At 43.6% G+C, this 230,686-nt stretch carries 194 protein-coding genes, 1 tRNA gene, 3 rRNA genes and 1 pseudogene (2 of these 199 only partly in view); 105 read left to right on the top strand and 94 right to left on the bottom strand.

The features are described 5' to 3' along the window. From ACL6C3_RS22570 to ACL6C3_RS22580, 3 genes are all read left to right on the top strand, one after another. Positions 1–824 carry the 3' portion of an RnfABCDGE type electron transport complex subunit D gene (locus ACL6C3_RS22570; protein WP_413161326.1) on the top strand. Its footprint begins 19 nt before the window's first position, so only the last 824 of its 843 coding nucleotides appear in the window; its start codon lies off the left edge, out of view; it ends in the stop codon at positions 822–824. Positions 825–860: 36 nt separating this feature from the next. Next, positions 861–2,177 (top strand): DUF2330 domain-containing protein, encoded by a 1,317-nt coding sequence (locus ACL6C3_RS22575; protein ID WP_413161327.1) that lies wholly within the window; start codon positions 861–863, stop codon positions 2,175–2,177. Between the two features lie 167 nt (positions 2,178–2,344). Continuing rightward, entirely contained in the window at positions 2,345–4,228 is a 1,884-nt protein-coding gene (locus tag ACL6C3_RS22580; RefSeq protein WP_413161328.1) for an alpha/beta hydrolase, read from the top strand. A gap of 421 nt (positions 4,229–4,649) precedes the next feature. Here the strand turns inward: ACL6C3_RS22580 and ispD are convergent, their stop codons facing one another. Next, on the bottom strand, positions 4,650–5,339 hold the full coding sequence (ispD, locus tag ACL6C3_RS22585) for a 2-C-methyl-D-erythritol 4-phosphate cytidylyltransferase (protein ID WP_413161330.1): 690 nt from the start codon (positions 5,337–5,339) through the stop codon (positions 4,650–4,652). 72 nt (positions 5,340–5,411) lie between these two features. On the opposite strand from ispD, the gene ACL6C3_RS22590 reads away from it, so the two are divergent. Then, entirely contained in the window at positions 5,412–6,374 is a 963-nt protein-coding gene (locus ACL6C3_RS22590) for a glycosyltransferase family 9 protein (RefSeq protein ID WP_413161331.1), read from the top strand. Between the two features lie 96 nt (positions 6,375–6,470). Here the strand turns inward: ACL6C3_RS22590 and ACL6C3_RS22595 are convergent, their stop codons facing one another. Beyond that, positions 6,471–7,463 (bottom strand): ribose-phosphate pyrophosphokinase, encoded by a 993-nt coding sequence (locus tag ACL6C3_RS22595; RefSeq protein WP_413168394.1) that lies wholly within the window; start codon positions 7,461–7,463, stop codon positions 6,471–6,473. A gap of 327 nt (positions 7,464–7,790) precedes the next feature. Between ACL6C3_RS22595 and ACL6C3_RS22600 the strand changes: the two genes are divergently transcribed. Further along, positions 7,791–8,249, top strand: a complete 459-nt coding sequence (locus ACL6C3_RS22600) for a GatB/YqeY domain-containing protein (protein ID WP_413161333.1) — start codon at positions 7,791–7,793, stop codon at positions 8,247–8,249. Positions 8,250–8,358: 109 nt separating this feature from the next. Further along, on the top strand, positions 8,359–8,934 hold the full coding sequence (locus tag ACL6C3_RS22605; protein WP_413161334.1) for a hypothetical protein: 576 nt from the start codon (positions 8,359–8,361) through the stop codon (positions 8,932–8,934). Positions 8,935–10,076: 1,142 nt separating this feature from the next. On the opposite strand, the gene ACL6C3_RS22610 is transcribed toward ACL6C3_RS22605, so the two are convergent. Next, positions 10,077–10,673, bottom strand: a complete 597-nt coding sequence (locus tag ACL6C3_RS22610; RefSeq protein ID WP_413161336.1) for a DJ-1/PfpI family protein — start codon at positions 10,671–10,673, stop codon at positions 10,077–10,079. 76 nt (positions 10,674–10,749) lie between these two features. On the opposite strand from ACL6C3_RS22610, the gene ACL6C3_RS22615 reads away from it, so the two are divergent. Continuing rightward, positions 10,750–11,124, top strand: coding sequence for a hypothetical protein (locus ACL6C3_RS22615; RefSeq protein WP_413161338.1), 375 nt, complete (start codon positions 10,750–10,752; stop codon positions 11,122–11,124). Between the two features lie 129 nt (positions 11,125–11,253). On the opposite strand, the gene psaX is transcribed toward ACL6C3_RS22615, so the two are convergent. Together psaX and lipA are read right to left on the bottom strand one after the other, a co-directional pair. Continuing rightward, on the bottom strand, positions 11,254–11,397 hold the full coding sequence (gene psaX, locus ACL6C3_RS22620; RefSeq protein WP_413161339.1) for a photosystem I protein PsaX: 144 nt from the start codon (positions 11,395–11,397) through the stop codon (positions 11,254–11,256). A 79-nt stretch (positions 11,398–11,476) separates the two neighbouring features. Further along, positions 11,477–12,343 carry a lipoyl synthase gene (gene lipA, locus ACL6C3_RS22625; RefSeq protein WP_413168395.1) on the bottom strand — a complete coding sequence of 289 codons (867 nt, stop codon included), beginning with the start codon at positions 12,341–12,343 and terminating at the stop codon, positions 11,477–11,479. 244 nt (positions 12,344–12,587) lie between these two features. Here lipA and ACL6C3_RS22630 point away from each other — a divergent pair, with 244 nt between their 5' ends. The 3 genes from ACL6C3_RS22630 to ACL6C3_RS22640 all read left to right on the top strand — a co-directional run bounded on the left by ACL6C3_RS22630 (position 12,588) and on the right by ACL6C3_RS22640 (position 15,301). After that, positions 12,588–13,157: a response regulator gene (locus ACL6C3_RS22630; protein ID WP_413161340.1), complete on the top strand. Its 570-nt coding sequence runs from the start codon at positions 12,588–12,590 to the stop codon at positions 13,155–13,157. Positions 13,158–13,257: 100 nt separating this feature from the next. Continuing rightward, positions 13,258–14,295: a bifunctional heptose 7-phosphate kinase/heptose 1-phosphate adenyltransferase gene (locus ACL6C3_RS22635; RefSeq protein WP_413161342.1), complete on the top strand. Its 1,038-nt coding sequence runs from the start codon at positions 13,258–13,260 to the stop codon at positions 14,293–14,295. A gap of 304 nt (positions 14,296–14,599) precedes the next feature. Beyond that, entirely contained in the window at positions 14,600–15,301 is a 702-nt protein-coding gene (locus ACL6C3_RS22640) for a CADD family putative folate metabolism protein (protein WP_413161344.1), read from the top strand. Between the two features lie 140 nt (positions 15,302–15,441). Here the strand turns inward: ACL6C3_RS22640 and psbA are convergent, their stop codons facing one another. Beyond that, a complete protein-coding gene (gene psbA / locus ACL6C3_RS22645) occupies positions 15,442–16,524 on the bottom strand; it encodes a photosystem II q(b) protein (RefSeq protein ID WP_413161345.1) in 1,083 nt (360 codons plus the stop codon). Between the two features lie 360 nt (positions 16,525–16,884). Continuing rightward, entirely contained in the window at positions 16,885–17,232 is a 348-nt protein-coding gene (locus ACL6C3_RS22650) for a histidine triad nucleotide-binding protein (RefSeq protein WP_413161347.1), read from the bottom strand. A 121-nt stretch (positions 17,233–17,353) separates the two neighbouring features. Between ACL6C3_RS22650 and ACL6C3_RS22655 the strand changes: the two genes are divergently transcribed. Together ACL6C3_RS22655 and ACL6C3_RS22660 are read left to right on the top strand one after the other, a co-directional pair. Then, positions 17,354–18,883, top strand: coding sequence for a YifB family Mg chelatase-like AAA ATPase (locus ACL6C3_RS22655; protein ID WP_413161349.1), 1,530 nt, complete (start codon positions 17,354–17,356; stop codon positions 18,881–18,883). A gap of 179 nt (positions 18,884–19,062) precedes the next feature. After that, entirely contained in the window at positions 19,063–20,403 is a 1,341-nt protein-coding gene (locus ACL6C3_RS22660; RefSeq protein ID WP_413161350.1) for a hypothetical protein, read from the top strand. Positions 20,404–20,507: 104 nt separating this feature from the next. Here ACL6C3_RS22660 and ACL6C3_RS22665 read toward each other — a convergent pair whose 3' ends face one another. Then, positions 20,508–21,980, bottom strand: coding sequence for a hypothetical protein (locus ACL6C3_RS22665; RefSeq protein WP_413161352.1), 1,473 nt, complete (start codon positions 21,978–21,980; stop codon positions 20,508–20,510). Positions 21,981–22,114: 134 nt separating this feature from the next. Continuing rightward, complete coding sequence (locus tag ACL6C3_RS22670; protein WP_413161354.1) at positions 22,115–22,915, bottom strand: calcium-binding protein; 801 nt, start codon at positions 22,913–22,915, stop codon at positions 22,115–22,117. Positions 22,916–23,415: 500 nt separating this feature from the next. On the opposite strand from ACL6C3_RS22670, the gene ACL6C3_RS22675 reads away from it, so the two are divergent. After that, positions 23,416–24,591: a calcium-binding protein gene (locus ACL6C3_RS22675; protein ID WP_413161355.1), complete on the top strand. Its 1,176-nt coding sequence runs from the start codon at positions 23,416–23,418 to the stop codon at positions 24,589–24,591. A gap of 107 nt (positions 24,592–24,698) precedes the next feature. Here ACL6C3_RS22675 and ACL6C3_RS22680 read toward each other — a convergent pair whose 3' ends face one another. Further along, a complete protein-coding gene (locus tag ACL6C3_RS22680) occupies positions 24,699–27,614 on the bottom strand; it encodes a BamA/TamA family outer membrane protein (RefSeq protein WP_413161356.1) in 2,916 nt (971 codons plus the stop codon). Positions 27,615–28,200: 586 nt separating this feature from the next. Between ACL6C3_RS22680 and ACL6C3_RS22685 the strand changes: the two genes are divergently transcribed. The 3 genes from ACL6C3_RS22685 to ACL6C3_RS22695 are packed head-to-tail and all read left to right on the top strand — an operon-like array spanning position 28,201 to position 30,610. Next, the gene (locus ACL6C3_RS22685) at positions 28,201–28,524 is read left to right on the top strand and encodes a hypothetical protein (RefSeq protein WP_413161358.1); all 324 of its coding nucleotides are present in this window, start codon (positions 28,201–28,203) and stop codon (positions 28,522–28,524) included. 57 nt (positions 28,525–28,581) lie between these two features. Beyond that, positions 28,582–29,376 (top strand): hypothetical protein, encoded by a 795-nt coding sequence (locus tag ACL6C3_RS22690; RefSeq protein WP_413161360.1) that lies wholly within the window; start codon positions 28,582–28,584, stop codon positions 29,374–29,376. 4 nt (positions 29,377–29,380) lie between these two features. After that, positions 29,381–30,610: a DNA methyltransferase gene (locus ACL6C3_RS22695; RefSeq protein WP_413161361.1), complete on the top strand. Its 1,230-nt coding sequence runs from the start codon at positions 29,381–29,383 to the stop codon at positions 30,608–30,610. A gap of 11 nt (positions 30,611–30,621) precedes the next feature. Here the strand turns inward: ACL6C3_RS22695 and ACL6C3_RS22700 are convergent, their stop codons facing one another. From ACL6C3_RS22700 to ACL6C3_RS22715, 4 genes are all read right to left on the bottom strand, one after another. Beyond that, a complete protein-coding gene (locus ACL6C3_RS22700; protein ID WP_413161363.1) occupies positions 30,622–31,230 on the bottom strand; it encodes a hypothetical protein in 609 nt (202 codons plus the stop codon). 20 nt (positions 31,231–31,250) lie between these two features. Then, positions 31,251–31,985, bottom strand: a complete 735-nt coding sequence (gene purC / locus ACL6C3_RS22705; protein WP_413161364.1) for a phosphoribosylaminoimidazolesuccinocarboxamide synthase — start codon at positions 31,983–31,985, stop codon at positions 31,251–31,253. A gap of 85 nt (positions 31,986–32,070) precedes the next feature. Beyond that, positions 32,071–34,125 carry a glycogen debranching protein GlgX gene (glgX, locus tag ACL6C3_RS22710; protein ID WP_413161365.1) on the bottom strand — a complete coding sequence of 685 codons (2,055 nt, stop codon included), beginning with the start codon at positions 34,123–34,125 and terminating at the stop codon, positions 32,071–32,073. 165 nt (positions 34,126–34,290) lie between these two features. Then, positions 34,291–34,689: an NUDIX hydrolase gene (locus ACL6C3_RS22715; protein WP_413161367.1), complete on the bottom strand. Its 399-nt coding sequence runs from the start codon at positions 34,687–34,689 to the stop codon at positions 34,291–34,293. 352 nt (positions 34,690–35,041) lie between these two features. Here ACL6C3_RS22715 and ACL6C3_RS22720 point away from each other — a divergent pair, with 352 nt between their 5' ends. From ACL6C3_RS22720 to ACL6C3_RS22735, 4 genes are all read left to right on the top strand, one after another. Continuing rightward, complete coding sequence (locus ACL6C3_RS22720) at positions 35,042–36,742, top strand: CHAT domain-containing protein (RefSeq protein WP_413161368.1); 1,701 nt, start codon at positions 35,042–35,044, stop codon at positions 36,740–36,742. Between the two features lie 279 nt (positions 36,743–37,021). Further along, a complete protein-coding gene (locus tag ACL6C3_RS22725) occupies positions 37,022–37,615 on the top strand; it encodes a hypothetical protein (RefSeq protein ID WP_413161369.1) in 594 nt (197 codons plus the stop codon). Between the two features lie 515 nt (positions 37,616–38,130). Next, positions 38,131–39,318 (top strand): sigma-70 family RNA polymerase sigma factor, encoded by a 1,188-nt coding sequence (locus ACL6C3_RS22730; RefSeq protein WP_413161371.1) that lies wholly within the window; start codon positions 38,131–38,133, stop codon positions 39,316–39,318. A gap of 189 nt (positions 39,319–39,507) precedes the next feature. Beyond that, positions 39,508–40,962, top strand: coding sequence for an alpha-amylase family glycosyl hydrolase (locus tag ACL6C3_RS22735; RefSeq protein ID WP_413161372.1), 1,455 nt, complete (start codon positions 39,508–39,510; stop codon positions 40,960–40,962). Positions 40,963–41,066: 104 nt separating this feature from the next. On the opposite strand, the gene ACL6C3_RS22740 is transcribed toward ACL6C3_RS22735, so the two are convergent. Next, positions 41,067–42,200: an alkene reductase gene (locus ACL6C3_RS22740; RefSeq protein ID WP_413161373.1), complete on the bottom strand. Its 1,134-nt coding sequence runs from the start codon at positions 42,198–42,200 to the stop codon at positions 41,067–41,069. A gap of 288 nt (positions 42,201–42,488) precedes the next feature. Between ACL6C3_RS22740 and ACL6C3_RS22745 the strand changes: the two genes are divergently transcribed. Beyond that, complete coding sequence (locus ACL6C3_RS22745) at positions 42,489–43,664, top strand: M20 family metallopeptidase (protein WP_413161375.1); 1,176 nt, start codon at positions 42,489–42,491, stop codon at positions 43,662–43,664. A gap of 543 nt (positions 43,665–44,207) precedes the next feature. On the opposite strand, the gene ACL6C3_RS22750 is transcribed toward ACL6C3_RS22745, so the two are convergent. Further along, positions 44,208–45,857, bottom strand: coding sequence for a DUF4335 domain-containing protein (locus ACL6C3_RS22750; RefSeq protein ID WP_413161376.1), 1,650 nt, complete (start codon positions 45,855–45,857; stop codon positions 44,208–44,210). A gap of 39 nt (positions 45,858–45,896) precedes the next feature. Further along, on the bottom strand, positions 45,897–46,469 hold the full coding sequence (locus tag ACL6C3_RS22755; protein WP_413161378.1) for a DUF3038 domain-containing protein: 573 nt from the start codon (positions 46,467–46,469) through the stop codon (positions 45,897–45,899). 413 nt (positions 46,470–46,882) lie between these two features. Between ACL6C3_RS22755 and ACL6C3_RS22760 the strand changes: the two genes are divergently transcribed. Beyond that, complete coding sequence (locus ACL6C3_RS22760) at positions 46,883–48,649, top strand: iron uptake porin (RefSeq protein WP_413161380.1); 1,767 nt, start codon at positions 46,883–46,885, stop codon at positions 48,647–48,649. Between the two features lie 346 nt (positions 48,650–48,995). Here the strand turns inward: ACL6C3_RS22760 and ACL6C3_RS22765 are convergent, their stop codons facing one another. The 4 genes from ACL6C3_RS22765 to ACL6C3_RS22780 are packed head-to-tail and all read right to left on the bottom strand — an operon-like array spanning position 48,996 to position 52,979. Further along, positions 48,996–50,093, bottom strand: coding sequence for an ABC transporter ATP-binding protein (locus ACL6C3_RS22765; protein WP_413161382.1), 1,098 nt, complete (start codon positions 50,091–50,093; stop codon positions 48,996–48,998). 47 nt (positions 50,094–50,140) lie between these two features. Further along, a complete protein-coding gene (locus ACL6C3_RS22770) occupies positions 50,141–51,223 on the bottom strand; it encodes an ABC transporter substrate-binding protein (RefSeq protein ID WP_413161384.1) in 1,083 nt (360 codons plus the stop codon). A gap of 21 nt (positions 51,224–51,244) precedes the next feature. After that, positions 51,245–52,093 carry an ABC transporter permease gene (locus ACL6C3_RS22775; protein WP_413161386.1) on the bottom strand — a complete coding sequence of 283 codons (849 nt, stop codon included), beginning with the start codon at positions 52,091–52,093 and terminating at the stop codon, positions 51,245–51,247. A gap of 7 nt (positions 52,094–52,100) precedes the next feature. After that, positions 52,101–52,979: an ABC transporter permease gene (locus tag ACL6C3_RS22780; protein WP_413161388.1), complete on the bottom strand. Its 879-nt coding sequence runs from the start codon at positions 52,977–52,979 to the stop codon at positions 52,101–52,103. Between the two features lie 170 nt (positions 52,980–53,149). Here ACL6C3_RS22780 and ACL6C3_RS22785 point away from each other — a divergent pair, with 170 nt between their 5' ends. After that, positions 53,150–53,812, top strand: coding sequence for a hypothetical protein (locus ACL6C3_RS22785; RefSeq protein WP_413161389.1), 663 nt, complete (start codon positions 53,150–53,152; stop codon positions 53,810–53,812). 133 nt (positions 53,813–53,945) lie between these two features. Here the strand turns inward: ACL6C3_RS22785 and ACL6C3_RS22790 are convergent, their stop codons facing one another. The 3 genes from ACL6C3_RS22790 to ACL6C3_RS22800 all read right to left on the bottom strand — a co-directional run bounded on the left by ACL6C3_RS22790 (position 53,946) and on the right by ACL6C3_RS22800 (position 61,639). Further along, positions 53,946–58,961, bottom strand: a complete 5,016-nt coding sequence (locus ACL6C3_RS22790; protein WP_413161390.1) for a tetratricopeptide repeat protein — start codon at positions 58,959–58,961, stop codon at positions 53,946–53,948. Between the two features lie 315 nt (positions 58,962–59,276). After that, positions 59,277–60,242 (bottom strand): calcium-binding protein, encoded by a 966-nt coding sequence (locus ACL6C3_RS22795; protein WP_413161392.1) that lies wholly within the window; start codon positions 60,240–60,242, stop codon positions 59,277–59,279. A 299-nt stretch (positions 60,243–60,541) separates the two neighbouring features. Continuing rightward, positions 60,542–61,639: a calcium-binding protein gene (locus ACL6C3_RS22800; RefSeq protein WP_413161394.1), complete on the bottom strand. Its 1,098-nt coding sequence runs from the start codon at positions 61,637–61,639 to the stop codon at positions 60,542–60,544. A gap of 1,040 nt (positions 61,640–62,679) precedes the next feature. On the opposite strand from ACL6C3_RS22800, the gene ACL6C3_RS22805 reads away from it, so the two are divergent. From ACL6C3_RS22805 to ACL6C3_RS22815, 3 genes are all read left to right on the top strand, one after another. Next, positions 62,680–63,162: an orange carotenoid protein N-terminal domain-containing protein gene (locus ACL6C3_RS22805; protein WP_413161396.1), complete on the top strand. Its 483-nt coding sequence runs from the start codon at positions 62,680–62,682 to the stop codon at positions 63,160–63,162. A 1,489-nt stretch (positions 63,163–64,651) separates the two neighbouring features. Further along, entirely contained in the window at positions 64,652–66,319 is a 1,668-nt protein-coding gene (locus tag ACL6C3_RS22810; RefSeq protein ID WP_413161398.1) for a hypothetical protein, read from the top strand. Between the two features lie 161 nt (positions 66,320–66,480). Further along, the gene (locus tag ACL6C3_RS22815) at positions 66,481–67,530 is read left to right on the top strand and encodes a glycosyltransferase family 2 protein (RefSeq protein ID WP_413161400.1); all 1,050 of its coding nucleotides are present in this window, start codon (positions 66,481–66,483) and stop codon (positions 67,528–67,530) included. On the opposite strand, the gene ACL6C3_RS22820 is transcribed toward ACL6C3_RS22815, so the two are convergent. From ACL6C3_RS22820 to ACL6C3_RS22830, 3 genes are all read right to left on the bottom strand, one after another. Continuing rightward, on the bottom strand, positions 67,527–67,922 hold the full coding sequence (locus ACL6C3_RS22820; RefSeq protein WP_413161401.1) for a hypothetical protein: 396 nt from the start codon (positions 67,920–67,922) through the stop codon (positions 67,527–67,529). The two genes, ACL6C3_RS22815 and ACL6C3_RS22820, sit on opposite strands and share 4 nt — an antisense overlap. 1,165 nt (positions 67,923–69,087) lie before the next feature. Then, complete coding sequence (locus tag ACL6C3_RS22825; RefSeq protein ID WP_413161402.1) at positions 69,088–70,035, bottom strand: class I SAM-dependent methyltransferase; 948 nt, start codon at positions 70,033–70,035, stop codon at positions 69,088–69,090. Positions 70,036–70,166: 131 nt separating this feature from the next. Then, positions 70,167–72,137 carry a DUF1565 domain-containing protein gene (locus tag ACL6C3_RS22830; protein ID WP_413161404.1) on the bottom strand — a complete coding sequence of 657 codons (1,971 nt, stop codon included), beginning with the start codon at positions 72,135–72,137 and terminating at the stop codon, positions 70,167–70,169. A gap of 241 nt (positions 72,138–72,378) precedes the next feature. On the opposite strand from ACL6C3_RS22830, the gene ACL6C3_RS22835 reads away from it, so the two are divergent. Both ACL6C3_RS22835 and thiS read left to right on the top strand, forming a co-directional pair. Beyond that, positions 72,379–73,461, top strand: coding sequence for a thiamine phosphate synthase (locus ACL6C3_RS22835; protein ID WP_413161406.1), 1,083 nt, complete (start codon positions 72,379–72,381; stop codon positions 73,459–73,461). Positions 73,462–73,492: 31 nt separating this feature from the next. After that, on the top strand, positions 73,493–73,714 hold the full coding sequence (gene thiS, locus ACL6C3_RS22840) for a sulfur carrier protein ThiS (protein WP_413161408.1): 222 nt from the start codon (positions 73,493–73,495) through the stop codon (positions 73,712–73,714). A gap of 26 nt (positions 73,715–73,740) precedes the next feature. On the opposite strand, the gene ACL6C3_RS22845 is transcribed toward thiS, so the two are convergent. From ACL6C3_RS22845 to ACL6C3_RS22870, 6 genes are all read right to left on the bottom strand, one after another. Next, positions 73,741–74,277 carry a universal stress protein gene (locus tag ACL6C3_RS22845; protein ID WP_413161409.1) on the bottom strand — a complete coding sequence of 179 codons (537 nt, stop codon included), beginning with the start codon at positions 74,275–74,277 and terminating at the stop codon, positions 73,741–73,743. Between the two features lie 623 nt (positions 74,278–74,900). Beyond that, complete coding sequence (locus tag ACL6C3_RS22850) at positions 74,901–75,122, bottom strand: DUF4327 family protein (RefSeq protein WP_413161411.1); 222 nt, start codon at positions 75,120–75,122, stop codon at positions 74,901–74,903. 351 nt (positions 75,123–75,473) lie between these two features. Continuing rightward, positions 75,474–76,310 carry a nucleoside triphosphate pyrophosphohydrolase gene (gene mazG, locus ACL6C3_RS22855; RefSeq protein WP_413161412.1) on the bottom strand — a complete coding sequence of 279 codons (837 nt, stop codon included), beginning with the start codon at positions 76,308–76,310 and terminating at the stop codon, positions 75,474–75,476. 173 nt (positions 76,311–76,483) lie between these two features. After that, positions 76,484–78,142 carry an S-layer homology domain-containing protein gene (locus tag ACL6C3_RS22860; protein ID WP_413161413.1) on the bottom strand — a complete coding sequence of 553 codons (1,659 nt, stop codon included), beginning with the start codon at positions 78,140–78,142 and terminating at the stop codon, positions 76,484–76,486. Positions 78,143–78,311: 169 nt separating this feature from the next. Further along, the gene (gene lpxB, locus ACL6C3_RS22865) at positions 78,312–79,487 is read right to left on the bottom strand and encodes a lipid-A-disaccharide synthase (protein ID WP_413161414.1); all 1,176 of its coding nucleotides are present in this window, start codon (positions 79,485–79,487) and stop codon (positions 78,312–78,314) included. A 27-nt stretch (positions 79,488–79,514) separates the two neighbouring features. After that, a complete protein-coding gene (locus ACL6C3_RS22870) occupies positions 79,515–81,236 on the bottom strand; it encodes an ABC transporter ATP-binding protein (RefSeq protein WP_413161416.1) in 1,722 nt (573 codons plus the stop codon). Between the two features lie 285 nt (positions 81,237–81,521). Between ACL6C3_RS22870 and moaA the strand changes: the two genes are divergently transcribed. After that, a complete protein-coding gene (gene moaA, locus ACL6C3_RS22875; RefSeq protein ID WP_413168396.1) occupies positions 81,522–82,508 on the top strand; it encodes a GTP 3',8-cyclase MoaA in 987 nt (328 codons plus the stop codon). A gap of 109 nt (positions 82,509–82,617) precedes the next feature. Here the strand turns inward: moaA and rpsD are convergent, their stop codons facing one another. Beyond that, positions 82,618–83,226 carry a 30S ribosomal protein S4 gene (gene rpsD, locus ACL6C3_RS22880; RefSeq protein ID WP_413161418.1) on the bottom strand — a complete coding sequence of 203 codons (609 nt, stop codon included), beginning with the start codon at positions 83,224–83,226 and terminating at the stop codon, positions 82,618–82,620. A 174-nt stretch (positions 83,227–83,400) separates the two neighbouring features. Between rpsD and ACL6C3_RS22885 the strand changes: the two genes are divergently transcribed. Further along, complete coding sequence (locus ACL6C3_RS22885) at positions 83,401–83,955, top strand: hypothetical protein (protein ID WP_413161420.1); 555 nt, start codon at positions 83,401–83,403, stop codon at positions 83,953–83,955. Here the strand turns inward: ACL6C3_RS22885 and ACL6C3_RS22890 are convergent. Beyond that, positions 83,936–84,469, bottom strand: a complete 534-nt coding sequence (locus ACL6C3_RS22890) for a hydrogenase maturation protease (protein ID WP_413161421.1) — start codon at positions 84,467–84,469, stop codon at positions 83,936–83,938. The genes ACL6C3_RS22885 and ACL6C3_RS22890 overlap by 20 nt on opposite strands. A 39-nt stretch (positions 84,470–84,508) precedes the next feature. Between ACL6C3_RS22890 and ACL6C3_RS22895 the strand changes: the two genes are divergently transcribed. Further along, the gene (locus ACL6C3_RS22895) at positions 84,509–85,066 is read left to right on the top strand and encodes a Uma2 family endonuclease (protein ID WP_413161423.1); all 558 of its coding nucleotides are present in this window, start codon (positions 84,509–84,511) and stop codon (positions 85,064–85,066) included. Between the two features lie 85 nt (positions 85,067–85,151). On the opposite strand, the gene ACL6C3_RS22900 is transcribed toward ACL6C3_RS22895, so the two are convergent. Both ACL6C3_RS22900 and ACL6C3_RS22905 read right to left on the bottom strand, forming a co-directional pair. Beyond that, entirely contained in the window at positions 85,152–86,765 is a 1,614-nt protein-coding gene (locus tag ACL6C3_RS22900; protein ID WP_413161424.1) for a nickel-dependent hydrogenase large subunit, read from the bottom strand. A 654-nt stretch (positions 86,766–87,419) separates the two neighbouring features. After that, complete coding sequence (locus ACL6C3_RS22905; protein ID WP_413161425.1) at positions 87,420–88,382, bottom strand: hydrogenase; 963 nt, start codon at positions 88,380–88,382, stop codon at positions 87,420–87,422. 455 nt (positions 88,383–88,837) lie between these two features. Between ACL6C3_RS22905 and ACL6C3_RS22910 the strand changes: the two genes are divergently transcribed. The 7 genes from ACL6C3_RS22910 (at position 88,838) to ACL6C3_RS22940 (ending at position 93,418) form a co-directional block, all read left to right on the top strand. Continuing rightward, positions 88,838–89,815, top strand: coding sequence for a hypothetical protein (locus ACL6C3_RS22910; protein WP_413161427.1), 978 nt, complete (start codon positions 88,838–88,840; stop codon positions 89,813–89,815). A gap of 32 nt (positions 89,816–89,847) precedes the next feature. Beyond that, positions 89,848–90,126, top strand: a complete 279-nt coding sequence (locus ACL6C3_RS22915; RefSeq protein ID WP_413161429.1) for a hypothetical protein — start codon at positions 89,848–89,850, stop codon at positions 90,124–90,126. A 30-nt stretch (positions 90,127–90,156) separates the two neighbouring features. Beyond that, a complete protein-coding gene (locus ACL6C3_RS22920; RefSeq protein WP_413161430.1) occupies positions 90,157–90,381 on the top strand; it encodes a hypothetical protein in 225 nt (74 codons plus the stop codon). Positions 90,382–90,616: 235 nt separating this feature from the next. Next, entirely contained in the window at positions 90,617–91,498 is an 882-nt protein-coding gene (locus ACL6C3_RS22925) for a NifU family protein (protein WP_413161432.1), read from the top strand. A gap of 152 nt (positions 91,499–91,650) precedes the next feature. Next, positions 91,651–91,887 carry a hypothetical protein gene (locus tag ACL6C3_RS22930; RefSeq protein ID WP_413161433.1) on the top strand — a complete coding sequence of 79 codons (237 nt, stop codon included), beginning with the start codon at positions 91,651–91,653 and terminating at the stop codon, positions 91,885–91,887. After that, positions 91,887–92,153 carry a type II toxin-antitoxin system PemK/MazF family toxin gene (locus tag ACL6C3_RS22935; RefSeq protein ID WP_413161435.1) on the top strand — a complete coding sequence of 89 codons (267 nt, stop codon included), beginning with the start codon at positions 91,887–91,889 and terminating at the stop codon, positions 92,151–92,153. The genes ACL6C3_RS22930 and ACL6C3_RS22935 overlap by 1 nt, the downstream gene beginning before the upstream one ends. Before the next feature lie 92 nt (positions 92,154–92,245). Then, positions 92,246–93,418, top strand: a complete 1,173-nt coding sequence (locus ACL6C3_RS22940; protein WP_413161436.1) for a hypothetical protein — start codon at positions 92,246–92,248, stop codon at positions 93,416–93,418. A 118-nt stretch (positions 93,419–93,536) separates the two neighbouring features. On the opposite strand, the gene ACL6C3_RS22945 is transcribed toward ACL6C3_RS22940, so the two are convergent. Genes ACL6C3_RS22945 through ACL6C3_RS22955 form a run of 3 tightly spaced genes read right to left on the bottom strand, consistent with a single transcriptional unit; the run spans position 93,537 to position 94,724 of the window. Beyond that, complete coding sequence (locus ACL6C3_RS22945; RefSeq protein WP_413161438.1) at positions 93,537–93,788, bottom strand: hypothetical protein; 252 nt, start codon at positions 93,786–93,788, stop codon at positions 93,537–93,539. Beyond that, the gene (locus tag ACL6C3_RS22950) at positions 93,781–94,584 is read right to left on the bottom strand and encodes an Rpn family recombination-promoting nuclease/putative transposase (protein ID WP_413161440.1); all 804 of its coding nucleotides are present in this window, start codon (positions 94,582–94,584) and stop codon (positions 93,781–93,783) included. Before ACL6C3_RS22950 ends, ACL6C3_RS22945 begins: the two co-directional genes overlap by 8 nt. 11 nt (positions 94,585–94,595) lie before the next feature. Then, positions 94,596–94,724 carry a hypothetical protein gene (locus tag ACL6C3_RS22955; protein WP_413161441.1) on the bottom strand — a complete coding sequence of 43 codons (129 nt, stop codon included), beginning with the start codon at positions 94,722–94,724 and terminating at the stop codon, positions 94,596–94,598. Between ACL6C3_RS22955 and hypF the strand changes: the two genes are divergently transcribed. The 9 genes from hypF to hypB all read left to right on the top strand — a co-directional run bounded on the left by hypF (position 94,723) and on the right by hypB (position 102,499). Continuing rightward, positions 94,723–97,104, top strand: coding sequence for a carbamoyltransferase HypF (gene hypF / locus ACL6C3_RS22960; protein WP_413161443.1), 2,382 nt, complete (start codon positions 94,723–94,725; stop codon positions 97,102–97,104). The two genes, ACL6C3_RS22955 and hypF, sit on opposite strands and share 2 nt — an antisense overlap. 40 nt (positions 97,105–97,144) lie before the next feature. Then, the gene (locus tag ACL6C3_RS22965; protein WP_413161445.1) at positions 97,145–97,390 is read left to right on the top strand and encodes a HypC/HybG/HupF family hydrogenase formation chaperone; all 246 of its coding nucleotides are present in this window, start codon (positions 97,145–97,147) and stop codon (positions 97,388–97,390) included. 37 nt (positions 97,391–97,427) lie between these two features. Continuing rightward, the gene (locus ACL6C3_RS22970; protein WP_413161447.1) at positions 97,428–97,916 is read left to right on the top strand and encodes a hypothetical protein; all 489 of its coding nucleotides are present in this window, start codon (positions 97,428–97,430) and stop codon (positions 97,914–97,916) included. A gap of 47 nt (positions 97,917–97,963) precedes the next feature. Beyond that, positions 97,964–99,124 carry a hydrogenase formation protein HypD gene (gene hypD / locus ACL6C3_RS22975; RefSeq protein WP_413161449.1) on the top strand — a complete coding sequence of 387 codons (1,161 nt, stop codon included), beginning with the start codon at positions 97,964–97,966 and terminating at the stop codon, positions 99,122–99,124. 57 nt (positions 99,125–99,181) lie between these two features. Continuing rightward, a complete protein-coding gene (locus ACL6C3_RS22980; protein ID WP_413161450.1) occupies positions 99,182–99,397 on the top strand; it encodes a tautomerase family protein in 216 nt (71 codons plus the stop codon). Between the two features lie 93 nt (positions 99,398–99,490). Continuing rightward, entirely contained in the window at positions 99,491–100,150 is a 660-nt protein-coding gene (locus ACL6C3_RS22985) for a Uma2 family endonuclease (RefSeq protein WP_413161452.1), read from the top strand. Between the two features lie 5 nt (positions 100,151–100,155). Further along, positions 100,156–101,262 (top strand): hydrogenase expression/formation protein HypE, encoded by a 1,107-nt coding sequence (gene hypE / locus ACL6C3_RS22990; RefSeq protein WP_413161454.1) that lies wholly within the window; start codon positions 100,156–100,158, stop codon positions 101,260–101,262. 32 nt (positions 101,263–101,294) lie between these two features. After that, the gene (gene hypA, locus ACL6C3_RS22995; protein ID WP_413161455.1) at positions 101,295–101,639 is read left to right on the top strand and encodes a hydrogenase maturation nickel metallochaperone HypA; all 345 of its coding nucleotides are present in this window, start codon (positions 101,295–101,297) and stop codon (positions 101,637–101,639) included. Continuing rightward, entirely contained in the window at positions 101,630–102,499 is an 870-nt protein-coding gene (gene hypB, locus ACL6C3_RS23000; protein ID WP_413161457.1) for a hydrogenase nickel incorporation protein HypB, read from the top strand. Before hypA ends, hypB begins: the two co-directional genes overlap by 10 nt. A 984-nt stretch (positions 102,500–103,483) precedes the next feature. Here hypB and ACL6C3_RS23005 read toward each other — a convergent pair. Beyond that, entirely contained in the window at positions 103,484–103,606 is a 123-nt protein-coding gene (locus ACL6C3_RS23005) for a hypothetical protein (protein WP_413161459.1), read from the bottom strand. A 144-nt stretch (positions 103,607–103,750) separates the two neighbouring features. Here ACL6C3_RS23005 and ACL6C3_RS23010 point away from each other — a divergent pair, with 144 nt between their 5' ends. From ACL6C3_RS23010 to amt, 4 genes are all read left to right on the top strand, one after another. Continuing rightward, positions 103,751–106,651 carry an ATP-binding protein gene (locus ACL6C3_RS23010; protein ID WP_413161460.1) on the top strand — a complete coding sequence of 967 codons (2,901 nt, stop codon included), beginning with the start codon at positions 103,751–103,753 and terminating at the stop codon, positions 106,649–106,651. Positions 106,652–106,775: 124 nt separating this feature from the next. Further along, on the top strand, positions 106,776–106,994 hold the full coding sequence (locus tag ACL6C3_RS23015) for a hypothetical protein (protein WP_413161461.1): 219 nt from the start codon (positions 106,776–106,778) through the stop codon (positions 106,992–106,994). Further along, the gene (locus ACL6C3_RS23020) at positions 106,985–108,331 is read left to right on the top strand and encodes a response regulator (protein WP_413161462.1); all 1,347 of its coding nucleotides are present in this window, start codon (positions 106,985–106,987) and stop codon (positions 108,329–108,331) included. The genes ACL6C3_RS23015 and ACL6C3_RS23020 overlap by 10 nt, the downstream gene beginning before the upstream one ends. A 243-nt stretch (positions 108,332–108,574) precedes the next feature. After that, positions 108,575–111,226: an ammonium transporter gene (amt, locus tag ACL6C3_RS23025; RefSeq protein WP_413161463.1), complete on the top strand. Its 2,652-nt coding sequence runs from the start codon at positions 108,575–108,577 to the stop codon at positions 111,224–111,226. 100 nt (positions 111,227–111,326) lie between these two features. Here the strand turns inward: amt and ACL6C3_RS23030 are convergent, their stop codons facing one another. Further along, positions 111,327–112,778: a RecQ family ATP-dependent DNA helicase gene (locus tag ACL6C3_RS23030; protein WP_413161464.1), complete on the bottom strand. Its 1,452-nt coding sequence runs from the start codon at positions 112,776–112,778 to the stop codon at positions 111,327–111,329. A gap of 83 nt (positions 112,779–112,861) precedes the next feature. Here ACL6C3_RS23030 and ACL6C3_RS23035 point away from each other — a divergent pair, with 83 nt between their 5' ends. Continuing rightward, entirely contained in the window at positions 112,862–113,713 is an 852-nt protein-coding gene (locus tag ACL6C3_RS23035) for an alpha/beta fold hydrolase (RefSeq protein ID WP_413161466.1), read from the top strand. Between the two features lie 64 nt (positions 113,714–113,777). On the opposite strand, the gene ACL6C3_RS23040 is transcribed toward ACL6C3_RS23035, so the two are convergent. Together ACL6C3_RS23040 and ACL6C3_RS23045 are read right to left on the bottom strand one after the other, a co-directional pair. Next, complete coding sequence (locus tag ACL6C3_RS23040) at positions 113,778–114,119, bottom strand: hypothetical protein (RefSeq protein ID WP_413161468.1); 342 nt, start codon at positions 114,117–114,119, stop codon at positions 113,778–113,780. A gap of 52 nt (positions 114,120–114,171) precedes the next feature. Then, a complete protein-coding gene (locus tag ACL6C3_RS23045; RefSeq protein ID WP_413161469.1) occupies positions 114,172–114,300 on the bottom strand; it encodes a hypothetical protein in 129 nt (42 codons plus the stop codon). Between the two features lie 307 nt (positions 114,301–114,607). Here ACL6C3_RS23045 and ACL6C3_RS23050 point away from each other — a divergent pair, with 307 nt between their 5' ends. The 6 genes from ACL6C3_RS23050 (at position 114,608) to ACL6C3_RS23075 (ending at position 120,302) form a co-directional block, all read left to right on the top strand. Then, the gene (locus ACL6C3_RS23050) at positions 114,608–115,162 is read left to right on the top strand and encodes a general stress protein (protein ID WP_413161471.1); all 555 of its coding nucleotides are present in this window, start codon (positions 114,608–114,610) and stop codon (positions 115,160–115,162) included. A 459-nt stretch (positions 115,163–115,621) separates the two neighbouring features. Continuing rightward, entirely contained in the window at positions 115,622–116,113 is a 492-nt protein-coding gene (locus ACL6C3_RS23055) for a DUF4383 domain-containing protein (RefSeq protein WP_413161473.1), read from the top strand. Positions 116,114–116,437: 324 nt separating this feature from the next. Further along, a complete protein-coding gene (locus ACL6C3_RS23060) occupies positions 116,438–116,638 on the top strand; it encodes a hypothetical protein (RefSeq protein ID WP_413161474.1) in 201 nt (66 codons plus the stop codon). Positions 116,639–117,183: 545 nt separating this feature from the next. Beyond that, positions 117,184–118,275, top strand: a complete 1,092-nt coding sequence (locus ACL6C3_RS23065; RefSeq protein ID WP_413160293.1) for an ISAs1 family transposase — start codon at positions 117,184–117,186, stop codon at positions 118,273–118,275. Positions 118,276–118,368: 93 nt separating this feature from the next. Next, on the top strand, positions 118,369–119,394 hold the full coding sequence (locus tag ACL6C3_RS23070; RefSeq protein ID WP_413161475.1) for an SDR family oxidoreductase: 1,026 nt from the start codon (positions 118,369–118,371) through the stop codon (positions 119,392–119,394). A gap of 443 nt (positions 119,395–119,837) precedes the next feature. Next, positions 119,838–120,302 carry a DUF4383 domain-containing protein gene (locus ACL6C3_RS23075; protein ID WP_413161476.1) on the top strand — a complete coding sequence of 155 codons (465 nt, stop codon included), beginning with the start codon at positions 119,838–119,840 and terminating at the stop codon, positions 120,300–120,302. 178 nt (positions 120,303–120,480) lie between these two features. On the opposite strand, the gene ACL6C3_RS23080 is transcribed toward ACL6C3_RS23075, so the two are convergent. The 5 genes from ACL6C3_RS23080 to ACL6C3_RS23100 all read right to left on the bottom strand — a co-directional run bounded on the left by ACL6C3_RS23080 (position 120,481) and on the right by ACL6C3_RS23100 (position 126,048). Then, complete coding sequence (locus ACL6C3_RS23080) at positions 120,481–121,545, bottom strand: ABC transporter ATP-binding protein (protein ID WP_413161477.1); 1,065 nt, start codon at positions 121,543–121,545, stop codon at positions 120,481–120,483. A 51-nt stretch (positions 121,546–121,596) separates the two neighbouring features. Continuing rightward, complete coding sequence (locus tag ACL6C3_RS23085) at positions 121,597–122,466, bottom strand: carbohydrate ABC transporter permease (protein WP_413161479.1); 870 nt, start codon at positions 122,464–122,466, stop codon at positions 121,597–121,599. 3 nt (positions 122,467–122,469) lie between these two features. After that, the gene (locus ACL6C3_RS23090) at positions 122,470–123,378 is read right to left on the bottom strand and encodes a carbohydrate ABC transporter permease (protein ID WP_413161481.1); all 909 of its coding nucleotides are present in this window, start codon (positions 123,376–123,378) and stop codon (positions 122,470–122,472) included. Between the two features lie 55 nt (positions 123,379–123,433). Further along, on the bottom strand, positions 123,434–124,804 hold the full coding sequence (locus tag ACL6C3_RS23095; protein ID WP_413161482.1) for an ABC transporter substrate-binding protein: 1,371 nt from the start codon (positions 124,802–124,804) through the stop codon (positions 123,434–123,436). A gap of 275 nt (positions 124,805–125,079) precedes the next feature. Continuing rightward, a complete protein-coding gene (locus ACL6C3_RS23100) occupies positions 125,080–126,048 on the bottom strand; it encodes a glutathione S-transferase family protein (RefSeq protein ID WP_413161483.1) in 969 nt (322 codons plus the stop codon). A 217-nt stretch (positions 126,049–126,265) separates the two neighbouring features. Between ACL6C3_RS23100 and gntT the strand changes: the two genes are divergently transcribed. The 3 genes from gntT (at position 126,266) to ACL6C3_RS23115 (ending at position 129,668) form a co-directional block, all read left to right on the top strand. Continuing rightward, positions 126,266–127,591: a guanitoxin biosynthesis MATE family efflux transporter GntT gene (gntT, locus tag ACL6C3_RS23105; RefSeq protein ID WP_413161484.1), complete on the top strand. Its 1,326-nt coding sequence runs from the start codon at positions 126,266–126,268 to the stop codon at positions 127,589–127,591. 382 nt (positions 127,592–127,973) lie between these two features. Beyond that, positions 127,974–128,393, top strand: coding sequence for a DNA-binding protein (locus ACL6C3_RS23110; protein ID WP_413161486.1), 420 nt, complete (start codon positions 127,974–127,976; stop codon positions 128,391–128,393). Positions 128,394–128,726: 333 nt separating this feature from the next. Continuing rightward, on the top strand, positions 128,727–129,668 hold the full coding sequence (locus ACL6C3_RS23115; RefSeq protein ID WP_413161487.1) for an Hpt domain-containing protein: 942 nt from the start codon (positions 128,727–128,729) through the stop codon (positions 129,666–129,668). On the opposite strand, the gene ACL6C3_RS23120 is transcribed toward ACL6C3_RS23115, so the two are convergent. The 3 genes from ACL6C3_RS23120 to ACL6C3_RS23130 form a co-directional block, all read right to left on the bottom strand. Further along, positions 129,642–131,663, bottom strand: coding sequence for a DICT sensory domain-containing protein (locus ACL6C3_RS23120; protein WP_413161488.1), 2,022 nt, complete (start codon positions 131,661–131,663; stop codon positions 129,642–129,644). The two genes, ACL6C3_RS23115 and ACL6C3_RS23120, sit on opposite strands and share 27 nt — an antisense overlap. A 196-nt stretch (positions 131,664–131,859) precedes the next feature. Beyond that, positions 131,860–132,468, bottom strand: a complete 609-nt coding sequence (locus tag ACL6C3_RS23125; RefSeq protein WP_413161489.1) for a pentapeptide repeat-containing protein — start codon at positions 132,466–132,468, stop codon at positions 131,860–131,862. Between the two features lie 581 nt (positions 132,469–133,049). After that, a complete protein-coding gene (locus ACL6C3_RS23130) occupies positions 133,050–133,814 on the bottom strand; it encodes an acyl-CoA desaturase (protein WP_413161490.1) in 765 nt (254 codons plus the stop codon). Positions 133,815–134,470: 656 nt separating this feature from the next. Between ACL6C3_RS23130 and ACL6C3_RS23135 the strand changes: the two genes are divergently transcribed. The 4 genes from ACL6C3_RS23135 to ACL6C3_RS23150 all read left to right on the top strand — a co-directional run bounded on the left by ACL6C3_RS23135 (position 134,471) and on the right by ACL6C3_RS23150 (position 137,774). Next, entirely contained in the window at positions 134,471–134,656 is a 186-nt protein-coding gene (locus tag ACL6C3_RS23135) for a hypothetical protein (protein WP_413161491.1), read from the top strand. A gap of 298 nt (positions 134,657–134,954) precedes the next feature. Beyond that, a complete protein-coding gene (locus ACL6C3_RS23140; RefSeq protein ID WP_413161493.1) occupies positions 134,955–135,947 on the top strand; it encodes a diguanylate cyclase regulator RdcB family protein in 993 nt (330 codons plus the stop codon). A 77-nt stretch (positions 135,948–136,024) separates the two neighbouring features. Next, positions 136,025–137,020 (top strand): patatin-like phospholipase family protein, encoded by a 996-nt coding sequence (locus ACL6C3_RS23145; protein WP_413161495.1) that lies wholly within the window; start codon positions 136,025–136,027, stop codon positions 137,018–137,020. Positions 137,021–137,189: 169 nt separating this feature from the next. After that, positions 137,190–137,774, top strand: a complete 585-nt coding sequence (locus ACL6C3_RS23150) for a Uma2 family endonuclease (protein WP_413161496.1) — start codon at positions 137,190–137,192, stop codon at positions 137,772–137,774. A 21-nt stretch (positions 137,775–137,795) separates the two neighbouring features. Here the strand turns inward: ACL6C3_RS23150 and ACL6C3_RS23155 are convergent. Beyond that, positions 137,796–137,868, bottom strand: a tRNA-Ile gene (locus tag ACL6C3_RS23155). A gap of 249 nt (positions 137,869–138,117) precedes the next feature. Between ACL6C3_RS23155 and ACL6C3_RS23160 the strand changes: the two genes are divergently transcribed. Both ACL6C3_RS23160 and ACL6C3_RS23165 read left to right on the top strand, forming a co-directional pair. Then, a complete protein-coding gene (locus ACL6C3_RS23160; RefSeq protein ID WP_413161498.1) occupies positions 138,118–138,831 on the top strand; it encodes a hypothetical protein in 714 nt (237 codons plus the stop codon). Positions 138,832–138,984: 153 nt separating this feature from the next. Next, the gene (locus ACL6C3_RS23165; RefSeq protein ID WP_413161499.1) at positions 138,985–140,511 is read left to right on the top strand and encodes a hemolysin family protein; all 1,527 of its coding nucleotides are present in this window, start codon (positions 138,985–138,987) and stop codon (positions 140,509–140,511) included. A 78-nt stretch (positions 140,512–140,589) separates the two neighbouring features. Here the strand turns inward: ACL6C3_RS23165 and recJ are convergent, their stop codons facing one another. After that, positions 140,590–142,734, bottom strand: a complete 2,145-nt coding sequence (gene recJ, locus ACL6C3_RS23170) for a single-stranded-DNA-specific exonuclease RecJ (protein WP_413161501.1) — start codon at positions 142,732–142,734, stop codon at positions 140,590–140,592. Positions 142,735–143,221: 487 nt separating this feature from the next. On the opposite strand from recJ, the gene ACL6C3_RS23175 reads away from it, so the two are divergent. Further along, positions 143,222–144,562 carry a TrkH family potassium uptake protein gene (locus ACL6C3_RS23175; protein ID WP_413161502.1) on the top strand — a complete coding sequence of 447 codons (1,341 nt, stop codon included), beginning with the start codon at positions 143,222–143,224 and terminating at the stop codon, positions 144,560–144,562. Positions 144,563–144,624: 62 nt separating this feature from the next. Here ACL6C3_RS23175 and ACL6C3_RS23180 read toward each other — a convergent pair whose 3' ends face one another. The 3 genes from ACL6C3_RS23180 to ACL6C3_RS23190 all read right to left on the bottom strand — a co-directional run bounded on the left by ACL6C3_RS23180 (position 144,625) and on the right by ACL6C3_RS23190 (position 148,372). Further along, a complete protein-coding gene (locus ACL6C3_RS23180; RefSeq protein ID WP_413161504.1) occupies positions 144,625–144,834 on the bottom strand; it encodes a type II toxin-antitoxin system HicB family antitoxin in 210 nt (69 codons plus the stop codon). A 17-nt stretch (positions 144,835–144,851) separates the two neighbouring features. Beyond that, the gene (locus tag ACL6C3_RS23185; protein ID WP_413161506.1) at positions 144,852–146,993 is read right to left on the bottom strand and encodes an FAD-dependent oxidoreductase; all 2,142 of its coding nucleotides are present in this window, start codon (positions 146,991–146,993) and stop codon (positions 144,852–144,854) included. Positions 146,994–147,421: 428 nt separating this feature from the next. Further along, positions 147,422–148,372: a serine hydrolase gene (locus ACL6C3_RS23190; protein WP_413161507.1), complete on the bottom strand. Its 951-nt coding sequence runs from the start codon at positions 148,370–148,372 to the stop codon at positions 147,422–147,424. Positions 148,373–148,528: 156 nt separating this feature from the next. On the opposite strand from ACL6C3_RS23190, the gene ACL6C3_RS23195 reads away from it, so the two are divergent. The 3 genes from ACL6C3_RS23195 to ACL6C3_RS23205 all read left to right on the top strand — a co-directional run bounded on the left by ACL6C3_RS23195 (position 148,529) and on the right by ACL6C3_RS23205 (position 151,207). Further along, a complete protein-coding gene (locus ACL6C3_RS23195; RefSeq protein WP_413161508.1) occupies positions 148,529–149,275 on the top strand; it encodes an NlpC/P60 family protein in 747 nt (248 codons plus the stop codon). Positions 149,276–149,453: 178 nt separating this feature from the next. Beyond that, positions 149,454–150,386, top strand: a complete 933-nt coding sequence (locus ACL6C3_RS23200; protein WP_413168398.1) for a lysylphosphatidylglycerol synthase domain-containing protein — start codon at positions 149,454–149,456, stop codon at positions 150,384–150,386. Between the two features lie 509 nt (positions 150,387–150,895). Next, positions 150,896–151,207 carry a helix-turn-helix domain-containing protein gene (locus ACL6C3_RS23205; RefSeq protein WP_413161509.1) on the top strand — a complete coding sequence of 104 codons (312 nt, stop codon included), beginning with the start codon at positions 150,896–150,898 and terminating at the stop codon, positions 151,205–151,207. A gap of 278 nt (positions 151,208–151,485) precedes the next feature. On the opposite strand, the gene ACL6C3_RS23210 is transcribed toward ACL6C3_RS23205, so the two are convergent. After that, positions 151,486–151,701 carry a hypothetical protein gene (locus ACL6C3_RS23210; RefSeq protein WP_413161510.1) on the bottom strand — a complete coding sequence of 72 codons (216 nt, stop codon included), beginning with the start codon at positions 151,699–151,701 and terminating at the stop codon, positions 151,486–151,488. 3 nt (positions 151,702–151,704) lie between these two features. Next, complete coding sequence (locus ACL6C3_RS23215) at positions 151,705–153,570, bottom strand: S8 family peptidase (protein ID WP_413168399.1); 1,866 nt, start codon at positions 153,568–153,570, stop codon at positions 151,705–151,707. A gap of 128 nt (positions 153,571–153,698) precedes the next feature. Between ACL6C3_RS23215 and ACL6C3_RS23220 the strand changes: the two genes are divergently transcribed. The 4 genes from ACL6C3_RS23220 (at position 153,699) to ACL6C3_RS23235 (ending at position 156,511) form a co-directional block, all read left to right on the top strand. Further along, the gene (locus tag ACL6C3_RS23220) at positions 153,699–154,124 is read left to right on the top strand and encodes a hypothetical protein (protein ID WP_413161511.1); all 426 of its coding nucleotides are present in this window, start codon (positions 153,699–153,701) and stop codon (positions 154,122–154,124) included. 294 nt (positions 154,125–154,418) lie between these two features. Further along, positions 154,419–154,916: a hypothetical protein gene (locus tag ACL6C3_RS23225; protein ID WP_413161513.1), complete on the top strand. Its 498-nt coding sequence runs from the start codon at positions 154,419–154,421 to the stop codon at positions 154,914–154,916. A 91-nt stretch (positions 154,917–155,007) separates the two neighbouring features. After that, complete coding sequence (locus ACL6C3_RS23230; protein WP_413161515.1) at positions 155,008–155,895, top strand: hypothetical protein; 888 nt, start codon at positions 155,008–155,010, stop codon at positions 155,893–155,895. A 112-nt stretch (positions 155,896–156,007) separates the two neighbouring features. Further along, positions 156,008–156,511, top strand: a complete 504-nt coding sequence (locus tag ACL6C3_RS23235) for a hypothetical protein (protein ID WP_413161517.1) — start codon at positions 156,008–156,010, stop codon at positions 156,509–156,511. Positions 156,512–156,635: 124 nt separating this feature from the next. On the opposite strand, the gene ACL6C3_RS23240 is transcribed toward ACL6C3_RS23235, so the two are convergent. Then, entirely contained in the window at positions 156,636–157,055 is a 420-nt protein-coding gene (locus tag ACL6C3_RS23240; protein ID WP_413161518.1) for a DNA-binding protein, read from the bottom strand. Between the two features lie 292 nt (positions 157,056–157,347). Here ACL6C3_RS23240 and ACL6C3_RS23245 point away from each other — a divergent pair, with 292 nt between their 5' ends. Together ACL6C3_RS23245 and msrB are read left to right on the top strand one after the other, a co-directional pair. Further along, positions 157,348–157,770: a DUF2996 domain-containing protein gene (locus tag ACL6C3_RS23245; protein ID WP_413161519.1), complete on the top strand. Its 423-nt coding sequence runs from the start codon at positions 157,348–157,350 to the stop codon at positions 157,768–157,770. Positions 157,771–157,921: 151 nt separating this feature from the next. Continuing rightward, the gene (gene msrB, locus ACL6C3_RS23250) at positions 157,922–158,323 is read left to right on the top strand and encodes a peptide-methionine (R)-S-oxide reductase MsrB (protein WP_413161520.1); all 402 of its coding nucleotides are present in this window, start codon (positions 157,922–157,924) and stop codon (positions 158,321–158,323) included. 159 nt (positions 158,324–158,482) lie between these two features. Here the strand turns inward: msrB and ACL6C3_RS23255 are convergent, their stop codons facing one another. The 15 genes and pseudogenes from ACL6C3_RS23255 to ACL6C3_RS23325 form a co-directional block, all read right to left on the bottom strand. Further along, positions 158,483–158,785: a 2Fe-2S iron-sulfur cluster-binding protein gene (locus ACL6C3_RS23255; RefSeq protein WP_413161521.1), complete on the bottom strand. Its 303-nt coding sequence runs from the start codon at positions 158,783–158,785 to the stop codon at positions 158,483–158,485. 131 nt (positions 158,786–158,916) lie between these two features. Next, positions 158,917–161,904: a TolC family protein gene (locus tag ACL6C3_RS23260; protein ID WP_413161523.1), complete on the bottom strand. Its 2,988-nt coding sequence runs from the start codon at positions 161,902–161,904 to the stop codon at positions 158,917–158,919. A gap of 152 nt (positions 161,905–162,056) precedes the next feature. Beyond that, positions 162,057–163,385 (bottom strand): TIGR03279 family radical SAM protein, encoded by a 1,329-nt coding sequence (locus ACL6C3_RS23265; RefSeq protein ID WP_413161524.1) that lies wholly within the window; start codon positions 163,383–163,385, stop codon positions 162,057–162,059. A 171-nt stretch (positions 163,386–163,556) separates the two neighbouring features. After that, positions 163,557–164,426, bottom strand: coding sequence for an undecaprenyl-diphosphate phosphatase (locus ACL6C3_RS23270; RefSeq protein WP_413161526.1), 870 nt, complete (start codon positions 164,424–164,426; stop codon positions 163,557–163,559). 175 nt (positions 164,427–164,601) lie between these two features. Next, the gene (kaiC, locus tag ACL6C3_RS23275; RefSeq protein WP_413161527.1) at positions 164,602–166,167 is read right to left on the bottom strand and encodes a circadian clock protein KaiC; all 1,566 of its coding nucleotides are present in this window, start codon (positions 166,165–166,167) and stop codon (positions 164,602–164,604) included. A 167-nt stretch (positions 166,168–166,334) separates the two neighbouring features. Beyond that, positions 166,335–166,649, bottom strand: coding sequence for a circadian clock protein KaiB (gene kaiB, locus ACL6C3_RS23280; protein WP_009782897.1), 315 nt, complete (start codon positions 166,647–166,649; stop codon positions 166,335–166,337). 193 nt (positions 166,650–166,842) lie between these two features. Further along, the gene (locus ACL6C3_RS23285) at positions 166,843–167,817 is read right to left on the bottom strand and encodes a circadian clock protein KaiA (RefSeq protein ID WP_413161529.1); all 975 of its coding nucleotides are present in this window, start codon (positions 167,815–167,817) and stop codon (positions 166,843–166,845) included. 266 nt (positions 167,818–168,083) lie between these two features. After that, positions 168,084–168,236, bottom strand: a pseudogene (locus ACL6C3_RS23290) (cupin domain-containing protein); the annotation flags it as partial. A gap of 198 nt (positions 168,237–168,434) precedes the next feature. After that, positions 168,435–168,662 carry a hypothetical protein gene (locus ACL6C3_RS23295; protein ID WP_413161530.1) on the bottom strand — a complete coding sequence of 76 codons (228 nt, stop codon included), beginning with the start codon at positions 168,660–168,662 and terminating at the stop codon, positions 168,435–168,437. Positions 168,663–168,814: 152 nt separating this feature from the next. Continuing rightward, positions 168,815–169,465, bottom strand: a complete 651-nt coding sequence (locus ACL6C3_RS23300) for a low-complexity tail membrane protein (RefSeq protein ID WP_413161532.1) — start codon at positions 169,463–169,465, stop codon at positions 168,815–168,817. Positions 169,466–169,640: 175 nt separating this feature from the next. Continuing rightward, positions 169,641–172,781 (bottom strand): translation initiation factor IF-2, encoded by a 3,141-nt coding sequence (gene infB / locus ACL6C3_RS23305; RefSeq protein WP_413161534.1) that lies wholly within the window; start codon positions 172,779–172,781, stop codon positions 169,641–169,643. Between the two features lie 141 nt (positions 172,782–172,922). After that, a complete protein-coding gene (locus tag ACL6C3_RS23310; RefSeq protein WP_413168400.1) occupies positions 172,923–173,174 on the bottom strand; it encodes a YlxR family protein in 252 nt (83 codons plus the stop codon). 230 nt (positions 173,175–173,404) lie between these two features. Beyond that, the gene (nusA, locus tag ACL6C3_RS23315; protein WP_413161536.1) at positions 173,405–174,640 is read right to left on the bottom strand and encodes a transcription termination factor NusA; all 1,236 of its coding nucleotides are present in this window, start codon (positions 174,638–174,640) and stop codon (positions 173,405–173,407) included. Between the two features lie 192 nt (positions 174,641–174,832). Beyond that, complete coding sequence (gene rimP / locus ACL6C3_RS23320; RefSeq protein ID WP_413161538.1) at positions 174,833–175,294, bottom strand: ribosome maturation factor RimP; 462 nt, start codon at positions 175,292–175,294, stop codon at positions 174,833–174,835. Positions 175,295–175,554: 260 nt separating this feature from the next. After that, complete coding sequence (locus tag ACL6C3_RS23325; RefSeq protein WP_413161539.1) at positions 175,555–176,937, bottom strand: hypothetical protein; 1,383 nt, start codon at positions 176,935–176,937, stop codon at positions 175,555–175,557. 165 nt (positions 176,938–177,102) lie between these two features. Between ACL6C3_RS23325 and ACL6C3_RS23330 the strand changes: the two genes are divergently transcribed. Next, positions 177,103–178,128: a glycosyltransferase family 2 protein gene (locus ACL6C3_RS23330; protein WP_413161541.1), complete on the top strand. Its 1,026-nt coding sequence runs from the start codon at positions 177,103–177,105 to the stop codon at positions 178,126–178,128. A 210-nt stretch (positions 178,129–178,338) separates the two neighbouring features. Here the strand turns inward: ACL6C3_RS23330 and ACL6C3_RS23335 are convergent, their stop codons facing one another. From ACL6C3_RS23335 to ACL6C3_RS23350, 4 genes are all read right to left on the bottom strand, one after another. Beyond that, positions 178,339–180,786 carry a tetratricopeptide repeat protein gene (locus tag ACL6C3_RS23335; RefSeq protein ID WP_413161543.1) on the bottom strand — a complete coding sequence of 816 codons (2,448 nt, stop codon included), beginning with the start codon at positions 180,784–180,786 and terminating at the stop codon, positions 178,339–178,341. A gap of 217 nt (positions 180,787–181,003) precedes the next feature. Further along, entirely contained in the window at positions 181,004–182,836 is a 1,833-nt protein-coding gene (locus tag ACL6C3_RS23340) for a tetratricopeptide repeat protein (RefSeq protein ID WP_413161545.1), read from the bottom strand. A gap of 146 nt (positions 182,837–182,982) precedes the next feature. After that, a complete protein-coding gene (locus ACL6C3_RS23345) occupies positions 182,983–184,803 on the bottom strand; it encodes a tetratricopeptide repeat protein (RefSeq protein WP_413161547.1) in 1,821 nt (606 codons plus the stop codon). A gap of 6 nt (positions 184,804–184,809) precedes the next feature. Beyond that, entirely contained in the window at positions 184,810–185,052 is a 243-nt protein-coding gene (locus ACL6C3_RS23350; protein WP_413161549.1) for a hypothetical protein, read from the bottom strand. A 120-nt stretch (positions 185,053–185,172) separates the two neighbouring features. On the opposite strand from ACL6C3_RS23350, the gene ACL6C3_RS23355 reads away from it, so the two are divergent. The 5 genes from ACL6C3_RS23355 to ACL6C3_RS23375 all read left to right on the top strand — a co-directional run bounded on the left by ACL6C3_RS23355 (position 185,173) and on the right by ACL6C3_RS23375 (position 192,906). Further along, positions 185,173–188,652: a glycosyltransferase gene (locus ACL6C3_RS23355; protein WP_413161550.1), complete on the top strand. Its 3,480-nt coding sequence runs from the start codon at positions 185,173–185,175 to the stop codon at positions 188,650–188,652. Positions 188,653–188,692: 40 nt separating this feature from the next. After that, positions 188,693–189,499, top strand: coding sequence for a Uma2 family endonuclease (locus tag ACL6C3_RS23360; protein WP_413161552.1), 807 nt, complete (start codon positions 188,693–188,695; stop codon positions 189,497–189,499). Between the two features lie 37 nt (positions 189,500–189,536). Then, positions 189,537–190,496: a GDP-mannose 4,6-dehydratase gene (locus ACL6C3_RS23365; protein ID WP_413161553.1), complete on the top strand. Its 960-nt coding sequence runs from the start codon at positions 189,537–189,539 to the stop codon at positions 190,494–190,496. Between the two features lie 60 nt (positions 190,497–190,556). Continuing rightward, positions 190,557–191,405 carry a YaaW family protein gene (locus ACL6C3_RS23370; RefSeq protein ID WP_413161554.1) on the top strand — a complete coding sequence of 283 codons (849 nt, stop codon included), beginning with the start codon at positions 190,557–190,559 and terminating at the stop codon, positions 191,403–191,405. 196 nt (positions 191,406–191,601) lie between these two features. Then, the gene (locus tag ACL6C3_RS23375) at positions 191,602–192,906 is read left to right on the top strand and encodes an O-antigen ligase family protein (RefSeq protein ID WP_413161556.1); all 1,305 of its coding nucleotides are present in this window, start codon (positions 191,602–191,604) and stop codon (positions 192,904–192,906) included. A 98-nt stretch (positions 192,907–193,004) separates the two neighbouring features. Here the strand turns inward: ACL6C3_RS23375 and ACL6C3_RS23380 are convergent, their stop codons facing one another. Then, positions 193,005–193,427: a DNA-binding protein gene (locus ACL6C3_RS23380; RefSeq protein ID WP_413161558.1), complete on the bottom strand. Its 423-nt coding sequence runs from the start codon at positions 193,425–193,427 to the stop codon at positions 193,005–193,007. Between the two features lie 84 nt (positions 193,428–193,511). Between ACL6C3_RS23380 and ACL6C3_RS23385 the strand changes: the two genes are divergently transcribed. Further along, positions 193,512–193,658 (top strand): hypothetical protein, encoded by a 147-nt coding sequence (locus tag ACL6C3_RS23385; protein WP_413161560.1) that lies wholly within the window; start codon positions 193,512–193,514, stop codon positions 193,656–193,658. Positions 193,659–193,792: 134 nt separating this feature from the next. On the opposite strand, the gene ACL6C3_RS23390 is transcribed toward ACL6C3_RS23385, so the two are convergent. Beyond that, entirely contained in the window at positions 193,793–197,632 is a 3,840-nt protein-coding gene (locus ACL6C3_RS23390; protein ID WP_413161561.1) for a PAS domain S-box protein, read from the bottom strand. Positions 197,633–198,276: 644 nt separating this feature from the next. Between ACL6C3_RS23390 and rrf (ACL6C3_RS23395) the strand changes: the two genes are divergently transcribed. From rrf (ACL6C3_RS23395) to nadC, 12 genes are all read left to right on the top strand, one after another. Further along, positions 198,277–198,393, top strand: a 5S ribosomal RNA gene (gene rrf / locus ACL6C3_RS23395). A 399-nt stretch (positions 198,394–198,792) separates the two neighbouring features. After that, a 5S ribosomal RNA gene (rrf, locus tag ACL6C3_RS23400) occupies positions 198,793–198,909 on the top strand. 502 nt (positions 198,910–199,411) lie between these two features. Then, positions 199,412–200,731 (top strand): urea ABC transporter substrate-binding protein, encoded by a 1,320-nt coding sequence (gene urtA / locus ACL6C3_RS23405; protein WP_413161563.1) that lies wholly within the window; start codon positions 199,412–199,414, stop codon positions 200,729–200,731. Between the two features lie 107 nt (positions 200,732–200,838). Further along, entirely contained in the window at positions 200,839–201,999 is a 1,161-nt protein-coding gene (gene urtB, locus ACL6C3_RS23410; RefSeq protein ID WP_413161564.1) for an urea ABC transporter permease subunit UrtB, read from the top strand. Further along, the gene (gene urtC, locus ACL6C3_RS23415) at positions 201,996–203,204 is read left to right on the top strand and encodes an urea ABC transporter permease subunit UrtC (protein WP_413161565.1); all 1,209 of its coding nucleotides are present in this window, start codon (positions 201,996–201,998) and stop codon (positions 203,202–203,204) included. The genes urtB and urtC overlap by 4 nt, the downstream gene beginning before the upstream one ends. Before the next feature lie 600 nt (positions 203,205–203,804). Beyond that, complete coding sequence (gene urtD / locus ACL6C3_RS23420; protein WP_413161566.1) at positions 203,805–204,560, top strand: urea ABC transporter ATP-binding protein UrtD; 756 nt, start codon at positions 203,805–203,807, stop codon at positions 204,558–204,560. Between the two features lie 38 nt (positions 204,561–204,598). Then, a complete protein-coding gene (gene urtE / locus ACL6C3_RS23425) occupies positions 204,599–205,294 on the top strand; it encodes an urea ABC transporter ATP-binding subunit UrtE (protein WP_413168401.1) in 696 nt (231 codons plus the stop codon). A 70-nt stretch (positions 205,295–205,364) separates the two neighbouring features. Then, on the top strand, positions 205,365–205,661 hold the full coding sequence (locus ACL6C3_RS23430) for a DUF433 domain-containing protein (protein ID WP_413161567.1): 297 nt from the start codon (positions 205,365–205,367) through the stop codon (positions 205,659–205,661). A gap of 225 nt (positions 205,662–205,886) precedes the next feature. Continuing rightward, positions 205,887–206,159 carry a winged helix-turn-helix domain-containing protein gene (locus ACL6C3_RS23435; protein ID WP_413161569.1) on the top strand — a complete coding sequence of 91 codons (273 nt, stop codon included), beginning with the start codon at positions 205,887–205,889 and terminating at the stop codon, positions 206,157–206,159. A 270-nt stretch (positions 206,160–206,429) separates the two neighbouring features. Then, on the top strand, positions 206,430–206,633 hold the full coding sequence (locus ACL6C3_RS23440; RefSeq protein ID WP_413168403.1) for an HNH endonuclease: 204 nt from the start codon (positions 206,430–206,432) through the stop codon (positions 206,631–206,633). A 324-nt stretch (positions 206,634–206,957) separates the two neighbouring features. Beyond that, positions 206,958–207,074, top strand: a 5S ribosomal RNA gene (gene rrf, locus ACL6C3_RS23445). A gap of 86 nt (positions 207,075–207,160) precedes the next feature. Next, positions 207,161–208,060, top strand: a complete 900-nt coding sequence (nadC, locus tag ACL6C3_RS23450) for a carboxylating nicotinate-nucleotide diphosphorylase (RefSeq protein WP_413161571.1) — start codon at positions 207,161–207,163, stop codon at positions 208,058–208,060. 62 nt (positions 208,061–208,122) lie between these two features. On the opposite strand, the gene ACL6C3_RS23455 is transcribed toward nadC, so the two are convergent. Next, the gene (locus tag ACL6C3_RS23455; protein WP_413161572.1) at positions 208,123–209,154 is read right to left on the bottom strand and encodes a C39 family peptidase; all 1,032 of its coding nucleotides are present in this window, start codon (positions 209,152–209,154) and stop codon (positions 208,123–208,125) included. Positions 209,155–209,764: 610 nt separating this feature from the next. After that, positions 209,765–210,082, bottom strand: a complete 318-nt coding sequence (locus tag ACL6C3_RS23460) for a 30S ribosomal protein PSRP-3 (RefSeq protein WP_413161574.1) — start codon at positions 210,080–210,082, stop codon at positions 209,765–209,767. A 93-nt stretch (positions 210,083–210,175) separates the two neighbouring features. Here ACL6C3_RS23460 and ACL6C3_RS23465 point away from each other — a divergent pair, with 93 nt between their 5' ends. Further along, positions 210,176–210,979: a TIGR01548 family HAD-type hydrolase gene (locus ACL6C3_RS23465; RefSeq protein ID WP_413161575.1), complete on the top strand. Its 804-nt coding sequence runs from the start codon at positions 210,176–210,178 to the stop codon at positions 210,977–210,979. On the opposite strand, the gene ACL6C3_RS23470 is transcribed toward ACL6C3_RS23465, so the two are convergent. Beyond that, positions 210,966–211,781: a tetratricopeptide repeat protein gene (locus ACL6C3_RS23470; RefSeq protein WP_413168404.1), complete on the bottom strand. Its 816-nt coding sequence runs from the start codon at positions 211,779–211,781 to the stop codon at positions 210,966–210,968. The two genes, ACL6C3_RS23465 and ACL6C3_RS23470, sit on opposite strands and share 14 nt — an antisense overlap. 41 nt (positions 211,782–211,822) lie before the next feature. Then, entirely contained in the window at positions 211,823–212,239 is a 417-nt protein-coding gene (locus tag ACL6C3_RS23475) for a hypothetical protein (RefSeq protein ID WP_413161577.1), read from the bottom strand. Between the two features lie 533 nt (positions 212,240–212,772). Here ACL6C3_RS23475 and ACL6C3_RS23480 point away from each other — a divergent pair. Then, positions 212,773–212,904: a hypothetical protein gene (locus ACL6C3_RS23480; RefSeq protein ID WP_413161578.1), complete on the top strand. Its 132-nt coding sequence runs from the start codon at positions 212,773–212,775 to the stop codon at positions 212,902–212,904. A gap of 6 nt (positions 212,905–212,910) precedes the next feature. Here ACL6C3_RS23480 and ACL6C3_RS23485 read toward each other — a convergent pair whose 3' ends face one another. The 3 genes from ACL6C3_RS23485 to ACL6C3_RS23495 form a co-directional block, all read right to left on the bottom strand. Beyond that, positions 212,911–213,762: a polysaccharide deacetylase family protein gene (locus ACL6C3_RS23485; RefSeq protein ID WP_413161580.1), complete on the bottom strand. Its 852-nt coding sequence runs from the start codon at positions 213,760–213,762 to the stop codon at positions 212,911–212,913. 260 nt (positions 213,763–214,022) lie between these two features. Continuing rightward, positions 214,023–215,897: an ArnT family glycosyltransferase gene (locus tag ACL6C3_RS23490; protein ID WP_413161581.1), complete on the bottom strand. Its 1,875-nt coding sequence runs from the start codon at positions 215,895–215,897 to the stop codon at positions 214,023–214,025. A 381-nt stretch (positions 215,898–216,278) separates the two neighbouring features. Further along, positions 216,279–216,833, bottom strand: a complete 555-nt coding sequence (locus tag ACL6C3_RS23495; RefSeq protein WP_413161583.1) for a hypothetical protein — start codon at positions 216,831–216,833, stop codon at positions 216,279–216,281. A gap of 45 nt (positions 216,834–216,878) precedes the next feature. Here ACL6C3_RS23495 and ACL6C3_RS23500 point away from each other — a divergent pair, with 45 nt between their 5' ends. Then, entirely contained in the window at positions 216,879–217,211 is a 333-nt protein-coding gene (locus ACL6C3_RS23500) for a DUF565 domain-containing protein (RefSeq protein ID WP_413161584.1), read from the top strand. Between the two features lie 66 nt (positions 217,212–217,277). Then, positions 217,278–218,309 (top strand): glycerate kinase, encoded by a 1,032-nt coding sequence (locus ACL6C3_RS23505; RefSeq protein ID WP_413161585.1) that lies wholly within the window; start codon positions 217,278–217,280, stop codon positions 218,307–218,309. Positions 218,310–218,316: 7 nt separating this feature from the next. On the opposite strand, the gene ACL6C3_RS23510 is transcribed toward ACL6C3_RS23505, so the two are convergent. Together ACL6C3_RS23510 and ACL6C3_RS23515 are read right to left on the bottom strand one after the other, a co-directional pair. Further along, entirely contained in the window at positions 218,317–219,486 is a 1,170-nt protein-coding gene (locus ACL6C3_RS23510; RefSeq protein WP_413161587.1) for a methyltransferase domain-containing protein, read from the bottom strand. Between the two features lie 254 nt (positions 219,487–219,740). Continuing rightward, positions 219,741–221,228: a GTP-binding protein gene (locus tag ACL6C3_RS23515; RefSeq protein ID WP_413161589.1), complete on the bottom strand. Its 1,488-nt coding sequence runs from the start codon at positions 221,226–221,228 to the stop codon at positions 219,741–219,743. Positions 221,229–221,590: 362 nt separating this feature from the next. Between ACL6C3_RS23515 and ACL6C3_RS23520 the strand changes: the two genes are divergently transcribed. After that, a complete protein-coding gene (locus tag ACL6C3_RS23520; RefSeq protein ID WP_413161590.1) occupies positions 221,591–222,094 on the top strand; it encodes an N-acetyltransferase family protein in 504 nt (167 codons plus the stop codon). A 109-nt stretch (positions 222,095–222,203) separates the two neighbouring features. Here ACL6C3_RS23520 and ACL6C3_RS23525 read toward each other — a convergent pair whose 3' ends face one another. Further along, complete coding sequence (locus ACL6C3_RS23525; protein WP_413161592.1) at positions 222,204–223,493, bottom strand: hypothetical protein; 1,290 nt, start codon at positions 223,491–223,493, stop codon at positions 222,204–222,206. 348 nt (positions 223,494–223,841) lie between these two features. Here ACL6C3_RS23525 and ACL6C3_RS23530 point away from each other — a divergent pair, with 348 nt between their 5' ends. Next, positions 223,842–225,245 carry a UDP-N-acetylmuramoyl-tripeptide--D-alanyl-D-alanine ligase gene (locus ACL6C3_RS23530; protein WP_413161593.1) on the top strand — a complete coding sequence of 468 codons (1,404 nt, stop codon included), beginning with the start codon at positions 223,842–223,844 and terminating at the stop codon, positions 225,243–225,245. Positions 225,246–225,446: 201 nt separating this feature from the next. Continuing rightward, a complete protein-coding gene (locus ACL6C3_RS23535; RefSeq protein WP_413161595.1) occupies positions 225,447–226,616 on the top strand; it encodes an SGNH/GDSL hydrolase family protein in 1,170 nt (389 codons plus the stop codon). 4 nt (positions 226,617–226,620) lie between these two features. Here the strand turns inward: ACL6C3_RS23535 and ACL6C3_RS23540 are convergent, their stop codons facing one another. The 3 genes from ACL6C3_RS23540 to ACL6C3_RS23550 form a co-directional block, all read right to left on the bottom strand. Further along, complete coding sequence (locus ACL6C3_RS23540) at positions 226,621–227,145, bottom strand: nuclear transport factor 2 family protein (protein ID WP_413161596.1); 525 nt, start codon at positions 227,143–227,145, stop codon at positions 226,621–226,623. Positions 227,146–227,192: 47 nt separating this feature from the next. Continuing rightward, positions 227,193–227,654, bottom strand: coding sequence for a DNA-binding protein (locus ACL6C3_RS23545; protein WP_413161597.1), 462 nt, complete (start codon positions 227,652–227,654; stop codon positions 227,193–227,195). A 298-nt stretch (positions 227,655–227,952) separates the two neighbouring features. Further along, entirely contained in the window at positions 227,953–228,840 is an 888-nt protein-coding gene (locus ACL6C3_RS23550; protein WP_413161599.1) for a methyltransferase domain-containing protein, read from the bottom strand. Positions 228,841–229,032: 192 nt separating this feature from the next. Here ACL6C3_RS23550 and ACL6C3_RS23555 point away from each other — a divergent pair, with 192 nt between their 5' ends. Next, on the top strand, positions 229,033–230,382 hold the full coding sequence (locus ACL6C3_RS23555; RefSeq protein WP_413161601.1) for a TrkH family potassium uptake protein: 1,350 nt from the start codon (positions 229,033–229,035) through the stop codon (positions 230,380–230,382). A 4-nt stretch (positions 230,383–230,386) separates the two neighbouring features. Then, on the top strand, positions 230,387–230,686 hold the 5' end (the start) of the coding sequence (locus ACL6C3_RS23560) for a potassium channel family protein (RefSeq protein ID WP_413161602.1). Its footprint extends 405 nt past the window's final position; 300 of the gene's 705 nt are visible here — the first part of the coding sequence; its start codon is at positions 230,387–230,389; its stop codon lies off the right edge, out of view.

Consider the following 230,686-nt stretch of genomic DNA (forward strand, 5'->3'; position numbering starts at 1 on the left):
ATGCTCAAATTTTATTTCTTTCCCTGTTTCTCAGTTTGGGTGTCTTTACCCGAGACTGGACGGTTAAACCCGAGTTAATCATAGCGGTTATTTGTACTTGTTTGTTAACCCAGGGCTTGATGATTGGGTTACAACAATTAAATTCTCAATCGATTTCAATTGGGGATTTTAATCAACCCAGTTTATCTTCATGGAAAAGCGCTTTAATTACCGCTTTGGGATTGTGCTTATTACTGCGATCTAATAGCGTTACAACAATGGTACTCGCCGGCGTTTTTGCGATCGCCAGTAAGTTCATTTTTCATCATCGGGGGAAACATTTCTTCAACCCCGCTAACTTTGGAATTATCGCCGCTTTAACCCTCACCTCCGATGCTTGGGTTTCACCGGGACAATGGGGAACCGAAAGCTGGTATTTTCTATTATTCTTAGGACTGGGTGGACTCATCTTAAAAAAAGTCGGACGTTGGGAAACTTCCGCCACCTTTTTAGCCTCCTACGCCGGACTAGAAGCCCTTCGTTATCTGTATTTAGGATGGAGTTTTGATGTCTACACCCATCAATTAATGAGCGGGAGTTTGCTCTTATTTGCCCTCTTTATGTTAACCGATCCTCGCTCCATTCCTAACGCTTCTACCAGCCGGATCGTTTGGGCGATCACTATTGCCGTTTTCACCTTTATTTTACAGCATCTATTCTTTGTATCAACTGCCCTCTTTTGGGCGTTATTTCTCCTCTCTCCCCTAACCCTTGTTTTCGATAAAATTTGGTCAGCCCCTCGGTTTATTTGGCTAAATTCTCGCTCAACTCGGGTTTCTATCTAACCTCAAGTTCTCAATCTTCCTTTTGACTTTTTGATTATGAAAAAGATTCCCCAAATTTTAACTTTATTTCTGTTAATTGTAGCCGTTTTTGCTTTATTTTCTCCCTCGGCTTGGGCATTTTGTGGATTTTATGTTGCCAAAGCAGACGCCCGTTTATACAACCAAGCTTCACAAGTCATTATCGCTAGAGACGGAAATCGCACCGTTTTAACAATGGCGAATGACTACAAAGGAGAGGTCGAAGATTTTGCCTTAGTTGTTCCGGTTCCTGTTGTTTTAACTGAGGAGCAAGTGCGGGTCGCCGAACCGAAAATCATCGAACGAATTGATGCGTTTAGTGCGCCTCGATTGGTTGAATATTTTGATGATAATCCTTGTATGTTTTATCCCGGAGGAGGAACCAGAGGAGGCGGAGATGTCTTTCTACAATCGGCGCCCGAAGCAATCGCCAGAAGCGATAAAACCTTGGGCGTAACGGTTGAATCTCGCTTTACCGTCGGAGAATATGATATTATTATTTTGAGTGCAAAAGAATCCGATGGATTAGAAACTTGGCTGGTTCAAAATGGCTACAAAATTCCCTCGGGCGCGAGTCAACTTTTACAACCTTATATTCGCCAAAATTTAAAGTTTTTTGTTGCCAAAGTCAATTTAACCGAATTCGATAAAGGGGGTTTTCAATCCTTGCGTCCGTTGATGATGGCCTATGAATCGCCCAAATTTATGTTACCGATTCGCTTGGGAATGATGAACGCAACGGGAGAACAAGATTTAATTGTTTATTTGCTTTCTCCCCAAGGTCAAACCGAAATTACCAATTATCGCACGGTGAAAATTCCCTCTAATGTTGATATTCCCGAGTTTATTCAAAATAAATTTGCTGAATTTTACCAAGCGATGTTTAAAACCGCCTACGAACGGGAACAAAAAAGGGTTGCTTTTTTAGAATATGCTTGGGATATGCAAGGCTGCGATCCCTGTGCGGCTGACCCATTAACCCCCGAAGAATTGAAACAAGCGGGCGTATTTTGGCTGAACCCCGGACAACCGACAAATGTATTTATTAGTCGGGTTCACGTGCGCTATACTCGCGAAACTTTCCCCGAAGATTTGCAGTTTCAAGAAACCGGAAACCGACAGTTATTTCAAGGGCGTTATGTGATTAATCATCCCTACAAAGGCGAAATCACTTGTGATATCGCTGAAGCTTATAAAGAATCTGTTCAAGAGCGACAACAACAAGAAATCGAAAATTTAGCCCGTTTAACCAATTGGAATATTAACGACATTCGCCGTCAAGCCAATTTACCCCCCGTTGAGGAGGAACCCTGGTGGCGACGGTTATGGAATTGAAGTCTGAAGATGGTTGTCCTGGGTTTAACAAAACTTGAGAACTCTAAATCTTTTTTATCAAAATTATTTTGAATTAAGCCAGATTCACAGAGTTCTCCTGAATAGAGGCTTGACTTGCTGCTATAACTAGAGTGAATCTCTGTGAATAATACCCTCTTAAAAAGACTATGGAAATTGAGCGTACTTATGAAAGTTTGCCCTTTTACTGGGAGAGAGAAACCCTTAAAAACGATCGCCGTTGGTTAGAGTCCATTGTTCGCAATGCGGCGCCGTTTTCTGACTGGTGGACAAAAGCTCGCATTGTTCAGCTTGCTTATATTCAACCCCCAAACGTTCCATCTCAAACCATTTATGGTTTACCCACCTACGGCGCTTATCAGCAAGAACAGGCGATCGCCGAGGCTTTGCGTTCAACTTGCGATCTCAATGAATATCGGGAATTTGCCAAACAAGTCAATGAAGATTATGTGATTCGCACGCTCAACAGTTGGCACAATAAACAGTTTACGCAAGCCATCAGTCGCAACTTTGAAGTTTTTGTTAACCGAGAATATTCTAACATATTTTTGCTGGTTAGTACAGCCCCAACTTCATTAAATGTGGATCGAAAATTACCCTCAATGGATAAATATCGTCCTCTATTTAATATTGCCGAAATGGGGATAATTCTGCGATCGCAAAATTTCAAACGCATCACCCTAAGAACGCACGGTTACTCAACACCCGCCGAAGACTTCTATAAAGCTTTTGACGGCGAAGCCGAAGCCTTGTGTTTAAAAGGGCCGATCAACTCCATCGGAACCTTAGAAGATCAAAGTGCTTATATTGGCTACAATTGGCCGGGAGAACAGCCTTTTGTCGCCCCCGGACTTTGGAGAGATGCCCGATACAATGGGGAGATTTTTTTAAAGTTTTTATTAACAATGGCGTTGTTGGCTTGGCTGGCGGGAACGGTGCTTTATTTTTTATCAGCTTTAGCGATTGTTCCCCTCTTACAAATTTTAGGATTAGACCCCATTTTAGATCCGATTTGGGCTTGGTTCAATTTCTCAAAAATCGGGTCATTAATAGTTCAATGGCAAATTGTAGCTTTTGTGGTCTTTGTCTTGTGGCTGTTATTAATGCAAATTTTGCGGTTAGTCGTGTATCAACGCGATCGCTATCGAGCCATTCATTACGGCGCACCGGACTTGGGCGAATTCTTTTGGCGCTTAGATAAAGTCTTGGGCGAAAATCCTTATATTAGTATGCCTTTTGACCCGAATACTCAACCCAATATTCCCGTTTATCGGTCTTTAAAAGTCAATTTAATTGGTCACAGTATGGGGGCGTTAGTCTTAGTCAATGTCTTGAGAATTTTATCGGATAAATTTGGCAAAGACGAACGAATCGAAGAAGAAAAAACGCAGATGGGAGAATATCTAATCCTGAATAAACTGATTCTCTCCGGCCCGGATATTCCCCTAGAATTATTGCGAGAAGGACGAAATAACTACGTGCGCTCTGCCATTCAACGCTGTCAAGAAATCTACTTATTTTCCAGCGACCGAGATATCGTTCTCCGCTATCTATCTTTAGTCGGAAATTGGTTTAGCGAACCCAGTTTAGAAATGTCTGGGTTGCGGCTCGGAAATGTTTATCTAAACCCCGTTAACTCCCCCGAAAATTCGAGGGAATATCGTCCTTATATTCGAGTATTGCTCAATTCTCTACCCGCTGTCGAACCCACTTCAGCCTATGACTTATTTGAAAAATTTAATTATCTCGATTGTTCTCGGATGATAGAAGTCAATACCGTTGATTTGAAGTTAAATCCCTGGAATGGTTTGATTATTGATGCGATCAATACCGTCGCCCATTTTCGGGAAAAAATTGATGTTCATAGCGGTTATTATCGAGTTCAAACCCCTAGTTTTGATCTGTTGAAATTTTTAATTACCCGAGAAGACTTTTCTCGCACTGAAACCATTGATGAAATTAACCGTTTAATTGCAAATACACCCATCCGTTTCTTACCTTCTCAGCCGTTTATGAGTCGGGGAACTCGTTAACAGTCACCAGTCACCATATGCGGGAACGTCCGTTGCTCCGATACGGAAACCGCCAAGTCCGCACTGCCTCACCAGTCACCAGTCACCAGTGTTGTAGGGGCGGGTTCTAAATTATTTTATGTTTTCCCACTCTCAACCTACATGAACCCGCCCGTTAGTAGAGATTAAAAAACCCGGTTTCTGATGAGTTACCGGGTTTTTGGTTTCTACACAACTTTGGGGCGGGTTTCACAGTCACTCCGATACCAGTGTTGTAGGGGCGGGTTCTAAATTATTTTATGTTTTCCTACTCTCAACCTACATGAACCCGCCCGTTAGTGTTATGGGATCGGGGCGGGTTTAGATCAGTTATTGCTGGGAAAACATAGATTGATTCGGAGGCGCGCCCCTACCAACGTGATACGTGACACCGCACTTTGAATCAGTTGTGAAGCTGTCTTTCTCTTAAAATAAACTCGGCAACGCGCAAATCAACAGGAGTAGTAACTTTAAGATTAGTTTCCTCGCCTTCGACAATTCTCACCGGTAAACCGCACTTTTCAAACAGCGCCGCATCATCCGTCACCGCCCAACCTTGAGACAGTCCGGTATCGTGACACTGTTTGAGCAATTTCACCTCAAAACCTTGGGGAGTTTGGGCGGCCCAAAGTTTTTGTCTATCGGGGGTATCTTGAATTAAACCATCCGAATCGACAACTTTAATCGTATCTTTGACAGGAACCCCTGCAATCAAACCGGGACAAGTTTGTAAAACCTCCGCACAGCGATTAAATAACTCCGGAGTCGCCAAACAGCGGGCGCCATCGTGAATTAACACCCGTTCACTCTCAACCGGTAAAGCCCGTAAGCCGTTGTAAACGGACTCCTGACGGGTTGAACCGCCTTGAATGAACTTTATGGGGGTTTTCAGGTTGAGTTGGGCGAGAATGGCTTCAAAATCGGGGAAATCAATCGGTTGACCGATAATACCAATCCATGTAATCGCCGTTGCAGCTTCTGCCGCTTGAAGCGTCCAGGCCAATAACGGTTGATCGAGTAACGTCAGAAGCAGTTTATTGCGCGAAGATCCCATGCGTCGCCCTACACCGGCGGCGGGAATTAATAAATCCATGTTGAGATTTTGAGTGGGTAAGATAGTATTCCATTAGAATTAAGCTGTTCAAGTAGATTAACTCGTATAGAGATGAGAATACTAGCCCTTGTCCCTGGCGGGATTGGCGATCAAGTTTTGTTCTTTCCAACTTTAGACGATCTCAAACAAGCTTACCCCCAAGCCCAGATTTCTGTCGTGGTTGAACCCAGGGCTAAAGGTGCTTATCGGGTGTGTAAGTCGGTTTCTGAAGTTCTCAGCTATGATTTTAAAGACCGCAACAGTTTGGCGGACTGGGGAAATTTTCTCGGGGTTGTCCGAGAACGGGAGTTTGATATCGTTTTATCTTTGGGACAGCGCTGGACTGTGGGGTTGTTGCTGTGGCTGACGGGTATTCCCAAACGGGTGGGTTATGCTGGCAGTGGGGGGGCGACCTTTCTCACCGATGCGGTTCCCCTAAAAACCGAACAGTATGCCGCCGAAATGTATCACGATTTGCTGCAAGGATTGGGTTTAAACCTTCCGTTTAAGGGTTTGGCGATTAATGTTCCCAAATCGGATATTAGTTGGGCTGAGACGACTCAGCAGCAGCTTGGGGTGAAAGACACCGGCTATATCTTGATTCACGGGGGATCGAGTTTGCTGGCTCAACAAAAGGGGATCGATAAGATTTATCCGGTTGAGAAATGGGAGATGATTATTCAAGATATGCAGCAACAACAGCCAAATTTACCGGTGGTTGTGGTGAAAGGGCCGGAAGATGAGGCTTGGGTCGATCAACTCACCCAGTCTTGTCGGGATGTGAAGGTGACAACGCCCGGAGATATTGGTAAACTGGCGGCAATGATTGCAGCGGCGAATTTGATGGTTTGTACCGATAGTGCGCCGATGCACTTGGCGGTTGCGGTGGGAACTTATACCATTGCGCTGTTTGGACCGACCGATCCCGAGAAGTTATTGCCCAAAAGCGATCGCGTCATGGCGGTCAAATCTCGGACGGGTAAAATTGCCGATCTCTCACCGGAAGATGTTCTCAAAAAAGTTTGGGGAGGTTGATTGTTTGTTGTAATGTCTCAATGTTGAAGAGAGGGAACAGGAAAGCCCAATCTGATCTCAACAGAATTGCTTTCCTTGTCCCTACTCCCGTTGGCGTTAGCGGAACATACTGCTAACAGAAGTATCTTCGTGAATGCGCCAAATCGTTTCTCCGAGCAAGTTGGCTACAGATAGCACGGTCAACTGCTCGAATTGCTTTTCTGGCGGAACTGGGATCGTGTTGGTCACAATCACTTCTTCAAACAGTCCTTCGGATAACCGTTTGGTTGCCGGGGGAGAGAAAACTGCATGAGTCGCACAAGCATACACTTCTCTGGCTCCTTTTTCCCGCAGCAGTCTGGCTCCTTCTGTAATTGTGCCGGCCGTATCAATCATATCATCAACCAACACGGCGGTTTTTCCTTCGACATCCCCAATCACGTTTAAGACTTCGGCGACATTGTGAGACTGGCGGCGTTTATCGATAATTGCCAGTGGTGCATCATCTAACTTCTTCGCAAACGCTCTGGCTCTAGCTACGCCCCCCACATCGGGAGAAACAACCACTAGATCCGGTAAGTTTTTGCTCGCCAGGTAGTCGAGTAATACCGGGGAACCATAAACATGGTCAAAGGGAATGTCAAAATAGCCTTGAATTTGCGCCGAATGTAAATCCATTGCTAACACTCGGCTAGCACCGGCTTGGGTAATCAGGTTCGCCACCAATTTGGCGGTGATTGATTCTCGACCTGCGGTTTTGCGATCGGCTCGGGCATAACCATAATAGGGGATAACTGCCGTCACTTGTCTAGCCGATGCCCGCCGACAAGCGTCGATCATAATCAACAGTTCCATTAAGTGGTCGTTGACCGGATGGCAGCAGGGTTGGATGAGGTACACATCACAACCGCGAATGGATTCTTGAATCTGCACATACAATTCACCATCCGCAAATTGTTTGCGAATCATTGGGCCTAAGTCGAGTCCCAGATAACGACTCACTTCGGTCGCCAGGGAGATATTTGACGATCCCGAAAATAACCGCAGTCTATTATGATCGGGAACCAATGGCTCACGATGGGGAACAGGTAAAGTAGCAGAACGGATCACGGTATGGCCTCGCAGTTCATTCATGGAAATCTTACCACTGTTATGGGGGAGCAATTCAGGATTGGTCGGACGCGGACCCATCACACTTAGGCATGATTGGGCAATGTTCGTTTACTAACTTAACAATCACAACTAAGCGCGTTAATCTATCAAAAGACGGTCTCTCTTTTATTGTTAAAAACTCTGCGCCAAATTAAAATAGGGAAAATACGGATTTTGATCGGACTCGTTAATACTTCGGACTCGATCAAACCGATTTCAGAAAACTTTAATCCTCACCCCCTAGACCCTGATTTACAAGGATATTTTTGTTCAAGGATCAACCCCATGAGTTTAAAGGATCAAATCAGCGAAGAAATTAAAGCCGCCATGAAAGCTAAGGATAAAGTCCGGCTGGAGGCGGTTCGCAGCATTAAAAAGGTTCTCATTGAAAAAGAAAGTGAGGTCAAAGGCAAGGGTCAAGATGCTCTGACACCCGAACAGGAACTTGAGGTGTTGATGCAGCAAGCTAAACAACGCCGAGATTCCATCGCACAATATCAGCAAGCTGGACGGGAAGATTTGGCTGAAACAGAAAAGGCTGAATTGGCCGTTATTGAAGAATTCCTTCCCCAGCAACTTTCTGATTCTGAGGTGGCTGCTATCGTTGATGAAATTATCGCTGAAGTTAATGCCACTTCCCCTAAAGATATGGGGAAAGTTATGGGGCCTGCGATGGAACGGCTCAAAGGTCAAGCCGATGGCAAAAAAGTTCAAGAATTGGTCAAGGCGAAGTTAAATCAGTAGGGATTTATTCCGAGTTCAAATTTGCGCCGACTTCTGCGTATTTTCTCGGAAAACGAAAATTCAGATAAGTTTAACTTTCGTCCTTTGCCCGATTGAATCAACAATACAAATGTACAAACTCCTGTTGGTTGACTGTATGGGAACTTTAACGACAACCCGTTCCGGTCAACCTTTTCCCCAACATCCTCAAGATTTACAACCTCGAACCGGTGTTACCGATGCGATCGCTCATTTCTATCGCACCGGATGGAAAATAATCGCTCTCGCCAATGATCTGCAAATAAATCATCCCGAGACTCCTAAATCTTTAGAAACCGTCAAACAGGAAAAAATCTACACTTTGCGTCTGTTTCCGGCGATCGCCAAGGTTTATTTTAGTGATTGGACGGGGGAATTTTGTTGGTGTGTGGAACTGGATTTTTCGGTTCAAAACAAAGTTCAAGTGATTCAAACTGAATATCAACGTTCTGATTTTGTCAATCTCAGCCGCCCGGATCGGGATCAATTTGATTCTTTCCGCAAACCGGGGGCGGGTATGTTCCGCTTGGCTTTGTTGGAACTTCCCGACTATCCCGAGGAGGTTTGGGCGATTGGTAATTTTGCTATCGATCAACAAGCGGCGATCGCTGCCCATGTGAATTTTTGTCCGACCGCCACCTGGCTGCAACGATACCCAGAATTTTAATATCCAGAATTTTAATATCCCGAATTTTAGCAGTATTCTTTCACTATGCGTTCCCCCCGCCTCAAAAATAAAATCAAGTTATCGGTAAATTTATTTATATTCAAAAATTTCTATAAATGGCTCGATTTTACAAAACTTAATGCGAAAATAATTCTCAACAAGCAACGAGCTTGCGTTGTTTCAGCCGTTGTGGTATTCTGAATTCAAATAAAAATCCAGGCTTACTCTGCCTACAAGAGGTTTTAACGCTTCAAACCCTAATGATATCGTTGATTACCCCGTTAACAACATCCAAATTCACCCCAGACGATGCACAAATTTTTAGGGGTCTGAATTGAGTGGTGTTGACAGAAAAGCGAAAATGTGTATTGGAAGAAATAGCGATCGCCATTCTTCAGAGAGATTAACGAACATCGATAAGTTGAAATTAAATTTAACCGAGCTTAAGTTCAGAACTTTCTATCAATTAGCCATTTTTACAAAACTTAACGCGAAAATTATTCTCAATAAGCAACGTGCTTGCGTTGTTTCAGCCCTTGTGGTATTCTAGATCTTAAAGATAATGCAGGAATGGTCTGACCTATAAGGTATTTTTACGCCTGATAACGCCTGAAACCCCGATTCATTCGTTGCTTGACCCCGCCATTCCGCCAAAATTTCCCCCCTTCCCTTCACCTGCGATGAACGAGTTTTCACGAGCCTTTTTGACCCCCACTTGACAGAATTCCCAAAATGTGAATAGCTTTATTTTTCCGAGAGACAGCTTTTAGATGGTATCAGCGAATTAGAATTATCAATTATGAATTCTAATATCATATCCGACGAATCAATAATCCCAAAGGTAGGGGCGGGTTGATTACAGTTTACAGTTTACAGTTATCAGTTATCACTGAACAACTGGTAACAGAAAAACTGGTAACAGAAAACTGGTAACAGTTCACTGTTTAAACTGCCCCATCCCATAACACAATTAATCAACCGGACATGATATCAGTTTATTCGGGCAGTACAAAGAGTTTTGATAACAACATCTTTGAGTTATTCCTCTGCTCATCCCACACCTATTCTACATTCATAATTTATGGGAATTCCCTTTCATAATTCATAATTGTAGATTCACAATTGCGTCAAAACGTCTAGAATTACAGGGGATGCGTCCAGTGATATTCCATATACTGAGATGTTTTCAGAGCAATTTCTTGACCCAACAATTTTGCCACAACATAGAGCGACAAATCAATTCCGGCAGAAATTCCCCCTGCCGTCATAATTTTGTCTTGATCGACATAGCGTTGATTTTCTACAACCTCTGTTTTGGGTGCAATTTCTCGCAGTAAATCAAACGCCTGATAATGAGTTGTCGCACTTAAACCGTCGAGCAAACCGACTTTGGCTAAAATTAAAGCGCCCGTACAAACGGACAGAACCAACTCGGCATCTTGAGAACAGGTTTTCACCCAATTTAAAATGTTTGAGTTCTTGATTGCTTCTCGACTGCCAATTCCACCGGGAACGATTAAAATATGAGGAGAGGGGCAATCTGTAAGCGCATATTCGGGATTAACACTCAACCCATTTTTTGCCCGAATGGTTTCTTTCGTTTCCGCAACGGTGTACACCCGAAACGGTTGTTCATCTTTATTCAATTCTGAGGTAACAGAAAACACTTCAAACGGGCCTGCAAAGTCGAGAACTTCGACATCGTTAAACAGCAAAATACCAACATTTCTTTGAGTCATAGTCTTTACCTTTTCCTAAACGATTCAATCTCTTTAAATCTGAATTCATTTTTGTTGTAATTCCTCAGCCGAAACAATGATGAAAAACCTTTTTAAATCTCCAACGGTTCTGCGCTTGAGTCTTGCCGTTTTATCTGCTATAATTATCTGGCAAATATTTTCACCGGCTCAAGCTTCGACCAACTCTCAACTTGAATTTCGGATTCGACGGTTGGAGGCTCAAATTTCTCAATTGAGAGGGGAAATTAGCAGTTTAAGATTTCAATCTTCCCCGCCCATTAACCCCGTAGAAATTGCCCCCGGCGAAAACATTCCGCCCGATCCGCGATCGCATTTAATGTCTGGCGATCCGATGTTTGATCGGTTGGCAACGCTGGTGATTGAACTCAAGCAAGATTTTCAACAACTACAAGAACGTGTTGATCAAATCGAATCGGATACCCAAACCTAAAGGTCGGGGTGTGTCTGCTTTTAGATTTTCAACAGTTAAAGTGCTGCTCTAGAATTGTGATTGAACAAACTCAATTAAAAATTGGGAGCAGCACAAATTTATTAAATCAAAAATTAACAGCGTTTAAAACTATTCGATGATATGGAAGTAGTAGGCAGCTACCAACAAGTTGATCGCCAGGAGCAGGATAGCCCAAAACGTGCGAAAAGGATAAGGAGCTTGTGACTCGTGATTTCTCATTGCGCCGTCATTTTTCATAAATTCAAACCTCATTGCAAATGCGTTGATTTTATTAAAGCATAGATAAGATCATTTTCAGACAAATGGGGATCAATTTCCTTCTGTAGTCTGATCAGTCTCTTTCTCCAGCATGATAAGAACTGCGAACAAGCGGCCCCGATCGCACGTGAGAAAAACCCATTTCTTTAGCGATCGCTCCCAAGCGTTCAAACTCGGCCGGAGTCCAATATTTCTGCACCGGTAAATGGGCCAAAGATGGGCGCATATATTGACCCAGAGTGACGCGATCGCAATCTATCTTTCTGAGATCTTGAAGCGTTTCAATAATCTCCGCTTCCGTTTCTCCATGTCCTAACATTAATCCCGATTTCGTGGGAAGAGTTGGAGCGAGTTTTTTAACAATTCTCAACACATCGAGGGAGCGATCGTACTTTGCCCCCCGTCTCACCGTTCCTTGTAGACGTCGAACGGTTTCGACATTGTGGTTATAACAAGCGGGTTTGGCGGCTACGACCGTAGCAATGCGTTGATATTGTAATTCGCTCGGATCGCCGCCCCCCTGTCCGCCCCAAAAATCGGCGGTAAGCACTTCAATATCCGTTTGGGGGTTATTCTCACGAATCGCCTCCATCGTGGCGACAAACCAACCGGCGCCGCCATCGGTTAAATCATCTCGGGCCACCGAAGTCAACACCACGTAACGCAAGCCCAAAAGCCGCACCGCCTCGGCCACCTTTTGAGGTTCATCCGGGTCCAAAGGCATGGGAGCGTGACCTTTATCAACTTGACAAAACGCACAGGAACGGGTGCAAACAGGCCCCATCAGCAGGAACGTAGCCGTACCTTGAGCATAACATTCTCCCCGGTTGGGGCAACGTCCTTCCTCGCAGATGGTGTGAATGTTACGCTGTTTGATAATCTGCTGAACTTGAGACAGTTCGGTCACTTTTGGGATCGGACGGCGCAACCACTCCGGCATGGCGGCAACCATAGATCGCAAAGAAGCGGATGGAGACTCGGGTGTAGATGGAGAGTGAGTAGGAGTTGACATCTAGAAACTAAAAATTAGTATCATCAAAGGATTGATCTCGGGCTAAATTCTGCCGAGAGGTTTCGCTCAAGTGTAAGCTATTGTATGTGAAGAACTCGGGTTGAGTTCGAAGCGATGAGTCACAATAGACTCATAATGGTCAATTTAACTCATCACTAGGGAGTCGTCAGTCGTGGCAGGTCGAAAAATCCTGGTTATCGATGATAGCAAAGTTATTCGAGTGCGAGTTCAAGAAATGCTCCCGCCCGGTAACTTTGATGTATTAGAAGCCAAAGATGGTAAAGAAGGACTCGAATTGGTTCGTCAGGAACATCCTAACTTAATTATGTTAGATTTCCTGTTACCCAAGTTGAGCGGTTGGGAAGTGTTTCAGCAGATCCAAGCTCATAATGATTTGCGGAAAATTCCTTTGGTGTTAATGTCGGGTCGTAAAGAGGAGGTAACAGAAAAAATACCCGAACCGTTTGAGTATTTTGAGTTTATCGAAAAGCCTTTTGAAAAGAAACAACTGGTCGAAGCGATCAAGTCTGCTTTTATCAAAGCCAATAAGCCGCGAGAACCTCTAGCAACCGCCACCCCAACGGCCGCCCCCGCTGCGGATCTAGAAAAAACTTCGTCAGAGGCGGCGAAAATTAAGGCGTTAGAACAGCGAATGGCAAAAATGCAAGCGGAAATGAACGCCTTGAAAAAACAGGTTGCTCAACTCAAAGCCTTTGTGATCAAACTGAAAAAGTCACCTTAAGATCTCGACGGGAACTGCTAAAATGCAACATTGCTGATCGCACTGCTTTGAGCTTGTAGATTGATCGCGATCGCTAATAATTCATTCCCTGATTCAGTTTATGACTCTAGATGACTCTTTTCTGGCTCAACTGACTGCGACAGCCGACTCCTTAACGCAACGCTTAGATGACTTTTCTCAAGCTAGAGTCTTGGTGGTGGGAGATTTAACCCTCGATGAATACCTCACGGGTCAGGTAGAACGACTCTCCCGCGAGGCGCCGGTGTTAATTCTCCGACATGAAGCCACCCGTCAAATTCCCGGTGGGGGCGCCAATGCGGTGTACAATTTGGCGAAACTGGGGGCAAGGGTGAAAGTGGCGGGTTTTGTGGGGAAGGACGAACAGGGTTTGGCTTTGCGGCGCATTTTTGAGTCTTCGGGTATTGATACTGAGGGGATGTTGCTCGATGCGGATCGCCCGACGGTGACGAAAACTCGCATTTCCGGTCATGCGCGTCAGTCCGTGACTCAACAAATTGTGAGGATTGATCGCAAGTCCGATCTGCTGCCCGAGTTGGAGTTACAGTTAGAGTTGGCTGATTATATTCGCAACTCCTTAGATACGGTGGATGCGGTGGTGTGTTCGGACTATGGCGATGGGGTTTTTACGCCGGCAACGCTTGAAGCGGCTTTGTCTCATTCGTTGACGGTGGTGGATACGCAAAAGGATTTACATCGGTTTGCGGGGGCGAGTCTGTTTACCCCCAACCTCCCGGAAGCGGAACTGGCTGTTGGATATTCTATTACTGACGATCACACTTTAGCCCGGGCAGGAGAAGACCTTCTAAAATTAACTGGGGCGGCTCATATTTTGATTACACGGGGCGAAGATGGGATGAGTCTGTTTTCTGCCGATCCGGATGTTTCTCCTGCCAGAGTCTCGCATATTCCCGCTTTTAATCGTACAGATGTTTTTGATGTTACTGGCGCTGGGGATACCGTTGTTGCAGCGTTAACGTTGGGCTTGTGTGCGGGGGCTTCGCTTTGGGAAGCGGCTATTTTGGGGAATTTGGCGGCGAGTTTGGTGGTGCGTCAGTTTGGAACCGCTACAACTACCCCTGAAGAAATGAAGGAAACTTTGCGATCGCTACTGAGTTAGGGGTTTTCAGTCACCAGTCACCAGTCACCAGTCACCAGTGTTTTTCAGTTGTCAGTAAACAGTTTCTCCCCACCTCCCCACCTCCAGTCCTCCTGACCTCACGACTCTCGACTCCGGGGCGGGTTTAGATCGGTTATCTGTGGGTAAGATACATTATTACAGAACCCGCCCCTACCAAAGCGACTCCTGAGTTGCGATCGGGTGGAATCAGGTATAATATTGGGTTTGGGATGAAGGCGTACTCTTGACAAGAATCCAATTTATTATACAATTTTCTAGCATTAACCCATCACCGAGTGAATTTATGCTAGTCCAAGAAAAATCCATGACTGAGCAAGAGTTTTTAACTCAAATTGACGAGATTATTGACGCCCATCATCTACTCAAGCATCCTTTTTATCAACTCTGGAATGAAGGTAAATTAACCTTGGGAATGTTGCAAGAGTACGCGACAGAATATTATCTACAAGTTCATCACTTTCCGACCTACGTTAGCGCGACTCATGCCGCTTGTGATGACTTAGAAATTCGTCAGATGTTGCTCGAAAATTTAATCGAAGAAGAACGGGGTTCTGCCAATCATCCCGAACTTTGGTTACGCTTCGCGGAAGGACTCGGTGTGGACAGAAAAGCGGTTCTTGAACGCCAACATCTCGACAAAACTCAAGAGTCTGTTCGGATTTTAAAAGATTTGTCAAGATCGGAAAATGCGGTAAAAGGTTTGGCGGCTTTGTATGCTTATGAAGCTCAAATTCCTGAAGTTTCTACCACCAAAATTGCGGGACTCAATACCTATTATGGAATTGATTCTTCCGATGCGGTTGCCTTTTTTAAAGTCCATGAAAAAGCCGATGAAGTTCACAGCCAAATGACTCGCGAGGCTTTGGTTAAACTCTGTGCAACCGACGAACAAAAGCAGGCGGCTATTTCGGCGACAGAAGAAGCTGTTTTTGCGTTTAATTTGTTGTTAGATGGCATTTACGAACAATATTGTCAAGCGGCTTAATCCTCGTCAACGGGTAGAAGTTTCCAGTTTTGCTGAAAACGTCATCACGGCTTGCAAAGTTATGTAAAGTTGTGTAATAATAAAAACGCCCTCCCTAAGGAGAGCGTTGATTAACTAGCTATTCGGATGGAACACTGGCATTAGCCATTGATGGAAGGAGCCACGAGTGCAACCGACTCAGACTCACCAGAGGCTAAGTCTAACGGGAAGTTGTGAGCATTGCGCTCGTGCATTACTTCCATACCCAAGTTGGCACGGTTGATCACATCAGCCCAAGTATTGATCACGCGACCGCTAGAGTCGAGGACGGACTGGTTGAAGTTGAAACCGTTGAGGTTAAACGCCATAGTGGAAACCCCTAAAGCGGTAAACCAAATCCCAATTACAGGCCACGCACCCAAGAAGAAGTGCAGTGCGCGAGAGTTGTTAAACGAAGCATATTGGAAGATTAAACGGCCAAAGTAACCGTGAGCGGCTACGATGTTGTAAGTTTCTTCTTCTTGACCGAATTTATAACCGTAGTTTTGAGACTCGGTTTCGGTGGTTTCCCGAACTAAAGAAGAAGTCACCAAGCTTCCGTGCATCGCACTAAACAAAGCGCCTCCGAACACACCGGCAACGCCCAACATATGGAAGGGGTGCATGAGGATGTTGTGTTCAGCCTGGAATACGATCATAAAGTTGAACGTTCCAGAGATACCCAACGGCATACCATCAGAGAAGCTACCTTGTCCAATGGGATAGATCAAGAATACTGCGGTTGCAGCGGACAGCGGGGCTGAGTAAGCCACACAGATCCAAGGACGCATTCCCAGACGGTAGGATAATTCCCACTGACGCCCCATGTAGCAGCAAATGCCGATGAAGAAGTGGAAAATAATCAACTGGTAAGGGCCGCCGTTGTACAGCCACTCATCGAGAGATGCAGCTTCCCAAATGGGGTAGAAGTGCAAACCGATAGCGTTAGAAGACGGAACAACAGCACCGGAGATGATATTGTTACCGTACAACAAAGAACCCGCTACAGGTTCGCGAATTCCGTCAATGTCCACCGGGGGAGCAGCTACAAATGCGATAATGTAGCAGATGGTCGCGGTCAGCAAAGTCGGGATCATCAGAACACCGAACCAACCTACATAAATGCGGTTGTCGGTAGAGGTGATCCAGTTGCAGAACCGATCCCACAGATTGGCGTTTTCGCCCTGTCTGATTGTTGTGGTCATGCTTGAATAATTGCTAAATTCAGTTTTCAAGGTTCGTTTGGTAGCGAATCAGCTACCTTGAAACTGATTGTATCAGGTCAACACACAGATTAGACTTTTGTAAAGCATTTTTGATAAAACTTTGTTTTGCTTAACATAAGCCACCCTTATTTAAAGTATAGCGCTTTGGGTAGGCAAAAGGCGCTCTTGCAAAAGGCAAGAGGCAAGAGGGGAAAGGGGAAAGGGGAAAGGGGAAAGGGGAATAGGCGCTTCTAGCAATAGGCAAGAGGGGAAAGGGGAAAGGGGAAAGGGGACAGGGAACAGTGATCAGTGGGATGGAACTCTTCACTGGTCACTGGTTACTGATCACTGGTTAGTGTTTTAACCGGGTGGCCACTGCATTTGACGGCCGCCCATAATGTGAATGTGAAGGTGAAAAACGGTTTGGCCGCCATCTGGCCCGTTGTTGATGACCACGCGGAAACCGTTGTCTAAACCCGCTTCTTGGGCAATTTGTTTTACTTTTAACAATAAATGTCCCATCAAAGCGTGGTCTTCTGGCGTGGCATCCGCTAACTTAGGAATAGGCTTTTTTGGAATCAGAATAATATGGACAGGTGCTTGGGGTGCAATGTCCCTAAAAGCTAAAACCAACTCATCCTCGTAAACAATATCAGCCGAAATTTCACGACGGATGATTTTACCAAATATTGTATCTTGATCGCTCATAGGTCTGATTTCGTCTTTCTTCAACTCTTGCATCTAACAGACAACAAAAAGCGTTTATATTTTTCGCTTGAGTTGCTCTATCAATCATACATTAACACCATTATTATCCATTCAAATTATCATGTTAGCCAGAGTTTGGAGTGCATCGGTTGTTGGAATTGATGCAGTTAAAGTTGGAGTCGAAGTAGACATCTCGGGAGGACTGCCAAAAATCGTGGTTTTAGGCTTACCCGATACCGCCGTCCAAGAATCTCGGGAACGGGTCAAAGCCACGCTAAAAAATGCCGGATATGCCTTTCCGATGCGAAGTATTGTGATTAATCTAACTCCGGCTGATTTGCGAAAAGAAGGGCCGAGTTTTGATTTACCCATTAGTATTGGAATTTTAGCCGCTTCCGAACAAGTTAACCCCAATTTGTTGGGGGATTTTTTATTTTTAGGTGAAGTGTCTCTCGATGGAAGTTTGCGGGCGGTTTCCGGGGTTTTGCCGATTGCGGCGGCGGCTTCACAGATGGAAATTACCGGGTTAGTTTTGCCGGAAGATAACGCTTTAGAAGCGGCAATTGTTGATAATATTTCGGTTTACGGATTTAAAACGATTTTTGAAGTTGCAGACTTTTTAGAACGTCCCGACGCTTACAAACCGGTTAAATTAGACCGAACTCAAGTGTTATCTCAAACCGAAAAAATTACCCTAGATTTAAAAGATGTTAAAGGACAAACTCACGCCAGACGCGCCTTAGAAATTGCCGCAACGGGCGGACATAATCTGATTTTTGTCGGTCCTCCGGGGAGCGGAAAAACGATGCTCGCCCGACGTTTGCCGGGGATTTTACCCGCTTTAACTTTTGAAGAAGCTTTAGAAGTAACCCGGATTCATTCTGTTGCTGGATTGTTAAAAAATCGGGGAAGTTTAATCTGTGATCGCCCCTTTCGCAGCCCCCATCATTCGGCATCGGGTCCGTCTTTAGTGGGCGGGGGAAGTTTTCCGAAACCGGGGGAAATTTCCCTCGCGACGAATGGGATATTATTCTTAGATGAATTAACCGAATTTAAGCGGAATGTATTGGAGTATTTGCGCCAACCTTTAGAAGATGGATTTGTAACGGTGACTCGCACCCGTCAATCTGTTGTTTTTCCGGCTAAATTTACTTTGATTGCTAGTACCAATCCCTGTCCGTGCGGGTATTATGGCGATCCAATTCAACCTTGTACCTGTTCGCCCCGACAGCGTGAACAATACTGGGCAAAACTCTCGGGACCGTTAATGGATCGGATTGATTTGCAGGTGGCGGTCAATCGTTTAAAGCCGGAAGAAATCACCCAAAAATCGACCGGAGAAGACTCCCAAACGGTTAGAAAACGAGTCAAAATGGGGCGAAATATTGCTCAAGTTCGGTTTCAAAATGAAGCTGAAATTCAGTGTAATGCCCAGATGCAAAGTCGTCACATTCAAATATGGTGTAAACTTGATGATTCTTGTCGTCAGCTTCTCGAAGGTGCGATTCGGAAATTGGGACTTTCGGCCCGGGCCAGCGATCGCATTTTAAAAGTGGCGCGTACCATTGCGGACTTATCCGGCGCCGATGATATTCAAGCCAACCATTTAGCCGAAGCTATTCAGTATCGGACGTTGGATCGAATGCAATAGATGTGAGGTTCAAAAAAACATCGTCCAACTCGTGAATTTACGGAGATTTGCGAGTTGGTGAATACATCCAATGTTTTTAAAGTTCCGTAATTTAAACCTTATCTATTCAGGCTGAAAAACTTAAGATAGTGCCAGGAGTCTTAAATCTATCCCAGTTGATGGACAACTGAGGCAGAATTATGAAAAGAAAAATTGATACAATTGTCAACGGATTCATTCCCCCTCTAGCGGAAAACCGCCCCGTTACCCCCCAAAACCTCAACGATGGAGGGGCGACAATGTTAGAAGCGGGTGGGGGTTTGATGAAGAAAAGCGCTCGTCGAGTGAGTCAAAATCTTCAAACCATTGCTTTTGCGTTTGAATATTTGCAAGAGATTGGGTTTAGTCTTAACGCCGGACTCAAAGCATCTCAACCGAGTCGGGATAAAGTTCCCGCAAATCGAATGAAAAAATCTCCAGATATTTATTTAGAAAAAGTAGGAGAAATTATTGCGAATATTCAAGCCAAAGCCGGTGCGGGAAAATCTATTCAAAACCCGGTAAAACCAGAGATTTATTCAAAAGAAAATCCTTCTGAAAATTATCATCTTTCCGGTGCAACGATTATTATCGATATTGATGGGATTAAAAGCTTACCCATCCGTCAAGATTTTGCCGAGTGGGTGGCTGAAAATCCTTACTTGGCGGCAAACGTGATGTCTGTGGCGGCAACGGTCGGAGAAGTGAACGGTGCGGGTTTAGAAGGTGAAGCTATTAATAATATTATCAATATTTTGTCTAAATCAATTAAAAAAATTGGGGCCGATTGTCGCTCAGAAAAAGAATTAGAAGAAGCGGAATTATCTAAAATCTTAAAAGTGGTTTTAGCGGACTTAAAAACGGGTTATTTGCGAGAATTATCGATTAAACTGATTAAAAAACTGATGGATGGGAGCGCTTTTTCTGCCTTGGGATTTACCGTCGGTATTGAAGTGATACCCACTTTAATCAAAGTGTTGAAAGACGAAATAACTCTCGACGAAGCGATCGCAAAAGTCGGGCTAAGAATGTTAACTGCTGCGGTGATTACAACGGTTGTGATGTTAATTCCAACGGTGGGAAGATCGTTACTCAGTCAAACAGTCATCAAGGCAATTTGGGAAGAAATTTCTCCAGAGTGGAAAACTTTTTTGGTGAAAAAAGGTACTGATATTGGGTCTGCGATCGCGACAGGAAAGGCGGTAATTGCTATTTCTGAAGTGGGGATTATTGAACAACAAGTTTGGCAAAATCTCAGCGCAGAAAAACGCCAAGCCGTGATAGAGAAAATGAAACAATCAACTCCCGAACAAGTAAAAATAGCCTACAACATGACCTTAGAAAAAGCCGCAGAAGCCTTTGATATTGCTTCGGGATGGTTTGGGGAAAGAACATCAGAACTCGCTCAATCCGTTGAAAGTGCAACCCCGATGAAACTTCAAACCAAATTAAAAGAAATCTTAGACAATCATCAAAAAAGAGTTGTCTATAAAGTTGCTTAAAATCCTGAAAAATTCAGAAGTTCTGGGGGCGAAAAGTCACCTGTTACCGAGTTTTCGCCCCGACCGACTGAACCCAGAACCCTCAAAACTGAAGATTTCAATTATTATGTTTGATTAGTCTTACGCTTGAAAGCAGAGACGAAGCCAAACACAGCAAAAATAACAATGCTTGAGGTTGAAGCAGGTTCTGGAACCGATTTAATGGATGAATTACTCATCTCAGTTAATCGATAAAAATCTCCAGTCGTTTCTAGCAAAACACCCGCAGTTCCATCAGAAAAGTTGAAGAAACGTGGGTCAGCCCGTCCGCCCGCCAACTCAAATAAGGATGTTTGATTTAACATCGAATCGAAAAGATTGACCCGAAAAACCGGAACATTCTTCTCTGTTAGTGATGCAGTTGTTGCAAATACTTCACTCCTGGAGAGATCTCCAAAGAGTGAAGAAATCAGATCAAAAGATAATGAACTCACTACAGGACCAGTAGCAGCAGCAAAGCTTGCCCCTTCTCGTCCAAATTGGGCGAATGGTTGTAGAAAACCCGATTCAGGCTCGGGAGCATTTGCAACAGCCATCGGCCCGGCGAGATCGAGAGCAACACCTGAGCCGATGTAGAAAGTACCTTCACGGGCTAACCCATCAGAATTGCGTCCCCAACCAAAATTCTCAATTTCGTCTGTATTGTACAAGTCCAACAAAGAGACAAAGTTAACTTCCTCAGCAGTAAAGCTGCCGATATCAGCAAAGCCAAGTAAATGGGGTTCATCTGACATCGAATCAACAATTTGGAAGTGCTGGACATTCCTCACACCTTTGGCGGCCACCTGAAACGATCCGTTGTCAGGATTGACAATCAGAATTTTGCTCAGGTGAGAGTTATCATCTTGTGGGGCGAATCTCCCATCCAAACCAAAGGGAAGCGCATCTCCAGTGGCAAACAACAAACGACCGTCAGGCAATACTTCCAATGCTCCCCCAATGTGACCGCCGATGATTTGGGTTTCAAAGGCGGCGATCGCTTTCGGGTTCAAAAGCTTCTCTCCGTCAAAATTGTATTCGTACATCACCTGGAAATGTGACGGCATGAGCCGATACACATCAGGTACAGGCCCATCAGGTGTTTCCCCAGAAAGCGGGTCTGGGAGGGTGTATGTAGAATTTTGGCCGACTAATTCGGGTGGGACTGTAGAGGAGGTATAGACGACAAAAACTTTGTTACCTGCGGCATTAGCAGCGACGTTGAGAATTGATTGTCGATTATCGAGTGTTAGTCCTGCGGGTGCATCATTAATTTGAAGAACCTCAGAGACGCTATTGTTATCGAAGCGGTAAATAGCATCGTTCTGATCCAGCAAAAATAACTGATCTCCGACGGGTACTGGCGATCCTAAATTGGGAGCATCCCCAAAGAAACCAGGCCCAAGCACAAATGGCATCGTGCCGACATAATCGATTTTAACGTTTAATTGTGAGTCACGAACCGGGTTCGGAGCGAATTCCTGACCGATGGCTGCCGTACCTGAAACTAAAAAAGTACCCGCAATAGCTAACGCATTCGGAAGAAATCTTTTGAGCATAGGAAAGCTTAGAATTTATAACAAACATTTCAATTTTGTTTGATTGTTGCTCACTCCCTATTTCTGTGTCAATAATAATTAGTCAACTTCATCGAATCTTCATATATGATTGAACAATTACTGCTAAATAATCCCTAGAGTACCTTATTTATATCAATAAAATCCTCTGCTGAAATCAGGTCAACAGTCAGCCCGGTTCCATTGCCATTGAGAACGCTTAGAACTTCCCCTGAATTTGCCAAACGAATAACGATATCGATAGGCTCGTTTGACCAGAAAGATCCTAGCGCATCCGCATCGGCTGCATCTTCTCCCACTTGAGCGATCGCCAAATCTTCAAACGAGACACCCACCGGAAGTATCAAACGATCAACACCATCCTCAAAGTCAGTAATTAGATCAAACTGACCAGTAATTTCTAGAGCAAAAAAGTCCTGTGCCTGGTCGGGTGAAAAACCGAATGGGTCGTTTCCTGTCAAAATGTCAAACCCGGAGCCGCCTGTTAAAGTATCGCTTCCGGTTCCGGCGGTCAAGCCATCATCTCCTATGTCTCCCCAGAGGCGATCATTACCATTCTCGCTTTCAATCCGATCATCTCCCTGACCTCCATAAAGCCAGTTTTCATCACCTTCTGCACCACCCCTATCACGAATAATGTCGCCATCCATTCCGCCCAATAGGGTATCACTTCCGGCTTCACCATCCAATCTTTCTGAACCCAGTTCCCCAAATATCAAATCATTACCGGGGCCGCCTGCAATGCGCTCCTCTCCCTGACCCCCATAAAGGGTGCTATCTCCATCTCCACCTGTAAATACATCGTCTCCAGCATTACCAAAGACTACGGCCCCCGATCCGGAAATATAAAAGCTATCTCCATCCTCTAGACCAAAGATGGTCTTTGCCCCGTCATCAGTCACTACGATTTGATCCAATAGTGGTGTACCAATGAAAATCCCCGACCCTCTTAGCTCTACAGACCTTCCGAATCCTGGCGTTCCATCCGGGGTTATGCTTATTGACCCTCCACCCGGTAAAGGAACTTGAATCTGTCCTGCCGCTATTGGGATGACTTCTAACATTTATTTTTCCATAAGTAAACTCATCAAAGAATAGTTTAACTCAGTTTAGCTGCACATAAAATAAGCGATCGCGTCTTAAACTTGCCTTTACAAAAATCACTGAATACCCTATATATAGCGTTTTGATAATTCAACTAAACTTGATATATTTGAGATAAAACTTAGCATTTTTTTGTTTATTTGTCAACTGCCTAAAGAACAGTTTAATCCAGTTTAGTTACACCAAGAATAAGTAATAAAGCCTTAACCTTAATATTAAAAAAACTTTCTTTAGATGTATTGCCATTGTGATTTTTGCTGTTATACTTTTGCTTGTATAAATTCAGCCAGGCCATTTCAAGGAGAAAACAACAATGGCGATTTATAACGGTACATCTGGCCCCGATAATTATTCGGGCACATCTGGAGCGGACAGTATCTTAGGTTTCGCCGGAAACGATTTTCTGTCGGGCAATGGAGGCAATGACACCATCAATGGTGGGATGGGTGCTGACAGTTTATTTGGTAACGCAGGGTTTGATTTCATTTTTGGCGATAATGACAACGACCGAATTGACGGTGGTTCAGAAGCCGATGATTTGTTCGGTAACGCCAACAATGATCTTTTATTTGGCAATACTGGAAACGATGAAATGTACGGTGGCTCCGGGTTCGACACTGTTCAAGGTGGTGATCAAGATGATCTGTTGTTTGGAGACAACGATAATGATCGTGTCGAGGGTGGTAATGGCAATGACACCCTAACAGGTGGCTCCGGTAATGATTATCTAGCTGGAAATGCAGGAAATGACTTTTATACTGGTAACTCCGGGGCAGATACCTTTTTTGTTCAGGCCGCAGAGCTTGGACAAATTGGAGATCGGAACTCCGGTGAGGGAGATCAGGTCATATTTGACGGCCCTCCACCACCATCACCTGCTTCTGCTAGCACTAGCTCTTTTGCATTAAGCAGTAGTGAGACAACATCACAAGAGGAGCCATACATCATTGAATTCGCCCGACAAGGAGATGACCTGTTGTTCAGAACCTCCTGGTGGGAAGAAGGTGAATATGATGTCATGCAAAATGCTGGTGGCGACATCGACAACATTCCGTTGCTACTAAAGTCTATAGGCTCTTTTATCAGTGCAACTCCAATTGAGCAAGCTCCTGACCCAGTTGAATCGCCAGAGCCAGAGGTAGATATTCTGACTGGTCTTTTAGAGGGAAGGGCGTTTTTCCAGGAACAACTGGATAACTACGTTCCCGGCGAGAGTGCCTTCACCGAGCAACTGCTCATAGAGATGATCGCAGAGATGGATGCTCGAATCTCTGGGGACAGTGCCTTTATCCCTGTTGAGGAAGTTGAACCAGATTTCTCTCTGATTACAGAACAAGTGTTTTTAATGGAAGCTCCTGCCTCTCCTGCTTTTGCAACACTTTCTGGTTTCAGTGATTCAGCCTTGGCTGACGCTGCAACAGCTAATCTTGACTTACCAGAAGGTAGCAAGGTCTTTTTCGTTCCATCGGGATACTTTGATTTTGTTTGACACTGCTTTATAAAACTGATATGAAGTCCAATTCGGAGCCGATTTTTCACCCGGCCCTTATACTCCAAAAACCCGGTTTCTTATGAGTTACCGGGTTTTTATGAATCTTAGAAACGTTCACCCACCCCGAAGTGAATGCGTCCGTCGCCTTCATCACTGATACCGTAGTCAATCCGAATTGGGCCTAAAGGAGATTGAATTCTCAAACCCGCACCGACGCCCAAACCGCTACCGGGTTTACCCCGAATTCCGCCAGGGTTTCCAGGAACGGTACTCTGAGTCCCCAAAGCGCTCGCCCCATCAATAAATATCGCCCCTCCAACCAGGAAATTACTCACGGCGAATACCGGGAAGCGGTACTCAATAGAGGCTAAAACAAAGCTTCTGGCGGCACCTAAATGACCCTCACGCCAACCTCGGACCGTATTTGCACCCCCCAACGCAAACGCTTCGTAGGGCGGAAAATCTCCGATCAGGGTTCCCGCTTGGAAGTTGAACGCTATGGTTTGAGGGCTATCGGGAACTAACTCGATAAAACTCACCGGCAGGTAGTAACTGTAAGTGGCCCGGAGACGATTGTAAGAAATGCTACCCGAACCGATGGGAATCGCCTGTTCGGTACCGAGTCGAAACGCATAACCCGAAGTCGGAAATTGGGTATTGTTCCGGCGATCGCGGGCGATTCCAAATTGTACCGTAAACAGATCGTCCTCACCGTCATCGTTTTCACTGAGGAGTTTTCCGGCGTCATCCCGAGGCGTTATGTCCCCGTCTGCATCCCTAATTTCAACACGCTGATATTGAACGCCCAACGAAGCCACCCAGTCGGGAGTGCTAAACACATCTTCGGCGAAGGGACGAGTAAAGGTAATTCCGCCACCGGTACGCACCACCCGAGGGCGATCGCCGTTGGGAAGTCGAACGTTATCATCCTCGTCATCTTGTTCAAAAATCACGGAAATGGCTTGACGTCGGAAAATATTGGCGGTGTAGGAGGTCCGGTAAGGATCGCCTCCTATCCAAGGATCGGTAAAGCTAATATCGAGTAAAACAATTCGTTCACCGAGTTGAACTTCCGCTCCCAGACGTTGATTTCGTCCGTTGATATTGAGTTCTTGATAACTGACGGTACCAAACAAACCGGTCGCGGAACTGACCCCACCCCCGAGGACGAGAGAACCGGTACTTCGTTCAACGATGTTAACAACCATCACCGCTTTTCGGGGATCTTCGTCTGCGGGTTCGAGTTGAAGCCGTACATCTTCAAAAATTCCCAAACCAAAGACGCGAGATAAGTCCCGTTGAGCGGTTCTTTGGTTAAAAACATCTCCCGGTTCTAACTCAATTTCCCGGAGAATAATATAGTCTTGAGTTTTCCCTTCGATGGGGTTTCCTTCTTCGTCTGTTTGTTCTCCTTCACTGCTTAAAAATCTTACCCGAATATCTTCGATTTCCCCTTCGGCTACTACCAGTGTTACTGTTCCATCCGGACTCACTTCGGGTGCTTCTATGACTTGAGCTAATACATAACCATTCTCTTGATACCAACTATTAATTTCTTGAATGGCTTCTTCGATTTCATTGAGGTTAATAATTTCGTTAAATTGACCGGCGAAGCTTTCTTCTACAACTTCTGGCGGTAACACACTATCGCCTTCGATTATAACGGCTTCTAAGGGCGGGTTCGGTTCGACTTCAAAGGTAATTCTTACACCCAATGGCGTATCTTCTGGAAGCGCTCGAACGTTTCTAAAAAAGCCTAACGCAAATATGGCGTTAATGTCTTGTTGGAGTTGGGAACGAGTTGTTGTTTGTCCGGGTACTGTTGATATTGCATCATAAACTCTTTCTATCAACACCTCACTTTCGGTTCCTTCGATAACAACTTCAGCCACCAAAACTTGAGGTTCCGGTTGCGCGTTTTGTGAGGGGGTTTGTCTGGGAGTTGGTGGCGGTGGAACAGGTATTTGAGGTTGAGGAACTGGCGGAGGTGGTTGGGGTATGTTGTTGTTTTCTGGTTCTATTTCTGGTTCTATTTCTGGTTCTATTTCCGGTTGGGGTTCTATTTCTGGGGTGGTTTGAGCGAGTTCAATGGGTTGGGGTTCTAATGGTTCTCCTAATTGACTGGATTGGCTTTCTGTTGAGTTTGCAATTGCTTCTATTCTTGATTCAAATAAGATGGGTTCTGTTTGTTCGCTTTCGATTTTATAAAGGGTAATTTCTGAGTTGGTTTCAAGTTCGGGTTTTGACTTCGTTAAAGCAAAGTCTTCCGACGGTTCAACGAATTCGGGTTTAATTTCTTCTAATTTATTCAGAGCTATTTCATCTGAAAACTCCTCAGACTTTGACTTATTTAAAGCTAAGTCTTCCGACGGTTCAACCCACTCCGGTTTAATTTCCTCTAATTTATTCAGAGCTATTTCATCTGAAAACTCCTCAGACTTTGACTTATTTAAAGCTAAGTCTTGGGAAGGTTCAACCCACTCCGGTTTAATTTCCTCTAATTTATTCAGAGCTATTTCATCTGAAAACTCCTCAGACTTTGACTTATTTAAAGCTAAGTCTTCCGACGGTTCAACCCACTCCGGTTTAACTTCTTCTAATTTATTCAGAGCCAATTCCTGAGACAATTCCTCGGGTTTTGACTTGTTGGATAAAGCCAAGTCTTGGGAAGGTTCAACCCACTCCGGTTTGATTTCTTCTAATTTATTGAGAGCCAATTCCTGAGATAATTCCTCGGGTTTTGACTTGTTAGATAAAGCCAAGTCTTCCGACGGTTCTACCCACTCCGGTTTAACTTCTTCTAATTTATTGAGAGCTATTTCATCTGAAAATTCCTCGGGTTTTAACTTATTTAAAGCCAACTCTTGATAAGATTGTAAAGGAAGAACAGTAGAATCAAATAGAACGGAGTTTAAATCTTTAGAATCCAAAGAAAACAGTTGAAGCTGAACCCAGTCAGACTGATTAAAAGAAACCGGAAAAAGAGACAGAGAATTTGGCTTAACCTTGTTCAAGACCATATTTTCCGAAATCTCTTGTCCAAAAAAAAGTGATCCGGGTTTGTTCACCTCAACTTTGTTTAAAGAAATCTCAAAAGAAGTCTGTAGCGTAGAATTGAAAGAACTCAAGAACCTATTCTCACAAAAGGTTATCTCCCCTTCAGTCTCGCTGAAACCCAAAACAGGAGAAAAATCAGCCAAAGTTTCAGACTGCGGTAACAGCCAATCTAAATGTAAATCATAGGATGTATTTAACGGTTCAGAAGAACTGGAAAAACAAACAGGAGATGTTTGGCCATTTGCAGAATTAGAAAGCCCCACAGTTGCAGTAAGCCCAAAAACTGCAACGAAAACAGGAGATAAGCGCATGTTGTTCACACTTTTGGACATCCACACACCGGAAAATCACTCTTTGGTCATCCGTCACGGGTCAGCAGCACGGACACAAACTCCGTACCCTGACGCCCGACATTTGACAAACTGTGAAATTTTACCATTATGTGGGCGCCCAAAAATTGGGAATTCCCAAACAGTTACCTCCAAACCGTGATAGCACAGTCGGTTCAGCGACTTTATCTTCTCTTAAAATTTATCAAAACCCTCGCCGTTGTCACGGTTTTGGGGCGATAGAGCTTCCAGCCCTCCCCCAAATGGCCCTTGGAGGACACCGCCAGGACATCAACTGAGCGATTTCTCACCTCTACCTATTACTACCCCATCTCGCCTCGCTCTGGCCGTTACTGACGAACAGTTTGTTGAGTTGGCTTTGTCCAGTTCGCGATCGCCAACCGGAAGTGATACAGTAAATCTGAAATCTGGTATTTTCGGACTGTTTTGGGTTTGGAAGCGTCAAACTCAACAAACATTAGTATTTCTAACAGCTTTTCCCAGTCGTCAAGAAATGACTCGTTATCTGGCGGAGATTTATTAAAAATTTGTGTTTAAAAGCATCTTATAATAAGTAAGCTGAAATAATCAATGAGCAACTGTGGCGGACGACGAGCTATATCTCAATAAATTTCTTAATCCTCTGAATGTCTGTAAACGATATCAGCCTAAATTGGGTCAAGGGAATAAACAGCAGGGATTAAATCTAACCCAGTTTCTATCACTTTATGGAGCCGATCCCTTTTACTCATGGATTGGTCTTGACTCCGATTTAATGTATGCGGCTCACAAAGCTGCGGGTGGTATGACTTCAATTTATCGTCAGATTGGTAGAGGATGTGAAAACTTATTTAGGCAAATCTTAATAGACTCTACAGGTTATGAAGATCTAAAATATTCTACCTGGTCTTATACAACAAAGACAAAAGCAAATAAAGATAAAGTGTTAACATTAGATGGTCGATTGGAACTTGCAGCCATTCAAAATTCAGATATTAAAGCAAAAGTTACTCAATGGATAGTCGATTATAGTCGTTTTCTAAATGTTCCGGTTCCAGCAAATGGAGCAGTCTTTGAGGTTCGCCAGGGATACAAAAGCAAAGATAGCAAGAGACAAAATGCGGATATAGATAATGTTGCTGTTGCTTGGGCTAATGGGTATTTACCTGTTTTTGCAATATTCTCCTCTCAAATTGATGCGGATTTAGTATTGCGTTATCGAAATAGTCGAGGCGGAGTAATTATTGGAAATGTTTCCGGTAGTAGTACGACCTCTCTTTTCGTTTTTTGTAAAGAGGTTTTAGATTATGATTTGGCAGATTTTTTTCAGAGAAACTCTGAATTAATTAAAAAAGAAATGTTGACCACACTAGAAATCTTATTAAGTGCAAAGTAAATTGATGTCACCTATTCCCAACCAACGAGCAGATTATACTTTCAAATATAACCGTAGTTATGGGCGACATGGATGGCTGCGCCTGACCCCCGCTTATAGCGTGAAACTGGTTGAAAAACTATTAATTAGTGCGGAGGAAAACTTAATTATTCTCGATCCGTTTTCGGGAACAGCGACAACTCCACTGGTGGCTGCTGAAAACGCATATCAAGCTTATAGTTTTGACATCAATCCCTTTCTAGTTTGGTTGGGAAATCTTAAATGTAAAAATTATTCCCAAGAGCAAATCATAGAGATTCGTCACGGTGTTAATCATGCTCTTGTAAAATTTCAATCCTCTCTGGGAGAAGAACATTGGATACCGAATATCTTTAATATTGAACGCTGGTGGTCTAGTCAAAGTTTAAAAATTCTTTCAGCACTAAGACAGAGTTTAGTTCAACAATTTGGCGAACCTAAAGACAGTGAAGATTTTGGAATTGTTTGGATTGCATTTTGTCGGCTAATTATTGAGACTTCCTCGGCAGCATTTAATCACGTTTCAATGTCATTTAACAATCAAGTTACTCATTTTGAGGTTGATAAAATAGAACAACTTTTTATTAACATCCTTGATTTTCTCTTGAAATCAACTTCAAAACCGATTCGAGGTAGTGCGAAGATCATTAAAGCAGATTCTCGTTGTATAATTAATCTAAATGGAGTAAAAGTAGATCGGGTCATTACTTCACCACCTTATCCAAATCGAATTAGTTATATTCGTGAACTCCGCCCTTATATGTACTGGACTAAATTTTTAAATGAAGCAAAAGAAGCGGGTGAAATCGATTGGATGGCAATTGGTGGAACTTGGGGAATTGCAACCAGTAGACTAAAATATTGGCAGATAGATGAAGTTAATTTACTACCTGAAGCGGTTTATAATGCGGTAGAAAACATCAGTCAATCTGAGGGTAAAAATGCCTATGTTTTATCAATTTATGTGTTAAAATACTTTTATGATATGCACCTACATTTAAGATCGCTTCGACATCTTCTCAAGGATGGTGCTAAGATTGATTATATCGTCGGAAATTCGACCTTCTTTGGTAATAGAGTTGATACGGCTAGTTTACTTGCTGAGTCGATGAAAATGCTAGGCTATAAAAAAATTAGCTTTGAAATTATTAGAAAACGAAATTCTAAAAAGGAATTATACGAGTATTGTCTCTCTGCAACTTGGGAAGAAGCTTAATATTTCTCTCATCAATCAATAAACTGAGAAACACCATGAACTAAAATTCCCATAATTTTTGTTAAATCTCGCAAATAATACTCAACTAAATCAATACTAATCACCTGTTGATTTAGCTTGAGAAACTTCCAAATATTACCCGAAGTCACCACACCATAAATACTTTGAATTTGATTTCCTTCTCGTTCGTTAAACAGTTGGGCGGCGATCATTTCAGCAATACATTGACCCAAACCACTGTTAATATTTTCTTTCTTGGCTTCTACCAACGTCACCACAGGGGAACGCAGAAACAAAAACTCTCGCTCTCGACTAATAATAAAATCGCAAGTTCCGTTTAAACCCAATTCGGGAGCGACATTAAATTCCGTTCCCGAAAATAAGCTGATTTGGTCTTGCAATTGTCGTCTGAGTTCGAGTAAAATGGGAGCAATAATCAACTCAGAACGGGCTTTTTCTGTGCTAATTGCCAGAGCGAGAGGAACATTGTATTCTAAAGTTTGGAGTAGAAAAGAACTACATTCAACTTCGGGAATCTCTACAAACAAGTTAACCTGTTCCGATAGGGTTAAGTTAAATGTTTTGACGACTCGATCTAGGGTAAATTCACTGTAAGACATCGCTCCCAGGTTTTGATTTTTTAACCGTTTTGAGTTTGGGCTAAAACCCGTTCTAGAACTTGTTGATAAGCCGACTCAACGTTTCCTAAATCGTGGCGGAATCTATCTTTATCCATTACCCTTAAATTGGGGTCGGTTTCGCCTTTATTCCACAAACGACAGGTGTCGGGGCTAATTTCATCGGCGAGTACCAATTTACCATCTGATGTGTAACCAAATTCCAGTTTAAAGTCTACTAACGTAATCCCACATTGATCGAAAAACTCCGACAAAACTTGATTAATTTTCAGCGATAATGCTTTAATTTCCTCGAGTTGTTCGGGCGTGGCTAACTTTAACAATAATAAGCGATCGCGTGTCAATAACGGGTCGCCCAATTCATCATTTTTGTAGCAATATTCAACCAAAGTGGGTTCTAAAACTGTTCCGACTGCTATTCCGGTTTGTTTGCACAAACTCCCCGCAGCAATATTGCGAACAATCACCTCTATCGGGACAATTTTAACCCGTTTTACTCTCATTTCATTAGCGGTGGGAGTATCAATAAAATGGGTGGGAACGCCCGACGCTTCTAACCGTTGAAACAGGTGAGTTGAGATGATATTGTTAATTTCACCTTTCCCTTGAATTGTCCCCCGTTTTTGAGCGTTAAAAGCGGTTGCATCATCTTTAAAATGAGCCAGTAGAATTTCCGGATCGTCTGTGGTGTAGACGATTTTTGCTTTACCTTCGTAGAGTTTTTGAGCAGCAGACATAGATATAAATGAAGTCTAACGAATTTTTGACGGTTGAAATTAGAGTTGAAGTTTGCCTATTCTACCCGAACAGACAAACCCTTTCTTATTTTGCCATTAAAACGACCGATGAACGCGGATTGGCTCGATAACGACGGGCTTTAACCGGAGGAGCGACTTTCACATCATAAAGATCGTGCGGCGCCGCCAGTCCAGTATCAATAATTCTGTGCCAATATTGTCCGGTAGGCAAGTGAGGTAACTCAAAATTTAAGGCTTCCCAATAGGCATTCAAGATAATGTGGAGATATTCTCCGGTATCGGGATGACGCAAACTAAAGGCTAAATAACGAGAATCTTCTTCCCAGTCGGGTTCATCTAAACGGAGTCCATGCCAAGTAATATAGGGTAAATGTTCGCCTTCGGCTTGCAAAATTGTTTTAATGCGGAACATATGCCGTTCTTGAGTAAAGCGAATAATTCCCTTCATAAAACGCAGGGTATCCGCTTGTTTTCCAATTGCACTCCAATCAAACCAACTCAGTTCATTATCTTGACAATAGGCGTTATTATTTCCGTACTGGGTGCGTCGAACTTCATCGCCCATTAACAGCATCGGCGTGCCTTGAGAGACAAACAAAATGGTTAGAAAGTTCTTGATTTGTTGCAGGCGTAAAGCTTCAATTGCCGGATTATCGGTTAACCCTTCTTCTCCACAATTCCAACTAATATTGTAATTGCATCCATCCCGATTATCTTCGCCGTTGGCTTCATTATGTTTGTCGTTATAAGACACTAAATCATTGAGGGTAAATCCATCGTGGCAGGTGATAAAATTAATACTACAATGGGGTTCGCGATCAGGCAGGGGATAAATATCCGGGCTTCCCATAATTCTCGCGGCAAGCTGTTGAACTTTCCCCGGATCGCTTTTGACAAAACTGCGAATATCATCCCGATATTTTCCGTTCCATTCGGTAAAGCGATCGCCGGCAAAAGACCCAACTTGATACAATCCTCCCGCATCCCAAGCTTCTGCAATTAGTTTCGTTCCCGCCAAAACCGGATCGGATTTAATAATCCATAAAATCGGCGCATCATCTATGGGATAACCGTTTTTATCCCGAGAAAAAATCGACGCCAAATCAAATCGAAACCCATCAACGTGCATTTCGGCTACCCAATACCGCAAGCAATCTACAATCAGTTGACCGGCGATTTCATAGTTGGCTTTAACGGTATTTCCGCAGCCACTATAGTTACTATAATACTGCTCATCTTCCTCTAAAATATAGTATAACGCATTATCTAACCCTCGAAAAGATAGCGTCGGGCCGTTGTGATTTCCTTCGGCAGTATGGTTAAAAACCACATCTAAAATGACTTCTAATCCCGCTTTATGAAACGCTTTGACCATATCTTTAAATTCTTCGACGGGACCGAGCGGATCGCGACGGGAACTGTAAGCCCGATGGGGTGCAAAAAAACCAACGGTACTGTAACCCCAATAGTTTTTTAAAGGTAAAACAGCATCCTGTTCATCAAATTGGTGAATGGGCATTAATTCAACCGCAGTAATTCCCAAATCTTTGAGATAGGGAATTTTTTCCACTAAACCCGCATAAGTCCCTCGTTTTTCTGGGGGTAAACCCGAACTGGGATGGCGGGTAAAACCGCCGACATGAAGCTCATAAATAATCGTTTCTGAGTAGGGAATTCTCAGGGGTACATCTCCTTCCCAGTCGTAAGTTTTCGGATCAACTACGACACATTTAAACGCTTCAGCACAATTATTTCCGGGTTTTGATGCGGCACCCCGACTATAATTTTCATCATTAACAATAGCTTTGGCGTAGGGGTCAACTAACACTTTATCCGGGTCAAAACGATATCCGGCTTCGGGATAATGCAAGCCATCGGCTCGATATCCATAAATTTGTCCGGCTTTCATTCCCGGAATAAAAGCGTGCCAATAATAAAAGGTTCGATTTCGTTGAGGATCGAGGGTAATAACTGTAGAAGGTTGAGCCGCATCGGGAGTATCAAATAAGAGTAATTCTAAAGATTTACAGGTTTTAGAAAATACACAAAAATTGACCCCATCCGGGTAAACCGTTGCACCCAGAGGATAGCTGATACCGCGTAAAACCTTAATACTCATGTCGTAGACTCCTTGATGGATAATAGGTCGAGAGGATTTAACCGCAAGCCGTGCAACAATACTATTATAAAATCATCGATACAAATTAATGACACCCAATTTTTTGATCAATATTTGATTAACCCGGCGAACTCCCAACCCAATTCGATTTGAGATGGGGGAAGATCATTTCAACCTAGTCCCGAAAAAATCTTCTATAATTTTATTACATTCAAAGGCGAGTTGGGTTTTCTGGATCTGAGAACGACTAAAGTAAGCCAAGCGTTGTCCCTCATTGAGTTGTACGAAATTCAGATCTAAATTGATCGGTTTCCAAAAGATATACTCATCGCAATCGGGCCACTCATATTTTCTAAACAGGTAGACTTCCTCTAGATCAACTTCTATTTCTTCTAACATTTCTCGGTGGATTGCCGTTTGGGGAGATTCTCCCTCCTCCAAAAATCCCCCTAACAAATTCCAAGTATTCGGAAAGGGAATTGAAGGCTTTTGATCTCGCAAAACCAGCAGAACTTGTTGCAGGTCGTTGAGTAGAATGATGACACAACCAATCGGCTTTTTCATCTAAAAATTGCGGTTGAGACCCACGCCATAAGACAATTGGCGATGGTCCGAATATCGCTCCGTAAGGTGTACAATAAATAAAGACCGAAACGCGAAAACCGCGCCCAGTAGGTTCAGCACCTTGAAAACTAGAGTTAGGGGGTTCCAGCCAGGAAAGCGAGGGAAGGGTAAGACGGGAACATAACTAACACCAGGCGCGTGGTGTACGCAGATCTGAATGAAGCAGAAACCGCGCGCCGTGAGGCTAGGAATCCTGCGCCAAAAACGAATTTGTTGGCGCGTCAGGAGGATGTCAAGTTAAACTAACAAAGAAATTCACTTAACCTCTCAACTGAACATTGGTTTAAACTGAATGTCGCGTTCTGACAGTCCCTGCCTCAGTCTGGCAATTGCTCGCTTAAGCACCAGTGAAGTCAACCACTTTGCAACCTGGGTCGTGCAGTCGCCCTATCCTAGCGGATATGTTCACCACGACTGCCTGTGGCCGGAGAGCCTTTCTCAAGCCTGGCAAGCTTGGCTAGAAATGTTTTCTCCCCAAAGTTTAGCGCAGATCAAGCCCCTTTCCTCCTCTCAACCGATTATTCCCCCCGCATCCGCCAGCGAGTCCGGCAGACAGCTAAGTTACAGCAGCCGTCTGATGCAACATTTGGGCATCCAACTCTGGCAGTGGCTATTCCAAGGGGCGATACAAAGCAGTTTGCATCGCAGTCAGGGCATAGCCATCGGTCAAGATCTGCCCCTGCGAGTTCGGCTGGACATACGAGAACCGGACTTAATCCCTCTCCCCTGGGAAATTATGCAGCCTCAAGCGGGTCAACCGGCGATTTCCCTGAGCCAACAACTGTTATTCAGTCGGACAACCAGTGATGTTAATCCTTTACCACAATTTCAAAGCGCTCAGTTGTTAAATATATTACTGGTGTTGGGTCAGCCGGAAGCGGATTCCAAAAATAACTCCAGTTCACAACCGCAACAAAAATCAGCCCAAATTCAACAATTACAACTCGAACAAGAAGCCCAACAACTCAGCAAAGTCTTTACCAGTAACTCTTCTACCTCAGAAGACCAATACCCCGATACAAACGTCCCCTGTCGCGTTACCACCCTAATACAACCGAGCGTTTCCCAACTGATCGCCCAACTGGAAACCGGAGAACATAACGTTTTATTTTACGGCGGCCACTGCATTCCCGCCCCCGATGGCGGCCTGTTATTCTTGCAGCCGGATGTCACCCTCAACGGCACCGAACTCGCCCAAGTCCTGGTTCGCTGCGGCGTGGTGATGGCGGTGTTTAACGCCTGTTGGGGCGCCCATCCGGCGATCAATATCACCCCCGACCCGGAAAGTTCCGTTTTCCAAGCTATCCCCAGCAGCAGTTTAGCCAAAGTGTTAATTCATCACGGGGTGCCGGCGGTTTTGGGGATGCGCGACTCGATCACCGATCAAGAGGCGCTCAGTTTTATTCAAGCCTTTGCGAGCGCCCTGGTTGCCCGCAAACCCATCGATCACGCGGTGGCGATCGCCAGACAACATCTGTTAACCCTGTATAAATTTAATCAACCCGCCTGGACGCTTCCGGTATTGTATATGCACCCGGAATTTAGCGGAGAATTAATCCAACCGGCCGAAGAAATTAGAACCGAACTGCCGGCCAATTCTCAAACCTGGTTGGGATATGTCTCCCCGAGAGCGTGGCTGCGTTTGCCAGGAAATTTAGAGAATTCTTCGGGATCGGCGCCTCAACTGTGGGCGATCGAAGCCGGAAGCGTGCGGGTGGGGCGGGGAGAAGACAATGATATTGTCATTTCCGAACAGTGGGTATCGAGTAAACACGCAGAAATTTTTTGTCGCAATGGTAACGATGATAACCCCCAACCGACCTTTTTTCTGCGAGACTTTTCTCGGTACGGTACCCTAGTTTCGGCAGAAAGCGGGTGGCAACGGGTTCATCATCAAGAAGTGGTCTTAAAATCAGGAACACAGCTAAAATTTGGCAGTTCCCAAGGTCAGGCGCTTGAATTTGTGATCGATCCCGCTTCACCGTCAATCTAACTCAAGTCGAGTTACGGAATGGATGAAAATGTTATTGTAGCTAGGGAAGTCAGAGCGTAAATCGTAGCCATTCTTCTGTTGAGTCTGGCAGACACAGATGGATTTCCAGTTCATCGACGCTAGAAAACCTGCTGAATGCTCTTTTAGGCTCTCAATCTTCTCTTGACGAAAGTGGGGTGAATTTGAGACAGTAAATTCGTTAAGATCTACACTTCTCAAGCCCCCCATCTATTCCCAAATTTTTAGAGACTTTCATCTGAACATCAAGGAAACGGACTCATGAATAACTCATCCTCTTCTCTCAAAATTCAAGCCGAGTTAGACTTGTTAGATGCCCTATTAGAAGAAGAACAACCCATAGCTTGGTATCCCTCAGCCTGGGAGTCTGAAGCCGATCTCAAAGAACTTGACGAACAACTCGCCCTCTGTGATTGTTTAACAGACGAAGATGTACACCAAAGACTCCAAAGCCTGCTGACTCAAGTTGAAGATTTATGGTCGGTGACGACTTTACAAAAATCTCTAGTTGAGAAATTTGCTGAGTTTGTTCCTCAAGATCTTTTACAACGCCTTGCTAAACGCGCCATTGGCCTCAGCGAAAAGATACGAGATTATCATTACAGTTTGGCCGAACAATTGGTACACTGTACTCAAGAAATTTTACCCCATTGGCAAGAAGAAGACCTGCAAGTTTTAGCCCGTCCTTTTGCTTATGCCATGCGGGGCGGCGAAAGTGAACCCCTAGATACAACTCTCAATCAGACGCCCACAAAACCCTGGAACCAACTTTCGGAAATAGAACAAGCTAGAATGGGTTTGGCGATCGCCCGCTATGCGTTGTCAGAACTAGAGCAACATCCTCAACACTCTTAAGAAGTCTTTCTATCTGCCGACAGAACAATCTTTAAAGCCGATCAAGCATTCCGTATCCTCAAACTTTTCTGCTCATGTGAGCGAACTCTGACTTGATCAATCATTGACAAAAGTTTCAGTTCCCTCGATGAACGCCAGTCTTTTTAACCTCAGTCTTACTCCTCAACCGCAATGCTTGGACGTCTTTGAGAAACTTTTCTGACCCCAGTTCAATCTATTATTGAGTTTCGGATCGCGATCGAAGAATTCCTGACACCTAACCAAAAGGGCTGAAGCTAGAGACATGAGTTAACGCTGTTAACCATGATACAAATGTAGAGTCTGATTTTTTCTCCGTTGACCGCTAGGATAAAAGAGAGCAGAAACCCTTATTCTGGAGTTTGAGGCTGATGTTTGGCTCAGATCAAACTCAAACTCTGCGATCGCGCCAGAATTGGCAATCAGTGCGTGCATCTGGCTCCTGGTTTAAGGGAAAATCCAATTGTACCTTTTTTCACCCCCCAATGGATTGATTCATGCGTCCTCGTCAAGGCTTGATTGAGACTTTTTCCTCCTTTGTGAAGTTCACAGAGGATTATTTCGACAGTTGGGTGATCGATCCCCAACTGCGTCGGAGTATGGATCGGTGTCTGAAAACCCAACCGAAACCCCCCGCCTCAGAAAAGTTTTGGGTGCATTTTTGGCATAAACAGTGGCAAACCCCATCAAAAGCCGCGACGGGACATTTACTGGCTTACCTGCAAGAAACCTGCTACTGGAGTGCTTATAAAACGGTGAATGCCGGTTTTGCGGGAATGCACTTGAGTATCGCGGATCTGTTTCAAATTGCTCTGACTCACGTTGAACGCATTCTCAACGGGTTCGATCCCGATCGCGGTTCGACGCTGAAAGATTACGCCAGCGTTGCTTTTAAGTCTATTATTCGCGATATTCTCCGTCAACGCCGAGAAACCGATATTTGTAGCGACTGGGCGTTATTGCGAAAACTCAGTCAAAAGCGGCTGCGAGAATCTCTACAAAATGCCGGAATTAACAGCGAAGACCAACTCGAACAGTATATCCTGGCTTGGAATTGCTTTAAAACGATCTATGTTCCGACCCAAGCCACCGGAACTCGTCAACTCACCAAACCCGATACCGCCACCTGGGAAGCGATCGCCAAATTCTACAACAGTGAATGCAAAACCATACTTTCTCCTCAGGCGACATCGGTTTCTGGGGCTATTATAGAACGTTGGCTGAGTCAATGCGCTCAATGGGCGCGACTTTACCTGTATCCGACGGTAGGATCGCTCAATACGAGTAAATCACAAGGGGAGACGCGAGAAATTGTTGAAGATTTAGCCGATCCCAACGAATCGATGTTAGCCGAACTGATAGCCGAAGAAGAAGCCCAAGATCGCCAAACCCAACAAATTCAACTCAAGCACATTTTAACCGATGCTCTCGGACGTCTCAAGCCGGATGTTTTAAATATTCTGCGACTTTACTACGAACAGGGCTTAACGCAGCAAGACATCGCCGAACAACTCGATATGAAACAATATACCGTTTCTCGTCGCCTGACCAAAGCCAGAGAAACCCTGTTGAAAGCCCTCGCCCAGTGGACACAAAACAGCTTGGGTCAACAGTTAACCACCGACGCCCTCGCCCAAATGAGTAGCCTGTTAGAAGAATGGTTGCACAGTTATTCCTGGAAATAAGCCCTGACTCGATACCAACACTACGTTAGGCGTGCGGGATTCCTGTAGGGGCGATTCGGACGCAGCGCCCCTACGATGTGCTTGCTTTGTTTGGGTCTTCTCGCGACATGAAGATAAATAACCCCTGACTCGATACTATTAAAACGGACAGAAAACTGAGTTGAAATTGAAAACGTTCAGGGGTATTCGATGAATATTCAAACTCCAGACTGGGTGAAACACGCTGTATTCTACCAAATCTTCCCCGATCGCTTTGCCAAAAGTGAAACATCTCGCCATCAATTTTTAATGATGCCCAACTGGGAAGAATGGGACGCACACCCAACTCCCCAAGGGTACAAAGGCGGCGACTTGTGGGGGGTTGTCGAGAAATTAGATTATATCAAAGATCTCGGCATCAATGCGATCTATTTTACCCCGATTTTTCAGTCGGCTTGCAATCACCGCTACCACACCCACGACTATTATCTAGTTGACCCAATTTTAGGCGGAAATAAAGCCCTAGAAGCCCTCCTCGATGCCGCCCACCAACGGGATATTAAAATTGTCTTGGATGGGGTATTTAACCACGCCAGTCGCGGCTTTTTCTTTTTTAACGATATCTTAGAAAACGGCCCCTATTCTCCCTGGTTAAATTGGTTCAAAATTGAAGATTGGCCTCTGTCGGCTTATGATGGGAGCAAACCTGCAAATTATGTCAGTTGGGCGGGAAATCGGGCTTTACCCGAGTTTAACCATGATAATCCCGAAGTGCGGGAATATATCATGCGAGTTGCGGAATATTGGTTAGAATTTGGGATTGATGGTTGGCGTTTGGATGTTCCTTTTGAGGTGAAAACTCCGGGTTTTTGGCAAGAATTTCGCCAGCGAGTTAAAGCGGTTAATCCCGAAGCTTATATTGTTGGAGAAGTTTGGATTGATTCTCGTCCTTGGTTGGATGGAACTCAATTTGATGGGGTGATGAATTATTTATTTACCGCCCCTACTCTGGCTTTTACGGGCGGGGAACGAGTCCGAATGGAGTTGGTAGAAGGGCCTTCTTATTCTCCCTATCCGCCCCTTTCTGCGAGCGAATATGCGAGTAAAATTCAGGAGTTATTGAATCTCTATCCTTGGGAAATTCAACTGACTCAATTGAACTTACTTGATAGCCACGATACCGCCCGTGTACTTTCGATTGTAGATGGGGATAAAGCGAGTGTAGAATTATCAACTTTATTACTCTTGACTTATCCGGGGGCGCCGAGTATTTATTATGGCGATGAAGTGGGTTTACCGGGAGAACTGGACCCGGATAGTCGGCGTGCATTTCCCTTTCAACAACACTGGGATGAACATACTCTTAATTACCACAAACAATTAATTGCCATTCGTCATCAATATCCGGCTTTACGAACGGGCGGTTATCAAACTTTATTTGCCGAAGGTTTGGTTTATGTGTTTGCTCGAATTTTAGACGATCAAGAGGTAATTGTTGCGGTGAATAGTGACAATGAATCTGCTAAGATTACCGTGCAAGCGGGGAGTTTAAAATCTCGCCCTGAAAAAGTTTTGTATGGTGATGTAAAACTGTCTTGGGAAGGAGAAAATTTAACGTTAAATCTTCCTCAACGTAGCGGTTGTATTTTAGCCGTAAATCCTTAAAAATTCACGGTTTAAAGGGCGGGTTTATACCCAAAAACCCGGTTTCTTATGAGTTACCGGGTTTTTTAATCCCCAGTTATAACTGTTTAAAGGGATGATAATTGCTAACTATTCATTCCTGCTGCTATATTATGAGACTCTTCATAAGTGGGAAAATCTGTATAACCTTCCGCATCAAAAGAATACCAAACTTTCTGCTCCGCAGGCGGATTTAAAGGCCAGTCATGGGTAAAACGTTCGACCAAATCGGGATTACTAATGTAGGGTCGTCCAAAGGCAATTAAATCAGCATCACCCTTTTGAATTTGAGTTTCTGCACTTTCTTGCTCGTAACCACAATTTCCCATTAAAGGATGATCAAATACCTCCCGAAATTCAGCAAGTTTCATCGGTTTACCCAAGTCATGGAAACCAAAACCCAAACCGTTAATAATATGTAAGTAAGCGAGTTTATAGGTATTAAGCTGTTTTGCCACATAAAGAAAAGTTTCCCGAAAGTCGGGCGAACCCATATCGTTATAATTGCCGTTGGGAGACAGTCGAACCCCGACTCTGTTAGACGACCAAACGGTTAAAATAGATTCTACAATTTCTTTGAGAAAACAATAGCGATTCTCCAAACTTCCGCCATATTTATCGCTGCGATGATTGGTTTTTGACTGAAGAAATTCATCAATTAAATAACCATTGGCCGAATGAATTTCCACCCCATCAAACCCCGCCATTTTCGCCCGTTCCGCAGCCCGACGATAATCTTCTACAATCCCAGGAATTTCCTCTGTTTCTAACGCCCGAGGCGTTTCGTGGGGTTGTTTACCAATGGGAGTATGAATCTCGTCTCCTTCAATTTTAATCGCAGAAGGAGCAACCGGAAGCTGATTATGTTCGTGAAAGCTGCTGTGGGAAGCTCGTCCACAATGCCAAAGTTGCAGAAAAATCGGTGTTCCTTTAGAATGAACAGCATCAACCACTTGTTTCCAAGCTTCTGTTTGTTCATCGGAGTAAATTCCGGGCGTTTGTTGCCATCCCCGAGCCTGTTTGGAAATTACTGTTGCTTCGGTAATAATTAAACCTGCCGATGCTCGTTGGTGATAATATTTAGCCATTAAAGCATTTGGCAAACGTTCGGTTCCCGCTCTTGAACGAGTCATCGGAGCCATCACCACCCGGTTTTTTAAGGTTAAATCTTTTAAGTCAAAAGAGCTAAGAAGTAACGGTGAGGAGGTTTGAGTCGCCATGAGGGTTTTAACCTGTATCTAGAGTACAAAGTGAACAGTATTTTCAGCTATCAGTTTTCTAGATAATTCTGTTGGCTTTCGCCTTCGGTTCGGGGTGAATCCTGACATTTATAATCTAAAACCTGTCGCCTGAAATCTGTCACCCAATCATTGTAAATGATCGAATAACCCTTTCTCTTTCTAAAGGAAGACAATCATCAAACCATTTTTGTTCATCTCTATCTTTAGATTCTCGGGAGATCCCTCTTAAACTAGATCTCAATCAGACTGTATAATTTACCATTATCCATGCTCAATCAAATTAAAGCATTAGCTACCGATCTCGCCCCTCGTTTAATTGAAATTCGTCGTCATATCCACGCCCACCCGGAACTCAGCGGCCAAGAATACCAAACCGCCGCCTATGTTGCGGGGGTGTTATCCTCCTGCGGGCTTCACGTTACCGAAGCGGTGGGGAAAATTGGGGTGGTTGGCGAGTTGAAGGGAAAAAGCAACAGTCCCAAATGGCTGGCTATTCGGACCGATATGGACGCTTTACCCATCAAAGAAATGACGGCGTTAGACTATGCCTCCCGTCAGCCCGGAATTATGCACGCTTGCGGCCATGATGTGCATACAACGGTGGGGTTGGGAACGGCTATGGTATTATCGCAGTTAGACGAGCCTTTAGCGGGTCACGTGCGGTTTCTGTTTCAACCGGCCGAGGAAATTGCCCAAGGCGCCAATTGGATGGTCGCGGATAACGTTATGCAGGATGTGGCGGCTATTTTGGGTGTACACGTTTTTCCGAGTATTCCCGCCGGATGTGTGGGAATTCGTCAGGGGGCATTGACAGCGGCCGCCGATGATTTAGAATTAATCATTATGGGAGAATCGGGTCATGGTGCGCGTCCTCACGAAGCCAAAGATGCCATCTGGATCGCGGCTCAAGTGATTACAACGCTACAACAGGCCATCAGCCGCACCCACAACCCTTTAAGACCTGTTGTTTTAACGATTGGTCAAATTGTGGGCGGACGGGCGCCAAACGTGATCGCCGATCAGGTTAAACTGTTGGGAACGGTGCGATCGCTTCATCCCGATACTCACGACAGTTTACCAAATTGGATCGAAAATATTGTTGCGAATGTTTGTCAGATGTACGGGGCGCGTTATGAGATGAGTTATCGTCGCGGCGTGCCTTCTGTGCAGAACGATCCGAAAATGACTCAGTTAGTCGCCGAATCTGCTGCCGAAGCTTGGGGCAAAGATAGCATTATTATGTTATCAGAACCGTCTTTGGGTGCGGAGGATTTTTCGGTTTATCTTAATCATGCACCGGGAATGATGTTTCGTTTGGGAGTCGGACACAAAGAACAACCCAATTATCCCCTCCATCATCCCAAGTTTGAAATTGATGAGTCTGCTATTATTACCGGGGTTGTTACTTTGGCTTATTCGGCTTATAAATATTGGCAAAAATAGGCAATAGGAAATTGTAGGGGCGGGTTCTAAATCAATGTATGTTTTCCCCGAGAAAATTTCTATAAACCCGCCCTTTTTCAGTCACCACCTCACCCTTCGGGTTCAGCAGTTGCTTCTCGACTATTCCGCCAAGTCAGCACTGCAACACCTGTCACCACCTCACCAGTCAGAACAGTTTTCAGTTATCAGTTTTATCTCTTGACTCCGGGGCGGGTTTAGATCAGTTATTGCTGGGAAATATAGATTTTTACAGAACCCGCCCCATAACCGACATTTGACACCCAATATCGGGGCGGGTTTAGATCAGTTATTGCTGGGAAATATAGATTTTTACAGAACCCGCCCCATAACCGACATTTGACACCCAATATCGGGGCGGGTTTAGATCAGTTATTGCTGGGAAATATAGATTTTTACAGAACCCGCAATCAGTCAATATCGGGGCGGGTTTAGATCAGTTATTGCTGGGAAATATAGATTTTTACAGAACCCGCCCCTACAAACCTGACACCTGAAACCTGACACCTGAAACCTGACACCTATTCACTGATAACTGGTGACTGGTGACTGGTGAGGTGGTGACTGTAAAGACTGTTTTCTAACTTGTTGGGATGAATTTTCAGGCGGTGGAGGCGGAGAATTATTAAAAGATTCTAGGAAGGCTTTTACGCGACCGGTGGGTTCTAAAACAATCCGAATTTTCGGCCGTCTTCCGTCTGCTGTCGCCGAAACAAACGGTTCTCCAACTTTGGGTAATTCAAGCTGAGGTAAACGATTAACTGAAGGTTGACCGACCGGGGTAATACTGGCAATTGTACCATCGGCATTCAGTTGTAAACTGTACTGAAGTGTTTTTCTTAAATTTTTAGGGGGATACCATTTTTCTTGAAAATAGGTTCTGACTTCATCAACTTGAGGAATTTGATCGAATAAAGTGGTGTCTTCTTCGCGAGTTGCTGCGATGGTTTCTGGACGTTTATCTAACTGTCCTAAATAATTGTTTTCTGAAGTTTGATCTTCTGGAATTTCAGAATTAATCTCTTCAGAATTAACACTAGAATTGTCTTGATTTTCTTCATCGGGAAAAACCCGAACAATCTCCTGCTGCGGTGCATCTTGCAGGGGCGGAAGTTGAATCACAGGCGGAATTTGCATCGGTGGCGGGCTGTAGGGGATGGGTGGGGGCGTGGTTGATGTCGCCAGAGGTGGGGGAGCCGGGGGTACGGCAGTCGGATTAACGCCTGGGGGTAGGGGGGTCGGGTTGGCCGCTTGGGGGACGGGCGGCGGGTTAACGGCTTGGGAAACGGGGGGGTTGACAGGCTGAGGAGGCGGCGCCGGTTGAGGTTCCGGTAGGATAATCATCATTCCTTCTTGCTGAGGAATATTCGGCATGGGCTGAGGGGGCGGCGGACTTCCGGGTGCGGGAAATAACGGGGGCGGTACCGGAAGCGGGGCGGTATCGACTGGGGGTAAATTGGCGGCGACTGGGGGAGGAGAAGCTTCGGGGGTTGGGGTGGGCGAGGGGAAAACGGGAAGGGCGGGCGACGGGTTGAGGTTGGGGGGAGAAATGGGAGCGGGTTCGGTTTCTTCGGGAGAGGCGCTGAGGGTTTCTGCGGGGGATTGTCGGTAGAAATTGATTAATTCAATGATTCCGGTTAAGGCACCAATACTAATCAAAATCATCAGCAAGGTGCGAACCAAAATTAGGGGTTTAAACTGAAAAGAAAAGGACGGCTCGCTAACTTCTTCGACGGCGTTTTTACAGTCTTCTAAGGCGGTGAGTAAATCAAATAATTGTAAGGCACTCAGATGCACAAAAGGGCCTGTATTTTGGGTGGCGAGCGCTCCTAAAAACAGGTCGTGGTAGAGGAGTCCGTCGGGTTTTAAATAAATCTGATCTTCCTCGGGCGGAGAGGGTTTGGAGCGATCGCGATCTTGGGGTAAAGTGTCAAACCAGGCGGAGTTATTGAGGAAATCTTGGACGTAGGAAATGACGGTTTGAGAAAGGCTTTCTAACTGAGTGCGATCGCCTTGGACGGTGACATATTCTTCTTCGGGTAGGCGGGGATCGTCAAAGCTTAATTTAAACTGGAATCCATCGGTATCCCCCTGGGGTTTGGCGCGACCCAATCGAGGTTTTTTGGTGGTAATTTCTAAGGTACAGGTGGGAGGTGTGTATTTGCGAGTTGTCATTTTGAGTTTCGGTGAAGAATGGATAATTTAAGGGTTAATTTAAGGGTTATTTTCGGGATTGGGACTGAGTAAAGCCAACCAAAAACGTTGAGGACTGTTAGAATTGCTGTAAAATAATAGCTCAATTAAAAGTTTAATGGCTAGGGGATTGAGAGGATCGGAGGAAGGGGAAACGCTGCCGTCAATTTGTTCTTGATACATTTGGCTAAAGGCATCAAAATAATCCCGCAGTAAACCGACTTGACGGAGATCCTCGTTGGTGGTCGTGTATTGTTCTAAAAGAGCGATCGCCCGTCGGATCAGGGCTTGATTTTCTTTGGCGAGATAACAAATAATTAAAACCAATGCTCGGGCTTCGTCAACGCTTAAAGGTTTCTGTTGTTGTGAATTCTCCGGATGAGTCAGTCGATCCGCAATAACCGAGTTTAAATTGAGTTGTTCTGCAACTTCGACTAGACTTTCCGAACCGGCTCCCGTCAGGGCGACCAAGGCCAACATAACTAATTCTAATCGAATTGTGATGTCATCTAACTGGGTCGGTTCTGGCTCTCGTTCTAAGTTGAACTCTTGCCAATTGAAAGCGCGATCGTCAGCCCTGGCCAATGGTTCCATAGTCCCTGAGATGGATTGAATCTTGCTTTATTATAGGGATTTTCCTTCACAATCTTTCGATGGGGGGATCTGGTGGTCAATTGAGATCTTAACTTGGTTAACACTAAGTTAAGATTAAATTGACCGCGATCGCAAATCCCAGTCAATGGGAACAAAGTTTAAAGTCCAGCTAGAAAATTTTCAACTGGGCTTCAAAAGCGTAACCGATTATACATAAAAACAAGTCCCAAAAAAGCCACAAAATGTCCACCGAATCTTTGTCCCAATGACCATCGGGACGGTTTGATCGCAGGTTTAATATTTTTAGGTGAAGTTTACTTTCCTCCAGAAGAAAAGACGAGTAAAATGACGGTGGAAATTTAAGAGTATTTCAGTAAACCTACTGATTTAACTGATATTGGTGTGAGGAGAGTATGTCCCAACAAACCTTGAAAGCTTGGCTACTGAGTCCGGCAATTTTAGGAGCAAGCTTAATTTTGTCTTCGGGAGCGGGGGCTGAAGTTTTAACGGCTTCCGAACCTATGGCCCAAGTTCCGGTTAATCCCCATAGCGGTCAAATTGGGCCGCAGTCAACCTTTTCTCAGGTACAAGTTTCTGACTTTGACTCTGGGGAAAATGCAGAGAATTCCGTTACTCCAGAAACCTCCGACCAACTCAACCAATACTTTCAAGAGGGTCGGCGGTCCCAGAAAAAACAGCAAGTAACCTCCGTTTCCCAACTGTCAGACGTCCAACCAACCGACTGGGCGTTTCAGGCGTTACAGTCTCTCGTTGAACGCTACGGCTGTATTGCGGGATATCCGGACGGAACTTATAAAGGAAACCGGGCGTTAACCCGTTATGAGTTCGCCGCCGGGATCAACGCCTGTTTAGAACGCATTAACGAACTGATCGGTGCCTCTACTGCGGACTTGGTGACGCGGGAAGACCTGGCGAGACTGCAACGGTTAATGGAAGAATTCGCCGCCGAACTCGCCGCCATTAGAGGTCGGGTGACGGTTCTCGAAGCCCGGGCCGCCGAACTGGAAGCCAATCAATTCTCGACGACAACCAAACTCAACGGGGAAGTGATCTTCTTTATTGGGGATACCTTTGGCGATCGCGCGGAATATACGGTTGCCGGCGGGCCGAATGTTGACGATAGTGACGACCCGACCCAAAGTTACTTCGGTTATCGGGCGCGTTTAAATTTCGATACCAGTTTTACCGGACAGGATAGGCTGCGGACTCGTTTGCAAGCGCGAGATGTTCCCAACCTCAGCCGCGAAAACTTGACGAATACTTTAATGAGTCGTCTCGGTACCGATGGCGGTTCAGAAGATTTTACGATGGATGACCTGTATTACCGTTTCCCGGTTATGAATGGTAAAGGTCAGGTTTACTTTGGGGCGAAGGGCTTAGACCTCGATAATGTTCAAGATCCCATCAGTCCGTTTGAAAGTACGGGTACCGGTGCATCCTCTCGCTTTGGTCGTTACGACCCCACCATGTTCCGGGGACCGGAAGGAACGGGTTTGGCGCTTAACTATCGACTCAACGATAATATTAAGATTAATCTCGGTTACTTAGCTGATGACGGAGATGCACCCGATCCGTCTGAAGGTCGAGGTATTTTTGATGGCGGTCATTCGGCGTTCTTGCAAGTGGTCTATGAACCCAAGGATAATTTAGTGTTGGGTTTGGCTTATAGTCGTCGTTATTTCCGCGAGGATGATGTCGGTGTTAGTGGCGGAACCGGAAGTTTCTTGGCCAACCGTCCCTTTGGTGATAACCCGACCACTAGCGATAACGTCAGCTTCCAGGCGAATTGGAGAATTTCTGATAGTTTTGAGGTTGGCGGTTGGGTTGGTGCGGCTTGGGCTGATGATAAACCGACTGGCGAGGGTGATGACCTCGATGCAACTATCCTCAATTTTGCGGTAACGTTGGCGTTCCCCGATTTGTTGAAAGAAGGGGATTTGGGCGGTATTATTGTCGGGATGCAACCGAAGGTGGTTTATCACACTCTTGATAATTTAGAAGAAGATAAAACCGGGATTCATATTGAGGCGTTATATCGTTTCCAAATCAACGAATATATTTCTTTGATTCCGGCGGTTTTCATTATTACTGACCCCGAACATACCGATGAAAACGATACGATTGTTGTGACGACATTCCGAACAACTTTCCGTTTCTAAATCTGGCAATTGTCGGGCGATCAAATCTCGTAGGGTGCATCAAATTTTGATTGTCTTTGTTGAGTAATTCCCGGTTAATTGTTTGATGCACCCTACCTGATATGATATCCGACTAATCAATGATCGTTGTAGGGGCGGGTTCAGTATTGATCTTGATAACCACTCCGAGATTGACTTAAACCCGCCCCACCCCAATAATAATATTAATCAACCGGACATCATATGAATTTCTGGGTGCATCAAATTTTGATTGTCTTTGTTGAGTAATTCCCGGTTAATTGTTTGATGCACCCTACCCTTTCTGAGTGATTCCCGGTTAATTGTTTGATGTACCTCATCCGTTGTTTTATTCGACTAAAAGACTGATATTTTCAGCAGAGATAAACAGATTAACGGTTTCACCCACAGCATACTGTTGGGTGCGATCGCGTTGTAGATTTTGTTGACGAATAATTATCGAGGTATTGGGGGTTAATTTTACTCGATAGCGGGTATCGGTTCCGAGATAAATTGATTCTTCTATTATACCCTGAAAATTGTTATTTTGCCCGTTATTTTCAGAAAAAATACCAACTTTTTCGGGGCGGATAACAAGGGTTAAAATTTGTCCGGGAAAGACTTCGGTTTGAGAAGCGACAGAAAGGGATAATTGTTCATCGACTAAGAGATTAATTTGATAATTTTGGTGTTGGGTGACTCGCCCGGTTAAGATATTACTTTCCCCAATAAAATCAGCAACAAATCGAGTTTTGGGATATTCATAAATTTCTACCGGGGTTCCGACTTGTAACAGTTTACCCTCGTTCATTACCCCAATTCTATCGGACATGGTTAACGCTTCTTCTTGGTCGTGAGTCACGTAAATAAAGGTAATTCCTAAGCGTTTTTGCATCTGTTTAAGTTCGAGTTGCATTTCCTTTCGCAACTTCAAATCTAACGCCCCCAACGGTTCATCAAACAGTAAAACTTTGGGCTGTTTAACTAACGCCCTGGCGAGGGCGACTCGTTGCTGTTGTCCGCCGGAAAGTTGACGGGGATAACGGTTTTGTAAGTTTGTTAATTGTACCAATTCTAACGCCTCAGAAATCCGTTGACGAATTTCTGGGCGAGGTAAATTTTCCATTTCTAGTCCGAAAGCGATATTTTCGCTAACGGTTAGATGGGGAAATAGGGCGTAATTTTGAAAGACGGTATTCACCGGGCGATGAAAAGGCGGATGATGATTCATGGCTTGTTTGTGAATATAAATTTCCCCGGATGTGGGGCTTTCAAAACCAGCTATCATCCGCAAAGTTGTTGTTTTTCCACAACCCGAAGGGCCGAGAAGTGAAAAGAATTCCCCGGTTTTAATGTTGAGATTTAGACAATCAACGGCTAAGGTTTCTCGGTGGCGATTTCCGTGATAAGACTTGGAAACCTTAACCAATTCAACTGCATTATTCATAGAAAAAATTGACTTTTAAATGGAGAAGACGTCAGCCCGAAATGTTCCTAAGTTCCAAAGCTTAATTTAACTTCATTCCAAGCCTCATCATAGAGAATTGTTGCTTCTCCCACATCTTCGAGATACTGAAGTTTTGCAAACACTTCCGGGGCGGGATAAATACCGGGATTTTCCAAGTTTTCTGCTTTGATCAGTTTTTCTTGGATGGCGACTTTATTGGGGGAAGCATAGTTAATAAAGTTAGAAACTTTTGCGCCGATTTCCGGTTCTAGAATAAAATTAATAAACTGTTCGGCTAATTGTTTATGGGGTGCATTTTTCGGAATGACCATGCTATCAATTGCTACCAGTGTTCCTTCTTGGGGAATAATATATCTTAAATTCGGATTTTCTGCCATGACTTGAAAGACATCGCCGCTATATTCCATTGCCAAATCAATTTCACCTTGATTGAGAAGATTTTGACCCGTATCGGGAACGAATGCTTTGATAGTTTTCTGATTTTTAATTAAAAATTCTTTGGCTTTTTGGATTTCTTCGGGGTTGGTTGTATTCGGACTATAACCCAGATAAATTAACACCGCCCCAAAGGTGTGGCGCATATCATCTAATAGGGCGGCTTTTCCGGCAAATTTAGGGTCAAATAATGCGGCCCAACTGTTTATTTTATCTCCGGTTTCTTGGATATTGTAGCCAATTCCCATCGTTAACCATTGATAGGGAACGCTATATTTATTTTCGGGGTCATAGGGCGGATTGAGAAACTTTTCGTCGATATTTTTGAGGTTGGTAATATTACTTTTATCAATTTCTTCGAGTAGATTTTCTGCGATCATTACTTTCACCATATAATCGGCGGGGAAAGCAATATCATAACCGGGATTTCCCGGCTTTAATTTGGCGTAAAGGCTTTCATTGCTATCGTAGGTGTCATAATTGATTTTGACATTATATTGTTCTTCAAATTGAGTGAGAACTTCGGGGGCGATGTAGGTAGACCAATTGTAAAGATTGAGAACATTGTCGCCCGTTTGACCCGATTGTGATAAATTTGAATTGCTACCTGTACAACCGATGGGTAACAGTACGCTAACCAGAAATAGAAGAACAAAAGTTAAAATCCGTTTCATTTTTCGACTGAATTTGATATTTTAAGGTTTGGGTTTGGGTTGGGTGCGGTTAATTGTTAATGAGGATACCACAAGAACTAAAGATGCGAATAACATTAACGTAGAAAGGGCGTTAATGGCGGGAGTAACGGAGAGTTTGATCATTCCATAGACAAATAAAGGTAAGGTGGTGGCGCCGACTCCGGTGTTAAAAAAAGTCACCACAAAATCGTCTAAAGAAAGGGTAAAGGCTAACAACGCACCGCTAACAATTCCGGGTAAAATTAAGGGGAAAGTAATCCGGGTAAAAGTGCGCCATTCATTCGCCCCCAAGTCGAGGGCGGCTTCTTCTAAAGCCGGATCTAATTCCGCTAAACGCGCCCTGACGGTAATGGTAACAAAGGCAATATTAAAGGTAATATGACCCAAAATTACCGAGGGTAATCCCAAGGTTAGACGAATTCCGGTGAGATTTTCCACGAGTCGAAAAATTAGGGTAAAAAAGACGAGTAAAGAAATCGCCAGGGTAATTTCAGGGATAATAATCGGAAGTAAAATTAGCCCCGTAATTATTTTATCACCCGGAAAGCGGAAACGTTCAAGGGCGAGGGCGACTGTTGTTCCTAATATTGTGGCGACCAAGGTAGAAATTACCGCAATAATTAAACTATTATTTAAGGATTGCCAAATTTCTACGGTGGAAAAGTTGGCGGTTGTCTCGGTGGTTTGACCCAATAAACTGCGATACCAGTCGAGGGTAAATCCCGTCCAAATGGCGTTAAACCGGGACGTATTAAACGAGTAAATCACTAAAATTAATATGGGGAGATACAAAAAAGCAAGGGCGAGTGTTGCTTGTATCCACAGCCAGGATTTTCCGAGGTTTCTCATGGGTTTGTTAGTCCTCTGTTGGGGTTTGTAAGTAAATCAAAACCGGGATTAAAATAATTGCCATTAAAATCATCGATAAAGCCGAACCGAAGGGCCAGTTTCTCGCCTGTAAAAATTGATTTTGAATCAGATTTCCTACCATTAACGTTTTCGCCCCCCCCAAAATATCGGGGGTGATAAACGCACCAACTGCGGGAATAAACACCAAAATTGATCCGGCGATAATTCCCCGTTTTGTTAAGGGAAAAACCACCCGCCAAAAACTGCGAAAATTATTTGCACCCAAATCTTGGGCGGCTTCAATTAGGGTAAAGTTAAACCGTTCTAATGTGGCATAGAGTGGTAAAATCATAAAGGGTAAATAGCCGTAAATTAAACCGAGAATTACAGCCAAAGGAGTAAAGAGTAGATTTAGGGGTTCATCAATTAGCTGTAAACTTTGTAAAATAGAGTTGACAACCCCTTCGTTTCCTAAGATTACTATCCAAGCGTAAGTTCTAACTAAAAAGTTTGTCCAAAAGGGGATAATTACCAAGCCTAAAAGTATGTTTCGCCAACGGGGAGGACGGGTGACAATAAAAAAGGCTAAGGGATAGGCGATGATTAAACAAATCACGGTTGTTAAAGTTGCCAGTTGCAGCGATCGCCAAAATACACCCCAGTACAAAGGGCTGATTAAACGTTGATAGTTATCGAGGGTGAATATCCAGTTAATTCCGCCGTAGGTTCCCCGTTGGAGAAAGCTACAAACGAGAACAAAAATTAGCGGTAAAACAAAGAACACCAACAGCCAAATTGTGGCGGGTAAGAGCAGAATTAATAAGGTTGTTTGTTTGCGGGTTTCTACGGTTGAGAAACGGGATTTTTCGGGTTGTAATACAGTCATTGCCAAAGAAAATAGGGAATAGGGAACCGGGAATGGGAAATCGGGAATAGTCAAAAAAACGGGTCACGGGTTACTGTTGGCTGTTAACTGAAATAGGGGGTTGATCTGCGATCGCAAATCAGCTATAATTCTACTGAGTTAAGTCTATTTTTGAATAAACCTTTACTCCAGTGCAAACGCTTCATCTATCGGAATCAAATCACCCCCTGGTGAAGTCGCTATCCCATCATAGCGATCAAGAGTTGCTGACGATGTTTCAAAATCACCCGGATCGGGGGAAATATTTTGTGACCATTTTCTGTCGTTATGCGCTGATTGTTAACACTTTGATTAGTCATTCTGTGCGATCGCCGGTACAAGCCGAGTATTTATTTTCTCAGACTTGGCGACATATTTTTTATGAAATGCGAGGTTTAAACTTGCGGGAATCCCAAGCGACGCCCGGAGAAACCACGCTACAAAATTGGTTAATTAATGTGACGGCGATTTGTATTAACGGCGCCGAACTTCCTCCGGTTGAGTCGATTCAATATTCTCTGAAAGCCGCACCTTCGCCGCTGTGGTGTTATGTGGGACAAGCCTTAGATCAACTCGATCCTTTGTTGCGTTTGGCGGTGGTGATGGCGCAAACCTTTCATTGGAGTGAAACCCGGATCGCGGCTTATTTACAAGCGGAAGGAGAAGCAATTTCTCCCAACGAAGTCAAGGATTTACTCAAGCAGGGATACAAAGAACTTCAGAAGAATATACCCGAAGATATTCGCGCCATTTATTGGAATGAAGCGATCGCAAATCCCGAACAAAATAGCCAGGAAGAACTACTTCAGTCTTAATTAAAATCGCTTTTAATGTCTTTTAAAATTGTTGGAAACAGTGGCTTATCGGTCTGAGAGAAACCCAAACTTTTAAATCGTTTAATTTGTTTAAAAAGACCCGGATGTAGGAATCCGGATCGGTTTGTTTATTTTAGGCTTCGACCTCAATTTTCTCAACTAATACGGCTTCTATTTCCGTGAGTTCAGTTGCTTGGCGATAAACCTCAATTGCTTCATCGAGTTGACCGTTTTCTTGAAGAATATCTCCTAATCGATGGTAGGCTTCCCCGTTTTTGGGTTCCAACTCTATCAACTGTCGATAGCAACGAATCGCTTGATCGAACTGAGCTTGAGCTATCCAAATCTCTCCTAAATGTTGATAGACTAAACCTAATTTTGGATTGAGGTCAAGTGCTTTTTTGTATGCGGTTATTGCTTCTTCCCAACGTTGAAGATGAGCAAGAACTTGACCCAACCTACAGTAAAAATTTGGATTTTGGGGATGATATTTAACCGCTTGATAATAGATGGCGATCGCTTCCGGCCATTTCTGTTTTCTGATGTATATCTCTCCCAAATTTCGGTAAGCTTCGATGTGAGATTGATCTAATTTAATCAGTTGTTGATAGCAAGAAATCGCCCAATCAAGCTTTCCTAATTTTAGCATTGACTGAGCCAATTTTGCCAGATCTTCAGCGGTAAAAGTTTCGGGTTCTAGACTAAAAACCTGATACCAACATTTGGCCCATTCTTGAGTTTTTCCTAACCGTTTCCAAATTTTAGCCAAGTTGCGATAAGCAGAAGCCAAATTGGGTTTGAGTGAAATGGCTTTTTGATAATAGGAAATTGCCAACTCCCATTCTTGATTTTTGGCTGACAAACTCCCCAAGTTTGCATGAACTTCTGCAATATTAGGATCGAGACTTAACGCTTGATTATATTGTTGTTTTGCTTCTTCTAATTGACCCAAAGCTTGTAAAGCATTTCCCCAAAGTTTATAAGCCATTGCGACATCCGGCTTACTTTCAATCGCCTTTTGACAGCAATAAATTACTTTTTTAAACTGCCTTTCTTTCAAACAATCTTCAGCCTGATTGAGATAATTTTCCGCCTCTTTAAACTGTTTTGAACGGTTTTCTGCTGCCGAACTCTCAACTTTTGTAGAATCTTCAGAAAGCTGAATTTCATCAAATTTTGAGTTTAACCCCAACTTTCCATTTAGATTCTGTTGAGGAACAGATGAAACAGAAGCAACCTCAACCGACTCAGAATTTTGATGACCATTCCCTTCGTTGAGCAAGTTTTGGATATTATTTTCAGGTTTATATTCTTGAGGTTCTGAGAGGGTTTTGTGATCAACTTGTTGGAGTTTTTGTAAATAAAATTCTGCTTCAGCAACCTTACCCTGTCGTTTCAAAGCCTCGCTTAAATTTTCATAAGCTGCGGTCAAATTTGAGTCCATTTCAACGACTCGTTTATAACAGGCGATCGCGGATGTAATTTGATTTTGCTTCAGTAAAGTATTACCCAAATCAAAATGTTCTTTGGCGGTGGCGCGCTGCGGGTCTAAACTGTAAGCTTCATACAAACAATTGGCACTTTCTACGGGTTTATTAAGCTGCTTCCAAACCTTTGATAAATTATGATAAACAACAACGGATTTAGGATTATTTTTTAGTGACTGATGATAATATTCTACAGCCTCTTTCCACTGTTGACTTTGAGCGCACAGCGTCCCTAAATTCAGATAAATTTCTGCATCTTTCCATCCCAATTCAATCGCTTTTTTATACAGTTTTTGGGCGGATTCTCGATGACCTTGAGCTTGTTCTATTTGTCCTAATATTTTATAAGCAATTGCGGTATCGGGTTGAAGTTTAAGCACTTGCTGACAGGCTTGAGTTGCTGCGGATAAATGTCCGAGTTGAGCTTCGGTTTCCGCCTGTTTAATATAGGATTCAACTTGGGATTTTTTCGAGGGTGAGGGAATGTTTTGTTGGGGTGGAATTGGAACCAGAGATTGATCGGGTTTAAGTTGAGACTCTGATAATATTTTTTCAATTGAATTAGCCGATAAAACTTCGGGTTGAGAACTCAACAATGGGACTGTATTTTTATCGTCGAGTATATCTTGACTCAACTGAATTTGGCGTTTCATGGCTTTACCCAAATTCTTATAGGATTCTATAGAATAAGGATTGGATTGAATCGCCTGACAGTAAGAAGAAATTGCTCGCTCAAGTAATCCCACATCAAGCAAGGTATTTCCCAACTGTAAAAAGTCTTTGGAAGATATCGATTCGGGATTAAGAGTATAAGCCTGATACCAACATTCTGCGGCTTCTTGTTTTTTGCCTAATCGATTCCAAATTCTGGCTAAGTTGCGGTAAGCGATGGTAAATTTTGGCTGTAAATTAATGGCTTTTTGATAACAAATAACCGCAGGTTGCCATTCCTGTTGTTGAGCGTATAACGTCCCCAAATTACAGAAAACTTCTGCAAAATCGGGCCGAAGTTGAATGGCTTTCGCATAACAATCTTTCGCTTCTTCTAGTTGACCCTGGCTTTGCCGTATATTTCCGAGAATTTTGTAGGCTTTGGCATGGGGTTTAACAACCAGGATTCGCCGACAAATTTCGGCGGCTTGTTCGTATTTATTTTCATTATAAAAAGCCTCGGCTCCGTACAAATAAATATCTGTATCTTCCGAGTTCAAAGGTAATCCGGACTGGGGAGAAGCCATCGGGGTTTTGAGGGTAGGTTTTGCGGGGATAAGGGGAGAATTGGGGGGGATGTTATTTTGATGAGAATACATCGCCGAATCTGATGTACCGGGTTTTAAAGACAGCCTGCTCGGATGTTGGGTAATACCAGCTATTTTCATAACGTTTTCAAGAGATTTTAAGGATATTAAAATATCTTCGGTTAAAGGGTTAGGATACATAAGCTGTCGAACGGGATAACAGCTAAATTCTTCGCCTTTGAGGTAGTAATGTTGCAGTTTTAGCTGCTGACTAATTACCCAAAAATAATGGCGAATATAGTGGGGTGAAACTAATTCTATCACTGTTGTTCCCGGAGAACAAAACATGAGATTCGTTAAACCACTACCGTGAGGGGATAGGATAATTTCCGCATTCGCAAATAGGGTCACTTGTTCTTCGACGGATAAAGACTCCAATTCGACTCGAACAAATCCCCATTGACTCAGCCAAGATGTTACCTCTGTTTCATTGATAATTCGACGATAATTCGCCCGTTCTCGACTAATATAAATTCGGGTCGGAGAGTCCGGCTGATTTTGTGTTTTTGAGTTTAAAAATAGGCTCCGGTTGAACGTCAAAGCTTCGGTAGATAGCCACCCTAAATAACTCGGAAACGAAGGAACAATTAATTTTTCAGCTTGAAGATAAGGAAAGCAATCGCTTTCGATAATTTTAGTTAGGGGTACCCCTAACTTTTCTAACGTTTCTCGCTGAAAAGGGTGTTGGATGCTGTTAACGATGAACCCATCTATCTGATCCCAAGAATAACCTCCCTTTTGCAAAATGTCAAATCGAGGTAAAATGTCTACCATCCAGTGAAAATAAACGTTAGCCGATAGGCCAGATAACAGGGCGATAGTTCCCGGTATTGATTCTAGTTTATACTGTCCTTCGGGCTGAAAATCCTGAGGATTAAAATTTTGTTTTTGATGGGTCTGTTCGAGTTCACAAAAGGGTAGCTGACCCGGATAACTGCGAGAAAGTTCGGGGATTAACTGATTTTGGTTATCCCAAATTGCAATTTGATCGCAAACCAACCAATGATTTTTTTGAGGAGCAACCCAAACTCGTCCTTGTTGAAACTCATCAACTTTAACTTCGGGTTGCTCGATTAAAATATCCTTCTTAAACGCCAAAGAATAAATTTTGTCTTTTCTGGGTTTTATCTCAAAGTTTTTAGCAATTTTTCTCAGACAAGTCTGACAGTTTAACCCCTCGCAGGTTTGGAGGTTATTCCTGTCGAGATCATCTGCAAGTTTCAGCTTGATATCCCGTTGATTTTCGGACGCAATATCTAGATAATTTTGCTTGGATTTCTCCCAATAAACCGCATCGATAAACTGTTGAATCACTTCCCCCGCATTCCATTTTCCTTGCTTTTCTAAACACAGCTTTAATTGCTGATAAGTTTCGAGTGAACGGGGATTAATTTGCAGAGATTTTTTATAAAACGGTTCTGCTTTTCCATAATGTCGGGAGAGAATCAAAAGCTTTCCTAACTGAATATAAATTTGATTCAGATAGGTAACAGCTTCAGAAAAATTATCGTCTAGATTTAAAGACTCTAAAAACTGTCCGCAGGTGATAATAGCCTTTTCCAGTTCATCTTTTCCGGTTAAAGCCCGGGCGCGACTGCAATAATAATCAATAAATATTTTTTGACTGGAAATAGCGGCTTTAAAACAAGCAATGGCGGACTTAAATTCACCAACCGAGATAAATATTTCGCCCAAACTACTTTGAGCAAGAATAGATTCGGGTTGAAGCTCAATAGCCCGTTTATAACTAGCAATTGCATCCCGATGAAGATTTAAACGTTGAAAACTTTGGCCTAAGTTTTGATAAAAAATAGAATTGTCAGGCTCTAATTTTATCGCCATTTTAAAACAAAAAACGGCTTTTTTATAAAGGTGGGCTTCCAGCAAACATTGACCCAAGTTATTCAGTAAAATCGCTTCACGTTTAAAGGAATTAATCCCCTCTCTTAAAACCAAAATAGCCGCTTTGAGATGCCGCCTAGAAATTAACAGATATCCGAGATGACTGTAAATATCAATCAAATAATGTTTGTCGGCTTCCGATGGAAAACTTTTGGCAATTTCAATCGCTTTTTGATAGAGATTAATCGCCGCAGAAATTTGACCGTTTTTTTGATAGGCAATCCCCAAATGATAATAAGCTTTAATCAAGTTGGGATTTTGTTCTAGTGCTTTTTGATAATTACAAATTGCGCCCCGAATATCATTGAGTTGATCGTGAGCCAAACCTTTATTGAGGTAAATAATCGGCCAAATTGGCTTTTGCTTGAGTGCTTTCTGGTAATAATCAATAGCGGTTTCCCACTCGCCTTTTTCCTGAGATTTAAGACCTCTTTTCGCTAGAGATTCGGCGGTATGATACATAGCATTTGTAGACACTTAATCGCGGAGTAACTGTTAAGCAATAGGATTTTATGCACCGAAAAACCTATCTATGCAATGCAAGAAAAAGAAGGATAGATCTAATAGCTTAAATTCCTTCCCAGATTCCTAGCTAAAATCCTACTCTCCAAGCAGGTTAATGAAATTGATCTTTGAAAAATTATCGAAGCGCCCTGTAAAAAATTAATTGATGCCTATTAGATCTATCAATCCTTCTCTGTTGAAGCTAGAAGAAATGTAGATGCTGATCGAATTTTGGTCTAAGTGCCTGTAAATAGCAAGCGTGACTTCTAGAGATTAGATGATTTCAAAATCATCAAATCCCAGGACGGGTTTATCTTCAAATTGAGCAATCGGTGAAGCCTTACCCGATTCATCAATATAATAGAGTGAACCCTCACTAGAGTCATAAACCAAGTTAGCACCATCAACCTCACTTGCACCCGGATTATTCGGATCAAAGTTATCAACGGTGGTAAAGTTACTTCCATCAACAGTACCATCTAAAGCAGTAAAGACAGTATCAGAAAGTTGAATAACATCTTTATTCGGATCGAAATCGGTCAGTGTATCCGTATTTTCCGATCCAAAGAAAGAGAAGGCAAAAGTATCAGAACCAGAACTACCACTGATCGTATCATTTCCCAGACCGCCACTGAGATAGTTATCACCTCTGATGCCTTGGATAACATCATTACCCTCGCCTCCTAATAAGGTGTCATTTCCGCCACCACCGACGAGAAGATCATCTCCCAAGTTTCCAGCGATAAAGTCATCACCCTGTTCACCATAGGCGGTATCGTTACCGGCTCCGCCACTGATGCTATCATCACCCAGACCGCCTAATAGCTGGTCATTTCCTTTACCTCCAACCAGGGTGTCTTCCTCGTTACCACCGTCTAAAACGTCGTCACCCTCTCCGCCACTGAGGAAGTCGTTACCGGCTTGACCCTCGAGAGTATCATTGCCTTCACTATCAATCAGCGTGTCATTTCCGCGTCCACCTCGGCTGGAATCATTCCCCGAGCCGCCTTGAATGAAGTCATCTCCTGAACCTCCATACAGGCGATCGTCCCCTCCATTACCGCTAATGATATCATCACCTGCACTGGCGGCGAAGATATCCCCATCACTACCTCCGACGGCTTGATCGTCAGAATCTCCTTGAGTGAAGAAGCGGTTTTCTTCTTCAATGGCTCCTCGAAACACAAATCCACCACCAGGTAACTGGGTGACTTCCGGGGTTGTTAAAAGCTGAGACATTTTCCTCCGAGAATTTACAGAAGTAACTCTATACTTTGATACATTAACATCTTTCTTCCGTAAAAACCCGGATGTTTTGTAAAGATATCAGCCCCTTTTATAAATCTTTTGTAAACCTTAGTCCGGATTCAAAAACCATTTTTTAAGAAAACATTTAAAATTAAAATTAGGTTAAATCCGAACATCCTACCCTTTTTATTTATTCGATTTAATTATATTTTTTATAGGATTTTAGTAGATGCCCTGGCTATTTTTTGAATTAATATCCATCGGATATTCGCAGGTTGAATCCGAAAAGATTAGATAATTTCAAAGTCATCAAATCCCAGGTTGGGTTTATTTTCAAATTGAGCAATTGGTGAAGCAGTACCCGATTCATCAATATAGTAGAGCGAACCCCGAGTAGAGTCGTAGACCAAGTTAGCGCCTTGAATCTGACTATTATTCTGATTGTTCGGATCGAAGTTATTAATCGTGGTAAATTTGCTCGGATCGATGCTACCGTCTAAAGCAGTAAAGACAGTATTTGAGAGTTGAATAACATCTTCAGTCGGATCAAAATCGGTGAGTGTATCGGTATTTTCAGATCCAAAGAAAGAGAAGGCAAAAGTATCAGCGCCTTCACCGCCGACTAAAGTATCATTTCCCTTATCCCCGATTAATTGATCGTTACCCAAACCCCCTTCAAGAAAATCGTTATCTAGACCTCCGTAAATGGAGTCATCTCCGATTCCCCCAACCAGAAAATCTTCACCCTGATTTCCCGAGATCAAATCATTTCCGCCATGACCGGCAACCGTATCATTTCCCTGACCACCCCAGGCTGTATCATTCCCTTCTCCTCCGCTGAGGCTATCGTCACCTAAATCGCCGAATAATACGTCATTTCCTTTACCCGCAATCAAGGTATCATTATCGAGTCCACCAAATAAAAGATCGTTACCTTCTCCGGTGGAGATGAAGTCACGGCCTTTGTTTCCGACAAAGAAATCGTCGCCTTGATTATCAATTAGGGTGTCATCTCCTTCGCCACCCAAACCAGTATCGTTACCTTCTCCACCTCGAATCAGGTCATTTCCTTTGTCTGCGAAAACAAAGTCATCTCCTGAATCACTATTAATCGTGTCGTTACCTTGACCTCCGTATATCAGATCTTCATCTTTTGATCCATAAATTAAATCTTGATCTTGATTTCCGTGAAGGGTATCATTGCCACCAAAACCTCGGATGGTATCATTACCCTCGAAGCCAAACAGGAGATCGTTAAGATCGCCTCCTGAGATCTCATCGCTAAAATTTGAACCGAGAAAACTATTAGGTTGTTCAGTCGCACCTCGAAACAGAAAGCCACCGCCCGGTAATGGCGTAATTTCAGGAGTTGTTATGATTTGAGACATGATTTTCTCTATAGAAACTTACAGAATTCACACCACGATCGGTTTATGCAGTAAGCTGTTCCCCGATCTATCTAAGAATTTGAATTAGAGAGTTAATTACACTTAGTACCAGAACATCAATCAACAGACCTGTGTTAACAACAATTAACCCAGCCGAAATTCTGTTCTTTTGCAACAGTATTTGTTGCCGAATATCACAGTTCAGTTAAATTTTGCCTCGCTGCTTCCCCTGATATTATAAATTAATTCGGCTTAATTTTTCATCCAAATCTATAGTTTTTATCTGCGGTTAATCTCTTGAATCCGGAAAATTTATAAATTAAGAAAAATTTTATACTATTCAAAATTTAAAAGGCTTTGATTGCTCGATAACTATAGATTGTGGGAACTATTAGCCTCGGGTTGTATCATTTTAATCAACTTGAATTTATGTAACTTAAATCACAAAAATGTTCCCGGAATATTTCTGATTATAAAACTTGATGAACTCGCTGCCCCTGTTGAGGGGTCACTTTAAAATTTGTACTATTGAAGGCGGGAATTGCCAATAAATCCTTGAGAACGGGATCGGGTTTGAATTGTTCCCCCAATCGAGAAATTTAGCGGTAAAACGGATCATCGCTTGGGGTTTGATTGCCAGACGCCTCGATCGAGTCGTTGCGATCGCGCCGTTTAGGTCTAATTTCTCAGTGGGGGCAATCTCTGCTGTTGCTTGACATCCTCCGAAGCCGTAACCCGCGATCGCATCTTTTACTCGATCATTTCTATTTTGTCTGTTTGGGGATTTTTTCAGGTCTTTTCACCAACACTACCCGACTAATTTTTCTCTCTTTTGGAGGATGTTTCTATTCAATGTAATGCTTTATCCCCTTTTTATCGAAAGTATTTGTTTGACTAATTTATCTTTCTTACTCTAGGAGGATGAACGCCCAGAAAACCTTTATTAAGATATATTAAGTGTGCGGTTGAAATACAATTATTTATTTTTTGATTTTGACCAATTTTTCAATTTTTTTAGAAATAAAACAGGAGGATGCTCTATGACATTTGCTGAACTTAAAAATAATATTGACCCCGGATTAGAGGAATTTAATCGTTTCGACACCGATACTCAACTGGCGCTCTTGTGGTTCTTGTATACAAAAATGGGTGGTTCCATCACACCTGCCGCTCCGGGTGCGGCCGCTCCGCAAATTGCAGAAGGATTGTATAATCAAATCAAAGAACGCTCTCACGAAGAACAATTACAACTTCAACGGGACTTCTTAGAAGGAACCAACAATGAAATTGCCCGCGAATATGGTTCTTTAAGCGATAATACCAAGCTGTTATTATGGTATCGTTTAGCCCAGGGAATGGAAACCAAAGAAATTGTTCCGATGCCGGAAGATTATGAACTGAACAAAAAAGCGGACACGCTGTTAGCGGCTATCGAAACCTTAGATTTTGAACAACAAATTACCTTCTTACGGAGGGTCGTTTCTCCGACGGGTTCTCAACAAACATCCCAGGGAAATATATAATCAATCGTTTTCCCTTTGACAAAGACATAGATTAAAAAAGTCTCAATCTTTGCCGAACTCAATAAAAAGAATTTGTTTTTCTGATTGAGTGATTGAGGTCTATTATCCCCCCTAACCGGTCCGGGTTGGGGGGGAATTTTTTGGCGGATCAATTCGACCTACAAATAACCCATTCGGGCTTTTGAGATCATCAATGAAGCGATCGCTCCTATCCGGTGTCCCCATTACTCAAACCAATTAATCGGATGCTAAAAAAGGTTCAGACGGTTAAATTCGGGTAAGCGGAAGCCTAAATCTTTAAATTTTAGCCTTTATAAACATCAAAACCGAAAAAAATCCGAATAGCAGTCATCTTTATGGCATTTCTCCAAATAATGGGAGCGGGGCGGGTTCATTACAGTTATCAGTTATCAGTTATGCAGTTATCAGTTTTTACAGTGAACAGTAGCCAGTGAACAGTGATAACTGTCAAAACTGGTCACAGATAACTAATAACTAATAGACGATCTATTCTCGGGCAATAGTGCGGCGATTGCTGACAGGGTAAAGTTTTGTACCTCACCAAGATGAGAAGGGCTATAATTTGTGGAAGTTTTAGTAAAAAATCGATGACTTTACCCTCGAAAATTTGACCTTTATTAGAGTCTGGAGTTGTAAACTTTAGTCAATTTTTTTGTAGTCAACACTGGGCGGACTGTATTTTTACGGAATCTTTAACTAAAATTATCGCAAATCAAGTTATCATTAACTCAGAAAAAATACTGAACTCATGGTCAAGATACTTTCTGTTCACCCGGTCATCTTTACAAAAGCTTTAAAATCCGCCCTGATTTTAAAGATCTTGTTAAGTCACAGCCGAGAACATCCGCATCAATAGCCCATAGAAACCCTCAGAAGCCCGGTGAGTTGATGGTAGGGTTGAGGGAATCTGAATGGACTCAATGGGCCGCGACAAATTGTAATGAATACTCGGGTTTGTTATAATGCTTCTCTGAAAATAATATAACTATTAAAAAAGGAGTTGAAAGCTGGAGTTTTTTAAACGCCTTTTGGGGGGGTTGGCTGTTTCTGTATTGAAAAAACTTCTCGGAGGTTGATGGGGTAAAGAGGAGCAAATGCAAGCGGATCGAGGGTTTTTTTCGATAAAAAATAGTGGGTTCGCCCATAAATTTATCTCCCCGCACCCCAACTCCCCGCTTCCCCAGTCCTAGAATTTTCGGGAGCGTTAAAAAATGTAGAGTAGAACCGAAGACGTGAAAATTCAGTGGAATTTTTGCGGTATCTTGAAAAGAGTCAAAAACTGCCAAGTCATTCATCAGAGTCGAGAGACATTGATGAGCAATAATAGACTCAACACGCGCCCTGATTGTTGGTTGATGTAGAGTAAAAGTCCCGGAGTTAGCGCCAGCCTATGAATAAAAACCGAATGGGTAAGTTTCAAGTTCATCATCGAACCGATTGTCAAACTTGATATAGGCATCAACGTATTATGTACAAAAGCAAATATTTACTGAAAGACAACCCGACGATGAGACAATGGCTTCCGATCGCGATTGTCATGGGATTAGCGATTGTCTTGCGTCTTTATCAACTCGGTACTGAGAGCGTACTGTATGATGAAATGCTCAGTATTCGCGATTCAGAAAACTTTCAATTCACCTTTCCTTACAACCGTCCTCTGTTCTATATGCTGCTGAATGTCTGGATGAAGTTTGGCAGCAGTGACGCTTGGCTGAGGTCAATGTCTGTATTGTTTGCAATTGGTGCAATTTGGTTGACCTATCGGCTGGGCTGTCGGGTGGTGGGTCAAGCAACGGGAGTGATCGCGGCTTTAATCATGGCACTCTCGCCGTTATTTCTCAATCACTCTCAGGAAATTCGGATGTATGGGCCGATTATGTTCTTCAGTGTAGCCGGAACATTAGCCCTGTGTCATTTTTTAGAACGTCCGACCTATCTAACCTTAGGTTTGTGGATCGTGGCGCGAATTGCTTTGCTTTTGAGCAATGCCAATAATGTGTTAATTTTACTCCCGGATACGATTTTATTAGCGTGGCAGTACCGCAAACAATTGTATTGGTTCGTGGTATCGGCCGTCAGCATGGGGTTAATTTGCCTATCGTTTTTACCGGTGGTGTTGTCGATGACCTCTGGGGGAGCATACGGCGAATACATGGAAACCACAGTCGCTGAGTATTCCAAACCGGGTTTAATGTTAGTTCTCGGCGAACTGACCCAAATGACCGTTTACTGGCCGATGAGACACCTGTTGAAGTCCAATGAAATTGTACTCGAAAACAATGAATTGGGCGACAGTTCTTTATTGAGCAGTATCTTCTCGACTCAAACCTTAATGCTGTTGTTTTATGCCGGTTTTACCCTGGTATTAATTGGGGTGATGGCGGTGGCTTTGTTCTCGCTATTTGCCGATAAAGAACGTTCAGAAAAATTACGTTGGGTAGCGGCTTGGGCGATTTTACCCACCGCCTGCACGCTGATCATTTCTTATATCTCCAACCCCATTTGGAAGCCCCGTTACTTGCTGTTTATCGATCCTTACTTCCTGATTTTACTCGCCACAGGTTTTGTCGTGATTTGGCATTGGCGGCGATTGTTGGGTATGGTGATAGCAGTGGCCTACTTCGTGGCGGTATCGGGAGGACTCTCGGCTTATTACGGTACCCTCTATCGTACAGATTGGAAAGGGGCCGTTGAAACGATCGAAACCAACTCGCAACCCAACGATGCGATTATGGTTTACGCTCCGCCTGTGGGCTATGATTACGCCTTTGAACGTTACTATCAGGGTACATTACCCGTCTACCGTGTGGGGCCTAAAGATCAAATTCCTCAATTCCAAGCCGACAAGCAGGCTTTTCGCGAACAACCCGGCCAAGGTGAATCTTCCTCATCAACTCCCGATCGCCTCTGGTTATTATGTTGGTCTTATTGCAAACAGACGGCCGAAATGGATCAATTAACTCAGATTCTACTGGGAGAATCTTTTGAGGTCAAAGACACTCAAGTGTTCAAAAGTCTCGAAGCCTCTTGGGTGGGTCTTTCTCTGAGAACACCCAATTCTACTCCAACAAGCTCATCTGAGTCCCCCTCGGATAAAGGTTCCCAGGTCATTTCCTCAACGGATAGTCCCCCATAAAGCCGAACTTGAGATAGAAATTGTTTTCTCGATTTAGAACAATATCCCATTTCGGTTAGCATAGACTCAAGCTTTTCTTTGACCGAGATCAGCCGATTCTTCTAGAGCAAGTTTGACCATCCTAAACCTTGACCAGTCATTGATTGCTGAAATAACAACTTATGGATATTTTACCCACCCGCCTAGAGCAATTTCCCTCTGCAACTCTAGATTCAGAAACTCCTCTCGAAAAACCTCAAGTTTCTATTGTTGTGCCGATTTACAATGAGGTCGAGAGTCTACCGAAACTCATTGATGCCATTCAAACCAGTTTACAAACGACGGATGTCACTTATGAATTAATTTGTGTCGATGATGGTTCCCGAGACGGATCAACCGAACTCCTCAAAGAACTTGCAGCTAATAATCCGATTTTAAAAGCGGTGATTCTCCGACGCAACTACGGACAAACTGCGGCGATGTCGGCCGGATTTAATAATTCTCGCGGTGAGGTGATTGTTACCCTCGATGGGGATCTGCAAAATGATCCGGCTGATATTCCGATTTTGCTTGATAAACTCGCCGAAGGCTACGATGTGGTCAGCGGTTGGCGGAAAAACCGACAGGATGCTGCTTTAACTCGACTTCTGCCTTCAAAAATTGCTAACGGGTTAATTGGACGGATGACCGATGTCAAACTCCATGACTACGGCTGTTCTTTAAAAGCTTATCGGGCTGAGGTGGCGGCCGATCTTAAACTCTATGGAGAATTACACCGATTTCTTCCCGCTTTGGCGGCGATCGAAGGGGCCAGAATTACGGAAATACCCGTTCGTCACCATGCGCGTCAGTTCGGTCACAGTAAGTATGGTCTCGATCGCACTTTCCGAGTGGTGATGGATTTGTTAACGATTTCCTTTATCAAAAAGTTCCTCACTCGGCCGATGCACGTCTTTGGGCTTTTGGGCTTGTTCTCGCTGTTAATTGGGGTTCTTTCTGGTGTTTACTTGACCTTCCTCAAATATGGTTTGGGTCAAAGTATTGGCGATCGCCCTCTGTTGATCCTCGCCGTTTTACTGACCCTCACGGGTGTTCAACTGTTTAGTTTTGGCTTGTTGGCTGAGGTGTTGATGCGAACTTACCACGAGTCTCAAAATCGTCCCATTTATCGGGTTCGAGAAGTGGTCAGCGGTCACAATTCTAAGTCACAGCATCTCGCCAAGCGTTCTTAAGCGTTTTCTGTTGAAGAAATCGGAAAGATTTTACAAGCCATGTGGCGGGGTGGAACTTGATGGGAGTGTTCAGATTTTTTCAAGGAGTCTGAACCCTCTTGTCCGTCTTGGGGGGGTGCGATGCACACGGCGACTTGTCCAACACCCGCCATCAGGCTACTGACTCGCTCGGATATGATTTGCATTTCTTGGATCAGTTGTTCGGCGATCAACCGTGAGGGGGCGATGATCATAAAGGTGTTTACCCCAGTCGGACTCGGCGCCATCCCATAACTGCATTCTCCGAGTTGGCTTTGGGTTGCCAGGTTCAAGGAATCGTGAAAGCGATTGATTAAGGCTTGATAGAATGATTCGTTGAGAGCGCGATTGTTGAAAATCGATTGGGGGATCATAATAAGTCCTTTCTGCTGTACGTCCTGATTTTTCAGCTTTGCGTGCTTCCCTCACGGACAAGCAATGCTATTACTTTCTGATTTTAACATTTATTAACAAATTCGAGAAACCCCCCAATTGTTAAAGAATCTGATAGTTTTGATTAGTGGGAAACTGGCAATAGGCAATTATCAGTCACCAGTCACCCTCCGGGTTCAGCAGTTGCTAAGATTGCAAACTTTGCTCTATGCGCGGAGCGCGTAGCCTGCCGCAAAGCGGCTTACTTCGCTCGCGACCATTCCGCCAAGTCAGCACTGCAACACCTGTCACCAGTCACCAGTCATATCAGTCACCAGTCACCAGTCACCCTTCGGGTTCGCGCATAGAGTTTTTACAGTTGTCAGTTTTCAGTAACTCCCAACTCCCAACTCCTAACTCCTGTCTCTTGAGACAAGCCATAAATTATCTGTTTTGTCAAGATGTCTGTTTTGGGCGATCGCTTGGACTTTGAAAATTCGTGCGTCGGGGTTGGTATTTTTTTGTCAGAATCTTCTGAGATTTAACGAGAGAATCAGGGTTTTAGCCTCTATTTTGACGTGTAGACACAGTAACCCCTTGGGTGGTGTTTTTTATAGCATACCAGAACCCCTATGTTTTCGTCAACTTTTTGAAAAATTTTCTCAGTAAAAATTTCAATTTTTTCCCAAATCTTTTGTTTATTAAACCGAATCCGCGATTTTAATTAGAAAAACTTATCCTTTGAGGGCCAGAGTTGATTGCCGGGTTGAGAGTTGCCAGTTAATTGATTGAGGAGTTTTAAAAAGCCTAAATTTAAGCCTAAATTGTCGTGAAGCGGGGTAGAAAAAGTATGTTATAGGTCGGCACAGATTTCCATTATTCTAGAATAGGTCAAGTCGGAGGATTTGTCAATCGAAAATCGGGGAAATTTTGGGGAATTTTTTCAGAAAAATTGACGATTTTAGGAAGAAAAAAGCGATCGCATTATTAGGGAACACCGGATCAGGGAACAGGCAGTTTACAGTTACCAGTTACCAGTTATCAGTTACCAGTGAATAGGGTAAGGGGTAAAGGGTAAGGGGTAAGAGGCAATTCTGTACGCGCAGCGAGCGCGAACGCGCTTACTCGGTGACTCGGTGACTCGGTGACTCGGTGACTCGGTGACATTTAGATGGGTTTAATCGCAATAATTGTCCGATGACGGGGATCGCTGGCGCAGGTAGTTTTATATTCAAAACCGATATCTTTTAAAGCGGTTTCTACATCAAAGGTGTAAAAATCATCGCTCCAGGGTTCGGTACTTTTCATCAGGGTAAACAATACGGGGGGTAAATTTTGAATAACGGGAGATTTGGGATTATTATCAACAATTGCCAAACATCCGCCCGGACGAAGAATTCTCAGGGCTTCTGTGAATAGATTTCGGGTGGCTTGGTGGGGGAGTTCGTGGATGAGAAATTGTAGGGTAACGACATCAAAAGAATTATCGGAAAAATCGGTATTTTCGGCGAGGGCGTGTTTCCATTTGATTTCGTTTTCCCTATCGTTATATTTAGCGACGGCTAACATATAGGGCGACAAATCTAAACCGACTGTCTGAACGTTTGAATTATAGTTTTCTTTGAGATAACGGTGTAAACTGCGGGTGGAAACTCCCACCGAACAGCCCACATCTAAAACTGTATTAACCGATTTGGGCAGATAATCTTTGAGGACTTGATGAAAACTCGAACGCAATCTTTCGTGAGCGGTTTCCCAAGTCATTTTTTCATGTTTCCAAACTCTCAACCCCATCGAATAGGTTGCTGATTCGGCTTCAAATGCGGCTTGCCAACATAAGTTTCCGGCTTCGTAAGCATGAAAGGGTTTTTGATAATAATCGGGATAAATAATATTTTTATCGTTAATTTCTGCAAATCTATTTTTCACGTCCGACGCTTCTAACTGCTGGTAAGTTTGTCGCCAGGGAATGCTATTGTTTTCGGCGGTTTTAATTAAAACCTGTCGGGCTTGACGCTTCATTAAATTGAAAATTGGTGGCGTTTGAATCAACACATTCACCACTCTAGATAACAAATCTTCCCCCGCCCAGTCCGGTTTAATTTTTGTGTTCATCGGTTATCAAATAAGTAAAAACACACCCGAGAGTTTCCTGATTTTAAAATCAATTCAGTTAAAGCTAACTCAAACTAACGAGAAAACAACAGTAGGAAAGAATTCCCCCTTGTTCACCCATCGCTCAAGGGTTAATTATAGGGTTCAAGTTTGGCTCGAATCCCATTTCGAGTTAGTAATTGTATCACTTCGTCGGCTTTATAACGACTTTGAAAAGCGCCCGCTTGAATAATAGAACGTCCTCCAACCACTGTCCGAAACGCATCGGGAATAACCCTTCTGACTTGTTGATAAGCCCGTTCACTATTATCCTCGACAACAACCCGATACTGTAAACTACTTCTCAAAGCCGTTGTCAGAGGGGTCAACTGACGCACGGGAGGACTCGCAGAGGGACCAGTATTTAAACCGGGCGGAGTATACCCCTCGCCGCTAATGGGAATGCGGGAACCGGGAACCGGCAACACTCCGGAAGATAGGGCGGGAGGTGGCGAATTTTGGGGCGGATAGGGGTTCAACACGCTTCCGGTTTCGGGGGGCGGTACGGCGATGGGAATGGCGCCCGACTCGTTTTTAGCGGTGGAGGAGAGGCGGTCAAGAATTAAGGGTCGAGGAGAGGGGTTAGACCGGGTGACAACCGGCGGACGGGTGGCGGGGGGCGGTGTGGATATGGGTTGAGTTTCCGGGGGCGGAACCGCAATGGCGACGGGACGAGGGGAGGCCGCAGGGCGGGTATTGCGGACGGGAGGGCGAGAGGTGGAGGGTTCGGGGATGAATACGGGTAAGGCGGCGCTGGCGTTGATGGGAGAGATAGCCGAGGGGTTGTTAGAAGCGGTTTGACTCGACTCGTCACTTCCCCGACGGTTGAGAAGTTGTTGGGCGATGGGTGAGGGCGCATCGGGAGCGCTATAATTGCCGCTAACTTGAACTGAACCGGTGATATGGGTCGAGGCGAGTTGATTTCCGTAGGCTTGGATGACTTGGGTTTTGGTGCCGTTGTTGATATCATAACGGCCGTTGCTGCGGATGACGTTTTGACCGGGTTCGTTGCTATTTCCCAAGTCGGGTAATGCTTCGGCGATCGCGACGATTCCATCGCGTTGGTTGCGTTCGATATAATTATCTCTTAAAATCGGACGGGCATTGGCTTGAATTACAACGCCATCTTTATTATAAGTAATCCGATTTCCGGCAATAAACGGGGCGGCGTTTTGGGAGACGTTGATACCAAACCCGGTATTTTCAAATTCATTATTGCGTATTTCCGGGCGAGATGAACCAAACACGGTAATGCCGTTGGCGCCGTTTTTGTTAAAGTTATTTTCTTGAATTAATGCCGCACTGGTCCCAACAACGGAAATCCCATCGTGAGTATTTCCCGTAAAGGTATTGTTTGAGATAATCATCGAAGCCGATTCTACCCAAAGTCCGTAACCTCTGGGATTGGGATTGGTGACGGTCACGCCGCTAATTCGCGCCCCGTTAGCCCCGAGAACGGTAATATCTTGTTTGGCAAAGGTGCGACTGGTGTAGAAACCGCCTCCGTAGATGATAATTCCTTCTCCGCGACTGTTGGGGTTGCCTTGAATGGTGATATTGGCGGGCAACATTAGGGGAAATTGTTCGCCGGTTTGGGCGCTGTAGGTTCCCGGTGCGAGAATAATCGCGGTATTGGGTTGGGCGAGGCTGAGGGCTTGAGTTATGGTTCTTAACGGTGACTGTTGGGAACCGTCGCCCCCATCGTCCCCGGTTGAGGCACTGACGTAAATGATGGTCGTGGGTGTATTGGGAGACTGGGGGGTTTGAGCCACTTGTTGGGTGAGCAACGGTTCTGCTAAAGTTGGGCAGGGGTCTAGGTAAAGACTAAAGCCTGCGATCGCGGCGAGTAAGAACGAGAAACGCTGAAATTTGAGATGAGATTTGAGATGAGATTTGAGATGAGATTTGAGATGAGATTTGACAGTTGATGGCAGGTGAACCGACTGAAGTTTGAGAGAAGAACAGTTTAAAGCTGTAGAAGAAGGGGTGAAGCTCAACGGTTGGTGGTCAAGCTTGAGATGGTGTGAGGTCGATTCACAGTTGCGGTGGGATGCTGAACTCACGGCTATACTCCGACAAACTGTTATAAAATTGCCAAATCCGATCGGAAATTGGAATTGGGTAAAGTATGCCTTATTATGGGATCGTTTGAAAGCCTCAGTCATTGATTTATTTTGTTAAGAATTTTGAATCTCCGTTCTCCCTTTTGCTGATTGCCTATTCCCTGTTGCCTGCCGGAAGCGCTATAGTATCCTGCGGTTCTTTTGTAATCGGGTCAGGTAAACACAGATTGAGGTGGGTTTGATGGGCGATCAACACAATTGGGATAAACGGGTACAACCCGCCCTCTGTCGCATTCTAGACGCGAATTTAGATCGCGCGCGTGAGGGAATGAGAATTATTGAAGAATGGTGTCGCTTTGGACTCGATAGCGCCGAGTTGGCGGATGAGTGCAAACAGTTGCGACAAGAATTGGCACACTGGCATACAATGGAATTGCGTCTATCTAGAGACACTCCGGGCGACATTGGGACGGAGTTAACCCATGCCGGCGAAGAAAAGCGCGACGGGATAGATAGCGTCTTACAGGCTAATTTTTGTCGGGTAGAAGAAGCCCTGCGGGTACTCGAAGAATACGGAAAAATTTATCACCCGGATATGGGCGTCTCGTTTAAGCAGATGCGCTATCGAGTTTATACTATCGAAAGCCGGTTGTTGGCTTATCGACGCTATCAACTCCTCAACGATGCTTATTTGTATTTAGTGACTTCTCCATCGGATAAAATGTTCTCGATAGTGGAAGCGGCGCTGCAAGGTGGGCTGAAATTGGTCCAGTATCGGGACAAACAAACCGATGATGAAACCCGTCTGGGAAATGCCGAAAAACTCTGCGAACTTTGTCATCGCTATGATGCTTTATTTATTATCAATGATCGCGTTGATTTGGCGATCGCTTCTCAAGCCGATGGGGTTCATCTCGGACAAAAAGATATTCCGATTAGTTTAGCGCGTCAGTTACTCGGTCCGCAACGAATTATCGGACGTTCGACGACAAATCCCCAAGAAATGCAAAAAGCAATCGACGCCGGTGCCGATTATATTGGAGTCGGACCTGTTTATGAAACGCCAACCAAAGCCGATAAACCGGCTGCGGGGTTAGACTATGTGCGCCATGCGGCTGAAAATTGTACGATTCCCTGGTTTGCCATTGGCGGAATTGATATGAATAATTTCGATGATGTGATGGCGGTTGGCGGCGAACGTATTGCGGTGGTTAGGGCGATCATGCAAGCCGAACAACCGACTTTGGTGACGCAATATTTTCTGTCTCAACTGACCCGAGTTCAAACGTTACGGGCTTACAATATTTTACCGAATCCTTCATAGAATCCTTCATAAAATTAACCGTTCAACTCCTATGTCCGATCAAATAAAACTTCAGGTTAACGGAGACGTAAAAATCTGTTCTCCTCACACCAAATTACCCGATTTCTTAGAACAAATGGGGTTAAATCCCCGTTTGGTAGCCGTCGAATATAACGGCGAAATTTTGCATCGTCAATTTTGGGAAACCACAGAAATGAAAGCGGGAGATGTGTTAGAAATTGTCACCATTGTTGGCGGGGGACTTCCGGTTTAATTGACCGGTTAAAGTCTAATTTAAGGTTAATTCCAGATGGCTTGAGCGTTAGAAACGGAGATATTTTCTGGATAAGAAATTCCGGTTTGAATTACAAATACAGAACAAGAGGCGTGATGCAAAACATAACTGCTGACACTCTTTAAAAGTAATTCTGACCATTTCATTCGGCTTCGCCGTCCGATCATTACTAAATCCGCACCCCAATTATAGGCTTGCTCGCAAATTGATGCGCTTGGATTTCCCGCTTGATATTTGTATTCTACAGAAACGCCTTCGGATTTGGCTTGCTCATAAAAGGTGTGTAAGCGATCGCGAACTTGTTCGATTTGTTCTGTCCAACGCTGCTGACAAAATTGTTTTAAAGTGGTGTGTAAATTCACATTTCCTAAGGCTCCAATTCCTACTAAGGGGTTAATTTTTTCTTCGTTTTCCCAAGAAATACAATGAAATAACATCAGGTGACTTCCTTCACTTTTGGCGAGTTTTATCGCCTGTTGAAACACGTTTTCGGCTTCGGGAGATGAACAATCGAGTGCGACTAAAATTTTCTGAAAAGCCATGATTTTTCTCTCAAAATGTTTGATATTAGCTCTCAACTTGAGAGTTTAAACGACCAACTGGTTTATCGAAGCGAGATTACCCATAACCCCGGTTTCTGAAGAATAAATTCAGATTTCGATAGAGAATTGGTAGCCGACTCTACAGATTTATTGATAACTACCTCCATTGTCGCTGAAAGTGCAGATTTTAGATAGGGGTTTTAAGTTTATTTACAAACTCTAGTCAAAATAATTATTTGATGTTATTGATTCCAACTTGCTCAATTTATGGCCAATATTTTTCTCCCAAAAAAGAAAAAAAATAACCCAAAAACTCTGGGTTAGGCTTAATTTAAACTCAGACAAACGGATGATATTTTATCAATGGATAATTGACAATTGATAATTGACAATTAATTAATCAGGTTTAAGACCTCGACTTTCAAGGAGAAAAAAGAAAAATTATGCAGGGTACGAGTCCGAAGCAGGCTCCGGCAATTCATCGCCGGAGTACCGATGACTTCCTCTGTATCAATCATCTTCATTTAGATCGAGGTCATTATCCATTATCCATTATTAATTATCAATTATTGAACTGCTCTATTTTATCTGAAAAAACCAGATATTTTTGTGGTAAAGTTGGCTTAGTCTTCCTGCCAATCCTGATAACCAATTAAATCAATAATCCGATCTCGCAGTAAAAAGTCATTATCTTCTAATTCGCACTCAACACATTCCCAGTCTCGGGCGGGAATATATTGACAAAGGGTGTAAATGGGTTGATGATAGCATAGCACTCCCTGACAAACCAGGTGGCGGGCTTCATCTTTGATTACATCAATTGAATAAACTTTAGTTTGAAGCATCTTTAATCCCTCTCCCCTGAATGAAAAACCATTAACTCGCGCAATTTTAACTCGGCTTACCTGTCCTGAGCAAAATTACTCAAATCAACATTTAATTTACAACTCAATTTTCCTCTATATTGAGCAATTTTACTGGCTTAGTTTATGATTTTTAACAGAAGATTTTTGCGCTCAAATCTTGCCTTTCTTCAAAATGGGTGGTAAACTGTAGTTACAGTGATAAAATGGGACGTTGTTAATGTCAATTTTTGGGTGGGGAGAAGTTAGCCCCATTTAATAAATAGCAAAAGCGGAAAAACCAGGAACAATACAGGCACAATAAAAACTGTGCCTCGCATCAGATAAAAAAGGCTAATTCGGCTTTGCTAATTTGGCTTTAGCTTTTTGCCAAAGGGCTTCTAATTCTTCTAAAGCGTATTCAGACAAAGGGCGATCGCAATCCTTTTCAAGCAAAGAAAATCGCTGAATAAATCGATGATTGGTACCGTGTAATGCCGCTTCGGGATCGAGTTCGTACCATCGGGCTAAATTAACCAAAGTAAACAAAACATCGCCCAATTCCGCCTGTTGATTGGCTTTTTCTTCGTGTAAAAGTGCGTGTTCAAACTCGGCTAATTCTTCGTGAAACTTCATCCAAACCCCCTCTACATTATCCCACTCAAACCCGATAGAAGCAGCTTTTTGAGAAATTTTCATCGCCCCCATCAACGGCGGAAGCTGACGGGCATACCGGGTAAGTTTGGACGAAAACAGTTGAGTTTCGGGGTTTTCTCCTTTTTCGGCGGCTTTAATTTGTTCCCAATTTTGATGAACTTCTTCGACGGTTTCCACCTCAACTTCTGCGAATACGTGAGGATGACGGCGAATCAACTTTTCAGTAATGCGGTTGGCGACATCTTCGAGGGAAAATTGTTGAGACTCGCTGGCAATTTGGGCCTGTAAAACCACCTGAAGCAATAAATCTCCCAATTCCTCCGCGATCGCTTCTACATCCCCACTGCGGATCGCATCCACCACCTCATAGGCTTCCTCGATGACGTAGGGCGTCAGGGTTTGGGGGGTTTGGGCGATATCCCAAGGACAACCCCCATCCGGCGATCGCAACTGGGCGACAACATCAATTAAACCCTGTAAAGCGGTTAAAGTGGGGGATAAAGTTTGGGGATGGGAATTTTGAGATTCAGACATGGGTGATGGCGTTGTAGCACTACTAGAAAAGCTTAAAACATATTCTTAAAAATGTGTACTCTGAGAAACCGGGTTTCTATTCAAAAATCGAGGAGAGAAACCGGGTTTCTAGAGTAATAAACCCTATTTCTGACACAAAGCCGTAGAAACAAACCCGGTTTATGATGAGGAGATTAATAAGATGAATTCCAAATAAACACTCCCTCAGAAGTTGCGATGGAAAACAAACGCCCCTGTGGACTAAATAAATTTTGTTTGGCATTGTAGATAGAAAGTGGGGAAACATTGGGCGGAAAAGTAAAGTTAAAAGTATTATTGTTTCCCACATTAAAAAAGCTAGCCCCCGCCACTTCACCGCTAGCAAAATAAGTCGTTCCATCTCTAGATAAACTGCGATTTCTGCTAGTTCTATCTACAGATAAATCAAAGTTAAATTGCAACATTCCGGTTGACATCTCCCAAACTCTAACATAAGTATCGATGGGAAAACCATCAACAAAACTTATAACTGCACTCAGCAAAAATTGACTATCTAGGCTAAAAGTGATGTCATCAATCACTGTTTCTTCGTTCAAAGTATACAGTAATTCAGCCGTGCCAACCTTCCAAACTTTAACCTGTCCTTGACTGTGATAACTGGCGAATAATTCACTGTTAGGACTAAAAACCAGTTTTGAAATTTTTGGAGTGATGGAGAAAGTTTGGATTCTGTTTACCTCTTTTATATTCCAAATTTTAAGAGTTCCAATTTCAATACGTTGAGGACGAACAACACTTTCTACAAATGTCGCTAAAATCTCCCCTTTGGGGCTAAATTCTAACAGCGTTAAAAACTGTTCATCCAAAGTAAAATTATCTATAATCTGAATAGTTTCCACGTTTTGAATAGCTTTGTTCTTGCGATTAAACAGCTTTAGACTGAGTTGATTTGCTTCGCTGTTATAATCGTAAAAAGCGATAGATTCCCCCGTATTATTGAGGGCAAAACTTAAATATCTGTGATTGGTTTCCTCAGATATTATCTCCAAAGAATTTCCCGTCTTTACATCCCAAAGTTGAATACCGGTTTGGGGTTGATAACTCCCGATCACTTCTTCGTTATAACTCCAAGCAATTGCTGTTGCAGGTTTGGATAATGTGCGATAAAGTTGGTTATTTTTCCAGGGGTTGGGGGGAAGAAAATCGGGAGAAATAACGGGTTCAATAATAACTTGAGAATTCACCCGATCAATTTGTCCGGGTTGTAAACGAGATTGGGCGATAAAAACGGCAACTTCCGCCCTCGTTGCGGGTTGATTGGGTTTGAGTTGGCGGGGATTATTTGGACTGGCAATTATTCGCTTTTCTAATGTGGCTGCAACGCCAGAATTCGCGTAATTGGGAATATCTTTCGCATCCTCAAACAGTTGGCTAAAAGAGTCGATCAGTTGAGGATTTGCGGATAAATTTAACCCGCTTGCTAACGCCACCAACGCTTGAACCCGAGGAATGTTTTCTTGGGGTTTAAACACTCCCCCCGGATAACCGGAAAGAAACTGACGTTCATAAGCCCAACGAATGGCTTCAAACGCCCAAAAGTTAGAGGAAACGTCGGAAAATTTAATCGCCTGTCGTTTGGCTGGAGTATCGGGAAAGGCTTTCTTTAAAGCGGCTGCAAATTCCGCCCGTGTCATTAATTTATTGGGTTTAAACGTGCGGTCGGGATAACCGCTAAATAAACCGGAAAACCCCAATTCATTCAAACAGTTTTCCGCCCAGTGATCGTTAATATCTGACCAGACGTTATCGGGAAATTGATTAACAAAAGGTTGTTGGGTTGTTTCTGGTTTCATTATTTTAACTGAACTCAATTAAGAGTTTCTTATTTGGGGTTAATTGAACAAATGCGATCGCGAAACTTCCTGGTTATTTCAAGGTTAAACTGAGTTGTACCGGAAAAAAATTTATTTTTATAAACGGATATCTCAAAAACTCGGTAACTTTAGCGAAACCGGGTTTTTTTCATTCACAATTACTTTTAATAATTTCAAGCGCCGCCCGATCGCACACCCCAATTTCGCCTAACGCTCGTCGCATTTCTTGATAGTCTGCTTGCATTTTTTGGCGGCGTTGGGAATTGTTTAAAAGTTCGATTGCTTCGGAAACAATTCTTGACGGTGTGGCTTCTTCTTGGAATAATTCGGGAACAATTGATTTCATTTGAACTAAATTTGGCGGTGACATAAACGGAATCGAAAATTTGAGGAGATTTCGCCCGATCCAAGCCGTTACCGAACTCACCCGATAAATCACCACTTGCGGCACATTTAACAGGGCAATTTCTAAATTAACAGTACCCGATTTTGTAATCGCTAAATCGGCTGCGGCTAACACTTTTAAAGTAGAATTTGCATCGTTGTCCGTCGTGACCAATTTCGCATTTAAACCGTATTTTTGGATTGACTTTTCAATCGAATCCTGGTATTCTTTTAATGAGAGGGGAATCCAAAAGCGAACTTGGGGCAATTTTGACTGAATCATTTTCGCCGCCTCAAACATGACCGGCATTAAATACTTGATTTCTTGCCAACGGGAAGCGGGTAAAAGCGCGATCGCAATTTCATCGGGTTGAATGCCTAAAATTGTTCTCGCTTCTTCTCGACTGGGGGCGGTTTGCATCCGATCAATTAAGGGATGACCCACCCAAGTCACACTTGCTCCTTTCTCTCGAAAATAACGGGCTTCTTCGGGAAAAATAGCTAACAGTCGGTTGGTAATTTTAACAATTTCGGCGGTATTTCCCGAACCCAACGACCAAACCCACTCTTGGGGAGCAATATAGTAAATAATCGGAATCGCAGAAAAATGACGTCGGATATAATTCCCAATATTAATATTCGGTCCCATGTAGTCAATTAAAACGACTAAATCCGGTTTATTGTGTTGTAAATATTGCTTCACCCGCCCCTGTATTTGTAGCGTCGGAAAGATATAAGGCAAAGATTCTAAAATCCCAACCGAACCAATACTCGTCGTATTTCCTAACAGTTTCGCCCCGGCTTTTTCCATGCGAGTTCCGCCCAAAGCGGTAATTTCCAATTCTAAACCCAAATTTTTGGCTTGACGATAAAGGCTTTCAATGAGCATCGCCCCTTGTAAATCTCCCGAAACTTCACCCGTACTGATTAAAATTTTCATATAATTTAGGACAAGAAAAATGAATTATTAACTAAATTGTTGTGCATAATAGCGGGCATATCGTTCGCCTTTTTCTAATAACTGATCGTGGGTTCCTGACTCAACAATTTTGCCCCCTTCCATCACTAAAATGCGATCGGCACGCCGTACCGTTGCCAAACGATGAGCAATAACAAATACAGTTTTATTTTGCATTAACCGTTCCAACGCTTCTTGAACTAAAGCTTCTGATTCTGAGTCTAACGCAGAAGTGGCTTCATCTAAAATTAAAATTTTCGGGTTCAATAATACCGCCCGGGCGATCGCAATGCGTTGTCTTTGTCCCCCCGATAAATTTACCCCCCGTTCCCCGACTGCGGTTTGATAGCCTTCGGGAAGTTGGCTAATAAATTGGTGAATGTTGGCAACTTCTGCGGCATTCTGCACCTGTTTTAAGTCATAATAAACTTTACCAAAAGCAATATTTTGAGCAATGGTTCCCGAAAATAAAATCACCTCTTGGGGAACAATACCAATTTGTCGCCGCAGACTGCTAAATGTCACCTCTTGAATATTCACCCCATCAATTAATATTTTACCCGCTTGCGGATCGTAAAATCGGGGTAATAAGTTGACCAACGTGGTTTTTCCAGCCCCGGAAGCCCCCACTAACGCCACCATTTCCCCCGGTTTAACGGTTAAATTTAGGTTTTTTAAGACGGGTTTTTCCGGGGAATAACCAAAGTCAATATTTTGATATTCTACTTTTCCTTTAACCGATGGAAGTGCAATTGCGTCGGGTTTTTCGCGAACTTTTGACGGAATGGCTAACAGTTCAAACAGGCGGTCGCAAGAGGCTTCACCCTGTTTAAATTCGCTGTAATTACTGGTGGTTAAAGCGATGGGATCGATCAATAAAGCAACGGCGGTGACGTAACTAATAAATCCGGTTCCGGTGAGTTGATTTTGGGAGATTTGCCAACCGCCCAATAAGAACAAAAAGACAACGCTCATCGCTTCTAAAAAACCGACAACGACAAACTGAATCGCTTTAATTTGTTCGGCTCTAAATTTTGCCCGCCGGTTGTATTCTGCCTCGACGGAAAAGCGAGAAATTTCGTAATCTTGGGCGGAAAAAGCTTGCACCAAACGAATGCCGTTGAAGACTTCTGTTAATAAAGAAGCGAGGTTAGAGGTGCGGGTTTGGCTGTGGCGACTGTAGGCGAGCAACCGTTCCCCAAACCAACCAATTAACACCGCCATTAATGGGGCAATAATGAAGGTGGCGAGGGTGAGTTGCCAGTTAATATAAACCATGTACCCCAACACCACAATCAGTTGTAAAATGCAGGGGACAAACTGATGAAAAAATTTATAAATGACTTCGCCAACGCGATCAATTTCTTCGGTGAGACGGTAGGAAAGATCGCCCGTTTTTGCGGTTTCAAAATAACCGACGCTGAGTTGATGAAGGTGGGTATAAACTTGTTTTCTCAGATCCAAAGCGATCGCTAACGCCGCCTTTGCCATTAACGTATCTTGACCGTATTGAACCGTACCCCGAATCAGAAAAATAATTGCAGCTAAACCGGCAAGTTGGGCGATGGCATTGACATCACCCTGACCAATATAACCCGCAATTTCCCCCACCAGCCAAGCCAACAGCGGCCAAAATACGGTAAAACCGATGGTACAAGCTAAGGCTTTGGCGATCGTTTGCCAGTGGGGACGGAGAAAGGGGAGAAGTTGCCAGTAAGACGACTGTTTCAAGTTGGGTTTGCGTAGTATTGCCAGTGGGGACGGCTATTACATGATATCCGACTCATCAATAATCCTGCTGGTCGGGGCGGTTTCAGCCAAGATCTTCAGGACGATTGCGAGATTGAGTTCAACCCGCCCAACCTCCCCCAGAATTAATTAACCGGACATCATATTAGTATTAGTTTTTCAGGATTTGTCCTTTATGTCAATCCTCTCTAGATGCCAACCCTCGGCGAGTTGGCGATCGACAATATAATAATAAAAATAGATGAAGATAGATCGGATAAACCCTTTATGAATACAGTCGATTATCTCCGAATTAGTCTGATAGACCGCTGTAATTTTCGCTGTCAATATTGTATGCCTGATGGGGCGGAGATGGACTATATTTTGCAGCAGAACCTTCTCACCAATGATGAACTGTTGACCTTGCTGCGAGAGGTGTTTATTCCGGTGGGGTTTACTCGCTTTCGGCTGACCGGCGGTGAACCGTTGCTGCGTCCGGGGGTGGTAAACTTAGTTGAAGAAATTTCGGCCTTTCCCGAAACCAAAGATTTGGCGATGACCACCAACGCTTTTTTACTTGCAAACATGGCGCAACCGTTGTATGATGCGGGGTTAAGGCGGATTAATATCAGTTTGGATTCTCTCGATCCCGATACGTTTAATCAGATTATTGGCAACCGGGGGCGCGATCGCTGGCAACAGGTTTGGGAGGGTATTCAAGCGGCTTATCGGGTCGGGTTCGATCCCCTCAAGTTAAATGTGGTGGTAATTCCGGGGGTGAACGATCGCGAAGTTTTAGACCTGGCCGCCTTAACGATAGATCGCCGTTGGCACGTTCGTTTTATTGAGTTTATGCCGATCGGGAACGGTCAGTTGTTTGACGATCGCGGTTGGATCGCATCAGTTGATCTCAGACAACAAATTCGCGATCGCTGGGGGCTAACCGAGTCTCATGTCCGGGGAAACGGTCCGGCGGATGTGTTTCAAATTCCCGGAGCAAAAGGAACACTGGGCTTTATCAGTCAGATGTCGGAGTGTTTTTGCGATCGCTGTAACCGGATGCGGTTCTCAGCCGATGGTTGGTTGCGTCCCTGTCTCCTCAATGAAACGGGTCAAATCGATCTCAAAACCCCGCTTCGCCAAGGCATTTCCTTTGAGGAATTGCGAGAACGGGTAGAATACCTGCTTCGCATCAAACCCGACATCAACTTCAAACAACGAGAAGCAGGGACAACAGAGGGCTACAGTCGCACCATGTCACAAATTGGCGGTTAGCGGTTAGTTGAGAGGGGAGAACAGCAAGTGGGCGTCGCCATTGGTTCATTCCCCTTCGATTTTCTATAATCTTTTCTCTTTGAACAACTAACCCACCAACAGACAAAAATTAGGCTTGACGGGAGTAATACTCAACCACCAGCAGTTCGTTAATTTGGAGTGCGACCCATTCGCGATCGATAACACTATTAACCTTACCCGTGAGTTTTTCTTTGTCCAACTCCAGGTGAGAGGGGACGTTCGCTAAACCGGGATATTGCAGGTTGGCCTTCACCATCTCGCGGGATTTTTCTCTATTTTTAACGCCAACTAAATCCCCAGGACGACACTGATAGCTTGCCACATCGACCACGCGATCATTAACGGTAACATGACCGTGATTGACCAATTGACGCGCCGCCGGAATAGTTGGCGCCATCCCCAAGCGGAAGATTGTGTTATCGAGACGCATTTCCAGCATTTGCAGCAACACTTGACCCGTTGAACCGGTAGCCCGACGTGCTTTTTTCACATAACGCAGGAGTTGCTTTTCAGAAAGACCGTAGTTAAACCGGAGTTTCTGCTTTTCTTCCAAACGAATCGCGTATTCAGAACGTTTGCGACGGGCTTGACCGTGTTGACCGGGAGGATAAGACCGTCTGGCGGCTTTTCGGGTTAATCCGGGTAAATCTCCCAAACGACGAACAATCCTTAAACGGGGGCCTCTATATCGAGACATTTAACTTCCTCTCTCCATAAGATTTATTACCAAACCTCTATTTTAGTCTTCCGAGACACCAACAATCAACTCCCAATTTCAAGTTGAGTCAGAAAGGAAAAAGTAATGATATGATCGACCAGAACTTTGACTGCTGCAAAAGCTTCTCGATCGCCTCTTATTTCTAAATTTGCTATGGTTTCTTCTTGGTTATCCCGTTGGACTGGTTTGAGATTTTCCGACAACAGACCCCAAACCCGGCGTTGGCTGTCACGGATTGTGTTATCAATGGGTACGGTGAGTTTACTGGCCGCTCCCGTAACGGCGTTTCCCTCATTTGATTTAGTTGACGAGAAAGATTATAGAATATGTGCTGAGGGTTTGCGACAGGCGGGAATTACCCCTCTGTTGTCTTCTCAAGCCTGTGCGGGGGTGATTCGTCCAAAAGATTTGTCGGAATGTGTGGTCGGGATTAGCAACACAGCACAAATTAGCGGGGAAGAAGCGCTGGTGGGTTGTGTGAGTGTGCGGCGTCCGAAAGAGTTGGGGGTTTGTGTTACGAGTATTGTTCAAGTGGGTCGTGGAGTTGATCCGTTAAACGTTCTCAACAGTTGTGGGTTAAGTTTATTACCCGAACGTCATTCTTTTTGTGTTGTTGGGTTGGCTGAAGTTAACCGAGATATTCCGGTTGATGATTTATTAAATGTTTGTCTGCGTCCACCCGAACAGTTTATTGATCTAGATTTATAGTTGGAGATTGTACCGTCCGCGGATGATCCCCTATAATAGAGGAAAATGCTGCTGTTGAAGTGATGATTTCAATTATATTTTGAAAGACTTTTTCAGCAGCTTGTTCAACCGACGGACTCAATTCCCAACCGAAGTTTAAAGATTCTACTTCAATTAAATAAACCCTCACGTCTCGGGGGAAATCTTCTTGAAAAATACGGCGACCCGCAGCCAAAGCATGATCCCAACGAAAATCATGTAAATTGTAACTCGCTTCGGGCAACTGTTCAAGTTCTGAACCGGGAACTTCAAAAACGGCGCCGGGTTCCGAACCGGTTGAACTCGCATCTACAATAATTAATTGTTCGCTTCCTCTGGCTTGGAACATCACTTCCATTCCCGCAGTTCCGCAGTCGAAAATTCGCACGTTCGGATGGGGATTTTGGGCGAGATACTGTTGTAAACGTTGGGCGATAATGACTCCGACCGCATCATCGCACCGATTGAGATTTCCGCATCCTATAATCGTTAGCATTGATTCGTTAAATATTATTGTAACCGATAGTTGCACAAAATGATCACAACCAACACCCAACTCACCCTCGAAGAATTTCTCGCCCTTCCCGAAACCGACTTAAACCACGAATTAATTAACGGAAAAGCAGTTCCTAAAAAGGGTTATAAACGTTTTCATTCTCGGCTGAGAGGTTGTCTGTGTATCCTGTTAACCGAATGGTGTAAAAACCGGGGAGAAGTGGGGATAGAATGGGCTGTTATTCTCAAAAGAAATAATCGAGATTGGGTTTTGATTCCCGACTTACTTTATATTTCCTACAATCGTCTTCCGTTAGAACGATTTGAGGATGAAGCCTGTCCGGTTTCCCCAGAATTAGCTGTGGAAATTATATCACCCGAGCAAACATTTGGGGAGATGAGCGAAAAAGCAATTGATTATCTAAATGCGGGAGTATCGAGGGTTTGGGTGGTTGACTCGAAAGCAAAAACCATCACCATTTTTTATCCCGACGCGCCCCCACAAACGAAACGAGACGAAGCAACTTTGAGCGATAATTTATTAGAAGAAATAACATTCACTCCCCAACAAATTTTTCAACAAGCAGGTATTCTTTAAACAATCACCAATTATTAATAACCCCGTAGGGGCGCATGGCAATGCGCCCAGTTGCGCCCCACAAAAATAACAGAATAAAACCCGTTTAAGCCGTGCGGAACCGCGCCAATTCTTCACCGGTTTTCGCATCGTGAGCGTGAACGGTACACACCAAACAAGAATCAAAAGAACGCGCCACATGACCCACTTCTACGGGGTCATTTTTATCAGCAATTGGGGTACCAATTAACGCTTCTTCGATGGGTCCGCGAACACCTTCGCCGTCACGGGGGCCGATATTCCAAGTAGAAGGCGCAATGATTTGATAATTTTTAATCTTGCCATTTTCCACTTCCACCCAATGACATAAAGCGCCGCGACTGGCTTCGGTTGCACCCCAACCTTGTCCATCTTTTTGAGTGGGTTTAATATACCAGGGTTCCCGCAGTTGAAACTCCCGCAAACAGCGCTCGACTTCCCGATATAATTTCACCTGTTCGTGCATCCGGGCTAACTGACGCAAATGCACGCTAGGTCCGCCCATTTTCTTGAACATATCGAGGATAAAACCGTCGTAATGTTGCCAACTTTCGCCGTGATTTCCACCCGCTATTAATTGACGGGAAAGCGAACCCACTTCCATCCGACCAAAATCTTTATGTTTAACCGCACTTGACCAAGTATAAGCCCCTTCTAAAAAGTCTACATCATTGTTTTGTTGGGGAACGGTAAAACGGTCAAAGGGATGCACGTCTTCGTTTCCTTCTTCATACCAAGAATGGGTGGTATTTTCGCGGGTAAAATGATGTTCCATCAGTTGATGGGTATCGCTAAAACTATCATAAACCCCGCTTTTCATAATCACCGCCCCGCTGCGTCCGGCGATAGTTGGGCGTTGATATCTATCTTCGTGGGGGAGATAACCCCAAGTCATATATTTACCCGTTCCCGCCCCAAATTTATCCAAACCGATATCCAACCCCATTCGCCAATAAAAACCCAAATCCGAATTTAGATGATTTGGACTCTCACTCAACCACGCCATAAAATCATCATAGGATTGAATTTCTTCGTAACGTTCCAGCGAACAACCCAACCAAACCGGTTCCAACCAATTGGTACGAAAATATTCTAAAATCGACCAAGCCCGAGTAATATCCGTTAACGTTGGCGCACACATTACACCGCCGGGAACCATGAAGCTAGAATGGGGCCACTGTCCGCCAAATAAGGCATAAATTTCGACGGGTTTTCCGGAAATTGTTACCCCAATTTCGTAGGATTTTCCGGTATAAGCTGAAAACCGACGACAAGCTTCTTCATAAAAGCGGCTGTTTTGATATTTTTTGTTCGTTAGGTCAATCGCAAATAGGCCGTAAAAATAGCGGGGATGGCTTTGAATGGTTTCGACCAACTGACCCAAATTTCGGGCTAAAATTGCATTGCGGGGAACTTCCGTTTCCCAAGCGGTATCCAACGCCCAAGACGCACAAGTGAGGTGAGAGGCGCCACAAATTCCGCAAACTCTCGGGGTAACAATTAATCCGGCTTGGGGGTCTTTTCCGCGTAGAATTACTTCAAACCCTCTAAATAATTGGGCTTGCGTCCAAGCGTTAACGACGTGACCATCTTGTATATCAACTCTTACATCTAAGTCTCCCTCAACTCGGCCGACGGGAGAAATATTTAATGATTCTACGGATGTTTTTTGTGCAACCATGTTCTTCCTCTCTCAAGTGTTCTTTTGTGTTGAAAAGGGATAGCTTTTGTCGGGGCGGGTTCGACAAAATTGTTTGGGGGAACTCCTAAATTAATCTCAACCCTTTTTTGGGGCGAGTTTATAGAAGTTTTCTGTGGGAAGACATCAATCTTCGCGGAACCCTTTTTCGGGGCGGGTTTATAGAAGTTGTTTGGACCGAAGACATCAATCTTCGCGGAACCCGCCCCTACATTACTGTGAAATCACTGTAAATTTTTCGGTCGGGTTTATACAGTTAACGGTGAACAGTAACCCCTGTAAATTTTTCGGTCGGGTTTATAGAAGTTGTTTGGACCGAAGACATCAATCTTCGCGGAACCCTTTTTCGGGGCGGGTTTATAGAAATTTTCTGTAGGAAGACATCAGTCTTCGCGGAACCCGCCCCTACATTACTGTGAAATCACTGTAAATTTTTCGGTCGGGTTTATACAGTTAACGGTGAACAGTAACCCCTGTAAATTTTTCGGTCGGGTTTATAGAAGTTGTTTGGACCGAAGACATCAATTTTTGCGGAACCCTTTTTCGGGGCGGGTTTATAGAAGTTTTCTGTGGGAAGACATCAATCTTGACGGAACCCGCCCCTACTGTTGTTGGTATCGGCTTAAAAGCAGTTTATTACACGGTAAAAATGTCTTCTTCTGCCCATTTTGGCGTCGAATCTTTTGCCACAATTGTTAATAGGGCGTAGTCTTTGCGGTTGATACCTGTGGGTAATTCTCTGGGGACGCCCATCACGGTTTGGGTTTGAAAAACGGTTCCCGGTTTGAGGTCGTGGAAGGGAAATTCCGGTTCGGTACAGCCCAGACAGGGCATTCCGGCCCTCGTTTTGGAGGAAACTCGGTTCCACAAAATGCGGTTGCAGGAAGAATGGGTCATCGGCCCCCGACAGCCCAAGTCATAAAACAGACAGCCTTTGCGTTGTCCGAAGTCGGAGGTTGAGGCTTTGTACGCAAAGTGAATATTGCGGGTGCAGCCTGTTTGGGTGAAACTCTTGAAGAAGGTTTCGGGGCGATGAAATTCGTCTAAAGTGATGTCATCTAGCCTTCCGGTGGCGACTGCGACTAAAATTTGAGTTATCCAGTCGGGATGGGCGGGACAGCCGGGAATGTTGATGACGGGAAACCCGGCTTGACTGAGGTAGTCGGGGCCGAGAAAGCCGCCTTTTTGTCGTTTGAGAAATTGTAACCCTTCAGACTGGCTGGGGTTGGGTTCCATTGCGGGAATGCCCCCGTAGGTTGCACAGTCTCCGACGGCGACGACGAATTTTGCAACTTTGGAAAGGTCAGATAACCAGTCTTTCATCGGACGGTCTGCGAAACGGTTCCATTCTCCGGTGCCGTTGGGGGCGTTGACGACGCTGCCTTCAAAGACGAGAATATCAACGGGAACGGTGCCATTGATGCAGTCTCGCAATAGTTTTTTCAGGCTGTCTCCGAGTTCGAGTCCGAGGGAGGGATGCCAGAGGACGTTAATATTAAAGTCGGTTATCAGGTCACAGACGCTCGGTTCTTCGGCGTTGAGAAATGACATGGTGTTACCCGAACAGGCGCCACCTTGTAGCCAGAGGACGTTAGCCACAATAATTCTCCTTTTGCAATGCGGACAAACAGTTTGGGGTATTTAGTTGTGAGTCTGGGAAAGTTTGCGATATCGATTTTGATTATTATCTAAGACAAAATTTAGATTTTGATTAGAATGGCGATTTTTTTTAGATTTATGGGCGTGGAATTTACAAAAGTTTTTATTCGTCGTGTCAGAGAAAAACCCGGTTTATCAAAGAAACCGGGTTTTTATGGACTTGGGAAAAGTTAAAAAAGGATAAAATTCAGCTTGTCTTGACAAAACTAAAATTAAACTGCTTAACAGTATCAGATCATACAGTTGTTTGCGGTAAACAAGGATTAGTTTAAAACAACAAGAGTGACTATTTTTGACTGAGATTTTTGAGATAGAGGTTAACGGTTGTGTTGAGTAATTGCAACTCGCGTTAACCTCTAAAACGATTTGTCGAACCCTTCACCCCTAGAATAGTTGTGACACAAAGTTTTACTGAGTCTGCTGTGAAAGCCGCCACCGCTGCGGTTGAGTCCGAAGCCGGCACCGTCGCCGAAAAAGTGCAAATGTTAACCGAAATTGCACGGGGGTTGCTGCAAAAACCCAAAGGCATCGAACAAATAGAAGCGGCCGTGTTATTGTACCGTCAGGCGATTGAATTGTGCGGTTCGGATTATCCTTTATTAAAAGCACGCGCAACCGTTGGTATTGGAATTGCTTTAAGAACTTATCCCGGCGAAAGTTCCGAGGGTTTAGTTGCAGCCAAAGAGTATTTTGAAACGGCTTTACCGATTTTAAAGCAAGAGGCTGCCCCGGAAGAAGTTGCGGAAGTTGAGATGAATTTGGGCTTGGTTTTTCAGGCGTTAGTTCCGTTTAATCTCGCCCAAACTAAAGATGCAATCCAATCTTATCAACGGGCGTTGGAAGTGTTTACGCCGACAGAATATCCCCAAGAATACGCTATCTTACACAATAATATTGCGATCGCTTATTTGTCAATGTCGCTGTCGGGAGATGGCGAAGATATGCGTCAGGCGTTGGCGGTTCAGTCTTTTGAAGAAGCGTTGAAATGGATTATTTTAACGGATCATCCGGTTGAATATGCGATGCTGCAAAATAACCTGGGAAATGCGCTGCAATATCTCCCGAGCGTGCATCCGGTTGAAAATAATTTGCGGGCGTTGAAGGCTTACGACGAAGCGTTAAAAGTGCGAACCGCCCGAGATACTCCGGTGGAATATGCCAATACTATTGCCAACAAAGCCAATATTTTGTTTAACCTTCCCGATGATTTAGAACATCCAGAAACTGGAAATCCAAATCATCTCCAAACTGCTAAAACACTTTACGAAGAAGCCCGTTTAATTTTTGCTCAATACGGCGAGTCCGAAAGGGCGGAAATGGTTGCTCAAGCGTTGCAAGATTTGGATGCGGAATTGCAAGCGTTGTCCTCTTAGTTTTCCTCTTAAATTCTAACAAGGAGAATGGTATGAACGAGTTCAGCCAAGAAGTTCTAGAAGTGTTAAATACCGCCGCCGTGCAGACTTTTTTGCACGATTTAATCGCCGGACAAATTACCCTGTTAACGGGTATTGTTTGGCTGGCGGTTGCAGGTGCTGTTTCGATTGTTGGCGGTGCCATTGGCGGGGTTTTATTGGCCCGAAAAGATTTGGGTTGGGGTCTGTCGGCGATGATTGGCGGTTTGTTTGGTCCGGTGGGGGTTTTACCTGCAATTACCCTCGGATTAATTGTTTTGAAGTTTGTTTAGATTGCTGTTGAAAATTTGGGAGGAATTATTATGTTAGAGGTCGGTTGGTTCAGTACGAAGTTACTGTTCAAGGGTAAATTGTTGCGAAATCCGGGCTATTTTATTCGTCAAAGTGCTATCGGGTTGGTTTTGGGTTTGCTGTTGTTTGTGGGGTTGGATAAAATAGGTGTTAATCTATGGATGCCGCTGGTTTTATCCAGTTTGTTAACGGGAATTGCCATGCCGTTCCTGTTGAAAGACGTCAAAATGAAATAACCCCAATTTATCAATTTGTAGCGCAAGTTTGTAGGATGGGTTAGCGCAGCGTAACCCATCAAAACCCCCAAAACCCACCAAAATTCATCAATGTTGGCGAAATTTTGACCGGTTAATTTGTAGGATGGGTTGGCGAAGCGTAACCCATCAAAACCTACCAAAATGGGCGCAAGCAAGAGCGCCCCTACGGTTAATTTACAATTGAATTCAAAATTAAAATAACAAGATAAATATTATGACTTCAACGCCAATTTCTCCCCAGGATTCTGTAACGTTAGAAGATTTGGTTCAAGAAATTAAGTTTTTTGAAAACACCGTTTTAGAGTGGCACGACCCCGAAAAGTTATTGGTTGTGGAAGGGTTAAAACAATCAATCGAAGCGTTGCACAAAGAAGCGTTAATTCGTTTAATTCGCAGTGTTAAACAAGAATCTCTCCCGGCGTTACGCCATGCGGTTGAAGATGAAGTGGTTTACGGACTGCTACGCTATCACGAACTCGTTAAACCGCCCCAACCCCCGTTAGAAACCCGCATTCAACAAGCCTTAGAAGAAGTGCGTCCGGGGTTAAAAAGTCATAGCGGCGATGTAGAATTAGTTGCGGTTAAACTCCCCGATACGGTAGAAGTTAAATTAGTCGGAACTTGCAGCAATTGTCCGGCTTCTACGTTAACCTTAAAACAAGGCGTCGAACAGGCGATTAAAAATCATTGTCCCGAAATTAAACACGTTATCTCGGTTAATACTCCCGTTTCGGCGAACAATTCCGATTCAAAAACCAATTCAATAACCAGCCCCTTTTCTGCGGATAACGAGGCGGGTTGGGTTGCGTTAACCACAATTGAACAGATTCCGGACGGGGGAATTTTAGCCCTTGAATTGGATGGCTTAAAACTAATTATAACCCGATTTTCGGATAAAATTAAAGCCTATCGCAACAGTTGTACTCACCTGGCGATGCCGTTGGATAAAGGAGAAATAAAAGAGGGAATTCTCACCTGTTCGTTTCATCATTTCCAATACAATTTAGAAACCGGAGACTGTCTCACCGCCCCCGAAATGCCCCTGCAACCCTATCCCGTTAAACGGGTTGGCGAACGGGTGTTAGTCAGAGTTTAACAATAACTGTTGAGATAGAAATATCGGGTTGATAAGTGCAAGCGTCTCGCTTGCTAGAAACCATTTTCTGTTAACCGTTTTTAACTTGTCGAACCCAATCAAAAATCGGATTGCTATAATTTAGTAAAGATATTCACAAGCCCCCAAATTTTATGCAAACAGACATTTCTATTCCAGACACAATTTTTCATCAAGCCGAAGCCCTCGCCGAACAGTTGGGTATATCCCGAAGCGAACTTTATACACAAGCGTTGAAAGTGTATTTAAAAAACTATAATCGCGACCAAATTTTAGAAAAATTAAACCAAGTTTATTCAGAAGAATCTTCGGAGTTAGACCCAATATTAGCAAAAATGCAATTTATGTCTTTACCCCGTGAGGATTGGTAATGTATCGGGCTGAAATTTGGTGGGCTACTTTACCAGACCCGGTGGGTTCAGCGCCGGGATATCGCCGACCCGTGTTAATTGTTCAAGATGATACCTTTACTCAGAGTCGCCTAAGAACAGTAATTGTAGTAATTATAACCTCTAATACTCGATTAGCAGAAGCACCGGGTAATCTCTTATTACCTCACGAAGCAACGGGTTTACCTCGTGATTCTGTTGCCAATGTTTCTCAGATTTTGACGATTGATAAATCAGTTTTAACATAGAAAGTTGGAACTTTACCCAGTCGTTTGCAAGAAAAGGTAAACGAAGGTTTACGGATGATTTTGTACCTTTGATATTCCTTTATATTATCCCAATGAATACCTCAATTAATTCTCAATCTTCTTCTATTCAAGATATTTTTTCCCCAAAAGGTGCCGAAATTATTCTCGGACAACAGCCTTCCGAACTGTTAGCGGTTCCCCTCGAACCCACTGCCACCACAATGTTTGGCCCGCGTGGTTTATGTTGGGTGGAAAATGGACCGTTGTGGGTGGCGGATACCGGACACCACCGCCTGTTGGGATGGCGCCAACGTCCCGAAATTGACGGACAGGCGGCGGACTGGGTTATCGGACAGCCGGACTTTAACCGGGAGGGACAAAACGCCAACGGTTCCCCGACGGCTGCAACGGTGAGTGTTCCGACGGGGATGTGTATTTGTGGCGAAAGTTTGGCGGTGGCGGATGCATGGAATCACCGGGTTTTAATTTGGAAAAAAGTTCCCCAAGATAGCAATATTCCGGCGGATATTGTTCTCGGTCAAGCCAATTTTAACGCCAACGAACCGAACCGGGGCGAGTTAGAAACAGCCGCCAATCGAATGCACTGGCCCTATGGGGTTTTCTATTATAATGGGTTGTTTTTTGTGGCGGATACGGGAAACAGGCGGGTGCTTGTTTGGCGGGAATTTCCGACAGAAAATGGTCAGCCGGCGGATTTTGTTTTGGGACAGTCCGATTTGGTTTCTCGCCACGAAAATGGGGGCGATAGTCCGACGGCTTCGAGTATGCGTTGGCCCCATGCGTTAACGGTTTGGAATCATCGTTTTGTTGTTAGCGATGCGGGGAATAATCGGATAATGGTTTGGGATAATATTCCCACAGAAACCAATCAACCTTGTGCGTTGGTTTTGGGTCAAATTGGTTTTGATAAGGTTGAATTAAATCAGGGGGTTTATTTCCCGTCTGACTCTAGTTTAAGTATGCCTTATGGGGTGGCTGCAACATCAGAATGGTTGATTGCTGCTGATACTGCAAACTCAAGATTAATTGGATGGAAAGGTGAAGTTTTTACGGGAAAATCGGCGGAAATGTTAACAGGTCAATCTCATTTTAAGAGTAAAAGTGAAAATCGTTGTTATGGGAATGCAACCCGCAATAGTTTGTGTTGGCCCTACGGAATTCAAGTGTATGGAAATACGGCGATGATTGCGGATTCTGGGAATAATCGGGTGTTATTGTGGTCGATAGGTTCAGCCTATAACTAATAGGAAATCAAAGGTTTGTAGTTGGGCTTCAGCCCTTTTCTATCGCGCTAAAGCGCAACTACTAACTTATCCTATTTGTTGATTTTTGAACACCTACTTACATCAATTAGAACATAAATTATCCCTCATTTTCATTTTCTATTGAGGATTGGGCTGCTTGTTGAACTTGTTCTAGTTTTAAGCCCAATCTAAAGGCAGTTTCCTCTACACTAATTCCCAAACTAATTAGGAGAGGAACCAACTCTAACTTTGCTTGTAAGCGGCCTTCCTTAAATCCTTCTTTAAACCCTTCTTTGAAGCCTTCTTTAAATCCTTTTATATAAGCTTCTTGATAAACTCGGGTTTGTTTCAAATCATCTAAACTAAACATCGCTTTGATTTTCGGTTGAGGATTGGGCGGCTTGTTGAACTTGTTCTAATTCTAGTCCTAATCTTGTAGCTATTTCTTCCAAACTAATTCCCAAACTAATGAGAAATGGAACCAATTCTAATTTTGCTTGTTGACGCCCTTCTTCTAACGCTTCTTGATAAACTCGGGTTTGTTTCAAATCATCTAAACTAAACATCGCTTCGATTTCCTCCCGACTCAGTTGAGGTAACTTGTAGACTAAGATGGCTTCTATCAATTGTAAAATATCCGCTTGAGATTGTTGCTGAAAAGTTTCCGCCCTCACCCGTTCAATTAAACTTTGGGCTAGGGAAATTGCTTGTTCTTGCTGTGCTACAATCAGTTGAACGGTGGCAATACCGACGGAATTTTCCCCAATTTCTCCCAACTCATCAAGATAAATTCGACTGACTCGCCCCGAATGAAATAACTCTCGATAGCGGGGGGTTTCTCCGGGGTCAATATTGCGACTGGGATACAGAACAACGCCTCGCCAGTCGTTCACGAGTTCGGTTTTATTAAGATAAAGGAAAATTTCGGCAAAAAACCGGGAATAAAAGCGAGAATCGGGTTGAAACTGAACCTCGGCAAAGTATATCGGCGGGTTAATTGCATTAAGATTTGGGATAAAAACCCCATCAATTCTAAAAGAAAGTTGTTTGACTTCTACGGATGCAAACTGATAATTTTCGGCTTCTTCAGGTGAACGGTTAATCAGTTCAAAGAATATGCCGGGAAAGGCTTCAAATAAGCGATAAAATAGGGTATCTGTTTTCACGAGATTGATTTTTAGGGAAATTTTGTAACAAAAGATAACACGCCGATAGCCGAAAAAGCCTGAAGAAAGACCAAAGAAATTCCCCCGATCGCATAATTAAGATTCACAATAAAGGTATAGGATATAAATGAGTGAATCATGGCGACGATCACGGATCAAATAGCTGAAGAAATTCGCGTCTGCGGTATCGTTCAGGGGGTGGGGTTTCGTCCAACCGTTTATCGCCTCGCCCAAGACTGCGGCTTGTGTGGAGAAGTTAGCAACGACGGTGAAGGGGTTTTAATTCGTGTGGTGGGCGATCGCGATGCTATCAATACATTCATTCATCGCCTAGAAACTGAACCGCCCCCTTTGGCAAAAATTGAGTCAATTCATCGCTATCCCTACACGGGCGATCGCTCTTTTTCTAATTTTACCATTGTTTCGAGTCAATCCAACAAAATTAGAACAAAAATTGCGCCGGATGCGGCAACTTGTCCGGCTTGCAAGCGGGAAATTTTTGATCCTTTAAGTCGGTTTTATCGCTATCCGTTTACAAATTGCACCCACTGCGGCCCCCGGTTAAGTATTATTAAAAAGTTGCCTTATGACCGGAAAAATACCAGCATGGGCGGGTTTGAATTGTGCGGAGAATGTCAACAGGACTACGAAGATCCTCTCAACAGACGCTTTCACGCCCAACCCGTCGCCTGTCATTTTTGCGGCCCCAAAGTAACATTAGAACGGGGCGATGGTAAACCCGTAACCGCCCATATGTTCTCGATGTTAGATGAAGTTGATGCGGTTTGTACGCTACTTCAACGGGGGCAAATTGTGGCGATCAAAGGGTTAGGTGGATTTCATCTGGCTTGCGATGCAACTAACGAAGAAATTGTACAGAAATTGCGCGATCGCAAGCATCGCCCCGATAAACCTTTGGCGTTGATGGCGCGAGATATTAATATTATTGAAAAATATTGTTTTGTCACAGCAGAAGAACGGAAATTGTTGGAAAGTTCGGCGGCACCGATTGTATTATTGCGTCGAAAAACGAACTTAAAAGATTCAATTCAAAATCAAATCGCCCCTTGCGTTGCACCCAATCAAAATTATTTGGGGTTTATGTTACCTTACACGCCGTTACATCATTTGGCGTTGAGAAGATTAGAGATTCCAATTGTTCTGACCAGCGCCAATTTTTCCGACGAACCCCAATGTATTGATAACGCAGAAGTTCAAACCAAACTGGCAAAAGTTGCCGATTATTTTGTATTACATAATCGGGAAATTGTCAACCGGGTTGATGATTCGGTTGTGAGAATTAATAATAACCGTTTACAAATTCTGCGACGGGCGAGAGGATACGCCCCCGCCCCGATTAATTTACCGCCAGGATTTCAAGATAAACCCGCTATTTTGGCGATGGGAAGCGAACTTAAAAATACGTTCTGTTTGTTGCGAGAAGGTCAGGCGATTTTATCCCAACATATTGGGGATTTAGAAAACGCTTTGGCTGCGGAAGCCTATCAGAAAACGTTAAATCTTTATTTGGGTTTACTCGAACATCAACCGAGTGCGATCGCGTTGGATTTGCATCCCGAATATTTATCAACAAAACTCGGAAAAGAACTCGCAGAAACGAACAATATCCCGATTTATTCTATCCAACATCATCACGCCCATATTGCGGCTTGTATGGCTGAAAATGGCTTGCCCATCGATACAAAACCTGTTTTGGGAATTGCTTTGGACGGGTTGGGATACGGCGAAGATGGGACGATTTGGGGCGGCGAATTTTTGTTAGCAGATTATCGCAGTTTCCAACGGTTGGGAACGTTTAAACCCGTAGAAATGATCGGGGGCGAACAGGCGATTTATCAACCCTGGCGGAATACTTACGCCCATTTAAAAGCGGCATTGGGAGAAGATTTACCCTCGCACATGATCGATTTAAAATTGGGAGAGTTTTTGGATCAACAACCGTTAAAATTACTCGACCAATTAATAGAGAAAAAGATTAATTCTCCTCTCGCTTCTTCTTGTGGGCGGTTGTTTGATGCGGTGGCGGGTGCAATTGGAATTTGTCGCGAAAGTTGCAGTTATGAAGGACAGGCTGCGATTACACTGGAAGCGATCGCGGAAGACTATCTGTTAAATTACTCTGAAGAAATTGAGCCTTATCCGTTTATTGTGAAAAAATTAGAACACCCGTTATTTTCTCTCGAACCCCGTCCGATGTGGTCGGCTTTGTTAGCAGACTTGCGACAAAATGTTCCGGTTGGGATGATGGCGGCGAAGTTTCATTTTGGGTTAGCTGAAGCGATCTCAACGATGGTTGAACGGTTAAGTTTTGAAACAAGTTTTCATCAAGTTATTTTAACAGGAGGTGTGTTTCAAAATCAAATTTTACTGACCCAAGTTCGCGATCGCTTAATGTCTAAAAATTTAGACGTTTTAACGCACAGTCAAGTTCCTTCTAATGATGGCGGACTCTCTCTCGGACAGGCGGTGATTGCATCCGCTAAACTAGAAGAAGAATAAACGTTTATTCAACCCTATTGTCGAGATTACCCGAAAAAAAATGTGTTTAGGAATTCCCGGTCAAATTACTGAAATTACCGACGCCACCAACAAGTTAGCAATGGTTAATATTGGGGGTGTCAAACGACAGGTTAATATTGCTTGTATCGTCGATGAAACTCACCCCGTCGAGTCTTGCGTTGGGGATTGGGTATTGGTTCATGTGGGTTTTGCGATGAACCGAATTGATGAACAAGAAGCCGCAGAAACGTTAGAAATTTTACAGCAATTAGCGGCGATTCAGTAAATAATAAAACAGCCATCCAAATTCAGGAGAAATCAGGATGCAAACCGCCCCCGAACAGCTTTCTTGGTCTGATATTCCCACCGAAGTTAAAGATTTGTTAATGCAAGCCGTCGAACAGTGGGAAGATACGGCAAAATCAGAACAGTACATCTATCAAGCCTTAGAAAAAGCCGGGGAAAATTACGAGGTATTAATTGGGGCTTACCGTTATTTTTTCTACAAAAATCAGCAGAAAATGGCGTTAAAAATTGCCCAAATGGTTTTAGATAAAATCAAAACCGAGGAACAATTACCCGAGAGTTGGGAAGACCAAAAACCCCGATTAATTCAAGACAAAGAACAGCCAAAAATTCGACTCTACCTGAATGCTTATGCCGCAATGGGTTATATTCTCGCCCGTTTGGGTGAAGTGGAACAGGCCAAACAAATCACCGAACAAATTAAAGAAATCGATACCCAAAGACAATCCAGTGCGACGACGGTTTTTGAAGTGTTAACGCGGGTACCGGAAGAAGACGAAGAATAATTTTCAAGTTAATTTAAACCTGAATTTAAGCCAGGAGAACACAATAAATGAAGTATGTTGACGAATTTAGAGATCCGCAAAAATTGCAAGCATTAATGAAGGAAATAAACCGCTTAACGTTAATGCTTGAACGCACCCCCGAACACCCGTTAAAAATAATGGAAGTTTGCGGGGGTCACACCCATTCTATCTTTAAATATGGCATTGAAGAAATTCTTCCCGACAGCATAGAACTGATTCACGGTCCCGGTTGTCCGGTGTGTATAATGCCGCGAGGAAGACTCGATGCTGCGATTAAATTAGCCGACATTCCTAACGTTATTTTTACTACCTTTGGCGATGCGATGCGGGTGCCGGGTTCAGAAAAAAGTTTGCTACAAGCTAAAGCCCAAGGTGCCGATATTCGCATGGTTTATTCCCCCTTGGATGCCTTACCCATTGCCAAACAAAATCCCGATAAAGAGGTAATTTTCTTTGGGTTGGGCTTTGAAACAACGGCGCCGAGTACCGCTTTTACCATCCTACAGGCCGAGGCAGAAAATATCAAAAACTTCAGTATTTTTTGCAATCATGTGATTGTGGTTCCGGCGTTAGAAGCGTTATTAGATAACCCCGATTTGGAACTCGACGGATTTATCGGTCCCGGTCATGTTAGTATGGTAATTGGGTCGAATCCCTACAAAATTATCGCCGAAAAATATTATAAACCCGTCGTTGTTTCCGGCTTTGAACCGTTAGATATTGTGCAGTCTGTTTGGATGTTGCTGCAACAGTTGGTAGACCGACGCTGTGAGGTGGAAAATCAATATAAACGTCTGGTTCAACCGGATGGAAATCCGATGGCGTTGGATGCCATTCAAAAAGTGTTTGAAGTGCGAGAAGAATTTGAATGGCGGGGACTCGGAGAAATTGCCCAGTCCGGACTGAAAATTAATTCAAATTATGCCCAATTCGACGCAGAAATTAAATTTGATGTTTCCGATGTTAAAGTTCCCGATGCTGCTGCTTGTCAGTGTGGGGAAATTCTCAAAGGAGTCTTAAAACCCTGGCAATGTAAAGTATTTGGTACCGCTTGCACGCCGGAAACACCCATCGGAACCTGTATGGTTTCTTCAGAAGGGGCTTGTGCGGCTTATTACAAATATGGTCGCCTTTCAACCGTTGCAAAAGCCAACAAACCCCAACAACGTTCTAAAGCAAAAGTCTAAGCACCTAAGCGCCAGCCTTCTATCTTTTATATAGCAACAAATGAGGAGGAAAACTGTATGCCATTTGTCACAATTCAAATTGGAGAAGGTCATTCCATCGAGAAAAAACGGGAACTCGCCAAAGCAGTAACCGATACTTTGGTCGAAACTTTGGGAACGAAACGGGAATGGGTGACGATTCATATTGATGAATTTAACCGGGATAATTGGGCTGTCGGCGGCGAATTGCACTCCGATAAACATCCCGGACGTCACGCTGAGAAATCCGCTTAATTTGTTGGGAGTAATAGGATTGAACTTGGAAAAATATCGGACAATTGAAACTATTACTCCCCGAATAATTTTTATTAGATTATCGGCGATACCATGACTCAGCCATTAATTACTAAACCGATTAGTAAAATCGAACTCAATCCCGGCAGTAAAATCAAAATTTATGAGGTAAACTGGCAGGAGTTTGAAGGGCTGATCGATGAGTTTGGAGAACGGCGAAATGTTCGCATGGCTTACCATCAAGGAACCTTAGAAATTATCGCTCCCCTACCCGAACATGAACGCTTAACTGTTGTAATTTCTGACTTGGTGAAAGTCATTTTGAGGGTTCAAAAACAGCCTGGGGAGTCTCTCCGTTCGATAACATTAAAACGAAAAACAATGGCGGTTGGAGTTGAACCCGATGACTGTTTTTATATCAAAAACTATCGGGCTGTTATCGGAAAAAATCGGTTAGATTTGGATATCGATCCGCCTCCAGACTTGGCTATTGAAACGGATGTCACTTCATTTACAGAAATTAGTGCCTATGAAGCTTTAAAAGTTCCCGAAGTTTTGATTTATGCCCAAGATGTTTTAACGATTAATCTATTTCAAGGGGGCAAATCTATCGAATCTCAAACCAGTTTAATCTTTCCATATTTACCCATTGTTGAACTCATTCCCGAAACCATAAAAAAAGCAAAAAAGATAGGAACTAGCCAAGCTTTAGAAGAATTTGAAACCCGGTTATTAACAACAAATCAAGGTTAAAATCAATGACTCATTCTTTAGATAAAAAAGCCGAACAACATCCCCTCTTTCAAAAAGTCGAAAAAGTTCGCCGTCGCCCCGCAAAAGTTCGCGATACAACCGTTACACTCGCCCACGGAAGCGGAGGGAAAGCGATGCGGGATTTAATTGATGATATTTTTGTCAGAAATTTTGATAATCCGATTCTTTCTCAACTTGAAGATCAAGCCAGTTTAAATTTAGCAGAATTAGCAACACTGGGAGATCGGTTGGCTTTTACAACCGATTCTTATGTTGTCGATCCGATCTTTTTTCCGGGTAGTAATATTGGGGAACTTGCTGTTAATGGAACCGTGAATGATTTGGCGGTTAGCGGTGCAAAACCCCTGTATCTTTCCTGCGGTTTTATCCTCGAAGAAGGGCTACCCATAGAGACATTGCGGGAAATTGTTCAAAGTATGAAAATAGCCGCAGATAAAGCGGGGGTAAAAATCGTTACGGGAGACACGAAAGTAGTTCACCGGGGCTGTGCGGATAAACTGTTTATTAATACCGCAGGGGTGGGCGTTATTCGTTCGGGAATCAATATTTCCGCCCAAAATTTACAGCCCGGAGATGTTATTTTAGTGAATGGTTATCTCGGCGATCACGGGACTGCAATTTTGATTGCTAGAGGTGAATTGGCTTTGGATACAACCATTGAAAGTGACTGTCAACCGTTGAATGATTTAATCGATAAAATAATAGAAACTTGCCCAAAAGTTCGCGCTTTACGAGATGCAACCCGGGGCGGAGTGGCGACGGTTTTAAATGAATTTGCCATGAGTTCGGAAGTGGGAATTCGCCTGTTTGAACCGGAATTACCTCTAAGAGAAGAAGTGCAGGGAGTCTGTGAAATTTTGGGACTCGATCCGCTTTATTTAGCCAATGAAGGTAAGTTAGTTTTGGTTGTTCCGAAAGAGGATGCAGAAACGGTTTTAGAGGCGATGAAATCCCATCCTGCGGGTGAAAATAGCCGTATTGTTGGGGAGGTAATTGCTTCTCCGCCCGGGGTTGTTTTGCTACAAACGGCTTTCGGAACCGAACGCATTGTTGATATGTTGGTTGGGGATCAATTGCCCCGAATTTGTTAGTTTTTTAACAAAAATTAGGAGGATTTAAAATTATGCACGAACTCGGAATTACTCAAAATATTGTGGCGATTGTCAGCGAACACGCCAGGGGCGCACCCGTTAAACGAGTTACAATAGAAATAGGCAAACTTTCCGCAATTATGCCCGATGCGATTCGATTTTGTTTTGATGTTTGTACGCAAGGAACGGTGTTGGAAGGGGCAACTTTAGAAATTGTTGAAGTGGCGGGTTTGGGAAAATGTCGGCAGTGCGGAACCGAAGTAACTCTCGAACAACCTTTTGGAATTTGTCACGCTTGCAATAGCGTTGAACTCGATATTATTCAAGGCGAAGAACTTAATATTAAAGAAATGGAGGTTGAAGAATTATGTGCGTAACTTGTGGCTGTTCTGATGATAGCGAAACGACAATTACAAACCCCCAAACGGGAGAAAAAAGCCCGATCAAAACTCACGTTCATCAGTCCCATTCTCATACTCACACTTTGGCAGATGGCACCGTTGTCGAACATTCTCACCCCCATTCCCACACTCACGAACATCCGACTTCACCCCACGAAGAACACACTCACACCCACACTTTGGCAGATGGAACGGTTGTGACTCATTCCCATACTCACACTTCTGAAGTTCCTAAAACCGAAACCAAAGTTTCTGAAATTCATGCTAAAATTCATGGAAATACGATAGAATTAGAACAGGCAATTTTAGGCAAAAATAACTTAATTGCCGCCCAAAATAGGGGATGGTTTAAAGGGCGAAATATCTTAGCCTTAAATCTAGTGAGTTCGCCGGGTTCGGGAAAAACAACCCTGTTAACCCGCACTATTAACGATTTAAAATCTAAGTTCACCTTTAGCGTGATTGAAGGCGATCAAGAAACGGTCAATGATGCCGAAAAAATTCGCTCTACGGGCTGCAATGTGGTTCAAATTAACACCGGAACCGGATGTCATTTGGAAGCCGCAATGGTTGAACGTGGGTGTGAAGAATTGAACCCGCCTCTCAATTCTATTGTAATGATTGAAAATGTGGGTAATTTAGTGTGTCCGGCGTTATTTGATTTGGGTGAAAAGGCAAAAGTTGCCATCCTTTCTGTCACCGAAGGCGAAGATAAACCGATTAAATATCCCCATATGTTCCGGGCGAGTCAAGTGATGATTTTAACAAAAATTGACTTGCTTCCCTACGTTCAGTTTGATGTTCAACGCTGCTTAGACTACGCCCCGCCAAGTTAACCCTAAAATGCAAATTTTCCAAGTTTCCGCCTCAACGGGAGAAGGCTTAGAAGCTTGGTACAATTGGTTAGAATCTCAGTCTCAGCAAGTCTAAAATTAGGGGTTGGGTTTGATAGAAGTTCAACCCAACCCGTTAATACAGTTTTAGAATTTTAAGGTATCAAGAACCTTGCAAACTCCAAAATACAAGTAATCTAAGCCAGCTTGTCGTATCCACAGCGGTGGAATATTAGATGTATTTTCTTCAGAGTTGGATGTTACGATCATCTGATTTGAAAATTTTTCAATCGGTAAGCGCATAATTCTTCCTCGTTGTCGTTTGCCGGAAAAAAAGAGGGTTATGTAATATCTATGTAAAGCTTTGGTAAATTGTAGTTTCACTTCGATCGCCTCAGACTCAACTCTCATTCGGCTACAATTTGCGCTACAGAATCGCTCATCCAGGCTACGATCGCCCGCAACTCGTCCAAGGAACGGCTATCTTAATCAAATGCAACAAATTCAATCGCTGACCATTCGATTGAGAAGCAACAAATCATATGAAATCCCTTAATTTTTGTGACAGATGATTGCTCGCCGGATAGGGGTCTGCGGTTCAGGATCGGTCCGTTGACAGTGAGGCGCGAGCGCTGCGATCGCTTCTGCTAGGATCTCCCGACCCGTTTTTTCGCTGAACAGCTATCAGTTGTTTTATCGATGACCTGAGGATTTGTTCGCTTCTGTAGCATTCTTTTTTCCACTTCATATAATATCAAATTATACCCCCTGTGAATATCAGTGATTCAGCTTCAGTGTCCGGCCAGCGATGGGATACCATAATATTAATTATTGTAATAAAATCAAACTGGACTGTTATCATTTCTTCGAGACTATAGAGTAACTTGGATATAGCCAATCCAATCAAAAAAGGAGATTAAGATGAACAATCTATTCAGTTCTATTCACAATTTTAATCGGGTCTACATTCACCGAGCGTCTACTACACTATTGATTGATTAGAGGAGTCGTTGACCGATATTCAAGTTCTCGCGCAACGGCTTGCTGAGATTCTTGACGTTGGGGCTGACACCTGGCAAGATTAAATTTTAGCCTCAAATAATTGTGCATAAATGTTGGATTCCCTAGCCGTCGAGGATCTGAAAATGTCGATTTGATTCGATTTTATCTAATTTCAGGATAAGGGTGAACTGCTTAGTATCAACTGTTATCTGCTTTGATGAAACCCACCTAATCTCTAAACCAAGAACACCGATGAATTCTAAACAATTACAACGATTGTTAATTTTTTATTCTGCGGTCGGAATATTTGCTATCAGTGTATTGGTGGCAATATTAAGTATATTCCCCCTGTATCAACAACTGATAAAAAACCAAGAAGAAAATTTACAGTCCACTTTAAAAACGCGCCGATTAGCCGTTGAAGAATTTCTCTCAAGAGCCAAAGATATCACGGGACAAATTGCCAGTCGTACCCAAGCCAAACGAGAATTAGAAGCCTATAACCGCAGTCCGAATAATCGCAATTTAGCCGTTGATAATCTTACCCGAATTCTCACGGAGGCCCTGCAACAAACTGAAGATTTAGCCGGAATTACTCGCCTCGATCAAAATTATCAATTAATGGCTCAAGTCGGTTTATCTATCCCTAAAACCCTTTGGGAATTTCCGCCTCAAGACTCTCAATCTACCCTAATTAGCAATCCGATTCCCCTCAAGGATCAATCTTATTTAATTGTTAGCCAACCGATTCTTAACTCAAGTCAACAGCAAATCGGTACCGATTTAGTTTTATTTAAAATGGCTCGTTTACAAGAAATTATAACAGATAATACGGGTTTAGGTCAAACCGGACAAATTTTTGTTGGAGCCTTTCAATACCAAAAAGTAGAATTGTTGATCTCGTCAAAAAATGAACCCGAGTTATCATTAGAACCGATTTTAAAGGCTATCGAAAAAACAGTCGTTTCTCAAAAGTCGGGATTAACTCTTGTCAAAAGAAACTTTTGGAGTCATGCTCAAGTTATTGCTTTTGAACCCCTACCAGAAGTCAATTGGGGACTGGTCATCCAAGTTAATCGTCAGGAATTGTATGCTCCCGTAAATCGTCAGCTTGTCACCATTGGAATTGTTACGATAATTTTTAGCTTTTTGGGTGCAGGGGGGATGGTTTTCCTCTTGCGTCCACTAGCAGGTCAAGCGATTATTCAAACCGATGAACTCGAAAAACAACTTCAAGAAAAAAACCTAACTTTGCGCGAGTTAAATTATACTCAAGAACAACTTCTCCTCGAAATTCGCGATCGCAAACAAGCCCAAACTGAACTACAAAAACGAGCCGAACAACTCCGAAATCACAATGCAGTTTTAATGGAACTGGCTCAAAATCGAGCCGTCAATAAAGGAGATTTGTTAATAGCCGTGCAAGCGATTACTGAAACCACAGCAAAAATATTAGAAGTTAAACGGGTAGGAGTTTGGTTGTTTAACGACGAAAGAACAACTCTTAAATGTCTGAACTTGTACAGCACAAAAAATCATCAGCATAGTGGAAATGGAGAACTTAAAATCAACGATTATCCCGCGTATTTTTCGGCGATCTTTTCCCAAGATAGTATAGCCGCATCGGAGGCCAGAAGCGATCCGAGAACCTCGGAATTTGTTGCAAATTATTTTATTCCCAATGATATTTTTTCACTGCTCGACAGCACCATTCGGATTGCGGGAGAAATGGTCGGGGTCATCTGTATAGAACAGTGCGGTAAAATTCAACATTGGACTCCCGAAGACGAAATTTTTGTGCGTTCAATTGCCAATGTGATTTCTTTAGCAATTGAGGCGAGAAATCACCAACAAGCTGAAGTCGCTTTACATGAAAGTGAAAAAATGTTTCGTCAGCTTGCGGAAACTATTGATAGTGTATTTTGGATTACCGATCCTCACGGAGAACAAATTTACTATGTTTCTCCTGCTTATGAAAGAGTTTGGGGGCGTCCTTGTCGCGAAATTTATCAGCAACCCCAATCTTTTCTTGAGTCAATTCATCCAGAAGATCGCGAACGAGTAATTTTGGCTTTGAGTAAACAGGCTGCTGGTAAATATGAACAAGAATATCGAATTATTCAACCCAATGGTGAAATTCGCTGGATTTACGATCGCGGTTTTCCTATCGCAAACGACCGGGGAGAAATAGATCGAATCACCGGAATTGCGACCGATATAACCGAACGCAAACAAGCTGAGAACGCTGTGCGAGAATCCGAAGCTAAATTAAGAGAACAAAAACAACAGCTTCAGGAAACCTTAAAAGAACTCAAACGGACTCAAGCTCAGATGATTCAAAATGAAAAAATGTCGAGCTTAGGTCAAATGGTCGCCGGAATTGCCCACGAAATTAATAATCCGGTTAACTTTATTCATGGAAATCTTGTTCACGCCGCAGATTATATTCAAGACTTGCTAAATTTAATTGAACTCTATCAAAATCATTATCCCAATCCCCACCCCGAAATTGAGACAGAAATTGAAACGATTGAACTTGATTTTATTCAAGAAGATATCCAAAAACTGCTCAAGTCGATGCAAGTCGGAACCGAACGCATCCGAGAGATTGTCAAATCACTGCGAATCTTTTCCCGTTTGGATGAAGCCGAAATCAAAGAAGTCGATCTCCATGAAGGACTCGAAAGCACCTTAATGATTTTACATAATCGCCTCAAACCCAAACCCGGATATCCGGGGATTAAAATTCTCAAAGATTATGGTAAACTCCCTAGAATTAACTGCTATTCTGGACAACTCAATCAAGTTTTTATGAATATGATCAGCAATGCAATTGATGCCATTGAAGATGCTCAATCTTCTCTATCCCTGCAAGAAATCCAGTTAAATCCCGGCTGTATTCGCATTAAAACTCAACAAATTTCAGACAATAGAATACAAATTTTAATAGGCGACAATGGCCGGGGAATGAGCGAAGAAGTTCGATCCTGCTTGTTCGATCCTTTCTTTACAACCAAACCCATTGGTAAAGGAACCGGATTAGGACTTTCAATTAGTTATCAGGTGATTGTTGAAAAACACAAAGGACAAATTGAATGTGATTCCATTTTAGGAAAAGGAAGCGAATTTAGAATCTTGATTCCCCTACGATAAACTCCGGGGTATTTTTCCTCTCCTTATCGTTGTGATTTCTATCACGCATTTTCCAGAAACTTTTAATTAAATTTAAGATTAAAGATAAACTTCCCAATGGTGTTCAAACCAGCGAGGTCAATCCATGAAACCGATCATCCACCAAGCCAGACAGGTATTAACTGGGTATCGCCTCAAGTTAATACCCTATACTGGGGAAATTTTAACCGGGACTGACGATTTCTTCATTACCAAGATGGCGACTCCCATTCAACCCGACTCGTTACCCAATGAAGGAAAAAGTCACCGGTATCGATTAAAAAGATTTACCACCTCCTATAATCTCAAAAAAAAATGTCCATAAATACCCGAAAGTCAAATGTTATTTTGATTGTAGATGATAGCCCAATTCATCTGAAAGTTTTGTCGGAAAATTTAGTTGCAGCCGGCTATGAAGTCGCCGTCGCCGCGAATGGGAAAGACGCACTTCAACAAGCAATTTATGAACCGCCCGATCTGATTTTATTAGATATTCAAATGCCGGAAATGAATGGATTTGAAACCTGTCAGCAACTCAAAGCCCATCCAAAAACTCAAACCATTCCGATTATTTTTATGACGGCTATTACGGATACAGACAGTAAAATTAGAGGATTGAAAGCCGGTGCCGTTGACTATTTAACAAAACCTTTTCAACAAGAAGAAGTTTTAGCCCGAATTAACATACATCTTCAAATTAAAGAATTAACACAATCCCTACTTCAAAAAAATCTTTCCCTCAGCCAGTTAAATCAAAAATTTCAACATTTAGTCGTTGAAAAAGATATTCGGCTAAAAGAAGTACAATTTGAACTTTTAAAAGCCTATAAACTGTCATCGCTCGGTCAAATGATGGCGGGAATTACCCACGAAATTAATAACCCTTTAGGTTTTGTGATTGGTAATATCAATCAAGTCCAAGAATTTCTGCAAGATGTCTTAACTCATCTACAACTTTACCAGAAATATTATCCCGATCCTGTAGCCGAAATCCAAGATCATGCCGAAGAAATTGATATTGAGTTTTTGATGGCCGACTTGCCGGAAATGATCGCATCCATTAAACAAGGATCGCTGTTAATTCGAGAGATTAGCAATTCCATGCGAATTTTTTCTCGGATTGACAGTTCAACTCAAGTCTTATTTAATCTTCACGAAGGCATTGACAGCACATTATTAATTTTAAAACATCGGCTCAAAGGCAATGAAAAACATCCCGAAATCCGGGTGGTAAAAAACTATGGGAACTTGCCAGAAATTCTCTGTTTTCCCGGACAGATGAACCAAGTCTTTATGAATATTCTTGCCAATGCGATTGATGCGATCGAAGAATCTAATCGGGGAAAAACCTATACAGAAATTCTAGCAAATCCCAATCAAATAACAATTTCAACCGAATTAACACCCGATCAAACCCAAGTCTTAATTCGGATTTCAGATAACGGGATTGGAATGTCAGAAGAAGTCTGTTCTCAACTATTCAATCCCTTTTTTACGACCAAGCCAGTGGGTAAAGGAACGGGACTAGGATTATCCATTAGTTATCAAATTGTTGTTGAAAAACATCAGGGAAAACTTGAGTGCTATTCTAAAATTGGACAGGGTAGTGAATTTGCGATGACAATTCCGCTAAAATTGAGCGAAAATATAGATCTAAATTGACCTGAAGCAACCGAACTAAAATCAACTATTCCTGTTGTGATTACTCGCCTACTCTAACCCCTATCCCTCGGAACTTTCAATCCAGAAAAAAAAAATTGTTACTTGACGGAGAAGATAAGCCAATGGCAAGCTAGTAACATCTAATTTTATAAAACTTTGAAAAACCACAGTATTTTTCAATAACATGACAAAAATATTACAACCATCCATCGTAAAACCCTTGAGTTTCCCACCCCTAAAGTAATGATTGATACACTCTGGTTGCTGATCTGTTCTTGCTTAGTCTTCCTGATGCAAGCTGGATTTATGTGCTTAGAATCCGGCCTCACCCGCTCGAAAAACAGTATTAACGTTGCCGCAAAAAACCTGGCAGACTTTGCCGTTTCCGCCCTGTTATTTTGGGCTGTTGGTTACGGTTTAATGTTTGGTTCATCTCCCAACGGTTGGTTCGGAAGCAGCCATTTTTGGCTCAACCTAGACACAGCAAAACTCGCCGCTTTTTTCCTGTTTCAAGTCATGTTTTGCGGCACATCAGTCACCATCGTTTCCGGAGCCGTCGCCGAACGCATGAAATTCAGCGCCTATCTCGCACTGGTTGCCTTAGTCTCCGGTTTAATTTACCCAATTTTTGGTCATTTGGCCTGGAATGGAATAGATAAGGGCATCTTTACCGGTCGCTTGGGCTATCTCGGCTTTGTCGATTTTGCTGGTTCGACCGTCGTCCACAGCATCGGGGGTTGGGTGTCGTTGGCGGCCCTATTACTCATCGGCAGCCGTTCCGGTCGCTTCCCCAAAGACAAACCGTCCCAAAAAATTCACAGTTCCAACCTACAATTTTCCGTTTTGGGAACCATGCTGTTATGGTTTGGGTGGCTCGGCTTTAACGGAGGCAGCACCCTCGCTTTCAACGAGCAAGTTCCCCGGATTATGGCCAATACCGTCTTAGCCGGAGCCGGGGGCATGGTAGCCGCAGGCTTCCTCAGTTGGGGCAAACGCAAAGCGCCGCAAGTCGAAACCCTGATCAATGGCACTCTCGCCGGACTGGTGGCGATCACCGCCTCTTGTCATGCCGTCGCCACGCCCATCGCCGTCGTCATTGGCGTCACCGGCGCGGCCGTGATGATTTTAACCGAAATTCTCTTAGAAAATCTGCACATTGATGATGCCGTCGGAGCGGTGGCCGTTCACGGGGGCGCCGGAGTTTGGGGAACCCTGGCGGTGGGGTTGTTTGGTCAGCCGGAATTATTAGGAACAGGTTTGGATCGATACGCCCAACTCGGCGTGCAATTATTGGGGATTTTTGTGGGGTTTGGATGGGGATTTGGTTTGGCTTATTTGTTGCTCTTTTGGGTGAATCGAATTGTACCGTTGCGGGTTTCAAAATCTGAAGAAAAACTCGGTCTGAATATTTCCGAACATCGCGCAAAAACCGAGATTTATGACTTATTTCAAGTCATGGAAAAACAGGCTCAAACCTACGACTTGAGTTTGCGCGCCCCCGTTGAACCTTTTACCGAAGTTGGTTTAATTGCCGAACGTTATAATGCGGTGATGGATGCTCTAGAAGAAGCCGTAACCCGCACCGAAGCAATTGTTAAAACCGCAATGAATGGTATTGTTACCTTTGACGATGCCCATTTTGAAATTACCACCGCTAATCCTTCGGCTGCGACGATTTTTGGTTATGAAGTTAAGCAGTTAATTGGAATGTCAATTCATCGGCTTTGGCAGTGGCCGGATGATGAAATCGAAGACGAAGAAAAGCTTTTACAAGAATTATTAAACACCGGACGGCATGAGTTAGTTGGATGCCGTTCTGATGGTTCACAATTTGCCCTCGAAGCAACGGTTACACAAGCCAAATCCGGTCAGCTTTGCTTTTATACCGCAACTTTTCAAGATATTAGCCAGCGCAAATATGCAGAAGCCGCATTACGAAAATCTAAAAGCAGACTCAAACAAAAAAATAAAGAACTTGAACAGGCATTAACAGAACTTAAACAAGCACAAACTCACCTGATTCAATCTGAAAAAATGTCCAGTTTGGGGCAGATGGTCGCCGGAGTTGCTCACGAAATTAATAATCCGGTGAGCTTTATTTATGGTAACATTCAACCCGCTTTAGATTATACTCGGGATTTATTACAACTTCTCGAACTTTATCAACAAAATTATCCTAAACCCGAAGCCGAAATTGCCGATTATTCTGATGAAATTGATATTGATTTTTTGAAATCCGATTATCTGCAACTCCTAGACTCGATGCGGGTTGGGGCCGAACGAATTCGAGATATTGTCCGCAGCTTAAGAAATTTCTCCCGTTTAGATGAAGCGGAAATTAAAGCCGTTGACCTCCACGAAGGCATAGAAAGCACTTTATTGATTTTACAAAATCGCCTCAAAGCCAACGCCGATCATCCCGGTATTCAAATTATACGAGATTATGGAAAATTGCCTCTAGTTGAATGTTATCCCAGTCAACTCAATCAAGTGTTTATGAATATTATCAGTAATGCCATTGATGCCCTCGAAGAACACAATCTTCAGCAAGTTTCTAAAGGGATTAAATCTCCACCCTATCAAATCCGAATACAGACTTTATTAGTCGATCATCAGTGGATTGAAATTCATATTGCTGATAATGGCCCCGGAATGTCGGAAGAAGTTAGATCGAAACTCTTTGATCCGTTCTTTACCACAAAACCTGTTGGTAAAGGTACGGGTTTGGGATTGTCAATTAGTTATAAAATTGTTGTCGAAAAGCATAAAGGAAAAATTTGGTGCTGTTCAGAACTTAATAAAGGCACCGAATTTATTATTAGAATTCCCCGTTTAATTCTCTCCATCGCCCGCAAACTAGAATCCTCTAAATATCATTCCCGAAATGAACAATAACTTGGGCTGCCAGGATTGAGATTTCCGGCAGTTCCCCAAGTTTATGAGTAGATTAATACCCCGATTTAAAAATCTCATTTCAGACAATAATTAAAGACAATTACTTTCGACAATTGTCACAGTGTCCACAAGCCATTGATTTAGCTTCTTTACCAAACCCAAACGCCTCTAATAAAAACCGCCAACGACATTGACGAGTATTTAGATATTGACTCATTTGTTTGATCGCTTGAGTATTATGATCCGGGAACGCAACCGCCTTGGAATTAATGATATAATGAAAGGGATCTTGCCAGGTTAATTGTCCCGAACTGTGCAACACCGAAAGCGCGATCGCACTGTTGCGAAACTGGCGAGATATCTCCTCAATTTCTCCCTGTTTCGGTAATTTTTTAATCAGTTGATTCGCCTGTTGATATTGTTTTCGCCAATTTTCCTGCAAATATTCACGGCGTTGTTTGTCTTCGGGATACAAGAAACCCGTCGGTTCACTCACCAATGTTAACGCTATTGCAGGCTTTCCATCCCGTCCCGCCCGTCCGACTTCTTGCAAATATTCAGACAGCAAAAATGGGGCTTGAAAATGCAGCACCCAACGCACATTCGGCTTATTAATTCCCATCCCAAACGCCGAAGTACACACCACAAACTTCAGCGAACCTTTTAACCAAGCCTGTTCAATTTCTCGACGTTCCTCACCGCTTAAACCCGCGTGATACGCTGCCGTTTGATAACCCTGTAGTTTCAGGCTATCTGCCAATTCTTCGCTGTCTTTTCGAGTTCTAACATACACCAAACCCGTTTGTTTTTGGCGAGTTTGAATGAACTTTAAAAGCTGTTGTCGCCGCCCTCTCGGAGTCCAAACCGTTTGTATGTTTAAATTCAAATTGGGGCGGTAGGGATTCAGTAAAAAAGATTTGGGATTTTGTAGGTCTAAAACCGTTTTAATGGTGTCTTGTGCCGCCGGATTTGCCGTTGCCGTAAACGCCGCGATCGCGAAGTTTTTCTGAGTTTGTTTTAGCTGCAAAAGTGCGGGTCTAATTGCTCCCAAACGCCGATAAGTCGGTCTAAATGTATCCCCCCATTGTACCAAACAATGAGCCTCATCTAAAATTAAACCATTTACTAAAATACGCGGATGAGCAATCAAATTCCACACCGATGAACTTAGCAACGTTTCCGGGGAAAGATACAACAATCTTAACCGATTTTGTTCTAGCAATCTTAACGTTTGTCGTCGCTGTAGAGAAGGCATTTGACTGTGCAATAACGCCGCCGGAAGGTTTTTTTCTCGAAGTTCTTGGACTTGATTTTCCATCAACGCCACTAGCGGCGAAACCACCAACGTTAACCCGGTTTGTAACAAAGCCGGAAGTTGAAAACAAATCGATTTTCCCCCTCCCGTTGGCATCACAACAAGTGCATCTTGTCGGGATAATAAACTGCGGATAATTTCCCCTTGTGGGGGTCGAAAATCTTCATATCCCCAAATTCGTTGAAATTCCGCTTTGACCCGTTCCCAAGAGAGCGAGTGAGAATCTTTGGTATTCATTGTAGTTGACAGAAGTTCCCTGGTTTTTTATACTATCATTCTATCAAAGATAAAATTTTTGTCATAATTTTTTGAATTTTTATATGAACCCCATCCGCAAAACGCTAGAATGTTCTCAAATCAAAATTTCCTATTTGGAATGGAACCCACCCCAAACCTCAGAAAATACTCAACCCTTACTGCTATTGCACGGGTTGGCCGATCACGCTTTGGTTTGGACGAACTTGGGAAACTTTTTAAGCGATAACTATCATATTGTCGCCCCAGATATGCGAGGTCACGGCAACAGTAGCAAACCGAATACAGGTTACAGTTTTTCAGAAGCGATCGCAGACTTAGAAGCGTTAATGAGCCATCTCAACTGGTCAAACGCCCATATTTTAGGTCATTCTTGGACGGGAAAATTACTACCAATTTGGGCAAAACAACATCCCAAATATTTTCGCAGCATGATTTTAGTAGACCCAATTTTTATTACTAAAATGCCCGCTATTTTTAAACTCAGTTTACCCATCGTTTATCGAAAACTAGACTGTTTAAAAGGAATGGGGCCGTTTTCCAGCTACGAAGACGCCGAAGAATTAGCAACTCAACTCAGTCAATATAAAGGTTGGAGTTCGGCACAACAGCAGGTTTTTCAAGAAGGAATCGAACAAAAACCCGATGGAAAATGGGGGAGTAAATTTATCATTCCCGCCCGAAATCAGATTTTTTCAGAAGTGATGAAAGTCGCGGGTTTAACCGAAAAAATAGACATTCCTACATTATTTATCCAGCCAGAAAGCGGCGTCAACCGCATGGACTGGCAACTGAAACCCTATCAGAAATATCTAACAAATCTAAAAATAAAACAAGTTCCGGGCAATCACTGGCCGTTTCTCGTTCAACCCGATATGTTCAATCAAACCGTCGCCGAATTTTTGGCAACAAATTAGGTAAACAGTTCGTTGTTGCGCTTTAGCGCCAAAAGCTAGGGCTGAAGCCCAACTACGAAATTTTTCACTCACTAACCGAATAAATCCGATCTTTCTTAACTAAAATCCCCTGATTTACGGCATCATCTAACACTTTTTCCGTTGCGTCAAGTTGCAAATCAAGCGCTTCTGCAACTTCTTGATCCGTAATTTTTCCCCAGTAACGAGCATAAGCGATCGCATCATTAACAGAACGAACCGCATTACTTTCGGGAGCGACATGAGTCAAAGCCCTGACCAACTCCTTGTCAGGTCGGTATCCAACCAACAAGATCGCCCGTCCGGTCGCGGGTCGCAGGATAAAAGCCGGAAATCGACCAATACTTCGATAGCGAGCATCTTTAATATCCTCCCGAAAGGCATTCAAAACCTCCTGAGAGTCGAGTTGACATCCTCTCCTCCCTAAAGGGAGAAGATTCCTAAACTTCACAATGCACGGTTTCTGTTTCGTAGCAACTGCCTCTACCCACATTGAAGTTTTGATTGAGATTCATTTTTCTGGGTTGGGGTGCGATCGCTAGGTAAGCTGTTACTCGGTTTTCCTTCATCTAACTTAGGAAAGATTGTCTTTGGACCCAAAGGATTAAATTTAATTTAATTAAACCGTTTCTTGTATTGACGAACACAATCAAGCTGAACGTTATGCTCGGACTTAATACTTTAGATAGACGTTGGGCGAAGCTGTAACAATTATTCTAAAGATCAAGATAAATTTCGATCAACCGAACGATTCAGCATAGAGCAGAATTTATTGTTTCCGTTTAAGACAAAGCGAAGGGAACCGTTAAAAATAAGCGACAGAAGAAGGAAACTCAAGCTTTAACAAGATTTTTCAGAATATAAAGGAGAAAGATAATGGTAGAAAGCGATCGCCAACGGGGTGTGGGAGTATTTTCCAACCGTCAAGAAGCCGAGCAAGCGCTCAACGAATTGAAAGCGTCAGGCTTTCCAATGGATAAAGTTTCTATTATTGCCAAACAAGCCGAGGAAAACGATCAACTCGGCGAGGCTTCCATGAGCGATAAAGTTGGCAATAAAGATGTTAGCACTGCAACCGGAGTTGCTGCGAATACGATGGCAAATAGCGCTTTGGGTACCGTTTTAGTGGGATTAGGAAGTTTGGCAATTCCCGGAATAGGATCGGTGATCGCAGCGGGTACTTTGGGTTTAGCATTAACCGCAAGCACAGCAGCAATTGGAGTCGAAGCATTAGCAAGCAATGGTTTAGTTAACGCACTCACCGAACAAGGTATTCCTGAAAAACAGGCGAGTATTTATAGAGATCGTTTGTTGATCGGTCGGTATTTGGTTTTTGTAGACGGAACCGAGGAAGAAATTGATCGCGCCAAGGGGATTTTTAGCGATAAAGGAATTGAAGATTGGGGCGTTTATAATTCCTCGCCCGCTTAAAATATTTCTGGCATTGCTATTGAATTAGTGGCAACAAAATTCAAGAGAATCAGCCCCACAGGTAGCGTTTTTCTATCTAAAACACTCAATAATATCTAAATTGAAGGTTTTTATCTCAAAATAAAAATCTGGGGAGTTATGGCTGAGTAAAATTCTATTCTTTCAAAAGGAAGAGTTTAGTTGATGATCGCCCTAATACTTCTTTGGATGGAGTACAGAATTTGAGAATTAACTTTTAATAATAAATAGGCGAATAAATTTTTAACTTGCTATTCTTTATTCTTGAAAGGAAACGCCAAAGTTTTGATGAGCTTGATAGCGGTGGCAAGTTAGATGTTTACCCGCCAATTCGTTCGCAACCCATAAGTGACTGATATTTTTTAACTTCAAGAAATACAGTTGAGGTTGCTTGCGGATAAAAGACGACTTGTAAAAATTGTAATCAACGAGGTAAATTGCATGAATAATAATAGTATGCCAGAGCGTTACTGCGCTTTATCTATAGGAATCGTTTTCTTGCTGTTAGGTATCGCAGGATTTATTCCGGGTCTGGTGACAATGCCCGATCCCACCAATATTCCCGCCGATTTGTATCCGGCAACTGAGGGCTTATATACCAGAGGATTCGGCTATTTATTTGGGTTATTTCCCATCAATACTGTACACAATGCGGTACATATTGTAGTTGGAGCGTTGGGAATTGTTTCCTATATCGGTTCGGGAAGTGCGCGTCTATTTAATCGCGATTTTGCTGTTGCCTACATTTTAATCGCGGTCATGGGTTTGTTACCTTTTACCAGAACAACTTTTGGTTTAATGCCGATTTTCGGTAATAATGTTTGGTTCAACGCTGCAACCGGACTGGTTGCCGCTTACTTTGGCTTTGTTAAACCTATAGTTGAATCCGACGAGCCAATTGTTTCCAACCGCAGCAATACCTACAACGGTTAATAGCTTTGTAGGGGCGTGCCTCCGCTAAAATGTCTATATTCCCAGGAATAATTTACATAAACCCGCCCTTTTTTGTAGGGGCGGGTTCCACTCAGATTTAGATTTCTCAGGAATAACTGACATAAACTCGCCCTTGACAGCGACCAATCAATATTGATAAATTATTTTATAAAATTACCCTAAATTCCGCCCGAAAATATCCGATAAATTAATAAGAGATAACGGTTAACTGTCGCAATATTTCCTCCTAAAGATAGTGCAGTTTTCACTAAATATGAGTTTAAATTAAAAGTGTAATAAAATAGAAAACTTGAGGATAAAATTATGCCGAGTGGTCATGCAAGTCATAAAGGTAACTCCGTTAAACCTAACACAAACGCTAACGATAGTATAGATACTGCTGCCGATCAAGTAACCGATCCGCAGGAAGTTTTACCGGAAGGCTACGATGCACAAAGAGCCGAACAAGCTCCCAAAAATGACGCGGCAACTCAACGCCCAAAAAAACAAAAAAAGAACAAATAAACATCAACGAACCCAAAGCTTGTTGTTGCGAGGCGGCGCTATAAATTTGGGGTGAGCGCCCAACAACGAACCTAAATTCTTAAAAGATTGTTGTTGTGCTTTAGCTTTATAAATTGAGGTCAGAATCTCAACTACGAAGTTAATTAATTTTGGGCTAGAGCAACGACAACAAACCCAACAACGAATTAATACCAATTCTTTATGAAGCTGCATCTAATTGATCCCCCCGGCTATATCCTTCGGATAGGCTTCGCCAACGCCACCCCCACCCCCCTTTTTAAGGGAATCCCCCCGGCTTCGCCACCCCCCTTAATAAGGCAGGGCTGTTTCATTCTAAAATTTTGCGATCGCGAGGAGCTAAAATTGGAAGCAGTTTCACCCCTTTTTTCTTCAGAACACCTAAAATCTTAGAAAAACATAGCGATCGCCTGACTCAAACGGCTTGTTCCACTCTGATTCTTAAAGGCGGGAATTGAACAATAAAACTGGCGATCGCGCCGGATGTAAAATGATAGCAATCGCCAGTTTTTTCTTAAATTTTATCTATGGATAGTCTAATTAAAGAACTTAAAAAAGTCAAGGACTTTCGCCGCCGCCAGGGCAGAAGGCATCCATTATGGTTGGTGCTATTGATAGTAATTTTGGCAGCGATGCAGGGATACTTAGGGTATAGAGCGATGGGAGATTTTGCCAAAGCCAATCAACAGCTAATTGTTAAAAAATTTAAGATTTCATCCCCAAAAGTTCCATCTTCATCAACCATAAGACGAGTTCTGATGGGAGTAGACTGGTCAAATCTTCAGGACATTTTTAATCAATGGTCTAGTAGTCTATGTGAATCTGATGATTTGAGGGATTGGGTCTGTATTGATGGCAAAAGCTTAGGCAGCACTGTAGACAATTTTGGCAACTCTCATCAAAACTTTGTTTCATTTGTTTCCTTGTACAGTCAAGAATATCAAGTTGTATTGGGATTAAATTGCTTTGAGAACAAACGCTGTTCAGAAATTAAGCAAGTCCAAGAAATCATCGAAGATTTTCCCCTGAAGAATCAAGTATTTACTCTGGATGCTTTGCACTGCCAAAAGCAAACCGTTAAAAAAATTATTGAATCAAAAAATCACTACTTAATCACCGTCAAAAAGAATCAAAAAAAATTGTATCAAGCTCTAGAGTCTGTCGCCCACAATCAAGAGCCTTTGAGTATCAAGATAGAGCAAGATAAAAGTCATGGTCGCCAAATTCAACGCCAAGTAGCTGTCTTCAAGAGTATAGATTCCCTGAAATCTAGTTGGTATGAAATTAAAAGCTTAATCCGAGTTGAAAGATGGGGTAAAAGAGGTAAAAAGGACTATCATCAAGTCGCTTACTACATCAGTAGCGTTTGGGAAAAAGCCGATTATTTTTCTGAAAAAATAAAAGGTCATTGGCAAATTGAAAATCGCTTGCATTGGGTCAAGGATGTGATCTTCAAAGAAGATGATTCTTCTATAGCTCACTTTCAAGCACGAACGAATTTATCGATTCTTCAAACTATTGCAATTAATCTTTTTAGACTTTTAGGCTTTGTGTCAATTACAGAGGGTCAAAGATGGCTTAATAACAGGTGGTCTAGGCTTTGGATTTTGTTAGAATGAAACGGCCCTGCCTTAATAAGGGGGGTTAGGGGGGATCAAGGGCGGTCGCCCAACAACGAACTAACTGATGAAAAACTATAGGAAGTAATATTAATGCAACTCAAACCCATAGATCAACAAGTTGTTTCCGTCGTTGGAGTTTCTAGCGGTATCGGCAGAGAAACAGCCCTTCAATTTGCCCGTAAAGGCGCCAAATTAGTTGTCTCCGCCCGCAGTCAAGAAAAGTTGGCGTCGCTGGTGGATGAAATTAAAAATTTTGGCGGCGAAGTCTTTCCAATACTCATCGATGATGTTACAATATTCGAGCAGGTTCAAGCGATCGCCGATCAAACTGTAGAGGTTTACGGACGGCTCGACACCTGGGTACACGTCCCCGCCACCGCCGTTTTTGCGACTTTCGAGAATACCACCCCCGAAGAATTTAAGCGGGTTGTAGATGTCACTTTGATGGGGCAAGTCTACGGGGCAATGGCCGCACTTCCCCACCTCAAACGGGAAGGACGGGGAGCGCTGATTCATATTTCTTCGATGGAAGGTAAGCGATCGCTCCCGTACCAAAGCGCCTACGCCGCAGGTAAGCACGGGGTTGAGGGATTTTTGGAAGCGTTGCGACTGGAGTTGCAACACGAAAAAATTCCCATCAGCGTCACCAGTATCAAACCCGGTGTGATCGATACGCCGTTTTGGGACAATGGCCGGACTAAGTTGGGGGTGAAGCCCTCGGCAATACCGCCCTATTACAAAGCCAGTTTGGTGGCTGAAGCGGTCCTTTACACAGCCGAACATCCAACCCGCGACTTTTTGGTTGGGGATGCGGCGAGAGTGTTAGATTTCCTTCAGAGACTTTCGCCGGAATTGATGGATACTTTGCTGTTGCTGACGGGTTTCCGGTTGCAGCACAGCGACGTGCCGAAGTCCGAAGACGCCCCGGACAATCTTTACGAGCCGATTCCCCACCATAATACCATAGACGGCAGCCTCAGCGATCGCCTGGTGATACCGAGCGTTACCGACTGGATCGAGAAAAATCCGACGGTTAAATGGGGCGCAACCCTGGCGGGTGTGGGGGCGCTGGCGATGTTAGCAAACCAAGTCTTTAACACCGATGGGCGCATTTAAAACCCATCTTTATGTTACCCAAAAATAACTTACATAAACCCGCCTTTTTTTGTAGGGGCGGGTTCTACCCAAATTTGTGTTACCCAAAAATAACTTATATAAACCCGCCCTTCACAGATCGAATTCTACCCTATCCAAAGGAGTAGTTTAGTTAATCCCAACGCTAATACTTCTTTGGGTAGAGTACAGAAAGGGCAGATTAAAATTCAATAGAAAGTAGGCGAATGAATGTTTAACTTTCTGTGTTAATTTCCTCTGGGGACGCTCAACATTTGATCGACTTTATAATTATAGCAAGTTAGATGTTTATCCGCTAAAAAATTCGCTCCAAAACCTGCTAACTGGCATTTTTTTATTGTTTGATTTGAATTAAAGAAATGCCGTTGATAGGATTTGCGGATAGAAAACGGCTTGTACAAATTTTCATCAATGAGGTTAATAGTATGAATAATATGGGAGAGCGTTACTGTGCTTTAGCCCTCGGAATTGTTTTCTTGGTGTTGGGTTTTGCAGGATTTATCCCCGGTTTGGTGACAATACCCGCAGCCAATGCGCCCAATGATTTGTATTCGGCATCTCCGGGAATATATGGCACCGGATTCGGTCATGTGTTCGGGTTATTTGCCACTAATATCCTACACGATCTCGTGCATCTAGCGGTTGGAATTGTGGGAATTGGTGCCTATATCGACTCAAGGAGTGCGCGTTTATTTAATCGCAGTTTTGCAGTCGCTTACATTTTGTTGGCGGTGATGGGTTTGTTCCCCTTGGCTAAAACAATATTTGGTTTAATGCCGATTTTTGGTAACAATGTTTGGTTGAATGGTGTAACCGGATTAATTGCAGGTTATTTTGGTTTTGTTAAACCCACAATTGCACCGGAAACTGCTTCAAACCCAAATATCTAAACGGAATAAAAAACAGTAGGGGCGGGTTTATATACGTTGTCTGTGGGACAGGATATGATCTCCGGTTGATTAATGCGTGTTATGGGGGCGGGGCGGGTTTATATACGTTGTCTGTGGGACACGATCAATCAATTCGGAACCCGCCCCTACGTTCATGTTTGGATTTAATAAAAATCAATTAATTCAAGCGATCGCCCGTTTCTACATCAAACCAATGCAGTTGTTTTTTAATCAGAGAAATAGTGATAATTTCTCCTTCCCAAGTGCGATCGGCAGGCACCATCACCCGTAAGGTTTGATCGGAACCATTTACCCGAACACTCAGCAATTTTTCCTTCCCAAAATCTTCCACCAAAAACAGATGACCCGCGATGGTTTGACCGCTTTCAATGTCTCCCAAACTAATATCTTCGGGACGAATTCCCAAAATGACTTGATTGGCTTTAGTTTTTAACTGAGGGAAAATAATTTTATAGTCTCCCAAAATAGCCTTATTTTCCTGACAGTTTAACGTCAGTAAATTCATTTGCGGACTCCCCACAAAACCCGCCACAAACTTATTAGCCGGAGCGGTATAAATTTCGTGAGGCGACGCCAATTGTTGTAAATAACCATCGCACAAAACCGCTATTTTATCCGATAACGTCATCGCCTCAATTTGGTCGTGGGTGACGTAAACAACGGGTTTATTTTGCGTTTCAAATAACTGTTTTAAATCCGCCCTAACCTGTTCTCGCAACAGCGCATCTAAATTACTGAGGGGTTCATCTAATAAGAAAATATCGGGATCTCTGACCAAAGAACGAGCCAGCGCCACCCGTTGACGTTGACCCCCGGAAAGTTGACCGGGTTTGCGGGTTAATAGATGTTCTAAACCCAATTTTTGGGTAACATCATTGACCCGTTTTTCTATCTCATTTTTAGGTATTTTTCGCAGTTTTAAAGCGGCTGAAATATTTTCAAAAACCGTCATGTGAGGATACAGCGCATAGCTTTGAAAAACCATCGAAATATTGCGTTTTCCGGGGGGAACGGAAGTCACATTTTTGCCGCCAATAGTTACTTTTCCTTGGGTGGGTTGTTCGAGTCCGGCGATCAATCTTAATAATGTTGATTTTCCGCACCCAGAAGGGCCGAGTAAGGTCAGAAATTCCCCATCTTCTACTTCTATAGTGATATCTTTGACCGGAACAACCGAGGGGGCGAATTGTTTGCGGAGGTTTTTAAGTTCGAGTTTAGCCATAATAAAATGTGAGTTTAAATGAGTGAAAAATTGAGTTACAAATAGAACAATTTAACCTTTAACTGCACCTGCGGTAATTCCCTGCACAATGCGTCTTTGAAAGATTAAAACGAGGATAATTAACGGCAATGTTCCGGCAATTGTTGCCGCAGCAATTGGGCCGTAAGGAATTTCATAAACAGAAGCGCCTCCGAGTTGAGCGACTGCAACCGGAATGGTATATAAATTTTCTCGGGTGATAAACGTTAGGGCAAAAATAAACTCATTCCAGGCGAAAATAAAGGTTAAAATTCCGGTGGTAATTAAAGCGGGAGTCGTCATCGGGAGGACGATATTTAATAACATCGATACGGTGTTGTAACCGTCTACTTTTGCCGAGTCTTCTAAATCTTTGGGGAGTTGTTGGAAGAAACTCCGCAAAACTAAAATCGTTAGCGGTAAGTTGATCGCCGTGTAGGGAATAATTAAAGCCAGGTAGTTGTTTCCCAGTCCGAAAAATTTGACCACTTCTAACAGTCCCAAAAATAAGAGGACGTAGGGAAATAACGTGACAATTAAAACAAAACCCAGAATAATATTTTCCCCCGGTATTCTCAACCGTGCTAAGGTATAAGCCGCAGGCGCACCGATGGCTAAACAAAAAAGTGTTGAGGTAAAAGAAACAAAGGCGCTATTGAGAACGTACTGAAGAAAAGGTAAGCCTAAACTGATATAATGTTCGAGGGTTAGTTGATTGAAACTGGGAAAATAAATCGTCGGAATTGAAGCAATGGCTTCGTTGGTTTTAAATGAAGTCAGAATTTGCCATAAAATTGGCGCCAAACAAAAGATAACGGTGAAAAGGACTCCGAGAAATAGAAAAACCGGTTTGAAACTTCTATGGGTTTGTTTTTGAGTCGTGTCAAGTTTGGAAATAGCCATATTTTATTGTCCTCCGGTAAGATTAACGCGGCTTTTTGATAACAAAAATGCTGCAATAACGACGGCAGTAACTAACAGTAAAAATGTTACCACAACCAACGCCGCCCCGTAGCCAAAATCCAAGTATCGTCTAACGGTTGCGTAGATATAAATAGAAACGGTTTCTGTGGCACCGGCCGGCCCCCCTCCGGTCATCACTTGAATCAGGTCAAACACCCCAAAAGCCTGGGCAAATCTAAACAGCAAAGCGATGATAATTTGGGGCATTAATAGCGGTAAAGTGATCTGACGAAAACTCTGAAACGGGTTCGCCCCATCAATAGAATGAGCTTCGTATAAATCCCCAGAAATCGATTGCAAACCCGCCAACAAAAGGATAGAAATAAAAGGCGTTGTTTTCCAAACTTCTGCAACAATTAAAGCAAACATCGCCCTTGTTGGATCGCCCAACCAAGTGATGCTGGTTTCCATCAATCCCAACCGTAGTAAAAGGTCGTTGACGACACCGTATTGACCGTTAAAAATCCACGCCCAAGCTAACCCCATAACAGCCGTTGGTAACGCCCAAGGAATTAACGCCGAAGTTCTTACAAATCCCCGTCCGCGAAAGCTTTGATTGAGAACCAAAGCAATTCCCATCCCGAGAATTAATTCTATGGTAATTGAAATGACGGTGAAAACGGTTGTATTCCACAAACTTTGCCAAAAGCGCCCGTCTCCCAACAGTCGAGAATAGTTGTACAATCCCGAGAAAATGGGTTTTAACTGCGTTCCCAAATTTTCGGTGAATAAACTCAACCAAAAAGCCCGGGCAATGGGATAAATAAACACCAAGCCTATTACCAATAGGGCGGGTAAAATTAACAGCCAACCCGTGCGTTTTTCTTGTCGTTCAATGTCTTTTTGTTTCATTCATCTAAGCTGTAAATAAGTGGTAAAATTTCAACCGATTAATTGAGACTGAAAACTATTGTTCTAAACTGATAACTCGCTGTTGTCTTCCCAATAAAGCCCGGGTTTCTGAAGCCGCAGCCTGCATAGCCGCTTCGGGCGTTTGAGAACCGGTTAGTGCGGCGCTGAGATAACGTTGTAAAATGTCTGAAGTTTGGGCGTATTGGGCAATGGGCGGGCGCAAAACCGAGTTATTAATCACTTCTAAAAGTTCGGGGTAATGGGGATATTTTGACACCAACGCCGGATCTAAAAATAGCGATCGCCGTGCGGGAACAAAACCCGTTTTCAGAAAGTATTCTCGCTGCACATCAACAGTATTAAAATATTCGATAACTTTCCAGGCTTCCTCTTTGTGGTTGGAACTTCTGGAAATTCCAAATCCCCAACCGCCCAAACAAGCGGCACCCTTTAAACTGGGTAAATGAACCATCGGTTTTATCCCGAATTGATTGGCAATTTCCGATTGATTTGCCAGGGGAACAACGTAAGGCCAATTCCGTAAAAAAGCGGTATTTCCACTTTGAAATAACAGCCGGGTTTCTTCTTCGGAATAGGTGGTTACATCTTTGGGTGAAATCCCTTCTTCTATTGTTTGACGTAAAAATTCAACTGCGGCGATCGCTTCCGGGCGATCAAGTCCAACTTCATTGGTTTCTGGATCGACCCAAAATCCCCCAAATCCTTTTAAAACTTCGGTAAATATGGCGGACAATCCTTCATATTGTTTTCCCTGCCAAATAAATCCCCATCGGGCTAAATCTTTGTCTTGAATTTGTTTAGAAATCTCCATCAATTCTTCAAAGGTTTCTGGGGGTTTTGCGCCGACTTTTTTTAACAAATCCTTGCGATAATAGAGCATCCCGCCATCAGCCCTCAGAGGCATTCTATACAATTGTCCTTGATAGCGTCCTCCCTCTTTTACGCCTTCTAAATAGGGGGTTAGTAAATCATTATCTACCCATTCAGATAAATCGGTTAACCAACCCGCAGCCGCAAATTTCTGCACCCAAACGATATCCATATAAACAATATCGTAGGGCGAATCTCCCAATAAAAAAGCCGAAGTATACAAATCTTCAACCAGGTTTGTATTATTCGGACCTTTGACAATTTCTAGGGTAATATTCGGGTTTTTTTCGTTAAAATCTTCGGCAAAAGATTCGAGTTGGGTTGCTTCTCCCGCTTGCACTAAAAACCTAACGGTAACTGATTCTTGAGAAAAAGTGGGAAAATTGCCCAATAACCCAATTGTAAACAGCGTTGCGATCGCCAACCCAACTACAGAAAACACTCGCCGACTCCACACGAAAGAAACCCAGGAGAAAATGAATCTTCTCCGCTGAAAAATGTTTAACCTATCTTTGAATTTTTGACTTTTAAACATTATAATTATTGTCGAAACGCATCAGCGCTAACCCGACACCATGAGAGTTATCAATTAAGATTTTATTCGGTTCTTTAAGTTTGCTCGCTTTCGAGCGACTCTAAATTCAATGTCATTATACTATATCCTGTCTCGCTTCAGAATTCAAATGATGACAAACACCAGAGTAATTCTTGAATACAGGACTGATTTTCAGGATAACCGATCATTTTTTAACACAGAAAGGGGAGGTTTTCCCCTCTCTTTGGATAGAAATCTAACCCCTCACCGGGCGTTTACTGACTAAACTTTTCGCGATCGTGAGGTTCATCAAAGTTAATAATCGGCCCTTTCGGAACGACTCGGGTTGGATTAATTTGAGTGTGACTTTTGTAGTAGTGACGCTTGATATGATCTAAATTGCAGGTTTCTTTAACTCCTGGGGTTTGATAAAAATCTTTGACGTAATTCCACAAATTCGGATAATCGACAATTCGCCGCAAATTACATTTAAAATGACCGTAATAAACCGCATCAAACCGAAACAGCGTGGTAAACATACACACATCGGCTTCCGTGAGTTGATTCCCGCACAAAAACCGTTGATTTTCTAACACCTGTTCCCAGCGATCTAGATGTTCAAATAATTGGGTAACAGCTTCTTCGTAGGCGGTTTGAGTCGAAGCAAAACCCGAACGATAAACCCCGTTATTAATCGGCTGATAAATCGCATCAATGGTTCGATCAATTTCCTCTCGGAGTTCCTCAGGATACAAATTTAAACCCGATTTTGAATAGGCTTGAAATTCGATATCCAACATCCGAATTATTTCCCGAGATTCATTATTAACCATGTACTGATTTGGCTTATCCCAGAGTACCGGAACCGTTACCCGTCCCGTATATTGCGGATTGGCTTTTAAATACAATTCTCGCAAATAATTACAGCTATTCACAATATCAGGAATACACCCCGGTTCTTCGGAAAATTTCCAGCCCTCGTCTCCCATTTCCGGGTCAACAATTGAAACAGAAATTACATCTTGTAATCCTTTTAAATTCCGCATAATTAACGTTCGATGCGCCCAAGGACAAGCCAAACTCACATACAGATGATAACGATTGGGTTCAACGGTAAATGCACTCGAATTATCTTTTTTAATCCAGTTGCGAAACTGGGTTGGCATTCGGTTAAATTTACCCTGATTATCTTGTTCCGTCCATTCCGTTGTCCATTTTCCATCCACTAACATTCCCAATGGCATAATATCCTCCTGTGTTTGGTGCGAACTTAGGGGTAATCCTTTCCTTTAAAATTATAGTTCTGAAGGCTTCCATTTGGGATTTGAATTCATCATCTAAAAATCAAATGACCACAGGAAAAATACCCCTCCCCCTTGATCGCAGACCGATTGTTAAGCTATACTGATCTAAATATTAAGAGATTTTAATTATTCTTTCATTGCGAATTAATTCTTTTCAATGTTTAAACCCCAATCCGAACGGCTACACTATCGTTTCCTCCACCTAGCCACCGTCAATATTCTCTCTAATTTAATGGTCCCCCTAGCAAGCTTAGTCGATATTGCTTTTTTGGGGCATTTAAGCGAAATTCATCATTTAGCCGGAGTTGCTTTATCGACTGTATTGTTCAAATATATCTATTGGACGTTTGGCTTTTTACGCATGGGAACAACCGGAACCACCGCCCAAGCTTTGGGGGCAAAAGATTATGATAGCGCCCTATTAATCCTACTCCGAAATGCTTTAATTGCCCTAACCGTTGGAGTCGCAATTCTTCTGTTGCAATATCCCCTGCGCGAACTCGGTTTTACCCTCCTCAGCGCCACACCGGAAGTCAAAATTGCCGGACAAGCCTACTACAATAGTTTGATTTGGAGTGCGCCCGCCACCCTTTTAAACTTTGTATTTATGGGTTGGTTTTTAGGGCGGGAACAGGGCGGAAAAGTCTTTTGGCTTTCGGCAGTTAGCAACGGAAGTAACGTAATTTTAGACTATTTTTTCATTCGACAATGGGGTTGGGAAAGTGCGGGGGCGGGTGCGGCAACGGCCTTGAGTCAATACCTGATGCTACTGATCGGTTTATTATTCATCGCCTGGGAAAAACCTTTTCCTCAAATGAAAACCCTAGCCGGAAAAATTCTAGATCGAGATGCTTTAAAAGCCTCTTTTCTGCTGAATACAAATATTTTAATCCGAACTTTTGCCCTAATTTCAACCTTTGCCTTATTTACCAATTTAAGTTCGGCGTTTGGTACAATGGTTCTGACCACCAATACCTTATTAATGCAGGCGGTAACACTCTCAGTTTACTTCCTCGATGGTCTTGCCTTTGCTACCGAAAGTTTGGCGGGAAATTATAAAGGCGAAGGTTCAAAACAACAATTAATTAATTTGGTGAAATTATCAGGAGGGGTAAGTTTAAGTATTGGACTCGGACTCGCGATAATTTTTGTATTAATCCCCGGATTGATATTCAGCTTGTTAACCAATCATACCGATGTCATTGCCGGAATCGACCGTTATGTTTTTTGGCTATTACCCGTGTTAGGATTGGGTTCGATTGCCTTTATGCTCGACGGTTATTTCTTGGGATTAACCGAAGGGCGAATATTGCGAGATTGTGCAATAATTGCTGCTGTTGTGGGGTGTTTAGCGATGGCAATTAACGCTTGGCAGTTTCACAGTTCCCATTTATTATGGTTGGCGTTATCCTTATTTATGGGAACCCGAGTATTAACTTTAGGATTAAAAGTCCCCTTAACCTTCAATCAACTCAGTAAATAAGAAATAGCGTTGTCGGGGCGGGTTCTGCGTAAATCTATCTTACCCAGAAATAACTTACATAAACCCGCCCTTCCCAGTCACCTCCGAACCCCGGTTGTAGGGGCGGGTTCAGCAATTATTTATGTTATCCACAAAATAAGCTACATAAACCCGCCCTTCCTAGAAAGTAGACTGACAGAGGGGGCGGGTTTATATCATACAAATCCGGTTGTGTAATCAACGAATAACAGACACCTTCGCAGTACCACCGACCGTGAACAGGTTTCGGTCGAACCGCGCTACTCCGCGCCACCCAATAGCCAGATCATTGACCATTCATCCGCAGATCATTTATCCTTTAGTTATAGACCTTTAAAAACTATTGCGTTCCCCTTATAGTTCTATGGTAGTCGGTACTACAGAAGCAGCCCGTATTTTAAAAATCTCCACCGCTCGACTGCGAGTCCTCCTGAGCGCCGGCCGAGTCGAAGGTGCCTATAAGACCGGGAAGATGTGGCTCATTCCCCTGTTTAAGGGCAAACCCATAATTGAGCGAGGGACAAGAGGTCCGGCTCCCCGTTGGCGCAATCCAAGAACGCCTGCAAAAAGGATTGTTCACGTTAATTCTCACAGAATTCGGCAAAATCAAAAACATCAGGAACAACTTCCCGTGATTACCGTTAAAAAAGGTCAGACCAATACTTATGGGCATATTGTCGAAATACCGGGAGGATGTCGTGTTGTCTATCGTCCCGATAAACCTCTCCCTTGTGGTGCGAGGGTTTGGATTGAAACCCTAAATGAAGTCACGGTCATCCGTTAGTAAAAATCTCCTGATCTCCCCACACTTTTATGATGGGTATTCAACCGGATTTGGTATCAGTTGTCTGCGGGAAATGATCAATCTAGACCGAACCCACCCCTACCAAAGCGACACCCGACACCCGACACCCGAGACCTGTTCTTTCTTCCGTGAAAAGAATAAAATTAGATCTGGGCAACCTACAATGGATGCGTTAAAGTTGTTTTGAATGATCAGTGCGTTGCCTTGTCGTGGCGGTTTTAACAAAAGCCCAGATGCCCTTTTGGGAAGCGGAGCAACCTCACTCAAACACTAACGCAAGGCTTGGCATTTGAACAGATTAGGAGGATAGCCGTGCCGCCAGATCAACAGCAGTACCAAAAAATTGTCGGCTACTTCATGGAAGAAGCCGGAGAACACCTTGAAATCATGGAGCAAGGCTTAAAACGTTTGCCTGCTGTCATGGCCAACCCCGATCGCGAAGAAGCCATCGCCATCTACCGTGCTGCTCACACCATCAAGGGAGGTGCGGCGATGCTGATGAATCAAAATCCCAGTCTCAGCAGCATTAACAAAGTCGCCAAAAGTCTCGAAGACTGCTTTAAACCCATTAAAGACACCCCCTTTCAAGTAGACGCAACCGCCCAAACCCTGGCGAATAAAGCCTATGAAGTCTTAAAAAACCTGATCAGTCGCGCTCAAAGTCCGGGCGGTTTATCCCCGCAAATGGGCGAAAAAATTGTCACGGCTTCGGCCCCCCTGTTTGAGAAACTGCAAACCCACCTGCAAACCCTCGCCAGTAGGAAAGCGGCACCGGCCCAACCGACAGCAGCAACGGCCAAACCCGTCCCCAAAGCCGCCGCTCAGGTGATGACCGTTCTCAAACCCATGTTACAAGGCTTAAAACAGCCGGAGTCGGCCGCATCTCGCAAACAAATTGCGGCTTTGTGCGGACGTTTAACCAAAGTCGGCGTCGGTGTAGACTCTTGGCAAACCCTGGTTAAAACCGCCTACGGTGCGATCGCCAACCCCAACAATTCCTACAAAGATCTCGCCAACACCGTCATTAAGGAATTAAAACAGGGGTCTGAGTTCCTCGAAGCCGGAAAAGCCAACGAAATCGCCCCCAGTCCAGCTTTACAGCAACTCGCGTCGGGAGCGGCTCAACCTGCGGCGGCCCAAGAAATTACCATTCCCGCCGATCCCAAAGAAGTGGTGAAAGTCTTGCTGAAAACCTTTAATAAAAAGCAACTGCAAGCGATCGCCCAACTACTGATCAAGCAAATCAAATCGTGAACTTTCCCAACCCGACCTTTCCCCGGTTGATAACTCAATCGGGAGGGTAAAATGAAACTCACTGCCGCGATCGCGTCCGGCCGACTCCGCCCAAATCTGTCCGCCCATTTTCTGCACGATCTGACGACAAATCGCCAAACCCAAGCCGGTTCCCCCAACAGAACGTTTGAGCGAATCTTCCTCTTGATAAAAGCGATCGAAAATCGTTTCAAGCTGATTCGGTTCAATCCCCCGTCCGGTATCGGCAATCACCACTTCTAACATCGGCATCGAATGGCGGCGAGGCGATCGGTTCACGTCCAACGCCACCATTTTCGCTGCGATCGTCACCTGTCCGCCCGTTCCGGTAAACTTGCAAGCATTATCCAACAATTTGGTTAAAACTTCCACCAATCCCTCACCATCGGCCCGCACACAGGGCAATTTCGGGGATAATTCCATTTGAATGGTCGGTAAGTTTTCCCTTCCCCAAATCGTTGTTAAACCCGCCAGCGCCAACTCGACCGCTTCTTGCAGTTGCATCGGTTCGGGACGCTTGGGAGTTTGACCGCTTTCCAACTTGGACAGGGTGAGGATATCTTGAATTAGGCGTCGCAGGCGTTCGGAATCGTTTAACGCCATATCTAACATCGTTTGGCGAAATTCCATCTGCATATCCGGTTCGCTCGCCAGACTTTCCAGACAGACTTGAATGGTAGACAAAGGGGTTCGCAGTTCGTGACCGACAATGGCGATTAAGTTATTTTGAATCCGTTCAATGGCTTCGAGTTGTTCGTTGAGTGAGATTAAATTACTATAGGCGATCGCTTGCGTCAGCGCCACGCCGATTTGAGTCGCGATCGCTTCGAGTAAGGCAATATCTTGAACCCGCCAATGATGGGGTTGCAACCCGCCATAATGCAACTCGATCATCCCCAACAACGTCCCCCGGTAGCGAATGGGAACCAGCAACCAAGCCCGAATGTTGGCCTGTTCAATTTTTGTCCTCAACAGTGGATTTTCCAACAGGTAGGAATTTTTCGAGACATCATCGACTGCTAACGCCCGATCTTGAGCCTGAACCGCCACAAATAAGGGATTATCAATTAAAGACCAAAATTGTCCTTTTAAGGACTCCATTCCCTCCGGGAGAAACTCGTATTCAATTTCTGCTTCTCGCACCCGCGAACTGAGACGGTACAGCAAACATCGACAATTTTCAAAGGTTTCGCCTATCTCCTCGACTGCGATACTGAAAATCTCATCGGAGTTTAGGGAACTGCGAATCGCAGTGGCAATTACATTAATTAATCGTTCCCGACGTTCTTTGTCTGCGATCGCCCGATAAGCTTTGAGGAGTTTATATTGATTGGTTTGTAAGTAAGTGACTAAGCGATTGGCGAAGATTTCCGCATCGATCGCTTGTTGGGATCGTACCGAAACGAATTGGGATGTTTGACTACCGAGTTGGTATTTTTCATAAGCTTGTTCTACTTTGGTTTTGAGTTGCGGAGAATCTGTAACAATATATTCTAATAGCCACCAGGCCGCCAAGCGACTCACTTCGGTATCAAACGTCCAAAATCCCTGAAATCGTCGGGCTTGATCGACTAAATCTCCTTCTTGCGATTGCTCTCGACACACCAAACAAGCGCTGTATTCTGAGGCGACAATTACTAAATGCCATTCTTGGGCGAGTTCGTCATCACGTTCTAGGGGAATAATTTCATAGGGTTCGCTGTGAACGCTCAAATTAGATTCTACTTCCGGTACCGCCAAAACATAAACCTGATCGCTGTGTTGAGCTATTTCACGATAGCGACGAATTTCTTGCCGATAAAAACGCTCTTGTTGAAAATTGGCGATCACTAGAGGCTGATCTCCTCTAGACAACACTAAATCTTCGATCGCGTGGGATAGAGCCGTCAGAGAGGATTTAAAATAGACCTGCGTTCCCAGGTCGGTTCGCGTAGAATTTTGCAGTAAATCGTGCAGTAAAGAGTTAGGGTTGCTCATAGGAGTCTCAAGCCAATTATTAGAAGTATGCCCGAGAGCCAGCCTGTTCGCCAATCCATTTAGACACGCACTCGGTTAGATCGGCAATTCGTTTTTCACCCCCTAACCCGTAGCGGGGTCTTGCGGACTACCTATGCTGTTTGATATTAATAATCCTACTGTTGCATGAAGTCCGATTTTACTACGCCTCATCATTCTAACCGATGGCTTGAGCAAATATTCTAGATTGATGGGTCTGACAGTCCGTCAGATTGTTGTTGATCATCGTCGAAATTGCCGCTCGATCCAGTACGGCTTGAGCGATCGTCGCCCCTTCTAGATTGGCATCTCGCAGGTTCGCCCCGATTAAGTTCGCACCATACAAGTTCGCCCCCTCCAAATTCGCGCCTTGCAAATCAGCATACCGTAAATCGGCGCCGGTCAGGTTGGCTTGCTCTAAGTTAGCATTGCCCAAGTTACTCAGTCGCAAGTCTCCGTAAGAAATATTGGCCAATTTTAAGTTAACGTCTTGCAGATTCGCTCGAATTAAAATCGCACTCATCAAGCCGACTTCTTCGAGTTTCCCTGCGGTTAAGTCCGCTCGCCACAGGGTTGAACCCGTTAAATTGCTTTGAGTTAAGTCGATCCGACGCAGAACTGATAGACTTAAATCGGTTTCGACTAACTGAGAACGCCAGAGATTGGCATCGCTCAGATTAATCTCGCTCAAGTTTAGAGCGTTTAAGTTAATCCCAACAAATTTTCTTTGTCCTTTTTTATATTCCTTTAAAAGCTGATATCTATCCATTAGTTCTGTATAATTCATTTTTTTTCAGCTATTCTTTTAGCTATAGACCCGCTTGAATAATAATTTTGAATCGAGTGATTTCCGTTGTTGGACTCAACCCCGTGAAATCTTACCCGACCCAAAATCAATGTAACAGAACTTTAAGCTTTGTTGCAATATCTTGACAAAGTTTTTAGAAACTCTGCTAATTTTCGCCCCTTGCTGCGATTTGATTCACTTCACGAGAGCGATGGGGAGATGGTAAACGGATGGGTTGACGGTTGGGCGCGCTTCGGTTAACGCTGTCAAACTGGTCACTGGTCACTGTCACCTGGGGAGATGGGGAGATGGGGAGGTGGGGTTACGGGGGTTACGGGGGAGGTGGGGAGTAAAAAAGTCGATTTGGTCAGTCGTCAGAAGTGTTGAATTATGAATTATGAATTATCCATCTCCCCACCGATAACCCATCCGTTTCCAAACATCATTAACCCAAAAAACCCACACTCAACCCATCCGTTACCCATCACCACCTTCGGTCCTATCAAATTTTCGGGCAAGGAAACGGCCCTGTCACGGGTAAACGGGTTAAAGTTCCAATCTCCTCAGCTAAACGACCACATCTAAGAATCTACCGATGTTTTTACTGGGGTCGGCAACGGTAAAGACTCAAAGCTTCGATGCTGGGAACGCGCCAGCAACTGGCTTTCAGCAGGTAGTCTCAGCTTTGATGCTAACTTCAGGAACTCAAGCATTTTAATAAAGCTAAAGGTGGGATCAACAAGATAAACAACCTGTCCAGAACGAATAGTAATGCCATGCCGACTAGAGGATTGAAAGGCATGATGGAGATTATGCCAACCTTCTCCCAGTGTTAGAAATGCAACAAACCCATTATTTCGACTCAAATCGTTTGTAATAAACGGTTGTTCACCGAAAATATGGGCAAGGGAGTTAACCGTTTGTACGCCATGAAACAATAGAGTTGTACTGAGAAAAAATGCACCCAAGTATTCCAAACCCCCGATAAAATAGGAAATCGCCCCCAATGCTATTACCGGGATAAAGTGCAAACGATCAATTAATTTTAAAAACCGATCATTCTCAACATCAATGGGTAGCTTGGCTGGAAAAAACTTGGAAGATAATAGCCAACCGCCTTGAGACCAAAAAAATCCTCTAATCCCCTGCATGGGTGTATAGGGGGAATGGGGATCGAGATCTTGCTCGACATATTGATGATGAGTCATGTGGTGTGCTTTCCACCAACTTGGCCCCATTTGTCCTGCTGCTGCTGCGATAATACTTCCCACCCAAAGAACTCCAATAGGAGCCTGATAGCTTTTGTGGGTGAGTAGTCGATGATAAATACCTGTCGTGGCCAACATACGGATTAGATATAGGAATATCACCCATAAAAAAGCGCCCCAGGATAAGCCAGTGATCAGAAGGAGTAACGATCCGATATGGCTAAAGATAATCAGCACGGGACCGATGATATAAAGAACAATTGTCAGTGGAGAATACTGTCTCATTTATTGTGATACTGTCCTGAAAAAATAGTTGAAGAACCTGTTTCGATCCTCCTAACAGTAACACAGTTTGGTAACGGGCAATTCATCTGATCTAAAAAATAGTCAATCACTCCGTCAGGGCATTAATTCCCTGTCTAATAGATCAAGTCAGTTAAAACTGACTCAAGGTAGAGGGAAGAGTGAGTAGGCGAACGCCGATTCGTTATGTTAATTGGCTGAAATTTATATAGTTTTTTTAGGGTTATTTATTCAAACTAATTGCTGCAAATTACAGCCGATCATCGTTTGAAATATAGCCTCCGTAAATTTACCGAACATCATCTATGTTTTAGCAATTATACCATTTATAAAGTTCGGTAATTCTCACATTGATATCTAAGTTTTAATCGCTTAATATTGAAGATCGAGCCTTCAAAGTTCTGTTGAACAGTTTTCCGTTACAAACAGAGCCAATGCCTAGAGAATATTCTCTGGAGAAGCCTTTATTCACCTTCGAGGATTTTAACGTTATGAATGGGACCGAATTTCAACCCAGTGTCCAAGATCTGCAACAGGATGTGATTGACCTGTTAAAAGAAATCAGTCAATTAATGGGTCGAGCTAATTCTGTTTTGAGTTCAAAAGATTTCGGTCAAAAATACGGAGAATTTCAAAAGCAAGTTGAAAACGAGAAACGAGCAATTAATGTCCCCTAACAAATAGTCAATCACTCCGCCAGGGAATTAATTCCCTGTCTAATAGATCAAGTCAGTTCAAACTGACTAAAGGTTAAGATGATCAAATTGAACAACCCAGTCCTCTTGAGAGGACTTCAATTATTAGACAGGGATTTCAATCCCTGGCTAACTAACTGGCTAACTGGCTAACTAACTAACTGGCTAACTGGCTAACCAACTAACCAACCTAACTAACCTAACCAACCTGGCTAACGAACTAGCCAACTAACCAACTCTCTAACTAACCAACCAACTTCATCCCATTTACCGAGTTAAAATGTTCTCAACGAACCGACAACCCAAAACAGAATTAAGCGATCGCCTTCAACAACTCCAACAACGAATCCCCCTAGTTAGCGATAAAGCATTAGTCGATTTAGTTAACGGAATAGACATCAATAAAGACTTAATTCGTTATCGCAAAAGTCGAGGATATTTCGGACAACTCTTTGACAGCTTAACCGGAAGCGATCGCCAACGTCAACTGTTACTCGATGGCAACCTGATCGCAGGTCAAGAAGCGTTGTATAATTGGGTATTAGAACTAACCGATTCTCTAAGTATTAGCCAAGTCGCCCTAAAAGTTACCCAACAATCATTATTAGAAGCACGGTCAGCCATTCGCCGTCAAAAACAAGCAATATTATCTCTGAGTGAACATCTGGAAAACTCCATCAACGCAATTAACCGGCGACTCAATGAATTAGAAAACCGAATTTATCAGCTAGAAATTAGAATCGCCGCATCGGAAGATTTGGATCGAATTCTAACCGCTTGGATGGCGGAACAAACCTATACAAACTTACCCTGGGCGATACAAATAGCCCTGTTAACACGGGAAATATTCAGCAGTTCCGTTGCAATTTACGAACAAGTAACGGGCGACACTAAAAGATTTCGTCCCCTTGTGGTAAATAAAATACTAGCCCACAGTCAACCCCCTTCCAAACAATTTTTTGGACTCGCCAACTTACTCAATCAAACCTGTAAAGAAATATCCGCAGGCGATCGCGAACTGACTGCGGCGTTATTAGAAGTGCGATCGCTTCCGTTTTCGCGGCTACAAACCACACCATTATTATTTACTTTGGGTACAACTTTAGAACTCGCAATTTTACCCCCAGACGCCCAACCGAAACAAATTGGAAAATGTGCGGTCGCCCTTTGTCGCCAACAAATTGATCGGATTTCCCAAACCACCGACGCGCGAGAATTTGTAACGGCTGTTGTCGAAGAAATTGCCAATGATTATGTTAATTTAATTCGGTAAAACCTCGGTTCGTAGTTGGGCGACCGCCCTTTTCTAATGCGCTAAAGCGCTACTACAAACTTTATTTTTTCAAGAAAATGATTGAAAATTTTCTCGGTTCTCAATGGGGATTAGTCTTAACCGGAGGCGGTGCTAAAGGCGCTTATCAAGCGGGCGCTCTCCGTTATTTAGCGGAATTGAACTTTCAACCGAAAATTATCACGGGAACCAGTGTAGGCGCTCTTAACGGGGCGGTTTTAGCCTCTTATCGCCCGTTTTCTAACGCCGTTCAACGGCTAAATGAACTCTGGACAAATCTCGGAGAAGTTGAAATTCTCAAACCCAATACCGAACAAATTTATCATCTTCTCAGCTACGCCGCCCAAACTTTTATACCCACCTTTCGAGAGTGGATGTTACATTTTTTAGTTGAAAGCGGAATTTTGAAAGATAGAACCGCAATTTACGATCCAACTCCGATAGAATATCTGCTGCGAGAAACGATTAATCCCGTTGAGTTGCGGCGAGGAATTGAACTCTGGGTAACGGTTTTTCCTTCGTTAAAAATACCGGGTTTGGGTTATGATTGGTTAATCGATTTTATTCGCGCTCAAACGGGAACGGGTGCAGAATGGTTGTGTATTCAAGATTGCCCAGATCAGGAAACCGTTTATAATTTATTGTTGGCGAGTGTTGCTATTCCCCTGGCTTTTCCCTGTCGCAGCGTTAACGGGAAAAACTACGTTGATGGCGGTTTGGTTGATAACGTTCCGTTGGGTGCGTTGGCGGCTCGGGGTTGTACTCATGTAATTGTGATACACTTGGGAAGCGGTCGGGTTTGGAACCGCCATGATTTTCCCGAGCAAACGATTATTGAAATTCGCCCGCAAAAATTAATTTATTCCGATTTGAAAAGCTTACTTAATTTTGATTCTGAACGCATTTATGAGTTAAAACAACAGGGTTATGAGGATGCAAAATCTCAGATAGAACCGATTTTAAAAGGATTTGAAAGTCTTTCTCGGCTGTCTCAAACTCAACAAAATTTAATCCGTTCGACGGTTGAATTATTGGAGGATGAACCGTTATTCTAGAGTTTTCCCTTAAAGAGTTAATTTACACTTGAAAGAATTAATTTCAATGCCTGCCATTCACTTCACGCAACGCGCAAAGCCCGTGATTATAAAGAAGAAAAGTAGTTGAGTCAGCAGTTGAACGAGTTGGTAAGCTTGGTTATATTAGCCCAGATGAGGAGATAATGCCATGACAACGGTACTGAATTTAGAGCCAATTACGACTCTGACACGGGAGCAGTTTTTTCAGTTGTGTCAGGCCAATCCGGATTTACACCTTGAACGTTCACCCAATGGAGAATTGATTATTATGACACCTATCGGTGGTGAGGGGGGTAGCCAAGAGGCAAGTTTGATTGCCAAGGTTGTGTTTTGGAATGAACAAACTCAGTTAGGTGTGGTGTTTAGCTCTCAGACTGTCTTTAGTTTACCCGGAGGCGGCGAGCGCTCTCCCGATGTGGCTTGGGTGGAGTTGTCCAGGTGGCAGGCGTTGAGTCAGGAGGAACGGGAGGGGTTTCCGCCGATTTGCCCGGATTTTGTGATAGAATTACGTTCTCGCAGCGATAGGTTAAAGTCGCTACAGAATAAGATGCAGGAGTATTTGGCGAGTGGGTTGCGGTTGGGTTGGCTGATTAATCCCAAGGATAAGCAGGTAGAAATTTATCGCCAAGGGGTAGGAGCGGATGGCGAGGCGCCCGTACAGGTGGTGGGAATGCCTGCGGTGTTGTCGGGGGAGGAGGTTTTGCCAGGGTTAGGCATGGCAGTGAGTTTGTGAGGGGTTTAACGGGTGGGGAAATGCGCCCTGCTGGAATCGAACCAGCCTGAAGGCGAATTATGAGTTCGCTGCCTCCCCAATCGGCCAAGGGCGCCCGGTCATCTAGATTAACACAAAAGTCGATTTGATTCGACAATTGCATTCATATTCTAGTTTAACATATAGATGTTGGATAAAAGCGATCGCGAAAAGGTGTGGCGATCGAGAGTTGGGCTGTCCTGAGCGAACAAGAGCGATCGCCCGATAAACGTTGCTGTTCGATGGGTTATTCAGGCTATAGACTGCTAGTATATGAAAATTGAAGATGATCAATCACGATAACTGACGCTGACATTAACAGGAGATGGGATTGAACTCAACCGTAGTAATGACCGTTGTTTTACTCGTGCTTATGTTCGGAGCCGGGTTTTTCAGTTCCGCTTGGGGGTATAAACTGGGTCGGGAAGCCTTAAAAGAGATTACTCAACCTGACGTGCGTCCGAGTAACCTCACCGGGAAAATTGAAGACGGCGATCGCAAAACTGAAGGCGTGAAAATGCTCAAAGAAGGTGATATTCTCGCCAACGTGAAGAAGCGGATGGAAGGGAAAGACGAGGAAGTCACCGCTTCTAGTCCGGCTACCCCTCAAGGTGAACAAAAAGCCGAACAAAAACCCGAACAAAAAGCCGAAGAAAAACCCGAAGAAAAACCCGAAGAAAAAGCGGCCACATCGACTTTTCCGATTGTGAGTCGGGATGAGGGAGTAACCCTAGAAGTGACTTCAGCGACTCAAACCGGAAGTTCGCTGCTATTGAAAGTTCAGCTTAAAAATGAAAGCGATACTTCGATTAGATTTCTCTATAGTTTCTTGAATGTCACCGATGATAAAGGTCGTGCTTTAAGTGCGAGTGTTGATGACTTACCCGGACAATTACCTCCCGATAGTCAAACCTATCTGGGAACGGTAAGCATTCCGACGGCATTGTTAGATAATGCCAATGAATTAGCGATTAGTTTAACCGATTATCCGGATCAAAAACTAAAGCTACAAATGACAGGAATTCCAATTGTAAGATAAATCAGTTTTAATGTTTTTTCGACTTATTTTGGTAGAACTCATGTGGGTGACTTTTCTACAATGACACTGACTACGCAGGATTTGCTCGTGCGATTGTTGTCGGTGCTTTTACTGATTGCAATCAACGCTTTTTTTGTCACTGCTGAGTTCTCTATGGTTTCCGTCCGACGATCGCGGATCAGTCAGCTTGTTGATGAAGGAGATGGCCCGGCTCGGGCGGTGCAACGGCTTCAGCGACGCATCGATCTGTTGCTTTCGACCACTCAGTTTGGGATTACTCTATCAAGTTTAGCCTTGGGTTGGATTGGAGAGGGAACTTTAGCCGTAGCCATTCGAGCCTTAATCCAATCCCTTCCCATTCCTCCGGTTCTTCAAGATTTTATTGCTCATTCCTTGGCGATTCCGATTTTTACTTTTATGTTAATCGCCTATCTACAAATCGTCTTGGGTGAGCTATGTCCGAAGTCTTTAGCTTTGCTGTATCCCGAGCAACTTTCCCGTTTATTAGCGCCTCCCAGTTTGGCGATCGCCCGTTTTTTTAGTCCGTTTGTTTGGGGGTTAAATCAATCAACCCGATGGCTGTTAAAACTGGGGGGAATTGAATACACCGGACAACCTTACACCCGAGTCACCCCGGAAGAATTACAACTGATTATTACCACGTCTAGCGAGTCGATGGGGTTGGAAGCCGAAGAACGAGAACTCCTCAATAATGTGTTTGAATTTGGGGATTTTTTAGCCGAAGAAGTAATGATTCCCCGCACAAATATTGTGGCGATTTCTAGGACCGCTACTTTTCAAGACTTACTGAATGAAATGACAATTTCGGGTCATTCTCGTTATCCGGTGATGCGAGAATCTTTAGATGATATTTTGGGAATTATTGACTTTAGAGATTTAGCCAAACCCCTGGCTGAAGGACGGCTTTCACCAGAAACTTCCCTGGAAACTTGGATTCGTCCGGCTCGATTTGTCTCCGAACAAATGCTGCTGAGTGAATTATTACCCTTAATGCAGCGATCGCATTTAGAAATGGTAATTATTGTTGATGAATTTGGCGGAACGGCGGGATTAGTAACCATTAATGATTTGATTGCTGAAATTATTGGAGATAGTTCTGAACCGACAGAAACCGAAGAAATTACCCTACAATATATTGATGAGCAAACCTTTTTAGTTCAAGCTCAACTCGATATTGAGGAAGTTAACGAACGGGTTGACTTGGATCTTCCCATCACTGAAGAATATCAAACTTTGGCCGGTTTTCTGATTTATCAACTGCAAAAAATCCCAACGGTGGGGGAAACATTGCGTTATCAAAATCTCGAATTTACCGTCATTTCAGCAGAAGGCCCCCGCATTGAACAAATTCAAATTCATCAGTTAGAACCCGAATCCCAAACCGAAGATATCGATCTGATGAATGAACAGATAGAAGCGGCGGAATTTTCAGCAGATCAAGAGGTGTTAAACCGCAATGATAATTTAACTTCAGAACCCCATATTCCCGAGGAAAATCAAGCGGAAATTCAAGCAGAACGAAGGGAGGTTAATCAAGAAATGGGTAGAGAGGAACATCTGAGAATGGAAGCCGAAAACCCGGATATCAATCCAGAAATTTACGAAGAAACAATCGATAAAGATGGAAGTTATAGGCTAGATGAAGAACAAGAAAGCTGAATATTAATCCCAAAGCTTTTTTATCCGATCTCCTTAATTTGATCGGGAATTCGACTCGACTCGCTCACTTCCCGGTCTTTATTCATCTTCCATTCCTAAAGCATGACAAGCCGCCCGAATTAAGTGATGATAGAAGGGTTGAGAAATATCGACAATTTTAGCTTCCTGTCGATTTTTTCCCAGTAAACCCGTTTGCTGTCCTTTCTCGATAGCGAGAACTTTTCCCTCGCTATTGCGGATTCTAAGTTCTGTCAGCGAACCGCGATCGCAAAGGGTACAAATATATTTGCGATCTTTGTAATAAAATTCAGCTAAATTCTTGGTTTTGGAGGTAAAAACTGGAGAATTTTGGGGAAGTCGCACCCCGACAATTTCTAATTCAAGAGAGGTTTGGCCTTGCCAATCATTGGTTCTCAGTTGATAGGCGATATCTAATTGAGTCGGTAAGGGAAAATAATCTCCCCAACGCCATGCAATTGCATCTATATTTGGCAAAGCGGTAATTCTCTGTTCTGATAGATTATCTTGAGAAAGGGTAAGTTTAATATGACCATTTCCCACCGTTTTTTGTTTAACAATTCTCACGTTAGGCGTCCAAAAAATCGGCGGATCGTTTTCTATACCGCAGGGATGAAGCCGATCAATTTGATGGTATAAATCAAAGTTAATTTGCTTCAAATTCGCTTGCACATCAACTTTCACCAGGGGTTTTAAATGTTCGATTTCCAAACATTGATGGGCAAACTCACTCAAACGTTGGCGAAATTGATCTAAGTTTTCAGCGGCAAAAGAAAACCCGCCGGCGGCTTTATGTCCGCCAAATTTACCGAGTAAATCCGCACAGAATTGTAAGGCGTCAAACACATGAAATTCGGGAATTCCTCGGGCCGAACCCCGAATCATTTTAGCGGGTTTTTCCGATGAATTTTCTTCTAAATTTTCTTCGCCTTCGCTTTCCGTTTCATAGGTACCAATAAACACCGGCACCCCATAGCGATCTACCAACCGAGACGCAACAATTCCAATCACGCCATGATGCCATCCCGGTTGTACAATGACTAAAACTCGCTCTTTTTTGAGGTCAATATTACTATTTTCGCACCAGGCGATCGCTTCCTGTTCGATTTCCTCACAAAGTTGTTGACGCTGTTGATTAATTTGTTCGCATTGCATCGCCCTTTCTAGGGCAATTCCCATATTTTCAGTTGTCAGTAATTCGATCACAATTTGCGGATCGGCAATCCGTCCAACGGCGTTAATTCTCGGTCCCAACCGAAAGCCAATATCTTCGGGTTTGATCTCTTTTTTGGTGGTATTATTATTGTACTGTAAATTATCAGTATTATCAATTAAAACTCGACTCGAACCGCTCAATCCTGCCACTTCAATTAACGCCTGAACGCCCTTAATTTCCGAGTAGAGTAACCGTTTTAATCCCCGTTTCACCCACCGACGATTCACACCCGTTAAAGCGGCTAAATCGGCTATCGTTCCCAAGGTAAACAGTTCCAACAACGGATTAACCAAACCCTGCACTTTCCCCATTTTTTGAGCGAGGGAAATCGCCAACACATAAGCCACGCCCACACCCGCCAAACCCCGATAGGGAGAAGTTTCTTTAATCAGTTTGGGGTTTAAAATTGCGTGGGCGGGGGGAAGTTTTGGGGGGAGATCGTGATGATCGGTAATAATAACAGTTAAGCCCAATTCTCGGGCTTTGGCAATCGGTTCGTAAGCGGAAATACCATTATCTACCGTTAAAACCAAGCCAATTCCTTCTTGATGAAATTCTTCAATAATCCGATTATTAATTCCGTAACCTTCTTTCATCCGACTCGGAATCGCATAAGTCACATCCCCACCCAACGCAGAAAGCGCCCGCATTAATAAAGCGGTACTCGTCATTCCATCGGCGTCATAATCTCCACAAATGGCGATTTTTTGGTGTTGAATAATCGCATCGTGTAAAAATTCTACACTTTTTTCCAAGTCGGGAAGTTCGTTAATGGGTGCGGGTAAAGCTTCAGACTCAGGATCTAAAAAAATAGCCGCAACTTCTTCGCTATCAAACCCTCGATTAATCAAAACTTGTGCTAACAACGGAGAAAGTTCCGTCGCTGCGGCTAATTGTTCGGCTTTTTCGGGTTGGGGTGGGAAAAGGTGCCATCGTTGGTTGGGTAACTTCGATGAAGATGCAGATGGAAAAGAGGAGGACTCTAACACGGTAGCGTTCAACTTTGACAAACTTTATCTATTTTACACCATCAATTGCCGAAAATCTCCCGATTATTTATGATTAATTCCAAAAGCAATCAATCCATCAAGTTTGACTGTTATGTTTTGTGAAAAAGATGGGTTCAATAATGGATAATTAATAATGGATAATGGATAATTACCTCGACCATTATGAAAAGGATTGATAGAGAGGAAGTCATCGGTACACCGCCTTCGGAATTGGTGGTAAGCTGAACTCGTACCCTGCATAATTTTTCTTTTTTCTCCTTGAAAGGAGAGGTCTTAAACCTCATTAATTAATGCTCAATTATCAATTGTAAATTATCCATTGATAAAAAAGCCTTGAAGATTTACCTGTGGATACCGAAAAAAACAGGTTGAACCTCCTCATCTTAAGTCTACCTTCAGACAGATGTTTTTAGAGAATTAAAAGCTGTAAACCTAGAACAATAAACTCACCCAGATTATATTTTTTATGAAACCATCCTCTTGGCAAAATTTACTGAATAGATTTGGTCATTATAATCCGGTTCGATTACTTGTGTTTGGCTATGGATTTTATATTATAGTTACATGGCTACTTCTTTGTTTGCCGATTAGTTGGGAAGCGGAAGCCATTTCTCCTCTTGATAATTTATTTATCGCCACCTCAGCCGTTAGTACAACTGGGTTAGTTACTGTTAACACTCCCGAAGCTTACAGCTTTTTTGGGGAGTTGGTAATTATGTTAGCCTTTCAAGTGGGTGGGTTGGGTTACATGACGTTGGGTTCGTTTGTATTAATTGCCAGTAAAAACTCTTTATCCTATCTGCGTCAACGAGTTGGAAATACCGTTTTTTCATTACCCCAAGGATTTCACCTCAAAGAATTTATTCAGCATACCGTCATCTTTACTGTATTGGTAGAAATTGCCGGAATCATTTCCCTCTATATTTTCTTTAAATTAGCCAATGTCGATAATTCATTCTGGGCGGCAATATTTCACTCAATCTCAGCCTTTTGTACCGCAGGATTTAGTATTTTTCCCAATAGTTTAGAAGACTTCCGGGATAACTTAGGCATCAATTTAGTGATTAGCATTCTCAGTGTTTTAGGGGCGATTGGTTTCTTAGTCGCCTCGGATATTTGGCAAGCTTTAACAAAACGAAATCGCCCCACAACCCTAACAACTCGGATTATTTTATCCGTTACCGCCTGGTTTTTGGGAATGGGTTTTATACTGCTTTTCTTCTTTGATGAATCCCTGCAAACTTTACCCTTAGGAGAACATTTACTCGCCGCTTGGTTTCAAGCCATGACCGCTTTAACAACGGTAGGATTCAATACTCATCCGATAGGTACCCTGACTGCAATTGGAGTTTTCTTAACCCTAATTTTAATGATTGTAGGAGCGTCCCCTTCGGGAACCGGAGGCGGTTTAAAATCAACATCAGTATTTGCAGCTTTAGCGGTGATGTGGAGTTCATTGAGGGGTCACAATTCTATTAGTGTTTTTGGTAGACGAATTCCCCAAGAAAGATTATTTACCGCCTTTTCCGCCTGGGTCTTTTATATTATTGCCTTTTTGTGCGGATGTAGTCTGTTGTTAATCTTTCAAAATCAAGCCTTTGAAGACGTTATCTTTGAAGCCGCATCCGCTTTAGGAACAGTAGGTTTATCCCGAGGAATTAGTGCAGATTTAACCGCATGGGGAAAAATCGCTGTGATTATTTTAATGTACATTGGTAGAGTAGGGCCGTTATCTTTTGGGATTGCACTATTTTATCAAAAGTCAACCGTAGCCGTCACCAAAGGAGAAGAAGATTTAGCCCTTTAAACTCAATACTAAAGTTTCTCTATTTGAGTACAACTGTTCTGAAAATGTTGTACTCAATTATTCTAAAAACATTCAACATAATCACAAACCGTTGTGGGTTCTGGGATGGGTAAACCTTCGATTTTTAATCCTTCTAAATGAAACTCAATCGCTTCTTCAATTTGCTGTTTTGTTTCGGGAATCGTTTTTCCGGTTGCCACACATCCGGGTATATCGGGAACATAAGCCGAATAATTATCCTTCGCTTTTTCAATCACAACACAATAACACATAATCATTTTTGAACTTACTACTTCCAATCTTCCCAAGAATTGTTAAAAATAGAAGTTTCCGGGAAATAAATCGGATTATCCGTTTTTTGAATGCGGTCTTTCAACACTTCTAACTGCGGTTCTTGCAACGGCAAATCATCCACCAACTCATAAGGTTTAATCCCCGTTTCTAAGGCAAAATCTGCGGTAATTCCAGCCGCAACACCCGACGACCATTCAAACGAATGAACCCGATAAGCAGCCGCCGCAACGTGACTGGTGGCGATACTTTTCCCGACCACTAATAAGTTATCAATCTCTTGAGGAATCATCGCCCGCAAGGGAATTTGAAAGGGATAAGCCGCCCCTTGTCCGAGTCTTTCGCCCTCTCTTTCCGTGTTTCCCGGCGCCTCTGGGGGAGTGTTGGTCATGCAGGGATGAAAATCAATTGCATAGTGACCAATTCCAACAGTATCGGGATAAATAGTCGCCCGTGATTTTGGATTTGTTTCTTCAACTGTTTGCATTCCACTTAATAACGCCGGAAGTTCCAAACCCGCCAACCCCGCCCACAGCGCCCGATAGTCTTGTGAGGATAAATTCTCTTGATAAAATTCCTTGCGAAAATCGTTCCGAGAAATATCGATTTCGGTGATTTCAAACCCTTCTGGAAACCCCCAACTCGGACGCCCTATCACCCGTCTACCTTCGCGAATATAGGGATATTTTGACAACCCGTGAACCGTTCCCATCGGCGAGTCTAACCCGGTAACAAAACGGTGGTTGGGGTGGGGTTTTTTAACGCCTTCTCCCAGTTGAGAATCCGTTGTTCCCTCAACCAACCAATAAAAATAACCGATGGCATTTTCTTCACCCCTTTCTAGGGTTTCTGTTCTCAATCCTCCCATCCATTCTCCCGGTTCTAACTGACCCATTGCTTGCAGTTGGTTGCGGGTAAAAATAAAATTATCTTCGGGATTTCCGGGGCGATAATCGTTTCCCCACGTCCAGTTTTGCATGGAAATATCGCCGGGATAAATCGGCCATTCTCGCACATTTCCCGGAAGTTGTTCGTCGGGGTTCATGCTGTGAATTCTGCGATAAGTATAAACCAGATTAAAATTCGCCAACCGTTCTAATTCGTAGCTGTAATAGGGCGCATATTGTTGATAGAATGGCGGGAGTTCGTGGGTTTGGGGTTCTGCGGTGGCTTCCATCGCAAAAGTATAGGTAAATCCCTGGGTACAATAGGGCGCCCCGGATACGCTTGAGGATGTCGGTTCAAAGGGGGTTCTTTCATCAACGCCCAACCGATAGGGAACGTCTGTTAAACCTAATATTTCTCCCGTTTCTGTCGCTTCAATTACATACCATTTAGCCCCCCTATCTTCGGGGGGATTGGGGGGATTTTCCCCATCTTCGGGGGGATCAATTTCCCCCCTTCTTAAGGGGGGCGAGGGGGGATCAATTTCCCCCCTTCTTAAGGGGGGTGAGGGGGGATCAATTTCCCCCCTTCTTAAGGGGGGTGAGGGGGGATCAAAACGAATAATTGTTTTATTTAAACGGGGAGAATCTTCGTAACTGTAAGCATCTTCTATAATTTGGGATAAAGGTTCTGTATTGAGGGGCGGTGTTCCCGGTGCGGGTTCGTGTTGAATGGCGGTAACGCCGATAATTAAATTATCTGAAATTTCGATATCTTTAACAACAGTAGATGGAAACCATTTAAAATTACCCTTGCCTTTTTTGGCGGCATCTTGTAACATATTAAATAGGATTTGATGACCGTCATAGGGCATAAAACAGGATTGACTCACCCAACAAGCGCCGGGATTTAACCGACCGTATTTTTCCTCAATTCTTTTTCGTAATTCTAGATAACCGCGAGGGAAATAAAGCAGCGCTCTTTGTGTGGTTCGTTCATCGAGGGCTGAGGTTCCTTGAGAGGAAATTTGACCGCCAACCCAGTCCGTAATTTCGGTCATACACACCGTTCTTCCCGCGAGTAACGCTTCGTAGGCGGTGGCTGAACCGGCCAAACCTCCGCCGATCACTAAAACCTCACAAGTGACATTTTCATCGGGTGTGGGAGGCGGTGTGGCGGTGGTATCGCTGGCGATCGCACTGACAGCAATTAGACTGGAAATTAAACCAAATAAAGACCGTTTTAAATACTGCATAGAAAATCAATTTCGCATTTATAAAAATTCAAAAAATTAATTCAAAAAATTCAAAGAGTACAAGCGTCTGGCTTGCTTGATTTTTTTGGGTGGGTTGTCTGTTGATTTCATATGATCTCCGGTTGATTAATTTTCTTCGGGTTGTGGGGCGGGTTTAATTCAATCTTGGAGTGGTCGTCAACATCAATCCAGAACCCGCCCCTACATTACAATCATTGATTAGTTGGATATCATATGATATCAAGTTGATTAATCCCTGTTCTGGAGTGGGGCGGGTTTAATTCAATCTTGGAGTGGTCGTCAACATCAATCCAGAACCCGCCCCTACATTACAATTATTGATTAGTTGGATATCATATCAAATAAATAATTATAGACCAATTCAATTGAATTCATCTCGGATAAAATAGCAGATTTTCGGGATAAAATTACTCCTGAGTGAGACAAACCGTTTTCATCGCTTCGACGACTTGTTGAGAAACAAAAGGTAACAGTTCAATATTACGGCTTTGGGCTTTCCCTTCCGTAAAAACGACAAGTAAATAAGGAAATAAACCGGGAATTTCGATATAAGCCGCATCGTGACGAACTTGACTGGTAAAACCCGCTTTTGACCACAATTTAGCATTTCTTGGTAAACCACAGCCCAAAAATTCAGTCACCTGATTTTCCGGATCTTCTGCCAACTCCGTCGGGTCAAGACTGCGTTTCATCAACTTCATCATCGCTTGAGAAGCTTGAGGAGAAGCCGCAATTCCGCCAACAATACTATGCAATAATCGGGCCGTTGCGTTGGTCGTCAACATATTGCGATTTTCCAACAATTCTCCCAAAAATTCTCGTTCACGACCGTAGGCGCCATCACACCATGTCTTTTGATTGACATTAATCGATTGAAGTTCCGGCCAATTGAGAGATTGAAAATAACGGTTGATGAGATTTCGTTGGGCTTTCCAAGTCTCAAAGGGTCCCGGCGCTAACTCCGGGCCACTGGTCGTCCCGGTTAACACATCTACCACCAGGCTAGTCGCGTCATTACTCGAATCTACTATCATATCATGTGTCGCCCGTTCTAACTCGGCAGAAGTGGCGATCATTCCTTTTTCCATCCATTCGTACAGGGCTACCAAATAAAACAACTTGACCACACTCGCCGGATAAATGCGTTCAATCCCCCGATAAGCGAACCCACGAACGGGATATTTCCAAAATTCCGCAGGAGTTAACGCCCCTCCCGTATTGACGGGAATGGGGGGATCGTAGACAACCCAAGTCATGGCAATTTGATCGGCAGCTAAAGCTGGAAATTTGGCGCAAGTTGCCTCTATAATGCCTTTGCCCAAATTTTCGAGTTGTTCGTCGAGATGAAAAAATGTCATAGCAGAGGATAAAAAATGGGGAATGGGAACAAAAAATTGGGTAGTGACTCAAGTCTGTTATATTTTTCTACCTATTAGATGTCAGTTTTTACAACCATTAACTGGCGATGATCTAAACCGAGGCTGTCCCGACATCAAACGGATCACTACCAACCCATGACTATTGACTCATTATCAGACATTGTAGAGTATCGCTGCAAAGGGAATTTGAATCTGTATGATTCGACCGACTGCCAAGCGTTGGCAACCCAAGCCGCGACCGGACGACAGTTGCGGGTGCATCGCCGAGATTTGCAAAACTCACTCAACCGTAAAGCCATTCGGGTTCAACTCTGTGAAGATGATTATCCCGGTTGGTTGGCTTTGGCCGATTTAGATCGGATTGAATTGGCTACAACTCCCTATCAGTATCGACCCGTGAGTGAAGCGGAGATTCGATCCAAATTACCGGCTGTGATTGCTTTTACTTATGAAGCGATGAACACACCTAATTATTACTTATGGGGGGGAACGGTTGGGCCAAATTATGATTGTTCGGGATTAATGCAAACCGCTTTTGCTTCACAAGGAATTTGGTTGCCTCGGGACGCCTATCAGCAGGAGGGTTTTACTAAAAGTATTCCTCTTGACAAAAATCAACTCATGCTATCTTGTTTAGAAGTTGGAGATCTGATCTTTTTTGGAACCCCAAATAAAGCGACGCACGTCGGATTATATTTGGGAGAAGGGTGTTATATTCATAGTTCTGGGCCAAAAAAAGGTCGAAATGGCATTGGAATTGACGTTATATCAGATCAGGGGGATATAGTAGGTCAGGGATACTATCAGCAGTTACGGGGTGCAGGCAGGGTTGTGAACAGTTATCAGTCGATGGGTTTAGCCCACTTCTCATCGGAAGATTAACTCAAAAAAACTTCTTCTGAAAACGTGAAGTTTGACGGTTGCATCAGAACTGTTATTGATGTTTGTTGAGATTCCCATTGTCTAAGCTGTTTCAATTTATTGTCTGAATGTTGATGTAATTATGATTTTTTGGAAAACCTACAAAACCAGCCCGTCTGTTGATTTTGGTAAAAACCGCATGAAGAAAATTTTATCGATCTTCAAACCTTATCTTCGCTGGTTAATTCTCGGATTAACAGCATTCTTCCTCGTTCACACTTTAAAAAAGAACTGGGCAGAAATTGCTGAAATTCAGATGAACAGCAGAGGATGGCTTTGTCTCCTGCTGGCTTTTACAATCACAACAACGGCTCATTTTTGGTCGGGATGCGTTTGGTTATTAATTTTGCGAGAATTTAATCAAACCATTAAACAACGTTCCGGATTGCAAATTTATCTCAAAACCAATATCGCCAAGTATTTACCCGGAAATATCTGGCATTTTTATGGTCGAATTACAGCTATAAATAAAGCCGGTGTTTCTCTCGGGCCTGCCACAGTTAGCGTTTTACTTGAACCGCTTTTAATGGCTTCTGCTGCTTTGGCGATCGCTTTAATTACCGCTCAACAAAAATATTGGGGTTTGCAGATTCTTTGTTTGCTGGTTGTACTCACGGGCGTTCATCCTCGGATTTTAAATCCGGTTGTTAATCACTTGAGAAAAGTCAAGTGTAAAGTGACTTCTTCCGAGAATCCATCCGTGTTTTATTATCAGTTAGAACGTTATCCCTTGCGACCCTTTTTAGGAGAAATGGGATTTGTTATACTCCGAGGAATGGGATTTTTACTGACGGCTTTGGCGTTAATGCCTTTTTCTCCTCAGCAAATTCCTTTATTAGTTAGCGCTTATAGTTTGGGTTGGTTACTCGGTTTAATCGTTCCCGGAGCGCCCGGAGGTTTGGGTGTGTTTGAAGCCACTACTCTCGCCCTTTTAGAGTCTCATTTTTCCCCCGGACTTTTACTGAGTTCAATTGCTTGTTATCGAGTGATTAGTATATTAGCAGAAACTTGTGGGGCTTTATTCGCCGGAATCGATCAACATTTTGTCGAAAATCATAAGCCGATTATCTAATTGTTAATGGGGATGGTTTCTCTTGCTCTATTTTTTATCATCAGGAGTGCATCCTATTTTCCTGGGGTTGATGACTATCATTTTTGAGACAAAACCCGATTTAAGCTTTAAGTAGAGTATTAAATTGATTTTGTACTTTTCAGAAACTTGACGATAAACGACTGAAAAAATAAAATCTGACTACTCAACCTCTTGACAAAAAGAATTCGTTGTGATAAATTATTTGTGATAAATTAAATGTTATCAAAATCGGAGCCAACCATCCGAACCTTGAAAACTGAATACACTGCTAGGTTTTGCGTCATAACATTACCTGTTCTCATTCAAATGTTTAATTTATATGAGTAAAGTATTTGTATTCAATAAAAAAATATATTTATTTAAAATAAAAACTATAATCTTTTAAAAGTTATCTCAGAGAGCAGTAATGTAATGTTAGCAACTAGCAGCGTTGTTCAGTTATATATCATCCTAATATTATATTAAATTAATTCTATAAATTCTAAATTATGAGCTTGGAAAGTCTCAGAGCAAAACTTCTTAGCGATCCCACTGTAAAAGCCCATTACGAGGAAATCAAACCCGAATTTGATGCGGCTAAAGCAATTATCGCTATTCGACGTAAGTTAGCACTCACTCAACGGGAATTAGCTGAAAAAGCGGGAATTAAACAACCTCAGCTTGCTAGAATTGAGTCCGGTAAACAATCACCAAGGTTAGAGACAATTGCTGCGATCGCCGCGAGTGTGGGGTATGCGGTAGAGATCAAGCTTGTACCTCTAAACCCGTCAGAAGAAACCGACGAACAGCACTTAGAATAAAATGTAAAATATTTATGCGCCAGTGTTTTAACCCCGATTGTCTTTTTCTTTTAATCCATTTTTAGTTATTTTTTTTGTATCTTCCGAGGTATACTTTTTCATAAAACCCCCGCTATTTTTTGAACTCGTTCTGCACGAAACCCAACAAAAACCCAACAAAAACTTTATCAATCTCAACCTAAAAACTGGCAAAAATATTGATTCGATTCTTGTTCAAATGGGGCTGTAGCCGCACCGAAATACAACTACAACCCCTTCAAAAACTGCCAACCCGGAAATTAATCCTTCACTTCAAAAGATTGAACTTCTAACACCGGACCAATCATAGCAGTTGTAAAAACATCAGAGCGAACTTCACCTTCAACCTCAACCTTTAACCCCTTCTTTTTGAGGTCAGAAGGCGCATCTTTGAGTTCGTAGGTTTTGTCATCCGTCACCAGCGCCCAGGTGCCAGTTCCGAACCCTTTGTGTTCAATTTTGCCTTGAACTTTCATCGTTTATACCGTCCTTGTTTCAGCTTTTAGTGCCAACGAAGCCAATCCCAAACACAACAAAGCATTAACGGCGAGGAAACCTTGGGCAACAATTCCCGAACCCAATCCCCAAACCGCAGGGGAAACAACCGCAGAAACGCCCAAACAACTGGCGACACCAATTGTAGTCCCGATCGCGATCCATTTCCAAGTCGGATGTCCGAGAAGCAAAACAACCAGAATAGCCGGAATGAATACACTGGCAAAAATCGGATTTAACAGACTATTTCCAGCGATCGCATTACCCAATTCCGGAACCGAACTTCCCATCATTCGCATCGGCCATTGAGGAAGATCAAAGATATAGAAACCTCGCAGGAAAAATAACCCGCTAGAACCCGCAACCAACCCACTCATCATGGAAAAACTCCACTGGAAGGGGAAATAATTCCGCAGGAACCAAGCCAACATATAGGAACCCAACACCATCGCAACTTTCGGTAACAACGCCACAGCGCCGCCATCGATCCAAAAACGAGGATTGAGATAACCATTATCCCGCAGCCACCGGAAGAAGTCGCGGAAAGTAATCTGTCCTTTTAACGCCAGTTGTACGGCATTTCCCGCATCAACATGACCTGCACCAAAATGGTTAAGGGGATCTTCCGTCACCTTGCGAGCCGACTCTTTGAGAATCCGGCTAATTTCTTGGGGTTCACTAATACCCGATGCTTTAATTAAAGCGGCAATACCCGCAACGTGAGGCGATGCCATACTCGTTCCTTGAAATGCAGCAAACGTCGCGCCGCCGGTGGTCAGATCGATAGTTTCTTGAAGAATACCGCCTGCGGTATTTTCACCTTGAGTTAACCCGCCAGGGGCAGCAATATCAACCCCGGCACCATAGTTAGAATAGGGGGTTTTGTTGCCGGTCGAGTCCAAAGCCGAAACCCCGATCACCTTCGGATAACGGGCCGGATATCCCGCCGCATTTTGTCCCGAGTTACCGGCTGCGGCCACAATTACAACGCCTTTATCATAAGCGTAATCAATCGCCTCCTGCATTAACTTGCTTTCACCGCCGCCGCCGAGACTCATATTAATCACGTCGGCGCCGTTGTCTGCGGCAAATTTAATCGCTTCGGCAATATCAGCAACCGTACCGCCACCGCTAGCACTGAGGACCTTTAACGGCATGATTTTGGCTTTGTAGGCGACTCCGGCCACCCCATAACCGTTATTGGTGGACTGGGCAACCGTTCCCGCGACATGGGTACCGTGACCGTTATCATCGGAGGCGTCAACGCGATCGTTAACAAAATCGTAGCCCCGAACAAAATCGGTATCTTTGAGATCGGGAACTTTACTGACTCCGGTATCGATCACCGCAACGGTGACGCCTTCGCCTTGGGTTTCATTCCAAGCCGTTTCGATATTGATGCTGCGGAGGTTCCACTGTTGACCGTAAAACGGATCGTTGGGAACGCTATGACTAAAAAACCCATCCTTGGGAATTTTCTCATAGGGGGAAACCGCATCGTACAGAACACCGTTATCAAACTTCACGCTATAGTTAGCGGAGTAGATATAGTTGGGTTCAATGTATTCGGTGCTTTTACCCAGAGATTTTCTCAAGGATTTCAGCAATTGTTTGTCACCCCGAACAACGTAAACGTTGTCTGCGGGGGAGAATTCGCTGTTAAGAGAGGGAATGACTTGATATTTTTGGGCGATCGCCTGAATTTGATTGCCAATATCAGCTTGCCCGATCTCCTCGCGAAAGTCGAGTACAATCGAATCGTATGTGCCTTGGGTAGCCAGACCGGAGAAGTTCGAGACGGCCCAGCCTAGCCCAATTAAGAATAAGCACAGCAGAAAAAATCTTTTCATCATTATTCGTCGGTGCGTTTTGGGTTATTCGTCGAAGGAGTCCCAGACAAATAACGTCGTTATCCCATTGTATCTACCAGAATTAGTAACGAATCACGGATTGAGTGCCAATTTAGTCAGGGTCAGTTATGGAACGAGGTTTATTTTGGCTTCCGCTATTAATTGTTTTCTTTTGGTTGGCGTGGTCTGGTTGGAATGAATACCAAAAGGTTGAAGCCTACAAGGAGTGGGCGAAAGGGTTCGATAACGCTAAATATGATATCTATGCGGTACTGGGGTTAAAGGGAACTGAACTTACTTGGGGAAAACCGACCCGCACGGGGCCTGTTAATCTAGAAACCCTGTCGTTGGAGGATGTACAATCAATTTGGCTCGTTGTTGATCATCATGCGGTTGATTTGGATTCTCTGCCTGAAAAGGCTAAAAGCGTAGAGTTAGAGTTTCAGTTGAAAGAAGAAGCAACTCCGGTTAGGGTTCCGTTTACTGAGGTTCCTCTGGGTGCTAAATGGGCGAATTTTCTCAACGAACAACTTGAAAAAGCCAATAGCCAATAGACAATCTTGTTACAGTAGGGGCGGGTTCTAAATTAATTTATGTTTCTCATCAATAACCTTGCTAAACCCGCCCCCTCCCAACCGGTTATCGGGTAGGGCGGGTTTATCTAACTTACTGGTGGGAAATATAGATCATTTTAGAACCCGCCCCTACAAACCCGACACCTGACACCGGACACCTGAGACCTGTTCACGGTCTAAATCCTTCCTTAAGAAGATATAAACTGTTCGATAGAGTCATAAAATGGAGGGGGAATTTTTTTGGTTCCTCTACCCTGTTTTACCCAGAGTCATATGATCTTAAAACGTTTACCCAATATTCTTATCGCCTGTATATTGGCGTTGTCGCTGTTGGTCTCCGGTTGTGGTTCAACGACGACTTCTGCACCCCCAACCGTTGGTCAACCGACTTCGGGCGGCCAAACGGTGGCGGCCGAACCGGTTTCTGGTGGTCAGTTTAACAAGTTCTTTCCCAAAACGGAGGGAGATTATCAACTGAATTTTCGTCAAGAAAAAACCGGGTTTGCTCAGGCTAAACTCTCTCAAGGCGGTCAAGAAGTTGCTTTACTTTCTATTAATGATACCGCCAATAATCCGGCTGCGGCTTCTAAATTTGAAAATAGCACCAAACAGGTTGCGGGTTATCCGGCCATGACGGTCGGTAACAATTCAACTGCTATTTTAGTCGCCGACCGCTATCAGGTGAAAGTGTCTTCTCAGTCCTTGAGTGAAAGCGATCGCGAAAAATGGTTAACTCAGTTTAATTTAACGGGTTTAGCCCGGGTTAAATAATCTCTAATTTTGAAAAAAGAACGGTTGAGTTGATCTATTTTTTTTGAGTTTAAATTGACAAAATTACCCCTTATTATCGAGGTAAATTATTGTGAGCAAATCAATTATTGAATTAGTCGATGATCTTCCGACGGGCGGCATGACCGTTATGGTATTGAGAGGTTTAGATTTTGCGGTTCCTGGCGAGTGGGAAAATGTGGTTGGTTTTGCCAATACCGTTGAAAAATACACCGGAGAAACCGATCCGGCTTTGGTTCAACAAATTAGCGAACGGGCTTTATGGTTATATAATGATAAGTCTGAAGGATATCAACGGGCGCTGTGGTTATATCAGACTATTGATAGCGCTGGAACGGCTTTGGGAACGGCAGCTTTAGCGAATAAAATTGGGGAACAGGTTAGTTTTTTGGGGATTTTAAATAAGTTAACTCCCAAAGCGGATAAAGCGCAGGCGATTGATTTATCTTTAAAAGTTGTGGTTGAATTGGTCGCGTTTTGTCAAATTAATGGCATTCCCGGCGATAGTATTGGCGATTTTGTTGGGGCTTTATCGGACTATGGCGGCGAAGCGTTGATGCGGATGGCGGCGCTGGTTTGTTTGGATGGTTTGATTCCTTTGGGGCCGAATTTTCTTCAGGCGGTTTTAACTAAAATTGACAGTCTCACGCCGAAAGAGTTAGAGAAAAACGAAGGTTTTAAACGCATTAATCCCCTCATTCCAGGAGAAAGTTCGGAAGGGAAATTAAACTTTATTCAAGAAAGCGTTCAGTCGGTAACGGGTTGGATGGGTAATTTTGTCGCCCAACGGGATTTAACTCCGGAAAAAGTGGTGAATAATCTGCAAAATTTTGTGGATATCAGCAACGATAAACTTGATTATGTAGCCGCCTTTTTGGATATGACCACTAATTATTACACCCACACCGGCGTACAAACCTTAACCCGCCGTTTGGTTGAACGGGCTTATGCGGAAATTTAACCGTTAAAGTCGAAGTTTGACGGCCTGTCGTTTGACGCGCTCTAACCTCTGAATTACAATCCAACTACTGAATTTTATATCCAAGTTTTTTAGTCAGGAGTTGTATTGTCAAATGAGCGCGAAATTTTTTCTAACCGGGGCTACAGTTGTCGCTGTAATCTTGTTGGGAAATCGGGGCGGGATAGCCGAGTTGAAAACGGTTTCAGTCGTTGAACTGGCTCACGAATCTCACGGAGATCAGAGTCACGGAGAGGGGATGAATCACCATCACGAACCGATGGAAATACCCGAGGGTCAACCCATTCCAACGGTTGATTTAGTGGTTCATCCTGATAGCGTTAAAGGATGGAACCTGGAGGTAAAAGTCTCTAATTTCCGCTTTGCACCGGAACACGCCAGCGGCGACGCCCGCCCCGGAGAAGGACACGCTCACTTGTACGTTAACGGGGAAAAAATTACCCGAATTTATGGAAATTGGTATTATCTCGGTTCTCTCTCACCCGGACAAAATCAACTGCGGGTAGGTTTAAGTACCAACGATCATAAAGATTTAGTTCATCAAGGTCAACCGATTGAGGACGTAGAAATGATTCAAGTGGAGGCTTCAGCCAATTAAACCGCCCGACAACACCAACAAACCGGGTTGATAACCGACGCGGAGGATTGTAGGCGAAGCTGTAATGAGATCAAGTTCGGTTGAATACCGATTATAAAAGTGTGGAGAGATCAAGAGATTTTGACTAACCGACGACATTAACATCATAAAAGGTTTCAATCCAAACCCTCGCACCACAAGGGAGAGGTTTATCGGGACGATAGACAACACGACATCCTCCCGGTATTTCGACAGTATGCCCGTAAGTATTGGTGTTGCGCGTTTTGACCGTAATCACGGGAAGTTGTTCCTGGTGTTTTTGATTTTGCCGAATTCTGTGAGAATTAACGTGAACAATCTTTTTTGCAGGCTTTTTGAGATTGCACCAACGGGGAGCCGGCCCTCTTGTACCTCGCTCAATTATGGGTTCGCCCTTAACGAGGGGAATGAGCCACATTTTCCCGGTCTTATAGGCACCTTGGACTCGGCCGGCGATTAGGAGAACTCGCAGTCGAGCGGTGGAGATTTTTAGAATACGGGCTGCTTCTGTAGTACCGACTATCATTGAACTAGAAAGCTATAGTAATAGTTTTAAATGTCTATAGCTAAATTATAAACGATCTGCGGATCAATAATCAATGATCTGGCTATTTGAATTTGATATAACTCTCTTTTTTTGGCATCGACTAGACTTCCGCTCAGAGAACGGTATAATATGATGGGCATTGCTCCGAAGTTCGTAGCAGTCAGTCAACGGATAATTTCTAAGTTCAGTTTTCTCGGATTTGGAGAAAAAACCGCGATTCTGATTGCTGATTCTCGTGAGTTGTTGCTGAGATTTGAGCAAGGAAATATCAATGTCAGAAGAAACTGAATCTAAAAAGCCAGCCGCAGCGAAAAAAGAAAAGCCGCCCGCCGTCGAAGATAAACCGTTTCCCGAGTTTATCGAACAGGATTATATCCCCGCTTTGCGAGAAGCTTTAACCAACGAAGGTCTTGAAGGCTTGGAGTTGAAATTTGCCAAAGAAAAGCTTCCCGCCAGTTTAGGAACTTCTGAAACTTGTTGGCAAGTTATTGGTCAATGGAAAGGGGGTAAACGCTTTAATGTTTACTTTCCCAATGAAGATATTAAAGCTCAAAAACTCTTTACCTGTACGAATGGTTCTCAACCGAGTACGATTGAATCGTTTTTGGGAGATGAACGCCGGATAAACCTGGGGTTGCTTGTCTTTGGTGTGGTTCAGCGTTTGAATGCTCAAAAGTGGTTAAATCGCAATTAAAGAAGGCACAAAGATAATTTTCAGACTAAATTTAGACGATTTGAAATTGGAGAGTCTTCTCCTTTTTTTTGAGTCCTGGTAATTGTTAAGTTTTGTGAAAAATATTATAATAGAAGCATAAATAGAGTTATGAATTACCCAGTCTAAAACTATGGTTGAGAAAGTTCAAAAATCGGAACAGGAGTGGAAAGAACAACTCACTCCCGAACAGTTCAAAGTCACCCGCAAACACGGAACAGAACGAGCCTTTACGGGCAAATACCACGACAACAAAAAACCCGGAACTTACAAATGTGTCTGTTGTGGAACCGAGTTATTCACCTCAGATGCCAAATATGATTCGGGGACGGGTTGGCCGAGTTTTTGGAAACCCGCAAGCGAAGAAAATATTGCTTACAAAGAAGACAACAGCCTGTTTATGAAACGGACAGAAGTCTTATGTGCGGCTTGCGATGCTCATTTGGGTCACGTGTTCAACGATGGTCCGGCGCCCACCGGTCAACGCTACTGCATGAACTCCGCCGCCCTGGATTTTGTTCCCGCCGAGTCCTAACCTCAGAGGTGGGGAGGTGGGGAGGTGGGGAGGTGGGGAGATAGGGAGGTAGGGAGGATTTTTATTAACAAAAAGCTATTTTTCATGTTTAAAAAAGTCCTCTTCCCATCCCCCCATCACCCCATCCCCCCATTCCCCATTCCCAAGGGGGAATTACAGTTAACGTTTGGGCTTTGTATTAATGGAAACCGGGCCGTTAACGAGAGTTTGGCAAGCCAATCTATAACTATCCGGTTTCTTCTTGAGAATGCGCTTTTCGGCGTCGGTGCGGGGTGAAAGATTGTCCATACCTTCAACAACTTCTACAATACAAGTCCCACATTGACCGTAGCCGCCACAATTCATCATTTTTCCCATAAAGGTATAAAGGTCAATTTGCTTCTCTAGGGCTTTAATCCTTAAGTTGGCTCCATCTGCGGCGATGACTTCCTGATTTTCGTTGACAAATTTAATGTTAGCCATTAGAGATTCCTAAATCCTATTTTCCTCAAGTTATAAAAAAATGTTAACAAAATCGGGCATCCTTGGTAATTATGTGGTAATCGTACAGAGTAGAAAACACCCGGATTTCAAATCATACCGGACGAGATGCCTTAGGGTACGGCTTGCAAGTTGTTATCGGGAAGATTGCTCACCGCCCGTTGCAAACGGGACAAAGAACGGTTGTAGCCGATAATCGCTTGTAGCAACTGGTTTTGAGCGCGAGTCAAATCGGTTTCTTGGTTAATTACATCAAGCTGAGTTCCCACACCCGCCTGAAACCGCAACCGAGCCAAACGTAACGCTTCTGTGGCTTCTTCAACCCCCAAATTGGCGACCCCAATATTTTCAAACGTCGCCTGCAAATCATAAAAAGCGCTTTCCACCTCTAAGCGAATATCATTCCGCAGTTCAGAATAGCGCTCCTCGGCGATCGCAATATTAATCTCCTGCTGACGAGCATTCGCTTTCGCCAACCCACCATCAAAGAAATTCCAGCGCATTTGTAACTGAATATCATAACCATCCGCCCAACCTTGGTTGGCAAACGGATCGCTGTTATCATCAAGTCGCCCCAAAACATTATAATTCGCAGTGGTCGTTAAATTCGGTCGTTGGGCGGCACGGGCGGCAATTCGTCTTTGTTCGGCGAGGTTGCGGTTAACCAACTCCTGTTGTAACTCCGCTCGGTTATTGTAAGCCAAGACAATACTCTCATCCAACGTCAAACCCCAAGCGCCGGCCAGAGAGATCGCATCGGCCGCAATCAAGTTAACATTTTGACTAACATTCAAAATATTCGCCAACTCACGCCGTCGGGTTCTCTGGTTGCTGATCGCATTAGTTAAATCCTGCTGAACCCGCGATAACGTAACTCGCGCCTGCAACACCTCAAACCGAGTTCCTACCCCCGCTCGTTCCAACGCTTCCGCATCTTCCAAACTCTTTTGAGCGTTGCGAACCGCAGCCCGTTGAATCTCAACTTCTGCGTCTGCCTCCTGCAAATTATAATAAGCTTCGGTCACATCCAGACGCAACTGTTCGACACTGCGCTCAAACTCCAACCGAGCCAAACGCAACTGTTCTTCTGCGGCTTTAATTCGCGCCCCACGCGCCCCGCTCAAGTCAAAATCATACTGAAGTTGTAAGGTATTCTGAAACGTCGTCGAACCAAACGTTCGCGAAAGAGTGATGGCTTGTCGCAGTTCCTGTTGCTCTTCTCGGTTTTGGTTTTCTGCTCGAATCCGTTCATTTTCCGCTCGAATCCGTTCATTAGCTTGTTCGGTTTCACGGTTTCTCGCCGAGTTAACAATATCTTCACCCGCACTAAAACCCCGACTAATCGTTGAAATCCAGCTTAAAGTCGGATAAAGATCGGCTTGGGCTTGTCTGAGGGCAGCTAAGTTTTGTTCGACTTGCAGTTCAAACACCCGAATTTCTTCGTTGTTACGTCGAGCTAAGTCTACCGCTTGCGGTAACGTAATCGGTACGGTTTCCTGAATTTCCACTTCCCGAGGTTGATTGGGAGTATACAACGGATTAGAACTCGGTAAGGTAATCGGGGGGGGATTGGTTCGTAAGGTGCCGTTGGGTGTCGGGAGCGGATAGGGTCCTTCGGGGGGACTGAGATCGGGGACTTCTAAGGTGGGGGAACCGTTGGTTTGAGCAATTTGGGGGGGGTTTCCAGAAATGCTTTCGGGAAGCACTCGCGGTAGTTCAAGTAAGTTGGGTGTTTCGTTGCCAGATGTCTGCTGACTGTTTAAAGGGGCTGTCTGCTGAGTGTTTAAAGGGGCTATCGGGGAGGGTGGCGAGAGTCTGGATGTTGTTGGGGTTGTTGGTATCGAATCTAATGAGGTGGGGATGCTATTGTTGCTCAATGTAGAAGGTTGAGCCGGATTTTCTTTAAATACGGTTTCGACTGAAGACTGAGAATCTTCTACTGTCGCTTGGTTTGAACCCGTTGAACCGAAGTTATTTAAAATCGCCCCTTGTGAAGTTGAACCGGTTTGAGTTGTTGGTTTTTGCGGATTTTCTTTAAATACGGTTTCGACCGAAGACGAATTATCTTCTACTGTGGGTTGGTTTGAACTGGTGGAAGCCAAGTTATTAATAATTGCTCCCCGAGAGGTTGAACCGGTTGGAGTTGTTGGTTTTTGCGGATTTTGTTTAAATACGGTTTCGACCGAAGACGAATTATCTTCTACTGTGGGTTGGTTTGAACTGGTGGAAGCCAAGTTATTAATAATTGCTCCCCGAGAGGTTGAACCGGTTGGAGTTGTTGGTTTTTGCGGATTTTGTTTAAATACGGTTTCGACCGAAGACGAATTATCTTCTACTGTGGGTTGGTTTGAACCCGTTGAACCGAAGTTATTTAAAATCGCCCCTTGTGAAGTTGAACCGGTTGGAGTTGTTGGTTTTTGCGGATTTTCTTTGAATGCGGTTTCGACTGAAGACGAATTATTTTCTACTGTGGGTTGGTTTGAACTGGTGGAAGCCAAGTTATTAATAATTGCTCCCCGAGAGGTTGAACCGGTTTGAGTTGTTGGTTTTTGGGGATTTTGTTTAAATACGGTTTCGACTGAAGACGAATTATCTTCTGGTGTGGGTTGGTTTGAACTTGAAGCAATAAATTTATCGAGAATTCGTTGTAAGGTTGAATCTGTAACCCCTGCTAAGGTTAGATTTTGCTTCAACCCATGAGAAAGGGAAGATTGGGCTTTATTGAGTGTTGTCGGGTTTTCCTCTGGGGTTACAGTTGTGAAATTATTGATAATCGCTCGTTGAGAAGTCGGTTTCTCTGGAGTCGGTTTGGAGGGATTTTGTTTGATAGAAACGGCTACAGTATCAGAAACAGAATCCTGCTGTGAGGCTTCTGGTGACACTTGCGAGGATTGATGGGAAGGTGGGGTTGCATCGGCGTTAGATGGGGCTGATTGAGGTTTAACGGCATTTTGCTTAAAACTCGTCTGGGAAATAGAGTTTGGACCCGATGTCCTCTCCGTCGAGTCCACCGAGATGGGGACAGCTATTCCTTGTCCTAAATAGATAAATGTAATGGCTCCGCTCACTCCCACAGCCAATAAATTTTGAAAAACAGGCATAATTTTTTTACTGCGTCTGCAAGTCCAGAAACAATTTTAGTGCAATCAGGGTATGCTGCTACACAGAATCGAGTTGGGAAAGCCGGACATACTAAAGTGTTGTAGTCTAATCACAACTACAAGGGTCCGGTTTTACGATTGTGCCAGAACGGTTAATCGTTCAAAGCGGTTGAGATCAATGCTTCTACGTCTGTCACCGGCAAAATCCGGATGTTTAGTTGTTGAGACAGTTCGGCTACACTCATATCATCGAGAAACAGCGTATCTTCGTGTTTGAGCATCACCGACGGAAGTAAGATTCCATCGCCTAAATCTTTTCCTTGTAGACCCTGAAGTAAATCTTGACCCGTCAGCAAACCAGTAACGGTGATGGTTTGTCCCCAGTATTGACTGCACAGGGCAACCATGTCAACCGTTAATCCCGAAATTTGGTTTAACCGTTCAACGACAGGTATAAATGCGACCTCGACTGCATTTCCCACAACCCAAGTGAATCTTCTCGGGGTTTGTCTGCGATCGGGAAATTTAGCGATCGTCTTTTCAAATTCTAGCAAAAATTTCCGAATTGAACCCACTCCGTTCCCAATTTGCGGATAATCTTGATAGTGGGAAGTTGGGGGTAATTCTTGACGGCCTATTAAAAACCATTCATCAGCCAACCACACACAATTTCCCTGTTTTTGTGCAAGTTTTTGTTGTATTGTTTGCACTTGAGCGATCACTTCTATAGCTTTTTCTGGAGTAACGGGTATCAATTCATCTTCGGGGGGACGAAACCGAGTTAACCCCACCGGAACCACCGCAACCGACGCAACGGTGGGAATTTCTCCGCTATGAAATTCGGCTAAATCTTGCAAAGTTTTTTCGAGATGTTCGCCATCATTAATCCCCGGACAAACCACAACTTGTGCGTGAATTTGCAGGCGATTTTCTTGAAACCATTTTAACTGTTTTAAAATTTCACCCGCCCGAGGATTTTTTAACAGTCGAATTCTCACATCTGCTTCTGTTGCGTGAACGGAAACATAAAGCGGTGAAAGTCGCATTTGAGCGATTCTTTCCCATTCTCGGGTTGTTAAATTGGTTAAAGTCAGATAAGAACCGTATAGAAAACTCAGCCGATAATCGTCGTCTTTGAGATAAAGTGTTTCTCGTTTTCCGGGGGGTTGCTGATCGATAAAACAAAACGGACAGCGATTATTACACTGAATTAAACCATCAAATAATGCGGTTTCAAACTCCAAACCCAAATCATCATCGTAGTCTTTTTCTATTTCGATTTGATGAATTTTTCCCCGACTATCAACGACTTCGAGTTCTAAAATTTCATCGGCGCATAAAAATTGATAGTCGATTAAATCTCGGGGATGTTGTCCGTTAATGGAAACAATCGCATCTCCGGCTTCAAAACCAATTTCAGCCGCAATAGAATCGGGAATAACGTTAGTAATTCGAGCGGGACGAATAGAACGGGTACTCATATCAAATCCGGTAGAATAAGAAGTCGATCGCTAAAAGAGGAAACAGTTTTTTGACCCAGTAGGGGCGGGTTCTGCAATTATGTAGATCTTCCCATCAGCAACCTCTATAAACCCGCCCTTCTCAGCGTCAACTTTTCTTTGTTAACTGGTGAGCGCTCGTCGGTGAGTGTTTTAACTATTTTCGATAGCGCCTCCAGCAACCGCCGCGATAATGGCGACTCCAAAAGCCAATCGATACCAAACAAATATCCAAGTATTCTGAGTTTGTAAATAACGAATCAACCAAGCGATCGCCAGATAGGAAAATAGGGCGGATGAAAGAATACCGGCGACCAGAGAAACGCCGCCAATATTACCCAATCCATCCTCTAATAACCCTTTTAATTCTACCAAACCCGCCAGGGTAATTGCTGGAATTCCCAGAAGAAAGGAAAATCTCGCCGCCGTTGCGCGTTCAAGTCCGATAAAAAGACCGGCGGTAATGGTGGAACCGGAGCGAGAAACGCCGGGAACCAAAGCCAAAGCTTGAGCCAATCCCATTAATACACCGTCTCGCACATCTAGCTGTTCATAAGTGCGCTTGCGGGTGCCGATTTTTTCGGCTAATCCTAACAATAATGCCATCACAATAGAAGCGATCGCAATTGAAAGGGTACTGCGTAGGGGTGAGTTATCAAAATCGGGAATAAATACTTTAATTAACAGGCCAAAAAAAACAATCGGTATCGTTCCCAAAGCAATTCCCAAAGCCAGACGGAACTCGGAAGATTGATAATCGGAACGGGTAATGGCTTGAAATGCACCAACTGTAACTTGTGTCAAGTCTTTCCAAAAATACCACAGCACGGCGGCGATACTTCCGAGTTGAATGACTGCGGTAAAGGCGACGCCGGGATCTCCCCAGCCCAAGGCTACGGGGACAACCTTTAAGTGAGCGGTACTGCTGATGGGTAGAAACTCAGTGAGTCCTTGCACCATCCCTAAGATGATCGCCTCAAATAGATTAATATCTGTTGTTGTGACTACAGTTGATGGTTCCACGAGTTTTTACAGTGAAAATTTGAACGGTGGGGGGTGAACATTGTCAATAGTGTATCACCTAGTAATAGTCTGGCATTCTCCTTTAGCAACGGCAAGTCTAATTTTATAGAAACAAATTTGAGATTTTGAGAGCGTTTCACCGCACGCGCCAACCCATCCCCCAAACGGAGTTCATTTAATCATCTACGTCGTCACCTTTTCCCTGTACCCCTTCAATAATGCGAGAAAGTTCGCTCTTTTCATTGATACTAATACGAGTCGGAGAACCGCTAATAATCCGTTCATAATCGCGGAAAGAATCGGTAATGTGGGGGCCTCTTTCGGTAATTGTATATTCTCGAATGCCTTTATCGTGCCAGGAACCTCTCATTTTAAACACGTTAAGAGCGCGAGACATTTCCCCTCTAATTTCTACATATTGCAACATCAAAATCGTGTCTGTAATTGTAGAAATATGGGAATCGGTAATCGAATGAGACCCCATAAATTGATCGGTTGTGTTGGTAAAAAATCCGGTGATTTCTTCTTGTTTGGCGTATCCCGTTACCCCGATCACAAACTGACGAAAAGCATTGTTACTCACCCCTCGCGCCAGAGCGGATAAAGAGTCAATGGCAATGCGGGAGGGTTTAAATTCGGTGATTTCCGATTTGATAATTTGGAGATGATCTTCCAATCCGGCCGACTCGGGATAACTACAAAGAATTCTCAATAATCCTTTGCGTTCCATTCCTTCAAAATCAATCCCCCAAGAGTTGGCATTTCTCAACAATTGAGCGCGAGATTCTTCGTAGGCAAATAACATCGCCCGTTCGCCGTTTTTGCAAGCGTTATCGAGGAAAACGCTAACTAATAGGGTTTTTCCTGTACCGGTCGCGCCGGTTGCCAAAATAATAGAATCTTTGAAAAATCCACCGCCGCACATTTTATCGAGGGTTTCATTTCCAGAAGAAACTCTCGCATTTGAGGAGCGTTGAGTCAGTCGCATTGCGCCTAAGGGGAAGATACTAATGCCGTTATTGGTAATCGTAAAAGGATATTCTCCTTTCATGTGGGTGGTGCCTCGAAGTTTGAGGATTTCAATCGTTCGACGGCGACGTTCTCCTTCTAAAGCGTTGCGAACAATCATCACATTATCGGAGACAAATTCTTCCACGCCAAAGCGAGCCACCGGGCCGTATTCTTCCTCTCGTTCGGTGGTCATTACGGTGGTGGCGCCGACTTGTTTTAAACGGGCGACCAGGCGAAAGATTTCGCGTCTAACGACCCCTGCGGCTTCGTATTGTTGAAAAACGGCGGTCACGGAGTCAATAGAAACTCGTTTGGCTTTGTATTTGCGAATAGCATATTGAATGCGTTCAATCAGGGCGGATAAATCAAAGTTTCCAACAATATCCTGCCCTTCGGGATCGGGAGAAGCATCCAAAATAAACAGTTTTCCTTGTTCGACTAATTCTTGTAAATCCCAACCAAAACTGGAGGCGTTTTTAATAATATCATTAGGAGATTCTTCAAAGGTAACAAAAATACCGGGTTCATCAAAATAGATAATTCCGTTATAGAGAAACTGAACGGCGAACAGAGTTTTACCGGTGCCGGATGTCCCGCTAACTAAAGTTGTTCTTCCTAAGGGCATTCCCCCGTGACTAATATCATCAAATCCTTCGATCATCGTTCGGATTTTCTGAACGCCAATCAGTTTACGTCCATTTGTCTTTGCGTCTTGACTGCTTTCACTCATAATCTTTAGGTTTTAAAAATCCACCTCGAATGCTAGAATACAATTTCCCTATTGCTACATTTACCACAAAACATGGATGGACTGTACAGATTGTTGGCTGAGATGTCAAAGGTTAGGGGATGTACTCAGCAACCGGCCAGACTATTATTTTTACACATGGATACACCTTAGAGGTTGAGTCCATCGTCGCCTAACTCTTCGTAGAGTAAGTCCAGTCCAATCAAGACTTTTTCGCGATCGGAGAGGTCTCCAATAATTTTTCGCACGGGCGGAGGTAAAATCTTGGAAAGGGTGGGGGTAGCGAGAATTTTGTCTTCCTCAGCCAGTTGAGGATTTTTCAGGACGTCAATGACTTTTAACGCATAGACTCCCTGAAACTCTTGTTCTAAAATTTCTTTGAGGGTTTTCAAGGCTCTGACCGAGTTGGGGGTATTTCCCGCCACGTAGAGTTTGAGAACATAGGTTTTCTTTAAAGGACTCATAGAATGTCATCGATAACTTGACAGATAAATTTTATCGTGAATGGCTTTCTTCTGTTCTTTGCTTTCCATTGTTCAACGTTTATTACCGATGTTAAATTCGGTATTTACTAAACGTTTAAGTTCTTAACCTTGCGCGATCCCCTCTTGAAGAAACCGGATGTATCGTTGGGGTTCTCGGATAGTTCCAGAGAAACTAAGAGTCTCTCGGAATTGATCGCCGATACATTTCACACAAATGAGCAATCATATCGATTAGGGTTAGACGGTAATCCAACAGCACATCTTCGCTGCGTCCTTCTAACTTCAATTGCTTGGAAAAGTTATCCATTAAATCCATGTGAATTTCCACAATTCGAGTCACGGGAACATCGGCAAAGAAGGCAATATTAACATATTCATCAATTTTATTGTTGAGGGTTTTATCTCCGGAAAAATAGCTTAAAACAATTTGCCGATATTTGAGTTTAAGTTGTTCGAGCAATTCTTGTCGTTCGGCGGGGGGCAAATTCCGCAGAAAATTTTGAGGATTTCGTTTATAATAAACTCCCAAATATCCCAAGCGTTCGTGGAGTTTATCGGCCAACCTTTTCTGTTGACGCATGATAAAGTTGGTCAACTCTGTGGGTTCGTCGGCGTCGAGGGACTCGTCGGTTAACCGGGTGGTGACGGCTTGGGTGATAAACTGGCTGATGGCTTTGTCTACATAACCGCTAATTTGATTGAGTTGGTTGACTCCGATGTGAACTTCGCTGCTGTGATAGATGTAGTTCAGTGTCGCTGAGATGGGTTCACTCGAGGAAGAAGATTCGCTGCTGGTTTGAGAGGTTTGTTGAGGAGATTTTACCTGAGAATTGAGTATAACGATGGGTAAAGAGATGTTTTGCTGTTGGAGTTGATCGACTAAGACGCTCAGATCGATGCCCTCCTGTACAATTAAACAATCAAGTTGCTCTCTTTCTCGACTCACGTATTGCAGTAACTCCTCGATGGAATGAACCTGAATCACAGCATAGCGATCGCTCTGTAAACTGGACATGACAGAATCGGCGATCGATGCGGAGGGGACGAATACGCAAATCGATAGCTGTGGACGCCAGACTGTTGCTGAGGTTGAATTTAAGTTACCCGCCAGAGAGTCGCTCAGAGATCCAGTCTCCTTTACTAACATTTTTAGATTCTATTAAAGATTTAATCATAAATTGTAACTAATCTTAATTGTACAATCACCTAAATATCTGCGATCGCATGGAGACCGACATCAGAGATTTGTTAATCCGGATTGACGGAACGGGCAAGCTCTGGGGTAAGAATCGGGAGCGACCAACCCAGAGATTGCTCTACAAATGTCTCCGGTACAAGAGCCTGTGCGGGTACTGACAAGCTGGCGCTTCGGACAAGAACCCGTAACTGTCAATTGTAGCTGTTTTCTGACCTCTAGTCTTCCCCGTCTTCGATCGAACCGAAGTGATAATGTTTTCTGACATCGGCTAAAATCTTCCAAGTACAAGACATTCCCGCCGGGAAGCTGACGAGATCGCCTTTGCGGATGGGAACGGGTTCGCCGCCATCGGGAGTAACAATCACATCACCGGCTAAAAGATAGCAAGTTTCGCTTTGATCGTAAGTCCAAGGAAATTCGGAGACCTCTTTAGTCCGCTCTCGGCCAGTTGGAGACTCCTAATTGATTAAGATATTCGGAACTGGGTTTTGGATCGACTTGAATGTCCATCAGATGTCAATCGGCTCAACAAGTGCAGCCCTTGTTTTCAATCGGGGTTTTAGGGTTTAATAAGCTAAAGTTTCTAAAGTTTCTCGCAAATAGGTGCGAACTTGGCGATCGAGATTCATCTGAGGATGCTGTTTTGTGGAAAGATGTTCAAGTTGCCAATTTTGAAATCCCGAACTAGAAGCAATAGCTTGTTTGAGACTGTGCCAAATTTGAGAATCTTCTTCTAATAAGCCAGTGGCAGGTATGGATTCATTGTCCGGGAGGATAGAACTGGAGTTTGCCATAATCTGTTACCGAATAAACGTAATGGTTAAAAGGATTGACTTGCTTAATTCTATTTTTACAAATTCTGAGCGCAAATGCCTGTAGCTGTAAACACCATCTGGGATTAACGGGTCAATTTGACCGTTAAGTTGGTGTTATCGATCTCAAAAGATTAAGTTTCAGTCGGTTCTCTCGACTCAAGAGAGGACAGTGAATTTTCGGGTGTTGAGGGTAAAAGCGATCGAGGTAAAATCCGGTTAACTTGCAGTCCGATGCGGGTAAAACCCTGACGAATGCTATCGGGAGTCAAAGGTTCTCGGGCGGCCAATTGGGTTTTAGGGGTGAATAAAACGGCGATCGCACTGATGGGAACCTGGAGAAATAAATTACAGCCCAAAAAACCGAGACTGGCGATCGATAATCCGAGTAAACGTCCTTGGGGCGGCAAGGAAACGACCTCGGCGGCCAGCGGTGCCAGACGATAAAGTTGCCAAAGGACGGGAATTAAAAGCAGAGGTGCGATGATTGCCAATCTTTGATTGAGCGGAGTTTTAAACCGGGTGAGAATCTGGCATTGCTGGGGGGTGAGTTGTTCGGGTTTGATGGCAACGATCAGGACACTAAAAATATAAAAGGGCTTAAACCATTGCATCACCAGGATGGGTACAATGCCAATTGCGGCAACGATGGCGATTTCTACCCCCACAGGCCAGATGGGATAACCGATCGCCAATCCCAACAAACTCATAGCCAGCCACAGGGGAAGTGCCGCCAAACCGGAAAGATGAATCCAAAGATAGGGATCTAATCGAAAATTCGACATGATGATAATTTCTCGGCGGAAGGGGCGCGTGTGTCGATCATACTACGAATTGGCGAGGCTGTTGGGAAAGGGTCCACAAAACAATGAGCGATCGCCCCCAATTGAGAATCAAGGCGATCGCGTGAAATTAAGGGAAGGAAACACAAAAGGTACTCCTTCCCGTATCGAAATAGTTTTAGACCGATAGAGTCCGTCGCTTGGTTGCCATGCGATAGGCTTCGATGATGTCTCCTTCTTCCCAGTCATTGAAGCTATCGAGACCCATACCACATTCATAGCCGGCATTAACCTCTTTGGCATCTTCGCGCATCCGTTTGAGGGAGTCGAGAATACCTTCGTGAATGACATTGCCCTTGCGATGAACTCGCACCTTGCAGTTACGAACCACCTTGCCGGACTGGATATAACATCCAGCCACCTTGCTGCGACCGACGGGGAAGACGGCCCGAACTTCGGCTTGACCGAGAGCTTCTTCAACCAATTCGGGTTCAAGCATCCCTTCCATCGCCGCTTGTACATCATCGAGGAGATTGTAAATGATGTTGTACTCGCGAATGTCAACACCGAGTTGGTCGGCGGCTTGTCGGGCGCCGTTGGCGAGGGTGGTATTAAAGCCAATTAACACGGCGTCACTGGCGGCGGCGAGATCGATATCGGTTTCGGTGACTTCTCCGGGTGCGGCCAAGAGTAAACGCAACTGGACTTCTTTTTGAGGAAGCTTCTTGAGGGCGTTAACAATGGCCTCAACAGAGCCTTGAACATCGCCTTTGAGAATAATGTTGAGTTCTTTGAGTTCGCCTTCTTGGGCGCGAGCCGACAGGGTGCTGAGGCTGATCCGTCCTTGGAGGAGGCGAGACTGACGTTGAGCCTGGGCGCGTTGGTCGGCGAGGGCTGCGGCTTCTTTTTCGTTCTCGAACACCTCAAATTCGTCACCGGCGGCGGGAACGTCTCGCAGTCCGAGGATTTCCACCGCAAAGGAGGGGCTGGCGACATCGACCCGTTCTCCCCGGTCATCGATCATCGCCCGCACCTTACCCAAAGCCGAGCCGGCTACCACGATATCGCCGACGCGCAAAGTCCCATTCTGGACCAACAGGGTAGCCACCGGGCCTCGTGCTTTGTCGAGGTGAGCCTCGATGACACTGCCTCGGGCGGCGCGGTCGGGATTGGCTTCGAGGTCTTCGACTTCAGAAACCAGGATAATCATCTCCAGAAGCAGGTCGAGGTTTTGTTTATTGATGGCGCTGACGGGAACCATGATGGTATCGCCGCCCCATTCTTCGGGAACGAGATTATGTTCCATCAATTCCTGCTTAACGCGATCGGGTTGGGCCGCTTCTTTGTCGATTTTGTTAATGGCGACAATAATCGGGACACCGGCGGCTTTGGCGTGGCTGATCGCCTCAATGGTCTGAGGTCGAACCCCGTCATCGGCGGCGACCACCAGGATGGCGATATCCGTAACCCGCGCTCCCCGCGCTCGCATGGCGGTGAAGGCTTCGTGACCGGGCGTGTCGAGGAAAACGACTTGCTGCATTTTGCCTTCGTGTTCGACATCGACATGATAGGCCCCGATATGCTGGGTAATGCCTCCGGCTTCCCCTTGAGCGACTTTGGTTTCCCGAATGGAGTCGAGGAGGGTGGTTTTACCGTGATCGACGTGACCCATAATGGTAACCACCGGCGGACGCCGTTGCAGGTGTTCGAGATCTTCTTCGTTGAAGATGTTGTCGGGTTTGATGGCATCCGATTTTTGCTGTTGGGTTTCCAGGGCAACATCCAACTCTTGACAGACCATTTCGATGATGTTCAGGTCTAGGGTTTCGGTGATGTTGACCGCTATTCCTTTGGCAAACAGACGCTTGATAATCTCGGTTTCGCTCACGGCCAGGGCGTTGGCCAGTTCTTGCACGGTCATCGAACCCGCGATCACCAGTTTGTCCGGGCGATCGGGTTTGGGTTGCTCCCCGTGGCGACGAGAACTGCTCGAACTGTCTTCCGAGGATGAACCGCCCCGGTTGGGGGTGGGTTTTTTGGCTCTCGACGGACCCGCACTGGCGGCCGATTTGGGGGATGAGGTGGCGCCTTTCGGTTTGGGGGGACGAGCCAGGGAAAGAGTCAGGGTGGGGTTCGCATCCAAACCGCTGTTGAGTGCGCTGTCAAAGTCTTCATCCTCTTCATCGTCGATCAGAGGTTTAGCCCGAGGACGCTTGGCTTTAACTTTGGCCGCTTTGCTGGTATCTTCTTCTTCTTCTTCCCAGCCCGATCGCTTACCGGGTCGAGCCGACTGAAGTTTCTTCGGTGCGGTCAGAGATTTCTTGGGTCGTTTAATCTCCAGATCGAGGTCGTCTGTAGCCGGGATCAATTCCTCCTCAGCTTCTTCGCCCTCGTTGAGAACGGGATCGGGTTCGGCGGCTTTGCGAGACGGCGGCGGCTGAAGTTCGGGAACCGGGGGTTTAGCTTTAACGGCCGTAATTTCTTTGCGGGGTTTTCTAGTCTCTTTTGCTTCTTTGGGTTCTTTGCTGTCTGAAGACTTGGACTCGGAAGTGACCGGACGCTGAGTTTTGGTCGGCTTCGAGGGGGCGGCTGGCTTGTCCGTCGTCGTTTTGGCCGTCGGTTGGCTTGGGCTCGACTTGGGTGTGGGCTTATTGGATTTTAAGATCGGCTTGTTTTTCACGACGGGAGACGGAGACGACGGTGCAGACGGCCGCACGGGGGGTGAGACCAGTTCGGGCGCTTTTTCGGGTGGGGTCGGTTGGGCTGAATCCGCTGGCATTAACTCCTGTTCGCCGGTTGCTTCGGGTTCGACCGGAGAATGATTCGAGTCCCCGCTAGCTTCGGGTTGCGGTTGGCTTGCAGGTTCGGATGGAGATTGAGGGGTAGAATTGGGCTTCGATAGCACAGGCCGTTCTAATAGTGTTGGTTTCTCAGAAGATGGGGATGGAACTGAAGGTTGGGGTTGAGTGGCTGTTGGCACGGATGCTGAATTTCTCTCTTGGGTTGAAAATCGGTTCGAGTTTGAGTTCACCTGAAGTTTGGGTTTACGAACTTCTAGGATTTGTTGTTTTTTCTTGTGATCGGTTTGAGAATCGGAAAGTTGCGAGGAGTGACCTCCCCGATCCGACTTGGTATCGGTATGAGTTGTGACGGGGTGAGTTGCCACATATTTCTCAATCCGTTGAGCATCTGATTCTGTAATTGTACTACTATGGCTTTTAACTGCAATGTTGAGCCGTTCGCATACGGCTAAGATATCTTTGTTGTCCAAATTTAATTCTTTTGACAACTCGTAAATTCTGACTTTGACGTTGTTCATCCACTTTGCCCTCTTCGTACCAACCCGTTATTGACTTAGTTTATCTTGACATTTTTCTTCCCAAATTAACAATTGTAACCTGTTGTCGCGGTGACAACAGTAGCTAAACTCGTGAAGAAAGCTTTTGCTCAAGAGCGGTTTTTATTTTCCGGGGAGACGCTGCTGGAGAAGTTGATAAATTTCTTCGGGTACAGCAGCTTTAAGCGATCGCCCCAGACGATTTTTCTTTTGAGCAGCTTTGAGACATTCTGCATTCCGACACAAATAGGCGGAACGACCCATGCCTCGATCTAATTGTACCTGATGGGACGAGTAGTCTCGTACCACCCGCCAAAACGTCTCTTTGGGAGCGGCTTGGCGACAGGCGACACAGCGACGGTAGTTAGGCTGCATTTTACGGCTCTGTTGGTCTGCACTCATGATCGCAATTGAAGATCGGAGTCTTTCCACTCCCGGTTAGGGGGGCCAGCCGCACAACAGGACTTCACCGCCCTCTCTTTCTTCTATTCTATAGAGTCTTTGAAAATCTATCTATTGATGATGGCCCAAACAGTCGGTTCGGAACACCGAAGTTCCCCAAATTTTAGATGAACTTTAGCTTGGTGTCCGACTCCTTTGAGGTCTTAGGCCAATTCTTCTGCGTCTTCGTCTTCCTCCTCAAAATCTTCTTCCTCGTATGCTTGCTGATATTGCAACTGTTCTGCTATTTTCTGATCTTCGGCGACGGCATCATATTTTGCAGTATCTTTGATGTCAATTTTCCATCCCGTCAGACGGGCGGCCAAACGCACGTTTTGACCTTCTTTACCGATCGCCAAGCTGAGTTGATCTTCGGGAACCAAGATGTGAGCGCGACGTTCTTCGGGATTGACCAAACGCACTTCATCGACTCGCGCCGGACTCAGAGCATTAGCAATATAGGTCGCCGGGTCGGGAGACCAGCGAATCACGTCTATTTTCTCGCCCCGCAACTCGTTGACCACCACTTGAATTCGCGATCCTCTCGCCCCAATACAAGCCCCCACCGGATCGACATCGCGATCGAGGGTATCAACGGCGATTTTGGTTCGCGGACCCACGTGAGACGAGGGGGGATTGGCTTCCCGGGCGACGGCGACAATTCGCACGACTTCATCTTCGATTTCGGGGACTTCGTTGGCAAACAGGTAAACGACCAAACCGGCATCAGCCCGAGAGACAATCAGTTGAGGCCCCCGTTGCGATCCCTGAGACACCCGCTTGAGATAGACTCTAAAGGTAGCATTAGCTCTGTAGTTATCGTTGGGGAGTTGTTCCCGTTTGGGTAATTCCGCCTCAACTTCTTGATGGCCGAAACCGCTGGTAACAGACATAATCACCGATTGCCGCTCAAACCGCAACACTCGCGCTTGCAAAACGGTTCCTTCCAAGTCTTTAAACTCATCTTGAATCATTTTTCGCTGCTTGTCTCGCAGCTTTTGAGCCAGGACTTGTTTGGTTTGAATGGCCGCCATCCGTCCAAAATCGCTTTGTTCGGGGGTGACATCAAGAGTCACCGTATCGCCCAACTGGGCTTCGGGTGCGACTTCGCGCACATCTTGTAGGGAAATTTGATGATCTTGGTTGCTAACTTCTTCAACAATGGTTAAATTTTTAGCCAGGACGCGAAATCCTTCTTCTTCAACATCGAGTTCGACGTCAAAATTATCGAAATAGTCTTCGCTAAATTGAGTATTAATCTCAATGGTGCGACGATAACGTTCATATCCTTTTAACAAGGCTTCCCGTAACGCTTCTTCAACGGCTTGTTTGGGTAAATTCCGCTCTTGAGATATACCCTGGATCATGTCTTTAAGTCCGGGCAAACTGACCATTGACATAGGCTGCTTCTCCTGTGTAAATCTAATTTGAATAATGAGAAATCCAAGCGAGAAAAATTCAGCAAAAATTAAGAATTCATCCAGAACAATTCTCAATTTTGAACCGAACTGTGTAGACTCGATCGCTTTTTCTCGGTTTCGGTGTAGATGCCGACCCCACCCGCAGGTTGTGAGCGGGAAATGTTGGCGATTTTACTCTCCTTCTTGCAGCAGAACTTCTGCAATAACCGTGCGAGGAATTGCCATTTGTCGTCCTTTTTGATTGAGATAAACGGCGCTTTCATCGCGACGAACTAACTTTCCGCTCCACTCTTTATGACCTTTATAGAGTTCTAAAGTTCTAATCAGTACGGGAAACCCTTTAAAAGAGATAAAATCGCGATCGCTGTGAAGTATTTGAGAAATTCCGGGGCTAGAAATCTCCAACACGTAAGCATCAGGAATCAAATCGACGGTATCTAATTGTTCTTCCAAAGCTCGACTCATTTGTTCGCAATCGTCTAAACCCGTGTCTCGGTTGGGGTTGCGGATATCGACGCGCAAAACCGGGGGGGCTTGGTTGGTATAAAATACTGCTCCCACCACTTCTAATCCCAGTGCTTCAGCAACAGGGGTGGCTAGATCGATGATTTTTGGGACAAGGGGGTGAGCCATACTTCGATAGCAGAAAATTAGACTTAAGACTTCAAACTGACCCCTACGGAGGGAAACAGGATATACATTGGTGTTTCGACTGTAACTGCTAGCACCTCCTACCAGCTTACAGCTTGAACTGAACCCTGCCACTAAAAAAAGTGGGCGTCACCCACTTCACAGTGTCTTCCACAAGAAGTCAGACAGACAAATCCGGTTGCGATTCATCTGGTGTCCTCAATTTTAGCTTAAATCCGGTCTTTTTGTCAGGTGGTCTAGGTTTACCGATTTTTTCCTTTGGTGAGTTGGCGCAGTTGTTTGGCTTCGCGGATAACTTGTTCAAAGTTTTCTTCATCGACTCGTTGAATATAATTAATTTTAAATTCTTCGAGGAAAGCAACAAGTAAAGATTCAATTTCTGTGATGCTTTGTTCTTTTTGAATTTCGCGACCGAGGGCGGCTCCAAAATGGCGCACCAGTTCATTGGATAAGCGAGTCCCGACCGGATCTTCCATCGCATTTTTAACAGATTCATAGGTATTTTGCGGCCCTTCTACGGCGAGTTTTGATAGCTCATTAACCAGCCGATCGCTAATTTGTTTCGGAAGATCTTGCAAGCCGGGAATTTGCTTAAATCGTTGGGAAATCGGAGACTCTTGCACTGCACTTTGAATGCTATAACGAAGAACGGCTTCGATTTCCGGTTGCACTTGAGGAATGGCTTTATAAACGGTAATTTGCACCAAACGGGTCGCCAGCACTTCCATTTCATTAATATCGTTGAGATCGATATACCGACGTTTTTGAGATTCAAAAAACTGTTTAAAAAATTCGCCGCTTTCGATATTATTTTGTAATTGGTTAATGGCTTGAACGATTACAATTTCGGTCAATTCTTGAGCAAAACTGGTTAAAACTCCGCGAATGGCTTGCACTCGAACCCGTTCGATATCGAGCCATCCCACCTGTTCTAAACGAATGGTTACGGGAATAATTCTCAGCCACCGCCAAAAGGGAATAAATAGAAAGACATCGTACCAGCGCCACAGCATGGCATCGAACCAGGTAAAACTAACAAAACGCCGACCAATGAGATAGGTTCTCAGGATAAATTCAACCAGAAAAACAAGGATAAAGATTAAATCGATTTTCCAAAAATCATCTATAAATTGTGCATTTTCATTGATGCGGCGATAATAATTTACTTCCATTAAGGGAATTACTTCTTCATCAAACCATTCTAATTGTTCTTGAAAGTCTTCTTGGATTAAATAGGTTGGACTCCAAAAAATCCGAAAGGCTTCTTTTGCCGATTTTTGGGAACCGGGAACTTTGGTCCGCATTTGATTTTTGATTTTTTCTAAGATACTGCTTTTATTGGCAATAGCGAAGGGATCTTCGTTGATCAGGTTAACACTTTGAGTCCGCAAGTCTTCGAGGGTTTGATTAACTTCCGGTGAATTTAAGCCGAATTCTAAGGCTTGTCGTTGGAGTTGTTCAACGGTTTTTATATAGGTTTCGGTTTCGCGGTTGGCTTCAATTCCTTTGACCGGATCGTAGAATTGGGTAATTTTTGGAGTGTAGCGAAAATAAAAATCTCGCAGGGGGATATAACTGATATCAAACAAGACTAAAATAAAATTAATCAGGGCTAGCAGCGCCATGAATTTTTCAAACCAAGGTACTTTTTTCTTTTTCTTGCGGAATATGGATTTTGAGCTAGGCATAGATCAGTGACAATGAGAAAGATTTATTTTTCTAAGGTTACTTTAGCTAAACTCTGCTGGCTCTCCATCAACATTTTGATAGATTCTCACCAGAATTAAACGATGTCTATTACTTCTAAATTACCCCGAATCAGTGTTATTATTCCAGCTTACAACTGCGATCGCTATGTTGGGCAAGCTGTCGAGAGTATTCTTCATCAAACTTATTCTTCCTATGAAATTATTGTGATTGATGATGGTTCTCAAGACAAGACTTATGAAGTTCTACAGCCTTACGAGGCAAAAATTCGCTATGTTTATCAACAAAATCAAGGGGTATCTGTGGCCAGAAATCACGGCCTTGATTTGGCCCGGGGCGAGTTTGTGGCGTTTCTCGATGCGGATGATTTGTTTCTCCCCGATACCCTGGCGGCGCTGTTGGGGGTGTTTGAGGCGAATCCCAACCTGGGAATTGTTCATAGTGGCTGGCGTCGTATCAACCAACAGGGGGAAACGCTGATGGATGTTCGGCCCTGGGAGACGGTTCCAAAGTTGAATTTGGAGACGTGGTTGCGCTGGAAACCCCTGGGAACGATGGGAACGTTGATGTTTCGCCGCGACCGGTTAGAGCAAGTTGGGGGGTTTGAACCGGGGTTGACTCATGCGGAGGATGTTGATTTGATTTTACGGTTGGCGCTCAAAGGGTGCAAGGCCGGGTGGTTGCGCCAATCGACGGTTTGTTATCGACAGCACGATCAAAATACCATGCGCGATGGAATTTCTCAAGCCCAATCGATTAATTGGGTGCTGGATCGATTTTTCAATCAGCCGGATGTTCCTGTTGATATTCGTTTAATTGAAAATTGGGTGCGTTACAGTACGTTGGTTTGGAGTTCTTGGTACTTATATTATACAGGTTTTCCTCAAGAAATGGTACAGTATTTACAAAAATCTTGGTCTTACAGTCCGTTTTTGGGGATAGAAACGGTGATGAATTGGATTGAAAGTTTTACCCAATATTCGCAGAATTTAGGGAGTCAATTCTACGCTGATGAACTGGGGAATATTCCCGAATGGCGTCTATTAATTCAGTGGATAGTTGAACAAATTTCACAACAGCAATTAGAATCTACAACCCCTGCAAATTGATTGTTGTGCGTTAAATTATCCTAACCTTTCTAAAACCAACCTAGTTTCAGTAGGGTGCGTCAAATTTCCCAAACCTTTCTAACTCCTACAAAATTAATCAGCTTGACGCACCAATTTCAGTAGGGTGCGTCAAATTTCCCAAACCTTTCTAACTCCTACAAAATTAATCAGCTTGACGCACCTTTCAAGACAAAAAACCCAATTCAACCGTTAAAGTCCCGCTTTTTTTAACAGTTGTTCGAGTTGAGATAAATTCACGCAAATATTGCGAGTAACCGGGCTAACTTTGGGGTTATCATCCTCGGGTAATCTTTCCCCAAATAAATAGTAATGTTCTAAGCCACACATATTACTGAGAAACCAATAAAGCGCCGTTACATATCCCGGTGAAAAAATCTCAATCACCTTCGTTTTTGGCTTGCAAAACGTGAGATTTGTTAACCCCGCACCATGAGGCGCTACAACAACTTCAGCAGCGTGGAGATAATGGGCTTGTTCGACAACAGATAGGGTTTCTAAATAAACTCGTTGAAAGCCATATTTTTCTAAAAGTTGAACAACGGCTTCATTATTGATAGTTTTGCGATAGCCCGCTTTATTTCGGTCAATGTAAATCCTTTTATATCCCGGAATATTGGGGGAGAGTTTTGGATTTAAAAAAACTTGCTTGAGATACCGACATTTCCATTGGGAAATTCCAAAAGATTGGGTAATATTAGGAACAATAACTTGTTTGGCTTTAATATGGGGATAGTGGAGGCTTTCAAGAATTTTATCCGCAGAAACTCCAGCTACTTCTAAGCAGTCTATCTGATATGGGTTCGGACAATGAGTAAAGACAAATTTATCAATTTTTATATTCTGAATTTCGGAAGCTTTACAGACTAAATCTAGACGGGCGACCACATCAAACATCCAATGAAAGTATCCGCCATTTCCCCAACGAACAGATAAAAAAGCTATGTTTTCATCGAGTTCGTAAACGGAAGAACGATGATTATCTGAAACTAAAAATTCAGGATGTCCGCTGGAAAGTTCGGGAATTAACTGATTTTTTGAGTTTAAAACCGCACTGGTTAAAATCGGGTCGGCTAACGCCTGTCCTTCGGGAAGAATACTCACAAAAGCAGCAGAAGATTGAAAACAATCCTCTTCAAAGTCCGGATGAAGATTGTTATCTAATGTAATTGGGGGGAAGCATTTAATTTCGCTTTCTGGATAGACGTTAATTGTAGTGATATCAGAAGCCGATTCTAAGCTAACAACTTGCTCTTTTGAATATTGACAAAAGGTTTCAATCACAATAGGAGGAACGAGTTTATAATGACGACAAACAACCGCCGATTCTGGATAACCCTGGTATTCAAATATGTTAGCCAGTTCGTCGTAGGCTTCAAAGGAATCGGTTTTTAATTCGATAGCTTTGATAAAAGCATCAATTGCAGCATCCCAATTTTTTAGATGTTTGCAAGCATAACCAAGTTTGAGATAAAGTCCGTACATCCCCCCATGAACTTGAACTGCTTTTTGATATAAAGCGACTGCTTCTTTCCACCGTTCTTTTTCTTCTAATAAATCGCCCAATTTTTCATAAATAAAATGCAAATTTGGATCGATTTCTAAAGCTTTTTGATAAAATTTAATTGCTTCATCTGTTTGGTTATTTTTTTCTAACAAATCCGCCAATTTATAGTATGATGTTGAAAAATTAGGCTCGATTTCTTGAGCTTGGCGATAGACCGATATCGCTTCTTCTAATTGATTTTGTGCAATTAAAGCATCCGCTAATTTAATATAAGGCCAGTAATGTGAGGGATTGAGTTTGAGTCCCTGACGATATGCGGTGATTGCTTTTTCCCACTGTTGGTTTTCTAGGTAAGCATCTGCTAATTTCAAGTATGACCAACAGACATCGGGGTTAATTTTAATACTTTGCAAATAACAGTTAATGGCTTCATCCCACTGTTTGAGTTGAGTTAACGCATCACCCAAACTGTTATAATAATGGTTGGCATTCGGATAAAGTTCAATCGCTTTTTGGTAGTTAAATTTTGCGGCTTTCCACTGTTGCTGTTGACTGAAGACTTTCCCCAGAAAATAATAAATTTTTGCGCTAATGGGATAAATTTTTAAAGCCTGAGAATATAAATTAATAACTTGTTCAACTTGATTGTGTTGTAATAACGTTTCACCCAAGTTTAAATAATCTTCAATTTGCAGTTTCTCCGGTTCTAAAAGAAACGCCTGATATTGACAGTTGGCGGCTTTTTCCGGTTGATTCTTTTTTTTCCAAATTCGGGCTAAGTTTCGGTAAATTCCGGCTAAATTTGGTTGTAATTTTAGAGCGGTTTCATAACAAGCTATCGCCTGTTCCCACTGCTGTTGACTGGCGTACAAACTCCCTAAATTTCCATACACCTCAGGAAAGTTTGGCTGAATTTCTAAGGCTTTATTATACCATTGTTGGGCGGATTCGAGTTCACCTTTTAGTTGCAGAATTACCCCCATTATTTTATAAGCGGGCGGAAAATCAGGCTGAACTTTTAAGGCTTGATTACATAAGGTAACAGCCTGTTCTAATTGTTTTTGAGCCAAATAAAATTGGGCTTGTTCACAAAGCTGACTTGCTTCGCTATCAAAGTTGGATACCCGGTTCATATTTTATAACTTCATAAAAAGGTACTGCTTATTTATATCATTGTTTCAAAATCCGCAGGTTGAAAACAGAGAATTCTTTTAAGTTGGGAGTTTTACTGACAGCAACTCCCACTTTTGTTGACTCAATTGGGGATGGGGAAGTGAAGCAGACAGTATATCCCCATTATCTCACAGTAACTAGAGTTTACCAAAAATCCGCCGGAATGTAAACCCTATCTTAATTCCAGTTAAATTTTCGTCCTAAAAATTCCTCTAGTTTTTGATTTTGAGAGTGAAAGAAATTCTTTAATTGCCTATGAATTTCGGGGGGCATTTGCTGATAGTAACCTTTGTTGTAGGCGGTGAATTCAGTTAAAGAAAAATCGGGTAAATTCAAAAATTTAAAGACTTCTTGCAGGATAATTTGAGGTTGTTCGTAAAGTTCTTCACTTTTTAAAATCAAGAAGTTTTCCGGCGGAAAATACATCATCCATTTTTGGATAAACTCTATATAAATTCCCCGCCAAATGTATTTATGGGTTTGTTCCCAGTAGTTGGGATCAATATTGGGATAATTTCCTAAAAGTTCCAATTCTGCTGAAATGGCATCGGAGAGAGAGCGATTTTCTAATCCGAGTCGTACCCAATGATAGTATTGAGAAACCGTTCTTTCTACGGGATTTCTTAACACAAGAATCAACTTCATTTTAGGGAAAGCTTCAGCAATTCTGCCGGCGACTTCTTCATCTTCAAGATAGCTTGGTGTTGCTTCTCCCGTTAAAAACTGAGTTGAATCTTTTAAACTCGGAAAATGAGAGACATACCAATCTAGCCCTCGCTTATAGTGATGATTCCAGAAATAAATTTCTTTCTTAATGGCGGGTAAAATTTGAGGATGTTTTTCCAAGTAACGGTACAGGGAAGTTGTTCCCCCCTTCTGAGTTCCAATAATGATAAAACTCGGATTGAGCGGTTTTTCACTGTCCCAATAGGTTTCGACAATTTCAGGGTGAGAAACTTTAATTTTTTTATAAATTGCTCTTTGATAAGCAGCAATTGCCGGCTTTATTTTGCCCAAACGGGTTAAAATTTCAGCCAAATTGAGTTCAACTAAAGGAGCGTGAGGATAATGTTTAATTATATTCTGGTAAAGTGTCAAAGCATCATTGAGTTTTTTATGTTCGGCTAAAATATTCCAAAGTTTTAAATAAGACCATTGATAATAAGGTTGAATTTCTATCGCTTTCAAATAGGCTTGAATAGCAGGTTCATATTGTTGTTGTTGATAGAGAAGTTGGGCAAGCTTTTGATGTCCTTGAAAGGAATTAGGATCTATTTCTATAGATTTTTGATAGTTACTAATAGCAGCATCCCAAGATTGAATTCTAACAAAGGCATCTGCTAACCTTTGATAGGTAATTGCTGAGTTGGGGTTTAATTCTAATGCTTTCTCATAACTCTGAATTGCTTCCGGCCAGCGTTCTAATTGACTGAATGCTTCCCCTAAATTATGAGCGGCTTCAAAAGAATCAGGTTTGAGTTGAATCGTTCTTTGATAACAAGAAATTGCTTGTAAGGGTTTTTCATCTTTAAGAAGCATATTTCCCAGGGTTAAATGTTCCTCAGCGGTTGCCCAATCCGGATCTAATTGTAGCGCTTCATACCAGTATTGCGCGGCCTCTTTTTGTCGGTTAAGGTGAGTCAATATTTGAGCTATATTTCGATAAGCTACTGCTGATTTCGGTTCAAATTTAATCAGATTTTTATAAGCTTCAATTCCTTTTTCCCACTGCTTTTGTTTGGTATAAATACTACCAAGATTTGCATAAACTTCTGCTAAATCTGGCTGGATTTCAACCGCTTTAACATAATATTGTTCGGCTTCTTCTTCCTCGCCTTGAAGCTGGAAAGCCATTCCTAAGGTTTGGTAAGCTACCGCCAACTTGGGTTCATGTTTTAAAGCTTGCTGACAAGAAAGAATTGCCTGTTGAAATTCCTGCTGACGCAAATAAACAATTGCCTGTTGATACAAGTTCATGGCGGTGGTAATAGATTGCTTAGAATCATCCATAACTCAAATAGCGTCAGGTTTGAATTTTATTGGTATACACTTTCAATTATACTCGATTTTTGGAGCTTGGCGTTGAGGCTTTTCTCTTCAACAGACTCCCAGATGACAATCCGGTTGAGTTTCATCGGTAGTAATTGGTTAGTTATTCACTTATTCCAGTTGAATTTCATCCCCAATAAATCTTCTAACTCTTGGTTGTAAATTTTGAAATAATTCCCCAATAGATTTCGCATTGATTCGTCTAAATCCGGATAAGAACGAGCATTATATTTTTTATATTCGGTTAAAGGATGATCGGACAAACCTAAAAAGTCAAAGATTTGCTTTAAAGTTCCAGGTGGATTTGAATAAAAATTTTCGCTGGAAATAATGAAAATTTGCTCTCGGGGAAAAACATCTAACCATTTTTTCAAAAATTCTACATAAATGCTTCTAGCAATATAACTATTGGGTTGATTCCAGTAACTAGCATTTGGAACACTAAGCCGTTCAATTTCAGAAATCATCGCTTTTTCTAAAGAACGAAATTCCCAATTCATATTCACCCATTGATAATAGTGAGAAACCGTTCGCTCAATGGGATTTCTTAAAACAACAATCAGTTTAGTTTTAGGAAAAACCTCAAAAAGACGTTCGGCAGTTTCTCGGTGATCGAGATAACTGGGTGTTGCTTCTCCAGTTAATATATTTTTATCGGCTAAAATGGGGGGAAAATGAGCCAAATACCAATCTATTCCCCGATTATATTTCGTTGACCAAAAATCTATTTCTTTAATTAAAGAGGGCATAATCTGGGGATGTTTTGCCAGATAATAGTATAAAGAGGTAGTCCCCCCTTTTTGAGTTCCGATAATCATAAAATCCGGCTGACTCACCGGCTCTAGTTTTTCAATATTTTCTATCCAGTCGGGATGAAATTGTATAATTTTTTGATAACAGGCCGCTTGGTAACATAATAATGCTTCGTTTAATTCTCCTTTTCGAGTTAAGATTTCTCCCAAGTTAACGGAACACCAAATTGAATTGGGATTCTGTTGAATCGCTTGTCGATATATCAATTCAACCGCTTCTAATTTTCCTTGTTTTTCGATAATTTCCCACAATCCCTGATACACCCAAGTGGGGATTTCTGGCTTGATTTCGATAGCTTTGAAATAGGCTAAAATTGCCTCATCCCACCGTTGCTCTTGAGATAAAGCAACCCCTAAATTATAGTGATTTTCATAAGATTGGGGATTGTTTTTAATGGCGGTGTAATATAACTTTAGTTTTTCCTTTTGTTGAATTTGTGTTTGTTTTATCTGTTGTAATTCTGCCAAGATTTCTCGGCGGTTCGGTTGAGTTTCTAGAGCCAAATTATAGAAAGTAATAGCCGTTTTTAGCTGATTAGAATGATTAACAAAATGACGGGCAATTTTTAAACAAGTTTCGGCATCTTCTGAGGCGAGATTGAAATGCCAAGATTGAGGATTAGATTCAAATTGAGTTGCTTCCTGTAGCTTGGCATAAACTTCGGGGGAATTTAGGTTGTTTTGAACCGCTTTAAAATAGGCATAAATTGCCTCACTCCAGCGATTTTCTTGACCGAGTGCAACCCCTAATTTATAATAAGACCAAGCAAAGTTGGAATCGAGAACAATAGCCTGATTATAAGCAGAAATTGCCTCTTGAAATTGACCAAGCTCTAATCGGGCATTACCCAAGTTATAGTAAGACCAAGAACAATTAGGATTGAGTTGAATTGCATGATGATAAGCAGAAATCGCTTCTTCCCATTGGTTTTGCTGAGAGTAAGCATCACCTAACTGATGATAAGACCAAGAAAAATTGGGGTTCAGTTCGATAGAACGTTGATAAAGAGAAATTGCAGCCCGAATGTTTCCTTGAGAAAAAAACGTTTCCGCTTGTTGGTAAAACTCATAGGCTGCGGTTTCTGAACTGTTATCAGAGGGAATAAATTCAGACATTCAGCTTTATAAATCTTTGGTGAGAATGTGCATCAAGTATGAAATCGAAAATGCAACCAGGGGTACACCAATTAACAAACCTAAAAACAGCTTTGAAATTGAACTGGCAAGAACTAAAAGTGCAATATAGGGAACTCCCAGAACAATAGTAACAATGACAATTTTTAACGGAGTCCACTTAATTTCACGCTTTAAATGTTTAAAAGACCCACCTTCTAAATTCGGTACAGTCGGAGGTTTTCCAGACATTACCCACTCCTTCAGAAAAAAATAGGGGAAAGTTACAAGAACAGAGCGGAAGTTTTACACTTCTAACTCTTTGTGGTACATGATATATAGGATAGCAAAAATTTTAGTCAAAGCAAATAGATGTCAACGGTTATTCGTCCTCAAGTTAGTGTAATTATTCCAGCTTATAACGGCAGTCGCTTCATTAGCCAAGCCGTCGAGAGTGTTTTGAGTCAAACCGATTGTGATTGTGAAGTCATTGTTGTTGATGATGGTTCTACGGATAATACTGCTAATATTTTACAACAATTTAGCGATCGCATCCGTTATTTTTATCAAAACAATCAGGGGGTTGCATCCGCAAGAAATCGGGGAATTCAGGAAGCAAAAGGGGAGTTGATCGCTTTACTCGATCAAGATGACATTTTTCTTCCCAACAAACTTGCGGAACAAATGGCTTGTTTTAAGAGGTTTCCAAAAGTCGGATTTGTGAATAGTGGTTGGCGTTTAATTGATAGAGACGGAAACAATATTTCTGAGATTGAACCCTGGAATCATTTACCGCATTTAGACTTTAAAACTTTAATTGTTCACTCTCCAATTTTACCGAGTGCAATCATGTTTAGGCGAAGTTGGTGGGAGAAAGTAGGCGGGTTTGATTCTCGGTTTAATGGAGTAGATGATGCTGAATTTGTTTGGCGGTTAGCTGCTGCGGGATGTCGGGCTATTTGGTTGGAGAAAATAACCGTTGGATATCGACAACATCAGCAAACCGTTTCCAATCAAAAAGCCGTTCAACGTGCGGAGATTGTTATTGCTGCACAAAATAACTTTTTTGGTCAAAACAATTTGTCTGATGCGGTTCGTCAACTGGAAAAACCCGCTCGTTATGAAGAAATAACTTGGTTGGCTTGGCATCTTTATCATACCCAAAATTATCAACCGATGGCTGAGTTTCTCCAGAAATCTTTAGCCTATACTTCCCACACAATCCCGGTGACAATTTCCGATTGGATTAAACGGTTTATCGGACATTGTAAAGCCTACGGTTATCAACTGAATTTAGAATCTTTTAGAAAACTACCCCAATGGCAACAATTAATTGATGGTCTTCTTCCTTCTGTGCCAAAAGTGAGTGTAATTATTCCCGCTTACAACTGCGAACGCTATATCGAACAAGCGGTTAAAAGCGTATTGGAACAAACCTATACCGATTATGAAGTGATTGTAATTGATGATGGTTCTACGGATAATACACAACAGGTTTTAAGTCCTTATTTAGATGTGATTCGATATGTTTATCAATTCAACCAAGGTGCTGCAAAAGCGAGAAATCATGGCTGTAAACTTGCCAAAGGAGAATTTTTAGCTTTTCTCGATGGGGATGATTTTTTTACGCCAAATAAACTGGCTGAACAGGTTAAAATTTTTGAGGAAGATACAACTATTGATTTAGTTCAAAGTGGTTGGATGATGGTCAACCAAAAAGGTGAAAACTTGGCGGATATTACCCCTTGGAAAGATGCACCGGAACTCAACTTAGAAACTTGGGTTTTGCATAAATGTGTCCGTCCTAGTGCTTTGATGATCAGAAAAATTTGGTGGGAAAAAGTCGGAGGATTCGATCATCGTTATCCGCCAACAGAAGATTTAGATTTTGTTCTTCGCTTGGCTTTAATGGGGTGTAAAGCGGTTTGGCTGAAACAAATTCATGCGGGTTATCGTCAGCATGATAGTAATTTAATGTCGGGGGGAGAACGGGTTATAAAAAATACCGAACTTTTGATGAATGAGTTTTTTAAAAGACGAGATATTCCCGCAAATATTCAACGGTTAAAACAGAAAGAACATTATCAACGTTGGGTGTGGTTGGCGTGGCGAATGTATCGGGATGGTTATCCCCAATTAATGACTTATTGTTTCAAAAAATCCTTAAATTCTACTTCGGATTTTAAAGCCAATATTCTCACCCACTGGATAGATGCTTTTAAGAATATTTCTGGCGAATATGGCGAACAATTTGATGCTCAAAAATTAATGCAATCTCCAGAATGGCAACAAGCCGTTACTCACTTAATGAATAAAAATTATTTTGATAAAACTCAAAACTTATCTGCTAAAAAACGTATTGTTTTAATGAATACAGATGATCCGGGAATTGGGGGTTTGGCTCAATACGATCATTTAATTCTCTGTCAGTTGGCGAAAATGGGACATCAAGTAACCGCCATTCGTCCCCAACATTCCAGTCCATTAGTTGAACAAGAAAAACAACTCGGAATACAACAATATTGGCTGGACTATAGTACCAGTAAAGACTTATCTAGAATTTTGAGAAATACCCAAGATGCGGAAGAAATTTATGCGAAATTACAGCCAGATTTGATTATATTTAGTGATGGTTGGCCTTTCTCCCATTTTGCTGCAAAACAAGTCGCTATTCAACGCAATATTCCCTACATGATAGCTTTGGGTTTAGCAACTCCCGAACACAAAGATTTTACAATGGGCGATAACATTCCCTACGCAGAAGGAGCATTATATCAATACGGTTTAGCCAAAGCGGTTAATGTCGCCGCCAAAGAACATTTAAACATTCTCCACGAACAATTTAAACTTCCCAAAACCAAAGGAAACGTAATTTATTACGGACGTTCCGAGAAATATTTTTCACCGCCTAACCCCTCAACTCGCCAACGTTTGCGTCAAGAAATCGGCATTCCCGAAGATGGAATTATGTGCTTTACTTCCGCCAGACTTGCACCCATTAAAGGACACCGTTACCAACTCGAAGCCATCGCCCAATTAAAACACACTTCTATCTGGGATAAATTATACTTTGTTTGGGCGGGAACCGGTCAAGGAAGCGATAAAAATATCGAACCCGAATTAAAAGAAAAAGTTCAACAACTCGGAGTTAGCGACCATGTAAAATTCTTAGGACAACGCTGGGATATTCCCGACTGGTTAGAAGCTTGTGATATTTTTATTTTAACCTCTTTAGCCGAAGCGGCGCCGTCTTTTGCTATCATGGAAGCGATGGCAAAAGGTGTGGCAATTATCGCCTCTGCTGCGGGAGGAATTCCCGAAGGTTTGGGAGATACCGGTCAACTTTTACCGGACCCAAATGTTAACCCAGAAGCCACAGTAACGGTATTAGTTGACACTTTAAAAGAATGGGCAATTAATCCCAAAATTAGAAAACAAAAAGGTGAATCCGCCAAACAAAGAGCGGAACATCTTTTTAAAGAAGAACGGATGATTAAACAAACTCTAGAAGTGATTCGGCGGGTTTTATCCGATGATACCGCGAATGATTTTGCCGAGTTACCCAACGTGAAAAAAGGGATTCAAAACCTCAACCAACGCCTCAACTACGCCTGTAAAGTTTGGAACGCTTGGAATAGCTATCATCAAGGAAATGAAGACCAAATGAAATTCTACCTTCAGCAAGCCTTAGAGAGTTCTCCGTTTTCTTTTTCAACCGAAATCATCTTAGATTGGATTGATGATTTTTCTCGGCTATCTCAACAACAAGGAAAACAATTAAATATCGAAGAATTGAGCCAATGTTCCGCCTGGAAATTTATTTTAGAAAATCGCTTGAACCTGCCGGGATAAAGTGTTAAAATAGAATCGGATATCAACCCGAGTTGCGATCATGTCCAATCCCCAACTTGCCGAAGAAAAAAATCAGGCAATTGCTTTACCTCCCACTCAAGATGAACTCCCTTGTGATGATGGAATCCCAATGGAAACTGAACGTCATAAACATCAATCCGATTTGTTGATTAACGCACTTTGGGAAAGACTCAAACAGCAAAATGCCTATGTTGGGGGCAATATGTTTGTTTACTTTAGCCTGGAGCAAATTCGCAACCAAGACTTTCGAGGGCCGGATGTATTTGTTGTTTTAGACGTTCCCCGCACCGAACGCAAAAGTTGGGTAATTTGGGAAGAAGGAAAAGGTCCGGATATTGTGATTGAACTGTTATCCGAAAGTACCCTAAACCGAGATAAAACCGATAAAAAACAGATTTATCAATCTCGAATGCGAGTCCCGGAATATTTTTGGTATGATCCCTTTAACCCCGAAGATTTCCAGGGATTTCGTTTACAAGGAAGCGTTTATCAACCCCTTGAACCCGACTCTCAAGGGCGTTTAATTAGTCAAGAATTAAACTTAGCACTGGTCAAATGGTCCGGCAGTTATCGAGAGATTAATACTGTTTGGTTGAGGTGGGCAACATTGGAGGGAGAAATCCTGCCAACAACGGAAGAAATAGCAGAAGTTGAACGCCAACGGGCAGAAGTTGAACGCCAACGGGCAGAAGTTGAACGCCAACGGGCAGAAGTTGAACGCCAACGGGCAGAAGTTGCCGAACAACAACTTGAAGAAATGAGACAATATTTGAGAGAAAGGGGAATTGATATGCCACAATCGGAACAGGAATCAAGAGATAATTAATAGAAGCGACCGAGCAGGCAGACGTTGAGGAAAAGGCATGAAAACCGCTTTAATTTGTGGAATCTCCGGACAAGATGGCGCCTATCTCGCCGACTTATTATTAAAAAGTGGCTACTCGGTTTGTGGCACCTCCCGAGATGCTCAAATGTCATCTTTTCAAAACCTTTCCCGCTTGGGTATTCGAGAACAAGTTAAACTCGAATCAATGATTCTCACCGACTTTCGGAGCGTGTTGCAAGTCCTCACCAAAGTCAAACCCGATGAAGTGTACAACCTCGCCGCCCAAAGTTCGGTGGGCCTGTCCTTTGACCAACCGGTAGAAACCCTCGAAAGCGTAGCAACCGGAACGTTAAACCTGTTAGAAGCCATTCGGTTTACAGGCGCCAACATCAAACTTTATAACGCCGGTTCAAGCGAATGTTTTGGGAATACCGGAGAAATGGCAGCCGATGAAAACACCCCCTTTCGCCCCCGCAGTCCCTACGCCGTCGCCAAGTCCGCCGCCTTTTGGGAAGTCGCCAACTATCGGGAAGCCTACGGAATATTTGCCTGTTCGGGTATCCTATTTAACCACGAATCCCCCCTGCGACCGGAACGGTTTGTGACCCAAAAAATTATATCCTCGGCCTGTCGAATTGCCGCAGGAAACGAAGAAAAACTCTATTTGGGCGATATTTCCGTTCAACGAGATTGGGGTTGGGCGCCGGAATACGTCGAAGCGATGTACAAAATGCTACAGCATGACGACCCCGATGATTATGTCATCGCCACCGGCCAAACTTCATCGTTGCAGGATTTTGTCGCCGAAGCCTTTACCTGTGTCGGTCTGAATTGGGAAGATTATGTCGAAACGGACCAAAGTTTGTATCGACCGACAGATATTGCCGTAGGTCGGGCCAACCCCAGCAAAGCCAAAGAAAAACTCGGATGGGAAGCCCAGTATAAACTCCCCGACGTCGTTCGGATGATGGTTGAAGCTCGACAAAAGGGATTTTAGTCTCAAGTGAAGGTAAAATAATACACTATAAGAAATCTGCGGCTTAGGAGGAGATCAATCTTGGATGAACTCAGAGGAGCGCTAGAACTGGCAACCGAAGAAGAGTTGCAACAACTAACCGAACTGCTGTTTAGCCGTCGGTTCAACCCCTTAGACTATTTCAATACCCCTCAACCCATTGACATCCAAAGTCGCGACCATGAAGCTTGGCTGGATGCACTCGAACAACGATTTCGCTATTTAGCCGCAGATGGGTTAACCGTGTTGAGAGGACGAACTCACGAAGTCAGTTATCGTCATGCTTTAATTCAAGTCTGCCGTTATCTAAAAATATCTTATTCCAAAGCCTTATCAACCACCGACTTAGAAGCCGAAATCTTTTTATTTTTGTTAGGACGGGCTTGGAAACATTTACCCGCTTCCGAACAAGAAGCCCTAACTCAACGCATCAGTGACGCTTTGGCCGAGTCCAACACTCCCCAACCTTTGCCCCTGTCGGCCGAAAAAAATCCCTTGGGTTTCTTATTTAAAGCCGGAAGCGCGATCGCCGTCAGTACCATTGTACAACCAATCGTGTTAAAACAACTCGCCCGTCAGTTTGCCCTGCACTTTGCTAAATACCAAGTCGCAAAACAGACTATCGTTCAAGGGGGAACAACCGCCGCCACCCAATTACAAAGTTATGTTAGCGTTCAGATGGCAAAACGGGGAATGGCCGCCAGCGCCGCCCGTTATGGGGCTACCCGCAGCGTGTTTGCATTGCTGGGTCCAATGTTGTGGACTTGGTTTGTCGCCGATGTCGGTTGGAAAGCCATCTCAACCAACTACGCCCGAATTATTCCCACAATATTTACTTTGGCACAAATTCGCCTCACCCGTTCGGAATGGACTTGGGAACCAGTGGTTTAAATAAGGGAACAGGGAACAGGGAACAGGCTATAGGCAAAACTGATAAGTGTAAACTGTAAACTGTAAAAACTGGTCACTCTCTTACGAAGTTGCTCCATTTGGGGAAACCCCAAGATCGCACTTCGCGCTGATCAGTGTAAACTGTAAACTGTAAAAACTGGTGACTGGTGACTGGTGACTGATAACTGTAAAAGCTGTGTCTTTTCTCACGCGACATCCCGAACCCAAACTTCAAGGCGCTTGGAATTTATTTCAAGTCGGATTATTTCTATTTCCACTCCTGCCAACTTGGGGCGGACTAACGATTATTTTTTCTACAATTGTTGCTTGGACAAAGAACTTTAAACAGATTATTAATCAACCCGTTCATCGGGCGTTAATTGTCTTAAGTGTCTTACTAATTTTAACCGCAATTGTTGCCGAAAATCGTTCCGATGCTTTAATTGGCTTATCGAATTTTATCCCCTATTTCTTTGTATTTGCCGGATTTAATACGATAATTCAAACCCCAAACCAACTCCGTCAAATCGCTTGGATTTTAATAATCCCTTCTATTCCGGTTGTTATTTTAGGTTTGGGTCAACAATTTCTCGGATGGTCGGGAATTGAACAATTAAGAGGTTTTTTCGGTTGGGTTATCGTTCTCAATGGTAGCCCGCCCGATAGAATGTCTTCCGTGTTTATGTACGCCAATATTTTAGCCGTTTATGTTTTAATTGTCTTTATTTTAGGACTGGGATTATTAATCGAACGCCTCCCATTTTGGAAATACAAACCCGAAGAAAAACTCTATCCCAAACCCACTTTTTTAACAGTTTTAATAATAGCTTTGTTCGGCGTAACTATTGCCCTAATTTTCACCAACTCCCGCAACGCTTGGGGACTAATGGTATTATCCAGCGTGGCTTATTCGGTTTATTTGGGATGGCTGATTGTGTTAGGATTAGTAATTGCCGGAGTAACAGCAATTTTTGGGGCGGCGTTTGCACCATCTCCGCTGCAAAAAGGTTTAAGAGTAATTGTTCCGGCTTATTTTTGGCAACGTTTGACCGACCAAAACTTTGAACGACCCGTTGAAACCCTCCGCATTACCCAATGGAAATTCGCCTGGAACCTCACCCAAGAAAAACCGCTAATCGGTTGGGGTTTGCGAAACTTTACCGCCCTCTACGAAAGCCAGATGAACGTTTGGATGGGTCATCCCCACAACTTATTTTTAATGATGACCGCAGAAGTGGGAATTCCCGCAACATTACTCTTTTTTAGCATTGTCGGTTGGATTTTAATTCAAGCCGTTTGGGTGGCAATTCAACAAAAAATTAAACCCGAAAACCAATTAATTTTCTTCAGCTACGGACTGGCATTTTCAGCCTGTGTATTGTTTAATATGTTAGATGTAACCCTGTACGATTTCCGGGTAAATACCTTGGGATGGATACTACTCGGCGCAATTTACGGCAATATTCAACAAATTAGATCATGTTCGGTTGAACAGTTATAAATAAACGACGGAGGAGTCAGGAGTTCAGGAGTTCAGGAGTTCATATCAAGTCCGGTTGAATACCCTCATAAAAGCGTGGGGATTTCGGGAGATTTTGACTAACCGACGATCATCACTTTATTTAGGGTTTCAATCCAAACCCTCGCACCACAACTGAGCGGCTTATCGGGACGATAGACAACACGACATCCTCCCAGTATTTCTATAGTATCCCCATAAGTATTGGTCTTACCTGTTTTAACCGTAATCACGGGAAGTTGTTGCTGTTGTTGTTTTTGATTTTGTCGAATTCTATGAGAGTTAACGTGAACAATGGTTTTTGCAGCCTTTCTCAGATTGCGCCAACGGGGAGCCGGGCCTCTTGTCCCTCGCTCAATTATGGGTTCGCCGTTCACGAGGGGAATTAGCCACATCTTCCCGGTCTTATAGGCACCTTGGACTCGGCCTTCGCTCAGGAGAACTCGCAGTCGAGCGGTAGAGATTTCTAAAATTTGGGCTGCTTCTGTGGTGCCTACAATCATTGGAATTCTTGGGGACTATTTGGGAATCGCAATAGTTTAAAAACTGTATAGCTCAATTATAAATGATCGGCCGATCAATAGTCAATGCTCTGGCTATTCGGTGTTCGGAGTAGCGTGGTTCGACGATCGCCTGTTCACTGTCGGTGTACTGGCGCCGCTCGTGCAGGTCGGGGTTTACATCAAGGAACGCTTGCCTCCGTTGCTCTGGTTCTCAGAGTTGAAGGAAAGTAAGCCGCTTTGCGGCAGGCTACGCCAACGCGCATAGAGCAACTAGCTATCCCGTTGGGCAATAGGCAATAGGCAGTTCAGTTATCAGTGTTTACTCTTGATTGTTGAGCTGAACCCGAAGGGTGACTGATAATTGCCTATTCTTTTTTTACCAACCTAACCACAGCTTCAACTAATTGTTCAAAATCCAGGGGCTTTGTCAAATACTCTTGAAAGCCACTCGCCAAGGCTCGCCGTCTGTCCTCAACTTTAGCATAAGCCGTCAAAGCGATCGCCGGAGTCTGCCCCCCTTTTTCCGGTGGTAAACTGCGAATTTGCTGAAGTAGGGTAAAACCATCAACTTCTGGCATCCCAATATCGCTGAGTAACACTTGGGGTTGAAACGATTCTAGAGTTGCCGACACTTCCATCGCTGAAGTCAGGGTAACAACCGAGGCGCCGTAACCGGTTAGCAATGCCGCGATCAATTGACAGGTATCTCGATGATCATCAACAGCAAGAACTCGAATCCCAGTCAAGTCCAGTGAGGATTGAGATGAGAAATCTGTCGCTTCAGCCTGTGCTGTCCTATCCAGCAGGGGCAACCGAACGGTAAAAGTAGCCCCAAACCCAACACCCCGGCTTTCGGCCGTAATTGTGCCGCCATGAGCCTCAACCAACTGGCGGACTATCGCCAACCCAAGCCCCAATCCTCCGTGAGAGCGGGCGATCGAGGAATTTTCTTGGCGGAACGATTCAAAGATGTGGGGGAGAAAGTCCGGAGTCACGCCTCTACCGGTGTCCTTAACCGTAATTTTTGCCTGTTTGCCGTCTTTTTCGAGGCTGATGTCTATTCGTCCGCCCTCGGGAGTAAATTTAATCGCGTTCGACAACAAATTCCAAACAATTTGCTGGAGTCGGGCGGCATCGCCGAATACCCAGCCAATGTCGGGTAAGATCGGATGCAGCGAGATGGATTTAGCTGTCGCTGCCGTCTTCACGGTTTCCAGCGCCGCTTCCATCACAGCAGACAGATCGACTGGGGTGGCATCCAAGCTCAGTTTGCCCCGTAAAATCTTAGCAAGATCGAGCAGGTCATTAATCAGTTGAGTCTGTAACATGACATTTCGCTCAATGACGGCGAGCGCTTCTGCCATTTTGGTTGGATTCAATTTGCGAGTTTGCAACATCTTTGTCCAGCCCAGGATCGGGTTGAGAGGAGTTCGCAACTCGTGAGACAGAACCGCCAGAAATTCGTCTTTGATGCGGTTGGCGCGTTCGGCTTCGGCTCTGGCGGCTTGTTCTCGTTCTAACAGGCGATCGCGTTCAAGTTCGGCTTGTTTGCGGGCGGTGATATCCAGCACCGTACCGATAAAGCGCTGTGCATTTCCCGCCCCATCAAAATACACTTGCCCTTTGGCTGCGATCCAGCGTTCGATGCCATCGGAGATCCCGATCGTGCGAAATTCGACATCGTAGTTACCCCCATGAGCGAAGTTCAGGGACTCTTGGACCACTTTTTCGAGGCGATCGCGATCGTCGGGGTGGAGTGCTTGAAAAAACACGTCAATGTTGATTTCTGCCTCTTCAGACAACCCAAACATGGCTTTGCAGTTGGCATCCCAAATCAGTTGATTGGTAATTAGATTCCAGTCCCAAGTGCCTAACTTGGCCGAGTTGATCGCCATGCGGAGGCGATCTTCACTCTGTCGCAGGGCGGCTTCTGCTTGCTTGCGTTCGGTGATGTCAACCGCAGCCCCGTAAAGGATCTGTTCTGAGGGAGATAGCCGTGCGTTCCAGAGAAACCAGCGATAGGAGCCATCTTTGTGCCGATAACGGTTTTCAAACGCAACAGTTTCGCGACCGGAGAACAGACTCTCCGTTTCCGAAACGGACTGGGCGATGTCGTCCGGGTGAACAAACTCAACCCAGGGACGGGAGGTCATTTCCTCTACAGTCAAGCCCAGAATGCGTTCAAAGGTGGGGCTGACCCATTGAAAATACCCGTTGGTGTTGGTGATCGCTTGTAAATCGGAACCGACGGCGAGGAACTGTTCCCGTTCCCGCTCAACCTGTTTGCGATCGGTGATGTCTTTAAACAGAACAGCAACCAGGCCGTCGGCCGGCTCTCCCCACCTGAACGCATAAACATCAAACCAGCGCCCCAACTGTTCGGCACGATTCTCAAAGCGAGTAGATTCGCCCGTCAGCGCGACTCGTCCATAAATTTCAAACCAATGCTCCTCATGCTTTGGGGCAAGCTGGCGCATACGTTTACCTTCCGCGTTCACCAGCCCCGTCTGCTGTTCAAAAGACGGGTTGATCTCCAAAAAGCGATAATCGATCGGTTTACTGTTGTCGTCAAACAGCATTTCGATGATGCAGAAGCCTTCGTCAATAGAGTTGAACAGGGTGCGATATTTTTCTTCCGATGCCCGCAACTGATCTTCGGCTTGCTTGCGTTCAATCAAGTCGGCCGTCTGTCGCGCCAGCAGGTCGAGCAGAGCAAACTCCCGTTCTGAAGGCTTATATGGCGATCGCCAATGAGTGGAAATCATGCCGACGAAGCGACCGCTACGGGAGATCAGGGGGGTGGACTGTACGGCTCGGATACCGGAAAGGCTGTAGTAATTCAGATCCTCTGTACCCGCGATCAAATCCCAGGTTTCTACATCCGACACCAAGATCCGCTCGCCGGTGTATAAAGCTACGCCGCAAGTGCTGGACGAATTCAGGGACACCCACTCCCAAAATGCCGCCGATGCCGGGTCCAATCCCTTCCACGCCAGCAGCCTGAGTTGGTTTCTTTCCGGATCGAGTATTTGCAGACTCGCCATATCCGATCCCATTAAAGCGGTAGCAGCCTCGATAATTTGTTCATAAAGGACCTCGATACGATCTTCAGTAATTAACTTACTGCTGATTTGCTGTAACAGCTTTGTATTCGCCAGTTCTGCCGCTAATAATGCTTCGCGATCGCGCAAGGCAAGTTCTGCTTGTTTGCGATCGTCTATGTCTGTTGCCGCCCCAAACCAGCACATAATTTGACCCCGCTCATCTCGCTGCGGCTCGGCCCGCACCAAAAACCAGCGATACCGACCATCTGCGCCCCGAATGCGGTGTTCTTGTCGCAGAGAATAGCCTTGATTGACTGCATTTTGGAAGTTGGCTAGGGATTGGGCGCGATCGTCGGGATGGATCACGTCCAGCCAGCCATAGCCTTGAGCTTCTTCTAGGGTTTGTCCGGTGTAGTTCAGCCAGCGCCGATTATACCAACTGGTATCGCCCGTGAGATCATTTCGCCAGAGCAGATCGGGAACCAGATCGGCGATCGCCCGAAAGTAGCCTTCCATCTCCCGTGCCGACTTCTCAGCCCGTTGGCGTTCGGCAACCTCAAGCTCTAACCGGGCATTTGCTGCAAGTAGTTCCTGGGTGCGGCGCTGATTTTGGAGTGCGGTTGCGGTGAAATTTGCCAAACCCGTCATCACCCGCACATCTTCGGGGTTAAACTGCTGCCCCTCCTGGTGGGATACAATCCAGATCGTGCCGAGGGCTTCGTTTTCAACAATTAAGGGTAACAGCAACACTTCCACGGTTGAGATTTTGGCGGTCTGAAGATAGGTAAAGTACCGTTCGGGATGGGAATAAAGTTGGGGTTCGCCCCGTTCGAGACAAACTCCACAAGGGCTGCAATTGCGGGGTGAGGTGCCGCCGACGTACTCCGCCAATTGTCCGGCCAGTACGTTCCAGCGAAAGACTTCTTCGCCTTCGGGTGTGGTCTCCAATAAGCTCACCCCTGCGCTTCCGGCTTGACACAACTCCAGTGCAACGTCTACGAGGCTTTGAAGCAGGGTTTCTGAATTTATCGCCATCTGCGCCGCCAGAGTTTGCATCGCCCGAACTTCGGCTTGCCAGTTGGGAGGACTCGGCGATCGCCGGGATAACTCCGAAGTGAGTAAAATGTCGTCTAGGGTAAGATTTTCAGGTTGATCTGACATGGGAGTTAATATTTTCACGCCGGATCGCTCTCAAGTGTCGGAAGACTTAACCCTTCACGGGGCATCAGAAGTAGAAAGTACAGTAGGCTAGATATACATTATCACCTTTTATACAATAAGTAACCGGTCAAAAGTAAAGTTAACTGTTGAGACAATTCTAGAGCTATTCCCAGATAGCGACACCAAACTTTTGTTAACTCTTTTTTATTTCAGTAGTTTTCTCGAATCAGTTAACGGCGTAGTTATCGGCTATTTTTTTTACTAACATAACGCGGTCTTCAAGTTCACTCTAATCAATCCGGTTCCCGACGAACAATTTTGTCAGACCAAGACGGAAAACTAAACCAACCCCTAAAATGACTGCTGTAAGAAACCACCACACCGCCTCATCGAGAGAATGACCGACCGTTAGTAAACCCTAATTGCGGAGAATAACTGCGATCGCGATCGCCGAGGGTTTGGGCAAATCGAACTTTTTAAACATAACCATCCTTGACGATAGACTGCCACCCGCCAAAAAATTTTGGGAAAAGGGTTGACAAGTTTAGAAAAAGCAACTATATTGGTTAATTGTGCGAGGGAAACAAAACAACCCGAGCGCAACAGACAAGCAGAAAAGACATAAGAAAGTATTTTAAAGCTTTCCTGGTGTCTATGGCTCAATGGAACCACACCGATCCATCCCGAACTCGGATGTGAAACGTTGACACGGCGAAGATACTTGGTGGGTAGCTGCCTGGGAAAATAGCTCGATGCCAGGATAATACTGTAGGGGCGGGTTCAGCAGAAATTGAGATTTCTGACGAATAAGATAAATAAACCCGTCCCCAACGCAGAAAACAGATTCATCAAACAGCCTTCTTCCAGTGAAAAATCGGAAGGAGGCTTTTGAAATTGGTGTTGGGAATTGTCACCCGAACAAAATCTACAGTAGGGTGCATCAGATGTTGTTAGATTTCAGCCGACAAAGGGGAAACCCGACAGCCGACAGCCAACACCCGCACTGCGCTGAACCGCAACAACGAACACGAAAAATTTTTTAGGAAAAGGGTTGACAAGCTCAGAGAAAGCAACTATATTGGTTAATTGTGCGAAGGAAACAAAACAACCCAAGCACAACAGACAAGCAGAAAAGACATAAGAAAGTATTTTAAAGCTTTCCTGGTGTCTATGGCTCAATGGAACCACACCGATCCATCCCGAACTCGGATGTGAAACGTTGACACGGCGAAGATACTTGGTGGGTAGCTGCCTGGGAAAATAGCTCGATGCCAGGATAATACTGTAGGGGCGGGTTCAGCAGAAATTGAGGAATCTGAGAAACAACCTCAATAAACCCGCCCCCAACACAGAAAAAAGATTCATCAAAAAGCCTTCTTCCAGTGACAAAACGGAAGGAGGCTTTTCAATATTGATTGTTAAATGATCAGCATTTCTTAACAACCCGGTCTGTTTTTTTGTATCTAGAAATACATTTTATCGAAAGAAAATCCTCTACGATACATAGCGCGAATGGGAAATCTTGTGATCTCGCTAGGATTCTAAAGTCGCGATACCTGTTCGCCCGCTCGCGATCGCCACAAGATAAAGCCCCGGATGACTCCGCCAGATCACAAAGCGTTCGATGATGTCATCTTGGCAGAGTTATCGGATGGAACTCGGGAAACTTTCTATTGAAAATTTCACTCTGATCGAAACCATCGCCAAAGTTGCGATCGCAAAATATTCTCAGACCATTTTACCCTCATCGTTTTTCAAATTTAAACGCAGAAACAGAACATGAACAAAGGTATAAGACGGCGGAAATTTTTGCTGTACGGATCGGCAGCTTTCGGAACGAGTATGATGCTGAAAGCGTGCAGCAGTCCTCAAAGTCAAAGTGATAGCGGCGATAATACAACCCCTGCGAGTGGGAGTAGTGGGGGTGGCGACACCATAAAAGTGGGTATACTCCACTCCTTGAGCGGGACAATGGCGATCAGCGAAACTACGGTTGTAGAAGCCGAAAAACTAGCCATTAAAGAAATAAACGCCGCCGGTGGGGTACTCGGTAAACAAATAGAAGCCGTTGTCGAAGACGGCGCCTCGGACTGGCCGACATTCGCCGAAAAAGCCGAAAAACTGATCGATCAAGATGGCGTGGCGGTGGTGTTCGGATGCTGGACTTCAGCCAGTCGCAAAGCGGTTAAAGACGTGTTTGAGTCGAAAAACCATATGCTGTGGTATCCCGTCCAATACGAAGGACAGGAATGCTCAAAAAACATCTTCTACACGGGCGCCGCCCCCAACCAACAGATCGAACCGGCCGTTAAGTGGCTGCTGGATAACAAAGGAAAAGATTTCTTCCTGGTGGGTTCGGACTACGTGTTTCCCCGCACGGCGAATACTATTATAAAAGAGCAACTGGCAGCAGAGGGCGGAAACACCGTCGGCGAAGATTACCTGCCGTTGGGAAATACCGAAGTTATCCCCATTATCACCAAAATTCGCCAAGCTTTGCCCAACGGGGGCGTCATTTTTAACACCCTCAACGGCGATAGTAACGTGGCATTTTTCAAACAAATGCAGGGCGCCGGACTGACTCCTGAACAGTATCCGGTAATGTCGGTAAGTGTAGCGGAAGAAGAAGTTCGGCAAATTGGCCCGGAGTTTCTGATCGGACACTACGCCGCCTGGAACTATTTCCAAACCGTTGAAACCCCGGAAAATGACAAATGGGTGAAAGCGTTTAAAGCCGAATACGGGGAAGATCGGGTAACGAACGATCCGATGGAAGCGGCTTATATGATGGTTTACCTGTGGAAACAAGCCGTCGAACAAGCCGGTACCGCAGACGACCTGGAAAAAGTTCGCCAAGCCGCTATCGGTCAAGCGTTTCAGGCGCCGGAAGGACCCGTAACGGTCAACGCCAACCACCACCTGTCCAAAATTGTTCGCATCGGTCAGGTGCGTCAGGATGGACTGTTTGATATTGTTTGGTCTACCGAGACTCCCCTGGAACCCCAACCCTGGAACCAGTACGTTCCGGCGACCAAAGGCTACGCCTGCGACTGGTCCGACCCCAGCAAGGGCGAGAAGTTCAAAACAGACGAGGTTTAAGACAGGGAAAAGGCAAAAGGCGCTCATGCAAAAGCAAAAGGCAACCTTAGAGAGGGCGCATGGCCATGCGCCCCTACAAATTTTTTCCTATGACTTTCTTATGACTTATGATTGACCTTGCAGTTGGTATTTTTAACGGCATTAGTATCGGTTCTGTACTGCTAATTTCCGCTTTGGGGTTGGCGATCGTATTTGGACTGATGGGCGTGATTAATTTGGCTCACGGCGAGTTAATGATGCTCGGCGCCTACGCAACTTTTGTCGTTCAAAATGTTTTTCAAAACTTCGGCGATGGACTGTTTTCGCTGTATATCTTTTTTGCCCTCCCGGTTGCCTTTTTAGTCTCTGCTTTAACGGGTTTACTATTAGAACGGGGGGTGATTCGTTTTCTCTACGGACGGCCTTTAGAAACGCTGTTGGCAACTTGGGGGGTTAGTTTAATTTTACGCCAATTTGTAAGAAGTGCAAACGGGTTGCTCGCGATCGCAATTTTGCTATTTTGTGCGCTATTTTTTGGCGGACTTTGGCTTGTGCGGCGCCGCCCGGACTGGGAACAGATAAAAAGTTTGGCGGTGGCGATTTTGCTCCCTTTATCTTTAGCAATTTCTGGTTTAGCCGGCTTTTTAATGTCGGGAGTTGATGCGTTATCAAAACCCTGGTTTAGCGCCCGAAATGTTGATGTTACCGCCCCGGCTTGGTTGCGGGGAGGGATTCAATTTGGTATTTATCAACTGCCATACTCCCGAATTTTTATTATTATTTTAACGGTTCTTTGTTTGGTTGGAATTTACGCTTTTCTCAACCGTTCCGACTGGGGTTTAAGAATTCGCGCCGTTACCCAAAACCGCCAGATGAGCGCCTGTTTGGGGATTCCTACAAATACCGTAGACGCCCTAACTTTTGCGTTGGGATCGGGACTGGCGGGAATTGCTGGTTGTGCGATTACTTTGTTGGGTTCTGTCGGTCCAAACGTCGGACAAAACTATATTGTTGATACATTTATGGTGGTGGTTGTTGGCGGTGTCGGGAATTTGTTGGGGACAGTATTGGCAGCTTTAGCCATTGGAATTGTTAACTATCTTATCGGTTCGGGAACGTTTGCGCTGTTATTTAGCAAAACCGATAGCCTGCAATTTATCACCGACTTTTTCACCTTTTTCGCGTCTACAAGTATGGCGAAAGTGATGGTATTTGCGCTAATTATTGCGTTCTTGCAGGTGAAACCGTCGGGTATATTTCCGCAGAAAGGACGAACGGCTGAACTATGAAAACCGAGAAAACAGACAGGACAAACCAATCAAAACAACAAGTTTCCGAGGAATTTCCCCGGCGAACTCAACCCAAGTCTAAACGGTGGCGGGAGGTGGCGATCGCTGTTACTATTGCGATAGTATTTGGGATAATTATGCCGATCATTTTACCCGCTTTTCGCCTCAAATTAATTGGGCGGTTTGTGGCGTTGGCGATCGCCGCGTTGGGTATAGATTTAATCTGGGGTTACACGGGTTTGCTGAGTTTGGGACACGGGATTTTCTTCGCTTTGGGAGGGTACGCCTTCGCCATGCACCTCAAGCTACAACTCCCGGAAGGACAGCTTCCCGAATTTTTTACCCTCTACGGCGTCGCCGAACTTCCCTGGTTTTGGCAGCCGTTTTACTCGTTTCCGTTTACAATAATTGCAATTGTTATTATTCCCGCAATTGTAGCCGGATTATTGGGTTATTTGGTGTTTCGCAACCGCATTAAAGGGGTTTATTTTTCTATTTTAACTCAGGCGGCACTGTTGGTATTTTTTAACTTCTTTAACGGACAACAAAAACTCATTAACGGCACCAACGGACTGAAAACAGACACCGAAACAATTTTCGGCGTATTGGCGGGTTCACCGGACGCCCAACTGGTGTTTTTTGAGTTGTCGGTGCTGTTTTTACTGTTAACTTATTTTCTCTGTCGCTGGCTAACAAGTGGGCGGTTTGGGCGGTTGTTAGTCGCTATTCGCGATGATGAAATGCGGGTGAGGTTTGCGGGATACAATCCCACCGGTTTTAAAGTTTTGGTGTTTGCAATTTCGGGGGCAATTGCTGGCATTTCTGGAGCGCTTTACACCGTCCAAACGGGCATTATAACGCCGAGTTTTATGGATGTTGCTTTTTCAATTGAAATGGTGATTTGGGTGGCTGTAGGTGGCCGAGGAACGCTCGTCGGGGCGATTATTGGTACTCTATTGGTACGGTTGGCGCAGACGTTTTTGAGCGAACAATTTCCTGAAGCTTGGCTGTTTTTTCAGGGGGCGTTATTCTTAATTGTGGTAACGGTTTTACCCAACGGAATTTATGGCTGGGCGCGAGATTGGGTTATCCCTCAATTGCGATCGCGTTTGGGATTACAAGATCGGTTAATGACTTATCCCAACATCGATGTTAACCCCGATGTGCAACGGGAACAAGAAGAAATTGAGGGTGTTGATCATTAAAAATAATAAGTTGATCTAAAATATAGAAAAAAATGCTTCTATTTTCAATTCCGTCTTTATCCCCCCTAGCCCCCCTTTGATCCCTCCGCCTACGGCACCTCCCTATGATCCCCCCTTGTCCCCCCTTAAAAAGGGGGGTGGGGAGGCGGGGGGGGAAAAGAGGGGGGAATAAAATAAAAAAGTCCCCCTTTTTACCCCCATTATTGGGGGTCACGGGGGCGGGGGATTTAGGGGGATTCTTTCCAAGGGGGATTTAGAGGGATAAAGCCCTCCTTTTATCCCCCCTAGCCCCCCTTCAAAAGGGGGGAAAAAGAATACAGTCCCCCTTTGATCTCCCTAGCCCTCCTTTTATCCCCCCTAGCCCCCCTTCAAAAGGGGGGAAAAAGAATACAGTCCCCCTTTGATCTCCCTAGCCCTCCTTTTATCCCCCCTAGCCCCCCTTCAAAAGGGGGGAAAAAGAATACAGTCCCCCTTTGATCTCCCTAGCCCTCCTTTTATCCCCCCTAGCCCCCCTTCAAAAGGGGGGAAAAAGAATACAGTCCCCCTTTCTAAGGGGGATTTAGGGGGATCAAAATTATATCTTTTTTTTTCTGAATACTGATGAACGAACGAATATTAGAAATCGAAAATCTAACGGTTAGTTTTGACGGATTTAAGGCATTAAACGACCTCAATTTTAGCTTAGAAACGGGTGAATTGCGGGTGGTTATTGGGCCTAACGGTGCGGGAAAAACGACCTTTTTAGACACCATTACCGGGAAGGTTCAACCCACAGAAGGAACGGTTCGGTTTAAAGGGCGAAATCTGCGCGATCGCAAAGAACATGAAATCGCCCGTTTGGGAATAGGGCGGAAATTTCAAACGCCTCGGGTTTACCTAAATCTAACCGTTGGGGAAAATTTAGATTTGGCTTGTAACCGTCAAAAAGGCGTATTTCAAACCCTATTTAAAAAACCGACTCACGGCGATCGCTTAACCGTTGCGGGATTATTAGAAACGATTGGTTTAACACCAAAAGTAGATTTAAAAGCCGCTTTGTTATCTCACGGCGAAAAACAACGCTTAGAAATTGGGATGTTGGTGGCGCAGTCTCCGGATTTATTATTAGTTGATGAACCCGTAGCGGGGTTAACTGATGAAGAAACAGAAAATGTCGGTAATTTGCTGTTGGCGCTGGCGGAAAGTCATTCTATTATTGTGATAGAACATGATATGGAATTTGTTCGTCAAATCGCCCGCAGGGTTAGCGTTTTGCACCAAGGTTCGCTACTGTGCGAGGGAACAATGGACGAGGTACAAAATGATCGCCGGGTGATTGAAGTGTATTTGGGACAGCAGGAGGAGGAAGCAGCATGACGGTAGAAATAAAGCCCCCAAAAACGACATCGGAGTTAATGTTACAGGTGTCGGGGCTGAATGTTTATTACGGAGAAAGTCACATTTTGCGGGATGTTGATTTAAGTGTTCCCGTTGGGAAAATGGTCTGTTTAATCGGGCGAAATGGGGTTGGAAAAACAACGCTGTTAAAGACAATTATGGGGCTGTTGTCGGCGCGATCTGGAACGGTGAAGTTGGGCGAAGAATCGATTACAACATTATCAACAGATCGCCGTGCTAGGTTGGGAATTGGTTACGTTCCTCAAGGGCGAGAAATTATTCCGAGGGTGACGGTTAAGGAGAATTTGCTGTTGGGTTTGGAAGCGCTTCCGGGGAAGTCAAAGAAAGTCATTCCCGATGATATTTTTGAGTTATTTCCCGTGTTAAAAACGATGTTGGGACGCATGGGGGGTGATTTAAGCGGGGGACAACAGCAACAGTTGGCGATCGCGAGGGCGCTGATGGGAAAGCCGAAATTATTGTTATTAGATGAACCCACAGAGGGGATTCAACCGTCTATTATTTTAGAAATAGAATCTGCGGTGCGGAGAATTATTGAACAGACGGGAATTTCGGTGTTATTGGTTGAACAGCATTTACATTTTGTTCGCCAAGCCGATCGCTATTATGCGATGCAAAAAGGGGGAATTGTTGCTTCTGGAGAAACGCGAGATCTCTCCCAAGAGGTGATTCAACAATTTCTCGCCGTTTAAATTACCATGTAATTATAGGGGGTGTGCAATATATCCCAAATTGAAAATGTTTTGATGAACCCAAATTATTATGTCAATTGTCAGCTTAAATTACATAGAAATAACTCCCGGCGTATGCGGGGGTAGACCTCGAATTTCGGGACGTAGAATTACAGTAGCGGATATAGCCGTGATGTATACAAAAATGGGCTATTCCCTGGAAGAAATAGCGGGTAAATATGATTTGACCCTGGCTTCGGTTTATGCAGCAATGGCTTATTATTTTGAGCATCGAGAAGAAATTGATCGTCGTCTCAAAGAAGATGCCGAATTTGTAGAAGAATTTCAGCAGCAGCATCCCTCAAAGTTGCAAGCTAAATTCAAATAGTTTAGAAAGGATTTAAAAATTCCTCGCTGCGAACATTAGCATTTGTTACTGGGATTATTTCCTTTTTGTTAATATTTCATCCGAAAAAATACTGAGATTGAAATCAAACTTTACACCTTAAAATCTTGTAAATTTCAGTGATTCTATCATTTTGGGTCTGGCTTTTTTGGTGTACACTAGATATGAAAGATACAAATTGATTGAAAATTAGCATCTTTTGTTTTTATGAATAAGAAGGAAAAGAGATTTGCGGTCTTACTTTCTATCGTTGATGTTGGTGGAAGCGCAAGTAAGAAAGTTGTATTAGATAATATCGAATCTCGACAGTATATTAATTTTTCTCAAGAAGATCTGGAAAAAAATTACAACAAGCGTAAAGAGCCACAATGGTGGACTAAATTGGCATGGGCTAGACAAGATTTAGTGGATGAAGGTTACATAGATAATGCTGTCATAGATCAATGGCGAATAACCGAGGAAGGTAAACAATATTTATAACACCTTTGCCAAGAAGTTTTACAACCGGAAAACTGGGTTGAATATACGCAAATAACCAATGCGGCGTTAGAAAGAGCAAAAGAGATTATATTTCCAAATCAAGAACGGTTTGAATACTATCTCGATCAACTGAGAGAAGATGGTGTTTTAGATAAAAGTGAAACCGAAGAAATTCAGATTACAAGAGTTAAGCGGTATAAGCAGATCACCGATCAACTCAAGACCAAATATAAAGGATGTTGTCAAATCAAAGATTGTGGTTTTACGTTTATTCAAAAGAATGGAGGTAACTATGCTGAAGGACATCATTTAGTTCCTCTTTCTCAAGGAGGTTCTCAAGATGCCTCCAACGTTGTTATTTTATGTCCGAATCATCATAGAATGTTTCATTATGCTGTGGTCAGCATCGGTAAATTAGCTCATGGAAAATGCTCTGTTATCATTAATGGAGTAGAAACCGATATCATTTATTAGTCAATCAAGGTGCGTCAGGTTGTTAACATGAAGATCTAACTACTCCATCTTCGCTCTGATACACCCAACACCCAACACCCGACACCGGGGCGGGTTTATATCAGTTGAGGGTGGGAGATGATAGATTAATTTGGAGGCGCGCCCCTACCTGAGATCGTAACGGCGCTCTGCGCGCAACAACGGAGGGAAAAATTTTTTTGAAAAAGGGGTTGACAATCTCTCAAAAGGTCTGTACTATTAGAAATTGTCGAAGGTTACAGAACGGCGCGAAACAAAGCGACTTCTGATTAACCCCAAAGACATAAGAAAGTATTTTAAAGCTTTTCTGGTGTCTATGGCTCAATGGAACCACACCGATCCATCCCGAACTCGGATGTGAAACGTTGACACGGCGAAGATACTTGGTGGGTAGCTGCCTGGGAAAATAGCTCGATGCCAGGATAAATATAAAACTAGGGCTTCTCTTCCAGTGATAAACGGAGGGAGGCTCTAGTTTTTGATGGGTAGATGTTAATTGATAATCAACGATGAACGCAATTTTACCACCCTGGATTATTTTAGACCCGCTCCTGCAACAGTGGCTTTGCGAAGATATTGGTCGGGGCGATCGCACGACGGCGAGTTTATTTTTGCAAAACCACCCCCTCGGAAATGGGTATTGGGTGGTGAAAGAGTCGGGAATGGTTGCGGGGTTGACGGTGGCGGCGCGAGTATTTTATCTGTTAGATCGAGAAGTGCAGTTTACGCCGATCGCATCCGAGGGACAATGGTGTGAACCGGGAGAAGCGATCGCCCAACTCAAAGGGCCATTGGAAGCCTTGTTAACGGGGGAACGGGTGGCGTTAAACTTGGCGATGCGGTTAAGCGGAATAGCAACCCTAACGAACCGATACGCCGAAGCCATTGCCGACTTACCCGCCCAACTGGTAGACACCCGCAAAACCACGCCGGGACTGCGACTGTTAGAAAAGTACGCGACGCAGGTGGGAGGGGCGAAAAATCACCGCTTAGGCCTCGATGATGCGGTGATGATTAAAGATAATCATATCGCAGCAGCCGGCGGAATACAAGAGGCGATCGCGAAAGTTCGAGAAACTATTCCCTATCCTCTGACAATAGAAGTAGAAACCGAAACCCTCGAACAAGTTGAGACGGCGTTAGAACATCAAGCTGATATTATTATGCTGGATAATATGCCGCTTGAAATGATGTCGGAAGCGGTGAGAAAAATTCGGGGTTTTAACGGGCGAATTAAAATCGAAGCGTCCGGGAATATTACCCTACAAACCATTCGGAACGTAGCAGAAACCGGAGTCGATTATATCTCAACCAGCGCCCCCATTACCCGTTCAACGTGGCTAGATTTAAGCATGAAATTGGGTGGGGGAGATTGGGGAATAAACTATCCCTCTATCCGAAGCGTTTAAAATAATTAATCGCCGCTCAATTCACAACGATTTGAATTAAAACCTCCCCAACTCTCCTAATTTTACTTAGAGATAAAGTGAACCCAGAAATTACCATCGGGGATACAAAGGCGCCGAATTAATCCATAAGAATAATGTAGATAAGCGCCGCTTAAATCGGTGCGATATCCCGTTGAAAACCATTCGCCATAGGGGTCGTGAACAATCAACCCATATTCATCATATCCCACCACAACCAGGATGTGACCAAAGGAGGTAAAATAACCGTGAATAACAGAAGGATTTCCGGCAGCAACCCAATCTTGAACATCTTCAATAATGGCGTATTCTGTAAAATAATCTTGACAACCATAATCTCTAACAATTCGGGCTAAATCGTAGGGGTTATGGCGGCTATAACCTCTATCAAGTGCATACTCATACAGTTCATCTTCAAACTGTCCGAAACTGAGACGTCGGGGCGCTTTTAAATACTGCAAACACATGGCAATCGAAGTAACATTACAGGCGCCCGTCGGGTTAAACCAATTATCGAGTTGATAAAGATAGGGAAAATTATTAATTCGATAACTTCTGGGTAAACGCTTCGGATAAACTAACTTATCTTCTTCATAAATTTCCGCGTGAGGCCCCCAAATATATAACATCGAATATCCGCCAAAACTTTGATTGCGAAGTGCAATTCTCAAATGTCCCCGAATCGGATCGTAAGCCAAAACTTCAAACTCTTGACCGCCTTCAATGGGAAATTTTTCCGAGTCATCCAACTGAGAAGAAGCAATCGGTTTAACCTTAAAAACGGTACTTTTAACTGTTTTTAAGATGGGGATGGGAACGGGAATGTCTTCGCGTCGAGTTTCAATTAATTTCTCAGCCGTAACCGCCCCCAAATATCCCGGTTCACCGCATTTCATTAACTTTTGAAACCGATGGAGGGCGGCCGTTGACTTGGGGCCAAATATCCCATCAGCCGGGGGGTCAAGCAGTCCCAAATCAATTAGGCGAATCTGTATCTGACGGCTGAGGTCGGGGTCGGCATCTATTTTCTTGACATCATACTTGATATCTGTACCGAGAAAGTCTTGTAATCTCATACTCACTGGCTTAAATTAATCGCGGTTGTGGGGGTAAAAAAATCATCGCAATTTTACTGATATTATCAGCTATTGATGACGACTATTCACCAAGATAACCGGATTTTACCGCTTATTTTTGAGTTCGCTCCCCCGAATCTCCCAACACATCCGGTGTTTGGTACAATTTAATCCTGATACCATTTCTTTCTAATCATGCAACTTTTAATGATCCCCCCTTGATCCCCCCTTAAAAAGGCAGGGCTGTTTCATTCTCAGTTAAAAATTGCCGGGGGGGATGGGGGGATGGGGTGATGGGGTGGTGGGGAGAGGTCTTTTTTCTGATGAAAAATAACTTTTTATTAATAAAAATTCTCCCAATCTCCCTACCTCCCTACCTCCCCACCTCCCCACAAATCAAGTTTTAGGGCTAGAACGAAACGGCCCTGCCTTAAAAAGGGGGGTGGCGAAGCCGGGGGGATTAAAGGGGGGTTGGGGGGGATCAATGAGATGCAGCTTCATAAAGAATTGGTATGAGATTTCCGACTCCAAAAAAAGCAAAAGCCTACACAGCGGGTAGGCTCAAGTTAAAGGGGCAAGTTCTTAAATAGAAATAGAACCGACCGGGTATTCAGCTACTTCCGGTGAAGATGACTTCTGGAAACTTCGCCTGAGCTTCTGCAAGCGGACGACCTCTACCTTCTTCTTGCCAATAGTTGATCACTTCCGTTGCTTTGTTGAGCAACTCAACCCGCTCAATATCTGAAATCCAACGTTTAGATTCCATTTCGGTTTTGAGTTGTTCCCAGGCATCATTTCTCGGCCAGAAAAAGTAGGACGTTAAAGGGCTAGAGCCTTTTCCCACAATTTGGTCTACTGCCAACGCCACGTTGTCGTCGAGCCACAAAACCTTTAATACAAATCTCGCCTGGGTTACTTCAGTTTCCATAGGCATATTCAAAAAATATTACAACCTACAACTCTATCACACAATTCGACTTCTGTGCTATTGAGTTGATAGTTCCTATTTCAACTGAGATCGATGAAAGCGATTGCAATTTTCGATATTGACGGTGTAATTCGCGATGTGGGCAACTCTTATCGACGGGCGATCGCCGACACCGTAGAACACTTTACCAACCACGCTTACCGCCCCACCCTACAAGACATCGACAGCCTCAAATCTGAGGGCATCTGGAATAACGACTGGGAAGCCTCTCAAGAACTCATTTATCGGTATTTTGAACGTCGGCCCCCAACCTCGTCTGCGGTGAGTGAAAGTTTATCTCGCAATCAGATTGATCTCAACTATGATGATTTAATTGCATTTTTTCAATCCCGCTATCGCGGACCCGATCCCGACAACCCGACGGGTTACATTTGCTCAGAACGGTTGCTGTGCGAACCGAGTTATTTTCAACAGTTAACCCAAACGAATATCGGTTGGGGATTTTTTAGCGGAGCGATGCGAGATGAGGCTTTATACGTTCTCACCGGCAAGTTAGGGCTAGTTTCACCCGTGTTGGTGGCGATGGAGGATGCACCGGGAAAACCCGATCCGAGCGGACTATTAATGGCCGTCGAACAGTTAAACCCGGACAACTCAATTCCCGTCGTCTACGTCGGCGATACCGTTGCCGATATGTACACCGTCCAACGAGCGTCACAGCAACAGCCTGAGCGTTCCTGGATGGGTGTGGGTATATTGCCGCCCCACGTTCAACTCAACTCAGAACGCTCTCAAGCTTACCGTCAAACCCTGAAAGCCGCAGGTGCGATGATGGTTCTGCCCAGTGTCGAACAATTTGCCGCCCCGGTGATCGAACAGGTGGCTACTGCAAGTTAAGAAAGTTATCCAACGCACGGACCACCTCAGGCGGCCAACGACGTACTTGAGTGACCCATTCGAGATCTCTGTACCGTCGATCCAGTCCAACGGCCGCCACCCAATTACTTTCGGCTTCTCCGCGTTTACCTTTTTCCCACAAACAGGCGCTTAAAGCGGCCCGCATATCGGCAAAATTCGGATATTTGCGAACCAGATTTTTCATTGTGCGAATGGCTTTTTCAGTTTGGCCGTCTTGATAGAGGGCCAAGGCATAATTTGCCCGGGCAAAGGCATAATTGGGGTCGAGTTCTGCGGCGGTTTCATAATCGATAATTGCCGCTTTCCAATCTCCTAAACCGGCTTCGGCGTTGCCTCTGTTGTTGTAGGCAAGGGGATCTTCGCCGGATAATTCTAAGACATGATTGTAATCGGCGATCGCCGAAGCCCAACGTTTTAAGCGCTCGTAGGCGACGCCCCGGTTTAAATAGGGATCGGGTGCGTTGGGAGCGAGTTCTATGGCTTTATTGTAGTCGGAAAGGGCATCTTCTATTTTATTTTGGCTGACGCGAACATTGCCCCGGTTGCTCCACATGGCGGCGTTATCGGGGTATTGTTTAATAATTTCAGTCCAGTAGGTTTCGGCTTCGGCAAATTTTCCCGCGTTGCTGGCGTCAAAGGCTTGGTTGAGAAGCGTTTCGACATCTTGAACGACGGGGGTTGATGCTGATAAAGTGTCAACCGCAGCGAGGGCGGGGTTTGTACCGGCTAAGGTTTGAAGGCTGAAAACAACAAGCGTGACAATAATCCAGAAAAATTGCATCATGTGAGTGAACCGTTAACGGGGATTCGTATTAGATAATACTAGACATCCCAATCATTACCTACTTTTTCCATCAGGCGATTTAAGATTTCATCCCCTTCGGGATCGATAACGGTCAGACGAATATATTGTGAATCATTGGGTCGGTAGGCAATGATATATTTGTAATCGCCGTTTTTGAAGGTGTAAGTATAGCGTTGTTTGTTCCCCGAGATTGTATATTTTTTTAAGGTTAGGGAATTACCTGTTTTTCGGTTTTGAGCCTCGTAAGTATAAGCCCCAAATTCGTCTAAATTTAGCTTTACCACCCATTGCCCACTTTTATCGATAAAAGCTCCTTCCGGCGCCGGAAAATCTGTCGGCATCGCAGATACACTGGCGGTAGAAAAAGCAATTTCTGTGATCGCCGGTGCGGATAAACCGAGAAGAAATGCTAGAGCAATTGCTTTGATATTCATCAGTTTTTTGTCCTTTTTGAAATCAATTTTGCCTGTTGGCGGCGTCTATCATTTGCTCTATAATTTTCCCCATCCACACATCTGCTTTCCGGAAAGGCGCTCTTGCAACAGTGTTGTAGGGGCGACTTGATGCCTAAATCTATATTACCCTGCAAATAAGTTAGATCAACCCGCCCCTTTACAGTCACCTCCTCACCAGTCACCTCCTCACCAGTGATGAATTATAAATTCTCAATTATGAGTTATGAATTTTCACTGTAAACTGTAAACTGCCTTCTGCCTTTTATGGGGCGGGTTTATATCAATTATCTGTGGGTAACACACTTCATTACAGAACCCGCCCCTACATGACTTCTGATGACTCTGGGGCGGGTTTAGATCAAAGGAATAGGCAACCATGCGCTCTTGCAACAGTGTTGTAGGGGCGGGTTCGGCCTAAATCTATATTCTCCTAGAAATAACTTACATAAACCCGCCCCCAACCCGTTAACAATTTTTCCTCAACAACCGGGGCGGGTTTATATCAATTATCTGTGGGTAACGCACCTCATTACAGAACCCGCCCCTACATGACTTCTGATGACTCTGGGGCGGGTTTAGATCAGTTATCTGTGGGAAAATATAAATTAATTCACCAAGCCGCCCCTACTTATAACGGCACCTAATTGAATTTAACTATTTTTCAAGTCTAATTGTTTAATTGGAGTTGCTCGGTTAGCAATTCTAATTAATTGATGGGGTGTGGTATAACGGTTGACGGGAACTCGGGAAATTTGAAAGGGATTTCTGAGCCGGTTGGGTCGAGAAATAATTCCATCATATAAATATCCGGTTAAGTGATATTTGGGTAAATATTTTTCGACTTTGTAGCTAACGGAACCGTAAGGGTAGGCAATATGAGCCGCGACCCATTTATTCGGGTCTAAATCTGCCGTACATTCTCGGAGTTTTGTTTTGCCTTTTTCTAACTCTAGTTCCAGGTTTTTGATGTCGAGTTTGCTGAGATTTTGATGGGCAAATCCGTGAGATTGAATATCATAAAATCCCCGTTGATAACCATCTCGAAGATCGTCACAACTCACGTGAGGAACAAAATCTTTGATATTAACTCCCATGGAACCGGGGTTAATAAACAGAACGATTTTAACTTTTTCCCCGTAGTTTTTTTCCAGATCTTTTAAAATCGGTAAAACGTTTTCATGGACTCCTAAATAACCATCATCAAAGGTGATCATTACGGGTTGGCGGTTTAGATATTCCGGGGGAATGGGTTGGGATTTTTGGATAAAGTAAGTAAACAAGTCTTGAGTTGTTAAAAACCAATAGTTGTTTTCAACTAAATAGTTTAATAACGTATACATTTCTCGTTTACCGTAGTCGTGATCGAAAGATAAAGGTTTAATTTTTGTCTGGGCTGCTTTCTCAAAGTCAATAATATTATGAAAACCAAATATCGGAACCCGAATGGATGGCGTTGTTGCTGATTTTGTGGCGGCTGAAAGACTCAAACTCAACACAAACATCAACAAAAAACAGATTAATTTATTTTTGACAAGGACAGAAAACTTGAGAGGTAGATACTTTTCCAACCAGTTTATCATCTTACAGAAATGTTCACTCCTGATACCGTATCGTTGGATATTACAGGAGAATTATTTCACAATCCGAATGATTTGTCACTTTTTATGATTGATTTAGCTTTGGGTATTCCCTGTCTCCCTAAAGGATGCTATACTGAACTTAAGTCCCCCAAATCGTTCCGAGTCAATTCGTCGCGATCGCGTTAATTTCTCTGGCTGTTTAATAAACTGGCTTTGGAGACTCGAATGAGTTCATAAATACCCGCTTCATCAAGTTTTTGATATTGAGAAGTCTGTAAACCGGTTTCTAATATTTCTTCGGGAGTCGCTAAAATTAACAGGCTGTTGGGTTGGGTTTTTTGTAGGTTGGGACTGCGAAAATAATTAACAGCATCCCTCGGATACTGAAGATATTCTACGGGATTTTGGGTATAAAAAACTAAACTGGGTTTTTGAAAGCCTATCATTACCAATTCTTCTTGAAAGATTCTTTCTTTTTTAACGGTTTCCGCGAGGTGTCTTAGGGGTTGCTGACGGTGAAAATCAAAAATTTCGTTAGCAGGAGTAACCGCAAAGATTAAAAAGGCGATAAACCCAATTAAATTAACCATTAAAATTTTATCTGGCTTTCGTTTCCACCAAAAAAATAAAATGAATATCGCCGCAATGATCCAAATTAATGCACTCAATTCGAGAAATCCTGAAGCGTGAAGTTCTTCGCGAAATTTGGGCATATCCGGATCTTTTCCGATCCAAAGATAACTGAAAAAAATGAGCAGAGAAATTGCAGTTACAAAGGCAAAATTTAACGAAAATGCCAGATTAAAAAGTCGAGGTAGTTTGGTTATTTTATTGTCAACATTTGAGGTTTGATTGTGTTTTAAAATCTCACCCCAAAGCCAAGAAACCAGCAGTGCAGCAGCAGGCATTAACGGTAAAATATAACTGGGCAGTTTGGTAACAGAAATGGTAAAAAACAAGAAAACACATCCGAACCAAAACAAACTAAATAAAGGTAAATGTTCGATGCGGGGGCGATTTTGCCAATAGGTTCGCCGCCAGAAGTTGGTTTTATAAATTGCAAAAGGCAAATAAACAGACCAGGGAGCAAATCCAACTAAAACCACAATAAAATAGAAATACCAGGGTGCGGAATGGTGATTAACAACTTGCGTAAACCGTTGAAAATTGTGATAACCAAAGAAAGTATTGAGATAGGTCATTCCGTGTTTTGCGGTAACTAAAATATACCAGGGCAAAACCAGAACCCCAAAAACAAGACTTCCTAAAACGGGTTTAATTTCTCGCAAAACCTTCTGAATATTGCCGAGATAAACTGTAAATGCTCCGATAATTAAAAGCGGTAAAACACAGCCGATCGGCCCTTTGGTTAAGACCGCCAAAGCCAGAAAAATATAAAAGGCAAAATACCAAGGTGAGATGCTGTAATTAGAGATGCTGTAATTAGATTTGTTGATTTTCGGTTCGGCGTAGCCGCGAAAAAAAGCAAATAAAGCCGAACCCATACAGGCATTTAACAGCAAATCGGAAACTCCAATTCTCGCCCAAGCAATGGTTTCGGGGTTAAATGCTATTAAAGCCGCACCGATCCAAGGTAAAGGATGAAATTCTATTTTTTGGGGATAATTTTGGGGATAATTTTGGGGATTAGTCTTGATATTTTTGACATAAAAGTGTAAAATATAAAAACAAAATACAGTCAGAAAAAACGCCGCGATCGCAGACGGGAGACGAACCCCCCATTCATTCACGCCAACAACCCGATAAGCGATCGCCATCAACCAATAAATCAAAGGCGGCTTATCAAAGCGAGGAACTTCATTAAAATAAGGCGTGATCCAATCTCCAGTAACCAGCATCTGACGGGCGGCTTCGGCAAATAGAGGTTCTGTTTCATCAACCAAGCCGGTTTTCCCCAAATTCCAGAAAAAAGCCAGCCAACCGATTAAACCCAAACCAATAATGACCGGCAAACCCCGAATTAAAAAAGGCGGAAATTGAGATAGAAATTGAGATTTGAACCCGGAGGAAAACAAACACTTAGACTTCAGTTTCATCCCGTCGTGAGTTGATGAATTCGGAACAACCTTGATCAGTTTACAGTTATCAGTGACCCGTGAACAGATAGAAGTCAGAAGTCCTGTAGGGGCGCGCCTCTGTAATGATGTGTGTTACCCACAGATAACTGATCTAAACCCGCCCCGGTGCCTCAATTGGTGTAGGGGCGGGTTCTGTAATGATGTTTGTTACCCACAGATAACCTCACTAAACCCGCCCCAGAGTCGAGAGATGGAACTGTTACTGAAAACTGTTCTCACGCTCTGACTGGTGACTGGTGACTGGTGACTGGTGACTGAAAAGGGGCGGGTTTATGTAAGTTATTTCTGGGTAATATAGATTTAGGCCGAACCCGCCCCTACAAGAGTCTTGCCTATTCCCTATTCGCTGGTCACGGTCAACAGCCATTCTTCACCTTGAGAATTCCAGGCGGGAGAGTTGGTTTCCCCAACGATATAAGGCCCCCAGTAACGCCGAGAACCGTCCTGTGCGAAGACGACCAGGATATCTCCCGGTTGCAACTTTAACTCGGCTTCTGGTAGCGATAACATCAGTCCGTTGACTCTTCCTTCTTGGGGTGCAAAATCCCAGTGGACCGGTTCGGAAGTTGGGGATCGCGCGCGCCATGCTACCCTGACGGGATGGTTGGTTTGGTTGCTGACGCGGAAAGCGGCTTCTTTACCCAGGGATACCGGGTCAGAAGTTAAGTTGAGCGAATTTTGAGTTGTTTGATTTTCGGTTAAATTCGGCGTCAAATTCGGTGTAGAATCATCAATTGTAGACGGAATAAAAACGGGTACACTATCGGGATCAAGCGATCGCTCAAATTCCGCCGAACTTATACAAGTGTTTAACCAAAGTTGCCTCAAGCCTAAACTCGAAAGTACAATGGCCCCAGCAACCCAAATTGCAGGGTGTAGTTTAAGTTTCATCATCTTGTCCGTTAACAGTTCAATTCGATTAATATCACAAGTTGTTCTATGCAGAACACTCGTCTAAACCGATTAACAAATGTTCTTAGTGAGCGACTGGGGCGATGGTTACGCAATCCTTGGCGACGGATCTCGCTGCTAACCATTAGCCTGTTATTAGGCTCATTTTCTGGGATTGTAATTTCTACAATCGCCGGACAGGAGGCCGAGTGGGATGTAACAGCAGCTTTTCTTTTATTATTGGTTACTGAAGTCATTAACTGGCTCACTTATCGCAGCAAACCGGTCATTCGCCAACCCCTGTGGATTGAAAACCTTAACGCCTTTAAAATTGGTGTGGTTTACAGTTTGTTTTTACTCGCGTTTTTACTCGGTTCCTGACAAGACTAAGGGTAGAAAGTAAAAGGAAAAGTCTCCTGACCTACATTTTCCAAAATCACTTTGATTATGATTGAGATTTTAGAGGCGATCGCGGTGGGAAATCAACCCTCACCCGATGAATTCAAACAGTTAACAACCTTAGAACTCAATGATCGCCAACGATCAACTGCTTTTGAAATTACAGCAGACAATGTTGAAACTGTCATTGAGCAGCGATCGCAGTTATTTTGCTCCCTACTCCAACATAACTGTAATTTACCTCAAATACCGGGCAGTTTGGAACTGTTATGGAAATTGTGGCTTCCTCTAGCAACCCAACTCACCCAACACTATCAAACCTTAAATCGGCCGATTATTCAAGGGGTTCTTGGCGGACAGGGAACGGGTAAAACGACTCTGGGTAAAGCAATAAGCGAAATCTTAAATTTTCAAGGATATCGTACTCTCAGTTTATCGATTGATGATATTTATAAAAGTTATATTGATCGCGAAGCTTTGCGACAAGTTGATCCCCGGTTAATTTGGCGGGGTCCACCGGGAACCCACGATGTTGAAATCGGGTTAAAGGTGTTAGATGACTTGCGTCAAGGTCGGACTTCTGTGGCGGTTCCCCGCTTTGATAAATCGTTACATAACGGATCGGGCGATCGCATTGAACCGGAAATTGTGACCGGGATTAATGTAGTATTATTTGAGGGTTGGTTTGTCGGTTGTCGTCCGGTTGATGAGAGTCAATTCAATCATCCTCCCCAACCCATTATAACAGAAAGCGATCGCCAATTTGCTCGGGATATCAATCAAAAGTTAAAAGATTATGTGCCGTTGTGGGAACGTTTGGATCGGTTAATGGTTCTCAACCCGGTTGATTATCGCTTATCCAAACAGTGGCGAAAACAAGCGGAACAAGAAATGATCGCAACGGGAAAATCGGGAATGACGGATGCAGAAATTGAACAGTTTGTAGACTATTTTTGGAAATCTCTGCATCCCGAATTGTTCATCTCGCCGCTAGTGAAAACTCCCCAATTTGCCGATTTGGTTGTTGAGATTAACGCCGATCATTCTGTGGGTAAAATTTATCTCCCCGGTGATGATTAACCTTTATCTAACAACATTCTGACGGATCGCAACAGGAACTACTTTCTGCTTCTATTGTCACCCGATAATCGCTTCCTTTGGTTTCTTTGGGGTTGCGGGTTGCTTTGCCTTTACAGCTAAAGTTTGTCGCTTCTTCGAGGGGGATTTCTTCGTAGGGAGGAACCCCGACAATATCCTGAGAATAAGGCCCGTTTGGATTAGTATAAATGTGAAAAGTTTTATCACAAACAGCCATCCGTTGACCCCGGCAAAGGGTGTGTCCGTCATCATCAACAACTTGTTTCCAAGGACCTTTATAAATAACCGCTTGTTTCCGTTCCAAACAAGGTCCTTCTTTTCCTTTAAAGGCTTGAACCGTTACCGAACGAAATTCTATCCCTTCCACAACTTGCCAGGGTTCTGGTTGACGAACTAAAATTTCAATTCCGTAGAATCCCGCCCGTTCAAACATTTCTAAAAACTCGTCTTCTCGAAACGCTCCCGAAATACAACCACTCCAAAGTTCGGGATCTTTTATCATTTCTTCGGTGGGATTTTCATCGCAGACAATATCAGAAATAACCGCCCGACCGCCTTTTTTCAGAACTCGATAAATTTCTTGAAATAGCTGTTTTTTGTCTTGGGGTCGTACCAGATTTAAAACGCAGTTGGAAATCACCACATCGACGCTATTATCAGGAATTAACGGTTCTGTTTGTCGCAGGCGATCGCATTCGGTTTCTAAGGCAGAAATCCCTTCTATCGATTGTACAGGATTTTGGGTTAACCACCGTTGTACTTTGTCTAAATCCAGGGCTAAATCTTGAATTTTTGCCTTGACAAATTTGGTGTTTTGGTATCCAAATTTTGCCGCCATTTCCCCTTGATATTTTCGGGCGAGGGAGAGCATTTCATCGTTAAAGTCAACGCCAATCACGTTACCCTGTTCGCCGACAATTTGGGCTAAAATATAACAGTGTTTTCCCGCACCGGAACCCAAATCAACGACGGTTTCTCCGGCTTTTACATAGCGGGTTGGGTCGCCACAACCATAGTCTTTCTCGATAATTTCTTGCGGAATTTTTGCCAGATATTGTTTATCGTAGCTGGTCGGACAACAGAGGGAAGGTTGTACTTCTTTCGCGCCTTGTTTGTAGCGGTCTAAAACAATTGATTCAACTTCGTAGTTAGCAACCATTTATTTTGTTTGTCGATAAGTTTGAACAGTGCTTGATATATTTTATCGCTTATTTGTTGAATCTATACCAAAAATTTAAGCTTAATTTTTAAATTGTAAGGTTTTAAGAGAAAACCCGAAAACCCGGTTAACTTTCGCGAAACTGGGTTTTTAATCTTTTTTAATCCCCAGAAAAATTTGGTGCGTTCTTTTTGTAAGTAGTCTGACATCAATAAACGAAGCTGTTTAAAGAAGTTTTAATATTGTTCAATTCCTTACTGTTCCCCGTTCCCCGTTCCCTGTTCCCTTGTCTCCAGAGTGAACTTAATTTTTGACTGAGGACTCACAGAAGAATTGCGAGTTAAATCGAGTTTAGCCTGTAATTCGGCTTTAATTCGGTTTAAAATCGACGTTTCATCTAACGAGGCGAGAATGCGTTTAACGACCGCTTTTGGTCCTTCATCGCCCCAAGAAGCGCCGTTAGCGAGGTAAGTTTTTGTCACCTGTCCGATGGCGTAGGAAGAAACGCCGGCGACACCCGCTTGAGTTATCGCCACCGACAAATAAGGAATTAATGTGGCGCCTCCCGTCATCGGTGCGGTGACTCCCAACAGTCCTTTTAAAGAACTTAAACCAAAATTTGTCACCAACTCACTCGCCGAAATTCCCCCCATTCCCAGAGCGATTTTTTGTAATAAATCAATCGCCCCCTGTTGGGTCATGGAAATCCCATATAATTTTGATAAAGTCAGAATCATGGTGACATCTATTACCGCACCGCTCATTAAGTCAACAACCGTCATCGGATTGAGTGCAATGGCGACGGCTTTTGTCATTACTCCATTCCAGATTACACGGTTGGCGCTTTGTTCGCGAATCTCCATTTTTCGCCGAATTAACTGTTCGTTAATATCTCCGGCGTAAAGCATGGTATTGAGGGCGACTAAGGATTTCCCTTCTCGGTCTAAAATCTCTAAAATTTTGAGTTTTAACTGTTCAACTTGGGGCTGAGAACGGGTTAATTGAGCTTGAATACTTCCATCGGCGCGACGAACTGCGGTAGCAATTAAAGGAGACGCCGCAGCCATAACAATTTCATCGGGAGAGAGCAATTCTTTGACTCGTTCATCGCGAATTTTCTGATAAATTGCCATGCGGTCGGCTTCGGGATACTGGTCAACTTTGTTAAAAACTAACAGCATCGGTTTTCCCGCTTCCCGCAGTTGAGATAACGCCTCATATTCAACTTGGGTGATATCTCCGGCGATTACAAATAACAATAAATCGGCTTTTTGTGCAACTTGACGCGCAATTTCTTCTCGGGTTTTTCCGTCAACTTCATCAATACCGGGAGTGTCGATTAATTCAACTTGAGAAATGCGGTAGGAAACCACATCATTTCCCATATCAGAGGTTTCGGGAGAGTTTTCGGAAACTTGCCAACTTTGGGCTTGAGTGGCTTGGGTGACGCCATGAATGGGACCCGTTTCAAAGATATTTTGACCCAAAAGTGCATTTAAAATTGAAGATTTACCCCGTCCAACCATCCCAAATACTGCGATTTGCACGCGAGTTTGTTCGAGTTTATCCATCATCGTCTCTAACCCCTCAATTTCCGTTTCCAGTCCGGCTCGTTCCTGGGGGGTTAAATCCAGATGTCCGACAATTTCGCGCATTGTTTTTTGAGCGTCTCGCAGGTTTAACTCCGCTTGAATGTCGGTAAAGCTTAAAATTGTATTGTTAAGTTCGTCATCTAGGTTCATCTAAATCCTCTCAACTTGCAGCAGGGGGTTTTGTTCTGCTCTTTAACTTTATTGTATCTTCTTGAGCGGCTCAAATTGTTCTTTGGAGCAATGGATATCCCGTCGGTTTTCCGACTCCACTCTTACCAGGATAACGGATAATCAGATTTTGTCTCAACTTTTATTGGAATTAGCCAGGAATTCCTAAAAAATTTGCTTGATCACGGGTGTTCAAGTTCTCAAATGTTGCATCCCCTGAAAAAAACTGGCTTTAGGCGTAAAATTATATTATCATATTTTGACTCTGTTTCTGTTGATTTTAACGGAGATTGAGAACCAGTCTATCCTCAAGTTAATTGTCTTTTTCATTGTGCCTAAGTCCCATGAATCCTATCATTCGTATTTCCAAACCCTCGGATATTTTTCAACTGACCGAAATTTATAATCATTATGTTCTCAACACGGCGATTACTTTTGATGTTAAACTCTTTACCGTAGAACGCCGCACTGAAGAATGGTTTCGACATTATTCTCATCAGGGTCGTTATCGTTTGTTTGTCGCCGAACTTGACGGTCAAGTGCTTGGCTATGCAACCAGCAGTTGTTTTCGACCAAAAGCGGCTTATGAAACCTCTGTCGAAACCAGCGTTTATGTTCATCCGAAAGCCACCCGAAAAGGGATAGGAACTCGACTCTATTCGGTTTTATTTAAGGCTTTGAAAAAAGAGGATGTGCATCGTGCTTATGCGGGAATTACCTTACCGAATCCGGCTTCTATTGCACTGCATAAAAAGTTTGGGTTTCAAAGTGTTGGTGTTTATCGAGAGGTGGGTCGCAAGTTTTATCGATATTGGGATGTAGAGTGGTTTGAAAAGTCTTTATCCTAATTCAACCTCAATATAAACCCGCCCTTTTCCGTCAAAAATGACCACCGTAGGGGCGGGTTCCTAACTCCTAACTCCCAACTCCCAACTCCCAATTCCCAATTCATCTTTATTAATGAATAAATGATAAATCAGCCCGTCCAAAGTTAGTCGTTAAAGCAATATTCAAATTTTCTAACACTTTCACCAACCATTGTACTCCATCTTGGGGACTAGATTCGTAATGATTGAACAGAATTGAAAAACGTTTTTCTAAATAGGGTTTCACCTGGCGACAAATCAGAACAATTTTTAGGAGTAAACCGACGGTATAGGTAGGCCCAACGTTGCCAATCAAGTCAATAAATACAAAATGATTGGGTCTTTGGGGACTTTCAACTACGAGAAAATTTAACATTTGGCTACAGGTTCTCAGCAGCAAAAATTCATTAAACGGTTCATCCTCGCTATGGGGAATCGTCATTTTTAACTGCTTGTAAAGTTTATCGCTAAATTGACGTTTGCTGTAAGAAGAACCGAAGGAGGTGGGATTGAGATATTCGTAAAAATCCTGTTTAAACGCTCGAAAGCTTTGAGTAGAACTAGAATAAGTTAAAAAGCGTTGAGCCTGATCGCGATAAGTCTCCGAACCTTCGACTTTTCCAACAAATTGTTTTAATGCAGTAAACAGTTCTCGGTTATTTAAAAGGGTGGGGTTATCAAGGGGAGATTTAATTTTTTTAGCCGTTTCTAACGAGATTTTAGCGACTTCTAACCGGCGAATTTGATGGGCGGAATACCGGGATAAATCGAGTTCAAATTTTCGTTGTTTTTGAGTTTGAATATGCCGGATCATTTGCTTGTGTTCATAGGAACTATAATCACTCAGCAAACAATGACTGTATAAGTAGGGATAGCGGGGAATTAGGGTTCTTAAAGGCTGGCTAGAAAGGTGACGATAATTTGAACCCGAAGACTGACAAAGGACTTCTGCAAACCGCTTTAACGCCAAATATTCTTCGCTTTTAGCAAAGTTTTGCATGAGTTTTTGCAGTCGGATTAAACGCCGAGAGTGATTGTAGTTACTGAGGGTTTTTTCGGTTAGTTTATCCAAGAGTTGCAGTAACTCATAGATGGCGGTTTTTCGGTTGGGGAGGGTATGCCAACGATTGATTAAAATATAGCAGCAGCGATTGATAATGAAGTGAAAATCTTCCTCAACTTTTTCGGTATTTAATATTTTTTCTAACGCATGGGCAATTTGGCGATCTGGATACCCAGACCCCTCGATAAATAACAATCTAATGCGTTCAATTAATTCGGAAGGCGTTTCTAATTCTACCCGCTCAAGTAAGTGATCGTAGATTTGCTGTTCTTCCGACGATATGAATCGACTGTAACGACTAGCCAACGGTTTGTTCATTTGAGATCACGAATCCACCCTAATTCCTATTCTTGCAAAAAATCGGCTAATTAAATTAAAAAAACCTTGGAGTTTTAGCGAGACCTTGCGATCGCTAAATGAAACGCTTCCCCAGATTTAAAATCGCCTAAAGACCCAGATGCAGAGTAACTTTCCAGTTGACTAATATTTAAGTTAAAATACCGTTCAACTAGAATGTCAAATTATTTAATTTTGCCCTCGCTCCCAAACACCTATAAGCTATCCTAATCGATGCACGAGAAATAAGATTAGCTTCAGATTTTATCAAGATGCCCAAACTCTGAAATAATAAAGGCAATCTTCAGTCAAGTTTTAATTGTTTTCAGGATGTTCAGCCCTATTACATTAACTCAACTTTCTCAAATTGTAGCGGCTCCTCTCCCCCCGCAGTGTGACACCCCCCAAGACGCTCAAGTGATCGGTATCACCACTGATACTCGTACCCTGCAACCCGGAGAAGCGTTTGTCGCTTTGCGAGGTGAACGCTTTGACGGTCATCACTTTGTGGAACAGGCGCTCGCTCAGGGGGCGGTTTGTGCCATTGTAGACACCGATTTCACGGCTCCCCATCCCCGTTTACCCCTGTTAACCGTTCGGGACACTCTCACAGCATATCAGACGATCGCCCGTTGGTGGCGAGAACAGTTCTCCATTCCCATTATCGGGGTGACGGGTTCGGTGGGAAAAACCACGACTAAAGAGTTAATTGCTGCGGTTCTCGGTACTGTCGGAAATGTTCATAAAACCCAAGCCAATTTTAACAATGAAATTGGCGTTCCCAAAACCCTTTTACAATTAACGCCCGAACACAATTTTGCTGTCATTGAAATGGCAATGCGAGCCAGAGGAGAAATTGCTTTACTCACTCAAATTGCCCGCCCTACAATTGGCTTAATTACCAATGTTGGAACGGCTCACATTGGACGGCTCGGCTCAGAACAGGCGATCGCCGAGGCTAAATGTGAATTATTGGCTGAAATGCCCAAAAACAGCGTTGCTATTCTTAACCATGATAATCGCCGTTTAATCAATACAGCCGCTACAGTTTGGTCAGGAGAAACCCTTACCTATGGTTTAGAAGGGGGAGATTTACAAGGGGAATTAATCGACGCTCACACCCTTCGCGTTGAAGGTATAGATTTACCCTTACCTTTACCAGGATACCACAATGCGTCTAATTTTTTAGCAGCTTTAGCTGTTTTTAAGATTATTCAAGGTAAAGATTTATCTCCCGTCGAATTATATACCCCAATACAAACAGGTTTATCGGTACAATTGCCAGAAGGACGGGCTAAACGCCTTGAACTTCCCCATGATATTGTCATCTTAGATGAAACTTATAATGCGGGATTAGAATCGATGATTGCCGCTTTAAAATTGTTGAAAGAAACTCCCGGTGAACGTCAGATTGCTGTTTTAGGAACGATGAAAGAACTGGGAGAGCGCTCGCTAGAATTTCATCAAAAAGTGGGAAAAACAGCCCAAGAACTCAATTTAGACGCACTATTTATTTTAGCAGATGCCGAAGAAGCAGCAGCAATGGCAACGGGTGCAAAAGGTTTACCTGTGGTTGAAATGGGCAAAATGGAAGTTGAGAATATTCATCAGATTATGGCAGAAAAAATCATTGAATTTATCCAACCGGGCGATTGCATTTTATTTAAAGCTTCTCACTCGGTACAACTCAATCGGGTCGTTGACAAAGTGCAACAAATTCTAAAATCCAGTTAAAATTTAGATTCTCCAGATCTCCCGAGTTGAGTTTACACAAACTTTACACAGAGTTTTACATAACGCCCTTGAATTCTGAGAAGACAATCGAATAAGATAAAATGTAATAATTTAGAGTCGTAAAACATTTTATCCCTCTAAATTCCTCAGCTTCAACAATCGGGTATTTATGATAACTCAGAAAAATTCCCAGGAATTACCATGAAAAAAATTATCCTATCAACAGGGTTTGCTCTGCTCTCTTTCAACCTCTCAACTCAAGCAGAAGCGGCTTCTTTTAGCAAGCTATATGTTTTCGGTGACAGTCTTTCAGACTCAGGGAATATCTTTAACGTTACCACCGCTCTCAATCAAATACCCCCGCAACTCATTCCTCCGGGTTTTGAAATTCCTCCCCCCACTCCTCCCGTTCCCCCCTACGATGAAGACGGAAGATTTTCTAATGGTTTAGTTTGGGTAGATTACTTAGCAGAAAATCTCGGATTAACCTCAACCCCTTCAACGGAATTATCGGTATTATTTCCCGGTTCTCAAGATAAATCTTTCTTGACTCTCGATCCGAATAGTGGTGAACTAATTATCAGTCCGTTTTTTAATGGAATGACAGCCACTCAAAGCGTTAACTTTGCTTTTGGAGCTTCTCAAACTGGACTCGTATCCGCAGAAGGAATTCCGGGGTTATTAGGACAAGTTGGCTCGTTTATTAACGACTTAGAATTTGCCAATCAATTCGCCGATCCCGAAGCACTTTATATTGTTTCTTCCGGACCAAACGATTATCAAACCGTTCCCAATCCCAACCCCGAACAAAGCGTTTCTAATATTGTCACAAGCATTCAAGCGCTCTATAATTCAGGAGCAAGAAATATAATGGTTTCCAATCTCCCAAACTTGGGAGAAACCCCTCGCGCTTTAGGTCCTTTTGCTCCCGTTCCTTCTGCTCCCCTCAGCGCAGTGACTCAAGTTCATAACAGTCTTTTAACTGAAGCTCTTAACAATTTAAGCTTGTTACCGGATATTAATATTATCCCCGTAGATATGTTCTCTTTGTACACTCAAATATTCAACGATCCCGAACCATTTGGTTTTACAACGGTAACAGAAGCTTGTCTGAGTCCCGATCCTTCATTATTTCCAAATTTAACTCCTCCTGAAGGCGTTACCTTTACCGTTTGCGATCGACCGGATAAATATGTATTTTGGGATGGTATACATCCGACAACAGCTTCCCATAAAGTTTTAGCAGAATTTGCTTTAGCCCAACTCGCTCAACCCGAGTCAGTTCCCGAACCGAGAAATTCGATAGCTTTAGGAATTTTTACCTTGGGAGGACTGCTGTACAAAACTCGAAATTCTTCAAAAAAATGTTAGAAAATTAATCAGATTGAGGGGAGTTTGAGGGAGGTTGATCGAATTGATCGATGTATTCGCGCCAATACTTAATTTTTCCATCTTCGAGGGCTAAAATAATCCCATCTTCTGTATAAGAACGTTCGCCAGTTTGAGGGTTGACTTCGCTCCAACTCCATTCTACAGCCCCTTGTTCGCCGTTTTCGATAATCCGATGAATTTCAATATTAACAACCGAATTAGAAGCAAAGAAATCTTCAACAGACTGTTTAACTTGCTGTTTTCCCTGGAAACGAGAAGATGAGATCACAAACAGACAATCTTCTGCAAAGTCAGCAATAATGTTGTCAACATCACCCGTTAACCAAGCATTGGCTTGTCTGTTTACTAATTGTTGAATTTGAGAATGATTTGACATCGATTGATTGGCAAAAACTAAATTAAACCTGGAAGAATTAACCGCAGAAAACAGCAGGGGTTCGGCCCCAACAGAACCTAACCCAACTCCCCAAAAAAACAAAATTGAAATCATTAAAACAACAAACGGCATGATTTCTGATGATCCTGTCGCCCTTTTAAACCTAATATCAAGTCCGGTTAATACCCATCTAACAGTGTGGGGAGATCAAGAGATTTTGACTGACCGATGACATTAACATCATAAAAGGTTTCAATCCAAACCCTGGCACCACAAGGGAGAGGTTTATCGGGACAATAGACGACACGACATCCTCCCGGTATTTCGACGATATGCCCATAAGTATTGGTGTTGCGCGTTTTGACGGTAATCACCGGAAGTTGTTGCTGTTGTTTTTGATTTTGCCGAATTCTGTGAGAATTAACGTGAATAATCGTTGTTGCAGGCGTTCTTGGATTGCGCCAACGGGGAGCCGGACCTCTTGTCCCTCGCTCAATTATGGGTTTGCCCTTAAACAGGGGAATGAGCCACATTTTCCCGGTCTTATAGGCACCTTCGACTCGGCCAGCGCTTAGGAGAACTCGCAGTCGAGCGGTAGAGATTTTTAAAATATGGGCTGCTTCTGTAGTACCGACGATCATTGAACTATAAGGGGAACGCAATAGTTTTCAAAGCTCTATAACCAAATTATAAATGATCGGCGGATCAATAATCAATGATCTGGCTATTCGGTGTTGGGAGTAGCGCGGTTGAACCGAAACCTGTTCAGGGTCTGCGGTACGGGTCAGGTGTCTGTTATTCGTTGAATATACAACCGGATTTGATCTAATTTTTCCCCTCGTAGGGGCGCATGGCAATGCGCCCAAAATCTAACACTTGCGCCCAAAATCTAACAGAAGGGAACATATTTTTCCCTAATCTTGGAAGAAGGGAATTAATTTACTCAATCGGTTTTATCCCTCGCAACAAACCAAACTTAATCAATCCCCGTTCATAACCTTGACTCATCAAACCCAAAGATAAAGCCGCTTGAATCGTCGTCCAACCGGAAGATAATAAACCCAAAATTGATTTTAAATCAAAAGCCGAATCAATAACAATATTCCAAAACGGAGCAACCGCTTTAGACCAATCATCCGTTTGAATCAAATCAAAGCCGATTTTTGTAGCAATCGCCTCATATTCTGGCAAAGAAATCACATAAGGTAAAGCATAAACGCGATAAATTTCCGCCAAATGTTTCCGTTCGTCGTCAGTCAGTTCGGGAGCCGTCGGCCAGACCGGACGGTGACACCAAGTCGCCATCAAAAATAGTCCACCCGGCTTTAAAACCCGATAACATTCTTGCAGAAATTGAATTTTATTCGGCATATGTTCGCCGCTTTCGAGAGACCAAACTAAATCAAAAGAATCATCCTCAAAAGGCATTTCTAGGGCATTGGCGACGCGAAAATGAACGTTTTGACTCAACTGGGCAGCTTGGGCGCGTTGGGTGGCTCTATTGGCCTGTACGGGGCTGAGAGTAATCCCGGTAGCCTTGGCTTGAAACTTCTCAGCCAAGTATAACGTGCTACCCCCAATCCCGCAGCCCACATCTAAAATTTCCGAAAAATTCGATTGTCCCGCCTGGGGTTGAATATTTAGGCCTTTCATTCCCCAGGCGAGAAATTCTTCAATCAAATCAATTTGGGCTTGACGTCGCTCTTTGGTGAGGGTTCCGTCTGGACCATAATAGCCGTGGTGCATATGTTCCCCCCAAACCTCCTCCCACAGAGTCGAGGAAGCATCGTAGAATTGTTGAATCTGTTGATAAAGTGTTGAGGTCATCGCCCAATGTACGTGTTTTGCTAAAAGTCTATTATTAGCCTATAGGTAGTTGCTTGTCAGTCTTGCAACCCCAAATAATCCTAAGTATGAGGCATGATTGTACAAAAGTCCTCACCGGGTGCGTGAGATTGAGTTTTTAAAATCCTCATAGGAGTCAATTCTTCAATTCTTCATTCTAGACCTGAAAATCGAATGACTATATCTAGAACAATTTGCTTGGGCTTCTTGACTGTAATTGCAGCCGGGACAGTCTTGCTGTTGATGCCGTTTTCTTTGGGTTCAGAAGCCCTTTTACAAAGCCCACTCACCACGTTTGTCACGGCTTTATTTACGGCAACATCAGCCGTTTGTGTGACGGGTTTATCGGTGGTGAATGTGGGAGAATACTATTCGTTTTGGGGGCAGTTTGTTCTGCTTCTTTTAGTCGAAGTGGGCGCTTTGGGTTACATGACCGCGACGACGATTTTGTTGCTGATTATCGGCCGCAAATTTGGCTTGAGAGATAAACTCGCATTGCAACAAACCTTAGATACAACCGGATTGGGTGGCGTGGTTTCCCTAGTTAAATCGGTGATTGCCACGATGATTTTATTTCAGCTAACCGGGGTGTTCCTATTATTAACGGTATTTGCACCGGACTACGAATTTGAGGAAGCACTCTGGCTGTCTATTTTTCATAGTATTAATGGATTTAATAATGCTGGATTTAGTTTGTTTGCTGATAGTTTAATGCGATATGTGACCTCTCCGATGCTGAATCTAGCCCTGACGACTCTAATCATTTTTGGGGGTTTGGGATATCAGGTGATTATTGAGTTGTATTTGTGGCTGCGAGAACGTCTATCGCGGAATCGTTCTCACCGGGAGTTTTCCCTACATTTTAAAGTCGTGACCAGCACCACAATTTTTCTGTTAATCTTGGGAACGATTTTGATTTTTAGTGTAGAATATAGTAATTCTGAAACCCTAGAAACCCTAAGTTTATCAGAAAAGATTATGGCGGCTTGGTTTCAATCTGTCACCAGTCGCACGGCAGGTTTTAATACCATTGATACGGGAGGAATGACAACAGCCGGATTATTTATAACGACTATTTTAATGTTCATTGGTGCAAGTCCAGGAAGTACGGGAGGTGGGATTAAAACCACAACGGCTAGAGTATTACTCCGATGTACAAAGGCGACGCTACAGGGTCGGGATGAAGTCCTGTGTTATCAACGCCAAATTCCGGCGACTTTAATTTTGAAAGCCGTTTCTGTGTTGGTGGGTTCGAGTATTGTCGTGTTTATTTCCACCCTTTTAGTCAGTTTATTACAATCCAATTTAGAATTTACTCAAGTCTTTTTTGAGATTGTGTCTGCATTTGCTACGGTGGGATTATCAACAGGAATTACCGGAAGTTTATCCCTTGCTTCTCAATTAGTTGTCATTGCCACAATGTATATTGGTCGAGTGGGTGTATTGTTATTAATGGTTGCCATTGCCGGAGATCCCCAACCGACTTCGGTGGAGTATCCCGAGGAAAATCTGTTAGTAGGTTAGAACCATGAGTTTATCATCGTTAAACTTTTTACGAAATTTCCGCACTGAAAAACAACAGTTTGCAGTCATTGGTATGGGCCGTTTTGGTCGGGCCGTTGCTTTAACCCTGCATAATGCCGGATATGAAGTTTTGGCAGTCGATCGCGATGAAAAAAGAGTTAGCCAAGCCTTAAGTAATCGCATCGCCGCCCATGCCATTCAACTGGATTCTACTGAAATTTCAGCGTTAAAAGAAGCTGGAATTCTTGAGTTCAATACCGTGATTGTGGCGATTGGAAATTATTTGGCCGAAAGTGTCACCACA

This window comes from Capilliphycus salinus ALCB114379 (assembly GCF_047276495.1).
Lineage (GTDB): Bacteria > Cyanobacteriota > Cyanobacteriia > Cyanobacteriales > Microcoleaceae > Capilliphycus > Capilliphycus salinus.

What these genes read in the sequence shown, in the direction of transcription:
- ACL6C3_RS22575 (WP_413161327.1), top strand. Translation starts at nt 861, where the DNA reads ATGAAAAAGATTCCCCAAATTTTAACTTTATTTCTGTTAATTGTAGCC.
- ACL6C3_RS22580 (WP_413161328.1), top strand. Translation starts at nt 2,345, where the DNA reads ATGGAAATTGAGCGTACTTATGAAAGTTTGCCCTTTTACTGGGAGAGA.
- ispD (WP_413161330.1), bottom strand. Translation starts at nt 5,339, where the DNA reads ATGGATTTATTAATTCCCGCCGCCGGTGTAGGGCGACGCATGGGATCT.
- ACL6C3_RS22590 (WP_413161331.1), top strand. Translation starts at nt 5,412, where the DNA reads ATGAGAATACTAGCCCTTGTCCCTGGCGGGATTGGCGATCAAGTTTTG.
- ACL6C3_RS22600 (WP_413161333.1), top strand. Translation starts at nt 7,791, where the DNA reads ATGAGTTTAAAGGATCAAATCAGCGAAGAAATTAAAGCCGCCATGAAA.
- ACL6C3_RS22605 (WP_413161334.1), top strand. Translation starts at nt 8,359, where the DNA reads ATGTACAAACTCCTGTTGGTTGACTGTATGGGAACTTTAACGACAACC.
- ACL6C3_RS22610 (WP_413161336.1), bottom strand. Translation starts at nt 10,673, where the DNA reads ATGACTCAAAGAAATGTTGGTATTTTGCTGTTTAACGATGTCGAAGTT.
- ACL6C3_RS22615 (WP_413161338.1), top strand. Translation starts at nt 10,750, where the DNA reads ATGATGAAAAACCTTTTTAAATCTCCAACGGTTCTGCGCTTGAGTCTT.
- psaX (WP_413161339.1), bottom strand. Translation starts at nt 11,397, where the DNA reads ATGAGGTTTGAATTTATGAAAAATGACGGCGCAATGAGAAATCACGAG.
- lipA (WP_413168395.1), bottom strand. Translation starts at nt 12,343, where the DNA reads ATGCCGGAGTGGTTGCGCCGTCCGATCCCAAAAGTGACCGAACTGTCT.
- ACL6C3_RS22635 (WP_413161342.1), top strand. Translation starts at nt 13,258, where the DNA reads ATGACTCTAGATGACTCTTTTCTGGCTCAACTGACTGCGACAGCCGAC.
- ACL6C3_RS22640 (WP_413161344.1), top strand. Translation starts at nt 14,600, where the DNA reads ATGCTAGTCCAAGAAAAATCCATGACTGAGCAAGAGTTTTTAACTCAA.
- psbA (WP_413161345.1), bottom strand. Translation starts at nt 16,524, where the DNA reads ATGACCACAACAATCAGACAGGGCGAAAACGCCAATCTGTGGGATCGG.
- ACL6C3_RS22650 (WP_413161347.1), bottom strand. Translation starts at nt 17,232, where the DNA reads ATGAGCGATCAAGATACAATATTTGGTAAAATCATCCGTCGTGAAATT.
- ACL6C3_RS22655 (WP_413161349.1), top strand. Translation starts at nt 17,354, where the DNA reads ATGTTAGCCAGAGTTTGGAGTGCATCGGTTGTTGGAATTGATGCAGTT.
- ACL6C3_RS22660 (WP_413161350.1), top strand. Translation starts at nt 19,063, where the DNA reads ATGAAAAGAAAAATTGATACAATTGTCAACGGATTCATTCCCCCTCTA.
- ACL6C3_RS22665 (WP_413161352.1), bottom strand. Translation starts at nt 21,980, where the DNA reads ATGCTCAAAAGATTTCTTCCGAATGCGTTAGCTATTGCGGGTACTTTT.
- ACL6C3_RS22675 (WP_413161355.1), top strand. Translation starts at nt 23,416, where the DNA reads ATGGCGATTTATAACGGTACATCTGGCCCCGATAATTATTCGGGCACA.
- ACL6C3_RS22680 (WP_413161356.1), bottom strand. Translation starts at nt 27,614, where the DNA reads ATGGTCTTGAACAAGGTTAAGCCAAATTCTCTGTCTCTTTTTCCGGTT.
- ACL6C3_RS22695 (WP_413161361.1), top strand. Translation starts at nt 29,381, where the DNA reads ATGTCACCTATTCCCAACCAACGAGCAGATTATACTTTCAAATATAAC.
- ACL6C3_RS22700 (WP_413161363.1), bottom strand. Translation starts at nt 31,230, where the DNA reads ATGTCTTACAGTGAATTTACCCTAGATCGAGTCGTCAAAACATTTAAC.
- purC (WP_413161364.1), bottom strand. Translation starts at nt 31,985, where the DNA reads ATGTCTGCTGCTCAAAAACTCTACGAAGGTAAAGCAAAAATCGTCTAC.
- glgX (WP_413161365.1), bottom strand. Translation starts at nt 34,125, where the DNA reads ATGAGTATTAAGGTTTTACGCGGTATCAGCTATCCTCTGGGTGCAACG.
- ACL6C3_RS22715 (WP_413161367.1), bottom strand. Translation starts at nt 34,689, where the DNA reads ATGAAAAAGCCGATTGGTTGTGTCATCATTCTACTCAACGACCTGCAA.
- ACL6C3_RS22720 (WP_413161368.1), top strand. Translation starts at nt 35,042, where the DNA reads ATGTCGCGTTCTGACAGTCCCTGCCTCAGTCTGGCAATTGCTCGCTTA.
- ACL6C3_RS22725 (WP_413161369.1), top strand. Translation starts at nt 37,022, where the DNA reads ATGAATAACTCATCCTCTTCTCTCAAAATTCAAGCCGAGTTAGACTTG.
- ACL6C3_RS22730 (WP_413161371.1), top strand. Translation starts at nt 38,131, where the DNA reads ATGCGTCCTCGTCAAGGCTTGATTGAGACTTTTTCCTCCTTTGTGAAG.
- ACL6C3_RS22735 (WP_413161372.1), top strand. Translation starts at nt 39,508, where the DNA reads ATGAATATTCAAACTCCAGACTGGGTGAAACACGCTGTATTCTACCAA.
- ACL6C3_RS22740 (WP_413161373.1), bottom strand. Translation starts at nt 42,200, where the DNA reads ATGGCGACTCAAACCTCCTCACCGTTACTTCTTAGCTCTTTTGACTTA.
- ACL6C3_RS22745 (WP_413161375.1), top strand. Translation starts at nt 42,489, where the DNA reads ATGCTCAATCAAATTAAAGCATTAGCTACCGATCTCGCCCCTCGTTTA.
- ACL6C3_RS22750 (WP_413161376.1), bottom strand. Translation starts at nt 45,857, where the DNA reads ATGACAACTCGCAAATACACACCTCCCACCTGTACCTTAGAAATTACC.
- ACL6C3_RS22755 (WP_413161378.1), bottom strand. Translation starts at nt 46,469, where the DNA reads ATGGAACCATTGGCCAGGGCTGACGATCGCGCTTTCAATTGGCAAGAG.
- ACL6C3_RS22760 (WP_413161380.1), top strand. Translation starts at nt 46,883, where the DNA reads ATGTCCCAACAAACCTTGAAAGCTTGGCTACTGAGTCCGGCAATTTTA.
- ACL6C3_RS22765 (WP_413161382.1), bottom strand. Translation starts at nt 50,093, where the DNA reads ATGAATAATGCAGTTGAATTGGTTAAGGTTTCCAAGTCTTATCACGGA.
- ACL6C3_RS22770 (WP_413161384.1), bottom strand. Translation starts at nt 51,223, where the DNA reads ATGAAACGGATTTTAACTTTTGTTCTTCTATTTCTGGTTAGCGTACTG.
- ACL6C3_RS22775 (WP_413161386.1), bottom strand. Translation starts at nt 52,093, where the DNA reads ATGAGAAACCTCGGAAAATCCTGGCTGTGGATACAAGCAACACTCGCC.
- ACL6C3_RS22780 (WP_413161388.1), bottom strand. Translation starts at nt 52,979, where the DNA reads ATGACTGTATTACAACCCGAAAAATCCCGTTTCTCAACCGTAGAAACC.
- ACL6C3_RS22790 (WP_413161390.1), bottom strand. Translation starts at nt 58,961, where the DNA reads ATGTATCATACCGCCGAATCTCTAGCGAAAAGAGGTCTTAAATCTCAG.
- ACL6C3_RS22795 (WP_413161392.1), bottom strand. Translation starts at nt 60,242, where the DNA reads ATGTCTCAGCTTTTAACAACCCCGGAAGTCACCCAGTTACCTGGTGGT.
- ACL6C3_RS22800 (WP_413161394.1), bottom strand. Translation starts at nt 61,639, where the DNA reads ATGTCTCAAATCATAACAACTCCTGAAATTACGCCATTACCGGGCGGT.
- ACL6C3_RS22805 (WP_413161396.1), top strand. Translation starts at nt 62,680, where the DNA reads ATGACATTTGCTGAACTTAAAAATAATATTGACCCCGGATTAGAGGAA.
- ACL6C3_RS22810 (WP_413161398.1), top strand. Translation starts at nt 64,652, where the DNA reads ATGTACAAAAGCAAATATTTACTGAAAGACAACCCGACGATGAGACAA.
- ACL6C3_RS22815 (WP_413161400.1), top strand. Translation starts at nt 66,481, where the DNA reads ATGGATATTTTACCCACCCGCCTAGAGCAATTTCCCTCTGCAACTCTA.
- ACL6C3_RS22820 (WP_413161401.1), bottom strand. Translation starts at nt 67,922, where the DNA reads ATGATCCCCCAATCGATTTTCAACAATCGCGCTCTCAACGAATCATTC.
- ACL6C3_RS22825 (WP_413161402.1), bottom strand. Translation starts at nt 70,035, where the DNA reads ATGAACACAAAAATTAAACCGGACTGGGCGGGGGAAGATTTGTTATCT.
- ACL6C3_RS22835 (WP_413161406.1), top strand. Translation starts at nt 72,379, where the DNA reads ATGGGCGATCAACACAATTGGGATAAACGGGTACAACCCGCCCTCTGT.
- thiS (WP_413161408.1), top strand. Translation starts at nt 73,493, where the DNA reads ATGTCCGATCAAATAAAACTTCAGGTTAACGGAGACGTAAAAATCTGT.
- ACL6C3_RS22845 (WP_413161409.1), bottom strand. Translation starts at nt 74,277, where the DNA reads ATGGCTTTTCAGAAAATTTTAGTCGCACTCGATTGTTCATCTCCCGAA.
- ACL6C3_RS22850 (WP_413161411.1), bottom strand. Translation starts at nt 75,122, where the DNA reads ATGCTTCAAACTAAAGTTTATTCAATTGATGTAATCAAAGATGAAGCC.
- mazG (WP_413161412.1), bottom strand. Translation starts at nt 76,310, where the DNA reads ATGTCTGAATCTCAAAATTCCCATCCCCAAACTTTATCCCCCACTTTA.
- ACL6C3_RS22860 (WP_413161413.1), bottom strand. Translation starts at nt 78,142, where the DNA reads ATGAAACCAGAAACAACCCAACAACCTTTTGTTAATCAATTTCCCGAT.
- lpxB (WP_413161414.1), bottom strand. Translation starts at nt 79,487, where the DNA reads ATGAAAATTTTAATCAGTACGGGTGAAGTTTCGGGAGATTTACAAGGG.
- moaA (WP_413168396.1), top strand. Translation starts at nt 81,522, where the DNA reads ATGAATACAGTCGATTATCTCCGAATTAGTCTGATAGACCGCTGTAAT.
- rpsD (WP_413161418.1), bottom strand. Translation starts at nt 83,226, where the DNA reads ATGTCTCGATATAGAGGCCCCCGTTTAAGGATTGTTCGTCGTTTGGGA.
- ACL6C3_RS22885 (WP_413161420.1), top strand. Translation starts at nt 83,401, where the DNA reads ATGGTTTCTTCTTGGTTATCCCGTTGGACTGGTTTGAGATTTTCCGAC.
- ACL6C3_RS22890 (WP_413161421.1), bottom strand. Translation starts at nt 84,469, where the DNA reads ATGCTAACGATTATAGGATGCGGAAATCTCAATCGGTGCGATGATGCG.
- ACL6C3_RS22895 (WP_413161423.1), top strand. Translation starts at nt 84,509, where the DNA reads ATGATCACAACCAACACCCAACTCACCCTCGAAGAATTTCTCGCCCTT.
- ACL6C3_RS22900 (WP_413161424.1), bottom strand. Translation starts at nt 86,765, where the DNA reads ATGGTTGCACAAAAAACATCCGTAGAATCATTAAATATTTCTCCCGTC.
- ACL6C3_RS22915 (WP_413161429.1), top strand. Translation starts at nt 89,848, where the DNA reads ATGAACGAGTTCAGCCAAGAAGTTCTAGAAGTGTTAAATACCGCCGCC.
- ACL6C3_RS22920 (WP_413161430.1), top strand. Translation starts at nt 90,157, where the DNA reads ATGTTAGAGGTCGGTTGGTTCAGTACGAAGTTACTGTTCAAGGGTAAA.
- ACL6C3_RS22925 (WP_413161432.1), top strand. Translation starts at nt 90,617, where the DNA reads ATGACTTCAACGCCAATTTCTCCCCAGGATTCTGTAACGTTAGAAGAT.
- ACL6C3_RS22930 (WP_413161433.1), top strand. Translation starts at nt 91,651, where the DNA reads ATGCAAACAGACATTTCTATTCCAGACACAATTTTTCATCAAGCCGAA.
- ACL6C3_RS22935 (WP_413161435.1), top strand. Translation starts at nt 91,887, where the DNA reads ATGTATCGGGCTGAAATTTGGTGGGCTACTTTACCAGACCCGGTGGGT.
- ACL6C3_RS22940 (WP_413161436.1), top strand. Translation starts at nt 92,246, where the DNA reads ATGAATACCTCAATTAATTCTCAATCTTCTTCTATTCAAGATATTTTT.
- ACL6C3_RS22945 (WP_413161438.1), bottom strand. Translation starts at nt 93,788, where the DNA reads ATGTTTAGTTTAGATGATTTGAAACAAACCCGAGTTTATCAAGAAGCT.
- hypF (WP_413161443.1), top strand. Translation starts at nt 94,723, where the DNA reads ATGGCGACGATCACGGATCAAATAGCTGAAGAAATTCGCGTCTGCGGT.
- ACL6C3_RS22955 (WP_413161441.1), bottom strand. Translation starts at nt 94,724, where the DNA reads ATGATTCACTCATTTATATCCTATACCTTTATTGTGAATCTTAATTAT.
- ACL6C3_RS22965 (WP_413161445.1), top strand. Translation starts at nt 97,145, where the DNA reads ATGTGTTTAGGAATTCCCGGTCAAATTACTGAAATTACCGACGCCACC.
- ACL6C3_RS22970 (WP_413161447.1), top strand. Translation starts at nt 97,428, where the DNA reads ATGCAAACCGCCCCCGAACAGCTTTCTTGGTCTGATATTCCCACCGAA.
- hypD (WP_413161449.1), top strand. Translation starts at nt 97,964, where the DNA reads ATGAAGTATGTTGACGAATTTAGAGATCCGCAAAAATTGCAAGCATTA.
- ACL6C3_RS22980 (WP_413161450.1), top strand. Translation starts at nt 99,182, where the DNA reads ATGCCATTTGTCACAATTCAAATTGGAGAAGGTCATTCCATCGAGAAA.
- ACL6C3_RS22985 (WP_413161452.1), top strand. Translation starts at nt 99,491, where the DNA reads ATGACTCAGCCATTAATTACTAAACCGATTAGTAAAATCGAACTCAAT.
- hypE (WP_413161454.1), top strand. Translation starts at nt 100,156, where the DNA reads ATGACTCATTCTTTAGATAAAAAAGCCGAACAACATCCCCTCTTTCAA.
- hypA (WP_413161455.1), top strand. Translation starts at nt 101,295, where the DNA reads ATGCACGAACTCGGAATTACTCAAAATATTGTGGCGATTGTCAGCGAA.
- hypB (WP_413161457.1), top strand. Translation starts at nt 101,630, where the DNA reads ATGTGCGTAACTTGTGGCTGTTCTGATGATAGCGAAACGACAATTACA.
- ACL6C3_RS23005 (WP_413161459.1), bottom strand. Translation starts at nt 103,606, where the DNA reads ATGCACAATTATTTGAGGCTAAAATTTAATCTTGCCAGGTGTCAGCCC.
- ACL6C3_RS23010 (WP_413161460.1), top strand. Translation starts at nt 103,751, where the DNA reads ATGAATTCTAAACAATTACAACGATTGTTAATTTTTTATTCTGCGGTC.
- ACL6C3_RS23015 (WP_413161461.1), top strand. Translation starts at nt 106,776, where the DNA reads ATGAAACCGATCATCCACCAAGCCAGACAGGTATTAACTGGGTATCGC.
- ACL6C3_RS23020 (WP_413161462.1), top strand. Translation starts at nt 106,985, where the DNA reads ATGTCCATAAATACCCGAAAGTCAAATGTTATTTTGATTGTAGATGAT.
- amt (WP_413161463.1), top strand. Translation starts at nt 108,575, where the DNA reads ATGATTGATACACTCTGGTTGCTGATCTGTTCTTGCTTAGTCTTCCTG.
- ACL6C3_RS23030 (WP_413161464.1), bottom strand. Translation starts at nt 112,778, where the DNA reads ATGAATACCAAAGATTCTCACTCGCTCTCTTGGGAACGGGTCAAAGCG.
- ACL6C3_RS23035 (WP_413161466.1), top strand. Translation starts at nt 112,862, where the DNA reads ATGAACCCCATCCGCAAAACGCTAGAATGTTCTCAAATCAAAATTTCC.
- ACL6C3_RS23045 (WP_413161469.1), bottom strand. Translation starts at nt 114,300, where the DNA reads ATGAAGGAAAACCGAGTAACAGCTTACCTAGCGATCGCACCCCAACCC.
- ACL6C3_RS23050 (WP_413161471.1), top strand. Translation starts at nt 114,608, where the DNA reads ATGGTAGAAAGCGATCGCCAACGGGGTGTGGGAGTATTTTCCAACCGT.
- ACL6C3_RS23055 (WP_413161473.1), top strand. Translation starts at nt 115,622, where the DNA reads ATGAATAATAATAGTATGCCAGAGCGTTACTGCGCTTTATCTATAGGA.
- ACL6C3_RS23060 (WP_413161474.1), top strand. Translation starts at nt 116,438, where the DNA reads ATGCCGAGTGGTCATGCAAGTCATAAAGGTAACTCCGTTAAACCTAAC.
- ACL6C3_RS23065 (WP_413160293.1), top strand. Translation starts at nt 117,184, where the DNA reads ATGGATAGTCTAATTAAAGAACTTAAAAAAGTCAAGGACTTTCGCCGC.
- ACL6C3_RS23070 (WP_413161475.1), top strand. Translation starts at nt 118,369, where the DNA reads ATGCAACTCAAACCCATAGATCAACAAGTTGTTTCCGTCGTTGGAGTT.
- ACL6C3_RS23075 (WP_413161476.1), top strand. Translation starts at nt 119,838, where the DNA reads ATGAATAATATGGGAGAGCGTTACTGTGCTTTAGCCCTCGGAATTGTT.
- ACL6C3_RS23080 (WP_413161477.1), bottom strand. Translation starts at nt 121,545, where the DNA reads ATGGCTAAACTCGAACTTAAAAACCTCCGCAAACAATTCGCCCCCTCG.
- ACL6C3_RS23085 (WP_413161479.1), bottom strand. Translation starts at nt 122,466, where the DNA reads ATGGCTATTTCCAAACTTGACACGACTCAAAAACAAACCCATAGAAGT.
- ACL6C3_RS23090 (WP_413161481.1), bottom strand. Translation starts at nt 123,378, where the DNA reads ATGAAACAAAAAGACATTGAACGACAAGAAAAACGCACGGGTTGGCTG.
- ACL6C3_RS23095 (WP_413161482.1), bottom strand. Translation starts at nt 124,804, where the DNA reads ATGTTTAAAAGTCAAAAATTCAAAGATAGGTTAAACATTTTTCAGCGG.
- ACL6C3_RS23100 (WP_413161483.1), bottom strand. Translation starts at nt 126,048, where the DNA reads ATGCCATTGGGAATGTTAGTGGATGGAAAATGGACAACGGAATGGACG.
- gntT (WP_413161484.1), top strand. Translation starts at nt 126,266, where the DNA reads ATGTTTAAACCCCAATCCGAACGGCTACACTATCGTTTCCTCCACCTA.
- ACL6C3_RS23110 (WP_413161486.1), top strand. Translation starts at nt 127,974, where the DNA reads ATGGTAGTCGGTACTACAGAAGCAGCCCGTATTTTAAAAATCTCCACC.
- ACL6C3_RS23120 (WP_413161488.1), bottom strand. Translation starts at nt 131,663, where the DNA reads ATGAGCAACCCTAACTCTTTACTGCACGATTTACTGCAAAATTCTACG.
- ACL6C3_RS23125 (WP_413161489.1), bottom strand. Translation starts at nt 132,468, where the DNA reads ATGAATTATACAGAACTAATGGATAGATATCAGCTTTTAAAGGAATAT.
- ACL6C3_RS23130 (WP_413161490.1), bottom strand. Translation starts at nt 133,814, where the DNA reads ATGTTGGCCACGACAGGTATTTATCATCGACTACTCACCCACAAAAGC.
- ACL6C3_RS23135 (WP_413161491.1), top strand. Translation starts at nt 134,471, where the DNA reads ATGAATGGGACCGAATTTCAACCCAGTGTCCAAGATCTGCAACAGGAT.
- ACL6C3_RS23140 (WP_413161493.1), top strand. Translation starts at nt 134,955, where the DNA reads ATGTTCTCAACGAACCGACAACCCAAAACAGAATTAAGCGATCGCCTT.
- ACL6C3_RS23145 (WP_413161495.1), top strand. Translation starts at nt 136,025, where the DNA reads ATGATTGAAAATTTTCTCGGTTCTCAATGGGGATTAGTCTTAACCGGA.
- ACL6C3_RS23150 (WP_413161496.1), top strand. Translation starts at nt 137,190, where the DNA reads ATGACAACGGTACTGAATTTAGAGCCAATTACGACTCTGACACGGGAG.
- ACL6C3_RS23160 (WP_413161498.1), top strand. Translation starts at nt 138,118, where the DNA reads ATGGGATTGAACTCAACCGTAGTAATGACCGTTGTTTTACTCGTGCTT.
- ACL6C3_RS23165 (WP_413161499.1), top strand. Translation starts at nt 138,985, where the DNA reads ATGGTTTCCGTCCGACGATCGCGGATCAGTCAGCTTGTTGATGAAGGA.
- ACL6C3_RS23175 (WP_413161502.1), top strand. Translation starts at nt 143,222, where the DNA reads ATGAAACCATCCTCTTGGCAAAATTTACTGAATAGATTTGGTCATTAT.
- ACL6C3_RS23180 (WP_413161504.1), bottom strand. Translation starts at nt 144,834, where the DNA reads ATGTGTTATTGTGTTGTGATTGAAAAAGCGAAGGATAATTATTCGGCT.
- ACL6C3_RS23185 (WP_413161506.1), bottom strand. Translation starts at nt 146,993, where the DNA reads ATGCAGTATTTAAAACGGTCTTTATTTGGTTTAATTTCCAGTCTAATT.
- ACL6C3_RS23190 (WP_413161507.1), bottom strand. Translation starts at nt 148,372, where the DNA reads ATGACATTTTTTCATCTCGACGAACAACTCGAAAATTTGGGCAAAGGC.
- ACL6C3_RS23195 (WP_413161508.1), top strand. Translation starts at nt 148,529, where the DNA reads ATGACTATTGACTCATTATCAGACATTGTAGAGTATCGCTGCAAAGGG.
- ACL6C3_RS23200 (WP_413168398.1), top strand. Translation starts at nt 149,454, where the DNA reads ATGAAGAAAATTTTATCGATCTTCAAACCTTATCTTCGCTGGTTAATT.
- ACL6C3_RS23205 (WP_413161509.1), top strand. Translation starts at nt 150,896, where the DNA reads ATGAGCTTGGAAAGTCTCAGAGCAAAACTTCTTAGCGATCCCACTGTA.
- ACL6C3_RS23210 (WP_413161510.1), bottom strand. Translation starts at nt 151,701, where the DNA reads ATGAAAGTTCAAGGCAAAATTGAACACAAAGGGTTCGGAACTGGCACC.
- ACL6C3_RS23215 (WP_413168399.1), bottom strand. Translation starts at nt 153,570, where the DNA reads ATGAAAAGATTTTTTCTGCTGTGCTTATTCTTAATTGGGCTAGGCTGG.
- ACL6C3_RS23220 (WP_413161511.1), top strand. Translation starts at nt 153,699, where the DNA reads ATGGAACGAGGTTTATTTTGGCTTCCGCTATTAATTGTTTTCTTTTGG.
- ACL6C3_RS23225 (WP_413161513.1), top strand. Translation starts at nt 154,419, where the DNA reads ATGATCTTAAAACGTTTACCCAATATTCTTATCGCCTGTATATTGGCG.
- ACL6C3_RS23235 (WP_413161517.1), top strand. Translation starts at nt 156,008, where the DNA reads ATGAGCGCGAAATTTTTTCTAACCGGGGCTACAGTTGTCGCTGTAATC.
- ACL6C3_RS23240 (WP_413161518.1), bottom strand. Translation starts at nt 157,055, where the DNA reads ATGATAGTCGGTACTACAGAAGCAGCCCGTATTCTAAAAATCTCCACC.
- ACL6C3_RS23245 (WP_413161519.1), top strand. Translation starts at nt 157,348, where the DNA reads ATGTCAGAAGAAACTGAATCTAAAAAGCCAGCCGCAGCGAAAAAAGAA.
- msrB (WP_413161520.1), top strand. Translation starts at nt 157,922, where the DNA reads ATGGTTGAGAAAGTTCAAAAATCGGAACAGGAGTGGAAAGAACAACTC.
- ACL6C3_RS23255 (WP_413161521.1), bottom strand. Translation starts at nt 158,785, where the DNA reads ATGGCTAACATTAAATTTGTCAACGAAAATCAGGAAGTCATCGCCGCA.
- ACL6C3_RS23260 (WP_413161523.1), bottom strand. Translation starts at nt 161,904, where the DNA reads ATGCCTGTTTTTCAAAATTTATTGGCTGTGGGAGTGAGCGGAGCCATT.
- ACL6C3_RS23265 (WP_413161524.1), bottom strand. Translation starts at nt 163,385, where the DNA reads ATGAGTACCCGTTCTATTCGTCCCGCTCGAATTACTAACGTTATTCCC.
- kaiC (WP_413161527.1), bottom strand. Translation starts at nt 166,167, where the DNA reads ATGAGTGAAAGCAGTCAAGACGCAAAGACAAATGGACGTAAACTGATT.
- kaiB (WP_009782897.1), bottom strand. Translation starts at nt 166,649, where the DNA reads ATGAGTCCTTTAAAGAAAACCTATGTTCTCAAACTCTACGTGGCGGGA.
- ACL6C3_RS23285 (WP_413161529.1), bottom strand. Translation starts at nt 167,817, where the DNA reads ATGTTAGTAAAGGAGACTGGATCTCTGAGCGACTCTCTGGCGGGTAAC.
- ACL6C3_RS23295 (WP_413161530.1), bottom strand. Translation starts at nt 168,662, where the DNA reads ATGGCAAACTCCAGTTCTATCCTCCCGGACAATGAATCCATACCTGCC.
- ACL6C3_RS23300 (WP_413161532.1), bottom strand. Translation starts at nt 169,465, where the DNA reads ATGTCGAATTTTCGATTAGATCCCTATCTTTGGATTCATCTTTCCGGT.
- infB (WP_413161534.1), bottom strand. Translation starts at nt 172,781, where the DNA reads ATGAACAACGTCAAAGTCAGAATTTACGAGTTGTCAAAAGAATTAAAT.
- ACL6C3_RS23310 (WP_413168400.1), bottom strand. Translation starts at nt 173,174, where the DNA reads ATGCAGCCTAACTACCGTCGCTGTGTCGCCTGTCGCCAAGCCGCTCCC.
- nusA (WP_413161536.1), bottom strand. Translation starts at nt 174,640, where the DNA reads ATGTCAATGGTCAGTTTGCCCGGACTTAAAGACATGATCCAGGGTATA.
- rimP (WP_413161538.1), bottom strand. Translation starts at nt 175,294, where the DNA reads ATGGCTCACCCCCTTGTCCCAAAAATCATCGATCTAGCCACCCCTGTT.
- ACL6C3_RS23325 (WP_413161539.1), bottom strand. Translation starts at nt 176,937, where the DNA reads ATGGCGCTGCTAGCCCTGATTAATTTTATTTTAGTCTTGTTTGATATC.
- ACL6C3_RS23330 (WP_413161541.1), top strand. Translation starts at nt 177,103, where the DNA reads ATGTCTATTACTTCTAAATTACCCCGAATCAGTGTTATTATTCCAGCT.
- ACL6C3_RS23335 (WP_413161543.1), bottom strand. Translation starts at nt 180,786, where the DNA reads ATGAACCGGGTATCCAACTTTGATAGCGAAGCAAGTCAGCTTTGTGAA.
- ACL6C3_RS23340 (WP_413161545.1), bottom strand. Translation starts at nt 182,836, where the DNA reads ATGGATGATTCTAAGCAATCTATTACCACCGCCATGAACTTGTATCAA.
- ACL6C3_RS23345 (WP_413161547.1), bottom strand. Translation starts at nt 184,803, where the DNA reads ATGTCTGAATTTATTCCCTCTGATAACAGTTCAGAAACCGCAGCCTAT.
- ACL6C3_RS23350 (WP_413161549.1), bottom strand. Translation starts at nt 185,052, where the DNA reads ATGTCTGGAAAACCTCCGACTGTACCGAATTTAGAAGGTGGGTCTTTT.
- ACL6C3_RS23355 (WP_413161550.1), top strand. Translation starts at nt 185,173, where the DNA reads ATGTCAACGGTTATTCGTCCTCAAGTTAGTGTAATTATTCCAGCTTAT.
- ACL6C3_RS23360 (WP_413161552.1), top strand. Translation starts at nt 188,693, where the DNA reads ATGTCCAATCCCCAACTTGCCGAAGAAAAAAATCAGGCAATTGCTTTA.
- ACL6C3_RS23365 (WP_413161553.1), top strand. Translation starts at nt 189,537, where the DNA reads ATGAAAACCGCTTTAATTTGTGGAATCTCCGGACAAGATGGCGCCTAT.
- ACL6C3_RS23380 (WP_413161558.1), bottom strand. Translation starts at nt 193,427, where the DNA reads ATGATTGTAGGCACCACAGAAGCAGCCCAAATTTTAGAAATCTCTACC.
- ACL6C3_RS23385 (WP_413161560.1), top strand. Translation starts at nt 193,512, where the DNA reads ATGCTCTGGCTATTCGGTGTTCGGAGTAGCGTGGTTCGACGATCGCCT.
- ACL6C3_RS23390 (WP_413161561.1), bottom strand. Translation starts at nt 197,632, where the DNA reads ATGTCAGATCAACCTGAAAATCTTACCCTAGACGACATTTTACTCACT.
- urtA (WP_413161563.1), top strand. Translation starts at nt 199,412, where the DNA reads ATGAACAAAGGTATAAGACGGCGGAAATTTTTGCTGTACGGATCGGCA.
- urtB (WP_413161564.1), top strand. Translation starts at nt 200,839, where the DNA reads ATGATTGACCTTGCAGTTGGTATTTTTAACGGCATTAGTATCGGTTCT.
- urtC (WP_413161565.1), top strand. Translation starts at nt 201,996, where the DNA reads ATGAAAACCGAGAAAACAGACAGGACAAACCAATCAAAACAACAAGTT.
- urtD (WP_413161566.1), top strand. Translation starts at nt 203,805, where the DNA reads ATGAACGAACGAATATTAGAAATCGAAAATCTAACGGTTAGTTTTGAC.
- urtE (WP_413168401.1), top strand. Translation starts at nt 204,599, where the DNA reads ATGTTACAGGTGTCGGGGCTGAATGTTTATTACGGAGAAAGTCACATT.
- ACL6C3_RS23430 (WP_413161567.1), top strand. Translation starts at nt 205,365, where the DNA reads ATGTCAATTGTCAGCTTAAATTACATAGAAATAACTCCCGGCGTATGC.
- ACL6C3_RS23435 (WP_413161569.1), top strand. Translation starts at nt 205,887, where the DNA reads ATGAATAAGAAGGAAAAGAGATTTGCGGTCTTACTTTCTATCGTTGAT.
- nadC (WP_413161571.1), top strand. Translation starts at nt 207,161, where the DNA reads ATGAACGCAATTTTACCACCCTGGATTATTTTAGACCCGCTCCTGCAA.
- ACL6C3_RS23455 (WP_413161572.1), bottom strand. Translation starts at nt 209,154, where the DNA reads ATGAGATTACAAGACTTTCTCGGTACAGATATCAAGTATGATGTCAAG.
- ACL6C3_RS23460 (WP_413161574.1), bottom strand. Translation starts at nt 210,082, where the DNA reads ATGGAAACTGAAGTAACCCAGGCGAGATTTGTATTAAAGGTTTTGTGG.
- ACL6C3_RS23465 (WP_413161575.1), top strand. Translation starts at nt 210,176, where the DNA reads ATGAAAGCGATTGCAATTTTCGATATTGACGGTGTAATTCGCGATGTG.
- ACL6C3_RS23470 (WP_413168404.1), bottom strand. Translation starts at nt 211,781, where the DNA reads ATGCAATTTTTCTGGATTATTGTCACGCTTGTTGTTTTCAGCCTTCAA.
- ACL6C3_RS23475 (WP_413161577.1), bottom strand. Translation starts at nt 212,239, where the DNA reads ATGAATATCAAAGCAATTGCTCTAGCATTTCTTCTCGGTTTATCCGCA.
- ACL6C3_RS23485 (WP_413161580.1), bottom strand. Translation starts at nt 213,762, where the DNA reads ATGTTTGTGTTGAGTTTGAGTCTTTCAGCCGCCACAAAATCAGCAACA.
- ACL6C3_RS23490 (WP_413161581.1), bottom strand. Translation starts at nt 215,897, where the DNA reads ATGAAACTGAAGTCTAAGTGTTTGTTTTCCTCCGGGTTCAAATCTCAA.
- ACL6C3_RS23495 (WP_413161583.1), bottom strand. Translation starts at nt 216,833, where the DNA reads ATGATGAAACTTAAACTACACCCTGCAATTTGGGTTGCTGGGGCCATT.
- ACL6C3_RS23500 (WP_413161584.1), top strand. Translation starts at nt 216,879, where the DNA reads ATGCAGAACACTCGTCTAAACCGATTAACAAATGTTCTTAGTGAGCGA.
- ACL6C3_RS23505 (WP_413161585.1), top strand. Translation starts at nt 217,278, where the DNA reads ATGATTGAGATTTTAGAGGCGATCGCGGTGGGAAATCAACCCTCACCC.
- ACL6C3_RS23510 (WP_413161587.1), bottom strand. Translation starts at nt 219,486, where the DNA reads ATGGTTGCTAACTACGAAGTTGAATCAATTGTTTTAGACCGCTACAAA.
- ACL6C3_RS23515 (WP_413161589.1), bottom strand. Translation starts at nt 221,228, where the DNA reads ATGAACCTAGATGACGAACTTAACAATACAATTTTAAGCTTTACCGAC.
- ACL6C3_RS23520 (WP_413161590.1), top strand. Translation starts at nt 221,591, where the DNA reads ATGAATCCTATCATTCGTATTTCCAAACCCTCGGATATTTTTCAACTG.
- ACL6C3_RS23525 (WP_413161592.1), bottom strand. Translation starts at nt 223,493, where the DNA reads ATGAACAAACCGTTGGCTAGTCGTTACAGTCGATTCATATCGTCGGAA.
- ACL6C3_RS23530 (WP_413161593.1), top strand. Translation starts at nt 223,842, where the DNA reads ATGTTCAGCCCTATTACATTAACTCAACTTTCTCAAATTGTAGCGGCT.
- ACL6C3_RS23535 (WP_413161595.1), top strand. Translation starts at nt 225,447, where the DNA reads ATGAAAAAAATTATCCTATCAACAGGGTTTGCTCTGCTCTCTTTCAAC.
- ACL6C3_RS23540 (WP_413161596.1), bottom strand. Translation starts at nt 227,145, where the DNA reads ATGCCGTTTGTTGTTTTAATGATTTCAATTTTGTTTTTTTGGGGAGTT.
- ACL6C3_RS23545 (WP_413161597.1), bottom strand. Translation starts at nt 227,654, where the DNA reads ATGATCGTCGGTACTACAGAAGCAGCCCATATTTTAAAAATCTCTACC.
- ACL6C3_RS23550 (WP_413161599.1), bottom strand. Translation starts at nt 228,840, where the DNA reads ATGACCTCAACACTTTATCAACAGATTCAACAATTCTACGATGCTTCC.
- ACL6C3_RS23555 (WP_413161601.1), top strand. Translation starts at nt 229,033, where the DNA reads ATGACTATATCTAGAACAATTTGCTTGGGCTTCTTGACTGTAATTGCA.